Consider the following 230,686-nt stretch of genomic DNA (forward strand, 5'->3'; position numbering starts at 1 on the left):
CTGAATTTCTTATATCAAACGTTTCACTCGTTGTTCAGTTTTCAAAGAACAATTTCGCTCCAGATCACTCATCTTACGATTCGTTTTCTTTCGCTCTCGTCCGCCGTGTTTCTCAGCGGCGACTCTTATAATATATCATGTCACTCTTTTTCCGTCAAGCACTTTTTTTGAAAGTTTTTTAAGTTTGTTTTTTCGATGTCGGTTGCTTTGAAACAAGCCTTCTTTTCAAACAACCACTTCGTAATTTAAAGAAGCGATTCAAACCTATGTCTTTCAATTGCTTGTCCGTCTTGCTTTTGTGTACTTCCGAAGAAGACGTTTTTTAATTTATCACAGAACGCAAACCAAAGTCAACTCTTTTGCAGGCCCAGTTTGTGGTAATTTAGTTTCGTTATTTCCATGCCTTCTTACTATTACATTTAAGCACGCATAAACATGCTGTCATCATTAGCATTATGGATGACTTCGCCCATCTATCCACCGATAATGTGGTATTGTACCCATTAATGAAAACGAGTTGTCCAGTTCTACCAACGATACCTCTACAGAACCTCGGCTCACAAGCTTATCCATCAACAAAGGTATGTCATTCGCAATGCATACTAAATCAGGATGCTCACGCAACTCTAACAAACTCACATCAATATCGGTTTCACGCAAAATACGAACAAGCGGATTTAAATAAACATACATACGTGTCGAAATGATAAATTCACACGCTAATAATACTAGCTCCACACGTTTGTGTAATGCTTCTGTACTCATTACTAGTTCCTCATATAATTTATGAATGCCTAGATCGAGCATTCTAACATGCTGCCACAATGATGCACTTGGTATGTGTCCATGTTCGATTATTGACAGCCTAGCCAATTCCAATAACGATTGTTCCGCTGCTGAAAATGCATCAAGATATGTTCCACTTCCCACACAGCGTTTCAATTCAACATAAGCACGCACAAACGCGCTAAATTTCATTAATATGCGCTGTTCTTTGTAGCTTTCCCATTGCTTCGGAAAATCTCGAACATACCGTTCCATTTCTCCATTACAATCATATTCAACCGAAGCATAAAGCAGCCAATGTCTCATTTCTTCATGTTCCATAACATCGTCACTCAATAAGTCATGCAGTGTTAAATGTAGAATTACAAATTTACATTGACTTTCTCCTTCTAAATAAACAGGTGTCCATGCTCGATACTCAGAATATGAACCCACTACTACGAGAAGCGCGTCCCAATTTAGTGTAGACTGCCAATCATCTTCAAGCTGGTTTCGGTATACCGCTAGTATTCCGCTAACATTTTTATCTTGGGAAATTTGCTGGATCGAGAAATACAATGGCAATGTTTCTTTTTTCACAATTATCCCACACTTTTTGGCTTTCTTTAACAGCTAATGATAGTTTATACTTCTACATAGATTGTCTCTTTCCTTCTCTAAAAGTACTATCATTCTGATTTAACGATAGGAGAGCATAGTGATGACGAATCTTACAACACGCGCAACGATGCGAGTATTTCGTACGAGCAAGATTAATGAATTTCGATTGTGGGGCCTCGTTCTGACAATGGTCGGAATGGGAATCATGATTTTGGGGACAGCAGGCATAGTAAAATGGGGACAAGCAGGCAAGCCTTTCGCAGCTGTATTTATGATTATTGGCATGATTTCCTTGCTAGCTAGTGTAGCCATTTACTTTTGGGCAGGTATGCTTTCTACAAGTGCTGTTATGCTCCAATGTCCAGAATGCGGCCGCCAAACAAAGATTCTGGGTAAGACTGATCGCTGCATGGGATGTCGTACCATTCTCACTTTGGACATTGCACAGGCAACTGATATTCCTGAATACGAAGATGAAAATAAACAAAACAATCCGACCAAACTTTCTAATCCCGCTAGTGACACTTCTGAATCTGAGACTCCTCATAATGAAGCACGTCAGTAATCTTAGTCAGTAGAACTCTATAGATTAATTTCATTATATGAAACAAGAGCCAATACAACTAGAGCCGTTCTCCTTATCGGAGAACGGCTCTTTTAATGATGATTAGTATTTTAGTAGCTCCCAAGCTTTTTCATTACCGAATGAACGTGCCCAAACTCCAAATCCAGCAAGGTCAAGCTCCTTCGCCATTTTCAAACGAGCTTTAATAGATGTCTCGTCTTCAAGCCAAACTCGGTATTTCACATTGCCTTCACTTACTTCTGCATAATTCTGTCCCGTTGATTCTGAATATGTCGGTTTCGCCTTATGCTCTTTCATCCATTCTTCTGTAGACTTCATCCCCAACGCTTTGGATGATACTTTCACTTCCCCATTCTCGTGCGTCTCCGTCCAAATGCGCGTATAAAGCGGCATTCCTAGCACCATCTTCTTAGCAGGTACACCGTCTTCCTCCATAATTCGGGTTACAGCTTCACGAGACCAAGGCAATGATGCCACAGATCCCGCCTTCGGACTTGCAGCCCAATGCTCGTCATATGCCATTACAATCATATAGTCCACCGAACGCCCGAGCTCAGCACGATCAAGGAACTTTGACCAGTTACCACTTCCGGACTTAGCCGTAACGTCTATGGATACAACAATCCCCTCCTTACGCAACAAAGGGGTGAGCTCACGCACAAACTGGGTAAGCTGATCGCGATCTTTTACATTTACATTTTCAAAATCAATATTAATCCCATCAAGATCGTATTCTTTCACAAACGCAAGTAGTTGCTCCGTCATATAGCTTCTATTCTTATACGTAGCTAATGCTTCTGTTGTACGTTCTGGGTCAAAGCTATTGCTGAACAAACCCCATACATACTTCTGCTGTGAATGTGCCCATTCCACAAGACGCTTGTCCGCTTTGCTGTCAATCTTCCCGCTACCATCTACGATGCTAAACCAAGTCGGGCTTATCACGTTGACTCCCGGCATTTGCGGCAGCTTAGCTGGATCCGGATTACGACTATAGACAGCTTCCCAAGCTAACGCTACTGGCGTCTGCTTCTCAACGAACTCAGGCAACTTAACTGCTGGGATATTCGGAATTGTGGATTGTTCGCCCATGACTAACTCATCTTGCTTTACATAGCCGATGCGTCCATAGTCGTCCTGAATTCGACTCCAATTCCCTTCACTCCCCCACACATATACCTGTGCGGAATTTTTCAGCTCTGCAATAACTGGTGCATTATCGTCAGCACCTTCTCTCAATGTAACAGATACATTTGAATCATTAGAATGATTGCCATCAACTATGTTCGCAAGCTGAAGCTTCTGTCCTGGTAATATAACATGGACAACGTCATTGTCACTGTACTCACGGACATCCACAACACCTAATTGTTTTAGTACGGTATAGGGAACATAGACTTCATCTTTAACACGCTCTGCTGCAACACCCCAGTTATAGGGTTTGCCATTCCATGTGCCTGTTTCATCATTTATAGATAACGTTGCCACATGATGATCATTAGTCAAAATGACAAGTTCAGATTTCTCCTCATATATCGCTTGAGGCATGATTCGCTCTTGTACAGCTGCAAGCGGAAGTAGCAATTGTTCCCCTTTGCCTCTGGCACCATACTGACTGTACTCACCACTCCATGTAATTGGCTGTGTAATTGAAGGCTTTAACTTTGAATATTCATCGTTAGGGGACCAAGCCTTCCAGCCTTGCCACAAACTAAATAGCAATATCGTTAAGCCTATAAGCACAAAAAGGCATCCCCCACGCTTAGAGCGCCGACTCGATCTGGCTGCATATTTTGAATATTGATTGTTACGGTTATCTCTTCGCATATTTCCTCCTCTTTACTATATAGACGCATTCACATCCTGCCATTACGTCATTCGCAACGATTAATCCATATTAGTTGTAACAGATGTATATCAAGTTGATCCTATCATATAAAAACAAAACGCGCACCGATATGAATATCGGCTGCGCGTCATCTTACTCTACATACTTCTCTTAACACGGCTGTTCTACCTTGTTAAAACAGTCCTGACAAACCCCATACACTTCCATCCGATGTCCACGAATGTGGAATCCGGTCCGTGATGCCGCTGTTTGCTCCACTTCTTCAAGAGCAGGCATCGAGAAATCAGCAATCTTGCCGCATTTCTCACAAATCGCATGGTAATGGTCTGATACATCCGCATCGAAGCGGCTAGAGCTATCACCATAAGTTAATTCACGAACAAGTCCCGCCTCAATGAACATCTTGAGATTGTTGTACACCGTTGCTACGCTCATGCTCGGAAACTTAGGCTCAAGCGCTCGGTATATTTCATCTGCAGTTGGATGGGTCATGGCGTCCATCAAAAATGCCAAGATTGCATGACGCTGCGGCGTAATACGCACACCAGACTCTTTAAGATGTTCTAAAGCATGTTCAACCCGCGTCTTCATCCTGACCACCATCCTTTCCCTAATCCTCTTGCACTAGGTTTATTCATCTACATTATAACAATTCTCATCAAATAATTGATTTACATCCATTGTACGACTAATATTTTTCATTTGTCAATCGTCAATTCTGTCATATGAAACAATTCAGGAAAGCTATCCCTTGTGCTGTAACGAAATGAAGCCCGATGCCCTCACTCTCAAACCAACTCCGCCTTCTCCAACTTTGCCAATAACAGCTGATTGTTCAGAAGCAAGAGATGAATAGTTTGTCGTGATACTTCCTTGAAGCGAATGCAGATCCACAGCCATGTTCACATCTTGCGGTAGGCTGAGATTGACATCACCCTTTAAATTCTCAACACTCCAGTAGCCGCTTAGCTTGGAGGAACTAACGTTGACAATTCCGTTATGAGCTACCGCATGCAGCGTACTGTTTATTTCATCTAACTCAATATTCCCTTGCTGCACTTGCAGCTCTACACCAGCCTGTAATCGTTGGCCATAAACATTTCCTTTCATCGTATGCAGAACAGCCATACCTTCGATATCATTACATTCAATATCGCCTTTTGACGTTCTTGCTTCCACACGATCCAATGCATCGACGATCCTTATGTCACCTTCATTGGCATGAACATAAATAGGCGCAACTGGTCGCTGCGCATACACATTTCCTTTGTCCACTTGAATATCCAATTCTAAAAGTTTCTCTTCTGGAATGGTAATCTTAATATCCAACTGAAAAGGCTGTTTCGGTTTATCACTGCCTGTATAGCTTTTACCATCTAGAACAAGTTTATTTGGTGTGGCTTGTTCTAATTTCAATTCAATAGCAGCAGCAGCTACTTCCGCTTCTTGTTGCGTTGCTTCATATATTGTCACAATAGATTCCACTTCGATCGTATCAATTTCAGCCGTCTCAATATAAATATCACCCGTCCCGTGAACGACTGTAAGTTGATCGATATCCTCTGAAAGCTGTTGCTCTATGATTGGCTTCGTTATAGGAACTCCACCTTCAAGCACCATCTGCTTCATCATGGAAAAGTCGAATTGAATACTACGAACCCAGTTTTGAAATAGATTAGGCTGAGCGACCAAAAAAACACTGACAGCTACAATTAATGCTGCACTAATGCCAATCAAGTCTATTTTCCACTTTTTCTTCTGTCTGTGCAGAAGAAAACCTGTTACTACAACTTCAAAAAACCAACTAATCGGTATAAGCGGCCACCATACCTTTAACAACCTGATATGGGAGTATCCCGTACTCAAGGCATCCCACAATAGCAACCCACCAATACATACAAGTGATATCGCAGCAGTAAACCGTCCCGCTCGTATGAATGAAGTGGAGACAAATTGCTGTGTCATCGTCTACTTCTCGTTTCCTTTAAGAGGATGTACAGCCCAAATCCGATAAGGGCAGTTGCCCCGAGAAAGGAGCCTACGTATTGGAACAACCAACTTAACCATGTTGGATCCAAAGCAAACAGCACCAGCATTACACCTATCGCTACAAGCAAAACACCAAGCCAAGGTCCTTGTGATATTGGCACAGGAGTACCATATAGTGCGTGCAAGTTAACTTTATCCGTATGCTGCATGGCATCGAATAGATTAAAGAAATAGATAACAGGCATCAGTAATGAAAGTAGTACAATTAAAGGCACATTAGTACCCATATTTAATGTGGAGAAATAAACCACAGCTACAATATCAAGCACAAGCAGCATAATCATCAATAACCCACGCTGCATTAGCCCTAAGTAAAAGTGACCCGCTCCAGGGAAAAGGCATGCCAGCAACACAGCAACAAACTTACTTTTCTTTGGTGGCTTCTGTGCAGAGAATGGCGGCTCCTGAACATATCGGTAGGGTGTATCCGGAAGTCCGTTCAACTCCCCTTTCCCTTGTCGGGCACGATATGCCATATCCATCTCATACATACGCTCTCGCAAGAAGCGTTCTTCATCATTTTCCTCCATAAAGCGCTTCTGTTTAGTCACCCTTCTCGCCTCCTTCCTATTCCTTTTTAGACTTCATCCATTTCGATTTAAACGACTGGTATTTCTGCTGCTTGGCCCCAGCCATTTTTAAATAATGCTTTAGCACGGTATAATCTCGTTTCAACCGTACGCACCGGCATGGATAGCTGTTCCGCTATCTCTGTATAAGAACGGTCACGCAAATGATACATAACCATAATAGAACGGTATTTTAGCGGCATGCTGCGAAGTGTCTCACGTACTTGCTCGCATCGCTCCTGCTTCAACACATGTTCTTCTGGCAGCTCTTCTGAAGAAACAAGCTCATTATCTAAGTTCAGCCGATAATCTTCATATGGAAGGGAATCGGTTTGTAGATGAAACTTCCACTTGCGCAAAGTGTCGATCAATTGATTGCGTGTTAGTCGATATAGCCAAGTTGTAAACTTCGCTTCCCCACGAAACGTATGCAGCGAGCGATATACTTTTATCCACACATCCTGAGCAATATCTTCAGCTAAATGTCTGTCCTTAACGGTCTGACAAATACAAGTTAACACAAATCGACGATGCCTTTCCACTAAAGTATTCATCGCCTCTTGCTCTCCAGCAATAATTTGCTGAACAAGCTGCTCATCAGATTTGTTATGCTTCGTGCTTTCTTGACTATATAATCGAGTATTTAATAGGTTCACGGCGGTTAACATCCTTTCTCTTCTTCCGTACATAGCATTGTCGGTGTTCTCATCGTTCACTTAAGTTACTATTATTGTACGCGGAATTGAAATGACCTTAAAACCTGCCGGAGTCTAGTTGTGGTTCACAGACTTTGGTCTAGGTAGGCTCCCTCCAAATGGACGGCATGTAATCATCGTGACAGACATTTTGCGGACCAACTCTTATGAAGTACGCTTTAAAAAAAGCATTTGACTATGAAAAATGGAGCTAGATCCCCAACGATCATCAGTCGATCCATCGGGACACCTGCTCCATTTTTTATAAGCATTTATAAACAAAGACGAATTACGCTTGTTTCAGCACATCAACAAGAAGTTCATTAACAAGTGTAGGGTTCGCTTTACCTTTTGTCTCACGCATAACTTGACCTACAAGGAAGCCGATTGCCTTCTCTTTGCCTGCGCGATAATCTTCTACCGATTGTGGATTAGCTGCAACTACCTGTTCAACAATACCTCGAATCGCGCCTTCGTCGCTAATTTGAACGAGACCTTTTTCTTCAACAATGACTTGAGGAGCCTTGCCGCTCTCCAACATTTCTTTGAAGACAGTCTTAGCAATCTTATTGCTGATCGTTCCCTTCTCAATAAGACCGATCATTTCGCCAAGATTTTGTCCATTCAATAATACATCATCAATCTCTTTGCTGTTCTGGTTCAAGTAGCCAAGAAGGTCACCCATAATCCAGTTCGCTACTGCTTTGGCATCCTTCGTGTAATTTAAGCTCTCTTCCAATAAATCAGCCAACTTCTTCGAAGATGTGAGCACGTCTGCATCATAGTTGGACAAACCAAACTCAGATGCATAGCGAGCTTTGCGAGCATCAGGCAGCTCAGGGATCGTTGAACGAATGCGCTCTTTCCATTCCTCATCAATATAAAGCGTAACAAGATCCGGATCTGGGAAGTAACGATAGTCATGCGCTTCTTCCTTACTGCGCATAGATAACGTACGACCTTGAGACTCGTCCCATCTTCTCGTCTCTTGTACGATTGTTCCGCCATCTTCGAGAATATCCGTTTGTCGTTCTACTTCATATTCTGTACCGCGAACAACACCACGGAAGGAGTTCATGTTCTTCAACTCAGTCTTCGTGCCGTATTCTTCTTGACCAACAGGGCGCAAGCTGATATTCACGTCACAACGAAGGGAACCTTCTTCCATTTTCACATCCGATACGTCACAATACTGCATAATCGATCTCAACTTTTGTATATAAGCTTCCGCTTCTTGCGCAGAACGAATATCTGGGTTGGATACGATCTCAACAAGCGGTGTACCAACACGGTTGAAGTCGACAAGGGAACCAAAACCGCCTTCCATGTGCGTCAGCTTGCCTGCATCTTCTTCAAGATGAAGACGGTCAATCGTAATTCGCTTCGTCTTACCGTCTACTTCAATATCAATCCACCCATTGCGCCCAATTGGCTGATCATATTGTGAAATCTGATACGCCTTCGGAGAGTCTGGGTAGAAGTAATTTTTACGGTCAAACTTGCTAATATCTGCAATCTCACAGTTCAGTGCCATTGCAGCTTTCATTGCATACTCAACCGCTTGTCGGTTCAATACAGGCAGTACGCCTGGGTGTCCAAGACAAATCGGGCAAGTGTGTGTGTTAGGCGGTGCACCAAAGGATGTAGAGCATCCGCAAAAAATCTTCGAATTTGTGTGCAACTCAACGTGCACTTCCAATCCGATTACCGTTTCAAATGTAGTGCTCGGCATGTCAGATTCTCCTCCTCTTACAACTGCGGACGCAGCTTATGATGTTCGGTTGCCTGTTCAAACAAATGTGCGGCACGAAGTACAGCCGATTCATCGAATGGCTTACCGATAATTTGCAATCCAACAGGAAGACCGTCTGCCATTCCGCATGGAACGCTAATCGCTGGCACGCCAGCCAAGCTTACTGGAATCGTCAAAATATCGTTCATATACATTTGCAACGGGTTGTTAATTTGCTCACCAATCTTAAATGCAGTCGTTGGAGCAGTTGGCCCAAGCAACAGATCATACTTTTGGAATGCTTGATCAAAGTCTTGCTTAATAAGCGTACGAACTTTTTGTGCTTTCAAATAATATGCATCATAGTAACCGGAGCTAAGCGCATACGTTCCAAGCATAATACGGCGCTTAACCTCAGATCCAAAACCTTCGCTGCGGGATTTGAAGTACAAATCAATTAGGTTGTCAGGATTTTCTGCACGAACGCCATAACGAACGCCATCGAAACGAGACAAGTTCGAAGAAGCTTCAGAAGAAGCTAATAGGTAGTAAGCCGCTACTGCGTATTCCGTATGCGGTAGAGACACTTCCTCCCACGTAGCACCAAGCGACTCGAATGTTTTCAATGCATCAAGCACAGCTTGCTTAACCTGCGGGTCTACACCTTCACCCATATATTCTTTTGGAACACCGATACGCAAGCCACGTACGTCGCCTTGCAATGCAGCTGTGTAATCAGGAATCTCAACGTTAGCAGAAGTGGAATCCATTGCGTCATGACCAGCAATCGCTTGCAGCACAAGTGCTGAATCTTCAACTGTACGTGTCAATGGCCCAATCTGATCAAGGGAAGACGCAAACGCAACAAGACCGAAGCGAGATACAAGGCCATACGTTGGCTTCAAGCCGACGATACCACAGTAGGAAGCTGGTTGGCGGATGGAGCCACCAGTATCTGAACCAAGGGAGAACGGAACTTGTCCAGCTGCAACCGCTGCTGCTGAACCACCGCTGGAACCACCAGGTACACGCTCAATATCCCAAGGGTTACGAGTAACTTGATAAGCCGAGTTCTCATTGGATCCGCCCATAGCGAACTCGTCCATGTTTAATTTACCAGCTGTAATGACACCAGCTTCTTTCAGTTTGCGGGAAACAAATGCATCATGTACAGGTACGAAGTTGTCCAAGAAACGACTTGCGCAAGTCGTACGCAATCCTTCTGTAATGATGTTGTCCTTAATACCAGCAGGAATACCCGCTAAAGCACCAAGTCCTTCCCCTTGCGTATATTTATCATCATAGCGGCGAGCTTCTGCACGCGCTTGTTCTTCATTTAACGTTAGAAATGCTTGAACGGTTCCATCTGTCGCTGCGATGCGCGCGAAGACTGCGTCTGTAAGTTCAGTTGCAGACAACGTGCGCGCGCTCAGCTGCTGTTTCAGCTCAGCTAATGTATAATCCAATGGCGTCACTTCGAACATCCTCCTTCATTTTCTATACAGGTATAGCCTGTTATCTGCGCAATTTAGCATAGTAAAACGTTATTCCAGTACAGCAGGTACGCGGAATTGGCCGTCTTCTTCCTCTGGCGCATTTTTCATAACAAGCTCTCTATCAAGAGATGGACGCACTTCATCTTCACGCATTACATTGCGAATTGGCAACACGTGTGTAGTTGGTTGTACATCATCTGTGTTCAGTTCATTCAGCTTATCTGCATACTTCAAAATTGCATTCAACTGGTCTGTATAACGTTCTTTCTCTTCATCCGTCAGCAGCAAGCGTGCAAGCTTAGCTACATGCTCAACATCATGTAAGTTAATGCTCATGGGGATTCATGTCCTCCTTCGTTCGGCAAATAGTCATCCCTTTATTATAGCGAAGAACTGAAAAATCTCAATTGTAGCGGAAACAACTTACTAATGTCTATGTACAGAAGTGAAACGCCCGATAATGCAAATCGTATTATCCTTTATACTGTAAATAAATTCATCGCCATCAACGCTGACGATACTGGCAAACTTAAATAAGCAGCAGACGCCGTTTAATACATGTGTAAATATTTTCTTACATTGAAAGGATGAGCAGGTTATGTATGCCGTATGGATTATGCTCGGAATCACGTTATTGTACTTGCTAGTTCTTGTGCCGATTCAATATCGTTATCTCGTTCACGTCAAACATGACATGGAGAAGTCTACGTTATCTCAAGATGCTTATTATGATAGCAAGCCTTTATGGGAGCAAAATGCACACTATTCTATGCATAACCCACTACTGATACCTGCTAATTTGGTTGCATCTTTGATTATAAAATGGAAACATCGAAACTAATCAAAAAAAGACACTCCAGATCCAGCCCGCTTCGGGTCGAATGCTGTGAGTGTCTTTATTTATGAGCTCTAGATCCAAGCCCGCAAGTTTACTTGTCGGATAAAGTCTTCTGGGGAAAGAGATTGTGTCTCTTCTTCCTCAGGTGCTTCCTCCTGTTCTTCGCTTTGCATCAATTGACGGAACAATGATTCGTTCCGTGTAGCTAATGCGTAGTCGATTAGCGCTTCCCGTTCAATGCGTTCCGCTTCTTCTTTAAGTAGCACATCTTCAAGCTCAATATCTGAACCCGGCACTAAAAAATTACGGTTCGCACGCGGAACCCGGACGACATAATCAAAAGCATTATCCGCATTGCGGTCATATGCAATAATATAGCCGTATTCCCCAATCGGCAAATGTTGCTCGAAACGGTCTGCGACAACGACTACTTTCTCTCCTAATGGCAGCATTGGCATGCCTCCCAGCCGTTTGCTTTTTTCACTATGTTACTAGAAAAATGAGCTGCTGTAAACGTTAGGTATGACGTATCGTAACCAGCTATTTTCCAGACCATCAAAGAGGCAGAGAAATGTAAACTTCTAACTAATATATAATTATTTTCGACCAACTACTTGCATTCTATTGGATTTTGATTGCTATAATAGATTCCACACCTTACCAAAACGAGGAGCGTTATTCGATGAAACCAACTATTTTATATGTAGAAGACGACTTAGAAATCGGAGAATGGACCAATCAATTCCTCAAAGACAAAGGCTATGAGGTTGATTGGAGAACATCGGGCGAGAACGCACTGCACGAGGCCGGCTCTTACAGCCTGATTATATTGGATGTAATGCTTCCTGGCCTAGACGGATTTACCGTTGGTCAGCGTTTAAAAAAGAACTCACCTCATATTCCAGTGTTAATGTTATCTGCAAGGAGCTCTATTGACGACAAGCTGCAAGGTCTACATTTTGCAGACGATTATCTTACAAAGCCTTTCCATCCTGACGAATTGGCAGCAAGAATAGAAATTTTACTTCGCCGTTACGAAAAGGAAGAAGAGGAATGCATCACCCTGCACCATATACATATGTATCCTAAACATAATCGCATAGTCGATAGCCGTACGAACGACGAACTTACCCTTACAGGCAAGCAGTTTCATATTTTCCGATATATGATCCAAAATGCCAATCAAATATTGACCAAAGAACAAATCTACGAGGGCGTATGGGGTGACACGTACATAGAAGGCGACAAAACCTTGCAAGTACATATTCGATATTTACGTGAGAAAATTGAAATCGATCCAAGCAGCCCGCTTATTATTGAGACGATACGCGGCATCGGCTACAGGGTAAGAAGATGATGAAAATCTCGTTTAATAGGAACAAGAAAAATACTTTGAGCGAGATGCAGAGAAATTCAAATTCGAGATGGTGGAAGTTCACAGATTCTCGCGTATCTTGGCGTCATTCCCTGCTCGTTAAATATCTTTCGCTCGTCTTAACCGCCATGATGCTATTCTTCTTCCTTATGCCTTTGGCTACCATTCTCATTGGGATTCCGATGTATTGGAACGACCAAGCAAAAGAAAAGGAAAATCCCTACAGGAGTGGTCATACGCTCATGACCACTTGGCATGCCGAAACGAAGAAGCTTAAAAGCAGTAATGAGCAGGCCATTGAAAAGCATCTTACGAGCTGGAAAGCCAAGCTGCCAAAAGCATCGATATTTTGGGTAGATGCTAGGGGAATCACACGAAAGATGCTGCCTGAGCAGAAGTCACTTCCCAAACAGTGGACAGCACAAGACAGTATCTCCTTTATGAAGAAGAGTTACGATAGCGACCCATTTACTGTCGTTTCCTTTATAGGGGGCGACAAGGCTAAAGAAGGATTCCTCGTCATCCAAGTTCCGCGCAAGCTGATGACATATGATGGGCAGCAACCACTATACACCAGCGAATATGCATTCGCCATTATGATGTCCCTGACCCTTCTATTCGTCATCTTCTCATGGCGCTTCTTCTATCGAATTCAGCGCCGATTGAGAGAACTGGAACGATCGATGACAAAAATAGATGAACAAGGAATTCCTGTAGCTATAGCTGTCGAGAAAGAGGATGAAATAGGCCAACTGCAGCACTCATTCAATCGGATGACCTCCGAGCTGCGAGCAAGCCGCAAGCGTGAGCAGGAGGAAGAGGAACTGCGCAAACAGCTCATTGCTAACTTGTCGCACGATATTCGGACACCTCTTACAACCATTCGTACGCATGTCCATACGTTACAGCAGGAACACGACGTTCTACAGGATCGAAGCAAGACAAGTCTTCGTGTTATCGTACAAAAATGTGAGGATCTCGCGCATCTCGTCGATAACTTGTTATCATACACACTGCTCTCTGCGCAGCGTTATACCTTTCAGCCACAAGCCGTTGACGTGGTTCGTCTTGTACGGGAAAGTTCGGCCGCTTGGTATCCGATGTGGGAGAAGCATCAGTTCGAAGTGGAAGTTAACTTGCCATCCTCACCGATTATTTGGCAGGTAGATCAAATGTGGATGAAGCGAGTTCTTGATAATGTGTTTCAAAATGTCGTACGACATGCTGCGTCAGGAGGCTATATTCGAGTCGAAATGAATCAACTTCCTAACGGCAGCAGCGAATTGATTATTCAAGATAAAGGCCCTGGCATGAAAATGACTTCTTCCAACAAAGGAGCCGGGATTGGACTTAGTATTATTAGTATGATGCTGCAAGAGATGGGCTTGGAACAACAAGTTCATAGCAACAGCAACGGTACGACCTTGCGCTTCTCTCCAAAAAAGTGAAATTTTCAATATCTGAATATTTAAACTCGATTTAACCTTGAAGTCGCTCTTGTTTAACCTTCAGCCTATAAAGTAGGTTGTGAGGTGATGAACATGAGCGACTTTATCGTTCAGACGAAGCAATTAACAAAAACATACAAAGGCAAAATTGCTGTTGATCAAGTAAACTTACAAATTCAAAAAGGTCAAATTTACGGTTTCCTCGGTTCTAACGGTGCAGGCAAAACAACGACGATTCGCATGCTGCTTGGCCTAATTCAACCGACAGATGGAGAAGTACATATTTTCGGCAAAAGTCTAAAAAAAGACAAGCTATCTATTCTTCGTAAAATAGGTTCACTCGTTGAATATCCGTCTTATTACGGTCATTTGAACGCGATTGAGAACTTGGAAACGATTCGCCGCATTATCGACGTGCCAAAGTCACGCATTGATGAAGTGCTTGCTATCGTTCAACTTACAGCTGATGCAAAGCGCCCGGTTAAAGGCTACTCGCTAGGAATGAAACAGCGCCTTGGTATCGCTGCCGCTCTACTTGGCTCTCCTGAGCTGCTCGTACTGGATGAGCCGACGAATGGCTTGGACCCTTCAGGCATATTGGAAATACGCGAGCTTATTAAAAGCTTGCCGCAGCAGTATGGCATTACAGTGCTCGTATCTAGTCACTTGTTGAGTGAAGTAGAGCAAATGGCTACGAATGTTGGCATCATTCAACATGGCCGCATGCTGTTCCAAGATTCCATCGAGACATTAGTCCAGCAGGCTCAGCAGCATATTGCACTATCCGTTTCTGAGCCAGAACGCGCACTCGCTACCCTAAACGCAGCAGGCATTCGCGCTGTATTGGAATCTGGTGGCATGCTGCACTGTTCCTATGTGCCAGATACGAAAATTGCTTCCGCTGTTCATCTGCTCGTTCACGATGGACATGATATTTATCGCATCACAGAGAAGCGCGAATCGCTGGAGGATATCTTCCTTGCAATGACGAGAGAGGGGGGCTTCTAATGCTCAAACGGGCATTTGCCTCGGACTGGCTTAAACTGCGGCATACTTGGATTGTTGCACTTGTGTTCTTCGGGCCAATGGGCGTAATTGGATTGCAGGCGTTCAATTGGGGACTTCGCTATGATTACTTAACAGACCGATACGCGGGATATCTATGGGAAACCTTGATAAAAGATGTCCATTTCTTATCCATTCCTGCACTGCTATTAGGAATTACGCTCGTCGCTTCTATGCTTGCAGGTATGGAACATCAGCATGGATCATGGAAGCAAACTCTTGCACTGCCTATTCGACGCCGGACTGTATACATATCCAAATGGCTTGTATGCCAGACCTTGATGCTGTTAGCTTGTATCCTTTTAATGAGCGGTACGGTTCTGCTCGGTTACTTGCTTGGCTTCGGTGGAAATATTCCATGGGATAGCCTTCTTGCTCGCAGTTACTATCCTTGGCTGACAGCAGGTCCAATCTTAGCACTTCAGCTATGGTTATCTGTTAGTACAGCCAATCAGACGATTCCCCTTTCAATCGGAATCGTACTGAGCATTATGAGCTTGTCGGCTGCAAATATGCCTGATTGGATGCCATTGAAATGGCCGCTGCTTATGAAAGATTCGATCTCAGCAGAGCTATCCATCGTATTAGGAGTCGGCACAGGATTGCTCGTTCTCATTTGTAGTATCATTCACTTTACACGGAAGGACGTGAGCTAAATGAAAGGTATCTTCAAAGTTCTTCGTTCAGAAGCAGTTAAATTGCGCCATTCAAAGCTGAGCAGCTTGCTCTTAATTAGTCCACTGCTCTCACTCTCAGTTGGTGTTATGTATAACTCCCGTACGGATATGCCATGGCTCGAAATGTACGGTATGATGGCACTATCTCATGCTATATTGTTCCTACCTCTCATGACAGGAATCATTAGCGCGCTGATGTGCCGCTATGAGCATGCCAACGGCGGTTGGAAACAAACGTTAGCCCTTCCTATATCTCGAACAAGTCTTTACATAGGAAAATTTCTAATCATTTGCTTTATGACTCTTGCCATGCAACTTTTATTCTTCATAGCAGTAGTTGCAGCAGGCATGTTCAAAGGATTCGAAGGTCCGATACCTATCTCGGAGATCGTCACTTTTGTGGTTAGTGGATGGATTGCTACTTTACCGCTTGCTGCCTTGCAATTGTTCGTCTCCACGATGTGGGCAAGCTTTGCAGCGGCTCTAACGATTAATGTCATATTCACATTACCGAACTTACTCATTGTACAGTCAGGAGATTATGGTCCTTATTATCCTTGGGCACAGCCTGGACTTGCTATGCTGCCAATGGGAGATGGCTCGATTAATACGCTGGGGCTAAGCATTTCACTAGAGACATTGTTGTTCGTTATCGGCGGAAGCTTCCTTGTATTTTTCTTGACAGGACTCCTCTATTTCCAACGGAAAGATGTTGCCTAAACCAATGCCACCGACGACGAAATGGCATTCTAAATTGTGTTTCTGGCTAGAAATAGGTTCATGTTACGAAATTAGAGATAAGCTAAACGCCAAAAAAGCACGTAAGCCATAAAGGGAGATCCTCTACGGCATGCGTGCTTTCTTGATGTTAAGAGTATCAATATCGACGATGTTTGGTTCATCTTCCAGCTATCTGTAGTCTGTTAAATACTCAAGCTACAGAAATGGATTGTGTTCCTTCTCATAGCCGATTGTTGTCGCTGGACCATGACCAGGGTATACGTTGACATCATCATCAAGCGTAAACAACTTGGTACGGATCGAGTTGATCAAGACAGCATGATCCCCACCTGTAAGGTCAGTACGACCAATCGACATGCGGAACAATGCATCACCTGCAAAGCACTGTTTATCAAAGACAAAGCTCACACTACCAGGAGAATGACCTGGCGTGTACAGCACATTAAGCTTCAATCCGATTAGTTCAAGCACATCTCCATCCTGAAGCAAATGCTCAGCAGGATCAAAGATCATCGGCTCGGATATTTGCGGCCAGCGAAGTGAACCGTTTAGTTCAGGATTCGTCAGCCACTCCTGTTCTTGTTCATGAATATAAACAGGACAGCCATAGCGCTCGCGAATAAGCCCCAAACCACCGATATGATCCAAGTGAGCATGGGTAAGCAATACTGCTTTAACCTGCATGTCTCCAAGCGCTTGGAACAACGGTTCAGGATTCATACCTGGATCGATTACGACCGCTTCGTTCGTGTCTTGCTGATGAAGAATGTATGCATTCGTCTCGAAAGGTCCTAGTGGAATTCCAATGATGCGCAGCATAGTTGTAAAACACCGCCTTTATAAGATTTCAAGACTCCCATCTGATTAAACTAGAAGCCGTTATTCTATTTTAAAAGGATGAGAGCAACTCGCGCAATTCTTTAAGAATTCGCGTTTGATATTCCGTACCTTCACCATACTGTTCGATTATCTTTTGACGAGTAATTTTCAAGTTATCTTGGTAGTCTGCTGCTTCGCGATCCGGATTCGCCTGTTTAAAAGCAATCATATGTGCTTGTACATCGCTAGGGCGAGGCCCCCATTGACCGAGTACATGTCCACCTGTGTCTGCAATAATAACAATCGGCACCGCACGGCCGCCCATCGTTAAATATTGATCCATTACTTCAGGAAACTTCTCTACGATAAGTACTTCTGTAGGAATACCCGCTGCTTCTGTCGCACGTAAAACAACTGGCACATTGCGGATAACATCCCCACACCAATCTGCCATTAAGATAAGACAACGAAGATCATCGCGGAATTGAAGCGACTCGAAGAAGGATTTATCCTCTTCATTGCTCCATTCGAAACCTTCGTACCAGCCTAGAAACGCGTCTTTATTTTTCTCCATTCCATCAATAAAGGCTTGTGGCGTAATTCCTTGATCCATAACTGCTGCTACGGTTTTGCTCATATCGGTTTACCCTCTTTCTTCTTGGACATCGTGTATTTGATAACAAAATAAATAATAAGCACTGCTAAAGCTACTAAAATAAAAGACTGAATATACGGTGTCGCCGCCTCATCAATATGCTGCCAACGTTCACCCAATACGTATCCCAGATACAAGAAGCCTATCGTCCAGGGTATCGCCGCTAGTGTCGTCAACATGACAAATCGCCATACCGGCATACGGCTAATTCCTGCGGGAATTGAAATGGCGTGACGAACGATCGGAACAAACCTTGCCGTGAAAATAATACCTGTACCGTACTTATTGAACCACTCTTCAGACTTGTCAATATGATGCTGATGAATAAGCAGATATTTCCCGTAGCGAGCCAAAAAAGGCCGCCCACCATACCGCGCTATTGCATAGATAACAAGCTGAGCTCCAACACCGCCCGCAACTCCAAAAAACAGGGCGGAGAAGTATGAAATATGCCCCTGTTGAATTAAATACCCGCCATAAGCAAGTACAAGTTCACTCGGGATCATTTCCATCATCAGACCGATCATAATTCCAAACCCGCCTAAGCTTTGAATCCATTCAAGTACGTTCGATACAAGATCATGTAACACGGTTAACATTCGCCTCGGTTTCTCCTCTATATAATCGAGCGTTTAAAAAGTAAGCTTTTCAAACCAACTCACAGAGGTATAAACCCATTTTATTCTAGCATACCCAAGGACATGTCTGCTACTGCTTGTCATCGCTGTCTGCCTGTCCGCATACACTGTAATACGAATCAATTTCATCATGCAGCAAATGAATGGTACATCGCTGCTTAAATAGCTGCACTTCTGTCCAGATCAAAGAATAAGGAGGAGTCGTATGGCAACTTGGTGGATCGTTACAAAAAAACATTGGCGGATTGGACTTATTTCTGTTGCTGCTGTTATGTGTGTGACCGCATTTTGGCGCTACGAAACGAATCGTATTCAAGAAAACACAGCTCAGTCTCAACCTACAGAAAAACGTGTCATCCATATGATCACAAGTGAGGTAAAAGGGAAAACGGAGGATGGTAAAGAGATAGAAGTCTATCGTTTCGATCCAGGTACAGTACCTGCCAATGACGGAGAGCTCGTTGAATTGCGGATTAGCGGTGTGAATGGCAAGCAGCATGACTTTTTTATTGAGGGAATGGACATCAAAGGAACGATTTATAAAAATAAAGAAACGGTTGTCACTTTTGTCGCTAAGGAAGGCATCTATCGAATCATTTGTGCCAACCATGCAGATGCCGCACATGAAGGACCTATGATAGGCTATATCGTTGTCGATTAATGATCATACATGTGATGTACATGATTCAGATATGAAAATACTGATTTGCAGTCTTACATAAGCATCCCTTTGTTGTAGCTGTAATTAGGCCAAATTCCAACGGTAGCAGGACGCCTTCTTCCGCATATGTTGTTAGCATCTTGACGTATGAAAGGAGCTTGCCCGCTGTGAAGCCAAAAGAACGTCATACTACTCCTCTACCGTCGATGCGCAAAATACGCCGAGCCTGTGCTACCGAATTGTACCGAACTGTGAAACGGATGAATGTGTATATTCCAGCGCCGCTTATCGAACAAGGTGAGCAGCTGTATGTAAAGAAGGTTGTTGCTAACCTGTTATTTGTTCATGAACATGGTCAAAATCGTAAGAAGCTCTGTGACTGGTGGGAGGAGCATGTTGCCCCAGAGCTTGCTGAGCTGTGGGATGTAGATATCGAAAAGCTAAAACAAAACTTTCGACACACCTTCGGAGGTTAGAACGAGCAGCAAGCAAGACAGACAACCATGTACTTCTTACTCCGTAAAAAGGCTCATGCCGTACAGCATGAGCCTTTTCGTGCATCTCATATGGATATTGACTACAAGTGGAAATAGAGAAACTATTTCTCTACCCTACATTAAGGGCTACCCGATAATAGCGAACGCCTCATTTCCAGCAGGTATCACTCTAGTTCTGCGGAACTGAACACCGTTAGCATTAAATGTCCGTATCACTAGCGGCACATTTGTTGGCGTTCCTATATTTCTAAATTGGACAACACCAAAGCGGTCAAATGGCGCAGTAGCAATCAAAACGCCATTAGCGAATGCACGTGCAGTAAAGCCTCTTGTGTTAAAAGGAATTCCATTAAGCTGAACCCAAACTACCGTAAATCGGTTTAAATACGGACCTTGAAATACCGTACTTGTCTTGTTCGTTGATTTAGTTGTCTTCTTAGTAGTCGGGTTTACTGTTTTGCTAACTGGCTTTAATTCTTTTAACGGTGGTTGCTTCGCAGTCGTTCTAACGGTTTGCTTAACAGACTGTTTGACGGCTGGCTTAACGACATGCTTGGTAGGCTGCTTGCTCATACCATGGATTCCCCCTTATGGCGATTTGTATACCCTATGCTTGTGAGTCTCGCCCTGTATGGACGTTACACCCAATAAGCAAGAAGGCAGCATAAATTGGGGAGGTGTACCCTATGGTAACGCATTCCGGAATTCGTACCGTTGCGTTCATCTCGTTTATTACGGCCACGTCAATCTATCGACGGAAGCAGATGCGCGAAGCGCCTCTGGCGTGATAGCGAATTGCTTATCGTTCGCCGGGTCAACGAGCGCCTCAATTCGGCGCACTTCAGCATTGTATTGGCTGAAGCAATCTTGCGTCGCCAAGGCAAGCGCACGCGCCTCGGCGCTGCGCCCTTGCTCCGCCGCCCTAAGGCTCATGGCGGCGAGACGTTCGACCGCTTCGGTCTGCAATGCCTTATCGAAGCGGTCTGCTTGCACAGCCGCATTCCACCAGGCGGCGGCATCTTCTTCGCGTCCGCTTCGTTCGGACGCGAGTGCTAGCGCACGATAGAGCGCTTTGCCGCGGCGTTCATAGCGAAGGCCCTCGCGCAGCATGGCAAGCGATTCATCAGGCGGCAGCTGCTCCGCTACCGCGAGCCGCATCCCCGTATTCGCTGGCGATAAGCCTACTGCGAAGCGGAGATAAGATGGATTATCAACATGGCGTCCAACGTTGTATATCATATGTCCTGCCACCTGAAGCACATTCATAACAACTCCAGTGCCCAATACAATGGTAAGGAACAACGCTATCGAGCGCTGATTCAAGGAAAGTCCATATGGGGACAGACGAAAACGCTGCCGCTTTGCCAGAGGCACATTGCCGCTATCGTTAGCTGTAGAACGTTCACGCGACCGAGCATCAGCATCACATGTCTTTTTATCCGTCATCACTTGATTACCTACTGGAGTTAGCCAAGCAATGACAAGCCAAGCTAAGCTGATCCATATGACTAAGCCGTATGCCATATCAAAGTCGATTAAGCTGTGCAGAATAACAATGAGTACGGCTGCGGCCGCTCCTTGATGTCGTCTCCAAGCACCAATCACCGCAACAGCGATCATGCCTCCCACAACGAAAGTCCCCGCAAGTCCGATATCCAATAGACTATCAACAAATACGCTATGTGCTTCCTTGCCTACATACGGCTCATGCTGAATACTGGAAAACTGCTGTCGCCATGCATCTCCGCCGCTTCCAAACCACGGTCGCTCCTGCCATAACCGCCATGCATCTTGATAGATGAGTACCCGTGCAGATGCTGTTTCGTAATGCCCGCCCGTTAAACGATCAGACGCCTGATCTGGCGCAACTGCCCAAGCTAACCATGTCACTACTAGGATAACCATGCTTGTCCCGATAACGAGCAGCATCCTCTCCTTCTTCACACGTCGTTTAACATAAGTGGCAATTAGCAGTAGTAAAGTGTTGCTCAGCATACAGCCGAATAGTGGTATCCATGCAACAGAACGTAAGGTATCAGATAGCCATAGCGAAGCAGTTGCGAGCACAGACAACAGTGCCCAACTTAACAACCATAGCATAAATAGAAATAAGCTTAGCTTCTCTTTCCTTGGCGCCATCAACCAAGCAACGAGAAGGACGAACATGATAACCAACCAAGCTCCCCTAGACTCTGTTAAGCCTAACACGGTAAGATGAAGCAAAATAAGCCCGGTTGCAATCACAGCCTTGAACCCTTTGCTATACAGCAGCCTTCTATAAACGTGCTTTATGCCTTGCAGCTGCGGTTTCTGCAGTGATTGTATAGGCGGTGAAGATTGTAACACTTGCAAGCGCCTATAAGTGTCCAACAAATGATAGACAGCGAATGCTCCAGCAATCGTGCCAAGTGTATTCGGGTATTGCAACCATCCACCTAAACGAAAACCAAGTGCAGACATTTTTGCATTTGAACTAAAATAGACAGCCCCATCAAGCTTCATCCATCCGTACAATTGAAACAATGAGCCTCCAGATAAAACGAATCCAGAGACTGTCACTAACTTATGAGCCCATTGTTGCTTGTCGTGCCTAAACATCCCGTTATGATTCGCAGCTCTCGAATCAGCCCTACTTGTATATGCGCTAAGGTGTACAAGTACGATAACCCAAGCACCAGCCCCAGTCCAACGTATGATTTGCATCCATGTTCCTTGCACACTTACAGGGCTACCTAACAAACAAACGGCATAAAATAGCGCAGCTATGAAAGGAAATAACAGCGGCCACGGTATGCTAATGGCAACTCTATTTTTCGTTTCTAGATGCCCTCTATGCATTATGGCCCGCCATACGAGCCATAAAGCAACAGGCATGATAACTAATGCGGCTCGCATATAATCTCGATCATAAAACCAGCCATAGTCCAGCATCCCACCAAGCAGCAGCCAATACGTACACAACATAAGTACATAATGCAGAATTTGATTACCCCGAAAGTTCCAAAATGCCGCTTTCTTTTGTCGTACCTTTTGATGAGCACTCCACATACAACCACCTCCCTCATCACCACGTACGTGATTCCTATTAAAAATTACCCTATTACCCCATATAAAATCCAACAAAGAAGGCCCCCCTTTCGGAAAGGCCTTCAGCATTATTTATAATCATATCGTTTCTTGGACACCATATCGTCCATTTTGTCCTTCGAACTATGCATATGTTCTCACTGCCTGGAGCCTGCCTATTACAATCGTTCCCATTATGTATCGCTCTAATCACATCTTTATATAACAACCTTATACCCTAACCCTATTAGCCTAATGTCGGTTTCTTAGAATGTACGTAGATTTCAACTTGCCTACGCAGAATAAAGGCGCGCAACGCTCTTGACGTCCGATTATCCATGAGTTCTAACGTTCCGCCACACATCAACGCTGATTCTTTTTGTTCTTGGCGAATGATATAAACTTCAGCTTGCAGCTTAAAACCTAAGTCCAACTCGACATTCAACTTATGGCCTATCTTCCATTCACAATGAGGCGCGACAAGGAAGCCCAGCCCGTTCAAACTAATGTCCAATAGATCGATTGTCATTTGTGACAATTGATCATCAGACCCATTCCCATCCGAGCTTTTAAAAATGCTGGCTATTCCGCTATTCCTTGCTTCAACCCTAGGATGCTCTCGCTTGTCCGCAAATTTCTTCTGATGCTGTGGCGGATTAACAAATAAAAGCGAACCTAGGTGTCTTGCTATTATTTTTGTCATAAACGTAAACATGCCCACCGGCGAGTACATCGTGATTTTAACTTGCTCTCCCAGTTCGAACTGTTCATATTCTGGAAGCTCAACTTCCATTAGATCCCCTTCGATATAAGATAGCACACCTGTTGCAACGGTACTTTCCCCCTGTATAACCGTACGGCTATGTAGAAGAACTCGCAACGGTTGCTGAGCAGATGGCGATGACTCTTGTGCTGATGCTTCAAACATGAACGTTGTTCAGCTCCCTTTCCATTCAATTCATCCTATCATTCAAATAGATGATTTCTTATAAATATGTTATCGTCAACAAACTATCTATTGTAAAGATTGAGGAGATTATCATGCTTATTTTTTCTTAACACTAATGCTTCCTATATTCATTATAATGAGGGCTACAAAGGAGGAACGTGTATGGAGCATCATTTTGTGATAGAACCAATGACCGAGGAAGATGCTGACGACATCTGCTCATGGCAGTATGAACCACCATTTGATATTTATCGTTTTTTACCCTGGTCAGAAATGAAATCCCAGTGTATCGAATTCGGCGATCCCGACCTACGAACGTCTCAATATACATCGGTTCGCTTAGGTAAAGAGCTAGCAGGGTTCGCTCAATTATTCCCACTTGTGAACGTTACCCGTATTGGGCTCGGCATGCGGCCGCAATGGTGCGGAAACGGATATGGAGTAGATTTTGTGAAAGCAATCGTAAAGGAAGCGCAGCTCCGTGCTCCCGAAAATGAAATTGATTTAGAAGTGCTAACATGGAATAAACGAGCGATTCATGTATACTTGCGAGCAGGGTTTCAAATTACAGATGAATATGAGCGCCCTACTCCAACTGGAGAAGCCTCGTTCTACTGCATGGTTTACCAACCATCACAACCAAAATAATCTGTTCTATGCTTGCACAATAAAGGAATTATTAATAAAGCAAAAATAGCGTACTAATAAAGTTGCCCCTAACGTAATTATGACTTAACAGCAACCGTCATTTTATACCTACGATAGGGGCTAACTAACATTCATATCAAACGAATTCGATAACTACTTTACTAACTGCTACCTTCGCTTAGACCAAGACGGTCCCATTCCGATTGGAGCGCGCGCTCTAAATAGGGATGGATGTGCAGAAACTGACGATACGCTTGATATTCCGCCCAAATACTGACCACTTCATCCTGCTTGCGCTTCGCCGCAACTGCACGTATGAGCAAATTTTTCGGGGTATGTTCCAGATCAATAAATTCAAGCAGCTGCGTGCTATACCCCACTACATCTAACAATTTAGCGCGTGCAGCATCTGTAGCTAGTGCTGAGAAGCGTTCTTTAAGTATGCCATGACGCAGCAAAGGCTCTAATTGTGGAGCATCTACTTGTTGATACAGCTCATGCTGACAGCATGGCACTGACAAAATAACGTTTGCTCCCCAACGTACTGCCTTCTCTAAAGCCATATCTGTCGCCGTATCGCAAGCATGCAAAGTGACAACCATATCTACATTGCCAGCCCAGTGATACTGTGCAATATCTCCGAGTGCAAAATGCAATCCATCATATTGAAGCGTGCGAGCAAGCTTTTCACAGTGTTCGATAACATCTTTCTTTAGATCAAGACCCGTAATATGAACCTCACGTCCGCGCAATACATGCAAATAATGATACAAAGCAAAGGTTAGATACGATTTGCCACATCCGAAGTCAATGATACGAATCGGCTTATCGGTAGGCAGATGGTCCAGCACATCTTCCACCATCTCAATAAAGCGGTTAATCTGCCTGAACTTATCGTACTTGGCACCCAATACATTACCCGAAGCACTCATAATGCCAAGCTCGACTAAAAATGCGGCAGGAACCCCATCTTCGATAATGTACTGCTTCTTGCGATTATGAGATAAGTCGACTTGTTTGGACTTTTTATCTGTCTTAGATTTAATATTTACCTTGTACTTTTTGCTAATGAGTACATGATGTTCCCCATCTGTGGTGCGAATCAAGGCTTGTTGAAAATGATCGTTAAGCAGCTGCATCAGTTTCTCTACAGCCTCTGTCATCAAAATATTTTCATGAGCCACCTTGTTAGCATAATGATAGGTCAATTGCAGGACAACGCCTTCTCTCAGCTTAACCGGCTTAGCTGCAACCTTCGTACAACCAGGCTCAGGCTGCTGCCTAACTTGACTAAATACGGCAGAATGCAAGCTGCCGGATTGTATACATTCATTTATTAATTCGCGTAAACGTTCCACCTTAATAACTCCCAACTTTCCTTTACAATAAACTCTCTATTGAAATGGTTATCTTCATTCACGGCGAACTGCTGCCGCTCCATTGGATTATCATTCATATGCGTTACAGACATCCATCCATCTCGATTTAAAGCTTGATAGAAAGGATGAATATGATAAGCATACACGAAAGCCATCCACATAACCACTTTTCACACAAGGTTCTTATGCATGGAATATCCAGAGCGCTTCCAGCAGTCAAAAAGGCGACCCTTACAATTAAGGATCGCCTGATAAAGCTATTCATGGGTTACTCGGATATCGTCCTATTCTCTGATCACGATTGAACGCAGCTTGCCATGAAACGTTCAATGACTTGCGCCATTTCCTCCGGGCTCTCCATCATACCCATATGCCCAACATCGGATAGCAAGACTTGACTAACATGAGGACCTTCTGTTGTAAATAACCGCTCTGGCGGCACAATTTGGTCTTGATCACCCGCTACGAGCAGCAACGGTAACTTCGTCGCAGTCATAACTGCTGTGCGATCTTCTCGCTCTCGCATCGCCAAAGCAGCTCCTATCGCTCCTTGCGGAGGTGTATGGTAACCTATCTCTAATGCTCGATGGACAGATGCCTTATGCTGCTCGAGCTTATTTGGATTAAACAATTTTGGGACAAGCTCATCGACGAACTCCACAATTCCTTGTGACTGAATACGCTCGACAGCTTTTAGACGATTTTCTTTTGCCTGCTCCGAGTCCGCATAACCTGTAGAGTGGATCAAACCAAAGCCATGAAGACGATGCGCAAAGCGCTGCGCGATTGACAAAGTGACATATCCCCCCAGAGAATGTCCGAGCAGCACGAACTTGTCTAGCTCCAGCCTGTCCGCTAATGCAATAATATCATCTGCCATCTGCTCGATGGTATATGCCCCTTTCGGAGCGGAGGACTTGCCATGACCACGCAAGTCTGGCGTAATGACTCGATATTGATGCTTCAAATGAGGAACAACGTCTGACCAGTATTGTTTATTGCCACAAAAACCATGCAGCAAAATAACAGCTTCTCCCTTACCGCTATCCCCTATATGTAAATGAAATTCCTTATGGAGTTCAATCTTCGTCATCCTTTTCCCTCTTTCCATTCTATATTGTATGCCACGAAACGAAAAAAAATCCAATTTTTGTGTATATTCATAAAAAAATTCATGAATGCACAGTTGTTGATTCTAGTATGCATAAATGATCCATAGTTATTGAATATATACACTAATTGCATATCCGATGAAACATAGCTAACGCTAACCAACTCTCCACCTATTGGACTCAGCATACCTAATAAGTAAGGGGGTGTTGATAATGGAAGGGTTCGAACTGTTTCTCGGCACTTGTACGTTCATGATTGGAATGGTTCAGCTGATGATCGTTTTATCTGATCGAAACAAAAAGTAGTCCGCTCCGCACAGAACGGACCATTGCACGCATTGGCAGTTCCCAACTCATGCATTTGCTAGGCTAAGTCGGATGCCCCACATCCGGCTTTTCTATTTAGGCCCACAATTTCAATTTATGGTGGTGGTATCTATTTTATGATTGGATAACAGCACTAATTATGAACGCTCCGTTACAGTTGCTACAGTTGCAGCAATCGCATCCACAATCTGATCAACCATGCGAATAACTTGGAACAAAGAAGTCGTTTGCAGCGTCATGTATGGCTTCGGTCCATGTTGGTTCACAACAGCCGCAATACTGTAATGACCTACTGCTGGCAGCGATGTACCTACGGATTCAGCTGGCTGTAAGGATTGATTGTTTACAAGAAAATGTCCGACCGAAGAGGGATGGCCTAAGCACGCATCTATTGCCACCACAATCTTTGCATCATCTATCGATGCCAGATGGCGCTCCAAGCTAGAAGCATCACACGGATCAGCCAACGTACCGATAACTTGCGCATATCCGAGCTCTTGCAGTTTTGTGCCTACTAAAGGACCTAACGCATCACCTGTAGAGCGATCCGTACCTATACATACAAATACGATGCGATCAACCTCATGCCGGCTAACGATTCCCTGCACGAAGGATACTAAGCCAGACTGCGTACATTTACGAGGCTTATTTGTAGGCAGGCATTCTTGTTGCATATGATCAACCATGAGCTCTCCCCCTTAATTTATATCCATCGATTTATTAATTAATAATAGAACATTGTGAATAAAATGCGTACGCTTGGTGACGCCTTATTGTACTGTATGACAAGCTTCATTGCCAAGTCGTGCACGAAGTCTTTGACCATGTTACAATACGTTCAGCGACGGTGTTAAACCGATGAGGAGGATCCTAATGAGTGTAGAAGCAGGAACACAAGCAGAAGTAGAAATGATGATTGAGGCAATTAAGGAACGTTTGAAAATGGCAACAGCTGCTGCGATGCAAGCTTCCGCCTTCTCTGTAGATCAATACGAGGATATTAAGGATATTTATGAAATCGTCATTAGCAAACCAAACTTCAGTATTAGTGAAATAGAAGCGCTTGTCCAAGAGCTAGGCAAGCTGCGCCGTTCTTAATACAAGCAGCACGAATGTTTTCACACTAAGTAAAAGAGCTGTCCTACAAGCAGAATCATCTACTTTTCGGACAGCTCCTTACCTGTTATGACTACACGCTCACTTCATCTAACAATGCACGCAGCTGCTTTACCCGCTCTGCATCTACAGCATTCCCCATCAAGCCGTCATGTCGAACCGAAGAACCAGCATGAACCCATGGAACTCCCGTTTCACGAATGACTGTTTGTACATTGTCTGAACTAATACCGCTGCCTGCCACAATACGCAAACCGTTAGGACCCGCATCATTTACAAGCTGCTGCAATTGCACAGCACCATCCTGGGCAGTCGGCTGGCCACCTGAAGTCAGTACATCTGTAATCGAACTATGACGCTTCAATACTTGCAGAACTTCCATTAGATCGATCGATTCGTCGATAGCACGATGGAACGTAATCGACATGCCTTCCGCCTGCTTAAGCACCTCTGCAAGCAGATGCTCATCTACTTTTCCTTCTGCAGTAAGTGCACCGAACACAATTGCCTCGGCACCAGCCTGCTTTGCCATTTGAATGTCACGCACAATCGTCATGCAATCATCTTTATCATAGACAAAGGAACGAGCATGCGGCCTTATCATTACGCGAACGGGGATATGGGCAGCTTGAACCGCCTGCTCAATTAGCGCGTAGCTAGGAGTCAATCCTCCTTCAGCTCCAGCCGTAATGAGCTCAATGCGATCTGCTCCACCTGCTTGAGCAGCTTTCACATCACTCAGCGTCGTCGCAATTACTTCTAAATGTACTCGATTCATGTTATCCACCTCTTAAACCTTAGAGCTTAAATACGGTATGGCGCTCTCCAACAATTAACCCTTGGTCATTTTTAATAATAGTTGGGAACGCTTCTTCCAAGCGCTGAATCGTTGATTCGTGTCTATAGCCTATTTGCCTTAGTATTTCAGCAATGACATAGGCGCATTCTTCATCGGAGCCATCTGCAATTTTCACAGCGAAACCTAGCTGCTCCTCTTTTAGGGCAAAACCAAATATCCCTTTAAATCCACCTTTGGCAACGATGTTATCATCTTCCATTAACACGGAATCTAAACGGCCTGTACCGCCAACTAGCAGCGGATAGCTTGTCATCGCTTGATTGATACGTGTAACCGCTTGTCTTGTTTGTTCATCCGTAATCAACGAAGGATTGCCTAGCCTCAAGTAAGCCGCAGCAATCGCTGGCAATGGCAATGCATAAACTGGGAAGCCGCAGCCATCTGTACCTACTCCTACAATATCAGGCGATACCCCAGCTATCTCAAGAACAGCTTCTGTAATCTGAATCTGTGCAGGATGGGTAGGATGTGTGTACGTATCTAACTCATAACCTTCCTGTTTGCACCAAGCCAACACACCGAAATGCTTGCCCGAACAATTATGGAAGCGACGCTCGGGCTCCCCGCCTTCGCGAATCCAGTCATAACGAGAGGAATCATGAAGTGGATAGGAAGGGTGACAAACTAATGCATCTTGTTCCAACCCACTAGCTGCCATCATGCCATTAATTGTCTGCATATGCATGTCTTCACCACGATGCGAGGACAACATCAAAGCCAACTCTCGGTCCCCATAGCCATAATGCTCAAGAACCCCGCTTTTCACAACAGGAATCGCTTGCAGCGGCTTGCCTGCTGATCTAAGAAACGTGGGTCTATTCATGTCACCGATAGCATGGAGAATCGAACCCGAAGCATCAACTGTACAAATTGCACCCCAATGCTCGCATTCTACCCAGCCACCTCGTGTTTCTTCAACTAATCGTTTGTACATGATGCGGCACCCTTTATCTTTATAATCGTATTTATGTTATAATCACTTCTCATTATACCGAAATTACAACAAATTTGCTCTCGCAGATTCTGATTCTACATACCACGGTTATGTAAGCCGGAAAGGATGTAAACGTAATGAGTAATAAAACAACACAGCAGGCAACCAAATTGACGTTAAGCGTGTGGTGGGGCCTTATTACCATCCCACTTCTGCTATTTTTACTGGCATGGATAACAAGAAAAGTATTAAAACACGTTCTCCTGCCTATCGATATTGCCGTTACGGATACGTTAAGACAATGGGCTACACCGACATTGACGAATATCGTAACAGTCATTACACATATGGCAACGGATTATTTTATTATTTCGCTAGCAGCTGTCATGGCAGCCCTTTTCATCTTAGTCTGGAATAATCGCAAGGCTGCTCTTACTCTCCTCCTAGCCTTAGGCGGCGGATATTTGCTAAACGAGACGATGAAACAAATATTTGCGCGTACGAGACCGGAATGGGAGCATTGGGTAATTGCAGACGGTTATAGTTTTCCTAGTGGACATGCTATGGTCGCAGCTGCCTTCTATGGGGTTCTTGCCTATTTACTCGTACAATGGCTTAGAGACAAAGGCATTAGCTCTAACGTGGCAACGACGGGAATTGGCTTTATTGCCGGAATTCTTATTATTTGCATCGCCTTAAGCCGTGTATATTTGGGAGTCCATTATATTACAGATGTTGTAGCAGGCATTTTCGCCGGCATGCTGTGGTTTTTCGTATGTATTTACGGGTATCGTCGAACCAAATAACAAATCCAACACTAAGACCATAGTAAGCTGTTAAAACAACATATCCCGTCTTTATAAAAAATGTGATTGTTTCAAATTCATCGCTAACGTGTAAATCCTCCTTAACAACAAATTCGATTTTAACGTTAAGGAGAGCTGAAAGATGAATACTAATATGAATACTAATTATTCACCCGCTTACAATCATGATGTAGGATATAACACAACCAACCATAATAATGGAAATAACTTTGCAAGAGGTCTTCTTATTGGTGGACTCGTAGGTGCTGCCGCAGCCCTGTTGTTTGCACCTAAGTCTGGTCGTGAACTGCGCCAAGATATATCGTACAAAGCTCAATCTGTTGGAGAAATGACAAAAGATGCAGCTTGTGATTTAGGGAATAAGGCAGCAACTATCGTCAAATCGGTAGGAGAGCGAGCAGAGACAGTCGTTACGAATGTCAAAACTGCTACTCAAGCGATCGCAGAACAAGTTCAGGATGCTAAAGATGAAACGATGATGCATACAAAAGAAGTTATTGCGGATGCAGCAGATAACATAGCAGCAGCTTCCTCTCAACCGCAGCAAAATGCTAGAATCGTTCCAGCGCCGGAAGCTCAACTTCCAGGGTCGATCGTTAAATAAGGAGGCTGTCAGCTATGAACACAACTTCGATGATAAGCGCTCCAGCACAACGTGTGCGCCATGTATTCATTCAACATGGCTTCACAGGCATCAGCTGCAAGGAGAAAGAAACGTTCGTCCTAGGCTGGATCGATCAAGACATGGATGAGTTGCGTGCTTCTCATGTTTTTACGGTCCCAGCTATCTATTTGCCAGACGGAAAATTGTTGATTGAAGCTGAAAAGGCTTCCTTTTCTGGATATGGACAAGTGCCTGATTCCATCCAGGCTCAAGCTCAGGAACAGCTGAACGAAATATTGGCTGCGTTAAAAGATGACCGCTCTGTTCCAAGGGAAGAGACACACTCTTACAAGCCATTAGACAGTGAACGGCAGTGAACGCATACCGTTTCCAAAACCATAATCTCCACCATATAAAAGAAGCTCTAGACAGCAACATGCTGCCTAGAGCTTCTTTTTATTCGTTTCTATTCCATGTTCTATTTATGAATAGGACCGCGAACTTTGGCATACACGAAGTACCACACTACACCAATTACAAGCCAAATACCGAATATAATCCACGTTCTGAATGGCAAGTTCGCCATCAATAGCACACAACTTGCGATCGACAATATTGGAATAAGCGGCATAAATGGAACAATAAACCCGCGCTTCAAATTCGGATGGGAGCGGCGAAGTAAAATAACAGAGAGACTAACCATAACGAAAGTTAGTAGCGCCCCAATATTTGCGAGATCCGCCAATTGCTTCAGATCCATAAAACCTGCAACGAAAGCACTAACTCCACCTATAAACCACAGCGCCACTGACGGTGCGTCATTCTTGTTCTGCTTGGTGAAGGAACGCGGCAGCAAGCCATCACGACTCATGGTCATCATTACTCGTGTCGCAGCATATATGTACGCTAGTACGACAGCCATCATACCGATAACTGCACCAATCGCAATGATGCCCGCGACTTCATTTCTCCCTACAAGATGAAGAACATGTGCCATTGCTTCCGGCACATTTAGCTCTGTATAGGAGGCCATTCCGGTCATAACCACACAAACCAATACATAAATTACTGTACTGATAGCCAGTGATCCAATAATACCTTTCGGCATATCCCGCTGTGGGTTCTTCGCATCTTCAGCAGACGTGGAAATCGCATCAAACCCAAGAAAAGCAAAGAATACAGCTGCTGCACCTGCAAGCACTCCGCTTGTGCCATATGGCATAAATGGAGTCCAGTTGGCAGGTTCTACATAGAACGATCCAACGATAATAAAGAGCAAGATTACACCTAGTTTTACAAATACCATGATGTTATTGACGGTCTTGCTTTCTTTCGTTCCACGCAATAACAGCCATGTCATAAACAACACCATCAGGATGGCAGGGAGATTCACAAACCCTCCGTGAGCAGGAATGGTCATCCACTCAACAGGTATACCTATTCCAAACGACTCTAATATATTGTTTAAATAGCCTGTCCAACCACTTGCTACGGCTGAAATCATCAGAACGTAAACAGCTAATAGCGTCCAGCCCATTAAATGAGCCACTAATTCACCTACTGTAATATAGGCGTAAGTATAAGCACTTCCTCCCACTGGAACGGCTGAAGCAATTTCCGCATAGCACAATGCTGCAAATGCGCATACGATACCAGCCAAGATGAAGGAAAGAATTACTGCAGGGCCTGCATCTCTTGCTGCGACCAAACCTGTAAGTACCATAACGCCTGTCCCGATAATTGCACCCATACCTAGCAAGGTTAGGTCGAGTGCTCCTAATGTTTTCGAACCTTTTCTGTCATTGCATTGAGCAAGCAGCGTGTTCACATCTTTTTTACGAAACCAATCTGTCATTGTTATTTGCTGCACCCCTCTAGATGTCCACCATGTAGTTTTAAGGTCATATTTTATCATGCCCATCTTTCTCGAAGAAGCCTACAAATGTTGGGGGTTACCCAAAACAAAAAAAGCATGCTCGTCCTATGCATTGATGCAAGAACAGCATGCTTATGTAGATCTTATGGATTCATTAGACACGAAAACATAATAATAATTACCAGAACAGATTGACGTACTAATCATCAAATGCTGTCTCTTCATCGGGCTGACTCTTGATCAGTCAAAATCTTCTTCAGCTTATCAGTAGCTCTTCGTTGAATTCGAGATACACTCATCTGCGATACACCGAGCTGCTCTGCAACCGTACGCTGTGACAATCCTTGTTCAAATATAAGCAAAAGTACCTTCACTTCTTCTTGCTTCAACTGCTTCATCGCCTCAAGCAAATCCATCTTATGTTCAACGGACTCATAATCATTCGCATCAGAACTGATTAATTCCCCTAATGTAGCTGCGCTCTCATCTTGCGACAGAGGCGTATCCAGCGATACATAATGATAACACTCCCTGCCTGCCAGAACTTCAACGGTTTCTTCCACAGAAAGCTCTAAGCGAGCGGCAATTTCATCAATACTCGGGGAACGCTCTAATTGAATCGTTAATTCATCAATCGTCTGCTGAACGACTGCACCTTTTTCTTTGATTCTCCTTGGTACCTGAATGTACCAAGACTTGTCGCGCAAATAATTTTTCATATGACCGATCATACTCTTCATCGCATATGCCTCGAACGGCACTCCCAAAAGAGGATCGAACTGCTGCAGCAAGCGAATCATAGCCATATTCCCTACTTGCATCAAATCTTCATACAAATCTGGTCGGTTACGTGATATTTTACCTGCGGCCATCTTAACCATCGGCTCGTATTTTTGGATGAGAACAGTGGCAATATCGTTGTCGTGGTTTTGTTGATACAGTCGGATTAGTTCGTTCGCATCCTCGTTAACTTTAGGATGTGGAATTGTCATCTGGACTCCCCAAATGCCTGAACACGTTTCATCATCTTCACTTCCGTACCACGACCTTCATGACTAACAATGCTCACATCGTCCATTAATGCCTGCATCAAATAGAATCCTAATCCACCTGCTTGAACGTCATCCAACGACTTGTCATGCCATCCTGTTGCGTGATCAAGCTTATTATCTGCCATAAAGCTCGATCCTTGATCACGAATCGTCAATTCTAATTCATGATCACCAATTTCGAAAATGATATCCACCATACCACCTTCTTGGCTGTATGCATATAACACCGCATTGTTGCATGCTTCTGAAACAGCCACTTTCATGTCCTCAATTTCTTCATAGGAAAATCCAATTCTACTCGCTATGCCATACAAAGTAAGGCGCACGACATCGACGTAATCAGCCTGTGCAGGCAAGCATAAATTCACTTGCTGCTTCGTTTTCACTTCTGCCATGATTTTCTATCCTTTCACTCTCATATTCGATTTCTATTAATGCTGTGGAATTAAAAATTTTGAAATACCCGTGACATCAAACAATTTCTGTACATGCGAGGGTACATTCTCCACAAAGAAAGGCGCCTGTTCGGCATGACGCACTTTTAAAATAGAGATGAGTATCCCAATTCCTGTGCTATCAATGTACGACAATTCGCTTAAATCCAACGTCAGTTTAGTGCTAGGGTCTACCGCCAACGGCTCCATCATCGTACGAAATTCTCCCGCGGCTGCTAAATCCAACTCACCTTGGAGCTTAACACGAATACCGTCTGCTTCCTTTAGTGTCACTGCTGTAAACTTGTGGCTCATAATTTCTCTCCCCTAAATAAACGACATGAATAATTTTTTGTTCTGTTCAAATACTTCATTCTGCCTTATCTCTTTCTATTAAACACGCTTCATAACGTTTGAAACACTATATATTCATTTCCTGATTACTAATTTGCACGCGGACGTGAAATTGCACATACGTTCCTTTTTCACTAGGAAGAATACGTATCGCACCATCCATCGCTTGTACGATCGTATGGCATATGGCTAAACCTAGCCCGCTACCACCATATTTTCTACTCAAGGACGAATCCAGCTGGAAAAATGGCTGGAACAGGCCTGCTCTCTTCCCTTCCGGTATCCCTATTCCTGTATCCCTTATCTCGAATTGTATATAACAATCACCTTGTTTTTGATCAAGAGACAATAACTTGATTGCTAGCTCAATTGAACCTTCTGCTGTAAATTTAACTGCGTTGCCAATTACATTTACTAGTACTTGGCGCAGGCGTTCTCTATCTCCATTAAGGTAAGTCGGAATTTGTTCATCTATATCAAGGGATAAGATTACATTTCTATGGATGACTTCAGTAGAGAACAAAGCCAACACCTCATGTGCCACTTCTTGTATGGAAAATGGATATTGGTCTAGCTCAAGCCCACCTGATTCCAGCTTCGTAAAATCCAAAATGCGGTTGATCGTTTTCACTAGCGAATCTGCACTGTTATAAATATATTTAGCGTAATTTCGCTGTTCTTCCGTCAAATCACTATCAAGCAGCAAATCTACCATACCTAGAACTCCATTCATTGGAGTTCTTATTTCATGACTCATCATGGTAAGAAATTGCGTACGAACGGATGCAGCACGTTCAGCCTCTTCTTTAGCCATTTCGAGTTCCTTATTCATCCGCTCTAGTTCTTGTGTCTTTTGCTGCAGCAGCATCTTCTTCGCTTGTAATCTTTTCTGCGCTTGGAACATTCCTACGAAACTAGCAATCTTCGATTTGAGAACATGAGGGATGAATGGCTTAACCATATAATCGATCCCTCCAGCTGAATAGCCGGCAAATAAATGCTCCGTATCCGTATAATTGGCTGAAATAAATATGATCGGAATATGCTGCGTCTTTTCACGCGACTTAATCCACTTGGCTGTTTCAATCCCATCCATCCCAGGCATCTGTACATCTAGTACAATGACAGCAAATTGTTCTTTCATCAAATGCCGAAGTGCTTCTTCACCCGATGACGCCGTCACTAAACGGTAATTCTCATCTGACAACACCGCTTCAAGCGCTAACAAGTTCTCAGGATAATCGTCTACCAGCAAAATATTAATAGGTTCCAACGTAGGCATGATGCCTCCATGCCCCCCTCAATGAATTATCTTATTTTCCGATAGATCTTCTCATTGAAATCCAGCTCTTCATAAGAAGATTCACATTGTGTAAAATGCAAAGACTCTTTTGAACCAAGTACCAATATACCATTGTGGCTCAAACTCTCATAGAACAGCCGATGTACACGATTGCGCAGCTGATCATTGAAATAAATCATGACATTGCGACAAAACACTACGTTGAACTCATTGAACGACATATCCGTTGCAAGATTATGATCCGCGAATATCATATTTTCACGTAGAAAAGGATTCAGAATGACCGTTCCTTCATCTGTTGCTGAGTAATATTCCGAGAACGATCGCTTGCCCCCTGCCTCCAAGTAATTTTTCGTATACTGCTTCATCTTGTCCAACGAACAGATCCCTTCTTTGGCTGTCTGCAAAGATAGGCTATTCATATCTGTCGCATATAATCGTGTTCGCTCGTATAAGCCTTCTTCTTGAAGGAGAATAGCCATCGAGTACACTTCTTCTCCAGTCGAGCAGCCTGCATGCCAAACACGTATAGAAGGAAGCTCCCTCAGCTTAGGGACCACTTTCTCCCGAAACGTCTTGAACATAGAAGGATCGCGAAACATTTCTGTCACTGGGATGGACAAATTGCGCACAAATCTGTCTACACAATGACGATCAGAGAGAACCTTGCCTTGTAATGCTGAAATCGATTGAAGCTGCTCACGGAAAATTTGATGCCATATTCGACGTTTTAGTGATGGATACGCATAGTCTCTAAAGTCATATCCATACATTCGATATACACCTTCCAAGAGCAGCTCGATCTCGATTCTCTCACGAACCGTTTCTTGTTCCGTGCCGTTATGATCTACTTCTTGCCTAAGTTCATTCACCCGGTCTCGTTACCCCCCTTTCCTATAGATCTTGTCTATGATGTACGTCCACCCATACAAGACACTTATCATCTTCATGCAAACTTTCATTTTCAAACAATTGCTGCCATGGCAATGAATCCTCTATATCCGTTTCTGTCTTAACCAATTCTGTCAAATTAGCTATCGCCATATCTAAAGACTGGACTGGTGACTCTACCAGCCCATCCGTATAAAGACCAATTCGGAATCGATGCGTACACGAGATTTCCTTTACCTCAATGTGAAGTTCAGGGAACATCCCGACTGGGTGACCTGTTGTCTCCAGCTGAATCACTTCACCATTTTCCATAGCGACAATACCTGGGGGATGGCCTGCATTGGCATAGTGAATGACATCATTCTTCGTGTCTACGATCATGTATATCGCCGTCATATAATATAGCGTCAAGCTGTCATTCATATAAAGCTGATCAAACTTGGCATTCAACTGCTGCAGCACAATATCTGGAGCTGCCTCACTTACAACTGTGGTGCGCAATGCTGATGCAATATACATACACAACAATGCTGAAGACACACCATGTCCCATCATATCTAAAATGAGCACACCATATTTGCCATTGCTAAGCGGAAACCATGCATACAAATCTCCAGCCAGTTCTTCTGAAGGCCTATAAATGGCCTTAATCGTGATAGCCTGATCTTCATAAGGCTCCGTTAATACAGATGCTTGGACCTTCGCAGCAAGTCGAAGCTCTTGTCGGATATGGTAATCACGTTCTTTATGCCAATCCTTCTCCTGCTTCAATCGAAGAGCAAGCCTGATTCGCGCCAACAACTCGATTCGGTTGACGGGCTTCGTTACATAATCAACAGCACCTGCGTCCAATGCATCTGCTAGAATGTTCGAATCCGCTACCGCGGTCACCATAATAATAGGGATATCACGTAAATGATTTAACTGCTGTATATGTCTGCAAGCCTGCAACCCATCGATTTCAGGCATCATCATATCTAATAAAATGAGATCAACATCCGGCTCTTTGGGATGAACATCTTCAACTTCGCCTGAATAATCGAGTCCTAATTGCTGGTACATCTCTTGTGCGCAAGAAGCTGTAGAAATGCGTTGATATCCGTCTTTACGCAATATTTCTCGGATAAGCATGACGTTCGTTGGATTATCATCTACAACAAGTATGTTCATAGAAAAATCCTCCTTTCTCTGTTACCCTCTAATTTATTATGATACACTGCACATCTATATCGAGCTACTTTATCGTTGAATTACATCGTTCCCAATCCTATGTGCAATGTTTATTACCCATCCGATTTCAGCATAAAAGACCGACTATCTTATTGCGATAATCGGCCTCCTCCTGAGCGTATCTATGATCGAAAATCTATGACTGTGTAAGGATACTTACCAGTTAAGATTTTGAGTTAACCGCACGGAACACCTTCCACACTTGCACTCCTGCATCTACCCACGAATACCAATTCGGTTGACAACTTGCCTGCTGAGGTGTTGGTGTAGATGCCGATTCCATTGTTCCCATTGGCGATGAGCTCATAGCCCGGTGTTGTTGGGGACGTCCAGAATCTTGCCGCTTGTCCACTACTGCCTTCCCGCGAAGACCGTGTGCAAATCCTACAGATACTTCTTTAACTGCCAACGTCACCTCATTTAAAGCTTCGCCCGCATGCTGCATAGAATCTGTTATCGGCTCCAGCTTACTCATCTGATGCTGAATGCTTGCTGTAACTTCATTCGCATTGCGAGCCACAGCTTGTAAATCTGCATTTAACGACTCAATCGTACGCTGCACATTTTCAAGGGTAGAGGAGGCACGCTCCAGTGACTCATTAGCTGCCTTTAATGTTTGAATCATAAAATATACGAGTACAACGAATGCGATAGCCGCAATACTAACACTTATTTGTAATAACATAGACAATCCCCTCTCTTTCTACACACGCTGTAAACACATGTTCTCTTTTGTCGTTATATCACTACTAGCCTACTCACAAAAAGCCAACAAATTTGATTATCAATCTGTCGATAGCCGATGCAATTTATTAACACGATTGTATAGGATGATATACCCTGTGCGACTAAGGCTGAAACAACATCAGCATACAATCAACTTGCCTGTTTCAAAGTTCTGTAAGTACGGTTATGAATGTGTCAACAAGTGACAAAGGAGAGGTTAATCATGTTAAGATGGGCATTTTTGTTTCTAATCATCGCCTTAATTGCAGGTGTATTTGGTTTTTTCGGAATTGTGGAAGCCGCTACTTCCATCGCTAAGGTAGTCTTCTTTATCTTCTTAATTCTATTTATTGCATCCCTTCTAACAGGGAGAAGGACATAGCCGTCTAATGTTGCAAGCAGCGAACAAGCACATCACAATGGAAGCAACACAAACACAAAAGGGGTATTCGCAGTCTTTTCAGACTAACGAATACCCCTTTTTCATAATTAGTAGGATTCACAAATGATAGGTAGCTCCCAATAAAATAATTATTGAATTAAAGTCCTTTATTAAACTTCTCACGATCCCATTGGCCTAGCCAGCGAGAAGATAGCACCCCAGACGTCATAGAGCCATTAACGTTTACAAGCGTGCGTCCCATATCAATAAGCGGCTCAACAGATATGAGCAATCCCGCCAATGCGACAGGAAGATTCATCGAGGATAAGACGATAAGCGCCGCAAAAGTTGCTCCGCCTCCAACACCTGCTACGCCAAAGGAACTAATAGCAACAACTGCAACCAATTGAGCTAAAAATCCTAAATCCAACGGATTAATGCCTGCGCTCGGAGCAATCATAATTGCCAGCATCGCAGGGTAAATTCCCGCACATCCATTTTGTCCTATCGAAGCCCCAAATGTGGCACTAAAGTTCGCAAACGATTGTGGAACACCTAAACGTTCTACTTGCGTTTCGATATTCATCGGAATTGCACCTGCACTTGAACGCGATGTAAACGAGAAGGCAAGCGTAGATAATGAACGTTTGAAATATCCAATTGGTGATATTCCTGAAACAGCCAACAGCAGCGCATGTACAAGCAGCATAAGCGCTAATGCCACATAAGAGGCAATAACGAACTCACCCAACTTCCATATTTCAGCGGGAGCCGTTGTAGAAACCACTTTCGTCATTAAGGCAAATACACCATAAGGTGTAAGCCTCAATACAATCGTCACCATTCTCATTACAACCGCATGCAATGCATCAATAATGGACATAAACATTTTGCCGTGCTCTGGCTTCTTTCGGGCTACGCCTAATGCTGCAACTCCGATAAATGCCGCAAAAACAACGACTGCAATCGTAGATGTACGACGAGCCCCCGTCATATCCAAAAACGGATTAACTGGAATGAACTCCAACACCTGCTGCGGAAGCGTAAGATCCTTTACTTCTTCAACTTTCGTATCCAAATATTCGCCTCGTGCTACTTCCTGATCACCAGCTTGAATGTCGAGAGAGGATAAGCCAAAGAACAGCGAGACAGAGATAGCGATAACAGCCGCAATAGCTGTCGTCCCCACCAAAATCCCAATGATCGTAGCACTCATCTTACCAAGACCCGTTTTCGATTGCACATGGATAATAGCAGAAATAATCGAAACAAAAATGAGAGGGATAACGACCATTTGTAACAACTTCACATATCCCGTTCCTGCGATACTAAGCCAATCATTAACCGATTTTACAACGGAATGATCAACACCGAATATGAATTGAAGTAAAGCACCAAATCCAATACCTATACCCAATGCTGCAAACACGCGCTTAGTAAAAGGTACATGCTTGCGCTGCATTCGGTACAACAGGCCGATTAGCAGTCCCGCTGCCGCTAAGCATAGCAGCACGATCCATAAGTTTGTCATAACTAACATCTCCTTGCCTTACTAGCATTCTGTATATTGAGTTTGTATAACTATACTCTTCCTCTTACTTACACCTATTTCGAATACACAATCCGTACCCAATACTTTTTTATCCACTTCTAATGTTAGCATAAGGGCGAGCTTGTATTCCTTTCCACGCTTAATCATCTCTGGTTTTTTCATTTTACTTATCTTTGCGCAATCCAAAGCGAATAGTCCATTGACCAGTTTCTGCACGGATGTCATCAACTTGAATAAGAGATGGCAAATAAGAACGAAGATCAAACGTCAGCGGCTTCTGCAGTGATTCCAACCAACGCTGAGGTATCGGAATATGTTTAAGCGTCATGCCTGAAGGCGTTAAGAGCAAGGTCTGTGTTTGCGTGCTCCAATTCACGTCCAAATAAATATGAAACTCTGCATCAAGCATATCCCAAGGACGAAGATGAAGTGTGACATCAAGCTGATCCTCCAACAGCTTAATATCCATCCCTTGAACATTCCATTGAGACCATTCTGGCTTCTGCTTCAGCAATTGCTGAACAAATATAGAAGCATATTGATTCCATTCTTGCTCTGAAATCGTTATTTCTCGACTCCGTTCCTGGGCAACACGCTTCAGAATAGAAGGAAGACTATCGTCTGGCACGGCTCTCCAGCCTATTGGCTTATCTGGCTGAATATAAAAATATAAGTAGGTTCCGCCCCCAATAACCAATAGGAATACACTGATTATGATGCGCAGTAACCATGACCTCTTTTTCTTAGCCAATCCATCTCCCTCCGCTCCGTTCAATAGTTTTAAAGGATGCTTTGGATGCTTCAAGAATAGCCAACTTCCTTATAACAACTTACAATAAGTAAGGAAGTAATATATATGTATTGTATAACCATAAGCAAATATAAACAATACAGAAAAAAGCTCCATCACCCGCCCAACGTTCAAAGCAGTGAGAAGCTAAACAATAAGATGCATACTATTTCATTTACGTTCATCATCAGCTTTTCACATTTCTCATCTTTGCAACGTGTATAGCCTCATACATAGGACGCTCATGCATATGTGTCCGATAAAGTACAAGACGGTCGACTGACCAATTCGTAAGTTTCTCATCATTATGCTGGAAAGGAAGAATAAAAGGCTCATGACCTCGAAATTGTCGCGCTACCGTTATATGCGGAGAGTAAGGCCTTAGCTCCCTCTCGTATCCCTCCAGCGCGAGATGCCTTGCAACAATATCAGCGACTCCTAACAAAGATTCCTTCTCACCTTCAACATCTCTCCATAATACTCTTGGCAAGTCGGATCTTCCGAATATCCCCCATCCTCCTAATCGCAACTCGAATGGTGAACAATTGGTCCCAGCTTCATTCATTCTCGCTTGAATATCGGAAATTCGTTCTGCTTCAACATCACCTAAAAATTGAACCGTAATATGATAATCCTGCCACGTTGTCCATTTACGGAAGGTAACCGTAGAGGATCGAGCATATGCATCAACCTGATTGTGCAGCATCTGCTTCCATGCTATTGGAAGCTCAATCGCTATAAAGACTCTCCATGCGGACTCCATCTTGGCACCTCAAGTAATAGTATACTTCCCCCTTCAGTTTGGCTATATCTCATTCCATTCATGCACGAAGGAATATAAATAGTCAACGATTATACCTCTTGTTCCGGTACTGCTGCAGGTGATACTAACGTGGGTTGCTTATATGTTTCTACTTCTCTTGGAAAGAGAATGAACTTCTCCAACACAATCGATAACATCGTAAACACGCTAGCTTCCAAAAAAAGAACCACATCTAGATGTAATTTCGGATCCCAATCAGGCGCCCATATGGATATAGCGTGATAAACCCAAGGGTGAATGACAATAAAAGCGACAACATGACTAAAAAGGTAAACGCCAATTATTTTGCCTACGACTACAACTGAAAAAGTTTGTATATGGTACATATATGGTCGATGGACCAAATAGCTCCATACAATTCCACATGCATTACCAACAAAAGTCGCCCATATATAGGGCCACTTAAGTCCGTGTAAAAGCAACATAATAAACCCAATTCCGATGAGCAAATTGCCTACTCCGATTAGGATATAGGTACTTCGTTGTCTCATCTCTCTCTACACGCTTCCTTCCGTTACACCTGACTAGGATGCATTACTTTCTTAATAACATCATGTTTCGATATAAAAGTAAAAGGGATGCGTTCAATTTTTATAATATCTTTAACTTATACTTTGGAAATGTTATACCTTTATCATTGATCAGCTTCAATAAAAGATAAACAAGCTGGTCCCAGTATGTTATCGGGACCAGCTTGCTGTGTGGGCGCTTCTTCTATCATTTTTAATTAGAGCATAGCTTCTAACTGTGACCATTTGTTACCTAACTGGGGACGTTGATAAACAGCCATCTTCTCCAATAGCTGAACAACATCATCTTCGCACACTACTAATTCATGATGGCCAGGCAAAGCAAAGCCTGCTTCGATCGATTGCTGCATCACATCCCCATCGCTCCCATAAAATATTCAACATTTCGAGCAATGGGTAACGCAATTCTATGAGCACCGTCAATGGTTCTTATAATCCTTTTATTTGCGCTGGATTCGTGATGGAAGAAGTAGGTGAACTAGCTAAAGCTATTCGAACAATTGAAATAGGGCGAGACCGACCTGATGAAGAGGTAATGTATTACGACCATGCTAGACAGCAGTTAGTTGAAGAACTGGGAGATATTCTAACAAATATGTTAATCTTGTCCGATAAGTATAATATATCCTTAGATGAAATTATGAATGGGCATGTAGATAAGCTCAGCGCTCGGTTCGATACAATAATTAAGACGTAGAGCATTGTTATATATCAATATTTTAAATCAAGTAATAGTTCTTATCGCAGTACGCTCACTTGGATTGCTGTTCGTGCCAAGAGCTTTACCTGCAATTAAGCTTCAGTATGTACATGCATATTGCCCATCATAGAGGGTTTAATAACGAAGCTAATTTACTGCCTCGAAGCTCTTGGCTGCCGTGCATAACTATCATTTTCTTTTTCCAACAATGCCGTTAAATTGTAGTTGGACTCGAACCAAGTGCTAATGACAAGGCTGTCCTGCTTCATAGCAAAATCAAAAATCATCTCGCCATGAGTCCAATTCTTCTTATGCTTCAAAGCTTCGATTGCCATCATGCGGAAAGAGGCGACATGGCGCTTCTGCATTCCCTTACGTAACTGTACAACCACACCATCTCTACATTCTAGCGGATCATGCTTAACCCCGAACTTACCGATCACATCATTGCGAAGACACACGACTAAAGTCCCGCCCGTTAATCCGAGTAGTTCAGGTTCTAGCTGTTCAAATACTAGGCTTAATTGTCTAGTAAGACTCATTTCATACACTTTCGCCATTTTTAATTCCTCCTTTAATATTTCAATCTATTTTATTACACAATGGCTCTACACAGGCATTATAAGACATAATTATACAATATACAACATATTTCGAACATTTCTTCTCATTTTTGTCGAAATTAAACAAAAACAAAAAGGCCCTTTGTCATTAAGACAAAGGGCCTAGGTCACTAAAATGTTTCTGATCGAATAAGTCCAAGTCGCTTCGACTCCACGATAGCTTCTGAGCGAGATCGCACACTTAACTTATCAAATATACGTGTTAAATTGTATTCTACCGTTCGCTGACTCATATGGAGCTTCGCCGCAATCTCTTTGTTACTCAGTCCTTCTGCTACTTCTTGCAAAATGTCCTGCTCACGTTCATTGATGGAAGCTTCTTCAACCGTCCCATCACTACGAGTTACCTTCACTTCTCCACGTCGAAGCTGCTTAAGTAAGGAAACAGGGATAACCGCTTCCCCACGCATCGCACAATAAATAGAAGTCAGTAGTTGCTCACGAGATACGGTCTTCGAAATAAAGCCAGAAACACCATATTGAATGAGCAAGTTAAAATGAGAGATGATATCGTGGCCCGTATAGATAATTACACGCCTGTCCGGATCTTCCTGCATCAGTCGCTTCGTAAGCTCCAAACCCGTAATCGTCGGCATATTCAAATCGCATAGAATAATATCGAACGATTCTTGCTTGAGTGCTTCTATTGCTTCCATGGCGGAAAGAACGACATGAACACTCATATTGGAGTCTTGTTCAATCATGGTCTTCGTTCCTTCACCTACAGACGGATGATCATCAACTAATAAGATACGAATCTCGCTCATGTTCATTTTCCCCTCTACTGCTAGATAATATAGTTGGCAGCATGATCTGGACTTCGAAGCCTTGCCCTTTCTCAGAATGGAACTCTATCTCACCTTCCAGACTAATTACTCTCTCGCGAATTCCTGACATTCCCATATGACTAAAAGAAGATTCCATCTGATGCAAGTCCATTCCGACACCATCATCTTTGTATGTAAAGTAGACTTGGTCATTCATTTGACTCAGTTCAATCCATACCTTATCTGCCTGTGCATGCTTTGATGTATTTCGAAGCAACTCCTGTACAATTCGGTAGACAGCTGTAATTTGCTCCTCGCTAAGCATGCTTTGCAGTGGCTCTACTTTAAATTGCACATCGAAATTCACATGGAGACGCATATGATCCAGTAAGGAGTCAAGTGCCTGCTGCAATCCTAGCTCTTTTAATAAAGGAGGCCTTAACTCATTACATGTCTCTCGAATTTGGAAAATAACATCGAGCAAGCCTTCTTTAATATCATAGAGCTGCTGCATAGATTCCGAAGACAATTCATATTTGTAATCTGTCAAAAACGTCTCCAGCTTGCGGAACCAAATGAGCTGATCCTGCAAAGCCGAATCATGCAAGTCAGATGCCAGACGTCTTCGTTCGTTCTCTGAAAGACAGAAAATCAACCGTAGTACCCACGGAGAGGCACCACGTCCCTTTTGCATCTCGGTTTCCAGATCATCCAGCAAATTTTGAATTAAATATAAGTTCTCATTTAAGATACTAGTATAATTGGCTACAGTCTTGAACCATCTTAGTTCATCCACATTGAATTTCGTGTTGTTCACTTTGTTGCCAATCCAGATCGCATATAGCTGATCATTTCGCTGCCCGATAATGAGACATAAGCCATCTTCCAAAGTAACAATATCAGCCACTTTCAAGGAACGACGTCCAAGCAGCAACTTGTGATCCCCTTCGCATATTTTCATATTTTCAGGATACTCAATAGATCCCGTGGCCTTATCGATCGTAAAGAAGCAGATATCTTCCACCGGCATTAATGTGCGAATTTCTTGTGATAGAGAACGCTCCAGATCATCGCGCTTCATTACTTTGGATAGTGCGCTCGAATATCGATCCAATCCCTCTTGTAGAGAGTACATCTGCTTAAATATTTTTGGACGATAGCGATAGTCTATCTGCTCTTTCAAGTAGAGCAATAAAGTCATACTGCTATATACAATAATGAAAAATTTGAATCCTACCCAAAAATAAGACTCTGTTTGTAAGGTAATTACTAACAATGTCGTTACAATAAGGGATGGGACTAACGCTAAGGAAGCGTAGTATTTAAATCGTGTCACGACAAAATCAACGTCAAAGAGCTTCTTCGACGTAAACAAATACAAATATCCTACCGGTAGAGCTATAAGAAAGAGCGTCGAAAAATGATGCACTACTAATTGAGTTCCAAATAACAATAGCGGAAACAAATTCAATACAACGAATGGCGTAAACGCCAGTGCATGTGAAATTAACATAATTTTAAACAGTGGCTTCAACTTCGCATGACGTGGTTTACGGTATACATCGATCAAACAATATAAACAAAGCCCATAACCGATAATTAAAGTTATATATGTCAAAAATGCACTTGATTCGAATGCTGTGGGAGCGAACACATCTGTCACTGCCAAAATAAAATTAATAATAACTACGAGTTCAAGTAACAATATAACTACGACCATGAATCTTGATTTATAGATAAATTCAATATTATGGCGCCGTAAGTATACATTCATAAAGTAAAGAAAGACAAATGGAATAACCGGAAGAAGTCCTGCCATCATAAATCTTCCAATAGTATCAATGCGTACTGCAACTGGAGAAGCATAATAAGTGAAACCTATTAATAGAAAATACAAAACAAGAATGACGGCTGCCTTGTCATGTTTGCATTTCACATATAAGATAATGGATATAATTAAATTAGCAATAAAGAAAAATAACGGTACTATAAAGCTAAAAATCATTTCTTTTTTTGGAATAGAGCTTAGACCACCCATGTCAAATGTATACAATTTAGATCCTGATATATGGGAGTCTACCAATATACTCTCAGCTTTTTCAACCCTAGAATATTTAACAAACATTTCAAATTCATTCGCTGGTTTGCTATCAACTTCGATTACTCGATCTCCTACCTGTATTCCTTCCTCAAATGCTCTACCCAACGGATCAATCTCTGTAACAATTACATTTCCTGTTTTGTCTAACTCCCCAACTATTCCTATGATCGGCACAGTAAAGATAACATACGTAAAATAAGAAAAAAACGTGCAGACTAACAGCACTACTGACATAAAGTATGCCTTATGCGCAGTACGCTGATTATCTGCACGGTCTACTTTTATTTCCAAACGTTAGTTGCCCCGTAAACGTTCTCTGCTGGTTGCTTGCTACCCATAACATCAAAGAGCGCCTTATTTTCCAATTCACTTATTCCCGCAAACTGTACTTTTCCTTGAAGGAAGCTTTCCATCAGATTGCGGTCTTTTAATAAAGATTGAATGATTTCATTTAGCATCATAATCTTAAATACCTCCCCATATTTATCTGTTACAGTGCCTCACTACTAAATCTAACAGGTAGGTAGCGATTTCACTCCGCAATTCGGTATAGTATTTCCCGCAATATTATTGCGGGATTATACTCGCGAGCCTTGCGGTATATTGCAATACGATCATATCTCTACCTTGTCAGACATTTATTGTAGCGTACATAGGAAAAAATGGGCAACTACAAATCCACGCAATGATTGTGCGTTGACTTGTGGTTGCCCACCTATAAAGTTTATATACGTATCCTATCATCTAGAATGGATCAGTGAATGAGTTGTGTTAATTCAGTTCTGCATGCTGCACATGGTACGTGCTACTCATACGCAGCACTCTTTCCGCACTTCCTGCCAACAAATACGCAAGCAAGTGTTTGACATGCGAACTAATATGAAACAATGGGAGGAGCCCATCTAAAACGCCCATCAAACAGCAATATGCATTCATCGCAGAATTCTGCTCATCCTTCTCTTGCCGCAGTCTGGTAACAGCAGACAAAAGTCGTTCAGCCTTGAAAGCAAATTGCCCCGTCATGTTTCCTGACATCGGGTAAAGATGTTCGAGCCACAGCGCTTCAACTTCTTCAGCCTGCAGCAATCCTTCCTCTGTAAGCTTCATCACGGCATTAGACAATTCTTTTAACGCTGCCGACCATCTGCGCAAGAGCTCATCCTGCCCTACATACAACCCTATCTCAGATGAATGCTGGACAACTTCCTGAATGGCTTGATCAAACACAGCCCCCCACTGTCCATCTACTTCTTGAAACTGTTTTTGAATAAATTGTTTCTGTTCAGATCGTTTCATAAATTCGACATAGTTCACTGCGATATCTTTATAAATGCTGTATCCAGTATGCAATCCATGACTCGGAAACAGCATGCTAACAGAAGCCATCATCCGTACAAGCTGGACATAACGAGCTTGTCTATTAGATCGTGTGCGCTCAATCTCTAAATGTACGAGTTCATATGTATAAGCATAAAAGCTGCGGAGCAATTCAGATAACAATGGATGCTTCCACAAACCAGAAAAACAACTGTGTTCATATATAGCAACCTGATTATCAGGCTGTAATGGCACAAGTGGGCCAGCACCTGGACACTCATTCTCCCACTGCTCACATAATTGTAAATAAGAGCTTTCATCCAGCTTGCGTTGAGAGGGATATTTGGACAAGTAGACTTTCAATCGATCTTTAATATGTTGAAAACAAGTCTCCGCAGCCTCTTCCTGCTCAAATTCCACATGGATGGCAATATGAGGACCAAACCTCCAATGACGCTGCACATAAGCTCGTACAAAGCTGCCATTTGCTTTCATTTGTTGGAGAACAGGTCTAATACCATCAAGCAGCAAAGCATGCTTATCATCTTCATAATAGTAGACTTGCATTGACTTCCACATACGGGGGAACTCCCTTCCTAATTAAATACGGTGAGATATCCCCTATAAATGAATAGACGATGCCGAAACGGCAGGGGTCACCGTTTACAGCATCGTCACTCTAATAGCAGAGGGGTCAGTTTTTCAACAGTAAAGGTCGCTAGGGGAGAGGGACGACCTTATCAACTGTTGAATGAGGAGAACCTGACGTAACTGCAAGGTTGTCTTACTTGCATCATATACGATATTTCGGCAAGATTCACCGATAACTAGTGTGGTAATTACCACAATTAAATTGCGTTGTTGGTTCGGTGATTGATAGCATTGACGAAACAGGAAAATAATGCTATTTTGTAACCGACGGTTAGTAACCATTGGTTATTAAATAATTCACCTATTCTTATACATAAAAAACATGACTTAGGAGGAACTCATGAACAAAGCTCAACGTTCTGAATTAACGAAGCAAGCAATATTATCCGCGGCTGCCGAGCTATTCACAAACACCGGATTCGAGGAAGTCACAATGCGAGAAATTGCGAAGCAGGCAGGATGTTCACACACTGCTATCTATATCTATTTTCAGGATAAAGAAACACTGCTCTTCCAATTAGCTAGACAGCCATTGCAACAATTGCAAGACCGCCTGCATGAACTTCAACAAGACACGAACCTTGCTTCTGATGCAACACTGAAACAAATGGCACTCGCTCTCATCCATTTCGGACTTACCTATCGCAGCATGTATCATTTATTTTTCTTTGCTCGATCATCCAGAGTAGATGAAAAAGAACCTAATCTGGTCATACAGAAGCTGCGCAACGATCTATTCTCTATACTGAGAGCTTCAATGGCCGACATGATTAACGCTCCAGCAGACGATCCGCAAACGCTGGCGTATACACGTGCTTTCTACTATTGTTTGCACGGCATTATTACCACTTACCTCGAATCAGAAGAGCCTGATTCTGAACTGCATGACCGTTTGGATGATACATTTGAATTGACAATTGATATCTTTCTAGCAGGGATTCGACAGCATATACAACGATAAAAAAAGAACAACTTAGGGAGGATTTCGTATGAAGTTAGAACAAATTTCTACACATATCTGGTCTTTAAAAACGTGGTTCTTATTTCCGATGCGAGTATGGCTAGTTAAAGATGATGAGGGCATTACGCTCGTTGATGCCGGCATGCCATTCATGGCGCGCAGCATTCATCGTGCAATTGATCAACTGAATGCTGGTTCCTTACAGCGCATTCTACTAACCCATGGCCATAGTGATCATGTTGGTTCCGTACATAAACTTCACAATGCTTATAACGTTCCTATATTTGCGCACGAAACAGAAATCCCTTATATGGAAGGTAAGATGATATATCCACGCCGACGTAAATTAGAACAAAATGTACGACAAGGACTAGCTGCTGCTCTACCAAATACTGAAAATGGACAACTACAAGTGATCGCGGGATTACAACCGTACTTTACACCGGGTCATTCTCCTGGACATACCGTATACATGCACGAAAAAGATAGTGTCTTGCTAGCAGGAGATTTATTCACCTCCAAGCGCGGTCGCTTGAAACGTCCTATGTCTGCCTTTACAGCTGATATGAAAGAAGCGATCACAAGTGGTTCGATCATTACGAAGTTGCAGCCGAAGCACCTAGAAGTCTGTCATGGAGCACCTGTGTTGAATCCCGCTTCTCAGTGGGAGGAGTATCATGCACAAAATATGCATGATTTAAAATAGGCCTATTGATACCAAAAAAGACCGCACTTGCAAGCAGCTGTATGCTTGCAAGTGCGGTCTTTTCGTACAATAATGAATCATCTATTATAAACTAGGTAGGAACCATATCTGTAATACAACGGACTCCCCCACTTTAATTGTATAAAGACAACTTAGGTGTATGATCCGTAAATCGATACAGCTGTGCTGGACGCTGAGAATAACGATTCGAAGTGAGCAATTCACCATTTGGACCACGTACCTCTTCAATCAGTCCTTGGCGTGTCCGAGTAGATGTCAGCTTGCGTACAAAATTCGGCTCTTCAAACGTAGGCACAACCGTCTGCAGTACTTGATACAGTTCACTTATCGTAAATGCCTCTGGTAAAAACTGCTTCGCAATCGTTGTTGTCATCATTTTCTCTCGAATCATATCGAGGGCATCCTGAATAATAAGACGATGGTCAAATGCCAAATCCATATTCAGAGCCTCTTCTACCGGAATCAGCTTCAAATCGGCCGCATCATAAGATGCGCGACGGGCAGCTAGTACTTCCTCTTGGACTAAAGCACAGAATGCGTGCGACAATATCCATCCACGAGGATCTCTACCTGGAGTACTGTATATATTCAAATATTCAATATGGACATCTGTCACGTTGGTCTCTTCTTGCAGCTCGCGCCGAGCACAATCGTACAACGTCTCCGTCTCTCTGCAAAATCCGCCTGGCAGCGCCCATTGTCCTGCGAACGGCCAGCGTTTGCGTTGAATAAGCAGTACTTCGAGCTGCCGCTTCGGCATCGACTTCTTCACAGTAGGGCGTTCCTCTGTCGTGATTGTGAATATTACAATATCGGCCGGAGCACCATCTGGTGTACGGTAACGGTTGGGTGAGTAATTTTTCTCATAGTCATCTAATTGCTGCTCTAGCGATAAGGCATACTTAGATGCTGTCTGCTCTTCTACACGAGAAGCCAAATTTTTAACATCAGATGCCTTATGCTCAGACGCACTGGATTGGCAAGAGTCGGCTTCGTTACCGTTCATGATTGTATCTATCCCTTCCATATAAAACATGATATCGTCCTAATTGTTCCACTATCTTAAAACCATGTAACGGTAATAACATTAGCATAATTACTATGTATAATAGTCTATTTAATAATATAAATACGACATTTATTATGAAGTGTCAACTATTTGCATGTAGAAACGGTTATTATACCACTGTTTAAATAAGCATGTCCGTCAATAAGAACATTTCTATCTAACACATTCATACTGCTCTACATTCACATTTATATGACTACCCATATTTTACATCAATTTACTTCCTTCATGCTAATTATAGCCGATCCTATGTCCAGAACAATCAAAAAGACTTCCCGAATAGGTTTCTCATTCAGGAAGTCCATTCTTAGTCTTTATATGGATCGAACTCGTCAGCGCCAGCCATACAAACCCCGATTGGCTTTAATACGTGCATCACATCAATCGTGTTTCGATGCGCATCCAGTACCGTCTGCAATTGGCGGTAAACGAATGGACTTTCATCCGTACCTGCCCCTCTTAGCTCAACGCCACATGCACGCACAGCCTGATTCATTTGAGCAGATGTAATTTTGCCGCCAGAACGTTTGCGTGTACGCCAATTCATTTTTCCTGCCGCTTCTGTTCGACTCATAATCCGGCCCGCTCCGTGGACGGTACTATAAAACGAATCACGATTCTCCTCGGTATCCTTGCCACGTACAATGACCGAAATATCACCCATACTGCCGCCAATAAAGCCCAGCTGACCTGGCGCGGAAGGTGTCGCTCCTTTACGGACAACGACCGTATCGCGCCCGTCATGCGTTTCACGCCATGCATAGTTATGATGATTATGCACCTCAAAGTCCGCTTCCGCACCTAGTATGGACAATATCTGGTCCATCACATAATCACGGCCTGCATAAGCATATCGTCCAGCCAACCGCATGGCGCGATAATACATGTCTCCAAGCTCATGTTCTAACTCTAATAGAACAGGCGGCTGATCCATTTTCTCTCCCGGGGCCTTTGCGAAAAACTCACGCCCCGCCGCCAAGTTAATGAATCCACTGGCCGTCCGATGTCCGAAGCCACGGCTTCCAAAGTGATTGCCCATCCACAAACGTCCCGTTTCTGTCTCCTCGAACAAATCGACGAAATGATTGCCGCTGCCCACTGTGCCGAGCTGCGAACGAGCCAATGCCAGCAGCTTGTCATGCTCCTGCTGTCCGATTGCTCGATAAACAGCCCAATCCGGATCATCAAACAACTCATGATCCACTCGCTCGTTATTTACACGCCCTACACCGAACGAAATCGTTCGAGCAATCCGGTCCATCACTTCTGAAATACGCGGCAGGACATCAGATACCATTAAGTTCGTTCGCACTGCCTTATTACCGCATCCAATATCGTAACCGACACCTGACGGGGAAATTTGTCCGTCATAGACGACTACACCGCCAATCGGCTGGCTATATCCTTTATGATGATCAGCCATAAGCAAAGACTGAACCACTCTTCCTGTCTCTGCACAAGTTTTCGCTTGTGACAAAGCTCCCGCATCTGGTTCTCCCCAGACACGGACTCCGTCAATCGTTTGATAATTTTTATTACTGCTTGCTTCCATGTTAGTATCGGCACTCCCTATTGCAAAAATTTGATTACGAACAGTCACGCTGCAGTTTAAATTGTAACGCATCCAATGCTAAATTCACCGTCTGTTCAGACTCTTGCGATTCCCATCTGTTTCGATCGGCAACGATGCCAAACTCCGCGTTTGGCAGTTCATAATGCTGTATAGATACAGATTGCGCAGCTGACATCGACTTCATTACAGATGCTGCTTGTATTTCCTGTGAACGAAGCATCTCTAACTTGCTCGTCATCGTCGAAGCGTTCTGATCACAATCGCTCAAGTTCACTCGCTCCATAAACCGAACAAGCGATTCCTCGTTTTCTACCAAACAGAGGCTTTCATGATCAATGCGATCATCTCTCCATACGGGGATACGAACAAAAGCTACTCGATCCTTAGGGTAAACGAACAACAAGTTGCGTGAAGAAGGCGTAAGTTGAATTCGGGATGTTCTGCGATCCCCCTTTTCATCAGCTACGACCGTCCATTCTTTTGCCTCGAAAACATCAAATACTCGTGCCGCACATTCTACACTTTCATTCCCCGAGCGTACATCAGCGTCTAGCTGTTTCCATACAACATCCTCTTGCCCATGGCTGGATACGATCGACCATGTACGTCCGAATCGTTCTTTCAATAAACCTTGAATCGCCTGTACCGCCTGTGCGTAGCGTTCAAATACCGTTAATCCTGCTTCAAACAAAACTAAAACCCGTTCATCAGGGTGTTGTGCATGTAAATTTGTACTCATATGATTAGGCTCCTTTTAACGCTGCCAACGGTTGGCATACTGCTACTACTTCAGCAAGCCCTGCGCCGACAACACTCTCGATTATATGTTCAACATTTTTATATGCTTGTGGTGATTCATCAACGATACTTTCCAGCATCGGTTGGTTAACTACGATCTCGTCTTCCTTGCCAACTTTTAGCGAGGCAGCAAACTCATCCACCGTCACTAGCTGCTTCGTCGCACTGCGCGAACGAACCCGGCCAGCCCCGTGGCAGATCGAATAATAATTGTCGCTGCCGCCATCACGTCCTACCATCAGATAAGAGCGGCTGCCCATCGATCCCGGTATAAGCGCTGGATGCCCAGTCTCCGCATATGGCTTCGGATTATCTGGATGATGCGGCGGCAGGGCAAGTGTAGCCCCTTTGCGATGTACGAACATCCTCCGACCTTGATGCACTTCTTCCCATGCGTAGTTATGCATGAGATCGTATAGCGTCCTCATCTCGACCTTAGTCCCGAATACATCTCGAAAAGCTTCACGAATGCCATATGCGATTAAATGCCGATTCACGACTGCGTAGTTCAACGCTGAGTACATCAAGTTCACATACGATTGTGCAAATGGATGCTCCAACGGCGCAAATGTTAATCTCGGATCTGGCGTTCCTTGACCAGACGCACGCATCCATTGGCTCATTGCTTTAATGCCATGCTCACTAACCGCTCCGCCCCACGCTCGCGACCCAGAATGGATCATTATAACGACTTGCCCGTCAAACAATCCCCATGCTTCTGCAACGTCCCGATTATGCTCAGCAATCTCGATCGCCTGAACTTCGGCAAAATGATTGCCGCCACCAAGCGTGCCTAGCTGCCTATGCGCTCGATGCCATATCGGCTCAGGAATTTCATCCAGCATCTTTTCATCGAAGGAAAATCTGCCGCATTCAAGGTGCGTCAAGGATGTCGTCTTCTTAGGCGTATAAATGTCCGGCACGTATTTGTTTGGCAGACCGTGTACTCCTTTTTTCAACACATGTTCCAATCGGATATCCGAAAAATGGCCGCGTTCATGCATGTTCAAAGGCACGTATTTTCCCATTCGTTTAATCAACTTACGCCGCACCTTTACGTCTTTCAATTCATCACGATGCATATTCGTCAAATGTACACGCATACCGCAGCCGATATCGTTACCGACAATGGAAGGCGATACATAACCATTCTCAGCCTCCCATACCGCTGTCGTACCGATGCACGTTCCAACGCCAACATGAACATCTGGTGTATAGCTCATGTAAGAAGCATTAGGAATCAGTAAATTGTTATTTGCCATTTCAAATACTTTTGCAGGAAGCTCCACAAATAGAGGTTCGCTGGCATACACGTGCAATTCTCCTGCTGGAAGTGCGATCGTTCGATAATATGAATCCTCTGTCTTAGAAGTTATAGTTGTATTCCATGTATTCATAAATATGTTTTCATTCCTCTCACTAAACACCGATAATCTGTTGTGCGCACATTAAAAAAGACCGCAGACTCCTCCGTCTACGGTCTTTTTATTCCTATAAAGGCAGGATTATCCACCTTTATTCCACACACTTAATCATCCTCGATGAAAAAATGTCATAGGAACATATAAAAAGACCATAGACTTCTCGTCTATGGTCTCATGATAATCCGTTCATGTTCTGCTGAAGAACAGCTTAATTACAGGTTATCATTCTTACCTTATCGAGTAAGAATTCACCCTCTACTAAGCGGCACTACTGCGCACCGATTATTCCGTCGAGACCGACGAGAAATATGTGAATGTATGCGGTTGAAGGTTGCCTTGAGCGCGATCTCGCAGCCAATTACCAGCACCTTTATCATTTCTGAGTTCATTAAACATTAGCATCATCATTTTTTCGTCGGCCTCCTTTCGTGTAATATGGATTTATCATAAAGCGGTATTCCAAACATTGTCAACCCTAATTTTAAAAAACAGGTTTTGACCCATCTCTCTGGTCTACATGTTCTGGGCCACTATGCTGTTCCTGACTCGAAATTGACGATTGGGTTTTTCTTTTACTCCCTGTGCCTGTCAACCATTTACCATACGGCATGCGCTCCATCATTTTGGATAAGAACAAGGAGCCTGCCGCTACTGCAATCCACGTTAATATCGTCACGATAAAATGCTGCCCTTCCAGCATCAACGTTCGCGTCCACAGGGCAACCCCTGACAATACAAGTGCGTGTACTAAATAAGCAGGGAAAGAGTACGATCCAATCCATTTCAAACAACGGTACAGCATACCTTGGCGTTTTACGATATTCAGCGCAAGCGCGTACAGAAGCAGCATCTGTGAAACAGCCAATATCGCAATAGACGGTTTCAAATACGTCGAGATATTTACATTTACCGGCTCCACACCACCTGCAAACAAACGATAACTGCTGTACAGATACGCAGCACCAAACACTAGCGCACTCCACGGCAGTACACGTTGAATCCATCGCCGCCACTCAGGGAGACGGTACGCACAGAGAATGCCCATTGCAATATAGAGTATATACATGCCTAAAAACATTGTACGGTGCCCCAATATATATGCTGCTCCCCCACTCGCATCAGACGTCCATCCGGGTGCAATACGGTAAGACCAATCCATTAAGGCTAGATAAAGAAGGGCGATCCCTATCATCAACAATACGATCCATCGCTTGCCTAACTTCATTCCCTTTTCCAACGTTATTGCACGTATTTCCGTTTGTACTTTATGTACAATTTTGAGCAACCAAGGAAAGAGAAGATACAATTGGAATATCATTAAAATAAACCATAGATGATACCCATATGTCGGGTTAACAAACTGCTGCAATATTTTCGTCCAGCCATCTAAAGTGAACATATCTCCTTGCAAAATAAATGCGCAATAGATCAAGGTCCATAATGCGAATGGGACAAGCAGACCCTGTGCTCGTCGCTTCAGAAAAGTGCCGTATTTCGCAGCGGAATGACGGCTATAAAATAAAAGGACGGTTGATATGAATACGAAAGTCAGCGTACCAAATCTCGTAAAGTGATAGAGTAGGCTGATTAAAATCGAATCGGTCCGATTGATATCTTCACGGACGATATATTCACCAATGCTGTGCTGCAGCACAATTGCTAAAAAGGCGAACGCTCGTAGTATCGTGAGCTCTTCTATTCTTTTTTTCGACGTAGACGATGTATGGTTAGGTACAACATCTGTATTTGCACTTTTCTTATCTTTTTCGTGTTTCTCGAAAGGAACAGCCTCTACTTCTGTGGTCTCGTCCATCACAGCAATCGTATTCATCGTTGTCTTCCCTTGCAGGTTCGATTCGGTCACAGATTCACCTCATTGTCACGTTATCCATATAACAGCTTCGTGCATAATGTTATCGCTATAACCTGAAAACGAGATGAAAGAGGCATAAAGAAAGATTCATTAGCATCCATTTCTGCCGAATTTATAAGACAATTCTATTTTCTCAAACAAAAAAGCCATCAATCAAGCTGTACTGATTGATGGCTTTAACACTTTAACTCCACTACGGATAGCTAGTTCATTTTTATAAACCCTCTACTTGGAGTCTACTGATCTGAACTCCCCTTCGAAAATCTCTAGTAAATTGGCCTGTTCCTCATTCACATCATTATCGAGTATGTTCGTGCTCACCGCCAACACATGATCTCCCCCTACAAGACCGCCAGCTATCGTAGCAAATCCATGAATGCCCCCACTATGTCCCCAAATCGAAGTACCACTTGCTAGCTTTGTTTCATAAATGCCCAGTCCATATTTCCCAACAGGCGTATCAACCCCCGTCAACATTTGCTGCAAAGATTCAGCCTTCAATAACTTGCCTCCTAATAAGGCACTGAAAAACGTATTCAAGTCAGCCGTTGTCGAAATCATATCACCCGCTGCATCTCCCCATGAAGGGTTTAACTCTGTCATATCGATAAACTTGCCGTTCTCTTTAAAGTACCCTCTTGCATGCTGATCCGGAATATAGGAAGAGCTTCCCGGTATAGATGTATCGTTTAGCTGAAGCGGATCAATGATGCGCTTCTTAATTTGGTCCGCATAGGTTTCACCTGTCACCTGCTTAATAATAAGTCCCGCTAAAATATAGTTCGTATTTGAATAACTCCAATTCGTTCCTGGAGCGAATAATGGTGCTTCACCTAATCCTTTACGGACAAGCTCTTCAGGTGTATATCCATGATATGGATTCTTCACTATACTATCTCTTATAAATGATTGCGATGTGTAGTTCGCAATGCCACTTGTATGATTCAATAACTGCTGAATCGTAATCTTCCTGCCATCATAGCCATTTCCTTGCACAACACCTGGCAGCCATTTCTCTACAGAGTCATCCAAGTGGAGTTTCCCTTCTTCGGCTAGCTGTAAAATAACAGTGGCTACAAACGTTTTCGTCACACTACCAATTCGGAAATGGAAGTCCGCCTTCACCTGCCGTGTATCATGTATGCTCGCTTCCCCTGATGCGTAAGCCCACCGCTCTCCATTTTTCATACCCGCTGCAATGATGCCTGGAATGTTCTTATGATTAGCAAGACGATCAATAACTTGCTTAACGGAGCTGTTTACTTCAATTGCTGAGCGATTGGATTGCTGCTGCAAAGAAGTTTGGATTCCTTGTGTCTGCTGGGATGCTGTCTTATCCGGCTGGGCTTGTACATTTCCTTGCATTGGCAGCAGTAGTGCTGCAGCCGCAATCATTGTCGTAACCGTCAACATTTTAAATTTATAGCGATTTAATTTCATTGTTTCTCCTCCATATTTTCATTGTCTAGAAGAGGCTGCCTCCTACTTAGCTCCAAGTAACTTAACTTCGAAATAGGAGGCATTTTCTCCACTAGCCTATACCGATCCTTCCAAGGGTCGTAGACATATACACATATTCATGAATTACATTCATATTCACATGAAAAGTTTATTCTTGAGGGAATAAGGATTTAGTTGTTGAATTCAGTCGTAAGTACATTGCTCATATTCTCGTTAAATGCTTTTATTAACTCATCCGAATTCGGCTGTGAGTTCATATTCATAGCCATAATGTGCTTGCCATCAGACGTTCCAAGTAGCATACTTAGAAATCCATGAATTCCTCCATCATGACCCCAGAGTACCTGACCATTTGGGAGTTTCGTTTGATAAATACCCAATCCATATGTTCTTCCACTTTCATTCACAACCGTTAACATCTGCTTCAGCTGCTCTTCCTTCAATAGCTTGCCGCCGAGCAACGCAGACAAAAATGTGGACAAATCCTTTCCTGTTGAAATCATATCTCCTGCTGCATTCGCAATGGTTGGGTTCAGTTCTGTAATATCTACCAACGTTTGATTGTGTGTGATATATCCTCTTCCATGCTTAGATCCCGGTATGAGAGTACTGCTGCCTGGCAAGAAAGTATCATTAAGATGGAGCGGCTCTATGATGCGTTTTTCAATTTGTTGATCATACGTCTCGCCTGTTACTTTTTTAATAATTTGGCCAAGCAGCACATAGTTCGTATTGGAGTATTGGAAGTCAGTTCCGGGCTTGAATACCGGCTTTTCTTTCAGTCCCATCGCCACTAGCTCTTCTGCTGTATAGGTACGCTGTAAAAGCTCTAGGTTAGTAGGGTCTTTAAAAAGAACGCTCGTATAGTTATAAATGCCGCTTGTATGATTGAGAAGTTGACGAATCGTAATTTTACTGCCGTCGTAACCATTGCCCTGTACAACTCCTGGGAGCCATTTCTCTACGGAGTCATCCAAATTAAGTTTGTTCTCCCCAGCTAACTGAAGCACGACAGTCGCTACAAATGTTTTCGTAATACTGCCAATACGGAAACGCGCATCAGACTCCATTTTGCGTCCTGTCTTAATATCAGCCTTGCCAGCTGAGTAACCTTGGAACTTGCCGTGATTGTATGTCACTGCTGTGACACCTGCAATATCCAGATTCGTGAAGTTATCAATGAGCTTCTGTACTCGCTCAACTTTGGAAGCAACTCCACCAAATTGTTCTGCAATGATATTCACATGATGAAGGGCATCTGAATCCGAAAGTAAATTTGTACTTAAAGCTATTACATGTTCACCGCCAGCGATCCCTCCTGCCATCGTAGAGAATCCAGGCAGATTTCCACCGTGTCCCCAGAAGGAAGTTCCATTAAGCAGTTTCGTTTCATAAATACCGAGTCCATATTTTCCAAGAAGGGGGGCTTCAACCGTTGTCATCATTTGCTTAAGTAACTCTGGCTTTAATAATTTTCCACCTAGTAGTGCACTGAAAAAGGTATTCAAATCATCTACCGTCGAGATCATATCCCCAGCTGCATTTGCCCATGAAGTATTCATTTCGGTTGTGTCCAAAAGCTTGCCTTCAAGCTTGTAATATCCTCTTGCATGAGGACTAGGAAGATGTGTAGAGCTGCCTGGGACTGAGGTTCCCTTAAGCTTTAAAGGATTAATGATACGTTTCTTAATCTGCTCTCCGTATGTTTCGCCTGTTACTTTTTTAATAATAAGTCCCGCCAGCACCGTATTTGTGTTCGAGTACTCCCAGCTTGAGCCTGGCGCAAACGAAGGCTTTGCGCTAATGCCTGCACGAACAAGATCATCAGCTGTATAGTTTTTGTTCAAGCTCGATTGAAGACCTTTCATAAAGGACTCATTTGCTGTATAGCTCGCGATTCCACTCGTATGATTGAGCAACTGACGGATCGTAATTTTGCTTGCGTCGTATCCATTACCTTGCACAACACCCGGCAACCATTTTTCAATGGAATGATCCAAATTGAGTTTGTTTTCACCTGCTAATTGAAGAATGACCGTCGCTACAAATGTTTTCGTCGTACTTCCGATTCGAAAGTGAAAATCTGTCCTCACTGGGGTTTTATCATGGATAGTTGCTTCACCTGAGGCGTAGGACCACTTTTGACCATTCTTTGTAACACCAACGATGACCCCTGGAACGTCCTTCTGATTAGCAGCTTGATCGATGAGCTTTTTGACGGAGCTTCGATTGTCATGAGCGTCAGCCACTTGCTTATTAGTAGAATGCTGCGAAGTTTGCTGTGCTGCATTCACGTTCTCCGCGTGAAATGTTCCTTGCACTGGCAGAAGCAAGGTTCCTGCTAATAATGCGGATAAAGTAATCATTCCTAATTTATAGCCTTTAAACTTCATAGGTTTTCCTCCTTGTTTTGGCACACATTTGAATAAAGGTAGAGTACCGTTTGTGATTTATTTGAATTCCTCTGCATACGCAGAATCAATAGACTCCATTACTGCCTTTGCTTTTTCTTCAGAATCTGGACTTGAATTTATATTCAAAACCATAATATGCTTACCATCTATTGATCCAAATGCAAAACTTCCATATCCGTGTATGCCACCATTGTGCCCCCAAAGTACTTGACCATTTGGCAGCTTCATCGTGAATATGCCCAGTCCATAATCTCCAACTTGCTCTGTTTTCACAGCCGTCAACATCTGCTTTAGCTGCTCTTCTTTCAATAGCTTACCGCCAAGAAGTGCAGACATAAATGTAGACAAATCCTGTCCAGTGGAGATCATATCTCCGGCTGCATTCCCCCAAGATGGATTCATTTGTGTAACATCTTTTAATTTTTGATGAAGATAAACGTATCCGCTAGCATGTTTAGATCCTGGTATAAGGGTACTGCTTCCAGGCAGGAAGGTGTCATTAAGATTGAGAGGTTCTATGATGCGTTTTTCGATTTGCTGATCATAAGTTTCGCCTGTTACTTTTTTAATAATTTGACCGAGCAGCACGTAGTTCGTGTTGGAGTAGCTGAAGGAAGTTCCTGGCTTAAATAATGGCTTTTCTTTTAATCCGATTTCTACCAGTTCTTCTGCCTTGTAGTCACGGTATAAACTCTCTAGGTTGTTGGGGTCTTTAAAAAGAACGTCTGTGTAGTTATTAATGCCGCTTGTATGATTGAGCAGTTGGCGAATCGTAACTTTATTTCCATCATAACCGTTGCCCTTCACCACACCTGGTAGCCATTTTTCTACGGAGTCATCCAAATTGAGTTTGTTCTCACCTGCTAACTGAAGTACAACCGTCGCTACAAATGTCTTTGTAATGCTGCCGATGCGGAAGCGTTCATCTGATCCCATTTTGCGACCAGTAGTGATGTCCGCTTTACCAGATGCGTAGCCTTGAAACTTGCCTTGATTGTACGTAACCGCAGTAACACCTACAATACCGTGTTTCGTTATGTTATCTAGCTGATTTTGCACGCGCTTCGTCTTGGACTCCGTTCCACTGAATTCTTCGGTAATAATGTTGAGATGATGATTGTTCTTTGTGTCTCCAAGTAAATTTGTACTCAACGCCATCACATGATCACCACCAGCTATGCCTCCCGCCATGGTAGAGAATCCAGGTAAATTCCCACCATGTCCCCAAAAGGACGTTCCATTTGGCAGTTTCGTTTCAAATATACCTAGTCCGTATTTTCCAAGAGGAGATTCAACACCCGTCATCATTTGCGTGAGCAGCTCTGGCTTTAATAGTTCGCCACCTAGAAGTGCGCTAAAAAACGTGTTCAGATCATCTACTGTCGAAATCATATCTCCGGCTGCATTTCCCCATGAAGGATTCATTTCAGTTGTGTCTAAAAGCTTGCCTTCAAGTTTGTAATATCCTCTTGCATGAGGACTAGGAAGATGTGAAGAGCTGCCTGGGACCGACGTTCCTTTGAGCTTTAGAGGATCAATGATGCGCCTCTTAATCTGCTCACCGTATGTTTCGCCTGTAACCTTTTTAATCACAAGTCCAGCCAGAACCGTATTCGTGTTCGAGTATTCCCAACTTGTTCCCGGAGCAAAAGAAGGTTTGCTACTGATGCCTATACGGACAAGCTCCTCAGTTGTATAGTTTTTGTGCAAGTTGGAATGAAGGTCTTTTATAAAAGTCTCATTTGCTGTATAGCTCGCGATTCCGCTCGTATGATTCAGCAGCTGGCGGATCGTAATTTTGCTTGCGTCGTATCCATTTCCTTGCACAACACCTGGCAGCCATTTTTCAATGGAATCATCTAAATTGAGTTTGTTTTCACCTGCTAATTGAAGAATGACCGTCGCTACAAATGTTTTTGTTGCACTTCCGATTCGAAAGTGGAAATTGGTCTTCAATGGGGTTTTATCGTGGATAGTAGCTTCACCTGAGGCATAGGACCATTTCTGACCGTTCTTAGTAACACCAGCGATAATCCCTGGAACGTCTTTCTCATTAGCAAATTGATCGATAAGTTTCTTAACAGCTTCCCTGCTATCTTGTGTACGACTCGAATTATTATTTGTGGAATGCTGAGAAGTTTGCTGTGCTGCATTCGCGTTCTCCGCATGCAAAATTCCTTGTGTAGGTAGAAGCACAGTTCCTGCTATTAATGCGGATAATGTAATCAATCCTAATTTGTAACCTTTAAACTTCATAGGATTTCCTCCTTTTTTATCGAAACAGAATTACTATAATCTGACATCACATGAATAGATAACCCTTCATCTTTGCTCAAGATATTTTTTTACTATCATTCGGCATACCCGATTATCCTTTTATCCATCAGGCAAGCATGCTTCGTTTCTCCTGTCACCTCCTGACCTGACTTTAGCGCTAGATATGTCATATCCCATAGTGATAAAAACGTTCATTTCAACATAATCATTCGTCATAATTCCTATGTGTGATGTCATATGACAGTCCCTCACTACCCATTGTGACAGCATCTCACCTATGCTAGGGATATCAATCAGCGGACATGCGACTGCTGAACTTACTACTATCTATGAAAAAGGAGAAGTTAACGATGAAAGAGCATTTCATTCGAAACCTGAAACATGCACAACTTATGCTGTATACGTTTGTGAGCGGACTATTTTATTTCATTTTCTTTTCAGTCGGGGTCACATTAGGTGTAGGGTTATCGATCACTGTTGTGGGGATTCCAATCCTGGTCTATGTGCTGCAAACAGCACCGAAATTCGTACGTTTAGACGCTCGAATCATTGAAAAATACACATCCTTACCGTTGACTCAATTGCCATGTGATGAAGAACACTTCCATTACAACGAGCCAAAGCAAGATTCATGGGAACAGATGAGAGGGACATTGACGAATCGCGGTTATTGGATCATGATTAGATTATTGTTATATAAATTGGTAATTGGGATGGGCAGTCTAATCCTTTCGGTCTTGATGTACGTTACACCTCTTATGTTATTGCCTGCACCCCTTCTGTATAAGATCCTCCCGTACAATGTGCTGGCTAATTCAATTGAAACGCTCCCAGCCGCATTAGCGGTAAGCGCCCTGGCTTGTTTATGGTTGATCGTTAGTACACGAGTAGGCAATGCCTTTGCGAAGTACTTAGTCGACTACACACGTCGTATGATTGAAGTGGGGTATTTATATAAAACAAAACAGTAAAGTACCGAATTGGTGCTTATTACGAAGATGGAGTGAGAACTTCTAATGTGGAATATAACGAAGCATTGGTTTTGGTATGATTGGATGTGTTTCTTTATTCGGTTATTACTCTTAATAGCCATAGTTTTAAATATGCTAATTAATCCAATACCATTTTCTGTGCCATCATGGGTCATCATTTTAGCAGCTATTTTGATTCATTCGATTCCTTTTCTCATCCAACAGTTCAGTAAAAAGTGGTACTTAGTCTCAGAAATTGTGTTGACTGGATCGTTTTATATGTATCTTACTTCTGATCAACCACTTCTCTCTTGGCAATTTGTCATAATCGCATTTGTAATTGGCTTTTACAGTGACAAAAGCAACTATTTGTGGACAGCAATACCCACTATTTTTATCATTCCTGGTATCAACGGATGGCTAGCTGATGAGCCTATTCTAGCTATTATTTTAAACTATATGTTTAATCATGGCGCTGTATTTGCGCTAGGCTATGCCTTTCAAGTACTTGCCTTAAACCATAAACAGAGTAAAATTATTCAAGAGCAGAAAAAGGTACTGGAGCAGCACGTTAATCAGATCGAGGAACTTACTTTGAAAGAGGAGCGGAACCGACTGTCACATGAATTGCATGACACGATCGGCCATACGCTAACCTCGCTAATTGTAGGCATGGAGTCATTGAAAACGTCATTCCCTTCCAATCAAAGCGAGCGAATCGATACCCTTGTCGAATTGGCCCGCCATGGGTTGGATGATATTCGCCAGCATCTGCATCATTTGGCTGCAACGCCAATGAGCCAATCGTTACGTGATTCAATGCAACAACTTATCGGAGAATTCACAAAAGCAACAGGGGTAACGGTTAGCTTCCGTACATTCGGAAATGAAGTTCCTATCACAAAACAAATAAGCTTCTGCTTGTATCGCTGCCTGCAAGAATCTCTCACCAACGCCGTTCGACATGGGCAAGCGAGTACGATACAAGTTCAGTTATTTTACGACAACCAACAACTACGTCTACAAATTGAAGATAACGGCATAGGTATGGAGCAAATACGATTTGGCTTCGGGTTATCCGGCATGAAGGAACGCTTAGATGAATGCACGGGCAATCTAGCTGTACATTCTCGAGCTAATGAAGGAACGGTCATCATCTGCACGCTCCCTCTAAAAGCAGAACTTGCGCAAACAGGGATACGACTTCTACTCGTCGATGATCAATCTATTATTACAGAAAGTTTGCAGCGCATTCTAGAACAACAGCCTGATCTCCAAGTTATTGGAACAGCTGAAAATGGACAGCAAGCTTTGGAGCAATGTGCGACAGCTCAGCCTGATATCGTACTTATGGATGTGCGTATGCCAGAAATGGATGGTATTGAAGCTCTCCGTGAGATGAAGCAGCGTTGGCCTCAGATGAGAGTTGTTCTATTAACAACATTTGAAGATGTGTCGCAAGCTGTCAAATCAATAGAGCTTGGTGCAGAAGGATATATGCTTAAGTCGATTCATCCGCGAGACTTAATCGAAGCGATAAAGCTTATTCATAGCGGAGGAACATGGATTGATCAGAACATTACCGTTCAAATATTCGAGAAAATGAAGCGTCAACGGGAACAGCTCGGCAATCAAAATTATTCCCCGGAAAATAATCCGTATGGAATTACGAAACGAGAGTTAGAAATTTTACAGCATTTAAGCAATGGATTGCGTTACAAATCGATCGCAGCCAAGCTATTTTTATCTGAGGGTACGATACGAAATTACTGCTCTACTCTCTATTCCAAACTAGGAGTAAGCAACCGTGAGGACGCGATCGAGAAGGCACGCGCTGAGGGATTGGGACTGCATTGATTATGCAGTATACGAATCAACTATTTTCGCATAGTAACTCAAAGTGTAGTTCCAATTCAAACTATACCTACTGATTAACCTATGTTTCGATATCCCGCATGCAAATCCACCTCTTCTTGTCCTTAAAGAGCGAATTTTTCAATTCAAATAGTAGGCACCCATCCTAGCATAAAGAGGCGAGAAATTGTCCAAATGGAACGTATGTATGTTGAGGGGTATCCATTCCCCACCAATGTCCTACTATTATTTCTTTAACGGTTGTCGCAGAGACTATCCAGCTTACATTTACTTATTTTGAGGTGTAAAGGATGTCAGAGAGCTTATTTGTCAGATTAAGCGAATGAATTCACCATAATTGCTAAAATAAGCGCTCTGATGACCGTTACAATTCTATTAGGGACGATTTCGTATAAATAACGTCAATAGTAACCGTTAGAGGGAGTACCAGAGTACAACAAAGGACTCACACAGGTTGCTCCATGGCATATCGCAGCTCAATAGCTGATGATAGCGTCTGTAATTATCGCGAGCCCCATTGGAATGACATATTCATACATGAAAAAACTTAGCATCGCACACCGTGTCATGCGATTGCTTCTTTTTCTTTCTAACCTTTTAATAGCCCAAACTATTCTATAAGAATGGACTTGTCTCGATGTCATTTCTGCATTTTATTTATATTTCAACAACCATAACTTCATACAATCCATACATAAAAACCGCTCCACCTTACATGGAACGGTCTTTTGTACGCATTGCTTCCACAATAACATTTACTTATTTATCCATTTTCTCGTATAAGAATGATTCACCATTGCGGTAGAAGCGCGGATCGTAAATCCCGATATGTTTGTCGTCATTCACAATAACAATAAAGGGTGACCATTCATATAACGTCTTCGCCTCTGGGTTCGCTGCAAATAGCTGTTCAAGGCTGGTGCTCTCATCCGATGTCAGTTCGACTTGAAGCTTCGGTTCAGTGAAAACGGTCGTTCTACTAATGTAAACTTTATCATTTTGTTTGCCGATCATTTGAAACTGCCCTGGAATAAAGCCTGCTGACAACGCGAATTCGTCGTATTGCTTCGCATATTGGTTCTGAATCACATATCCTTGAACCGTCTGGCTAATAAGATGAACAATCATCAAAGCCCATACCCATTTGAATACGCGTGATGATGACAAATTCCGCTTGAATCGAACTAGCAGCCAACCGACCAACATAATGATCCAGAACATAAAGTCTATAATCGGAATCGTGCCGAACGTAACCCGTATCGAAGAGAACGGCTCCAAATACCCTGTCCCCCACGCATTAAACAGATCGCTCGAATTATGAATAAACACAGCTAGTAAACCCATCGCGAACAGCTTCAAGTCCTTGACCTTAAACAGCAACCAACTCACAATCGACAATAAAGCCGCCCATACCGGTACAAGAAACACGGAGTGAGTAATGCCGCGATGCCACATTTGATAACGTCCTGCTGTATCCCACCACTGTGAAATGACATCGATATCAGGAATATTAGAACCTACGACTGTCGTCAGGAGCAGCGCTCGTTTTTCATTTGTCGTAAAACGCTTTTTATCAACAGCTGCATATAAGGATAATCCAAATAGTGTATGTGTTATCGTATCCATTGCTTATGACTCCCCCCTATAAACATCATTGTAAGGATGGGACAACCATGAAGCAATAAAGACAATCGACAATTTACTTAAAAATGAAGATGTCTGCATTCAAGAAAACGACAAACCGCCATCCATACAACAAAAATAGCGGCACAGGAATTAACCCCGTACCGCTATTTGCATATCATTTAGGGATAGCCATCTCTTCAGCAATATTCTTGCATTTGAGACAATATCATTCCTACTATTTAAATCGCCCAATTTCCGTTGCGGAAGATAGGCACGGACGTTCCATCTTTAAGAATACCGTCAATGTTCATTTCAGCTGAACCGATCATGAAGTCAACATGTGTAATACTCGTGTTTACACCTGCTGCACGCAGCTCATCCTGTGACATCTGCTTGCCGCCTTCAACGTTAAACGCGTAACCACTGCCGATTGCCAAATGGTTAGATGCGTTCTCATCGAACAACGTGTTATAGAACAAAATGTTGGACTCCGAAATAGGTGATTGATGCGGTACAAGCGCTACCTCACCAAGATAACGAGCTCCTTCATCTGTATTCACGAGCTGCTCAAGAATGTCTTGACCTTGCTCTGCTTCAACTTTCACAATACGGCCCTTCTCGAACGTAAGCTTAAAGTTATCAATCAAATTGCCACCATAGCTAAGCGGCTTCGTGCTTGACACGTAGCCATCCACACCATCGCGATAAGGCACAGTGAACACTTCTTCTGTCGGCATGTTCGCCATGAAGTTCACCTTCTGCTCATTCGTGCTGCTCGCACCAACCCACAGATGCTTCTCTGGAAGCTCAATCGTCAGGTCAGTACCTGGCGCTGTGTAATGCAGCTTGTGGAAATGATTCTCGTTCAAAATATCAACCTTCGCATGAAGATTGTTGTTATGCGCTTCCCACGCTTGAACCGGATCTTCATGATGAAGACGAACGGAATCGAAAATGGCAGCCCATAACTGTTCAACAGCTTGCTCCGCAGATGCGTTAGGGAATACTTTTGCTGCCCATGCCTCAGAGACTGCTGCTACCACCGTCCAGCTCACTTTGTCAGACTGAATAAATTGACGGTATTTCGTCAATGCTTGGCCTGCTGCTTTTTGATAGTTGCCAATGCGTTGAGGGTTAATTCCCTTCAGCAAATCAGGATTCGATGACACGATGGAGATAAACGCTGCACGCTTATCAAGGAACGCTTCGCGTTTCGCTACTTCCCACTCCGGATAGCTTGCAAACACTTCATCTGGTGCTTTCTCATACTTCAAGCGAGACAATGCTTCATCTGTCCAATCGACATGCACATTGCTTGCGCCCGCTGCATAAGCTTTAGCTGCCACTAGGCGAGCCAATGGAGCTGACTCAATCGTACTATTCACGAACACCTCTTGTCCTTGTTGGACGTTAACGCCTACTTTTACGATCAATTCTGCATATTTTTCAAGATTCTGTTCGAACTGCGTCATTGGTCATTCTCCTTTTATGTAAAGTGAAGGTTATACATAACTTATATTGTATATGTTATTTCCCACTTTAAGTCCAGTAATTTGACCAATATTCAAAAAAAATATAACAACAAGCCCTGTTCGCACCCACAGAAGATGGTTCAACGAACAGAGCTTGCTGTCAATTACACGTTAGAATTTGAATACAGTTCAAGGAACTTCCCAGTATGTCCCTATTTCAAATCTTTCACTGGTAGTTGTTTCAGTTCATCATCCAGTTCATCTTCTGGTTCTTCAACCGGTTGGGCGATAAATGTCACGACGTTACTGGCAGGTGAAAGAACATTTTGACTGTTCCTTACTTTGACAGAGAACGTATATGTGGCCCCTTCTACTAATCCCTGATTAATAATTAATGTTGGTGAAGAAGACGCACCTATTTGCTGCGTATCGTTATAGATTTCATAGGAAACTGGTGCAGCATGATTGTTCGGATCTGTCCATGATAATACTACACCACCAGCAGCATCTGGTGTAGCCGTCAAATTCGTTGGCGCAGCCAACGGGCCTTCTACAGGAGCACTGCCGCCTTTTGTGAGAGCAGCATTTTTACCTGATACAACTAGTGCGAATGGTTGTGTCGATTGTGGAACGTTGTACGCTTTAACGCGAATCGTGTACTTGCCCGCTTCCGATGTATTGAAGTATACATTTTCAACGTTGTTCGCACGATCGAACGAAGCGCAGCTTGTGCTAGCCGTGTTGCTTACAAAGCAGTTTCCTTTGTACACTTGGCCAGATGGAGAAACAACTTCAAGGTCTAGGTCATTTACAAGTGCTTTCGTAGTGGATACAGCAGCTTGGAAATCTGACCATACCGTAGAAATTTTGAGTGGCTGACCACTCGCTACATCTACTGTATAAGTAGCAACATTACCCGTACTTAGACCCGCTGTATGATCTTCATGCTGAGCCGTTACGTTCGTCGGGTAGAGTGTCGCTTCCAAATTGACACGTCCCCAACCTGTTTCACGGCTGCCCCAACCATAGCCAACATCTTGAGCACCATTAATGAGGGTAGCTTTTACAAGCGCAGCTGTAGGATCAATCTTTTTCACAGTGTTGAAATATTGACGAACAAGAGCAGCTGAACCTGCTACTGCAGGAGTAGCCATCGAAGTACCTGATAGCGTTGCATAGTGCTGATTCGGATTACCTGTAAGGGTTGAAATCGTAGAGCGAGGAGAAATAATGCTTGTACCCGTTACAACAACATCTGGCTTCGTACGACCATCGAAGGTAAAGCCGCGGCTGGAGTAAGAGGCAATGGAGTTAGGAGCTGTCTTGGCCAAGCTGCCTACAGTAATGGCATTCTTCGAAGTACCTGGAGTTGCAATGGTGTTGTTACCAAAGCTTCCCGAGTTGCCTGCTGCGAACAGGACGTTGAAGTATTTGTTCTTGAATGTATACTCATCCACTCGTTGAGCGTTGGTATTGTAGGAGTTCGAGGAAGCTCCCCATGAGTTCGTATGAATTTTGGCACCTAGCGCTTCAGCTTCAGCGAACAGTTGTCTTACATCACCAGGGTTAATGCCTCCTCCACCTGTGCCGAGCGCTTGCAGTACAAGCTTCGCACCTGGAGCGACACCCTTGTATTTTCCACTCGACTGTTTACCTGTACCGAGTACTGTTCCCGCTACGTGCGTACCGTGCCCACCAGGATCGGACCAGTTACCTGGGATCGCTTTTGCAATTGGAGTTACATGAAGCTGACCCGTAAAGTCTTGGTGAACCGTAGACACATTACCGGAGTCTAGCCCACTGTCACCAACGGCAACAATTTGCCCTGCGCCAGTCAAGCCTTTTGCCCACACGCCTGTAACTGGTGTGGAAGTACCGATTTGTTGATTAATAAACTCATTCGACGTTTCGTAACGAAGCTTTGTTTCGATAAAGGTAATATCTTTATCTTGAAGCAAGGCGTATACTTGTTGATCGGTCAACGTAGCTTCAATGCTGCCATCGTATACACGAACATCTTGTGGAGCGGTAGGATTGATAAGGGAAGCAATTCTTGATTCACTGCCTGGGAATGTGGAGATAACATATTCATTCGGGATGCTGTCTGGGGTAGTTAACGTGCCGACCTTCCAATCTGCTTGGAAAGGTGTAACGCTGTATACGAGGTCGTTTGCAGCAATTTGCTGCGCTTGTTGACCATTAATTCGTACGAGGTAAGCAAAGTCCGGCAAATAATCACCGATGGTTGCTCCATTCTTGCTTAGAAGTTCTTTGGATGCTTGTGTAATTACATCCTTGAATTGAACGACATACAACGCTGCTTCATTCGATTGGGCATGTTCGCTCAAACTTTTCTGCTGAGGGAGGTCTTGAAGATTCACATCTCCTGTCTTCAAATATAGAGTACGAGAGAGAGTGGGACTTGGTTCGGCGGCAAAACCATTTGACTGGAACACGGGAGCAAACAGGCTCAGTGTAAGTGCAATCGATAGACCCATAGCAAACTTTCTTTTCATACACATACCTCCATCATATTAAATTTGAATGCAGCAAAATGGAACAACTATGAAACGATAGAATCAATTCAGAAACTTTTCAATCCACCACCTTTCCACAAAAACCATTTTATGGGCTATAGCTTGTTTAGAATCATACCTGTTATTTCTCACTTTAGCAATAGGTTTTATCAAATTAATTTTGTTTCATCGATAACCCTTATGTATAAAGGAATTAGGTAGTTGTTACACTGCTAAAAATCCTTAATTACGACTTATTTCGATAAAGAAATAAGAGCATATCAGGTAGATTCATTAGCTTCTATCATACGAAATGGGACTCAACATTTATTGGACAACGTTCTATTTAAGTAACAAAAATGATGAAACTTACTACCAAAATGAAAACAAGCACCCCCTTGCACTATGAAGTAGTGATAACAGGGATGCTTGTTTTTTTAATATAACACTAGAAGACGAATCCTATCGAATCCATTCAGCCATTGCCTGCTTTCAGTAATCTTCCGCTAACATAGAATGAACATAAACGTTGCTATCTTAAAGTGGTCATTACACGCAATTAACTCACTTTACTCCACAAGGCAGGAACATTAGGTGGCTCCCATCCTACTAACGATAAATGGGCTTGGCGGGCACGATATGTAACATTGCCATAAGTAACGAGATCATTTACTTTGTACTGCTGTCCTGCTTTCCACGGTGACGCAACTGGCTCAGGATTAGGACCTGTTTCAATGGTAACCTGGACAGGAATACTATTGGGGGATAAGAGAGTTCCAGCTCTCACCTTAACGGTAAAGCTGTATGCCGTACCTGCCTGCAATTGATTAATGACAGCAGATGTGGTTGGTGAAGTAGCTACTAGCTGGTTGCCAATGTAGACTTCATAGATTGGTGCACTTGCATGAGGATTTGGATCATTCCATGACAAGGTTACGCTATTTTTCGTTTTAGCGGTCACTTGTAAATTAGTAGGGGCTTGTAGGTCCACCGGCTGTGTCACGCCGCCCGCACTCAGTGCTGCATTGCTGCCAGAAACAACAAGCGCAAATGGCTGTGCTGCTTGAGGAATGTTGTAGCCTTTGATTCGAATCGTATAAGTACCCGCCGCTGCCGTATTGAAATAAACATTTTCTACATTGTTAATACGGTCAAAAGCTGCGCAGCTCGAGCTTGCATTGTTGCTTACAAAGCAGTTTCCTTTAAATACTTCTCCTGTTGGGGAAGTAACTTCGAGATCAAGATCATTAACAAGTGCCTTCGAGGATTGAACAGCGGCTTGATAATCTGTCCATACTGTCGAAATCTTTAGCGGCTGACCTGCGCCTACTGTCAGGGTGTAGGTCTTTTCTTCACCTGTCTGAATGCCCGTTGTGTGATCTTCGTGTTGTGCTTTGATGCCATTCGTTGGGTACAAGGAAGATTCTAAATCAACTTGCCCCCATCCTGTTTCACGGCTGCCCCAGCCAAAACCAACATCTTTAGCACCGTTAATCAGCGTCGCTTTAATTAGTGCAGAAGTCGGATCGACTTGTTTCACATTTACAAAATGTTGTCGCACGATTGCGGCTGCACCCGCTACAGCAGGAGTAGCCATCGAGGTACCAGACATCGTCGTATAATTTGCATTTGGAACAGCTGGTCGATTGGAAAGTGAAGAACGCGGTGAAATAATGCCGCTGCCTGTTACGGCAAGATCCGGCTTCACTCGTCCATCAAAAGCATACCCTCGGCTAGATGTAGGTGACATGCCATTTGACGTTTTAAGCATATTCGCTACCGAAATAGAGTTTTTCGAGGTCGCTGGTGTAGCCACCGTATTGGCACCACTACCAGAGTTACCTGCGGCGAATAAGACATTAAATTTTTTATTAGCGAATGTGTACTCATCTACTTGAGCAGCAAAGCTGTTATAAGTATTAACAGGTGCTCCCCACGAATTCGTGTGTATACTGGCGCCATTGCTTTGGGCCTGCCCGAATAGGGTTCTCAAGTCTCCAGGACAAATGCTGCGTCCACAGCCAACTGCTTGAAATACCAACTTCGCACCTGGTGCGATTCCTTTATACTGCCCATTTGACAGAGCACCAGAACCTAGTACAGTACCAGCCACATGGGTCCCATGCCCATCTAAGTCAGACCAGTTTCCAGGTGTAGCGACAGCAATTGGAGTAGTTTGCAGTTGACCTTGGAAATCTGCATGCATGGTAGAAAGATTACCGGTATCCAAGCCAGTATCGGCAACTGCGACGACTTGTCCTGTGCCTGTTAAGCCACGGCTCCACATCCCACTAGGGGTAGAGGCTTTTACCTGAGCTGCGATATAGTCATTCGTCACATCGGTTTGTAGTTTCGGTTCAACAAAGGTTACATCTTCTGTCTGGATGAGAGCTTGAATGTGCGCGTCCGTCAAAGTAGCCTCGATGACACCTTTGTTGACGGTCAGTTGTTGAGGAGCAATCGATTGGATAAATGCAGCTGCACGTGCTTCACTGCCTTTGAAGGTGGATATGACAAATTGATTCGGGATGCTGTCGGTGGAAGCAAACGTTCCTTCCTTCCAGGTAGGTTGATAGCGGGTAACACTGTATACGAGGTTGCTAGTGGAGAGTTGACTTGCCTGTCCATCTGTCATGCGAACGAGGTAAGCAAAATCCGGGAGGTAATCACCAATTTCGACGCCTTGCTGTGTAAGTAATTGTTTTGATTCATTCGTAATCACGTCCTTGAACTGGACAATGTACATTTTGGGGGATTGTGAGGATTCATGAAGCATTTCTTGCGGAAGCGAAGTTTCCCTCAGGTCAATTTGACCTGTCTTGAGATACAACGTTCGAGCAGTTTCACTTCCTTGCTCTGCATAACCTGTCGGTTGGAATGCTGGTATAAGAAGACTTAATGATAGCATCATAGATAAGCCAATGACGAGCTTTCTCTTCATATGTAGATTCTCCTTCGCGATTAAATGTTGTAGGTTGTAGTAAGTCTCCTATGTTAGCTTCTTGATCCCCTTTCGATGAGATTAACAATTACTGGACAATGGCTTATCCTGATAATAACCTGCATCGATTTAATGATCAATACAAATTATTACATGTTAGTAATCTAAATAAACGTTACAGGGCCCAAGTGTAAGCGCTTTAACAAAATTATTTACAAATGAAAGGTAACATTCTTGTCATAACTAAACGAGAACGAATCTCTTATTGGGTTATTGGGCGCTGTTCGATATTTATGAAACACATTGCGAATTCTATCAATGATGTCGTTTGGACGGGCCGAATTGAACTCATCTAGTTCTATCGCCGCAATCACAAGAACTTATGTTCCTAATCTGATATGCATATGCTATAATCTCCCTGTACAATAGTAAGGCTACAAGGGCGGTCGGCTAATCTCCCGGAAGGGAGGTGATGCCTTGTGAAGGTACATGACGCACTAGGATTAGTAATTGACTTCGGTATGCTGCTTATTGCACTGCTGACGCTCATTATTGCTATCATCGTTGTCATTATCCAACACACAAAGAAATAGACCGCCCCCAACCAAGGAATGCGGTCTATTGCTGCACCTTATAAGCCACCGCCCTGTGGCGGCTGTTGTACGTAGGAGCCGTCACCACACGGCTCCTTAATATACTTTATTATACCTCTTCCAAATTATTCATGCAAACAAATGACACCTTTTGAGCAAACGTCGAGAACTTTCTATAGGAGGATATCATGGCGACAATAGAAGACTTTACAAAGCTAGACATTCGCATCGGCACCATTATCCAAGCCGATATCTTTCTTGAGGCACGCGTGCCTGCTATTAAGTTGATGATCGACTTCGGCCAGCTTGGTATTAAGCAATCATCAGCCCAAATTACCCACCGCTATGAACCAGAACAGCTCATCGGGAATCAAGTTGTTGCAGTCGTGAACTTTCCTCCAAGGCGCATTGCTGGCTTTAAGTCTGAAGTTCTCGTCTTAGGTGGCGTTCCCGGTGAAGGCGATGTAGTCCTGCTTAAGCCTGACACTCCCCTTCCAAACGGTACACCTATCGCTTAGATGCAGCTCGTTGAACATATGCATCGAAATACCGCGTACCTTCAACTGTTTGTCCTATGATGAAACATTCTGTCGTCAGGTCATTCATGTTGAAGGCGTATATAGAATTTAATACTTTCCAAATATCACTCAATAAAAAAGCGAGATTCTATGAACCACAGAATACTCGCCTCTTTCCTCTTTACTAATGTATAAAAAATTTATGCCTTCGGATGGATCATCAGCTCAGGTCGGACAACTTCGTCGAACTTCTCTTCCGTCAGTAAGTTAGAGCGCAATGCCGCTTCTTTCAGCGTCAGCCCCTCTTTATGCGCTAATTTAGCAACAGCAGCTGCATTTTCATACCCGATATGTGGATTCAAAGCAGTCACAAGCATCAATGAACGATCAAGGTGACTTTTAATTACGTCTACATTCGGCTCAATCCCTACCGCACAGTTATCGTTGAACGATACGATAGCATCTGCCAACAATCTACTAGATTGCAAGAAGTTATAAATGATAACCGGCTTAAATACGTTCAGTTCAAAGTTGCCTTGGCTGGCTGCAAAGCCAATCGTAGCATCATTCCCCATCACCTGACACACGACCATCGTTAATGCTTCACTCTGCGTCGGGTTCACTTTGCCCGGCATAATGGAACTGCCCGGTTCATTTTCAGGAATGCGAATTTCACCAAGGCCACTGCGAGGTCCGCTGGAGAGCCATCTAACATCATTCGCAATTTTCATCAGGTCGGCTGCAAGCGCTTTAAGCGCGCCGTGCACGTATACCAGTTCATCATGGCTTGTCAACGCATGGAACTTGTTGCTTGCCGATGTGAATGCCTTCCCTGTCTGTTGGCTTATTTGCTCTGCAACCATATCCCCGAATCGCGGATGCGCGTTAATTCCCGTACCTACAGCTGTTCCACCGATTGCCAGCTCGCTTAAAGAAGAAGCACTCTCACTGATCATGCGCTCGCTTTTCTCCAGCATTCGATGCCAACCGCTAATTTCCTGACCAAGTGTCAATGGTGTTGCATCCTGCAAATGAGTACGTCCTATTTTAATGATAGATTCAAATTGTTGGCTTTTTTGAAGAAGCGTTTCTTTCAGTTTATAAATAGAAGGCAACAGTTCCTCTTCCACAGCGACTAGCGCCGCCATATGCATCGCTGTTGGGAACGTGTCATTGGAGCTTTGTGATTTGTTAACATCATCATTCGGGTGGACACGAAGTGTGCTTCCGCTCTCTTCTAGCAATTGATTCGCACGGTGTGCAATCACTTCATTTACATTCATATTGCTTTGTGTACCGCTGCCTGTCTGCCATACGACAAGCGGGAAATGCTCACCCCAGTTCCCAGCGATCACTTCATCAGCCGCTGCAACGATAGCGTTGGCTTTTTCACTATCCAACTTGCCCAACTCTTCATTTGCTAGAGCAGCACTCTTTTTCAAAATCGCAAACATACGAATTAATGGCTTAGGCATCTGTTCTGTACCAATGTTGAAATTCTCAAAGCTGCGCTGTGTTTGCGCTCCCCAAAGCTTATCAGCAGGTACCTTTACTTCGCCTAGTGTGTCCTTTTCCAATCTGTACTCCATGTGATGCCCTCCTCATTTGGATATAAGCGTAATGGATTGCGTGAGATTGCAAATGATAATGATTTTCAATGATAGTTTTATTATGATCAATCTCGTTCCCACTTGTCAACATCCCCATAATCTACCTGTACATCGATCTACTGCAAGTGTAGACTACGATAATGGATATAGGTAAATAATGCCGAATTAGGAGCGAAATATTGTGAAAATTACCCTGATTTTTAAAGGACGGTCTGACAGATGAAACGGGCAGCATTATGGACAGTTTTAGTTATGTTGATAATGATGGGAGTACTGTCTGGTTGTATACAATCCAATGACAAGAAACTCAATCAAGTAGAGACGTTGTTGAAATCTGGACAATGGGATAAAGGCGAGCAGCTTCTTACATCAATCAGCCAAACTCAATCGACTCGTTATATCGATTTAGAAACTTCTATTTCACGAAAAAAAGAAGCGGACAAACACTACGAAGCCAAGCGCTATGCCGAAGCATTTATTCAATATGATCAAATGCTAATCAAGGATGAACTCGTAGTAAAAAGAAGTAAAAACCTAGCACAATATCGGGTTGAGGATCTGAAAAAGAAAATTATAAAAGCACAACAATCCGGATTTTGCCAAGACGTCGAAAGTGCGATTTTCAAAATAAATTTGATCTCTATATCTCACCCTAATATAAAATACAGTCCTTCAAATCTTGAACAACAGCGAAGCAACTGCTTCCTCCAAGCCAAAGCTATGGATGCTGTTAAAATCGGTGACTATAACGAAGCGTTATCCTATTTTGAAAAAATAGAGAACTATTCTACTCATGCTGTTGTTCTATACATTCTAGCTTTGCAAAGTGAAATGCTTGGATATCCTTCATCGATGGAGTCGTTCCTATATCGTATACCGGCAGATTATAATGGCCCTTATTATGAAAAAATTCTTACCTATAAGAAGAAATACATACCGAAAAGCCAATGGAAAAAGCAGTATAACAAGTATCATAAACTAGCCTTTAGCTCCTATGAAGAAGCTATGATAGCTAACTCTATACCTAACAAAGGCCGAAGCAATAGCGGCTACAGAATCGACAGTAAAAACACCCACAACAAGAACAGCAGCCGTTCAAGTGGCAGCGGAAGCAGCTATAAAGGAAGTAGCAGAAGTACAGGCAAGAGCAGCTACAGAAGCAGCAGTCGTAGCAGCAGAAGCAGTTATAGCAGGAGCGGCAGCTATAGAAGCAGCGGTGGAAGTTACAGTCGCAGCAGTGGCGGAAGTTCACGTGGAGGACGTCGATAAGCTTTAAGCTTATTTAACAAGCAGGATAGAATTCATACTTTATATAACAACAATTGAAAAAGATATTCTGAATTAAAGGCAGGCTTACATCATGAAATGGGTCTATTTATTTATTCTACTGCTCATCCTATGGATCTTCGGATTGTTTACTCTTGAAGATGAGGAAGTTAAAGAGCCAAAGAAACCGGAAAAAATTATCGCCACGGGCGAACAGTATAGACATGTCGAAGACTTAGTAAGAGCAGGTAAATATGATGAGGCGGAGAAAATGCTCAATACATTTGAGCCAAACTTTTTTCTCAACTATTACCACATCAAAGATTCTATAGCGGGAAAAAAAGCTGCTGATGCACATTACGAAGCTAAACGTTATTTAGAAGCATTTGATCAATATCACAATATGTATTTTAAAGATGCTGTTGCAGCAAAACGAAGCGAAGTACTCGTCATCTATCGTATCGAAAAACTTAGGAAAGAATACCGAACCTATTTAACAGAAGATGAATGCTACCTGAATTATGAAGCAGACAAGAAAAAAGCAGAAATTCAACAATTAGTAGAAAAGTATCCTAAAATGAAACATGTTCTTCTCGAAATGGAAGAAGAGGAACGTAATTGTAAGGCTTGGAGCTACGCAGCAGATGGTGACTACAACTACGCTTTAACCCATTATGAAAATGACGAAGATTTTGCGGAACATGCTATTGTCTTATATTTATTAGCAATGAAAAGCAAAGCAGAAGGATCCATCACTAAAGCGAAGGAATTCCTTTATCGGATTCCTGTTGGATATGCTGGTCAGTATAGTAAAGAAATTTTAGCTTTCAAGGAAAAATACGTACCAAAAAAACAATGGGAACAGCAATATCAAAAGTATCACAAAATTGCTCTTACCTCATCTCAAAAAGCGATGGTAACCCATTCACGACAAAATGTGTTAAAGGATATGGAAAAAAGAGCAGCTAAGATGGCACTTGAAGAAGAAGACTACGACGACTACAACAGCGAAGAGGAAGATGACTACGATTACGATAGTTCTAGCAGCAGTAGCAAAAACAAGAAAAGTAAGGATAGTAAAAATAATAAAGATAAAAAGAAAAAAGATAAGCAATCATCTAAGACGAAACAAACGAAGTACAAGAATGATAATAAATCTTCAAAAAAATCTTCTTCGAGCAGCAGTTTTAACAGCGGAAGCAAAAGCAGTAGTAAGAGCAGCGGCAGCAGTAGCAGCTCACGAGGAAAACGTTAATAAATGAAAGAGCAGTCCTCTCATAGGACTAACTACACATTCTGATCGACCGATACCGTACAGCTCTCAGATGAGCGACAGTATCGGTTTTTTATTGTACGTTACGCGTTGTTGTCAGTTCTCGGCGCACGCTATAACAGCATAACGCATTGCGTCCTACAATCGGCATTATATATAATGATACTACCTATTACCTTAATCTATATGTAACAACATACATTTATAAACGTGATATGAAAGAATAAAGGAGCTAATCCGATGATTGAACATAATAGCGATAGCAACTACCAGCGCATCCTCATCGTCACCGCTGTCGACGTTGAAAAGGACGCTGTCCTGCGCGGACTCGATGGCGACAGCCGCTTCGAGGTAATCGCGGGCGGTGTCGGGCCGGCTTCCGCAGCGGCAAGTACCGCGACCAACTTGGCACGAGGCAACTATGACTTGGTTGTCAGTGCGGGCATAGCCGGGGGATTCGCAGGACGCGCCGCGGTTGGCACACTCGTCGTAGCGAGCGAAATTATCGCGGCCGATCTCGGTGCAGAGACGGCTGAAGGCTTCCGCCGCGTGGACGAACTCGGCTTTGGCTCCACCTCTGTCGCCGTAGAGACAGAACTAGCGAGCCGACTAACGACGGCGCTGCGAGCTGCAGAGCAGACGGTTGCACTTGCACCAGTGCTTACGCTGTCAACCGTTACAGGCACAGCCGAGACTGCCGCGGCATTAGCGCAGCGCATTCCTGAAGCCGCAGCCGAAGCGATGGAAGGCTATGGCGTTGCCGTTGCTGCTCAGCAAAGCGGGATTCCCGTGCTTGAGCTGCGCTCGGTTTCGAACCCGATCGGCCCTCGTGATCGGGAGGCATGGCGAATCGGTGATGCATTAGCAGCGCTGCAAGCCGCAAGCTCCATTTTGAAGGAGGTACTCCGATGAAAATTGCCTATTCACCATGTCCGAACGATACGTTCGTATTCCACGCATGGGCACATGGACTTGTCCCTGATGCTCCGCAGTTGGATGTCACGTATGCGGATATTAATATCACGAATGAACTGGCTACACGTGAGAATGACCTAGATATTCTTAAAATCTCATATGCCGCACTGCCATGGGTACTCAAAGAATATGCCTTGCTACCGTGTGGCGGTGCCTTAGGAAGAGGATGCGGACCACTCGTTCTTACGAAAGGACAAGCTGGTGAAAACAATGATCCTGCTCAGCTAACAGGACGCCGTGTTGCCGTGCCAAGCGAGCGATCTACTGCGTATTTGCTGTTCCGACTATGGGCAGCGAAGCATGTGCCAGGGGGCGTTGGAGAGATCGTCGTAATGCCATTCCATGAGATTATGCCTGCCGTACGTGACGGCCATATCGATGCAGGCCTCGTTATCCATGAGGCACGATTTACCTACCCGAACTACGGACTATCCATGTTAGTCGATCTCGGAAATTGGTGGGAGGCAGATACGAAGCTGCCAATCCCACTCGGAGCAATTATTGCTCGACGTTCGCTCGACCTGCAAGCCATCTCTAATTGGGTGCGCGCTTCTGTACAACATGCATGGGCACACCCCGAAGCATCACGTGAATATGTCATGCAGTATGCTCAAGAACTGTCGCCTGAAGTAGCGCAAGCACATATCGATCTCTATGTGAACAGCTTTACCGCTGATCTAGGTGAGGATGGCTTTAACGCTGTAGAAGCCTTGCTCAGCCGCGCTGCTGCTGAAGGGCTAGTCCCTGAATTTGATCCAGCCTTGCTAAGGCTGTAAGCGAAATACAAAAAGACTGCTTTCCATACCAGGAGAGCAGTCTTTTTGTATTTCCATATGTAATAAATACATGAATGACTCCAATTACTCCGCATGCGAATTGGCCTCAAGATATTTCTTTAAACGATCCATTTCTTTTTGCAGCATCAGTCTAGAGATCCAGCTTGTTAATAAAAATAAAATTCTGTTCTTACCCGATGGGATATCATACTCTTGCAGCTGAGTCACTTTCACAACCTCACCTTGTTTATCGAATGCATAGGTCATCGTCACTATGTAGTCTTCAACCGTCGCCCTAGCTACTACTTTATGTGGCAAGTTACTTTCTATAATTCTAGCCTTTACCTCTAAAACTTGACCGAATTGCTTCTGCACGGTGATATACGTTAGACCGGGATAACATTGATTACGATCTTCTTCACGCTCAAATATATAACCAATAACCATTTTGCTCCAACGTTTTATTTCTTCTTCATCATTCAGTGCTTTAAATATCCTTTCTACTGGGGCCTTAATCTCCGTGGATACAATAATTTGCACGCAAAATATCTCCCATTCTACTAATGATTGTATGTATATAAAAATGGATAAAAAGAACAATATACCTATATGATACCACTCATAGATCGAAGTATACACAATAAAACCCCTTACTAGTTGAAAATATAATTCGTCTCATCTAGTAAGAGGTTCTACTGCTAATGCTATTTTATTAGTAATCTCAATCTCGCTATCAATTCTCATCGCCCTCAGTCTGTTCGACTGGCTCTGGCACTTCTGGCTTAAGGCTGTTTTGATAACGCCGCTCCACAAACGCTTTTAATCGAGTCAATTCCTGTTTCAGCTGCCTTCTCAATACCCATCTCGTGACAAGAGAAGATACCCGATCCCACAACGAAACGACTTCACGCGTATGGGTAAGCGTTACACGCATAACACCAGGCTCATGCTGTTCCAATTGGAAATTCGTCCATACTTCCCAATCTTCGCATGCTCCTTTTACAGTTACACGTCTATTCGGTTCGTACTCCATAATTTTGGATTGGATGTCTACAAATCTCCCTAGATACTCTTCCACTCTTGTATATGTAGCGCCTACTTTGACACGCTCACGGTCTTCTTCCTCATTAAACTTATACTCGACAACAAACTCGCTCCACTCCATGACATGCGAATCACGAACATACGATTCAAATACCATTTCCTTCGGAGCAGCAATATCCATAGAAATTGAAATATTCATTTTCTTACTCACCTGCTTGCCCTTTTACATCTATACTGCTAACAGCGACGGAGAACCGATAACAACTGAGCATCTAAATAGCCCGCCGACTGTAGAGTAGCTTATATTCTAACATGTTATAGCAGCAGGTTAAATGTGAGTCTATTTCCATTCGTAGAAGATGTCATTCTGGCTAAAGCCCCTACAGCGATTGAATCCGTAACAAATAGATTAGCATAAGCTTGCATACAAGCGGATTCCATAATTCCTTACGCGTATATCTTAAGCCCTTGCATTAGAACGTCTACTAAAGAAACGTCTAAAGCCTTCTCCTAATATATTGAACGTCAAAATAACGTACATAATAGCTAACGCCGGAATGAATACAAAGCCAAACTTCTTGTAGTAAATATCTTTACGATGCTCCCCTAACAAAGACATCCAATCTGAGCTCGAATTAATGAACTTCTTCGTATACGTTGCAACTTCAATCCAGTCATGCGTAAGAAAAATACTAAGTACGCCAAGCTGTCCAACAAGTAGCATCACTTTGCCTACATCGATGCAGAAATTGATAATGAGTTCTGGCAGCAATGCAGGCATATAGTAGCCAACAGCCAAACGCTTGCCGCTTAATCCTAAAGAAGTACCCGCCTCCATATATGGTTCATACGATAACTGATGTGTCTGTTGTTGAATAACATAAGCTACCCTGAAAACTTCGATTAAAGCAAGTATGGTAATGACTTTTAACAACCGATAATCCCCATACTGAATCCATGGACTACTCAATAGCAATGCCGCAAAGAAAAGTGCGGGTAAGTAAGAAAAAACCTGATTCAAGCCTGTAATTACCGAATAAGTCGCCCCTTTCTGTTTACGGGCAAGTAAACCTAGTGGTACGGCGATGAGGTATCGGACTAAAGTCACTGCCAACACAAATAAGACGGTTGATTTTGCTCCCACTATCAGTTTACTTAAATTGTCGACACCCGCCTTATCAGAACCGAGCGGATTTTTCTCAGATGGTTTATAAGGAGGCATCGTGAGCTTCGTTCGATCAGCATTCCAACGATGCTTCTCTGGTGTTAACTCTTTATCTATAAATGGAAGATGAGGACCTGCAAACATAACGAATAAAAGGAAGGCAAGCATCGTTCCGCCGATCCATAATGGTATATTTCTCAACTCAACCACCCCTTCATCGCAATCCGCTTTTATTTTTGGAGACTATACTTACAAGTTGAGCGACAACAAGCAGAATCATAAAGCAGAAACTAATCCCAATAATGACACCTGGCTCATAATTAGCACCCGCTCCAAATTGGGTGTCATAGTCAATCGCGAAAAACAAGCGATCCGCTGCACCTGGGAAATTTGAGAAGTATTCGATAATTAACAAGTTCGATAGCATGTACACAAATAAAGAAGATAAATGGCTTAAGATCGTACTCATACAATTTTTCAATACATGCTTGTACATAATCCGAGTACGAGATAATCCCTTAGCTTGTGCGACTGTTATGTACAACAGTCCTTCTTGTGCCGCGATAGAAGCTGAGGTAATCCGAGCGATATAGAACGTAGGGTAAATGGACAGCAATACTGTAGGTAATACCCACGCCTCCCAGCCTTCCTGTGCAAAAATACGAATAGACGGAAAATAGGTAAGGATAATCCATTGATAGAGCAATATAAGCAGAAAGTCAGGTATGGACTGAAATAACCAAGTTGTCATACCGCCTAACCATTTTGTCTTTCTGTCCGAGCTTTGATAATCGAAGATCCCTTTCAAAATGCCTAAGCCCATACTTAAGACAAACGAGGTAACGATAACGGCCAAACTATTCATAAACGTTCTTGCTACAGCCGTTTCAGCCATTTCTCCTTCAAAACGAGTTGGACCAAGTGTCTGTTCATAAAAAAGTCCATGAAAAAATGTCTTAATATTGGCAGCGTACTTCTCCCAAGTAAAATGATATTCGGCATGTATTTCGTGTCCTGCCACGCTAATATCCAAATCTCGTGGGAATAAGACGACTAAAACGAGCAATATCATTGCAACTATGCTGAGCCCTAGCGTCTTGTAAATTTGTGTGCGCATTCCTGCCATCCCCCCATAGCATTTCTGTCTATTCATTACACTTTAATTCCAATCCATAATTTGGATCATAAAAATATTATATAGATTTTTCGTCATATCCCGACAATCTCCTGCTTCATTTGGAAAAATATATGTATCTAGTTGTACATTATGTATATAGGAACTTTCATTGATTTCAATAATTGAACAGCCGTCGAAACGTAACCATACACAAAAAGAGGCTTTGCCCTGCAAGTAATCATCAACTTGCGGCAAAACCTCTTCTATTTACTCACACGACTCATTTGTTACTTCCATTCACGGACTAGCTGTTCACCAATTCTACATCCAAGCCTATAATCTTGGTCTAACACTTCTATATCTTTCGTAAGGCGCTCCGTCTTGAATTCAGCCGGAGGATTCACCTCAATAATACGTACATCCGCGGGCGGATTGCGCATAAAGTCAATTGCTTCTTGATACTTATTAGCCCGATTATTTAGTGCAACTACCAGCCGTGGATATCGGCGCAACACCCATCTAGTTGGCAGATTGACTTTACTAGAAGGCATCGTGAACGCATGTGGTCTAGAACGAATCACCATGATCGTACTCGCTCCTCTGCGGTATGCTTCCAGAACAGGAATCGAATCAGTAACCCCGCCATCGACATAAGGAATCCCATCCACTTCAACAAACCCACGGTAAAGAACAGGAATCGCACTAGAAGCTTTCAACATCTGTTCTAAATTATTCGCGTTGGGCTCAAGATAAACAGGATTCCCCGTCTCTACCTCTGTCACCCCAATTAGAAATTGAGAATGGCCGTTAAATAAAAGCTCCCGTTGCACAGGAAGTTCCCGCGTTGTCGTATCCCACAACCAGTCCAGATCCATCAAATGTCCGCCACGGATGAATTTTTTCCAATTTATAAAGTCAGGTCTTACAGAATAATCCGTTAGTACTTTATAGTTACGCTTATACATTTGACCAAGATAAACCGCTGTATTGTTAGCACCAGCTGACACACCAATACATATATCGAAGGGATTGAAGGAATGCTGAATGAAAGCATCCAACACCCCTGTGGAAAATATTCCTCTCATCCCTCCACCTTCAACAACCAAAGCTGTCTTGCCTGACTTCGGAACCGTAACGGAATGCTCACTCATCTTCTCACCTGCCGTTTTCTTAATGCCTAGCGTTAACTTCTTTATATACAATTACACATCAATTGCAGAGTGATGTAAACCCAACAAATGATCTAGGCAGTATCCAATGGTCCTATAGAAGAAGATAATCGTTCCTATGTCACGTCTCCAAATTAGACAATTCATCTTGAGCATGAGTAACTCTCTATCGTTGAAGGTACGGGTTCAGAACCGTATTTTAATCTCATAAAAGTTACTTTAATGCTGCTTTTAAAAAGGCAGCCGTTTGCGAATCAGCAACCTCTGCCACTTGTTCTGGTGTACCTGCAGCCATTAATTGTCCACCAGCTACGCCGCCTTCTGGCCCTAGATCGACAACCCAGTCGGATTCGCGAACGAGATCCATATTATGCTCAACGAGAATAACTGTATTGTCGGCATCCACCAGCTTTTGCAGCAAAATAAGCAGGCGCTCTGCGTCCTTCGGATGGAGCCCTGTCGAAGGCTCATCCAGCAAATAAAGTGTATGCTTCTTCGTTTTCTTGCTTAGCTCTTTCGCTAGCTTCAGGCGCTGCCCTTCTCCACCAGATAGCGTTCGAACGGATTGCCCCCAGTGCAAGTAGCCTAGACCCACTTCGCACAATAGCTCGATCATACTCGAGATTTTTTTCTCTGACGCAAATACTTCCAAGCTGTCTTCAATGGACATATCGAGCAAATCGGAAATGGAATAGTCTTTATAAGTGACCGCTAGTACTTCCTCCTTGAAACGGCGCCCTTTACATACTGTACAGGTAACCTCCATATCAGGTAAGAAATTCATGTCCAGTGTCACTACGCCTAGCCCTTGGCAATTTTCACAGCGACCACCCGCTGTATTGAAAGAAAAATGCTTGGATGTCAGCTTCTGCTTCTTCGCCTCAGGTAGCCCTGCAAATAAATTGCGAAGCTGTGTAAATACATCCGTATACGTCGCCACATTGGAGCGCTGCATCCGACCGATCGGAGATTGATCAGCCAAAATAAGCTCACCAATATGCTCCAAACCTTCAATACGGTCACAGCCTGGACGTTTTGCATGCTCGATACCGCCTTCTGCCAACAAATCAAACATCAATGTTGACTTTCCTGAGCCAGAAACTCCTGTTACAGAGGATAATGCTCCAAGCGGGAACGAAACATCGATATGACGCAAATTACGTAAATGAGCATTATGAATCGTTAATTTGCGTCCATTTCCACTTCTACGTTTACGCGGCGGGGATGGGAGTTCCTCTTCTCTTAAATATGCGCCTGTAACCGATGCAGGGATCGCCTTTAACTGCTCCAACGTGCCTTCACCCACTACTTCACCGCCACGTGTACCTGCACCAGGTCCCATATCAATAACATGATCTGCAGCACGCATCATTTCAGGATCATGTTCAATGACCAATACCGTATTTCCCATATCGCGCAGCTGCAGCAGTACGGAAATGAGTCCTTCCGTATCTTTCGGATGAAGTCCTCTAGATGGTTCATCCAATACGTACAGCACACCCGTTAATCCTGAACCAAGCAAAGTTGCGAGGCGAAGCCGCTGTGCTTCTCCTCCTGACAATGTAATCGTTTGACGATCTAGCGAAAGATAGCTGAGTCCAACATCTACAATCCGCTTAATCCGATTCGGCAAATCCTCCATAACCGGTTGAAGCATTATCTGCTCTTGCTCGGTTAGTTGACTAGGCAAATCACTGATCCATTGGTGTACATCCGATAGGGACCAGCTAGACAGATCCGAAATGGATGCCCCATGTACTTGAACCGATCGACTTTGTGCATGTAACTTTTTGCCGTGACAGGATTCACATGTCTGCTGCGTGAAAAATGCGCCCGAGTGTCCGTAGGATGCACCTGCTGCATCGCCATCTTTATCTTTATATCTGCGCCACATGCCTGTAATAATACCTTCGAACTTGCCCTTAGACACGGTCTTCGGCGGCTGAACGCTCGGATAATGACGAGAGAACTCTTCACTTTCTACTCCGTGATAAAGCAAATCCTTTGCTGCTTCTGTGTAAGCACCAAGAGGAAGATCCAGATCAAACTCGAACCCGTAATGCTTGCCAGCTGCTACTAGTACATGGCCGTAATATTCGATTAATCCTTCATTAAGGAAGACAACGCCACCTTGACGGATGCTTTTTTCCAGATCAAAGACTGCGTCAATATTTAAACTAGCAACTTCACCTAGACCTGAACATTCTCCACAAGCCCCTTCAGGCGTATTGAAGGAAAAATGCCTCATCGTAAGTTTGGGGAGCGATGTGCTGCAAGAAGGGCAAGAGATTATTCCCTCACGTTCTTCTTCCTCATTCATACTGCTCTCCGCCGCAGTGCCCATTGCCTGTTCAACCATTTCACCGCAGGATGGACACGGACGCTTACCTGCTCTTGCATAAACAAACCGCAAAAATTGATGGATATCGGTGACGGTTCCAACGGTTGAACGCGGATTTCGATTCGTCACATGCTGTCCTACACTTATGGAAGGAGAAAGACCGGAGATCGAATCAACTTTCGGCTTTGTAAAAGAATCCGTAATCATCCCCATTGACTCCATATACTGTCGTTGACACTCTTTTTGCAATGTTTCCATCGCAAGTGTAGATTTACCGGATCCTGACGGCCCCGTTAACACGACAAACTTATGCTTTGGAATCTCCAACGTAACGTTTTTCAAATTATGCTCTCTAGCACCTTTAATCTTGATCGTCTCGAACAATGATACCCCTCCTTGATTACGGTTGCGGAAGTCCAGCTTGTGAAATGTGCGTAGAAGATCTAGCGGATAAACCCAACGGTCATTCCTATGTGGATAAATTCGCAACTCAATTAAAATAGATCCTTATCATACTACATTCATGCAAATGATAAGGTTGAGGTTCTTTTATTCTTTATTTACAGTGCTCCATTCGAAAAAACATTACACTTGGTCTTTAAAGTTTGTTTACAATTCACCTTCCCATTCATGCTTGAATTGCTCTAAATAATCTTCCATATATCGATGCCGATCTACCCCAATTCTTTTGGCCGCAGCAGTGTTCAGCTTGCCCTTCAGCTTAAGCAGTTTCTCATAGAAATGATTAATCGCCGTACTTTTTCCATGTCGATACTCTTCCATCGTCATCGTTTCTCGCGGTGGAAGCATGGGGTCATGAATAGGGTCGCCTTTCCAAACCGCGTAGAGAAAGACTCTCGCAATTGCGATTGCACCTATAGCATCCAGACGATCAGCATCCTGTACAACTTGGCCTTCCAGCGTCCGCATCGGCGGATTCTTCCCTGCTGAATAGGACATCGTAGATATAATTTCCATAATGTGTTCTTGCTCTTCAAGAGCTAGAAGCTGCCCTTGCAGCCAATCCCTAACCTTCTGAAGCCCTGCTTCCTTCGACGGATTCAACTTTTCATCTGCAACATCATGCAGCAAAGCTGCAATTTTACACAACGCGATGTCCGCCCCTTCTTCTTCTGCCAATCGTTCGGCCATTTTCACCACGCGATATACATGCCACCAATCATGCCCTGTCGGATCCTGCTCAAGTTCTAATTTAGCGAACTGTTCGGCCGCTGCAATAACTTGTTCTTTGGCGTTTCCCATGGAATTCATTCATTAACACCCTTCCTTTTATGTAAATATCACTATTAATATAAAAAGAGCTGACTCCGTTAGAAAAGATAACTACGAAGCAGCCCCATAAAGAAAATTTTTAATGATGCGTATAACCAAAATCATGACTAATCGTTGCGGTTTTTCCGTTCTTAATCTCAACTTTCCCAATCTTATAATTAAATATTTCTAAAAATGTCATTGTATCTTTAATCTGCTCTTCAGTTAATAATTGTTTAATTAAATCTGAATCTGCTTTAGGTAGTTTATTATCAAACTCACTTGTCGTTTTATGTGAGTTTATAATATAAATATATTGCCCTACAGGAATATCATTGATTATATAGTTACCATATCCATCAGCCTTTGCTTCATATACTCCATTGCCATGTACCAATTCACCTGTTGAACTTCCTGCCAACAAAGGAACATTATATTTTTCTTTAGGATTTGGCTTTAAGAGTACAACTTTAGCTCCGACATCAGGCTTGGTACCAATAACATCGTTATACTGCCATGTTATAACTCCGCTTATTGTCCCTGTCTCGTCAGTTTCATAATCATTCGAGTTACTTTCTTCACGCTGTTGCTCAGTTTCTTCTTCTATTTCTTGAGTTTCATTCTTTTTTTCTTTTACAGTGTCTGCGGATGGATCAGCTGTTGACTTATTCGACTCCTTTTTTGAGTCCGATTGCGCAGATGTGGCCTCTACTTTTGCTGATGAAGCATCGTTAATTTGTTTCATAATTACGGTAACGACAAGAACATTTAGGACGACTAATGTTGCGATTACCATACCAAATATTGCTTTCCTCATTATGACAAGATCCCCCTATAGTAGAAAATACCTATATAAATAATAAATGAATATATACATATATTATCATTTATTTATACATAGTCCTATATCGGTGCCAATGTTCGGAAATTGAATGGCATTTTCTGTGTCATGTAAAAAAAGCCTGTACATGCGCATCACGCATATACAGACTTTAGTTATAGTCCTGTAGGCACCTATATAAACCTCTGATTGGATAACAAGCAATGATTAATATCGCCAACTATTTTTAAATACTAACTAGCCAGCACTTTCTATCATCGTTCTTACTCGCTCTGGCAGTTCAGCCATCTCTTCTTTAGATAGACCCTCAACCTGCACAGGAGGTAGAATCGTTAGCTCTACTTCTGCTGGAGAAATCCAGAATCCGTTAGCCTCCATGAGCTTATAAGAACCCGAAATACGTATCGGCACGATAGGGGCGCCCGTCTTCGTTGCAATGCGGAAAGCGCCATTTTTGAATTCGCCAATTTGATCACTTTTGCTGCGTGTTCCTTCTGGGAACACAACTACTGAGTGACCGTTAGCGACAAGCTCAGTGGCTTCCTTCAAGCTGTTCATTGCCTGACGCATATTGTTACGGTCAACAAATATGCAGCGGAACAACATCATCCAGTCACGGATAAGCGGCAACTTGCCAATCTCTTGTTTAGCAAACATCGACTTCGGGTTGCCAAGATGTCCAAGTAATATCGGCACATCGAAGTTCCCTTGATGGTTCGAAACATATACCGCTGATTCAGCAGGCAAATTTTCCTCTCCACGCACCGTCACTTTTGCTCCTGCCACTCGCAGTAAAGAACGCGCCCATTTTACAACATGCTTAGCTACATGGGCATCAAGTTCTTCTGTTCGGCCTTCTCGCTGCAGCCTCTTCGCTTTGTTAAGGTGAGGAAGCAAACCTATTAAGTAAATCCAGAAATAGATGAACCATACTATGGTGCGGATAATCTTCATGAAGTCCGTCCTTTCAATTGATGTACTCCGAGTATAGCACGGCTACGGCATTTATGATTTAAGGAAATAAACGACATTTGCTTCGCCTTCTGATTTTCTACACGATTGTTGATCAGTAATCATGTACCGTGATGACTATAGCATATTACCAGCCATAAATGCAGGCTGAATTGGTAAACCTTCATCATATTTATACGAAATTCGATTACACTCGACGTATTTATCATGAATTCATATCGATGGCTGTCTATTCTCTTCCGTATTGAATTGATTTGTTCGTAATGCAACGATATGATGAGTAAGTTGAGTCAGAGGATAGGATCTCATTTGTCCCACATATAAATGAGCGAAAGATTGATGTACGATAAGAAAGAGGTGCCATATTGATGGAATATACAGCAGAACAAGTTGCGGATTGGATGTTGAAGGAACTTCAATTTTCAGGCGTGCTGCACCAAGACCACGCAGTAGCTTACATTCGTGAGCATTTTGGCGAGTCTTTTATATATGCACATGAGAATGGAAATGTATCAATTCAAAAAGAAGTAAAGAAAGCATTTAAAAAAATGCACTGTGGTAGAGCCGCATGGGATCGCGATGGCTTTTTCTGGGGTTGGACGTAAATCAGGGATTCCTCGAGCATGCCTAGGAAATACAAAAGCGCTGTTGATTATTGGCATGAAGCCAGTCAACAGCGCTTTTCATTTTTTATTGTTACTGCTTAAGCCATACTTCCTGGCCATCTTTTAGCACGTATCGATGAGCCGTTGAAGCCTCCATAATAGCGTCGTATGCCCAATAAGTTGGGTGGACATCTTTCCATTTTGGCAGCGCATCTATAGACGAAGCCGTACGTCCAAGTATCTTATTGATTAGCACAACAACCTGCGCTCGTGTCAGGGATTGCTGTGGACGATACGTTCCATCTGGGAAGCCTTTCAATAGGTTAGCTTCTGAAGCTGTTTTGATATACTCCTCAGCCCAATGACCTTTCACATCTGTAAAGCTTAATTGGTAAGCACTACTATTCTTCAACTGCTTTAGCTTGCTCACGATAATAGCAATTTCCGCACGCGTCACAATTTGCTCTGGATGAAACTGGCCGTTTTTATCACCGATCATGAGCTTGCTTTGTGCAACTGCAGTAATATGTTTACTCGCCCAGTGCGATGCTTCTACATCCGTAAATGCCACATTTGCTGTCTGCTGTTTATTCTCTCCTGCTTGAAGGAACAGACGAGCTAGTATGGAAGCAAGTTCAGCCCTCGTAATTCCTTGATTCGGTCGGAACGTTCCATCTTTATAGCCAAGTATATATGGTACATGTTCCTTCGCTTCATTAATCATACGGATATCTAATTTCACAGCCGTATTTTTAACGTGAATGGATTGTTCGGATTGTTCCTTGCGGCTGTCATACGTTTTAAATCCTTCTTTTTCAGCGATGACATAATAATCGCCTTCAGGGAAGAGCAGCCAGCCGAGTTGACCTTCTGTATCACTGTACTGGACATTCTCGTTATATGATAGTTTCTCAGCTTCGATTCTTGGTAGCACCACTTGAGTACCTGGAACTCTGCCTTTACGTTTGTTAAGCTCCGTATCGGCCCAATATAAGCTCACCTTAGCTCCAGCAATAGGCTGTTGCGTTTTAGCATCTCTTACGATGCTAAATGGATCGATGGCTTTTACTTTCATGACTGCCTTATCTGAAGAATGAACAACTAGCTCGCCTTCTGTACCTGCAAGTCTTTCCCCATTTGCTGATGTTACAAATAAATATACGCGATACGTGCCTGTTGATAAGGGCTTAAATGTAAAGGTACCATCAGACGAGATCACAATACCTTGCTGCAGTTGTTTGTTGCTAGTTGAATCGTAAATATCTGCAGATAATGGCAGGTTGGCACCAATTAAATGTCCGACAGAAACTTGAAGTATCGTACCATCTGCATCAATGACTTGAATGCTGCCTTTACTGTCTTCTGGCGTGTGACCACCATTGGATCCACCATTCGATGCTGGAGCTTCACGAGTAAGTGTGACTGAGTATAGCTTCGATGATCCATCTTGTGCGGTAACGAGTATCGTAATCGGATTCGCTCCGACTTTTAGTGCAACTTTCACTGCACTTCCGTTCGCTGCTGCCGCTCCGTTTATCGTAATGGTTGCAGTTTTGTCGTCCTTTGCAAGTGCACTTACGTTAATTTCATACACAGCATTCGTAACCGTTGCTGTGTAGTTCGTTGTACCAGATGAGAATGACGGACTCAACGTTCCTGTACTCAGCGTCAAACTGCTTAAGTCTGTATTGTTTGATTGTGGCGGCGTTGATCGCGTAACCGTTACCGTGTACGTTTTCGTCGTGCCATCCTGTGCGGTAACAAGTATGCTAATCGCGTTTGCTCCGATGTTGAGCGGGACTTTTACAGCCGTTCCATTGGCTGCTCCCGTTCCGTTTATTGTAATCTTCGCAGCTGCATCCGCTGCTGTCGCGGTTACGTTCACATCGTATACAGCATCCGTGACGCTTGCCGTGTAGTGAGTTGTTCCCGCTACAAATGTTGGGCTAAGTGTTCCAGCGCTTAGAGCTAAGTTGCTCAAGTCCGCATTGCTCGACTTCGGCACCGCTCGCGTTACTATCACCGTATACGTCTTCGGCGTTCCATCTTCCGCTGTCACGACTATCGTTATCGGGTTCGCTCCTACATTCAACGACACTCGCGAGGCACTTCCACCTGCCACCGCCGCTCCATTCACCGTTACGCTTGCTTTGCTATCCACTACCGTTGGCGTCACGTCCAACTCCGTTACACTGCTCGCTACATTTGCTGTGTAGCTCGTTGTGCCAGATGCAAACGCCGGACTCAATGTTCCCGCACTCAGCGTCAAATTACTCAAGTCCGCGTTGCTCGACTTCGGCACTGCTCGTGTCACCGTCACCGTATACGTCTTCGGCGTTCCATCTTCCGCCGTCACAACTATCGTAATCGGATTTGCTCCTACATTTAACGGTGCTCGCGCTGCGCTTCCGCTTGCTGTCGCCGCTCCATTCACCGTTACAGTTGCTTTGCTATCTGCAACAGTTGGCGTTACATCTAACCCCGTGACACCGCTCGCCACGTTCGCTGTGTAATTCATCGTTCCTGCTGTAAACGTTGGGCTTAACGTTCCGGCGCTTAGCACCAAGTTGCTTAAGTCCGCATTGCTTGACAATGGCACTGCTCGTGTCACCGTTACTGTATACGTCTTCGGCGTTCCATCTTCCGCCGTAACGACCACCGTAATCGTGTTCGCTCCTACATTCAACGATACTCGCGAGGCACTTCCACTTGCTACCGCCGCGCCATTCACCGTTACGCTTGCTTTGCTGTCCGCAACGCTTGGCGTCACGTCCAACTCTGTTACACTGCTCGCTACATTTGCTGTGTAGCTCGTCGTGCCAGATACAAACGCTGGACTCAACGTTCCGGCACTTAGCACCAAGCTGCTCAAGTCTGCGTTGCTCGACTTCGGCACTGCTCGTGTTACCGTCACTGTATACGTCTTCGGCGTTCCATCTTCCGCCGTCACGACTATCGTTATCGGGTTCGCACCTACATTCAACGCCACACGCGAGGCACTTCCACTTGCCACCGCAGCACCATTCACCGTTAAGGTCGCTTTGCTATCTGCTACTGTTAGCGTCAAATCCAACTCCGTTACACTACTCGCCACATTTGCCGTGTAGCTCGTCGTGCCAGATACAAACGCTGGACTCAACGTTCCCGCACTTAGCGCCAAGTTGCTCAAGTTCGCGTTGCTCGACAACGGCACTGCTCGTGTCACCGTCACTGTATACGTCTTCGGCGTTCCATCTTCCGCCGTTACGACTACCGTAATCGGATTCGCACCTACATTCAGCGACACTCGTGATGCACTTCCACTTGCCACCGCCGCACCATTCACCGTTACGGTCGCTTTGCTATCTGCTACTGTTGGCGTTACGTCCAACTCCGTGACGCTGCTTGCCACGTTTGCCGTGTAGCTCGTCGTTCCAGAGGCAAACGCTGGGCTCAATGTTCCAGCGCTTAGCGTCAAACTGCTCAAGTCCGCGTTGCTCGACTTCGGCACTGCTCGTGTCACCGTCACTGTATACGTCTTCGGTGTTCCATCTTCCGCCGTAACGACTACCGTTAGTGGATTCGCACCTACATTCAACGACACTCGCGAGGCGCTTCCACTTGACACCGCAGCACCATTCACCGTTACGGTCGCTTTGCTATCTGCTACCGTTAGCGTCAAATCCAGCTCCGTTACTCCGCTTGCCACGTTTGCCGTGTAGCTCGTCGTTCCAGAGGCAAACGCTGGGCTCAATGTTCCAGCGCTTAGCGTCAAGCTGCTCAAGTCCGCGTTGCTCGACTTCGCTCGCGTTACTGTCACTGTATACGTCTTCGGCGTTCCATTTTCTGCCGTCACGACTACCGTTATCAGGTTCGCTCCTACATTTAACGGTACTCTCGAGGCACTTCCACTTGCTACCACCGCTCCATTCACCGTTACGCTTGCTTTGCTGTCCGCAACGCTTGGCGTCACGTCCAACGCTGTTACGCTGTTTGCCACGTTCGCCGTATAACTCGTCGTTCCAGACGCAAACACTGGACTCAACGTTCCGGCACTTAGCGTCAAGTTATTCAAGTCCGCATTGCTCGACTTCGGCACTGCTCGCGTTACTGTCACCGTATACGTCTTCGACGTTCCATCTTCCGCCGTTACGACTATCGTTATCATGTTCGCCCCTACATTCAACGACACTCGAGAGGCGCTTCCACTTGCCACAGCCGCACCATTCACCGTTACTCTCGCTTTGCTATCCGTTATCGTTGGCGTTACATCCAACTCCGTTACACCGTTCGCCACATTCGCCGTATAGTTTGTTGTGCCCGCTGTAAATGTTGGACTCAACGTTCCCGCACTCAACACCAAGTTGCTCAAATTCGCATTGTTTGATAAAGGAACTAATTGCGATACTAGTCTTCCATTTTCCCCTACCGCTATAAATCTCCCATTCCCAAATGCAATATGATTAAAATAATGAGGACTTCCCGGGTCTTCTGGAACCCAGTTAACTCCGTCAGAAGAGGAAATAATGGAGTCTCCAACCGCAATAAATTTATTGCCGCCATATGCTACACCGAAAAAAGGCATACCAGCAAATGGTGATGTTTGTTGTGTCCATGTACTCCCATCACTAGAAGTGAGCAGCAAACCGTTAATGCCAACTACAACATACTTACTATCCGCGTACGTTACCCCGAGCAATTGTCCAGCCGTTGGAGATGCTACCGGTACCCAATGTAAGCCATCAACAGAAGTATAAATTCTCCCCCCCTCTCCAACAGCTACAAATTTTCCTCCCCCATAAGTAACCGCATTCAAAGAAGTAGCACCTTGTTTTCTAGCTGTCCAAATATTCCCGTCACTTGAAGTTAGAATCGTACCGTTTGCTCCTACAACAACATAAATACTTCCATTATGAGCTATCGATCTTAAATGATCCGATACATTTGTCGTTTTCTGGATCCATGTTTCCCCATCCACGGATGTATACATCTTGCCAGCATCACCGACAATAACCCACTGATTCCCTGCATACAATACAGCCTGCGGCGATATCACCAAAGCTTGCATGCTCCACGACACACCATCTGTAGACATAATAATTTGCCCCTGATTGGCCACTCCTACCCAACGCCCGTTACCATATGCAATATTATTAATGTCTTTCGTCGTTTCTGAGATATGAGGAACCCAACTCGAAGCCGCCTGCACATTTCCGTTCCAAGGCCCTATACTTCCCGTCAAAATAATTGCAAAACTAAGCAGGACAATACCTACACCTCGCCAAAAACGAATCTCATTTCCCCTTCTCCTCATTGACCCGTTCCACCTCTTTCCCTTCTAGTAAAATCCGATACAAAATGACAAAAAGTTAATATGTCGGATATGACATATTACATCTTTTTCCAGTTTCTTCTCTGTCATTATATATGACTTTTCTACTAAATACACGTTAAAAATGTTGTTGATTTGACTTATCATTGTGATATATTCATAGCAAGCCATCTACAAATTTCACCAATTTTCCACAAGAGGTGCCCTAATGTACTACACGCAAGCAGGCCCAGAAGATGAACCTTTTCTATTTCAGTTGTACAAAGAAAGTCGAATGGATGAAGTGCAATTATGGGGATGGGAGGAATCAGCACAAGACGCTTTTCTTCACATGCAGTGGATGGCGCAAAAGCATTCCTATGCCGCACAATACCCACATGCTGAACAACTTATTGTAAATGTAGAGGTTGTTCAAGTGGGTCGTATCATCGTCTCGCGTTATGATGATCACAAGATCGTGCTCGTGGACATCACGATTTTAAAGCAGTACCAGAATCAGAAGATTGGAACCACCCTACTTACCGAATTGCAGGCAGAAGCCGCTTCTACTTCCAAGTCCCTACACCTTTCCGTCCTGCACAGCAATCCTGCATTAAAACTGTATGAACGTCTGGGATTCAAAAGAACCGACAACAACGGACTATACTACTCTATGGAATGGAATTTACACAATTAAACATGAGGTGATGTACAAATGAGCGAGCCTTATTTAGGGGAGATTCGCATGTTTGCCGGCAATTATGCACCAACTGGCTGGGCTTTGTGCAACGGACAACTGCTCAGCATTGCTGAGAATGAAGCGCTGTTTATACTAGTAGGAAATACCTATGGCGGGGATGGACAGACTACTTTCGGCCTGCCTAACTTGCAAAGTCGCATTCCGATTCATAGGAGTACTAAGTATCCGCTTGGTAACTTAGGTGGCACGGAAACAGTGACCCTTACAACAGGCCAACTGCCAGCACATACGCATTTAGCACTGTCAGTCGAAACGACTGGGAATACTGCCTCGCCTGTCAATGCCTTGTGGGCAGGAGCACCAACAACTAACTTTGGACAGGGTCAACAAGGTACCCTTGTTCCTATGAATGCACAATCTATTACACCTACTGGGGGAAGTCAGCCCCATGACAACATGATGCCCTCTATGACGATTTCATTTATTATCGCAATCTACGGAGTATTTCCAAGTTCTCAATAATAGAAGGAGTGATGCTCAATGGCAGAACCATTTTTAGGGGAAATACGACTGTTCCCGTATAATACGGTACCTCGGGGCTGGGCGTTATGTGACGGCCAAATACTAGCTATCCAATCAAATCAGGCATTATTCTCTTTGCTTGGCACTTATTATGGCGGAGATGGAAGAACTACTTTCTCTCTTCCTGACTTGCGCGGCAAGGTTTCCATCCATACCTCAGCACAACTCCCATTTTCTAGAACGGGTGGCGAAGACACGCATACGTTAACCATTAACGAGATGCCGATGCATAATCATCAAGTACAAGCATCATCCAGTCCTGCTTCGATCACCTCCCCCCAAAGCAATGTGTGGGCAGAAGCAGCTCATCTTTACGGAACATCCATAGATCATCCGAAACCGATGAATCCGCAAGCTATTGGCAATGCTGGACAATCGCAGCCTCATAACAATATGCAGCCTTATATGGCTTTTCATTACTGTATTGCTATAAATGGCATCTATCCACCTAGAAATTAAAAGAGAGGAGATCGAATTATGGACCCGTATACTGGAGAAATTCGTATATTTGCAGGTAACTACGCCCCGGCTGGTTGGGCATTATGCAATGGACAACTGTTGCAGATTCGACAATATTCTGTACTGTTTTCTATCCTTGGCAATCAATACGGCGGTGATGGAAGAAACACCTTTGCCCTACCTAACTTAATGGGGAAAGCCCCCATGCATCAAGGTCAAGGACATGGGCTGTCACATCGCACTATTGGGGAAGAGGCAGGGACTCCTGTGGTGACTTTGCTGCAAACTGAAATGCCTACTCACAACCATATTCCTCAAGCTGCTAATCAAGTCGGTGATACGGAGAAGCCGAGTAATCACGTATGGGCACAAGCTCCTAAAGAAGGCAGACCTGGTCGCGAAAAACAAGAACCGTTGTATAATGCAACCGCGAATGCAGCGATGTCGATATACGCTCTGCAAACATCAGGTGGTACTCAGCCGCATAACAATATGCAGCCATACCTTGTACAAAACTATATCATTTGTCTCAATGGAATATTTCCATCGCGCGGCTAACTATTAATTACCTATAGTAAAAAAATAAGGCAAGGCCTCCTTCTACTTAGCTAGATAGGATGCCCTGCCTCTTTCTTTGTACAATTAAAATGACATGTCGATCAGATTATCTCTTCGTCCAGAATAACCCTTGCCCTCAGATGCAACACGCCCAAATATTTTTACGGTGATCACCTATCTTATCGTTTACCCGCTTCGCGCTTACTCCCCGGTGCTAGCACTATCAAAATGTTGAGTTACTTGCTCTAAACGTATAATCGCCTCATATACTGACTCCGCCGTTATTCCATCCCACATAAGATGAATAGATTCCTGCGGATTCGTCGTTCCAGAAGCCACCTTTTTCAACAATGCTTCGTCTTGAATAGATAACCCTAGATCAGACAAGCGGTAAGGAAGCTCCAAGTCTTGATAGAAGGATAGCAGCTTTTCTACTTCTGCTACGTTCCCCTCCAATACCAACTGTACGAGAATACCATACGCAACTTTATCACCGTGCAGCAAATGATGGGTAGAAGAAGCAACGGTCAATCCATTATGAACAGAATGCGCACCTGCAATGCGTCCTAGATGATCGCCAAAGCCTCCAACCATCCCACCTGTCATAATAATGGTCTCCAGCACCTTCACAAATGCAGGAGATAGTTCCCCGCGCTTCGCATCTTGAATGCTTCGCAAGCCATCTTCCAACAATACGCTGTGACACAATTGAGCTGTTAGATGAGCAATTTGCACGGCAGCAACAGGCTGTTTCAAATTCCGAATAAGCACATCTGCCTCATACCATTTCGCTATCGTATCCGCAATGCCAGCACGCAAATAATCAACAGGTGCTTCTAGTGAAATACGAGGCTCCACAAGGACCATCAATGAGCTTTTTGGAAATATAACATAGTTCGTAAATTGCCCCTGCTCGTTATAAAATACACTCAATGGTGTCCACGCTGCGCAATTGGATGCCAATGTCGGCACAAGGATGACTTCAAGCTGTGCTTCATAGGCTGCTGCTTTGGCTACATCCAGCACTTTGCCGCCACCGATCGCAACCATTACATCTGCTCGCTCATTTCGAGCAGCTTGTGCAAGCCGCTCAGCTTCCTCTAACGTGCATTCGCCCTGATAAGGAACATAGATGAAGGAAAGGGACGAATCATCCCGATCCTTTACTAGTTCATCTATCAATTCTTCACTCAGCCCATGCTCGAAAGCACGTTGCAGCTCTTGATCCTGGTTTTGCTCCTGTGCTTGCTTCAGTTGTGGCAAATAAGGCTGCGCCGCCTTTAAAGAACGCTCGCCATGAATGACGAGCACTCTTCGAAAGGCATAGGGCTGAAGCAATGACTCCAGCTTGCTTAATATCCCGTCTTCACAATAGTAAAGAGCAGGCGCACCTCTGACGACAATTTGTTGTTCCAACGCTGACGCTGTCACGATGTCACTCACTTCCTTTTCAACATCCACTCAGGTTTGCCAAAGCCTTTGAACTGCTCGTCAATCGCTTTCTCAAATTCCGGTGATTCTACAGCTTCCTTCAATGCTTTTGCAAATGTCTTGTCTAGGTCAGCTGTGTTGACAACGACACGGTTGCGGTAGTCATCCGGCATGTTTTCCAACTGCAGCGCCTTTAGCAAATCCATTTTCGCTGCAAGTGCAAAGTTACCTGGAACGAGGGACAAGTCAACACTGTCCAGTGCACGCGGCAATTGTCCCGCTTCAATCGGTTGGAAGACAAGCTTCTTTGGATTATCCTTCACGTCTTTTTCAGATACACGCAGCGGATCAACATTGCTGTCTACTGTAATCAAGCCTGCATCTTGCAGCAAGCCAAGCGTACGAGCCAAGTTCGTTGGATCATTTGCAACCGCTACTGTACTTCCCTCTGCAATTTCATCTAAAGACTTGAACTTGTTCGAATAGATGCCCATTGGCGCTGTCGGTACGATAACAAGTTCAGACAACTGGAGGCCATTTTCTTTTGCGAAGTTGTCCATGTAAATTTTGTGCTGGAACAGGTTCGCATGCAATTCGCCATTGCCAAGTGCACGGTTCGGCTGAATATAGTCACCAAATTCGATAACTTCGATCGTATATCCCTGTTTCTCCATAATCGGCTTAATAACTTTCGTTACCATATCACTGTACGGTCCAGCTGTCGCACCAATCTTCAACGCTTTCGTATCTTCATTTGCAGAACCAGCCTTGTCCGATGAAGAACCGCAGCCTGCCAGCAAGCCAATCGTTAAAATGACGGATAAAATAAGTGCAAATTTTTTCATGATAATACCCCTCCACCTTTTATTAAACCGCAAAATATATGTGCCTTAACGCTTGTCTACTTTCTTCGCGATGAAGTCACCGCCGTATTGAATGAGCTGTACTAAGCAAATAAGAATGACAACCGTTGTAAACATAATCGTATCGTCGTAACGATTGTAGCCAAAGCGAATGGCCAAATCCCCGATACCGCCGCCGCCAATAATACCAGCCATAGCCGAGTAGGCAACCAAGCTAATCGCCGTAATATTGATCCCTTGGATAATGCCCGGCTTTGCTTCAGGAAGCAGCACATCTTTAATAATCATCCATGGTGTTGCGCCTATTGAAACCGCAGCTTCAATGACTCCTTTATCAATTTCACGCAAAGCTTGCTCTACTAACCTAGCAAAGAACGGAATTGCAGCGACCGACAATGATACCGATGCTGCCGTAGGACCAATCGTTGATCCTGTAATCATCTTCGTGAGCGGGAACAACAGCACCATCAAAATGATAAATGGAATCGAACGAATCATATTTACGATGAAGCCCAAGATGTTCTTCAGCACGATATTTTCCAGAAACAGACCACGATCCGTCACGAACAGTACAATTCCAATCGGCAATCCGACCACAATGGCTGCTGCAAGTGAAATCCCTACCATGTAAAGCGTCTGGAAAAATGATTTGTTAAGATCAGGCAATATTTCAATCACAGATGAAAAATCAAACATGATGCAGCACCTCCACACGATGCGTTCGCTTCGCCATATAATCGATCGATCGCTGTACTTCAGCATTGTCTCCGATTAGCTCCAAAATAAGAATGCCAAGCGGATTATCATGGATGTACTCGATCTTGCCATGCAAAATGTTACCCCTAACATCAAACGAACGCAGCACTTCCGTAATGACCGCTTCTTCTGCTTGCGGAGCGACAAAGTGAATTTTGACGATCGTCCCTTGGCATTGCTTCAACATGCGTTCCGGCAGCTCGAATTGGAACAAGCTCTTCATAAATGATTGTGTCGTCGGATGCTTCGGATCAGAGAACGTATCATATACTTTCCCTTCTTCGACGATGATGCCATTTTGCATAACCGCCATCCGATCACAAATGTCCTTCACAACTTCCATCTCATGTGTAATGAGTACTATCGTAAGCTGAAGTTCTCGGTTAATCTTTTTCAACAGTTCTAGAATTGACTGTGTTGTCTCTGGATCAAGAGCAGAAGTCGCTTCATCACATAAAAGTACATGCGGATCATTTGCCAATGCCCGTGCAATACCAACGCGCTGCTTCTGTCCACCGCTCAACTGCGCTGGATATGCATCTCGCTTATCTGCGAGCCCAACCATTTGGAGCAATTCGCTAACACGTACCTCTATCTCTTGCGGAGACTTGTGGTTTGCTTTCAGTGCAAATGCTATATTTTCATAAACTGTCTTCGCACGAATGAGATGAAAATGCTGAAAAATCATCCCTATCTTCAAGCGTGCTTGGCGCAGCTGCTCTCCCTTGAGCGTTGTCAGATCGACTCCATCTACAAACACATGCCCGGAAGTTGGCTCTTCCAGTAAATTGATGCAGCGCAGTAACGAACTTTTGCCTGCTCCACTACGACCGATGATACCGAAAATTTCTCCTTTATTAATCTTCAAGGAAACATTATTAACGCCGAGCACCGTTGCCTTCTTGCTTTTGTACTCTTTTACGAGATTTTGTATCTCGATCATCTCTCTCACCCCATTGCTTCATTCTCGCTGCTTAGCCAATACCGCGGAATAGTCCCTTTGTATACAAAAAAACCTCTTTCGCTAGAGAAAGAGGTTAGACTTGTGTCATTGGCTAACTTATCTCTCAGAATGGTTCACATTCCGTAGGATTTAGCACCGTTTACTCGATGGTAAGGTTGCCGGACGTCGTAGGGCCTATTCCCTCAGTCACTCTTGATAAGGTAAAAATATGAAGTTGCATTGAAAGAAATATTACACACATATGAAAAAGTTGTCAATCAAAAATTTTAAATAAAGTCGATCGAAGTTAAATCGCTCACATCGTCTGATTATGTTCCGAATCGTTGTCTATATCCACACCTGCGACACAATTCTTCTACTGCTTCACGGTTGGAGAAACCGTAATACAGATTGTTTGCCCGTTCTCCATCGATGATTTCTGTAAATGTCTTCTCATGCACATTGCCCAAATTGATGACACCTTCGCCATCCAGACAGCACGGCACAACCGTTCCATCAACGAGTACAGCCGCTTGGCTGCGCAGCGCATAACAGAATCCTTTGCCATCATCTTCTGGTGCATCGAGGCTAGGCCATTGGAATTCATGGTCTTGATTCAAATAGATACGATTCGCTATTTTAACACCGCTGCCGGGAACAATTTTTTCCTCAATCTTAAAGTCGAGATTGAATTCCTTCTCCAATACTTCTAATGTTTCACGGTTGCGCTGCTTCTCCAGATTGGTCATATTATCCTGCGTCAAGTTCCACAAGCGGAACGAGAAAATAACTTTATGCTCTTCTGCTTCACGAACGAACGAGAGAATTTCACGCAAATATTTCTCCCGATTCTCAGAACCGATATGACCATCAAAGCTATGCAGCGAGAAGTTCATCTGACGCAGCGCAGGCTTGCCGAGCAGCTTATGTTTATTTTTCGTAATCAACGTTCCGTTCGTCGTAATATTGACTTTAAGCCCTTTCGCATGTGCAGCATCCAGCAGTTCATCAATCTTCGGATGAAGCAAAGGCTCGCCTTTAACATGAAGGTAAATATAATCTGTATGCGGCTTTACTTGTTCAAGCACTTGATTGAACGTATCGAGCTTGATGAAACCTTTCGCCCTTTCGGTAGGTGGGCAAAAGGTACAAGCCAAGTTGCATACGCTCGTAATTTCGATGTAAACTTTTTTAAATTGTCTCAACTGTAGTTCCTCATTCCTCATATGTCTCTATCTATGTGTACGAATAACGTTATTTTCAAAATGACTACCCCTAACTTTACTATAGTCTGGCTGTAATATGAAGTGTACGGCTTTTATCTGGCTTTACATACAGCAAAAAAGCCCGAGCAGTTGCTTCTGCTTGAGCTTTTGCTTAATGCCGCCTTATTGTGCATAGAAACATAATTGCTTCTCTTACTTACCTACGCGAAGCAAACTAACCTGCTTGTTGGTGTAGTTATACAACAATACTTGTGTAGAATCTGTCCATTCCAGCCTTGTATGATCAGGTACGGTTACTTGAAGGATGTTACGGATCGGTTTCAATGCACCAATATAATAGTGTTTTTTATTATTTGCTGCGCTCCAGTCACGTGCCAACTTCTCTGTATAAAAAGTTCCATCTGCAAAAACAGTCATTCCTTCACTCAGCGATTCCTTTGCCAGCTTAACTGGCTTCATCATCTTGCCGTTGTTAATCTCTGCAAGCGTAGCGGCTTTGTAATCCACTACATACAATCGATCACCTATAATTGTATAATAGATAGAATCTCGGTCTGGCGCCGCTATATTATGCATCCACAGCAATCTACCATGCTTAGAAAATACACTTATTCTTTTAGAGCGAGGCGCCTGCTCATTTACCGAATTATAAATATCTGCAAATACAACAAACTTTCCATCCGGCAAAAATCGAGTTCCCCATGCGGCTTCTACTTCATTTTTTTTCAACTTACCTTGTTCTGTTTTGTATGTATAATTCCTTAGTACTTTATCCGCTTCATCTCGCACAGCAATCGTATATTTTGTGAAATTCTGATCCCACTTTAATAAATACACATATTCATTATTATTAAAATGCATTAATATACCGTTACGCTCTGCTGTTTTTAATAGCTTTCCCGCGCTATCATAATATCTCAAAGTCGTTTTATTGGACTCCAAACCTAACGAAGATGCTGTCATTAATCTTCCATCAGATAACAGCCAGGGTCCTTCCTCTGCAAAATCATTACTATTGGATGCTGGAGTAATGATATTCCTCGTAACTTTACCCGTTGACGATTGTATCGTTAGCAGCGCATTGCTCACCATTTCTCTATCGGTGTAGCTATGTCCCGATTCGCTAGTCTTTGTAATACTTTTGTAAATAACACCAGATATAAAAATTTCTCCATTACGCTGAATCTCCAATTCCTCTGTGAATGTTTGATATTCTCCCTCGAATATCCCCGCCAAAGAGATTCTCCATGTTCGCTCGCCTGTTGTAAGATCATAACTAGCTAATCCTTGTTCTTTACTTGATGTCTCGTACAAAACGATCATCATATTTCGTTTCTTATCTACAACGGTAGCTTCGATCTCCCAATCTTTTGGAAATTGAAATTTCCATTCTGTCGAATAGTAAGCAGGCTTCATCTTGCCTGAACCATCCGCCTTCTTAATCGTGTAGGCTCCTGCTCCTCCCTTACTACTCGCACTTGCCACCTCGATTGGTACAAAAGAGGCCATTATTACGACTAATAACAGAGTTAATCCTGTGCGAAGCATACGAAACTTATTTCTCATCATACATCCCCTTCTCACTCATGATGTAATTGAACTACAACTGCTAGCGAACTTAACACACTAAGGCACTAAAACAACTTTTGACTGGGCATTTTTAACACGCAACTCTTAATATATCGGTTTTATTTCGTAAAATATAGTCACGATTCAAAAAAACCGCCAAGCCTAAATGGCTCATCGGTCCCTACATTTGTATGATTACATTAAAAAAGCTAGAAATAAGTCCACAGATTTCTCTGCTTCTCATTTCTAGCCTTTGTTTACAGCGATTAAATCATGTTTTACGCTACGGCCCCACTATTTTAGAACTTCTAACGATGAGAATTAAAGGAATGAAGTAAAGAGTTAAAGAAGAAATGATGAGAAGATTCTAGAAGATTTTTTCAAGAGGAAATTAGCAAAGAGGTACAACTGGACCGTCGGAGCCCGTTTTCACGTATGTGTCAGAGATAAATCCCCATTTGTCATTGTAGAAAGCACGATTCCAAATGTTGCTCGTTCCATACTTTCCTGTGACAGTTTCTCCTCTAACATAACAACGAACATACACATTTTGTCCACTCGGAACAGCGGTAACGATATTTCCTGAGGTTGTTGCTGCAGCACGAAGATTAACTGGGTTACCGGAGTTCGTATTTACTTGATACCATCCCGCTGCTGCATAAATTGTAGTGGCAGAAACTAAAGAAATAACTGCTGCAACCATAGTAGCTTTCCACTTTTTAGAAATAGCCATAGATACACACTCCCTAGAATATTAGTTTTTGTTAGTACAAAATTAAAACAAAAATCCTAAGTAGTGGAGCCGTGATCATAGTATATCTATTCCCAAATAATATACAATAGTATTTCAGAATTATATAATATGTTCCTCATTTTGACCTATTTTATGACCTACTATTATAGATCAATGGTTAAATAGAATGAACGTTATAGTAGTTAATGTGGCATATAACCTAGTAATGATGTACATCATAGTATGCCGTATTTCGCGGCACTACTTGGTTCCTGACACTCGAACATCGATACTAGTTCAAATAGCCTCTTGCGCTTGATGCTTCTCCCTGTTATTCTCTTGGTATTTGTCTCGCTGTGTCTCATTGACTCAATACCTGATTCGTTTCTCCTAAAATACATATCTTCTCTAGCTCATTTTGTTCGCTGCTATTCTTGCACAAAAAAACCGCCAAGCCTAATAGGCTCAGCGGTCATATTGGTCTTATTATTGTGTTTTCGCGCTATCAAGTACCTCTTGTGGCACTTTAATTTCGCCAATCTCATTATGCTTGGAGAATGTTGATTTCATATCCATAACCAAGCTCATTTTTTGCCCGCCTTCTTCCATCGTCAAATCCATAACCATGTCAGACTTCGTTGGCAAGTATGTTTCTTTATTCACAGCAAATGAAAGCTTCACGCTCTTAATGTTCATCTGCTCAATCATTGCTAACATTTGTGGATCTTTACCACTTGCAGATTGGCTCATAACTTTCTTAACCATTTCCTTCATTCCGTCACCAGACAACTCAGCATTCATCACATACTGATCGCCTTCTTCCGATACTTTCATATCTTTTGCAGCAGAACGGAAAGCTTCAAACTGCTGTTCTGGGCTAATTTGCCCTTGTACTTGAGCCAACAATTCAGCTTCAGCATCTTTAGGAATCTTCACCCAAGTGCCATCTATTTCTGCAAACATACCTTCTTTGGCAATATATTGTTTAATGTTTTGCTCTTGACCAGCCAGAGACATTTTCATTTCTTGGTAAAGATGCATAGGGTCTTTTGTAATCTCACTCTTCAATGAGATATCTACCTTTTGCTCTTGCTTCTGATCGCCTTCACCAACGATAATATTTTGACTAATCGTACCTTCCATTGCAAAATTTTTGGATGTCTTACCTGCTTCAACTGTCTTCGTGATAAGTTCTTCAGCCGTTGGTAGTGCTGCAGCTGGCTGCTGTGTCTCTGTTACAGCTGGCTTATTGTCTGTAGTTGTGCTACCACTTGCCCCTTTGTCACTGCCACAAGCTGTAATGCCTAATACGAGAATTGCGCTAAGTAGTGCTACTGTCCATTTCTTCAAAACAAGTTCCTCCCAAGAGTTGTATTCACCTAATATTACCCAATCGACCGATAGGAACACAGGTAATTAAGGCCTAACAAGACAAAATCCGAGTCCTAAATATGTGGTTACTTGGAACTATTTACCTTGCCCTGCAGTTTTCATATGGGCTAAAGAACTGGATATCGGCACAATTTGTTGCAAACGAAGTATCATTATCTCCTTGATTTCCATCCTAATAGGGATAAACTGTATACAGCTGTTTGCAGTACATTATAATAATATAAGTTTACTAGAGGAAATCGATCGTTAGGTTGGAGGAAACTTGTAGTGAAGAATCTGCTTATTACTGGCTATCGTGCTCACGAGCTTGGCATTTACAGTCAGAAACATAAAGGAATCGCTTATATTCGCAAAGCGATTACAAACCGTTTAATCCCACTGGTGGAAGAAGGCTTAGAGTGGGTCATCACCCCAGGACAGCATGGTGTCGATTTATGGGCCATTGAGGCTGCAATTTCACTTCGGCAGCAATACCCCCATCTGAAATGCTCAATTATTACTGCCTTCATTCAGCCTGATCCGCAATGGAGCGATGATAAAAAAGCAGCCTATGAGCAAATTTTACAGCAGGTTGACCATTATGCAGCAGTAAGCAACGGGCCCTACATTGGAAAATGGCAGTTCATCGCTCGTGATGATCTTTTATTTCGCAAAACAGATGGGATATTGCTTGTCTATGATGAAGACGCTGCAGAAGCCAGCCCTAAGTTTGTGAAGGAACGAGCATTAAAAAAACACACGGAAGATGGCTATCGCTACCTCTCTATTGGTTCAGAAGAAATTCAAGCCGTAGCAGAAGAAGAGCAGCAATTTGAATATGTGGAACAGGAATATCAGGGGGAGTAAGTAAATCACTTTACAAAATTTTACCTGTTCCTGCTCTGTAACGGACTCAGTAACTTAGCATGAATAATAATTTCGCTAAGCAGTAGGAAGGAATACCATTTCTTCCCCTTCACACAGCTTTCATGATGTTATCGTTAAGGAACGTATGGGGTGAAACCTAACCCAAGTATAGCTAGTGTTAGACTATCCAAACCGGAGCGATTATAATACGAGAAACCTAGCTACTATTCTGAGATTATTATCCCCCATGCGCTCCATCTTGAGAATAAAGAACATACCTAGGCCCACAATAATGGAAATATCTTCAGATATCATTAAGTAGTACTACTATTTTTGTTTAATTACTTCTAGAGAAGCAGGGAACATGCCAGAATCCATCTTTATGGTCTCTATCACCTTATTACTGTTTGTATTAACAATACTAATAGAGGAGTCACGATCATTAAGTACGAATAAATATTGATCGACTAGTACTAACTCTGTAGGGCTTTTAAATCCTTTCAATTTTGAAATAAGTTTCTTATTTTTCGTATCAAACACTGTGATTTGACTTCCATTCATATCGCTGTGTACCGATTTATCATTGTGACTGATGTACGCTGTTCCTTGATTGTTAATAACAATATCCCTAGCACCCGGATCGAGGGGGAATTCCGAAACCAAGTCCCCACTAGTACTGTACCATTTTAATTTGGATGTTTTAAAATCTGTAGGATCATCTTTAATGGTAATTACAAATATCCCCTTATCATTTACAGCCAATCCCTTAGGATTCTCTAGCTTTCCAGTCGATCCAACTATTTGGGTTTGTCCTGTAATTCTGTTAATAGACAAAATATAATTATCCGGTACATCTTTATACCCCATCTTGTTTGCAACTGTAACGATCACATATAAATAGTCACCATGCAATTTATAAAATAGCGCTGCCCCCTTAATCATTACTTTTCCGATTTCTTTATCAAGTTTCGTATCTATTATCGCCATAGGTATGCCGTCTTTTTTAGGTGTGAACGCATACGCAACATACATTTTGCCATACGCTTCATCCCAAATCATCCTATTAGGTCCTGTCATATTGGTATTAATTACATTAGACTGAACGCCTTCTTGAAATACCTTGATACGCTTATCTGAACGACCACCAGTCCGATCATAAATCGAGGCATATATCTTTTTATCCCCCACAGATTCTATACTATGTAATATACCTCCATCATCTCTAATTTTGATTTTAACTGGGGTTGATATTTTAGCATGCTCAGTACCAATATCTAAAACTTGAGCAACAGTTAGATTACCACCAGTATTAAGATAAATGTCGTAAATAGATTCATTTAATAGAGCCTTGATGTCTCCTTTAGGATCGGTAGTTACTTCACTTCCACAAGAGCTTAAAAACAATACTAGCAACAAAGTTGTTAATAACCTGTTCCATAATTTCATTGTCCACCCTCCTAAAATACAGATAAGGAATGCGCATCAAGCGCATTCCTTATCATCTTACTCCATTTATGCCGAATGTTACCTCCATGGATACTCCTGACGGTTTGTATACTATATATCTAAACCAGCACTACTTTCTCGCACTCTGTTAATGGATTCGCTACCTTTACGAGTTCAGGGGACTGCACTCTATTCTGCAATAATTTTGTTCAATACAAGCTTCACAGGATCATGAATCGTATCGCCTACAGGACAGGTACGCTCTATAAATGCTACGAATTCCTCTAACTGCTCGTAGGACGCGTTGCTTTTGACATGAATGTTATACCGTATCTCGGAATAGCCGCGCCGTACATCGGATTTATTCATAAATCCGTCGGTATCTAAATCCCCTTCAACCTCAACCCAAAACTGCTCTAATTGAATGTTGAATTTTGGTGCATACACTCTAGCTACAATGGATTGGCAGGCACCCAAAGCACAGAGTACTAATTCTACAGGATTCATCCCTGTATCTGTTCCGCCTAAAGATTGAGGCTCATCAATGGTGAGTTCAAAATGTCTAGACTTTGCTTTTACAACCATTCCATCTTGCAAATGTGCAGTTGCTTTAAACGTTTCGACTGGCATTGCAGCACCCTCTTTTCCACAATTTAGCTACTATTATATCATAGTTAGAAGGTAGGAATAGTTAAGATCATACAGAACTCCGAACTTTATAGCGAAAACGCCACGTTGTCGATAATCACAAATGTTCCGAGCGATTGTTAATAAGCGAAGCTTTATTTAGCAGCCTGTATATTTTCAATGCTAGTTGAATTTGCAGTAGTTCTTCCGCATTCTTCAGATCGGAATGCAGCAGTTCCTTAATCTTGTCGATGCGGTAGATGAATGTATTGCGATGGATAAACATCGCCTTGGACGCTTCACTCACATTCTGATTGTGCATAAAGTAATGCTCCAACGTTGTCATAAAGCTTGTCCCATGAGCCTGATCATGCTCATACACATTCCCAAGCCGCTTCAAGAAGAAGTCCTCCATCTCCATATCCTTAATGTTCGAGTCCAAGAAGTGATAGACTGAATAGTCTTCAAAATGTGATACTTCCCTTTTATCATCAAACTTCTGGATCAGCCTGATTGCTTCATGTGCCTCCGAGAAACTTTTATGAAGCGCATGTATCGTTCTGTACTGTCTGCCTATTCCAATAATAAAAGACGCCTGCTTCATCTTCCTAGTCAACGTCTCATGAATCGCGTTTGCGTACCTTTTCGCTTCACTTACCGTTATCGCAGGTCTTTGTTCATTTTGCCCAACCAAAATAATAACTCGGTTGTTTCGATAGAAGCATGTAATGTCACCGTCTGCCCTGCTCGAATATTCATAAACGGCATCGACACATCGTTTCGCCATATGATCCAATTCATATTTTCTAACAACCATATCTTCGTGTGTTTCCAACTCGCTCCGTTCAATCGTAATGACGATGCAGTAGTACATATAATCAGACCGTAATCCATGCAGATCACATAGCGTCTGGATCGTGTCTCTTGATGTTATTTTTCCTGTAAGCAAATCATCAAAGAAGTCCTGCCTAATCTTCAGCTTCACTTCCTCGATTTCCTTCGCCTTAATTCTTTCGAGCGCCATAATCGTTGACGCCTGTTCCAACACAATATAGTCAAACTCCGCCAACTCTTGTACCGTCTGCCAGACGACAATGTAGCCATACGTATAGTTCGCGACGGCCACAGGCAGGATGCGGCACTTAATTTCGAGTCCTCGTGTATAGTAAATCCGTTTAATCGATTTTTTAATTTTGCTAATGTCTTTCGGTACCGTATCTGTAAATTCCCTTGTAAACACAGGTCTGTTCTTACTCAGGTCAAGATAACTTTCCAGCGGTACTTGATTATGTTCGAGATCGGTGTAATAGAGCAAATTCCAGTCTCTATCTAAAAAGATGATCGGATTTTGAATCATCTCAGATAGCTCTGATGAGATGCGATCGATCCCGCCACCTTCAAGCGCGATTCTAAACAGAACGTTATGCATATCCAACGTTTTCCGGTTCAACAAATCGTATCTGCCAGAAGCTTTTTCATTGATGATAGCGATAACTTTAGACAACGTATATTCAAATGGAAGCTCCAATAACGGCAGCCCATATTTGTTCGCCTGGTCAATCATATTTTGCGGAATCTCATCAAAGTAGCGTTTCGTCTTAATGCATAAGCCAGAGCAATTAATTTCAGAAAGCTCCTTAATAAGATTGTTTTGAAGCTCTTCATTGTCCTTAAAAATATAGCCTGTAGACAGCAGCAGTTCATTAGAAGTAAGCCAATCGAATGAATCTGGATTTTCAATAATATTTACAATGGATACGACATTGTGAATGCCTTGTTCCCCGGCAACTATTTTGATTCCATCAATCGATTTGATTTGGAGCAGATCTTTTATGGTCAGCACTTTGTGTCACTCCTTCAACAGCAGCTTACACGAATTATTGTGCACATTGCACAATCTAACTCTTCCCTTTTCAGACTCATTATACAATGACCCCTTCCAATATCCCATCTACAATAACGGTGTAAGAAAGATTTATCACCCTGAAGGAGGCGTACTATTTTGGACAACAACATGATTCTATCTTTTCTCGAAGCAGCTAGCAAAGGTGATGTAGCAGCATTACAACAGCATCTAGATCAAGGTGTAGACATTAATGCTCGCAACAAACAAAAAAGGACCGCCATTTTAGTTGCTGCGATGAATGATCAGCTAGACGCAGTCCAGTTTCTCATTCAAGCAGGGGCAGACATTGATTTGCAAGATGAAACTTGTTTCAATCCTTTCCTATACGGCTGTATTAACGGCAAGCTGGAACTGATCAAAATAATGATTCAAGCAAACACCAACATCGAGCTATTGACGCGTTTTGGCGGCGTAGGTATAACTCCAGCAAGTGAAAAAGGTCATGTCGAAGTCGTTCGTGAGCTGCTCACGACAACAGATATCAATGTGAATCACACGAACATTTGCGGCTGGACTCCACTAATTGAAGCAATCATTCTCAATGACGGCGGCGAAAGACAACAAGAGATTATTAAAATGCTTATCGAACACGGCGCAAACGTTCACATGGTAGATAAATATGGCGTACCGCCAATTGAACTTGCTAGACAAAAAGGCTTCAAGGAAATCGAGCAAATCTTATTGCAAGCTGGAGCCTAATTCACAATTGGATGTGATGAGAATGACGACGGTGCGGCATGCCCTATCCGGTGATATCGAATTTGTTCAAGTCATTGAAAGGTCGACGTTCAGCGGTTGGATTCATAGCATCTTTGATAAAACAGTCAATATTGAGCGTTTGGAAAATGGCGAACTATACACCGTTGCATGCCGCAGCATGGATAATGGGCCAAATACGCTTGTTACGGAAATCAGTCATTTTCATGAACTTGGACTTGGTGTTAACGATAATGTTTATGTAGAGAATGGACATTTGTGCATGGGAAATAAGTTGATTGTTCCGATTCATCAGGTTTACAAGTGGGAATGCCGATTACCTGACTTCCCTAAAGATGCAGAGCAATTGCAACGCAACCTTGAGATCATGCGAGAACACATTCACTTGTATGGCCACACTGGTGGCATGAAGCAAGGCGGTCAATCCCGATCCAATCATTCGTTCGAAAATGAAGTATCCAAAATGCTTCATGAACGATCTAGCTTGCTAAAGCATGCTTTACTCAACCACTTGCCATCTGCCACACAGCATGCGACTAGCCTTATCGGCCTTGGCCCTGGTTTGACACCGTCTGGCGATGATTTTCTAGTCGGGTTGTTCACCATTATGAGCTTGCCAAATAACCCTTACCGCCAAGATATGCAATGGTGTGAAGAAACAGCAGACACGGCAAAAGGATTAACGAACGATATTAGCTACATGACCTTAAAAAAAGCAGCAGTTGGCAAAGTGAGAGCATCTATCGTGAATTTGCTTCACGCTCTAGCCTCACCTAACCAAGACGAACTGATTAATGCTTTGAGTCGTGTATTGAACATAGGATCTTCTTCTGGAACAGACATTGCTCTAGGACTTATATGCGGATTGGAAATCCATATTGAAAACGGAGGTAACGTATGTCTACAAAAGTTGTAATTAAGCAGAGCACTTATTTTGATTCCGTATCGCTAATGTCTTTGTCCACAAAAGCGAACCAAATCGAAGGTGTTGAGCAAGCAGTCATCGCCATGGGGACAGAAATGAATAAAGAAGTACTGCGCAATGTCGGCTTGCTTACTCCTGAAATTGAAGCAGTAAAAAGCAGTGATTTGTTGATTGTCATCAAGGCTGCAACTGATGCCATTTGTGAAAGCGCATACGCAGCAGTTGAGGAATTGTTTACGAAGAAAGACAGTGCCAAGGGTGCCAGCGAAATCAAATATGCCACGATTGATTCGGCAGCGAAAAGCATTCCAGAAGCAAATCTTGCAGTGATTTCCGTCAACGGTGCTTATGCAGCAAGAGAAGCAAGAAAAGCGTTGGAGAACGACCTGCATGTCATGTTGTTCAGCGACAACGTAAGCATCGAAGACGAAATTGCTTTGAAGCAATATGCGCATGAAAAAGGCTTGCTCATGATGGGACCTGACTGCGGTACAGCCATTCTCGGCAATGTCGCTTTGTGCTTCGGCAACAGCGTTAGAAAAGGCGATATCGGAATCGTTGGCGCATCTGGTACGGGAAGCCAAGAAGTTAGCGTCCGCATACACGACTTTGGCGGCGGCATTACACAGCTAATTGGTACAGGTGGCAGAGACTTGAGCGAGCAGGTCGGTGGCATCATGATGCTTGACGGTATGAAGGCATTGGATGCAGATGATGCGACGAAGGTTATCGTGCTCATTTCCAAGCCTCCTCACCCAAGTGTAGAGAAGAAAGTGCTCGATCAAATAAAGCAGTGTAAAAAGCCAGTCGTTGTGTACTTTATCGGTGGACAAGAAGAACCAGTTGTTGCAGCAGGCGGACACTTTGCTAAAACATCTAAGGAAGCAGCGCTCAAAGCGGTCGTTCTGGCTGGTTCAGACGAAAGCAAAATTAACAAGCGCGCACTCAATATTCCACTCGTTGAAGAAGTACGCGCTAAATTAACACCAGAGCAAAAGTACATTCGCGGATTGTTCTGCGGTGGCACGCTCTGTGATGAAGCGATGTATATCGCAATGGAGAAGTTCGAGGATGTATACAGCAACATTCAAAAGAACCCTGACTATAAGCTGAAGGATCTAAATGTGAGCAAGGCTCATACATTCTTGGATCTAGGCGATGATGACTTTACGAACGGTAAGCCTCACCCGATGATCGATCCATCGAATCGTATTGCTCGCTTAATGCAAGAAGCGAAAGATCCATCTGTCGGTGTTATCGTGATGGACTTCATTCTTGGCTTCGGCTCGCATGAAGATCCAGTTGGCGTTATGCTTCCTGCCATTATAGAAGCGAAGCAGCTTGCAGAGAAAGAAGGAAGACATCTTGAAATTCTCGGCTATGTGCTTGGAACGGATCAAGACAACCCTAAGCTGGAGGATCAAGTCAATCGCTTGATGGAGGCTGGCGTAACGATCGCGAGCAGTAGTACAAATGCAGGTTTGCTAGCTAGAGAATTTGTCGTGAAAGGGGCATAACGAACGATGAGCAAAATTAACGAACTTTTCAATAGCAAAATATCCGCTATTAACGTAGGAATCGAATTTTTCAAAGACGACATGTTGAAGCAGCATGCCAGTGCAGCTCATCTGGAGTGGAAACCACCCGGGGGCGGTAAACCTGAACTGATTAAAGCATTGGATAAGCTCGAAAATGTGGACATCTCAGCTAAGATCGAAGCAGCGAACAAAGTAGCTGTAGAGCGTATTCTTCAATCACAGCCGGTGCTTATTGGATTCGACCAAGCCATCAACGTTGTCCCTGGAATGACAAAAACAACGATCTTACACGCTGGTCCTCCTATCACTTGGGATCGCATGTGCGGCGGGATGAAAGGTGCAGTTACGGGAGCGATCGTATTTGAAGGGCTCGCTAAGAATGTGGAAGAAGCAGCTGAAGTTGCTGCATCTGGCCAGATTACCTTCTCCCCTTGTCATGAGCATAATTGTGTTGGTTCCATGGCGGGCGTTACATCTGCTTCGATGTTCATGCACGTCGTAGAAAATAAAACGTACGGTAATATCGCATACACGAACTTGAGTGAGCAAATGTCCAAAATTCTTCGCATGGGTGCGAATGATGAAAGTGTTATCGCACGTCTGAATTGGATGCGCGATGTATTGGGCCCGATGCTGAGAGATGCAATGAAACTATCGAACGGTATTGATCTGCGCCTGATGTTGGCTCAAGCACTTCATATGGGTGACGAGTGCCATAACCGTAACAATGCGGGAACAAGCCTCCTTATCCAAGCGCTTACGCCTTACATTTTGGAAACCAACTACACAACGGAACAGAAACGCGAAGTGTTTGATTTTGTAGCGAGCAGTGATTATTTCTCTGGACCAACATGGATGGCGATGTGCAAATGTGCGCTCGATGCAGCACACGGGATTGAGAACAGTACGATCGTCACGACGATGGCTCGCAACGGCGTAGAATTCGGCATTCGCGTAAGCGGTATGGCAGGTAACACATGGTTTACAGGCCCTGCGCAAAAAGTAGTTGGACCGATGTTTGCTGGCTACAAGCCAGAAGACTCCGGCCTTGATATCGGTGACAGTGCGATTACCGAAACGTATGGTATCGGCGGTTTCGCGATGGCTGCTGCGCCAGCGATTGTTGCACTTGTCGGTGGAACGGTAGAAGAAGCATTGGGCTTCTCGACGAAAATGAAAGAAATTACAACAGCTGAAAATCCTAACGTTACGATTCCGCTCTTAAACTTCAGCGGCGTTCCTACTGGTATTGATATTCGAAGTGTCGTGCAAACAGGTATTATGCCTGTTATTAATACCGCGATTGCCCATAAAGATGCAGGTATCGGCATGATCGGCGCGGGCATTACGTACCCGCCAGTGGATTGCTTTGAGAAAGCATTGCTTACGCTAAGTGAAGAGATTAAATAAATTGTCCAATTAAAAGCGAACTGCTCTCCATGTGAGAGGACAGAACTGATGGTTTCCCCTTTAGCGAAAGGGAGCAGAATCGTTTTGTAGAAACGAAGTGGTCGCCTTTGTAGTCAAATTGTATCCATCCTAATTCGATAAAAAACAATTTGACTACAACAGCGATCGAAAAAACGATCTGCTCTCCAACGCAATTCGGGGAATAGAGTGTTTGATCTTACCTTCAACTTAAGCGCACGTTTTTCATCTTAGGAAAGAAAGGTGAATGAACATGGAACAGCAAGACAAACAGCAAAGCGAGTATGCGCAATTCAAAGCTTATGGCTATGCCGAAGATATATTGCCAAAGACAGCAGAGAAACGAGACTGGGGGACCTTCAACTACGTAACGGTCTGGATGGGCGCGGTGCACAATCTAATGTCCTACATGACCGTAGCGGGATTTTTCGTCCTTGGCCTATCGATTCCACAAGTGCTATGGGCGATTATGCTTGCAGCCGTAATCGTATCCATCGGTTACGTGTTGAACGGATACGCGGGATCGAAATACGGGATCGGCTATTCGATGCTGCTTCGCAGCTCGTTCGGTGTAAAAGGTTCGATTATCCCAGCGATATGTCGCGGATTGATAGCCGGCGTTGTATTTTTCGGAACGAAAACGATCATCGGGGCACAGTCCTTTAACGTCATCTTCTCTAAAATGTTCCCTGGTTATATGGACATGCTCCCTGGCTTTAACTTTCTCGGCTTAGACTTCCCTACGATGGTATCCTACATTGTTTTGTGGGTCATCACGGTTGGACTGTTCTTGGGTGGCATGAAAATGCTCAGCTTGTTCAGTAAGTGGTCTTCACCGATTATTTATGTGTTCATCGTGGGTGCAGCGATTTGGGCGATTAATGTTGCTGGCGGATTCGGTCCGATCTTCGACTATGTACCTGCTAATCCAACGAGCAGTCCGCTCGTCTTCATCGCTTGTGTCAGCGCCTTAGTATCCAATTGGGGCGGCCCGATCGTTAACATCTCGGATCTTACACAGCGTGCAAAAACAAATAAGGCACCCACGATCGGCTTGCCGCTTGGTATGATTGCATCTTATGTCTTATTTGGCATTACTTGCGTAGGATTGTTAGTAGGGACACAAATCGCGTTTGGCTTACAGAACTTTGACATCGTAGCTGCAATCGATACGATGGGCAATCCATTTGCCGTTATCGTCTTGCTGCTTGCCCTGAACATCGGTTCCACAAGCTACGTTGTGTTCGGCAACCTGCTTCCTTCTGGTCTGCAAATGACTGCGTTAATGCCTAAAGTATTTACGGTCAAATCGGCAGCTATTTTAACAGCTATTATCGGTACGCTCATCTTGCCTTGGAAATTAGTAAATGGTACTGCTGCGCTCTATATGTTCTACAGCTTTATCGGTTCTATGTATGGCCCAATTACGGGCATTATGCTGGCCAGTTTCTTTATTGAACGTAAGCGAATACTGAATCTATCCGCTATCTACGTCAAGCAAGGTGATAACGGTGAATACAAAAGCGGCTATAATGTCGTGGCTTGCACCGTGCTCGGTGTCAGCTTCTTGATTACGTTATCCGGCTCCATCTTTAAAGATATCGAAGTATTAGCTGCTATCAGCAAATCTGCTTTCCTTAGCGGCATGATTATCGCAGGCGTTCTATATGCACTCACCTATAAGTTGAATAAACCAAGCACAGCAAGCTTGGACACTCCACATGCTAATGCATCATAACTATAGGAGGTTGTACCAATGGGTAAATTAGTAATTGTAGCAATCGGTGGTAACTCATTGGTGAAGGATAACGGTCGTGACTCCATTCAGGACCAATTTGAAGCCGTGCGTGAAACCGTCATCAATATTGCGGATATGGTGCAAGAAGGGTACCAAGTCGTTGTTACCCACGGTAATGGTCCGCAAGTGGGCTTTGCTCTACAACGTGTGGAAATCGCTAATGAAATTAGCGGGATGCCGACGATTCCGCTCGTTAACTGTGTTGCAGATACACAAGGCGGCATCGGCTATCTTATCCAACAATCGTTGACGAACGAATTTGCCAAACGCGGCGTCAATAAAAAAGTAGCCAGCGTCATCACACAAGTAGAAGTCAGCGCCGATGATCCTAATTTTCAAAAACCAACTAAACCTGTCGGTTCCTTCTTTACCCTAGAGCAGGCTCAAGCGATGAAAAATGAACATCCAGACTGGATGTTTGTCGAAGATGCAGGGCGCGGTTACCGCCGAGTCGTTCCATCTCCAAAGCCGGTTGATATCGTCGAAAAAGATGCCATTCGCTCCCTCATCGATGCCGGCTATGTCGTCATCGCAGTTGGCGGCGGTGGAATTCCTGTTATCAAAACAGGCGACCAGACGTACGACGGTATCGATGCCGTAATTGACAAAGACTTTGCGACAAGCCTATTAGCTGAACAAATCAAAGCGGAGACGCTGATCATTACGACAGGGGTATCCCAAGTATGCATCAACTATGGCAAGCCGAATCAAAAAGCGCTTGAACAAATTACGGTTGAAGAAACAAAACAGTATGTAAGTGAAAATCATTTCGCACCAGGAAGTATGCTGCCGAAGATCGAGGCTAGCCTTAACTTCTTAGAGAATAACGGCTCACGTGTTATCATTACGAATCCAGAAAGCCTGAAAGACGCGATTAACAACCAAGCTGGCACTCATATTGTGAGATAAGCACCAACCTATACACAAAAAAAGACCGTCAGAGATGTCGTTCATCTCCTGACGGTCTTCTTTCATTCTCAAACTATTTAAACCAGCCCTTCTCCTTAAAGCGCATAATCGCTTCAATCCGGTTGCTGACATCCAGCTTATCTAAAATAACGGAAATGTAGTTGCGAACCGTTCCTGTCGTCAAATACAGCTGGCTTGCGATTTCCTTTGTATTTTTTCCATCTGCAATAAGTTCAAGTACTTCTTTCTCGCGCTCGGTTAACGGGTTCAATTCCCCATAAGACTCATCGACAAGATCCGATGCATAGATTCGGCGCCCTGCCATTATGCTGCGAATCGCACTTGCCAACTCTTCACTCGGGCTGTCTTTGAGCAAATAGCCATTTGCCCCTGCCTTGAGTGCACGGTCAAAATATCCGCTCCGAGCAAATGTAGTTAAGATGAGCACCTTGCAGCCAGTACCTTTCAACTGCTCCGCTGCTTCCAGCCCGCTCATCCCCGGCATCTCGATATCCATGACGCAAATATCCGGCTGATGCTGGCGTACTAACTCAACCGCTTCTTCACCGTTGCTCGCTCGACCGACGACACTCATATCCTCTTCCAAATCAAGCAGGGAAGCAAGCGCACCAAGCAACATTCGCTGATCTTCAGCTATTACGATACGAATCATGATTTCCCTACCTCCTGTTCAAGTGCTTTGAATACGTTCGGTACACTGATGACGAGCGTCATTCCATTATCAGATATCATCTCCATCGTTCCATTCACGAATTCAAGGCGCTCTTTCATCCCCTGAAGTCCGTTCCCTTTCGAAAGGTTGAAGGACTTGGGTAATCCTCTCCCATTGTCCTCAATCTTGATAGTTGCCTTCGTATCAGAAGATTCAATCTCGATGGAACATGCCGCAGCATGACTATGTTTCACGATATTCGTAACGGCTTCTTTCACACACATGCTTAGCACATTTTCATTCAATAATGACGTGTTCGGCAGCTTCACATCACCTTTAAGCGTGAATTCAATTTGGGCTGCCCTCAGAATTTGCTCCACTCGGAACATTTCTTCGTCCAATCTAGCTCCACGCATTTGAGTAACCAACTCGCGTACTTCCTTTAACGCACTGCGAGCTGCCTGTCGAACATCCTTAATCTCAGCTTGTGCTTGAGTTGGATTCTTCGTTATGAGCTTGCTCGCCAAATCACTTTTCAAGCCAATTAGCGAGAGTCTCTGTCCTAATGTATCATGCAGATCTCGTGCAATTCGCTGACGCTCTTCCAGCTTCACCAATTCCGAAATCCGTTTATTGGCATCCTCTAGCTGCACTTCCAGCTTCTCACGCTTGTTTCGATTGTACGTCGTAACCGGAAGGAGAACGACACCGAGCAAGCTGACAAGGATAAAGGGTATCTGGGTAAGCATAACTGGATTCTTCGTTAAAAATCCGTAGTTAATCGTCACGAAAGTCGTCACGAGATGAATGCAATACATGGTAATAAAACCTACTTTATGCTGAATATTTCCGATAAAGAACGCTAAAAAGAGCGAAAAATATACATAGCCGAACAGCACCGTCATCGTAACCGAAATTAAGATTTGTACCGCTGTCCAGAAGTACATCATCCGCCCTTTTGAAACGAAAGAAAGTACATAACAAGCAAAAAACATCAACACCATAACGATACCAATGATGGTCTCATACATAGAATTAGAACTAAATATAAAATAGAAAGGGAGGATGTAGAAGATAACCCACACATACGGGCTAAGACCCGTACTTCTTTGAAAAATATGATACCACTTCTGCATCTTAACCCTCCCTTTCTCTGAGCTGCTTAACGTTACTTGTATCGTACCATATCCTTGGTGGAACTTGTCCATATTCAGTTGAATTTGACTACTATTATTGGCTCTGCTTTAAGAAAGCTGTTACTTCAACGACACACTCTTACGCATCATAATGCGTTTATGATCCTTGAAGCTGACAAACGTCTTGCTCTCTTCGTCCCACAAGCTGAAACGAAGGGAAGCCAAGCTTGTTCGGAGCGTAATTGTAGTTGCGCGATGAAGCGGCGGCGTCTCATCATGGGCCTTTTCCAAGTTATAGTTAGGTACTTTGGGGCTTAGATGATGCACATGATGGAAACCAATGTTTCCTGTAATCCATTGCAGCACTTTCGGCAATTTGTAGTACGAACTTCCTTCTACCGCAGCCAACACATAGCTCCACTCATCTTCATGCTCGAAGTATGATTCCTCGAATTGATGCTGTACATAGAACAACCATATTCCGAGCATTCCCGAGATAAAGAAAATTGGTGCTTGTATAAGAACAAATGCCTGCCAACCAACGAGCCAGCACATGAATGCATACAAGGCTACGATTCCGATATTCGTCAAATGCGTATTGATTTTTTCCTTCTTTCTAGCGTCTTTACGATTAAAGCGATAGGCAACTAAAAAGATAGCAATTGGTCCAATGAAGAGCATCACGAACGGATTGCGGTATATTCTATAACCTATTTTCGTCTTTAATGGAGCTGCCTCATACTCATCTACAGTCAGTACCCACATATCCCCGATGCCACGCTTGTCGAGATTGCTGCTCGTTGCATGATGGATGGCGTGACAATTTTTCCATTGTTGATAAGGGACAAGCGTTATTACACCGGTAATATAACCGATAATATCATTTGCCTTGCGGCTCTTAAAGAACGATTGGTGACAACAGTCATGAAAAATGATAAATGTCCGAATCACAAAGCCCGCTGCAACGATCGTGATCGGCAGTGTAAGCCAATACGATACGGACAAGCTTGCGTATGCGGCATACCAAAGTAAAAATAAAGGAACGAGCGTGTTGATCATTTGTCGAATACTTTTTTTCGCATCTGATTTTTCATAAGGCATCATGTCTTTTCTTAACTTCGCTTGTTGAGCTTGAGTCATCGCATGTATTCCTCCCAAATATGACGCTTTAACGACTATATAAATAGAGCATGACCTGACTTGGCATGTGTAGAGCAAGTCGTTGCAAGTCTAATCTATTGCTCCATGCTAAATAAGGACGTATTTGTCTATTGTTATTATAGGCAGAACGTGTCATCGCCAATAGTCATAAACGTCATGAGGGGACATGACATATGTCATATAGGATGCTGAGAGCGCACTAAAAAAGCATGCCGAAAAGCGGCATGCCGTAGTCTTTATTTAAAACATTATAAATTATTTCACTTGCAACGAATGCATGATTTCCTTGGCGCTAAGACGCCATTCTTCCATTTGTTCTTCTGTACAATTAAATGTCCCGAGTAGAATTCTGCCGTCTACCTCCGTCATGAACATCAGGTTGTATACGTTTGTATCTATCGCTGGTGTAAGCAGCTCTACATAGCCGACGGTTTTATTATTAATAGTGGTCACACCATCACCGTACCATGTAGCAGTTGGATGTAGTTGCTCAAACTGTTTTTTCGTAGCAGCTACAAATTTTTCTAGCTCTTCTTCGGAAATAGGAGTGGGTAAATGATTAAAAGCTACATTTATAGAAGCGTCTTCATCGGTAAAGATTAAGGTTGGTCTATTTCCACCAGGGTATTTCGTTGCGGCCATTTCTTCTGACATAATTTCAAATCCTTTTGGGACCAGTACACTAACTTTATTATCAAGGATTTGTTTTTGTTCCAATTGCTTATTCCCTTTTGGTGGCGGCGTACTTGGTGCACTTGTTTCTTTTTCAGCACATCCTAACAGTACAAATACACACATTACAATCAAAGCTATTACTTTTTTCATGATTATCCCCCAACTATGTAATGTACCAAACTCACTGTTTCATATGATAATTTTTCCATATAGTATTTCGTTATAACGATAATTCAATAAATTGTAAGCAAAAATTTTTATCTCTGAAAGAACACATCTGGTGGGCGCCCATGCCCATAAAAAAACGACTGCACTTACATGCAATCGTTTTTCTTCCTATTCACATGATCAATAAATTTAACACACATACAGACGACCTACTTTTTAGATAGCGATTCCCACGTGCTTTCGAGCCACTGATCAAATTCATCGCCCTTTTGTCCTTCGTACGCATCATATACGTCTGAACGCATTTTTTGAAGCTTCTCTTTGAATTGCTCATACGTATGATCAGCTGGCAAGCTCTTTTTGATTCTCACCAACAATTTCGTAAGTCCTTTAACGATTTCGCCACTTTTTCTTGGCGGCAACTGAACATCTTCACCAAGTTTCTTAAGTTCTCGGTAAGCAGCTTCTTGAACTTGATACACCGTATCATTCATCAATCTATGTTTGAGTACATCGATAACTTGAGGATTGTCCAACTGACCCAGTTGTTCAACAGCATCCAAACGTTCTCTCCAATTAGATGTACGATTTGCTGCCTTTTTTAATTCCTCATATTTTGAAGCTGCATCTTGTTGCAATTCTTGGTTGTCTAATTCCATTTACTCCATCTCCTTTTACTGCTGTATCAAAATATGCTTGTTCACTTTATGTGTAAAGAGAACGCAAATTGCTTTTTATATCAGATCAGTCACCTTTATTAGCGCTAGCATTATTTTCACTGGCATTTTTAGTGCCTTTGCTTTTATAAGGCTTTGGCGCATTCTGTCTCCGCTTCTCACCAGCCTGCCAGCGGTTCCAGCCCTTCTTGCCTGTTCCTCTGCCTGTTCCACCCTTACCTTTGCTTTTACTCAAATGATCACTCCGTTACCTTTTTGAATCGACGGACATCGATTCATGTAGACTCATTACGTTATATCCATGCTAACATACTCTTAATCCAAGCATGTTGAAATATACCGCATCCTATACCATATGTACAGAAAAAGATAATCCGCTCTGGCATGTACCAGACACGGATTATCTTTATTATACCTTATCGGCTGTATTAAACCATCACTTTACAAATGTTGTTCGTAAACTCCACTGGATCTTGCAGCGGCAAGCCTTCGATCAACAGCGCTTGGCTGTACAACAAGTTCGTGTACAATGCCAGCTTCTCTTGATCAGAAGATGTATGCGCAGCTTTCAAAGACGCGAATACGTCATGGTTGACGTTAATCTCCAACACTTTGTCTGCTTGCACATCTTGACTGTTCGGCATAGCCTTCAATATTTTCTCCATCTCAATCGTCAATTCGCCTTCCGTGGACAAGCACACTGGATGGGACTTCAAACGCTTGGACGCTTTAACGCTCTTCACTTTGCCAGACAGCAAGCCTGCCATTGCTTCGAACAGCTCTTTGTTGTCATTTGCTTCTTCCTCAGTAGCTTCGTTCTCGTCCGCTTCGATGCCCAAGTCGCCGCTCGATACGTTTTTGAACTCTTTCTCTTTGTAGCTCATGATCATTTTGATCGCGAACTCATCGATATCGTCTGTGAAGTAGAGAATCTCATAGCCTTTATCGGATACAAGCTCTGTCTGCGGCGATTTCTCAATACGCTCAACAGATTCACCTGAAGCATAGTAAATGTATTTTTGATCCTCCGGCATTCTCGATACGTACTCATCCAATGTTACCAGCTTCTTCTCTGTGGAAGAGTAGAACATGAGCAAGTCTTGCAGCACGTCTTTGTTCATGCCGTAGTCGCTGTATACGCCGTATTTCAACTGTCTGCCGAAAGCTTGATAGAACGTATCGTACTTCTCTCTTTCATCCTTCAACAAGCTTTGCAATTGGCCTTTAATCTTGTTCTTAATATTTTTTGCAATAAGCGTCAATTGACGGTCATGCTGCAGCATCTCACGGGAAATGTTAAGCGACAGATCTTCGGAATCAACCATACCTTTCACGAAACCAAAGTAATCTGGCAGCAAGTCCGCACATTTGTTCATGATAAGTACACCATTGGAATAGAGCTCAAGACCTTTCTCATATTCCTTCGTGTAATAATCAAACGGCGTATTTTCTGGGATAAATAGAATCGCATTGTATACGACCGCACCGTCTGCACTAATGTGAATATGCTTCAACGGCTTGTCGAAGCCATAGCGCTTCTCGTTATAGAAGTTCTCGTAGTCTTCCGTCGTCAGCTCGCTTCTATTTTTACGCCAAATGGGAACCATGCTGTTGATCGTTTGTTCTTCTGTGTACGTCTCCAGCTCATTATCTTCACTGCCCTCAATTGGACGTTGGCTCGTCACATCCATCTTGATCGGATAGCGAATGAAGTCAGAATATTTCTTAATAATCGCTTTCAGACGGTACTCGTCCAAATACTCATCATAGTTGTCTTCTTCCGTGTTGTCCTTGATGCGAAGCGTAATCTCCGTACCAATAGTCGCTTTCTCGCTTGCCACGATTGTGTAGCCGTCTGCGCCTTTGGATTCCCACTTGAATGCCTCTTCGCTGCCAATCGCCTTACTCACGACCGTTACAACATCCGCAACCATGAATGCCGAATAGAAGCCGACACCAAATTGACCAATAATGTTGTGTCCGTCTTTGCTCTCATTCTCTGCCTTAAATGCAAGCGAGCCGGACTTTGCAATAACGCCCAAGTTGTTCTCTAGATCTTCTTTTGTCATTCCGATACCTGTATCGGTAATCGTCAACGTGCGCTTGTCTTTATCGATCGCGACTTTAATGTAATAGTTTTCTTTCTCAAATACGACTGACTCGTCAGCAAGTGCTTTGTAGTACATTTTGTCGATCGCGTCACTTGCGTTAGAAATTAACTCTCTCAAAAAGATTTCACGCTGCGTGTAAATGGAGTTAATCATCATTTCCAGCAAACGCTTGGATTCTGCTTTAAATTGTTTCTTAGCCATCAAATAATCTCCTCTCAAATTGGAAAATAGAATATATATGCTTATGTAGTTGTCTCATTAGTCGTAAAAGTCTCAACGCAGCAGAAAGTCTGCGCTTCAGCTGTCTGATGTTAGCACTCAAATAAGAGGAGTGCTAATCCCTCTTTTTTATATAACACACCCTAATTTTCCATGTCAATATAAATGCGCAAAATAGTAATGTTTGCTTTGCGTCAATCTATTGATTAACTAGTCATATATAACAATCTCAAGTGGATTTCGCTAACGAGCGCCATTGACGTTATTTTCGCTACATCATCCATCGTAGAAATGTAACGGTTATAGGCGAGCTTATTTTAGCAGTGAACGCGAATAATATAACGCTTTCCGGCAAATAAGCTCTCTGAGATCCTTTACATTTCAAAATACATCAATGTAGGCTAATTAGCCTCTATGACAACCGTTAGCACCATTACATTCGCTACTCTTCTAGCCCGTCGTACGATGCCCAACAGCTTGCAGCTGTATCCCTTTCCCTATCAGCATATCCCGAATATGACTGGCAAACACTCGTGCATGCTCTCCATCTCCATGGATGCAGATCGTCTCTGCCTTCAACTTTACTTCTACATCCTCACGCGAACGAACCGTTCCTGATGTGACCATTTGGAGAATTTGAGCAACCGCTTGGGATGGATCACTAATTAGTGCATCTGATTCCGCTCTCGGTGTAAGACTTCCATCTCGACAATATGTTCTATCCGCAAACACTTCGCTCGCCGTGCGCAGTCCAATTCTCTCTCCCGCTCGAATCAATTGACTGCCTGACAGCCCATATAGCACTAGCTCTGGATTGACCCGATAGACTGCCTCGGCAATCGCCTCCGCCAGCTTCTCCTGATGAGCTGCCATGTTGTACAGTGCCCCATGCGGCTTCACATGCTGCATCTTTCCACCTTCGGCACGAATAAAGCCGTCCAAGGCGCCGATCTGGTAAACGGTCATATCATACGCTTCTTCTGGTGTGATCGCCATATTGCGGCGGCCAAAGCCCGCCAAGTCAGGCAGCCCTGGATGCGCCCCGATCCCTACCTGCTTATTCAGCGCCATAATTACCGTTTGCCGCATCGTACGCGGATCACCAGCATGGTAGCCGCAAGCGATGTTCACAGATGTTACAAGGTCAAGCATGGCTTCATCATTGCCAATCGTATAAGCACCAAAGCTTTCTCCCATATCACAGTTCAAGTCAATCGTATACATTTAACGGGGACCTCCTGTCTTCATATATAGCTGAATGGATGTCGCTAACCGTACCAACGATAATTCTGCTGAAATATACAGCTGCTGCGCTTCTTCTAATGAAATTTCGGCAAATCGGATTCGTTCTCCCGGCTTGATTTGAGCCAATACTGGCAAATCTACACTTGCTACTTGAGCTATTTTAGGATAGCCGCCAACTGTCTGACGATCTGCCATTAAAATAATCGGGTTCCCATCTGGTGGTACTTGTATCGTGCCGAATGATACAGCTTCCGAGAGCAGTTCATCAGACGATTCTAAGCGAAGTGCCGCTCCCTCGAGACGATATCCCATCCGATCAGACTGAGGCGTAACACGGAAACGTCGATTGACCAGTTCCTCCCTGCTATCTGGTGTAAATTTCTTGAATTCACGGCCTTGCACGAAACGAATAACTGGTTCAGGACGATAAGCTGGCTGAGCTGTATAGCCAACAAACCAAGAAGTAACTAGGAAAGGAACTCCTTGTAATGCAGCGCTACGTTGGTTCATATAAGAAACAGCAGGGTTCGAAGCTGCACCAACAGGCAGCACATCTCCCGCTCGTAAAGCTCTGCCTTCATGCCCCCCAATTCCTGCGCGCAAATACGAGCTTCGGCTTTGCAACACCATCGGCACATCAATACCGCCCGCTACCGCCAAATAAGTCCGCGCACCTGTTCGGCAATCTCCAAATTCCAGCATCTCGCCAGCCCTCACGAGGACTGGACGCCACGACGGTACATTCTCGCCGTTAATAGTCGGAGATAAATCCCCACCGCAAATCGCAATAAGTGCATCAGCCTCAAAGCGAATCATTGGCCCGCGCAGCGTAATCTCTAATGCAGCTGCACCCGGCACATTGCCCGCTAATATATTTGCTGCCCGCAGCGCAAATGTATCCATAGCCCCGCTCACAATAACGCCTTGCTGCTGGTATCCGTACCTACCCAAGTCTTGCACCGTTGTGAGCAAACCTGGCCTTACTATTGAAAGGCTCATTGCTCATCCTCTTTCCATTCCGCAAATTGTTCAGGTTCAATCGGGTAGAAGCGAACGATATCACCCATCTTCAATAAACTAGGCTCTGGATGATCCGGACGAAACAACTTGCGCGGCGTCCTGCCGATGAGCCGCCATCCGCCCGGAGTAGCCAACGGATAGACTCCCGTCTGACTGCCGCCAATACCAACTGAACCTGGCGTAATAGCCGTCCGTGGGGAACTACGCCTTGGAACGGCTAGCCGTTCATCCATACCACCGAGATACGGGAAGCCTGGAGCAAAGCCGACCATGTAGACCAGGTAAGATGGACTACAATGCAGTTCTATCACTTCCTCCACATGGAGTCCCGTATGCTCCGCTACCTCTTGTAAATCCGGCCCGAACTCTCCTCCATAACAAACAGGAATGTCCACTATATTTGCTGCGGTGGTCTCCACTGACAAATCCAGCGAGCAAAGTATTCCCTCAACAATCCCCTTTAGAAGCTCAAACGGAGAATATACGAGCAGCCCATCGCGTTGATAACATGGTGCACCTGTTTCTGGATCACGCAGCTCCATCGGATCATAAATGACAGTAACCGTAGTATAGGAAGGTATACACTCAAGTACCCCAGATACATCAGCCCGTTCCAAACGTGAACAAAAAAACCGTATCTGTTCATGTGTCTGTCTAGCTATACCTCCACCCCAATCGATGAGCAGCGCTCGTTCACCCAAGGGGACGATAAGTATGCGATTCACACTATCTTCTTCCCGTATACCCTTTATCGTTGAATGCATAGAAGGCTCCTTTATATGTTCTATGTTATTGCGCATCGAATGAAATACATGGAATCTTTTCATTCATTATATCGCACTGCGAGCCCGTACATGAACATATGTGTTATGCAGCTACTTGCCATGTAATATTTTGATTTTCTGTATTAATGAATGAACTGTCCCTCCATTCATATATTTTGAGAAATCATCATCCACCGCCGATAACACATAATCGTTATCTACGATATAATAGGTCCCGTGTTTAGAAAAATAGTATTTGTCTCCCTGCAAAGTTTCACCTTGTGCAATACCTGTAACGATTTTCATTCCGGGTTTGAGGGCGGGTTCATATCCTCTAAAATCCGAGCTGTAGACAAGGCGAATCGTGCCCTCTATAGGTTTGCCGCTAATGCTCTCTAGTATTTTCACTTCAAATTGAGTATTTTTTGAATGGATTGGCTGGATTACTTTGCTTGTTATCTTTTCATTAACCTTCTGTTCAGGTATGCCGAGCTTGCCAAATAGATCCGTCTCGTATTCGGGTAATTCACCAATAGATTCTGCTACAATGACGGTTTCTGATCGTTCTATAATTTCCTGATAAGAGATTGGTCTGAAAGCATAGTTAGGAGGGTCATAATTGTAAACGGGATAATACTCACGCAGCTGCTGAATGCGTTCTGGGGTTAGTGAAGGAAGCGTATTTTCTTTATGCACGTTAGCAGTTAAACCAAGTACCATAAGGAGAAAACATCCTACGACAAGCAGTCTCCTACCCTTTCGTGCTTGTATCATTGCTACTCCCTCCAACCCATATAATATTGAAACTTCTATAATGATAAGCATACTGCAAAAAAATGCTGTATGTACAATAATGAAGCTCATCATTTCACACTATTTTAACCGACGACTTTAAGGTCCATCATTAAATAGACAGTCCCCGCCTAGGCAGGAACTGTCTATACTAGTTGCACTCTTTACGGCAAAAATGCAGCAAGAAAACAATTCAATTAAGGTACAATCACCGTTATCGTCGATGATAGGGAAGTTCCATAAGAATTAACTAGCTTTACTTGATATACATAAGTTCCTGAGGGCCTGTTGAGTGATTGGGAAGCATGCTGAGGTTGTTGACCATTTTCAATTAATGATCCTGTGTAATTTGGAGATAAAAGGACACCTTGTCCATTCTCTTTCAATTCCCATCTATCGGCGTTGTTGCCTGAAGTGAGATTGAAACCAACAGTAAAGCTGCCGTTGACAGGCTCAGTAGCGTAAATGACAGGTGTTGCTGGGGAACCCGAGTATTTGTGAATATTAACAATCGCTGGTTTGGACTGCACGACACTTCCATCCTGATAATACGCTCTTACTACATAGCCATACTGGCCATATGCTGTACTAACATGCTCACAGCTTGTCGTCGTCAAGTTCGCACAGCCTGCTGCCACTTCTCCACCCCACGGATACAATGTCGAATAACGATACACTGTATAGGAAGTGACATTGCTGCCGCGGTTGTTCCATGACAATTGCACACGGTGCTTGCCATCCGCATCTTGACCCGTATAAGCAGCTGTTATTCCGAATGTAGGATCATTCACGATATTACTCACAGTATTAGTAACTGGACTTACGGCAAAAGCAGACGCTGCACCAAATAGCAGCAGAACAAGCGTAGTTAGCACGGTTATCATTTTTCTCATCTCATGGTCACTCCCATTTCTACGATTAGTGTGCATGTTTCATTTCGAAGCAGCTTTTTAATGTCTCTATTGCTCTCTATCACATACGCTCTACCCCTTTAAGTTAAAGCGTATTAACATTATACAAGGCTTTAGGGGAACTCCGTTTAAGGTTGTTACTCAATTTATCTAAAGATTCGTTAAAGTTAACGCTCACCCATTCACTATATTTCGTACTAGTAATCTCACAATAATCAACACAATAACTAGAGAAACAAGCTTTGCATGGAAAGCATGACAGCGTGTGAAGCTCAATCGTAATTTGGAAAAATTCATTTGTAATTCACTCGGTTAATACATTTACACAAATCCATTTGTTGACATGTGATTATTTTACATTTACAATACATCACGTGACTACTTATGTAATCCATCTTCACAGAAAGGTAGGTTGAATGTTATGAAGCAAACTCCTCACATATCCGATGCAGAATGGGAAGTAATGAAAGTGTTATGGGCAGGATCACCACGAACGTCGGCAGAAATCGTAGATGCACTGGCTAAACCAAAGGAATGGAGCCCTAAAACGATCCGTACTTTGCTTAGTCGCTTAGTTCAAAAGGAAGTGATCGCTTATAAGCAAGAATCCAATCGCTCTTACTCTTATTATCCATTGGTTACGGAAGATGAGTGTGTACGTGAGGTTACGAATTCTCTTCTCCAGCGTCTATATGGTGGAGCCATCAAACCATTGCTGGTGAACTTTATTAATGAACGAAAGCTGTCTTCCGAAGATATCGCGGAACTAAAGCAATTACTAGATGAGAAAGAAAAGCCATCATCTCAATCCTCATCTGACTAGGAAAGGAATCATTGTCTATGAGTCAATTCATCCTCCTTATGCAGCAAGCCTTTGAATGGATTATAGAAACGACGATAATGGCGAGCTTGCTGGTTATTCTTATTATCTTAATTAAAGCCATGCTGCGAAATAAGTTAAGCCCGAGATGGCATTACCTAATATGGCTTGCCGTCGGACTTCGACTTATACTACCTTGGGCTCCTGAAAGTTCATTTAGCATTTATAATTTGCTCTTATTCAATAATTCCATCGAAACACCAGCTGCAAACCCATCAAGTATGGAAAGTAGTAAAGATTCTTCACATGCAACCATTACTACGAATACAACCGTTCCGCTTATCACGCACGAAGCCAAGAATCAGAGCCCAGCTGTAACATCACCTGATATCACATCTCCAGAATCTGCTCCTGAACCAACAAGTATAGTAACAAAATCCACACCTCTAGGAGAAGAGCCTCATCACGTCCCTACTTCTTTGCCTTCAGTACCTTCTCTACCATCAGCAATCGAGTCTAAATCCATTCCGTTTTCCTGGTTCGATGTTGCTTTTTTCCTATGGTTGAGCGGAGTAACTGTGTTTACTAGCTTTTTTGTTTTCGCGAATGTACGCATCTATAGACTAATTTATAAGCAGCCTGTAATTACGGACGCACAGCTCGTGGGCACATTAGAGCAATGCAAGCAAAAGATGTCCATTTCAAGAAACATTCCATTGGTATTGTCAGAAAATTTGCCTAGTCCTGCTTTGTTTGGCTTTATTCGCCCGCGTATTATTTTAAATCAAGCTGTAATAGACAGTCTTAGCTCTGCTCAGCTTCCCTTTGTTTTTCTACATGAATTAGCTCATTTGAAGCGCAAAGATGTATTGGTCAATGCTTGCATGTACGCCATGCTCATCTTGCATTGGTTCAATCCGATCCTCTGGTATGCATACAAACGAATGCGCGAAGATCAAGAGATGGCTTGTGATTCACTTGCTCTTTCCTATATCCAAGAAGAACAAAAATTTGAATATGGCCACACCATCATTAGTTTGCTGCAACCACGCCCATTTCGACTATCTAACTTAACTCAATTATCAGGTAATAAAAAGGAACTAAAGAAACGAATATTAACAATTGCGAATTATAAGCCATCCAATCGACGCTCGGTGGTAGGGGTAATAGCATTAGTGCTGATCTGCTCTCTTACACTTACGAATGCCAATGTAACTGCTAATGTGGATAAGAACTTATTGCAGACGAAGGAATTGAATAGCGAATCTAGCAAAGATTCCATCAACCGCAACTTCACTTCTTGGCTGGCTGATAAAAAACTCAACACCGAGCATGAAAGTGTTCGATTAGGAGCTGCTGCTGGCTTATCTGTCCCAATAACTGAAGCAGTAACGGATCAAGGAGTTACTTTACGATTCAAGGAAGTGTATGCGGACGCAAACGTCGTTGGATTGCATTATCGAGTCGAGCAACCTGACGGAACACTGCTGCCTGTAAAGTATGACACCACAGGGCTAAAACTAGTGGATCAAGAAATCATAGACCGTTGGTATGGAACCTTTAAGAACTTTGATCCATCCAAGATGAGCAAAGAGATCTGGTACTACGACGAGCAAGGAGAGTTAGCTGTATTAACTTATTGGGATTGGGATTGGAAACGTGGTATCAAAGGAGGCCCGTTCTACTTGACTAATACGACTGGGAAAATAGTCGGTCACAGTCAATATCAAGATAAAAATGAAGGTGTTGTATTCCTATCCGTGTTAGACAAAGCTTCAACCGATCCACTGCTCTTTCATGTAAACCTAACTCGTATCGGACATGTTAAAGGAAATTGGAAGAGAAGCTTTTCCATTGATCGCAGCTTAGCTGCATCCTCCACTCGTACGATTCCTGTTAGTAACAGCTATACACATAACAGTGGCATTCAAATGAAGTTGAATGCGGTAGACCTGCTCCCAAGTTCCGCAAAATTCAACTTTGAGTTGCAAAATGTAGACGAAGAGCTTATCGATGTACACACTGTTTTTGATGTAAAAGATAAGCAAGGCAAAGTTAGAACCCAATTATATACTTCGACAGCAGATTATTATTCTTTTGAAATACAAAATGAAAAGCTCAAGCCTGTACAAAAATGGAGCGGCTCCATATTTCCTATGAAACAGTGGCTTACAGAACCATTCACATTGGAATTAAAGAGCATAATGACCGTTCGACCGATTAATTTCCAAATACCTACTAGTATCGCAAAACTTCAGCATGAACCCGTACAAACGGAGAAGCATGGCGTTCAAATCAAATTAAGCACCGTGCAGATGAAAAAAGAAGAAGCCGAACGATTCTTTGCTGACGATATCAAAAACAGAATGCTTACGCCTAAACTTCCTGATAAGTTGAACGTGTTGAAAATCGAGCAAGAATACCCAAAAGATATATGGGTCAATTCCTATTTACAAGATATCCAAGGTAATATGCTGTACTCATCAGATTTATATTTGGTGGATTGGAAAGAAGGAGCCCATTCAAATAAAAGTACTACGTACTACTACTTTAACGATCTGAAAGATACAGCTCAGTTAACATTCCAAATGGATCAATTAACAAAAACGTACGAGGACGTCAATTGGGAAATACCAATTGACCCGAGCAAGAAGTAACCCTAGACGGAGTAAGGTCGAACCATTTTTACGTTGAATCAATCGACCTTGCTTCAGTCTAACTAAACAAGAAATTCGCATGAATTAATGGACTACAAAAGTAATCCAGAAGGAGATAACCCTTTATGAAGAACCGCCTTTTTAACTGTAAGATTTCATTTTGTACTTTCATCGTTCTATCTCTGCTGCTTAGTGGATGCTTAATGATCCCAGATAAACCTCAGCAAGAAGCCGAGAAAGTGAAGTTGAGGGTACTTGTGGATAGTGAATATTATTTTTGGAATAATTACGGGAAAATATACAGTATGCAATATCCAAACGTAGAATTTGAACTTATCAACCTATTTGAAATCGGTATGCATCCTATGGAACCATTGAATAATAAAGTCCTCGAACAACTTAAACAAACGTATAAACCTGACATTCTTATGCTTAGTACTCCACAATATAAGCAACTTGCATCTAACGGAATGCTAGAACCAATTGAATCTCTCATTAAAACCGACAATTTCGATATTGAGAATATTTTACCCTCTATTATTGATGAGCTCCGGTCAAAAGGAGGTGGGCAATTATACGGTCTGGCTCCTTATTTCAAGACTGAAGTTCTACTGTATAATGCTGACTTGTTTAAAAAATATGGAATTGAACCTCCGCATCATCAAATGACATGGGAGCAAGTCCTTCAATTGGCTCATCAAATGGAACGCGCGAGCAATGATTCAGTGGATGGACTGGCGATCACATATAGTGAGCAGCTTGGCAACCTTATTGTTCAGATGGGCAGAACAAACCAAGTTGCCTTGCTTGACAAGGCAACTGGACAGCCAAGGTTAAATATGCCGGAATGGAACCAACTATTTGAAGAAGCGATTCAAGCTTATTTAAGGGGTGGACTCTACTCTCCTAAAGAAGAGTCATCTTATTATTTTAATAAAATCCTAGAGGGAAACGTTGCTATGGAAAGAGTTTCTGATTTCGTATCTTTTCTAAGTGACAGCTCGCGTGCATTCGAAGATCAGAACAAACGCTTTTCATGGTCAATGGTAACGATGCCCGTCCATTCTTCCAATCCAGTTATAGCAAGTGAGATGCAAATAACGAGCATTTGGTCCATCTCTAGAGCATCAGCTCACAAACAAGCAGCGTGGGAGTTTATTAAATACTTTAACAGTGATGTTATGGCAAAATCCCAAACGTATCTCTCCTATTATGGCATACCTACTCGAACAGCTTATATTAAAGCCATTCCTAGCAAGGAATTAGAAGCGCTAACGAAGTTGAAACCAAATCCGAATCTACCCACAACAGCCGAGAATTATGCTGCTTGGTATCTTGAAGTATTGATTAATGAGAAGATTGAACAATTGACTGCGAATCCATCTACTCTGCATGAAACGATTCTACATCTCCAAGATCAATTAACAGAGAAAATGACTGAATATTACGTTAATGAGAAGAAAAATTCGAATCGATAAGGATGTGATTATGATGAGTAACAAATATCAAAAATCACTTTTAGGCATGCTTGTGCTCACTCTACTCATCATTAGTGCATGTGGAAGCAATAGGACAGACGTTCCTAAACAAGTAACATTGAAAGTGCTCACTGATCATAAATACGGGTTCGATAATAATTTCAGCACGATGTTTAAACTCAAGCATCCACATATAGAATTAGAAGTAATTGAGTTGCCATTCGACTATAATCTAACGCGTGGTCAGCAAGTTGAGCAGCGGATGAAATTCATCGATGAGCAGCGTCCAGATCTCATTGTATTTGCAAATGACCAAGATTATCAGTTGGCTGCTCGTGAAGGCAAACTACTCGATTTGGATATACACATCAAAAATAGTGAATTCAAACTCGGTCAGATATCACACATTGTGGAGAGTTTAACATCCGACTCCGATGGAAAGATTTACGGTCTAGCACCTTTTTTTGAAACGAATGTGCTGTATTATAATATAGACTTGTTCCAGCAATTCGGTATTGATCCACCCCATCATAAAATGACTTGGAAAGAAATCATACAGCTTGCAAAACAGTTTCCTAATAAAGGCTCCGAAACAGAGAGAATATATGGAATTTCTGGATTTCCTAGTGCAGCTGATCTGTTCTTCCATATCGGAGCAGCAGAGGGACTTTCATTATTCGATAAAAAAGCACAGAATCTGCACGTAAATACGAAAGAATGGGAGAAAGTCTTCCATACTACTACTGATGCGATCAGATCCAATGCTATGGATATTACACCTTCCGATGAATTTGTAGAAGATAAGTTTATAGAAGGCAGAGCTGCGATGAAAATTGATGCTCCATGGTTGAGCAGCAGTTTAGAACTTTCTCGAAAGAATAGAAAAAAATTCGAATGGGGATTCGTAACACTACCAACAAGTGAAGCCTATCCGGACTCATCAGCGCATATACAACCAATGGATATCACTACGATTTATAGCGCTTCTAAACACGTCGATGAAGCTTGGACTTTTATCCAATTTGTGAATAGTACAGAGTTCGCCAAGGTTAATGCTCACTATACTTCACTCAAAATTCCTACACTGCCACAGACGATTAATAAACAAGATGCTGAGCGTTCATCCGCCTACTATATGCTCAAAGCAGGCAAAGAGGGTAAAACGGCATTATGGAGAAACTGGCCCGGTTCTTTTCACCTCTCATTTTTCGAACTGTTTAATGCACAAACGCAGCAAGTTCTCGAAGGCAAGATTACTTCTGATGAAGCTCTGCATCAAATCCAGGCTGAAGGGCAGAAACTACTTACAACAAAATAATTGATTGCTAATGCACTAGAGATGTAGTGCAAACTATACATGGTGATTACTTCTATTCACGTTATTGCATCATCTATTTAAAAATAGCTGCCGAGAGTGATCTCGACAGCCAAGAAGAGGAGGGGAATGAATCCCCTCCTTGTTTTATGCAATGATTTCATTTATTTCTACCTATCAAAATAGAATAATCGAATGTAATCTCCATTTGTTTGCGCCTCGATAGTTTCCGCATAGCCTCTTCAGAAGCTCCCCAAGATAATGGCGTCATCCGAATAAGCTGCTTGATCTGCTCTTTATTTAAGGACGCTTCATATTGAACGCGCTGAATGTCCAGCAGTTGAAAATGACGTTTAAACAGCTCTAACGTCTGTTCATTCGTGTACATATCCTTATCAGTTTGACCATAAAATACACTTCTTATCTGCTGCAAATAGTTACTCTCAGGGATTACTTTTATGAACAAGCCATCATCCGTAAGCAATCGTTGAAACTCCGTATAGTTGGCAGGTGACAACACATTCAAAATGATATCGAAAGAACGATCTGCAAATGGACAATTGGCAATATCGGCTACACACCAAACTGTATCGAGAACTGCCCCATTTCTAGAAGCTAGGCTAATTCCTTCCTTCGCAATATCTATCCCCACACCAAGATGCTTATAGCTCGTATGCTCCGTCAATCTCCGCTGAATATCGGACAAATGCGAACCTTCGCCACAACCTGCGTCCAATATTTTTATCATACCGTGTGTCGTTCTATCGGCGTCTCTATATACATCTGTATATGCATATACAATCATTCTATACAATTGCTCAATCAACGGTTCGAAGAATCCGTCTGCACTGATCTTCTTGCGAGCCGCAAACAATTCCTTATCATACTTTGTGTTATGAGCACGAGATAATAGATTCACATAGCCATGCTTCGCGATATCGAAGCTATGACGGTTCCTGAAAACTAAACTTCGCGAATGCACTTCCATCACTTGCGAGCATATTGGACATGTGAAGACATGCTGATAATTCGTGATCAGACGTACACCATCATCTATTTTGATTTTATTTTTACACACAACAAAAACACCTCATCCATTCAATTTGGGAGAATGAAAAAGGCACAGTTAAATAAACTCAGGTCATATCCATTAAAAATGACGAGAGCCTATATCGCTGTACCTCTCATTAACGCAAACGAATGAATTTGATGATCATAAGTAACAACATCTCCAAAAATTAGATTAGAAGGAATGTAAATCTGAAATAAAATGCCCTTCATCTGCTATTATAGCATGCTAAAAAGTTCCTAATAAACTCTGCCCAATCTTTGCATTGTCAATTACACAGTCAGCCCGTAGGGGATATGTTCATCGTTCACCTACAGGCTGATTTATGTTCCATATAACAGTATCGTTTCCCTACTATTTGGGCTGGCGCTGATCAAAACACCTTCTGAGTCCCTTGATCATCTTTTAAAATTTCCACAGCTTCACGGAAACGAAGCGAATGCACAATTTCACGTTCACGCAAAAATTTTAAACTATCCTGCAAATCAACATCATCCGTCATATTAATCAGCCATTGATATGTAGCACGTGCCTTTTCTTCTGCGGCAATGTCCTCATAGAGATCCGCGATTGGATCGCCCTTAGCTTGGATATAGGTAGCTGTCCAAGGAATGCCACCAGCGTTGCTGTAATAAAGTGCATTATCGTGTGCGGCATAATTCGCTCCAAGACCCGCTTCCTCCATTTGCTGCGGAGTCGCATCCTTGGTGAGCTTAAATACCATTGTGGCAATCATTTCGAGGTGTGAAAATTCTTCAGTCGCAATATCTGTCAACAGTCCAATGACTTTATCCGGTATCGTGTAACGCTGATTCATATAACGAAGAGCCGCCGCCAGCTCTCCGTCTGCCCCTCCGTATTGTTCCAGCAAAAACTTCGCCATACGCGGATCACATTTGCTCACTCGTACAGGGTACTGCAGCTTTTTTTCATATACCCACAACGATAATCACCTCGCCTTTTAAGTACGCGTGCACACGTAACGGTTGTCATCATTCACATAAGTGATAATAGACGGAGTACCGCAATCGATAACTGCTCCCTCATATCTGCTGCACTTTGTTTCACTATATCTGCCATGGCCATGGCGTCTCGACCCATGTAAATGGAGTGCCAGAAGCAGAATTCCCAAAATTCATCAGCGGGCCATAGCGTGCTTGGAAGGCATCAGCTACTTTTTTGCGTTCCACAACATAATGGTTAAATTGCTGAATAGCCTGAGCATCACCAGGATGCGTATCCAAATATAAATTCAACTCCAACAGTACAAAATCGACCTCTTGCAGCTGCCTTAAATCCCGATGATATTCAGGCGTTTGGAATAGTTCTAGGTTCATGTCCCGTTCCCTCCCCGCTGCGATTGGTACGAGCTATACAAGGCTGGCCATAACGTACCATGTGTTAAAGCTTGGCTTAATGTAAACTGAGGCCAATTGGGTGGTTGAAAGTTAATGAATTGATTAATCGGAACTACATAGGACTTATAGGGCAGTGGCGGGCATGGATCATACAATCCACGAAAAGGGATATATTTGCGAACTTCTTGATACGGAGCGATATTGTTATTCGATTGCGGCAAGAGAGCTGCATTTTCTGGTTTCTTCGAGCGGTTATCCGGCTCACCTGCTTGGGCCATCATCGTCATCCTCCTAGCTGTTATTCTCTTTGCCTACTTCTATGATTTACGCTATGAACAAGACAGAATGTCCTATACCTGTTTCGTGCAGAACCACCAATCGAGGCAATCCATCTGACCTGCGTTCGTCTTCTCCATTCGCTCTTGCGCAGCTTGAACCGTCCTGGCTGCAGGCAGCAGTAGCTTGCTTCCGATCATGTCATTGTTGGGCCAGTTAGCAGGTGTGACCGCTTTGTGCGCATCTGTTGTTTGCAAAGCTTGCAGGGCACGCAATATTTCATACGTGTTGCGCCCTACCGATTCTGGATAGGTAAGTATAATTCGAATCGTACCTTCTGGATCGACGAAAAAGACGCTGCGCACTGTGCGTGTGCCGTGGTTGGGATGAATCATACCTAGACGTTTTGCTGCTGCACCAAGCCCATCTGCAATGATCGGGAACGTGATTTGGACGCCAAGATGCTGATTGATCCATTCGATCCATTTGATATGAGAGGAAACTTGCTCTACCGATAGTCCAATTAATTCGGTGCTGCACTGCTGAAATTCAGGCTTTAACCGTTCAAAGGCAACAAATTCTGTTGTGCATACAGGCGTGAAATCACCAGGGTGGCTAAATAAAATAAACCAACGGCCTTGATAAGCATCTGGGAGGGAAAGAGGACCATTTGTTGTCTGAACCGATATGCTCGGAAATCGATCCCCGATAAAGGGTGGGGACTGTGTGGATTGTTCTGTCATCCTTTTACCTCCAAGTATGAAGTTACGATACTGGATTGTATTCAGAAAAAAGTGCCTATACATATTGTCCTTATGAAAAAACGATGGAATAAAAAAGAACCTTCCGCCCCACGAGCATCGTGGAATGGAAGGTTGGCGCAGTGTTCCAGAGAATTGGATCATTGAGCTATTATTATAAAGGTTTCGTATGATGTACAGTACCCCCGGTTATTGCAGCACTCTCATGCTTCATTCGCTCTCCCACTTCCGGAATCGGTTTGAAAGCGAGCGTTCCGAGCAGCACACATACTGCAAGCGCGATATAGAAGAAGGTCCATTCTCCGATTCCAGTCATGCTTCCCGCAGCCAATAGTAAAGGCGCGATGGCTGGAACGAGCGATTGAGGCAGCGCATTAGCAACGTTCATCAACCCAAAGTCTTTCGCCGAATCTTCTTTGCTCGGTAAAATTCGCGCAACAAGTGCCATATCAACGGATGTGAAACATCCTGCAGCCAAACCAATTACGACAGCAGCAATAAGGAATGCAGTTATGCTCGGCACAAAAGCAAATACCATCAATCCCGCAATCGTGATCATACCACAGGCGTATAGAAACGGTTTCTGCTTACCGAATCGGTCTGACAACTTGCCTCCAATAATACTAGTAAAAGCGGTCGCGATCAAGGCGACAATTTTGATCGTACCTACGACATCGGTAGCTTCTGCCTGAGATAAGTCCATACGTTTTACAAGCATGACTGCCGTATAGAGCGAATAAGCAAGTCCCATGTTCACTAGAAATTTAGACAAAATCGCCCATGTAAATTCCGGATACTTACGCGGATTCGGATAGATTCTGCTAAGTTTCTCTTTCACGGAAATCTTCTCTTTTTCTTTCTGCACAATTGTCACTTTGCCGTCGCGAATAATAAACAAGCTGATGATCGGACCTACAACGCCAATGATCGAAATTAACAGCCATTTGGATGAAGTTGGAATCGTTTTCAGAGCCATCATCAAAATCATGCCAATCGTGAGGCTCAGGGGTAAGGCTAGTCCAAGAAGTCCCGAGATTGTTCCTTGCTTCTTCACTTCTACCTGATCAGGAATTAGCGCCGTATAGGCAGCCATTGCAAAATTAAAGAAGAGCTGCGCTATGCACCATCCGACGATAACCTGCCATATATCTGTCGCAAAGCCGATCCATACTAAGGCGAGACAACCCATCAGCGGTCCGACCAGAATCCATGTGCGTCTGCGCCCAAAACCGATGTTCGTTCGATCACTGATAGCTCCGCCAAGTGGATTTCCAATGATTGCAAATACTGCCCCTATGCCTGCAACGAGCCCATAGGAAACCTCATAGTTCGTCGGATCAATCTCTATCATTTTAAACGACAGCAGCAATGCCGCCGGCGTCATTAAGCTGATCATCATACAAACATAACCTAACATGATGCCAAAGGTTAATCTTCTAAACGGTGTTTGTATCTGGCCTCTAACTTCTTGGACCACCATATTTCTCACCCTTTACTGTTTAGACGTGTCCGTTGAGATGTTCGATTAATCCGTTTAGCATCTCTTCGGAAAAGCTTCCTTGACTGAAGTTGACGATTCCGCGCAGCGGCATATACTTGAGCATTTCCGCTCTCATCTGAGATGCTTCGTCATCACTATCTTCCATGATCCCTGCCAATCCGGAACGATTTGCTTGTACCAACATTTCCTTCAGTATCGGCGCAAGTACCGGATCCGCAAGCAAATCACCGAGCAGCGTATTCCGCGTTACCTGTTTACGGATTGTAATTGAGGATTTAACATAAACCGTATCTCTCAATACGATGTCTCTAGAAGATTTACCGATAAGAATCTCGAACTCGCCTTCTTCGACATGCCAATCTTTCAATTCCACGTTATAGTAAGCAAAAGAACGCTTGTTCAAAGTGAAGCTGACCACTTTCTCTTCTCCCGGCTGCAATTCTACTTTAGTAAAGCCCTTCAGTTCTTTTTCAGGCCGATTGACTGTGCTTACTTTGTCATGAACGTATAGCTGCACAATTTCTTTGCCAGCAACCTCGCCTGTGTTCTTAACGTTCACCTTTACCGTAAGGGTATCTGTATCTTGAATGGAGCCTTGATCCAGTACCAGATTGCTGTACTCATAAGTCGTATAGCTAAGCCCGTAGCCAAACGGGAACAATGGCTCAATCTGAAGCGCATCGTAGTGCCGATAGCCGACAAATACGCCTTCCTTATACTCCACTCTGTCTCCCTCACCAGGGAAATTCAAATAAGAAGGATTATGATGCAGCTCTTTAGGGAACGTCTCAGCCAGCTTACCGCTGGGATTGACGTCACCGAACAACAGATCCGCAATAGCTCCGCCCAACGCTTGTCCACCAAGATACCCTTCCAGTACTGCTTTCACTTTATCGATCCAAGGCATAACGACAGGCGAACCATTACTTAGAACGACAACGATATTGGGCTGTACTTCTGCTACCGCTTCAATGAGCTTGATATGATTATCCGGCAGGCGTAAGTGCTTGCGGTCGTAGCCTTCAGACTCGTAGCGATCAGGCAGTCCAACGAATAAAACGGCAGTATCGGCTTCCGCTGCGACTATCGATGCTTCCTCAATCAGACGTTCATCGATGACATCATTCTCCAACTGATACCCTTTCGCATAGGTGACCTTTGTTTCTTGACCGGATACATGCTTAACTTGTTCAAGGATATTATCCACCTTAGTTGGATTGATATGGGAGCTGCCTCCCCCCTGATAACGCGGATTGTGCGCGAATTCTCCAATTACAGCTAGAGATCCAGCTTTTTTCAGTGGAAGAATGGAAGCTTCATTTTTCAAGAGAACCATACTTTCGCTCGCTACTTCTCTAGCTAGTTGATGATGCGCTTCCGCATCAAATGAAGCATTCGCTTTATCGTTATCCACGGCTTTATATACGATTGTCAGATAACGTTCTACTGCCAGATCAAGCGTTTCTTCAGACAACTGTCCATTGGAAATGGCATCCATAATCTTCTTCGCGCCAATTCCATTTGTGGACGGCATTTCAAGCTCAAGTCCACTCGCGAGACCGGCCGCTCGATCATCTACAGCTCCCCAGTCTGATACGACAAAGCCTTCATATCCCCACTCATCACGGAGAATTTCGGTTAGAAGATAAGGATGTTCGGAAGCATATTCGCCATTTACCTTGTTGTAGGCACACATGACCGTCCATGGCTGACCCTCTTTGACAGCGGTTTCGAAACTTGCAAGATAGATTTCTCGCAGTGTTCTTTCGTCCACGATAGCATCCGTTGACATGCGGCGATGCTCCTGATTGTTGGCGGCAAAGTGCTTGATGGACGTCCCCACACCTTGACTTTGAACTCCTTTAATATGACTTGTTGCCATTTGCGTAGACAGATACGGATCTTCTGAGAAATACTCAAAGTTTCTTCCGCATAAAGGGGAGCGCTTAATGTTAACTCCAGGTCCTAGCAGCACATCTACATTAAGTGCCTGAGATTCTTCCCCGAGGGCAACACCCATTTTTTCGACTAGCTCCTTGTCCCATGAACTCGCAACCCCAGCCGCAGATGGAAAGCAAGTGGCAGGAACGCTATCATATATACCTAAGTGGTCAACCCCTTCTTCTTGCTTCCGAAGTCCATGCGGCCCGTCCGCTAACATAATAGAAGGAATGCCGAGTCTTTCAATATCTTTTGTACGCCAAAAATCCTTACCAGAGCAGAGGCTTGCTTTTTCTTCTATCGTCATTTGAGAAATTATATCTTTAAGGTTTCTTTTCATATTCAAGCACCCCTTATTTGAGTCTTAATAAAGTAATCGCTTACACATCTACGATACCTTGTTTCGTTATCATTTTATTGTATACAATATAGAAAATTAGTATATTTTTTAGTTTGTTTTTTCTTATTCAATCGTTACAGTATCTTGGGAGGCTTGGTTATGATGAATCAATTGAACATAAATGAGATGGAGTATGTATGCAATATGATCTATACGACTTTTAATCTGCCCGTATACGCTCTGAATTTGAATGGGGAGATCCTGTTCGAATACTCCGCTACTTATATCCATAATCCAATGTATTCCTCCAAGATGGATATGCTTAAACCGCAGTTTTTGACAAATAACCCACATGAATTTCCGGTCTTTAAAACGACAATATTTATGGAAAACTTTTTTACGATTACATGGAAGGATGAAGGAATATGTAAGGGAATCATTATTGTAGGTCCTGTTCTGTACTCGACTCTTAACGAAGAATCGCTTACTGGTATGCTGAATGACCTTCATTTATATAAAGAAGAAAGAATGCGTGAGTATTACGCGGCACTTCCTGTTATAAATCAATTAAAATTCACCAATATAAGCAGACTCATGCATTACATGATATACAATGGAACGCTGGATACGGTTGAGATTCTGCAGCAAAATGAATTGCTCCATTCAGAAGCTATTGAAATGGAACAACCTCAAGTTCATATTTCTGAAAATCGTCAGCATCATAAGTTTCACGCAAGTCCGATTATGGAAAAGAAAGTTTATCAATGTATTGAAAGAGGAAGAAAAGAAGAATTGATCGTTGCCATAAACTCCCTTAGCGAGACAGGAATATTCGGTAATTTGTCTCGGACAAGTTATGTCCGTAGTAGTAAAAATCTAGGCATTGGCGCTATCACTATGGCTACAAGAGCAGCTGTCCAAGGCGGACTGCATCCCGAGATCGCCTATACACTCAGCGACTTATACATCCAAAATCTCGAAGAGATTAAAGACAGCAGAACTATTAATCAATTTATGATTAGCGCATTATATGATTTTGCCGATCGCGTCGAAAAAAATCGTGAACAGAAATACTCAAGGCCGATTAACGCTTGTAAGTATTACATTTTCACTCATCTTTACGACGAGATTAAGCTTGCGGATCTAGCAGAAGTGTCTGCCATGAACCCGAGTTATTTATCAACGCTATTTAAGAAAGAAGTCGGCATCTCGCTCAGCGAGTACATTCTGCGTGCAAAGATTGAGGAAGCTATGTCGCTAATTGATTACACGCAACATAGCTTGTCTGATATTTATACGTTATTGAACTTCCATGATCAAAGTCACTTTACGAAAACCTTCAAAAAGTTCGTAGGCTTGACCCCTAGGGAGTATAAGAACCGAGTAGGGACATCGAACCTTATCTTGTAAATGAGTTATAAATAACTGAAACACAACAACGCACGTCCCTCATGAAGAGAGCGTGCGGATGGCAGTGGAAGGATAAGTATTAAGATTAACCAAACAGGTCTTTGAACAAAAATACCTTACGTGATGATTTCATGTTTTCTCCCAATTTTTCCGGATAAAGCCTACTTACATACTTTCTGTCCTTTAATCGCCATAAAAGTAATGCACCCCTAGAATTTTCATCGGTTAAACCTAGGGTTTTTCCAATGTCTATTCTAAGAGGTGCACTTCAATCAGGCAGAGTGGTTCTCTTTGGAATCTATTTTATTTCGATCACTTGAGCCAACTCTGTAAAGATAACTCCCAACGCGTAAGCTCCCGCATCTGGGTAACCAAGACTGCGCTCACCCACTGTACCTGCACGTCCCATACGAGCAACAATGGTCTCCGTATACTTCGCACCTTGCACAGCCGCTTCCGCCGCTTTCGTTGCCGCTGTCTTTATATCATCGCCTGCTTCTGCACTTTGAACCCAAGCATCCGCAAATGGAGCTAGAGCATCGACTAGCGTCTTATCGCCTACAACGGCCCCTCGTCCGAAGGAACGCTCGCCTGTATCTTGAATGCCTTTCACAACCGCTTGCATCATGGCCGCGAATTCTGGAGCAGATAGCTCTATCTTGTCGCCTGCTGCTTTGCTTGCTGCACGGAATGCCGATCCCCAGATCGGGCCGGAAGCCCCGCCGCAGTGCTCCATAATGATAAGCGAGCAAGCATGCAAGAAGTCACCGATATTCGCTGTATGATGCTCCATTATTTCTGCCCACTCGCGTTTCAATTGACGGAAGCCTTTCGCTACGCTCATCCCGAAGTCGCCGTCACCTGCATGCGAATCCAGATCGCAGAATGGAACTTCATTCTCAATAATAACTTCGCTCATTTTATCAACGAGGTAGATCAAGTTGTTTAAGGAGAACTTGTTATTTTGTACAACAGCATATTTCGAGTCTGTTTCACTGCGGAATGATACCTCAGCATCGGACTGCGGTTCCGCCTCTTCTTCCTCGAAGTGAACTGGCAAGAACTCGCCGCTCACTTGAAGCGCTGGCGTATGGCAGCTAGCCTGCAAGTAATGCTTCAGCTCATCGTTCAGCTTCATAAACGTAACAGAAGCGCCTGCCATATCAATGCTCGTCATATAGTTGCCGACAAACACTTTGAAGATCGTGATGTTCTTGTCTTTCAACGCATTCACTACCGAGTTAGCTAGCAAGTACAATTCTTGCAGCGGTGAAGCACCGAATCCGTTAATAAGCAGTGCAATCTCATGATGTTCGCTATCGCTAAGCTTCATATCACGAATAAGGTCCGCTACCATCTTGCTTGCAAGCACATCCGCGGATGCAATCTTTTCTCTGCGAATGCCTGGCTCACCGTGGATACCAACACCGTACTCGATCTCGTCATCGTTCAATTGGAACGTTGGCGTACCTTTCGCTGGAACAGTACAAGAAGTAAGCGCAAAGCCGATGCTTCTCGTATTATCAATCGCCTGCTGAGCAATGGCCTTCACTTCGCTCAGTTCTTTGCCCTCTTCCGCTGCTGCACCAGCAACTTTATGCACGAATACCGTTCCCGCTACGCCACGTCGGCCGACCGTGTACAAGCTATCTTCAACTGCGATATCGTCATCGACTTTAACGTAGTCAACCATCAATCCGTCTTCGCCTGCAAGATGGGCAGCATTTTTGAAGTTCATCATATCGCCGCTGTAATTTTTAATGATCATCAAAGTCCCTTTTTTACTAGCCGAAGCTTTAAGACCTTGATACACCTGAATTTGAGAAGGAGAAGCAAATACGTCGCCGCATACTGCTGCATCCAGCATCCCTTGACCGACAAATCCAGCATGCGCAGGCTCGTGACCGCTGCCGCCGCCGCTAATCAACGTTACTTTGTCTTGGTTAATGTCTTTCTTTTTAACGATTTTATATTTGCTATTGAACTCCAACTCCGGTTGCGCCAGCACAATGCCTCTGCACATTTCACGTACGAGCGTTTCTGGTTGGTTCATAATTTTTTTCATATCGTTCACCCTCTTGCTTTAAATTGTTGCCCTAATTGATCGGCTACGATCATAGCGCCTACCACGTCATCTGGAGTTACCGGGAATGGCATCGAATGAATGGATTCTTCTGGAATGCAAGCTTTTACAGCTACATTCATCAGTTCCTCTCTCGTCACCTCATGGACACCGATGTCCGCGAGACATACTGGCAATCCTACCGATACGCAGAAGCCCAATACTTCGTCGAGCTCTTCTTTATTTGCATTTTCAAGCACCAATTGCACGATTGTCGTAAATGCAACCTTCTCACCATGGAAATAATGATGCGCGCCTTCCAACGCTGTAAGGCCATTATGGATCGCATGTGCTGCTGCTAGGCCGCCGCTCTCAAAGCCTAAACCAGACAACAAAATGTTCGTCTCGATAATATTTTCAAGCGCTGGTGTCACGATATTTGCATCGGAAGCCAGCTTCGCTTTGTAGCCATCCTCAAGTAGTGTTTCATAGCACAGCATCGCTAATGCAAGCGCCGCCTTTGTCCCCTTTGCAGGCTCACCAACACCATCGTTGCGTCCGCAAGGAAGCCCTGCATTTACGTTGGAGTAGGATTTCGCTGTTGCTCTTGCTTCAAAATAAGTAGACAATGCATCACCCATGCCCGCTACAAGGAAGCGCGTTGGCGCATTTGCGATAACCGTCGTATCGATCAATACGACACTTGGGCTTTGCTTGAAGTAAGCATAGTCGTCGAACTCGCCTTCTGGCGTGTACAACACAGCGGAATGACTTGTTGGCGCATCTGTCGCAGCAATCGTCGGCACAATAATAAGCGCCTCACCCTCTGCTACGCATTTAGCTGCATCAATTGCTTTTCCTCCACCAAGACCGATTGTACAAGCACAATTATGTTCTTTCGCCAGCTGCTGCAAACGAGCCACTTCCTGACGGGAACACTCCCCGTTAAAACCGCTTTCAACGATCGTAACACCGTATTGCTCCATCGTGTGTACCAATTTATCTTTAACGCGTGCCGCATCGTCTTTACTAGCAATCAATAAAGCGGATTCACCAAACGTTTTGATGAAATACCCTAGATTCAAAATTTCATTTTCACCTTGAACATATTTAGCTGGACTAATGAATGCTCTTCTCATGTTAGTAATCCTCCTGTGTAGTTAATAGTATATTAGTTAGTCAGTGACATTTAGTTAGTATGATTCTAAGTACTTTTATTATAGGATTACCCAATCTAAAGATCATTGAACAATTAAGTCTAAATAAAGCGTTTTCATGTGCTTGATCGCGTTTAGATAGGACTATCTTGTCCTTCCATAGGAATATCATGCTATACTTATTTCAAGCGTTTAAACGGAAGATGGTGAACAGCATGAGCACACAACAATTTCAATTAGACAACATTATCGACTTGGAAAAGTGGCAGAAGCTGCAGGATTCGCTTTCCCTTGTCACGAAAATGGCCATCATTACGACCGACTATAAAGGCGTCCCCGTGTCCCAACATAGCCAATGTCAAAGCTTCTGCAAGGCAGTCCGTCAGGATGCATCCTTGTCTCCCTACTGCCAAAAATGTGATGCCAGAGGCGGGCTTGATGCCGTACGGTTGAATAAGCCTTACATTTATCAATGCCACTTTAATATTATAGATATCGCCATTCCGATTATCGTGCACAATCAATATATCGGAGCAATTATGGCGGGGCAAGTGCTGCTGAAAGACGATGCAGTGCAGCTGGAACAGATCGTCACTCGTCCTCCTAGTAAGGAAACAGATGAGAAGTTCCGCAGCTTGGAACAAGACTATGCCGCGCTTCCCGTATTGACCTATGATGAGATCACGACGATTTCCGATATGCTGTATCATTTGTGCAACTATATGGTGGAAGAAGCGATTGATAAAAATGCTGTGATTGAAAGCTACCGCCAAGCGCTAGCAGCAAATAAGCCTATTGGGATGAAAACGGCGGCTTCCTTGCTTCACATGAACGAGGATGCTACGGGCACTGCCCATGGAGAAAATACCATTCATCCAATAGATGAAGTGGGTGTTGAAAGAGCTGCGATTGAGGGTTCAGAAGCTGTGGCTCATCGTATAGATGACCTCGCTGATCATTCAGTTCATGGAGGAAAATCCCCTTCCCACCATAAGCCTTGTTCCAATTCGATGCTGCAACCTGCCTTTGATTATATGGCTGCCCATCGCAGTACTACGATCAAGCTAACGGAAATGGCCGACCTATGTCATCTCAGTCCGAGCTACTTTAGCCGAATGTTTACGAAGGAAACAGGGGAAAGCTTCTCTGTCTTCGTCCCACGTCAAAAAATGAAATGGGCCAAATCGATGTTGGAGACGACGGATCTATCTATATCGCAGATTAGTAATGAACTGGGATTCAGTGAACCGAGCTATTTTATTAAGACGTTCAAGAAATTCGAGCAGATTACGCCAGCCGCCTATCGCAAGAATTGTACGACAATATCATAATTGGCTTCACTTTGAACAAAAGGGAGAGGTACTAGCATGTACATGTACACAAAACAACATGTTCTATGCTATCCTCTCCCTATTCCTTAATTTCAGTACTATTTCTTGTATGTATGGATATCTATCAAGAGCAGGATAGAAAGGAGGCTTCCTATGAATGTGAAAGTATTGGAGATTGTTATTAGTATCATACTAGGCTTTTTTACAGGTGTACTGCTGAGCGACAGTTACGATATTTCTGTAAGTGGGCTTCATATTCTATTAGGCTGTATCTTTTGGATGCTTGTATTTATCTTTCTACGCCTGCCGTCCAAACGAGGCTGAGCAGCTCACTAATTATATAATTGTGCACCATCATGTACAGTCATCCTAACTGTGATGTGATTTTTTCAAAAATAAAAATACACCTATTCGTTCACGAACGATAATAGGTGCATTGGTTTTTATATCCTATTATTATTTAGCAATAGCCTCAACTTCGATCTCTACCAATAAACGAGAATCAATTAGTGCCTTCACCTCAACCATAGTCGCAACGGGTTGGATATCCCTAAAGAATTCACCGTGTGCCTTACCGATTTCTTCCCACTTCGATATGTCAGTAACAAACATTCTTGTTCTTACCACTTGAGATATGTCAGCGTCTAATTCGTTAAGAGCCTTTTCAATCGTTTGAAGAATGTACTTGGTTTGCTCATACGGATCGCCTATACCAACTACTTCTCCATCTTTCATAGCTGTAGTCCCAGCAACTTCAATTCGATCTCCGACACGAATCGCTCGACAATATCCTACAACGGGTTCCCAAGGCGAACCTGTAAACACCTGTTTCTTGTCCACAATATCCTCTCCCCTGCAAACAATTAGTAAAAAACCGGGGCTTCACGCCTCCGGTCTCTTTGTACTAACATCTATATTTTTTTCACGAACTCCGATTTCAGCTTCATTGCACCAAAACCGTCAATTTTGCAATCAATATCGTGATCGCCATCAACAAGACGAATATTTTTAACCTTCGTTCCGATCTTAATCACCGAAGAGCTACCTTTTACTTTAAGATCTTTAATAACTGACACCGTGTCTCCATCTTGCAACACATTTCCGTTGGAGTCCTTGATCACTCGCTCGCCGTCGTTATGCTCACCTGGAGCTTGCGGGGACCATTCATGCGCGCACTCCGGGCATACGAGCAACGTTCCATCCTCGTACGTGTATGATGAATTACATTTTGGACAATTAGGCAATTCCATTATTGCTATTCCTCCACTCTTCTCTAACTCTAATGACTGATATATAGTCACGAATACATGATATTGCATTATATTCATATTATACTGTCACAGTCTGAATTGAATAGCAAGTAAGGAACTGGTTAGACGTCCGTTAAAAACGAACATCGAGAGTCCAACGCTCCTCAACATTTCTCCCTTATTTCTTTCCACATTCACTTGGATTGTAACCAAACGTTTTTTTATATAGGGAGGAGAAATGACTCATATTACTGTACCCTACCATCGTTGTTGCTTCACTTATATTTACTTTTCCTTGCTCTAGCAATGTTCTTGCTGTATTCATGCGGAGGGCACGCACATAGCCAAATACCGTTGTACCGAACAACTCCTTAAACCCTAGTTTAAGCTTATAGTCATTCAGACAAGCCATTCTGGCTAGTTCACTTAGCATCGGAGGCTGTATCCATGTGTGATCTAAAATTTCTTTTGCCTTGTATAGACTTTGAATATCATGAGCATTTAATTTAGATTTCGTTGTATAACATTCACCTGGATGGTCGTCTAGTCTACTCAAATGCATAGCCAACAACTCAAGCGCTTTTCCTTCTAAAAAAAGGTTGCGGAGGGTGCCACGGTAAGAACAATTTTGCATTTGTTCAATAAGGAGGGAGATATCGGGAACGCCAGCTAACTGCTGACAGAAAAATGAATGCTGCTTAATGGGTTCAAGTTCAGGAAGTATCATGTCCAGCTCGTTCAGATCGATTCGGAGTTCCATATGACGTATGCGCTCTTCAGAAGAAATTTCTGTGTGGACTCGAGTGCCGTCCATATATGTAAGACTGGAAACAGCCGAAGTAAGTTGAAAAGCATGTGCTTGTGCTGCCGCTTCATACACACCTTTGCCAGAAACCGTATATGAGATTTCCAAATGAGGATATTGAACATCAAAATCTAACTGGATACCATTGCTGAACGCTGTATCGAACCAAACTAGCTCCATTCCTTTACGCAAAGGAATTCTCTGAATCGACCCCTCCCCTAAATGGGTTGGCACCAAATAATGATCTTGTTCACTTTGACGCTTGAACATCGTACACAAATCAGATTCAACATATGCATCATCTAAATGACGGCTTACGACTTGAATGTTCAAAGTTGTAACCTCACCTTCTGGTTCCCTGTCTAATCGAGAATCATTCTCACTAAAATAGTGTACTGCATTATTTCCACGCCAGCAAGTCATATATCCTTTCTTATGGCAGCTCCCACAACAAAAAAAGCCAGCTCTTATAGAAGAGACTGGCTAACAATTTTATTTTGTTACCCTCAACATGGTTGTTATCATGGATTTGTATATTTCGAAATGTATGTTAGGATCGTACATTCCAACCTTCCGCATTTTGCTGCAATCCCCACAACTTCGAATAAATACCTCCACTTGACACCAACGACTGATGTGTTCCTTCTTCAGAGACACTCCCTTGCTCAAGTACAATAATATGATCAGCATGCTGTATCGTCTTTAACCGATGAGCGATAATGACGACCGTTTTGTGTGCTACTAATTCGTTTATCGCTTGTTGTACAGCTGACTCATTTTCGGCATCGAGAGAAGCGGTCGCTTCATCAAGCAGTACAATCGGAGCATCTTTTAACAGTGCACGAGCAATAGAAATACGCTGCTTTTCTCCACCTGACAGTGTAGATCCGCCTTCACCCACAGGAGTGTCGTACCCTTGCGGCAAAGCAGCTATAAAATCATGACAACAAGCACGCTTAGCTGCCTCTTCCACTTCTGCTTGTGTCGCATTCATATTTCCGATACGAATGTTGTTGCCAATTGTATCTTGGAACAAGTAAACATCCTGGAACACGATCGCGATATGCTGCAATAAGCGTTCAGGGTCTGCTTCGTGAAGGGCTTGACCTCCGATACGAATTTCACCTTGCTGAACATCCCAAAATCGTGAAATCAATCGTGTCACCGTACTTTTCCCGCTCCCCGAAGAGCCAACGAGTGCCGTAATCGTGTTGGGCTTAATCGTAAAAGACACATCTTTCAAAGCCGGTAATGCAGGCTCATTGTAACTAAAAGTAACATCTTCAAATACAATAGAGCCGTTCGGATTGATATCTTTATCGCCTTGTAACGGCTGCTCTCGCCTTACATCCATAATGCGCTGTGCGCTAAATGCAGAATATTTCATCTCTCCATAATTCGTTAGCACCGCAGTCAACGGATCAAAAATTCGAGTGCCTACTAATAGGAAGAGCAAAAATATCGGCAATGTTAACGAACCGTCCAACAGTAAATAGCTGCCCACTAAAATCATAATCGTCATGCCCGAACGAGCCAGCAGCATGGCACCCATAATAAGAGGACCAAGAATCGCCTCCAACTGAATTGACGTTTCTTTCAAACGCAGGAACGATAATCGTAATCTTTGAAAACGATCTCCTCCCATATTGTGTGCTTTAATTTCTCGTATGCCTCCCAAATACTCTTGCAAGCGGCTGGCTGCTTCATTTCTCGCTCGGACTTGATTTTCACATAACCGTTCTTGCAAGGAATTCGTCAACCATAACAACAGCAAGCCGAATGGAAGGGCAACAAACATCGCTAGCGTCATTCTCCAATCCAAAAACATAAGGCCTGCAAATGCAAACACAGGCATAATGATGCCACTGATCAGCTGTGGCACATTGTGAGAGATCGTCGTCTCCACTTGAGCATAATCACTAAGCAATAAATTTGTCATATCAGCAGGATCACGCCTATTGAAAAATCCTAATGATAGACGACGGATGTGCTCTGCTAATTCCAATCGCCCTGATGCAGCCTGACGATAAGCCGTATAGTACGATCTATCGTACAGAATGGAGAATGTCCAGTACGAGATGAACATCCAGCCAAATAACAAGATGCTGACTGTCCACAATCGAGTTGTATCCAAGCCCAATTGAGGCTCCGCGAAGTACATATACATCGTATTGAATATATCAACCAGCAGCACCGCTGGAAATACTCTGACGATTCCATCTAGGATTGCTGCTAATCCTGTTGGCCATAAACTGCGAACATTCCCACCCGAAATGTTAGTGAAGTATTGCATCATTTTGATTTCCCTCCCTTATACCTTCGTCGTTGAAGTGCTCGGATTCAAGCCCAATTTCCAAGTCGTCGAACTTATATGTGCCCGCCATAATGTTTGATACAAACCATCTAACCCCAACAGCTCATCATGTGTTCCCCGTTCCACAATTTCACCTTTTTTCACGACAAGGATTTGCTCCGCCGAACGTATCGTCGATAGTCGATGGGCAATGATGAGCACGGTCTTTCCTTTTACAAGTTCCACTAATCCTTGTTGAATTTTCTTTTCATTTTCAGCATCGGCATAGGCAGTTGCTTCATCTAGAACCAAAATAGGAGCATTTTTCAAAATGGCACGAGCGATCGCAATCCGCTGGGCTTCACCGCCAGATAGATGAGTTCCCCCTTCACCTATTTTCATCTGATAACCGTCCTCTAGCTTTTCAATAAATTCATGGCAGCAAGCACGTTTGGCGGCAGCAATAACGTCCGATTGGGATGCTGTTGAATTGCCCATTCGAATATTTGCTTCGATCGTATCGTAGAACAAATGAACATCTTGAAACACGAACGATACCGTATCCATTAACTGCTCCGTCCCCATCTCGCTTATAGGAACTCCACCTATCGTAATACCACCATACTGCACATCCCAAAAGCGCAGCAATAATTGCGCAATCGTAGATTTCCCTCCTCCAGAAGGGCCGACAAGTGCGGTTACTTCCCCTGCTCTCGCCATGAAATTTACATCCTTTAATACATAGTTAACATCGTTATGATCTTTATCATCTTTATTTTCGTATGTAAAAGTGACCTGATGAAAAGCAACATCATAGGTAGTTGGAACTTGGGGATGAGTCGGTTCTTTCACTGCTGCCTCTGAAAAGACAGCTTCAATCCGCTTATTGCCTTCCACAATCTCTCTCAACCCAGAGCCAACATACATTAACTTGAGCACTGGTGCAGACAAGCTTGGTGAAATGAGTAAAAACAAAATGAACGTAATCGCAAACGATTGGCTGTCAGCATTAGCATCACCACTAATGAGCCATATACCAATTGGAATAACAAACGTATATAAAGAGCTGATGACTATAAAAAATATACCGTATGGTGTTTTGTATAAGTCTGTAATGCCGATCGATATGTCTCTGTATTTTGTAACCGCCTGCTTAAACGTTAAAAATCGAGCTGCCTTAATACCAAACACTTTAATGGCTGGCATTCCCCGAACGTACTCCACCCCCGTTGCATTCATTTCTTCCATCGCATATTGATAGTCGCGGTACGCTTGCTGACCTTTGGCACCACCATATATTTTGGCCTGCAGCCACATGCCAACTATCATCGGGATGACCAATGCCAATGCCAGACGCCAATCCAGCCAAAATAAATATCCAATGAATAATAAAGGAACGATAACCGCACTAAGCATATCTGGTATTTGATGAGCGATAAACTTCTCAACCTTTTCCACACTAATTTCAATAATTTTTTTTAATTCACCTGTCGCTGTTTTCGTATGATAGCCCATCGGCAATTTAGCGATATGATCGGCAAGTCGCACGCGTAATTGATAGAGGATATGAAAGGCTGCAATATGAGAGCTCATTGCACTTATGTAAATCGCAATCAAGGCAGCAAGTAAGCTGACAAGGCTCACGATTCCCCAATATACAATCACTTCACCGTCTATAGCAGCAGCATGTTGAGCATGTTCGAACAATTCCTTAATGATGTTATAGACAGCGATGAAGGGAACAATTTGCAGCAAACTCGACAGCACCGAAAATATCACCGATACGCTCAAAAGTCCTTTTTTCTCACTCGCTATGTTTATTAAATTGGATATATCTGAAGACTTTCGCTTCATTTTCATTCCTCCTAGACGTAGTCATTGCTCCCATTTCCGATGGAAAATGATACTTTTTCTTGCCATTGATCATAAAAAAAAACCGCAAACGCAGCTACCTTGAAACGGAGCTCATTTACGGTAAAACGGATTTTTTGCTGAAAATAAAGATTCCTATGCGAAAGACTTGCAACCTATAAAAAGAACTATCGTCTAAAGCTAGAAAGAGAAATTCATAATGTGTGTCCCATACTACAACGTTATGCTCCGAACCCACTATGTCTATAGGAGGAACATCATGAATCGAATACTGCTGGCCTTACTCATTGTTATTGCTTCCATGACAGGATGCACAAGCAGCTCACAAGAAATGGAACCGAAAAACAATGAACAAAACGCTATAAATGAAGACTTCCGTATAGATGCAGGCAGAATTGTAGAGAAAACAATAAGATGGGAAAATAGATATCTCATTCTTCTAATTCCTAACCTAGCCAAAGAAGAAATTATGACGAAGACTCGTAATCAGCTCATAGAAGACAATCGGGAGCAAGATATCGCTTACTACTTTGTGGATGAGAAACTGTACAATACGTTAGAAATTGGACAGCAGGTGAGGGTGAAGGCGGAACTCGATCAGTTAGAACCTTACCCACCGATTCGTTCGGTCATCGAGCTCGAAATCCTTGAATAGCAAAATACAATAGGATGGAACGATTATTCTTCACCCACCGCAAATAAATACGCCTGCAAACTATCCATTACACATTCCATCATCAACTGAATAAACGGTTCCAATTGCCCTTCCACACTGGCTTGTTCCAACGTCTCATAGTAACGTAGTCTCATGGAATCAGTAGCCTTCACAATCGCCGGAGGGTATCCATAAGTCATCAAAATAAGGTTCATTAACAACCTTGCCGTTCGTCCATTCCCATCTGAAAAAGGGTGAATATAAACAAATCGGAAATGGAACTCTGCTGCTAGCAACACAGGATGCAGGCTTTGTCGTTGCTCATCATACCACTGGATAAGTTGCTCCATCTGTTCAGAAACATGTGTGTAAGACGGCGGCACATGTTGCGAACCCGATATTCTTACATTGACCGTTCGATATGTTCCAGCATCTTCTGCAATATTTTTAAGGACAAGCTGATGAATCGACTTGATTACATGCTCCGAGAGAGATTGCTTGCGATCAACGATATCTTGCACATATTGAATCGCTTCAGCATGGTTAATGACTTCGAAATGTTCTAGGAGCTTCTTACCCCCAATCGTCAAGCCTTCTTCCAATACAATCTTCGTCTCAAGCAGCGTTAACGTATTGCCTTCGATGGCATTGGAATGGTACGTCCATTCCACACGAAATACTTCATTCAAATTACGAACTGCCGCCACAGGCAATGGACGATGTGCGTCCAGTACTGATTTTAATTCATCAAGCCGTTTCAAATCCACGCTGTCCACCCACCTTCTCATTTCTTTCTTATATCTATAGAAGTTGAACCAAAGAAATCGACATTCTGAACGGACACAAAATCCATCAATAAGGACTTCTTAATATAGTTCTTTGAAATTATGGTTCTACCTATCTAGTATATCAAAATTTTCACCAAATTATAAAAGTGAAGAATAAACACAACGCACGACCTTTTGAGGATCGTGCGTTACTATTACTATATACAATGTTCAGCAAACTTTCTGATTCCTCAACTCATCTCATAGCTTTGTTGGTTCAATACTTTTGCCCGCTCCAATACAATCTCATCTGACTCACCTTTACATAAACTGAAATGCATCTGGTCTGCGGGTGGATCTCTACACATGCAAACAAAGCTTCCAAATTGCGCTCCATCAACGTCTGCAAAGACTTCTCCAGAGATACGGTTCTATCATTTTCATCAATCTATAACCAAACTTTATCAAATATTTACCATTTCTTAATAGTAAAAACTTCCCTATGATCGTAAAATGAACTTGTCGCCGTTCGGATCTTTCTGCTCTTGCGCATCGAGTCGGAAGATCGATTGCAACCATAATACTCATACACCACGAACATCGGCATAATTCTTATGGAGGTGTTTGTAAATGAAATATGTAAGCAAAGTGTTGATGTCCACTGTATTAGCGTTCGGTCTTCTGTCAGGTTCCGTTGGAGCTCTTGGTGCTGAAAACGTAAGTCAATCATCTGTTGGGATTCAATCCAGTACCGTTCATCCTGTTCTTGAGTTAAGAGTGGGTGAAACGTATCAGTTTTCCGGTAAAGGATTTAGCGCGACATTGATCAGCGGACATGGAGTAATAAGTCTAGACCAATACGGGAAGGCTACCGCGTTGAGCCCTGGAGATGCTGTGGTCCATGTTCATCCGAAGAGTGGAATTACACAAATTCGTCCTATTAAAGTCTTACCTTAAGTTACACATTTTAATATAGTAGCAAAATCGACCGTATTCATAATGAATACGGTCGATTTTTCTCTTTCCAATTGAACTAGGAAATACAAAAAAGCGCCAAAGACATCAAGCTCCCCTGTCTCAAAAACAGAGATAGACCCTTGCAAGTGCCTTTGACGCTCTCTATCATTTTTACTTTTCTACATAAATGGACACAGAACCGCCATTCACATGGAACTCGCCCCAGCCATCTTGGTTGATCGTAACCGTTTCCTTGCGATTGCCTGTCATGTCGTACCACACTTCTCCAGCATTTTGCTTACCAACGTTCATCCATTTGGAACCGCCTGGTCCATCTGTAATAAGGGTTGCCAAGCCGGACTTCGCACGAGTGCTCTCGCCTTCACGCGTCCAGCCGATTACATCCCAATGATCCAAATAATCATGCTGCTTGCCGTACGCATAGTCTTTGCGAGCTTTCAGCATCGGATCAAGCTTGTCCTTCATCGCTGGAATTTCATACGTGCTGCTGCCTTTTGTACCATAGTAGTCGCCATAGAACACGGAAGGATAACCTTGCTCACGAGTCAAAATAAGCGCATATGCCAACGGTTTAAACCAAGGGCTCACGACCGATTCCAATGCCTGTCCAGGCTGAGAATCATGGTTTTCAACCAGTGTGACCGCTAACGTCGGATGGTTAGCTACCACCGTTCCATTCAAAATATTTCTCATATCGTAATTGCCATGACCATTCGAAGCATAATGGAAGTTATAATGCAGCGGTGCATCAAACACTGATTGATTGTAGTTCGTTTTCGCCAAATAATTGTTCAGCGCATTAACATCATTCTGCCAGTACTCTGCTACCGTAAACAGCTCTTTTCCAGTCTGCTGTCTAACATGGTTCACCCAGTCACCCAAATAGTCATGCTTAATATGCTTGACCGCATCTAAACGGAAACCATCCAGATTCAATTCATTCGCGTACCATGTACCCCAACGCTTCATTTCGTTTGCCACATCAGGATGATCAAAATCAAGATCGGCAAACATCAGGTAATCATAGTTTCCTTTTTCGCTGGATACTTCCCAGTCCCATGCTTTACCGATACCTCTAAACTTATAAATACGATTCAAGTCTCTGCCTTCATCCCAATCTGTTCCGTTAAAATGATACCAGTTCCACTTGAAATCCGAGTATGTATTTGCACGTCCCTTAAAGTCAAAGCCTGTCCACGCATCAATCTGATAATCTCCAGATGTTTCACGGTTACGATTGTTCGGATCGACCTCAACAGAAGTTACTTTCTCCGTAAAGTCAGCTCCGCCCTTATGGTTCATAACCACGTCGCCATATACATCGATATTTTGAGTGTGCAGTGTATCGATGGCTGACTTCAGTTCGCCTTTCGTACCGTACTTGGTACGAACCGTTCCTTTTTGATTAAATTCACCCAAGTCATATAAATCATAGGCTCCATAGCCAACATCATTTTGCTGCGTTCCTTTGTAGGCAGGCGGAATCCATACCGCTGTAATTCCTTTATCCGCTAGATTGGCGGCGTCATTCTGCAAACGTTTCCAATGAAGTCCATCATTAGGGAGATACCATTCAAAATACTGCATCATCGTTCCGTTATGAGCTTTAGCTGCTGCTTCTGCTGTTTGACCCGTAGGCACATAAGGAAGAAGCATCCCGAGCGCTACACATGTTGCTAGTATTCGTCTCATCATTTTCAAGGCCAGTCACACCCTTTTTGTCTATTCTTGATAGTCTATTATTCTATGAAAACGTTTGCATAAATCTATTACTTATTATAGTTATTGTTGGATCACGCGTAAAGTAGAATTTGAAGAATTATCCGATTTTTTGTCCGTTATTGTCGAACAATAATTGTGATAACTCCGTTAAGTAAGACAACCAAAGACTATTTCGTCATATAAAAGAATAAGCCTCTTGACCGTTACCCGCTATAATTTTATAATTGGGTCAAATTTACAAATAGTATAAAGGAGAACTACGATGTCGTTTAGTTATTACGGAGAACTTTGTACGGAAGTGTACGAACTGACTAAGCCAGTCGGGCATTCTATTGGTGGCGATATTGAATTCTACCAACAGAAACTCGCAGCATGCAAAGGTCGCATCCTAGAGGTAATGGTTGGTTCAGGACGAGTGATGATTCCTCTGCTCGAAGCTGGTCTTACCGTGGATGGAACAGACTATTCCCCAGAAATGCTCGCTGTCTGCCGTCAGCATTGTGAAGAACGTGGACTTCAAGCGAATCTAGTGCAAGCCGATCTGCAGCAGCTATCTCTGTCTCATCAATATGAGGCGATTATTATTCCTTGCGGTTCTTTTCTATTAATTGAAGATCGTCAACAATCACTAGATGTTTTGAAACGACTCTATGAACATCTTCAACCTGGCGGCAGACTCATTCTTGATCTCTTCCTGCCCGATGCTAACTTTGAAGTGGGTTCATTCGCAGGAACGTCTACATTCCATTTCCCGAACGGTGATCTCATTACTATGGAAAGCAAGCTCGTCGAAGCTGATTTATTCAACCAGTTCAAAGTCTCTCATTTAAAATATGAAAAATGGCGAAACGGCAATCTCGTACAAACGGAATTGCAGCGCTTCGCCATACGTTGGTATGGTTTAGAAGAGTTCAAGCTTGTGCTTGAAAGCATTGGTTTCAGCGATGTGGTTGTATCTGCAGACTATGTAGATGGACGGCAGCCTAGTCATGCCAAACAATGTTATACCTTTGAAGCAGTCAGAAAATAAGGTCCACAGCATAAATTCAATGCTGAAACCACGATTCGGCTACTCAACCGTTATCGGTTCAAGTGGTTCAAATAAAAATGGACGATCTTGCAAATAGCTCTGAATAATCGCCTGTGCATACGGCTGTTCTGCGATCAGACCAGCCGTTTCTCTAGGATCAGAAGAATGATGGCAGTAATTCTCGATCATAAACATGACGAACATACTCGCAAGCGGACGCATATAGCCCTCATCTAGCTTCCTTACACTTTCATAACCTTTAAGGAAGAGCTGTCTATGTTTCCCGCCAAGCCCTAATATCGTACCTGCAATATCATACAAATAATAGCCGTAGCCACTTCTTGCGAAATCTATGGGGAAAGCCTCTTCCCCTCTGAAAATGACATTTTCAAAGTGCAGATCGGCATGAATTAACCCAAAATTACGAGCACTTTCATTTTTCTCCATCGCCTCTAGATCCGCTATGATCTTATCAGCGGCAGCTTGGTACATTCCCCATGCCTTATCAGATAAGAATCGGTCGTAGTACTGCTCAAGCTTAGCCATACTTTTACGGAAGCTATCTGCTCCCCAAGTAGGAAATGTATGATTAGCATCTGGAACAAAAGAGGCAGCCGCTCGATGCAGTCTTGCCATTAATATCCCCGTATTCATAGCCTGAGTTTCTGAAGGTGCATCGCTCAGCAGTTCCCCTTCCAACCAACTCATCAACGTTATGTATAAAGTCTCACCTTCTTCGGATACCATCTCAAGCACATACTCGTCAGTACGGCTTGCCTGTCCTTGAGGAACAGTAAGGCCATGGTTGCCTAATACCTGAAGCAGCATCATTTCAGATTGAATCTCTGCTTTAGATCTGCTGTTGTTATGAATACGAAGTAAGAATGTTTCGTCTAATTCTGTGTTTATTTTAAACGTAATTGTGTCGGATATTTTGTTAAGCTTAATTTGACTCCACTCCAACGTATATTGTTGAAGCGCTGATAATGTAACATTTCTTACTTGAGCCAGCAAAGCACGTCTTTTCTCGTCTGTATCGATGTTCCATCCTAGATTCATTTCTTTTCCCCCTGATAAAAAACTGACATTAGTGTCGCTTTATGATGCATAGAAGTATGTACATTGCACACGTTATCATGCATACATTTTAATCCAATATTATCAAATGAAAGTTTTAAATTACATCAAAATTTTCACAGCATAATAATAAGCATGATTCGAACCCTATGTGGAGCAGCTGGTTAATCCATAACCGTATTCCTTACCTAAAAAGCAATCATGCTTGTAACCATAAAAAAATAGACCGCTCTCTATGCGGTCTACCGATCCCTTCTAGTCGCTGTCTACTTGCTGTTTACTTCCATCTATTTGTTCCTCTATCTCTTCTATTTCCCAACATAATTAGCTGCAAAAGTAGCCGCGTAATCTCCTTGTTCACACAGACGCTCAAGCCTTGCCCTACGCAAGCGATCGGAGAATGTTCGGCTCCCGCTTTCTTCCAGATTATGAATCAAGCGCAGCATCCAATCGGAAAACTCAATCGTCTGCCACACATGCGGCAATCGTGCTTCCGTGTACGTATTCAACTGCGTTTCGTCACCGTTACGGTAATAAGCAATGAAAGCTTCTGCAAGAACTTCAGCGTCCGCTATAGCAAGGTTCATCCCCTTCGCTCCAACAGGTGTAATAATATGCGCCGCATCTCCAGCTAGAAAGAGTCTCCCATATTGCATAGATTCGGTGACCACGCTTCGCATTTCGAGCACTCTGCGCTCAATAATCCGTCCAGCAGCTAGCTTGTCATTACCGTTCCTATCAACAGCCATACGCTTGCACAGCTCGCTCCATATACGTTCTTCCGGCCAATCTGCTTCTGAATCTTCTAGCGAACATTCCAAATAAAATCGAGTCACTTGCGGAGTACGAGGCATCTGCCCAGCGAAGCCCGATTCATGGAGCGCATAGATAACCCTCTCTGTTGATGACGGCACCTCGGCAAGAAGGGCAAGCCATCCGATCCCATACTGCTTCGTTACCGTAGAAAAGCGTTCTGGTGGAATCGAAGCGCGGGCAATGCCGTGGAAGCCATCACATCCCGCCACAAAGTCGCATTCCAGTTTGACAATCGTCTGATCATTGAGCTTATCATCAGCATGACAAGTAACCACCGCATGATGGACACGCTCGTCCTCAAGCCCTTCTATTTCGACAACAGGATGAGAAAATAGCAGGGTTCCCCCACGTGAAATAAACAGCTGGATTAAATCCTTCACCACGAATTGCTGTGGATATACGGTATGAGCACAGCCTGACATTTCACCATATGGCACCATGTATTGGCGCCCCTCAAGTCGAAATTCACAAGTCGTATGGACTGCACCATGAAGATCCAATCCCTGCGAGAACCCGTTGCGACGCAGAAATTCCACGATGCGATGCTCAAGGAAACCGGCTCTCGCACGTGTCTCTACATACTCCCTAGTCTGCCGCTCTACAACAATGCATGCAATCCCTGCCTGCTGCAGCAACAGTGCAAGAATGAGCCCTGCCGGCCCAGCTCCAACTATACATACTTGAGTACGCTTGCGCAGCACCCTTTCATCCTCATTACCAGTACATATTTTCTCCTCTACTACGTTTATATGAAATGCCTCCTCTTCTTCTACACTTTCGCCCTGTTCAAAGGAACGATCCCTCAGCATAACTAGCCCCCTTTTTTAAAGTTAAATCTCTTTCAAATCAAATGGTTCAGCATGTAGTGATCACTAAACGTAAATAGAACCATTCTCGTAGTCATTTTGTTAAATCCCGCCAAGATCATAGCAGAGTCGCTGCTAAATAAAAATAGGAGAATGGGATTCAAGATCCCTCTAATAAGTAGGTAGGAAGATTCGGTTTTAGATTCTACCCTTACAATCTGCTGCACCCGCCTGCATATTTTGCATACAATGCCTAAGGAGGTGAGACGAATGCCGCCTTGGTATCAAAAAGCGATTCAATTGCAAGGTCAGCCAGTAGGCGTATCTTTAGCGAATGGGCAAGGTGTGAGCGGACTATTATGCAGCATTAGCGGAGGTACAGTCATTATTCAAGAGTACTTATATCAGAATCAATTTGCAGCCAAGCAATACCCGTTTGCTGCGATACAAGATATCAATCCTTATCCAGGATGTTATGTCCCTAGCCCTGTTTATTGATGTCACTCTAACGAACGTCATTGACGCTATTTTTACAAAATCGTGTATATTAGAACTCTAACAGTCTTGAGAGAGCTTATTTTAGTAATTATAGTGAATGACATCATTCCATTAGGAAAATAAGCTCTCTGACAGCCATTACGTTTCAAAATAAGTGTATGTAAGCTAAATAGCCTCTGTGACACCCGCTAGTCCAATAAGACTGCCGAATGGAAAGATTAAACGTACCGAACGTCATGTTTTAGCAAGGATTACATATGAACTCGCCCACCGTGTTCGGCACTAATTAAAAATGAAACCAGTTTATTTGGTAGCGATGAGATCGGGATAGCCCAGCTTTCTCTGCCGTTTTTTGCGAAGCGATATTGCTCTCCATGCAATCCCACCACGCAATAATCTGACACTCATTGAATTTTTGCAGCAATAATGTAACCAATGAACCAGACAATCCTTGTCTTTGATAATTCTCCAACGTTTCTACACCAATCGATTGTGTGGACTGGAACTTTGCAGAGGAGACCGCTATACTCGCTACTTCATTCATTTCCGAAAGCGCAGCATAACCATATCCATTTTCTATATAGTTGCTGATCGTTCCCCAGTATTGCTCGATATAATTAACTAAGAAATCTGCATTTTTCAACTCACGCTTATCCAGCTCTAACAGCAGCGTTTCATTTATTTCTACTACTTTAAAATCCCCTATCGCATCCGAACTAGAAGCTTGGACAGGCTCCATCGTGGACTTGTATACATACTGATAGCTTTTATCTATTTTACGATTGCCGATATATTCGTAAAGAGCAGGATACCAATCCTCTGAATCTACCGAGAACTCAAAGTATGAGACATCTTTATGTTTCAAGAAAGGAATCACTTCATCCTCTATAAGCTTTTCAATAGACTGATTAAATGCGTGATTTCTAGCATCCCCCATAAAAGTAAAGCAACCTAACCCGCTAGACCACACTAATGCAGATGAAGGATTCAACTCATCATCCACCCATACTTCTCCGGGATTATCGCCAGCAACAACTCCTGCAAACATCATGTCACTGCTGCTCGTAATCAATTGATTAGCCAGCCACTCATTTCGTTCTTTCATGCGAATCATGTTTGTCTCATCCTCTCACATGCTGCTTTCTTATGTTGATTATGTAATACCCCACCCCGAATTACTCCTCTATCACTGAAGGAATAATAGACTTCTGATCAATTAACGAGGACATGACGATTAAAGTAGTAGAATCTCCATGCTCTCCACTGGCATTAATAAATGCCTCCAATGTCTCCATCGTATCCGTGACGACTTTCAGCAAATAGTTATATTGTCCGCTTATTCTGTGCAGTTCCAGCACATCGGGATATTCCTTGCAAAATTCAACAAACTTCTCACAGCGCTTCGTATGAAAAAGCAGATAGGCACTAATGCATTTATGCATTTTCTCTGGAGAAACAACGGCTCGATATTGTTGAATGACACCTTTCTCTTCCATCCTACGAACTCTCTCGGTAGCCGCTGGTTGAGACAAGCCAATCATTTTGCCCAATTCAGTCATGGAGATGCGAGCCTGTTCCTGCAAAATCATGACAATTTCCTTGTCCACATGATCCATTCGAAAGCACTCCTTTAATTTAAAAGAAATATCTTCCTAATAACTTGAATTTCAAATTCACTATAGCATAATTCCTTCAATGTAACCTGTAAAATTAAGTATTGATCCATTACCATAAATCATAAGGAAAGCGACTCGTAAAAACGATTATAAAAATGGAGTGATACTTATGAATACCGAAAAAACACAACTATTGCGGCCCATCCAAATGGGCGCATGGAACCTTCGCAACCGGATCGTAATGGCGCCGATGACACGTTGTTTTGCTGATAATGAGACAGGGGTTGTTGGCTCTGATGTGGTCGAATATTATCGCAAACGAGCGGCTGACGGCGTAGGCCTTATCATTACAGAAGGAATTATTATTAGTCCTCGTGGAAAAGGAACGATAGGCTTGCCTGGTTTATTTACTGAGGAACAAATCGATGGATGGAAAAGGGTAACCGATGCCGTGCATCAAGCAGGCGGAACGATTATTGCGCAAATATGGCATGTCGGACGGCTTACCCACCATGAAATTGCCGGCGGTCTTCCCCCGCAAGCTCCTTCAGCGATACAAGCAAACGGCCATGTGCACCGCTTGGGCAAACCATATGATACCCCAGAGGAAATGTCGCTTGCCGATATCGAAGAAGTGATTCAACAGTATGCGGTGGCAGCCCGCAACGCTATAAGCGCTGGTTTTGACGGTGTTGAAATTCACGGCGCCCACGGCTATTTGATCGATCAATTCAATTCGGACATATCCAATCACCGTCAAGACGAATACGGCGGCGACTTGCGCCAGCGCCTCACCTTCATGAAAGAAGTGACGAAGGCGGTTATTTCTGAAATAGGAGCCGAGCGAACCATCATGCGCTTCTCAGCCTTGAAAGATGATGTGCGTGATTATATGTGGGAAGATCCAGATGCGGCGATTCAGACCTTTGTCGAGGCCTTTAAAGAAAGTGGATTAACGATGATCCACCCTTCTACGATGGACTTTAGCCAAGTAATTGCCGACGGCCTAACTTTGCATGAGCTTGTCCGCAAATACTGGGATGGGCATATTATCGGTGTCGGTAATTTAAATCCAGAGCTTGCCGAACAGGCAGTGGAGGCAGAAACGATTGATGCAGCAGCATTCGGACGTCCTTTCCTTGCCAATCCAGATTTAGTAAGCCGAGTGAGTAAGGGCGAGGAGTTAATTGAGTTTGATGGTAGCAAACATTTTCATGTGTTGGTGTAAGCAGCTTAAGTAGGTCTAAGAGCCGTGTTCGCGCACGGCTCCTTTAAATTAGGCAGGCAATTTTCATCCGGAAACTTCAGGTGCTCCCCCTTTCAACTTTACGATATACATCGGCAAATACGCTGCTGCGACCATTAGCAATATTAGCTTGAGAGGGAAGATTAACACAAAGAGTAGAATAACTGCGATTGGCTTCCCTAGCACTGCACTGGACAGCGCAGTAGTGACAATGGTAATCGAGGTTACCGGATCGATAGGAAATAATATCGCGATCCCGTATCCGATACTTACCCCTGCGAAAATAATCGGAAAGATGTGTCCTCCCCGCCAACCTGAAACTAAACAAAACTCCGTTAAAAATAACTTCACAATACCTACGAGCAGCAATACATAAGCAGACGTATGAGCCCATTCAGCAGCTAATGTTGTCAGCTCATGCTCCCCGGAAAATAAGGTAATCGGGAGCAGCGTACCGATTGTCCCGAGCACCAATCCTCCAATAACCGCCTTTATTATTTTGTAAGGTTCCAGCAGTTTGAGTATCTTATGGAGAATATGTCCGAACAGCTTGTATAAATTTGCGAGCAATACCCCCAGCAAAACTAAAGGGATTACCGCAATCATTTCATTCATCCCTACTGACGCCGCTCCAAAATCAGCGAGAGAAAACTGTCTATTGTCTATTTTAGAGAGCAGCAAAAATACGACAAAACCTGCAATGGTAGTCACCACATAAACAAGGGTCTTCATCCATTTGATGCGTTTAGACATATTTTTATTTTCAAGCAAGGAAGACGCTCCAAATAGCGGAGCCCTAAAAATCATGCCCACTGCTGCCTCCACACTATACTCAATAACAAGATCACCATGTTCATTCAATACCGTTCTTTTCTTAACAAATGATTTAATGGCATCCCCTGCCCACGTAGCAAGACCTCCCACAATACCAACCAGAGCCGCCTCAGGACCAAGACTGGCTCCAAAAGAAAGAACACATATCGCAGTTATTACACTTTTATATAAAGAGCTATAGTCGATTCTGTTTGTTGACTTGAATTCAGCAAGTACATCATCCATCGTGCGCGGGTAATTGCCAAAGTATTTTTGACACAAACCAACCAAAATACCTCCGACTAGACAGACGAGTACAGTCCAAAATTTCATATTCATCATATTCGGTATATCAGTCCAAATAAGATGAGTGGTAAACGAAACGACAGCTAAAAAGCACCATGTCAGTAGTCCTGTAATCCCGCCAATAATTATGCTGTATAATAATAAGTTGCCTACGCCCAATAATTTCATTGTCTTGTATGTTCCCACTTTCCTTCGGTGTTCGGCTTGAGCATAAAACATTCCGTCTCATTATTATTCATTATTCATGCTGGCAATATTCGCATTTCATGGATGACTTCCTTAGGTAACGCTAGCTTCATTTTAATGCTTCCACTAAATAGGATTTTTAGTGCGTAAGCATCTCGTTCAAGTGGATGCATCGTTTTTTTCTGTTATTTAGAAAACACGTCCCCCTACTTTTTTCGCAAGTTCTGTAATGTAATCAAAAAATGCCTCACGATCCACATCATAAATGACCTGTACTGGGCGACCTACATCGGTTGCAACCGTCCGGCCTTGACTTGCACCATCAGTAATAACAATGCTGTTTACCGTTTGCACCTTTACCAAATCGTTTTTGCCGATAAATGCTGCCGTTAGAACATCCCACAAGTAATACGTCGAATTCGTTTCAAAGTGAACAAGCGGCGGAACGATCGCATAGCTTTGTCCAAGGAAATCTAAACCGATATGCTTACGTTCCTTCGCCCAACGCTGACGAATATGTAAAGTGAGCGGCACTTGAATTGTGCTTTCTAATGCGACAAGATCAATTTGGATGCCGCTCGCCCACACACGTGCAGCAGCTTCAGGGTCCCAAAATACATTCCATTCTGCTGTTCCATCATGCTCAGGTTCTTGTACATTGCCTTCTTCACGGAACGTTCCACCCATCCACACAAGGCGCTCTATTTTTTCTTCAATCGTAGAATCGATATCCAAAGCACGAGCGAGGTCAGTCAACGGACCCGTAAATAACAAGGTCGTCTTTCCTTCCGCAGCACGCAGCGTATCGATAAGATGCAGATGTGCTGGCTTGTCAGCCACTGGAGTTATGACTTTGCCAGACTCATTCAGCAGCGGAAGTGCCTCAACATAGAATGCATGCATGCGCCATTCCTTTGGAAAAGGATTTTTTCCTCGGGAATTAGACGCTGCAACTTCCAATCTTCTGCCGCTGCCAAAGCGATCGATAATTTTACGGCTTGCCAACATAGCTGGTTCTAAGTAGCTATCCGCAGGAATAACCGAAACCCCTGTCAAATTTACATTGTCCATTTGCAGCAGCAAAAACAATGAAGTTAAATCATCAACGCTGCCGTCATGGTTAAAGTAAATGTTTTTCTTCATCCCTGTCTCCATTCCCACACATCAACACTTTGTTTGTTATAGTTGAGATGTCTGTATCGATGTATACCCAAACCTATTATAGATATACTCGTTGTCGCCAACGATATCACCGAAATTGATAAATCGAATGAACAAATGACTAAGGCGGGCTATCGCATGCCTATCAAGCTGGAAAAGAAACCTTTGTAATGAGATTATGGAGAAAGCAATGAAATGGGCTAAAGCATGCGGCTGCACTTTTAAGTCAGAACCAGAGCTTCATTAGTGAAGTTTAGATTAGTGACAATTATGCAGGTATTTAAGCTGAAAATAAGCTTATTGGGGAGATTAACGTCAAAAATACATTTATTTTTGTTTCTTTGCCCCTTTCAGTGCCTAATCGAGGAAAATAACTGTATTTTTGTCCATATCTAAAGCAAAATGGCGCATTCTACTTAAAATAGATGCACTTTTGTCCATAACATCCACCTTGGCACGACTAAAACACTCAGCTGCCCATAGGACAAATCCAAGCTATTTCGCGTCTACATTAAAATGAGAGGATTGGCCTACCTTTAACATTTGGAAAGAACTCTAGTTTAAGCTTCTTGTCTCTCTTCATGCATTAGCAGAGGCTTTTTCCTTTTCTGAAAATAAAGAACCGGACCCTCCATTTTGAAAGAGTCCGGTTAATTTCACTTCCACCCATCGACTGAACTTTTCTTAATTATAGTAGCAAATAGTAGCCGTTTACTCAGAAGCCATCGCAATCGCCTTTGTTTCTTGAATCGTGCCAAATGGATGCTCTGGCGGGGCATAAATGGTGTAAACTTTGAGTGGTTTTCTACCTGTATTGATTATATTATGCCATGTTCCAGCGGGGACCATGATCGCATAGTCATCGTCGACTCTTTGTTCAATCGTTAAGTTATCTTTTCTATCTCCCATCCGTACAAGCCCTTCGCCTTCTTCAATCCGTATGAATTGATCTGTTCCGGGATGGACTTCTAAACCGATATCATCCCCAACATTAATGCTCATCAAAGCGACTTGTAAATGCTTACCCGTCCATAAAACAGTGCGGTAATTACGATTTTGCTCAGAAGCTTGATCGATATTCACGACAAATGGATTTGGACCATAATCCTTCAACTGAATTAGTCTATCATTATCATACTGGTGGTTGTTCCAGTTATATTGATGCGGATACCAATTATAAATGGAATGATGGTTACTCCCGTTGTTAGCCATGGCTTGGCTGTGCCATTGATAGCTGTTGCATGACTTACAGTACAAATTCATACTCATGTGCATGTTCCTCTCATGAATGAATCGTTTATACCGTTATCCTATGCATCCGCCTATGTAAAGGTAACATTGGGCACCTAAAATTCCCCGTACTTGCTTATACCTTTATTGAATGGAATCCATCAACTCATAATAATATTGAGATTCACGAGTCTTATTAAGGCTATACCAAGCTTGTAACGTTTTTTGGGAAAACACACCTAGCGCTTTCAAGACATGTACGGAAAATTCTAATGGAGCTACTCCAGATGCCGTAATCAACTTCCCATCCGTTACAGCAGACCCTAACTTGTAATACGCTTCGCCTGTGTAAGTAGGACAGACCATTTTAAGGTATTCCAGATCATTGCTTGTATGCCAACGTGAATCCAGTAATCCCATCTGGGCAAGTCCCATTGTAGCGCCACAAATCGCAGCAACTACTATGTCTTCCTTTAAACAACGCTCAGCGATTTTTAAAATAGGTTGGTGAATGGCTTCTGTCCACGTGTCCCCACCAGGTAAAATCAATGCATCAATGCTATCTATGCTGCACTCAGCCAGTGTCATGTCAGGTAGTATCTTCACTCCACCCATTGTAGTTACAGGATTCTTGTCAATTCCAACGGTAACTATTTTCGATGGGGACAGCCCCTTTTTAAAATACCTTCCCGAATTTAGCTCAGCAGTTACGTAACCAATTTCCCAGTCTGCCATTGTGTCAAACACATAAAGATATACTGTATGATTCATTTTCAAATCCCCCTTATTTTCACATCCATTAAGTGATACTAACCATTCATCGGTAATTAATGAGTTATTTATCTTCATAATAAAATAGCTTCACTGACATCTGCTGTCAGTGAAGCTATTAATGTTGATAATGTTCTATTAATTCCGATGCAATAGCAATAAGTCGATCCTTCATACTCAGAGGTTCGATTACTTGAATGGATTTCCCATAGGAGAAAAGTAAATAAGGTACATGAGTATGAATAGCTTCTTCCTCAAGTAAAAAGATTGCTTGATCCGCTGTACGCTCTATCAGATAATGCCCCAAATACCAATGCAGGCTTAATTCATCCAATGCCTCTGGCCTGCCTTCGATACATAAAGAAATTAACCCGTTCTTGCCCGTTAAATCAGGCAGTAGATTTTGCATGAAAAATTCACGGGCAGAAAAGGTGTCAGGGCGCTTAAATAGGTGTTGAGTATGTTTAATTTGTAGAATTCGATCTACTCGAAAGCTTCGTATCTCATTTCTAAGGTGGCAAAAGGAAACCGTATACCATTTATTATTCCAGTAAACCATTCCATAAGGATCTACCAACCTGTTCTTGGAATGCTCTTCACGGCCTGTTCGATATTCCATTTCTACAGAAAACTCATTTGCTACAGCCCGCTCCAATTCCGCCAATATCGGCTGAACGGTAGGAGAAACTGCCGTACGATTGATAACTTCAAATCCAGTTAATTGACGACTAAGGTTGCTTTCCTGCTCCTGATTCGAATACATTTTCAATTTTGATGTCGCACTGCCTAATGCCTCACTCAAAGGGTATCCCGCTTCTTTTGCAAACACAGCAGCATGAAGGAGTGCCTTTTTTTCTTCCATATCAAATAGCAGCGGTGCTCTAATAAAATGATTCAGCAAGCTATACCCGCCATGATGACCTGCATCTGATATGATAGGCACTCCACTTGCACACAATGCATCGATATACCGATATACGGTCCGTACATTTATTTCTAACTTCTCGGCTATTTGCTTAGCAGTCATTTTTCCGCCTGTATTCAACATCCATAGAATGGCCAACATGTTATCGTTTTTTGACATACCATGATTCCTCATCTTTTATTACGTCTCAATATTGAAAAATATTGTTCTCAGACTATCTTTCAACTTCCCTTGGCGACATTGTCACATCTCTTATCGTACCATCAATATTTCATTTTTCTAGCCGCGTTTTCGGCAGCTTCCATAATTACTTCACCCAATGTGGGATGAGGATGAATCGTCATAGCTAAGTCCTCCACGGTAGCCCCCATCTCGATAGCAAGTGCAAGCTCCGATACAAGTGTTGATGCCTCCACTCCAACGATTTGTGCACCTATCACAATGCCTGAGGTCTGGTCCGCTACAATCTTGACAAATCCCTCGATTTCCTTCAACGCCAATGCTCTTCCGTTGATCGCAAAAGAGGCTTTTCCAATAACAATCGGGATGCCATTTTCCTTTGCTTCCGTTTCGCTTAAGCCAACGCTGGCCAGTTCTGGATGAGAAAAGACGACGAGCGGAATGGCTTTATAATCAACCTCAGAAGTAAGACCTGCAATCGCTTCTGCCGCAATCTTGGCTTCATAGGACGCCTTATGAGCGAGTGCTGGACCAGCTGTGATATCTCCAATTGCGAATATATGTGAAATAGAAGTTCTGCATTGTCTATCTGTCGTTATGAATCCCTTGCTCGTTACTGGCAATCCAATGCGCTCTAACCCTAAATTTCCGTCTGTGTTTGGTTTTCTGCCGATCGTAACTAACGCATATTCTGCAGTAACATGATGCTGCTCCTGATTTTTTAAATAATGTAGGGTAATAGCATCCGCATTCTGTACTGCTTTCTCAACTGTCGCACTGGTTATAAGGTTAATACCATCGGCATTCAACTGTCGTACAACAGGTGCTGTAAGATCAGTCTCGAATCCCGGAAGAACTTGTGCTCCTCCCTCCAGAATCGTTACCTTTGATCCAAATTTGGCATACATTTGTCCCAGTTCTACACCAATATATCCGCCACCTATAACGACAATGCTGGTCGGAATTTCAGGGAGTGACAGAGCTTCTGTGGAAGATAAAATACGTCCTCCAATTGGAAATGCTTGCAGCTCAATGGGACGAGATCCCGTTGCCAATATGGCTTGTTTAAAAGAAATGGTTTGCTCCTGTCCAGACTGAGTAATAACAGCTGTATGTTCATCAACCAAACTAGCCTCACCTTCCAAAATACTAACACCAGCAGTCTGTAATAAATAACGAACTCCGCCAGCCTGCTTATTTACAATTCCCTGCTTGAAATCCTGAGCTGTTTTAAAAGATGCTGCCGAATCTGCATTATTAAATGATCTGAGCAAATCATAGCGATGCGATTCTGCAATTAATGCTTTGGATGGAATACAACCAACATGTGTACAGACCCCGCCAAGCTGACTGCGTTCAACAATCGCCGTCTTCATACCAAGCTGTGAAGATCGCAGCGCCGCCACATAACCTCCCGGACCCGATCCAATAACTAACGTTTCTACGGATTCAAGCTTACTCATATTTTGATACCTCCAGTTGAAGTTACTTTAAAATATGATGATCATAATATATTATAGTCGTCATATTTTAAAAACGTCAACATCCGTGTTTAGCCTTTCTTAAGCTAACAGCTACCAATTTACTAAATTGACACACTTTATTATGATGATTATAATATTTTAAAAATAGAATGATAAAGCTGTGGAGTGATTACAATACCGTATCCCAAAGGGCATAAGATAAAAGTGCGTAATATGATCGTCGAAAGTGCTGCCAAAGCTTTTCGTACCAATGGTATCCACGCTGTAAGTGTTCCGTTCATTATGAAAGGAGCCGGATTGACTCATGGAGGGTTTTATTCACACTTTGACAACAAAGAACAGTTGGTCGCCGAAGCCTGCCGACATGCCATCAGCGATACCATCGCATTACTGCAACAAGCTGCTGACCAGGAGAAGCAGAGCTCCAAGATCAATACAGTCATTGATTATTACTTAAGTTCGTATCACCGCGACAACACAGAAATGGGCTGCATTATTCCTGCCCTTTCTGGCGAGATATCCCGCTCTTCTGAAGAAGTTCGGCAAGTATTCACCCATGAACTGGAGCGGATGATTGCCTTTATCTCTGATCTGGCGGAAATTGATACATCTAAAGGCAGCTCACTCATCGGTTCTATGGTAGGCTCCCTTGTTCTTGCACGGTCTGTTAATAATACTGTACTGAGCGACAACATTCTCTCGGCAGGTAAGCAGTATGCTAAAGAACTAGTTGTGATTTAGCATAGACGATAGAATTTTAATCCTTAGTACGATTTACAACTTTGCAGATCGCGTAATCCATCATATTCAGCCTGCAAAGACAAAAAACACGCCAACAGATGGCGTGTTTTTTGTGTATTTGACGAGTTCAAAGGGGGATCGGCCCCCTTTGAAGTCTCCCAACTGAGCTGCTATTCGTTCATACTTCTATTGAATCATTTCTTGTAGCTACCAACGAGATTAACACCTTACATGTTTTCGTTTAAATCCAACCTGCCCTTTATCCACTGCCTTTTGAATATTATCAGAAGCATTAATGAACTTACTTTTAGCCTTGTCAGTTTGGACTTCTACCGGACCTACTACCTTCGCAGTATCAACCGCAAGATCGTGCAATGGCGTGTAGGAAGTGGCTACGGTGTATAGAAAATTATTCATCGAGTACTTCGTTCTTTCAGGAGCATCGTGAATCGTATTTTTCACCGTTTCAAGCATATTGGCCATCTTGCTTTCGGAAAATTCATGATCTTTGCGATTACCCAAAAGCCAGCAGTAGCAGCTCCAACCTGCTGACATTTTCAGTTCTTCACCGCTTGAGATCCAATCATCTGCAACTTCTTGTGCAATATCTGCTTCAGCTAAAGTTACCGCAACCACATAATCAGACAGCATATAAAAATAGGCCGAATCCATCCAACGATCAAAATCCGCCTTCGTCATTGCTTTCGGATCTGCAATTATGCCAGCAAAGTACATAGCATCATAATTCCCTGTGGCATAAAGCTGTTCAGCCAACTCTTGATTGATCTTGATTTTTTTCACGATTGGCTTCATTTGACCTGTAGCCACACCAAAAAGCGGCTCATGAGCACCATTGGACATATATATTTTCTTCGTTCGTTCCTTGCTAAGAGCTTCAAGCTCTTGCATGACCGTTTCCAAATTCATTGTATATCACTACTTTCATTGGTAGGTTTCTATTCAGATTATAGTCATCGATTTTATTACTCATATAATCCTTCCGTTGCTTTCCCTATTATACAAAAAGGTACCCTTAACTTGCACCTTCTTGAAGTGTCCAAACTATGGGTACCCGTTTCCCTACCAACTCCTAACCCCACACTTTAAGAACTAAAAACAAGCGGGAGAAATTAATCCCCCGCTTGTTTAGCAGCACTTCGGTATTGATTACCCATGGGTATCAGTACGCCCAAGGCACCCTTCTCCTACTATTTATACCCTTAGTGAGCCACGGAATCCTCTAGCAGCATAATACGATTCTGCCCCATTGTGGTACACAAAGACCATATCATAACGTCGATCACAAAAAATAGCCCCACCAAGTTTTCTAATAGTAGCAGGTGTTTGCACCCAACTCGATGTTTTCTTATCGAACTCTCCTAGCTTCTGCAGCTCTCGGTATTGTTCTTCCGTTAAAAGCTCAATGCCCATGGCAGCTGCCATATGAATGGCGCTATTTTCTGGTTTGTGTTGTTTCCTGGACTCCAATGCTTCATGGTCGTAACAAACACTTCTACGCCCTTTAGGACTTTCCGCTGAACAATCATAGAAAATGTATTCGCCCGAGTGTGCATCGTAACCAACAACATCCGGCTCGCCTTCGGTCTTCTCCATTTCATGAAGTGACCATAATTTTTCGGATTGAGCTTCAAGCTTTGCTTGTACATTAGCCCATTCAAGGTCTGCATGACGGATCATATTTTTCTCAAAGCGTACTTTTAATAGTTTGAGTAGCTCCTCATGCTGTTCCAGCGATAACTCCTTTTTACTGCTGCTCGGACTCGTTGTCATATTCATTTCCCCCTTCTATTTACTTTCTAAAATATCATTGAAAATTAGCCCTTCCCCATCCATATTAATCATTTTAAAGCGATTCGTATTTTTGATAAATATGGTCTTATATTGCTCTTTACCTTCTTGGTTCGTAAGCAAAAGAACTCGTTCTCTTTCGTTATCGGTTACCGTTTTGATAGTGTAGTCTTTCTTTTCGATATTTTGAATAATAGTGTCGTATTCAGGTAATGAAGACCATTCATCATGGTTCGTACTTTCTTCTGCAAGTTGTTTGTTTTCTTCCACAGCTTCTGTCTGCACGGATTGCTGATTTTCTTCAGCATTATTGCTAATATCTCTTTGATTACTACAAGCAGTCAGTATAGTTGCTGCCGTAATTAATAGTATAACCAGTTTGTTCATGCTAAGTCATCTCCTGTTGTATGATTGCCTTTCGCTCTAATATACTTGCTCGCATTTTTCTAAAACTAGCACCCCTAAACCTTTATTAACCCTTTCGCCAAAAAAATAAAAAGAGAGAGGCTACACGCCTCCCTCCTATGTTTAAAGTATCAACCTTTACTGTTCATCCACCACAAATTCATCAAGCAACGCACGTACTTCACTTGTTGACTTGGCATTCATTAAGCTATTTCTCAATTCACCTGCCCCTTTAAATCCACGGACATAAATTTTGAAGAAACGCGTAAGAGCGCTGAATGAACGTCGCTCCAGTGCTGAATATTTATCATGGAGATCTAGGTGCAGCCGCAGCAGATCAAGCAATTCCTCACTGCTGTGTTCCTTCTTCTCCTTCTCAAAAGCAAACGGATTTTGGAAAATACCGCGTCCGATCATAATTCCATCCACACCGTATTGTTCAGCGAGCTTCAATCCAGTCTGGCGATCAGGAATATCCCCGTTAATGGTTAGAAGTGTATCTGGTGCCACCTCATCACGAAGTTTCTTAATCTCCGGAATCAGTTCCCAGTGAGCGTCTACTTTGCTCATTTCCTCTCTTGTCCGCAGATGAATGGAAAGATTAACAATGTCCTGTTTCAAAATATGAGTTAACCAGTCGCGCCATTCGTCTACTGCAGTGAAGCCGAGCCTTGTTTTTACACTGACGGGCAATCCCCCGGCTTTGGCAGCCTGGATAATATCCGCTGCAACTTCGGGACGGCAGATTAGACCGCTTCCCTTGCCATTCTCAGCTACATTCGCTACAGGACAACCCATATTGATATCGATACCTTTAAACCCTTCTTTCGCCATGCCGATACTCATTTGACGAAAGAATTCCGGCTTATCTCCCCAGATATGGGCTACAATAGGCTGCTCATCTGCTGTAAAAGTCAAACGCCCGCGCACACTATGGTGCCCCTCCGGGTGACAATAGCTCTCTGTATTCGCAAACTCCGTAAAAAACACATCCGGTCTGGCTGCTTCACTTACGACATGGCGAAACACAACATCCGTCACATCTTCCATAGGCGCCAGTACAAAAAAAGGTCGTGGTAAATCACGCCAAAAATTATCCGTCATATCAAATACCTCTCTATACATACCAGGACATATCTTTATCCCTAAATGATAATGTTAACCTGTTCTTATTCTTACTTCTTCTTCACTTATAGCATGTATAAGCAATTTATACGGTCAACCATTTATCCAACGATCATATTGATCTCTTCCAACTTTTCATCGAAAGAAATGGTTAGATTTTTGCTGTCCAGATACCAGAGATTATCTTCTTCCATATAAAAATGAATGCCCTCTATCGTATGTGTAAGTCCCGGACTTTTAGGTTCATCCTTCGTAATACCGAGTGATAATCCAGGGCACACACTTCCGCAACCACCCATTTTTACGAAAATCCGCAAGTTGTCACCGTCTACTAACTCCATTTGCTCTTTGTACCAACGTGCCGCCATTGTTTCTACTACCAAATTCATCTCTCTCAACTCCTTGCTCTATCTATGTTCTTCTATTGTAACCCGATTGTACCATTATAAAATGACAAATTGAGAAACAAAGCAATTATTCAATGACTTTCCTAATTTACGGATTTCCAAATATATGATAAAATAAAACCATGAAATGTGAAACTTTTCACATAATATTAAGTGAATTTTTCGCATGAGGAGGATTGCTATGAGGACTGAGAAACTACTGTTAATCGGAAATGGCATGGCAGGCGTAAGAACAATTGAAGCAATTTTAGAACGCAACTCCACCAAATACGAAATAACGATTATAGGCGAAGAGCCATACACCAACTACAATCGCATTATGTTATCCAATGTACTGCAGAACAAGATGACGGTCGATGAAATTATTACCCACCCCATGCAGTGGTACAAGGATAATGACATTCGGCTTATTCACCACGATCCTGCTGCACGAATAGATACAGAAAACAAACGAGTAACGACAGTAAGTGGAACATGTATCACGTATGACAAATGTATCATTGCTACAGGCTCAAGATCCTTTATTTTACCCATTGAGGGCGCACAGCTTCAAGGTGTGGTGGGCTTCCGCACGATTGACGATACGATACAAATGATTGAGAAAGCTAAAAGCTGCAAACGAGCAGCTGTCATTGGCGGAGGATTGTTAGGTCTTGAAGCAGCCAAAGGTTTAATCGACCAAGGCATGGAGGTCACTGTTGTACATTTAGAAAAATGGCTAATGGAAACCCAGTTAAATGAACAAGCAGGACAACTGCTGAAAAAGGATTTGGAGCAGCAAGGCATCCAATTTTTAATGGAGAAACAAACAACTCGCATACGAGGAACAACAAAAGTAGAAGCACTTGAATTTAGTGACGGTACTGTTCTAGCAGCAGATTTGGTTGTAATGTCCGTTGGCATTAGACCCGTAACAGGGCTATCCAAAGCAGCTGGTCTGAACGTTGAGCGCGGGATTGTTGTCAATAATTTTATGGCGACGAGTGCTGAGGATGTCTATGCTGTAGGTGAATGTGCCCAGCATAATCATATGATCTATGGACTTGTGGCACCACTTTATGAGCAGGCAAACGTATTGGCGGATGTGTTGACAGATCGAGCAACGGAGGGCTATCGCGGCAGCACGGTCTCCACCTCTTTAAAGGTATCCGGTTGTGATCTTTTTTCAGCAGGAATCATACATGAGCGTGATGATATTAAAGGGATCGAAGCCTATAATGGCTTGGTTAATAGCTATAAGAAGCTTTTTATACAACATAATAAAGTTGTTGGCATCGTTCTTTATGGTGATACGACAGAGGAAAACAGATACTATAAAATGCTGCGAGACGGGGTTGATATTACGACACTCAATCCTGTAACACTGCTGGCTTCAGCGGGTGGTGAGGCAAGCATGAGTGTTGCCGATTGGGATGATGCCGATACGGTGTGCGGCTGTAATGGTGTGACGAAGGGCACTATTGTTAAAGCAATTCATGCTCAGCAATTAACATCTGTCACGGAAGTTACACGCTGCACCAAGGCGGGCAATTCCTGTGGTAAATGTAAATCTACCATCAACGAACTATTAACGCATGTGCTCGGAGATAAAGTTACAGCGGCACCTACTGGTATATGTCCTTGTACGCATTTAACGAGAGACGAAATTGTACTGCAGATTCATCAAAAAGGCTTAACGACAACGAAAGAGGTATTCCAGGAGCTAAACTTCCGCAATGCTGAGGGATGCTCCAAGTGTCGTCCTGCAATCAACTTTTACCTTCATGTTACCTTCCCCAAAGAACATGTTGATGAAAAAGCATCTCGTTTCGTCAATGAACGTATGCATGGAAACATCCAAAAGGATGGTCGTTTCTCTGTTATTCCAAGAATGCGAGGCGGACAAACAACAGCACAGCAATTGTTGAAAATCGCACAGGTTGCAGACAAGTATGAGATCCCGCTTGTAAAAATAACAGGCAGTCAACGCATCGGCTTATTTGGTGTAAAGAAGGAGGATCTGCCTGATATTTGGGAGGAGCTAGATATGACATCTGCTTCCGCCTATGCCAAAGCAGTGCGCTCTGTCAAAACTTGTGTCGGAGCTAACTTCTGCAGATTTGGTACGCAGGATTCAATGGGGTTAGGCATTAAATTGGAGGAACGATTCGAGTATATTGACACACCGCATAAGTTTAAAATGGGCGTTTCTGCTTGCCCTCGCAGCTGCGTAGAAAGTGGAGTGAAAGACTTTGGTGTCATAGGCTTAGAGAACGGCTTCCAAATTTATATAGGCGGAAATGGTGGAACCGAAATTAAGGAGGCACAGTTGCTAACAACGGTCGAGACGGAGCAAGAGGTGATTGATCTTTGTGGAGCGATGATTCAATACTATCGTAAAACGGGAATCTATACAGAACGTACTGCACCGTGGGTAGAAAGACTAGGATTCGAGCATATCAAATCTGTCCTGCTAGACCCGGAACAGTGCAAGCATTTGCTCGCAGAGCTGGATGAGGCAGTCGCTGGCAAACGCAATGATCCATGGACAACTGTGCGTGAGAATGAAAGCATGGAAAAAGAACTCTTTACAGTGGGGAGAGGATAACAATGACTCAAACCAAGCAAAAAGTATTTGTCGCAAATTTTGATGAGATGCAGCAGCGAATTGGACGTGAAATCGTTGTAGATGGCATTAAAATTGCCGTTTTTCGCTTACTAGATGATCGTGTTAAGGCAATTGGCGGGGTTTGTCCTCATACCAATGGGCCGCTTGCTGAAGGTATTGTGTCTGGTGATTATGTGTACTGTCCACTTCATGACTACAAGGTTTCCTTACTCGATGGTACGGTTCAAGAGCCGGATGATGGATGTGTAGCAACGTATGACACTTCCATTGATCAAGGCAAGGTATACATCTTTGTTTAGCAATGATTATACTTGAGTAGATAAGAGCTTTGAACCCTACGTGAAAGAGGAATGCCCATGTATAAACAAAACGTAGAAACGATTGCTGAAGCAGGTGCAGCAAAGAGTAATTATATGAAGCAGCAGCCGTTTGGTTATTTTATTGCAACTTTATTAGCCGGAGCCTATGTAGGATTAGGTATTATTCTTATTTTTTCTGTTGGAGCACCGTTAGCACAAGCGAGCTCCCCCTACCAATCACTTATTATGGGAGCAAGCTTCGGCATCGCGCTGACCTTAGTTATTATGGCCGGGGCAGAATTGTTTACTGGCAACAACATGATTTATACGATTAGTACGTTAGCAGGGAAAACAACGATAAAGGATACGGTGTTCAATTGGATCATTGTCTTTATTGGAAATTTGCTAGGAGCCATTATACTTGCGTTACTTGTAAAAGCAGCAGGATTATTTGATGCTGCACCAGCTGATCATCTGATTTTCAGCTCTGCTGCCAAGAAGATGACGGCACCATTTAGCGAATTATTTTTTCGAGGGATACTCTGTAACTGGTTAGTTTGTTTGGCCATTTGGATGAGTATGCGCTTGAAAAGCGAAGGAGCGAAAATGTTCGCAATATGGTGGTGCTTATTCGCCTTTATTGGCAGTGGTTATGAGCATAGTGTTGCAAATATGACGCTGCTAAGCGTTGCCATGCTGCTGCCTAATCATCCTGAAGCCATTAATCTAGCTGGCTGGCTTCATAATATGCTGCCTGTCACACTTGGAAATATGGTCGGAGGAATTTTGTTTGTTGGCTTCGCCTATTGGAGAATTTCACCCGTACGAAAATGATAGATTCTTTCAGAATAAGTTAAACTCATCCTCCTCCATCATTCAGAAACAAAGCCTGTTCCACACATAAACTCACGAACAGGCTTTGTCTGACGATCCGGTTGCCATTACTCGTTCAAATAGGTTTTGACCCGATTCTGAATCAGCTTCGCGACAGTGTCCGCTGCTTTCTCTCCGGCAAAGAATGCGGCCGTTTCGGTTTCCACGATATCCATCAATCGGGGATCGCTGCCATGGAAATACCCAGGCTGCCCGATATAGGCCATCAGTCGTTCCCTCTCTTGTGCCGTGACTTCTGCCGGTGCCTTCGTTTTCACGCTCGATTTATCCGTGGTTCCAAACACTATCATTCCCGATCCGTTCCTCTTCAGCTTACTGGCGACGGCAGCTTTATTCATCGGTAACCCCGCCCACATGCCTGGATTCGACTGCGCCTTTTCCGATAGCAAGTAGCTTATAAATTTCCATGCTTCTTCGGTCACTCCGGATTTGGCGTTTATCGCCAGCATCATGTTGGATGAGAAGCGTAATCCCGAATGCTTGCCGTTCCCGGGCGGATTCCAAATTTGCCGCTTGGACTGCAGCGTCTCCAGAGCAATCAGGGGACTGGCAAGCGACTGATCGCGAAAAATATCCCGGTTTTCTACGAACTTGTTATGGTTGTCGGACAGCATTCCCGATCCGTACAATTCCTTCAACTGATTTAGGAGCCCGGCAAACTCCCCGGTATCAAAGCTGGCCGTCTTCTCCTCCTGGTTGATGTAATGGTCATAGTCGGACATCACGATCTTCCGCAGCAGCGCTGCGGGCGCAACGCCCCCCATAATTTCCAGATCGCCCGGCAGATCCTTCGCGAGCTCCGCCCCCTGATGCAGCAGATCACTCCACGACCAGCTCGCGTCATCCACCTTCAACTCCTTCGGCTCCAGCGCGCTGCTCACAATGTGAATGTCATACCAGATCGGTGCGACCACCTTCTTGCCCCCGCCGTTGGCCGCGTCCATGACATTGCCAAACAGTTTCGCGGGGTCGAATTCCGGGTCCTTCTCCATCAGGGCTCCAAGGTCGGCAAGTACCCCCTTGTCCGCATATTTCTCATAATTCAGCTCACTAACAGAGATAATATCGGCTCCCTTGCCAGACATGAGATCGGTGTTGGTCGCGTTCCGATATTTCTCCAGATCAGCAGGACTGAACTCGCCCAGTACGTTTATAACCTTGCTGGGGGAGCGCTCAGGCAGCGCCACATACTCCTTGATGACGATATCCACATTCGGATTCTTGCTTTCATAAGCCTTCTCGGCTTGCTCCAGCCACCCTCCCGGGTCTTTCTGCACAACGGCCATCGTCACAACCGTTTTCCCCCCGGTTGATTCGTTCGATCTGTTTTTCCTACCGTCCTCATTCTTATCATTCGAGCTCGAGCAAGCCGTTACAGCGACCACCAGCACAAGCAACCCAATCACCCAAGTCCATTTTCTCATCTCGCAAACTCCTCTCCTGTTCTTCAGTCTACATTCTGACTTGATCGCCCTCATTCACAGGCTCGCTGCTTTCCGCCACAATCTTCTCTTCCCCAATCAATCCGTCCAGTATCACCTGGTTCCGCTCATCCGCATCTCCAAGCGTGACATAACGTTTCCGGATCGTAAATTGATTGCCAATAGGGCCCTTCCGCTCTTCCATAATGTATACAAAATAACCTTTCGCATCGCTGTGCACGACTTTTTTCGGCACCATCATCGTCGCCGATTCGGACTTTCGCTCCCAATGAATACCTACAGCTTCACCCCCTTTCAGCTTCGCAGCGGTAACCCGAAAGGAAAGCTGCTTCCCAGCTGCGGTAGTCGCGGTTGCTTCCGCGTCTTTGATGTCGGTCACGATGGCTCGAATCAAATCTTGTTGGTCCCCGTTCATATAGAGCTCAACCTCTTCGCCAACCTTCAGTCCGCGAACCTGTTCGTTCGCAACCGTCAGCTTCCAGCCAAGGCCTTGGCTAAGATCCGCAATTTGGATGACAGGTTTCCCCGCAGCAGCGGGCACTCCAAGGTCGGCATTCACCTCGGTCACGATTCCGTCGATCGGCGCAATCACAAATTGTTGCTTACTCAAGGCTTCCCGCATACGACTCAGCTTTCGTTCCTGAATTTGCATATCCAGTTGCAGATTTTCCATATCCGTTCGTACCTGAAGAAGATTTACTTCCGGCGACGGATTGTAGTGGGCGCCTTTATACTTGGTCTGCAACGTCTCCATCCCCAGTTGATTTTTCTTGTATAGTGCCTCTTCATCTAGCAGCGCGTTGCGGGCCTCGGTTGTATCAAGTGTCAGCAGCCTTTGCCCTTTCTTCACCTTATCCCCCACCTCCACTTCGATTTGGATCACCTTCCAACTGGAGTTGTCGTATACCGATTCGATCTCTCGCGGCGTCAGCGTGCCCTCGCCTTTGATCACATAGCTCAACTGCTGATGCACCGCCTTCTCGGTACGCACTTTCGGATACGTCAACTGCTGGATGGTGTTGGAGAAGAAGGTCGTCAACAGCATCAGCCCGAAGAACAGCGAAGCGGCGATGCGGATGTTTCGTTTACGCCTGGCACGAAGTACATTCCCGATTTCCATCATTCAACCTGCCTTTCTACCCTTTCACACCTGATAATTGAATGCCTTCAATCAGATCATTCTCTGCATACAAGAAGACGAACACCATCGGGAGCATATACATCACGGCTGCGGCAAAGGCCAGCCCAAGCTCCCCTTCATTAATTCGGGACAAATAGATGGACAACGGCTGCTGGAATGCGTCATGCAGGAAGATCAGCGGCTGCTCCACCATATTCCAATAATCAACGAACGTCAGAATGACCAAAGCGGCAATGCCGGGACGCGACATGGGGATAATGATATGCACGAAGATGGTCACGTAACCGGCGCCATCGATTTTCGCAGCCTCCACATAGGAGCGAGGAATTCCAATCATGAACTGCCGGAGCAGGAATACGCCGAAGGCCGAGAAGATGCCCGGAAGAATAATCGCCGCGCGGCTGTCCAGCAACCCAAGCCAGTCCATGGCCAAATAATTCGGCACTAAGGTCACTTGAAAAGGCATTAGCATCGTTATTATGTAAAGAAAAAACAACGTTTCTCTACCGCGAAATTGAAATTGCGATAGCCCGAATGACGCCATAGTCGCCACGACGACTTGCCCCACCACAATAGGCACGACCAACAGCAAGGAATTCCAGAACATGATTAAGAACTGCATGCGGTCAAACAACAGCGCCTTGTACTGCTCCAGACTGACCCAATCGGGAATCCATTTCAGATTGACATAGCCGACATCTGTTTCTTCCATGCTGTAATTAAACCGGATTTCGCCTTCTGTCATAAAGGAATTGCTGACCGTAAACACAAGCGGAAACATCATGATCAACGCCAGGATGAGCAGAACGGAGAAGCACGCACCTGTTTTCAACGACTCCTTCATACGTCCCTCCATTACGACACGCTTCCGTGAAATTTCCGTTCGAAACGGAACAGGATCACAACCACAAGGATAATCGCCGCAGCCATCAGGAAGGACGCAGAGGTAAGCTTCTGGTAATCCAGCGCCTGGAACATGTTATTCATATAATGCTGGAGAAAATAGATGCTTTCATGCGGATAATCTCCCGCGATCAGATACGTCTCCCGAAACACCTTGAATGAACTAATGATCGACATGATCGCCACAAAAAACGTCGTTGGCGTCAAATAAACCAGCGTAATGGACCACAATTGCCGGAACGGCCCGGCACCATCCAGAGCGGCCGCCTCGTAGTAGTCCTTCGGAATGTTCTGCAATCCAGCCAGAAACAGGATCATGTTATAGCCAATCGTCTTCCACAGATAAACCAACAGCACAACGACGCGAGCCCAAGGCGAGTTCATCCAGTCTGCAGATTCGCCTCCCCATAGCGTCCAGAGCGCATTGACTGCGCCAGAGCGATCGAACAACAGCTGCCATACCAGAACAATTGAAGCCACTGGCACTACAAGCGGCATCACATACGTGGCCCTGAGCCAATTGCGCAAGGGCAAAGCGCGATTGAGCATCAAGGCCAGCGCCAGCGAGATCGCCATCACGAGAGGTACGCCCATTACGGTGAACAGTCCGGTGTTCTGTGCGGCAAGGCGGAAGGAATCGCTCTGCAGCAGTTCCCTGTAGTTGGCCAAGCCGACAAACGAACCTTGTATGGGACTGTCCATCAAGGAATAATAAAACCCGGCGACAAACGGCAGCAAATAGAACAGGGCAAATCCCGCCAGACTGGGCGCCAGAAATAACAAGGCGATGTTCGTCTCGCGATAAAATATCTTTTTCACTATATTCCTCATGGGCATCCCTCCTCGGAACCCATCTTACGGCGGCCATGTGAAATCCGTATGAAAACCGTTTGAAATTCACAAGAAGATGGTTGGAAGGCTCTTTTTTTCATATAAAATTCATATCGACATGGTATGATCAGGAAATAAAATCAACCATTAAAGAAGGTGCCTTATGTCTGAAGCCATATTAATCGTTGAAGACGACCGCTATATTCAGGAGTTGATCGCGGAATATCTGAAAGCGCAGGGGTACGATGTGGATGTTGCCAGCGACGGAGCCGAGGGATACCGGAAGTTTACCGAGGGGACATTCGATCTTGTGCTGTTGGATGTTATGCTGCCGAATATGGATGGATACTCGATCTGCCGAATGATTCGCAATCAGAGCCAGACACCGATTATTATGATGACTGCCTTAAGCGAGGAGAAGGATCAATTGCAGGCTTTCGAGCTTCTGGCCGATGATTATATTGCCAAGCCTTTCTCCTTCAATGTGCTTGTCAAAAGGGTCGAAGCAGTCTTGCGAAGATCGCGCTCGGAATCGAAACCGAGGGAATTGCTATACGGCCGCATTCGTCTGGATTGCGACAGCTATAAGGCTTTTGTCGATGACGCGTTGGTTGAATTGACCGTCCGTGAGTTCTCAATCGTTGCCTATCTAATTGAAAATGCAGGGAGAACCATTACACGCGAGATGATTCTGGATCGCGTATGGGGATACGACTTTTTCGGCGATACGCGTCTGGTCGATGCCCATATCAAAAACATTCGAAAAAAAATGAAAATCTCATGCATTGAAACGATTAAAGGCATCGGCTATTTAATGGAAGGGCAGCTGACATGAGCAAGTATAGAAGCATAGCTTTTAAAATTTTTGTGTTAACCAATCTCGTCCTTATTGCTTTCGCGCTATTGTTGTATATAACTTTGTATTTTATTTTGCCGTCCTTTTATTTGCAGAACAAATCCGCCGACTTGAATCAGGGCATCACTCACTTGCTAGAAACCTTCCCACAAAAAGACTGGACAGAAGCTGTCAAACGGCTGGATAACTTCTCCTTGCGTTACAATGCCTCGTTGTCCGTACAAGACAGCGAGGGCAAATGGGTGTACCCTGCCCATTTCACCAAAGGTCTTTCCTTTCCGCAGTGGGTGTCGGAAACGAACACGGAAAAGGATGACCTTGCTTCCACCATCATCATTTCTACTGAGGAGACTCTGAGTGCACCGTCGGCTAAGATGATGGAGATGATTTCCCATTCCAATCTACCCTTGCCCGGATACGAATCTAGCGGATATACGTTGTTTGTGCATGCTTCCCTGCAGCCGATTGATGAAGCGATGCAAATGCTCCTGCGGCTCCTCCCGTATATGGCACTTATCATTCTAGTGATTGCCGTACTGGGAGCACTTGTCTACACACGCCTGATCGCCCGGCCGCTGATCGGCATCAGCCAAGTAGCCAAGCGACTGGCTCAACTGGATTTCTCGGAGCGCTCCCGCCATGATTCCCGTGATGAGATTGGCGATATTTCCCGCTCCCTGAACGAGCTTTCTATGAATTTGCAGCACGCCATGCAGGAGCTTACCGAGGCCAATGCACAGTTGAAAGATGATATTCAGCGGAAGAAAGAAGAGGAAGCGTTGCGGCGGGAATTTATGGACATGATCTCCCATGAGTTGAAAACGCCTATTATGGCCGTATCTGGACAGCTTGAGGCGATGCTTCACAATGTCGGGCCTTATTCGGATCGGGACAAATATCTAGCGCAATCCCATCACATTTTGAAAGAGATGGATAAGCTGGTTTACGAAATTCTCGAAATCTCGCGGCTGGAGAATCATCGCTTCCAGCCGAGCATGGCCGCTGTGAATGTGTCTGCGCTCATTCGGGATGCAGCCGAGCAGATACAGTACGTATGCGAGCTGAACGATATTAAGCTGTCGGCCGATCTTGCACCCGACCTATGGGTAACAGGAGACAAGCGTCTACTGTCCAAAGCCATCTCCAATGTGATGAGCAATGCGGTCTACTATACGCGGAGCGGCGAGCAAATTCGACTCACCTTGCATAACGATACGGGTCATGTACACTTAAGCGTGCTGAACACCGGGGCGTATATAGAGCCAAGCGAAATTCCCAAGCTGTTCAAGCCGTTCTACCGCATTGAGAAATCCAGGAGCCGTACGACCGGAGGCAGCGGCCTGGGGCTGTATATCGTCAATACGATACTGAATATTCATCAGTCGGAGTACAGCCTGTCCAATGCCGAGGAGGGTGTGGTTTTTTCGGTTCGATGGAAGAATGATAACTAGCCTAGAGACGATTTTGCAACGAAGCCCCACTCTCACCGTAACATTCGAAAGCCCCTCCTCTCTGCCGCATTCGACAGTGAGGAGGGGCTTTCACGGTGCAGCGTCATACCCGGCGGTGCAATCTTCTAGGTAAATCATCACTAGCCTGTCCATTTGACGAATGACACCTTGCCTATTCATTACCATTCACAGATAACAATTAGCAAACAAATCAACTTTGAGAAGAGTCAAGAAACTTCCTGACATATGATTATCATCATCCATTAAGTCTTAATTTATAAAAATACTGCACAATCGGATGCTTTAACTTCATCGTCTCTGCCATGTTTAGAAGCCGCTTTTTCCCAACTCTTCTGTCCACCAAAGCTAGAATATTCAATACGATATCATTACTCTCTATGCTTTCCTCTATAGAGGTAGTTAAGAACTTATTAGCCACAACGGTAAAATTGGATTTACTTAATGCGGCCTGTGCTGACAAAAGCTCCTTAGCATGTTCCGATATTTTTCTATTTCTTGCAATTACTTTTAGACGATCCTCCGGAACGCTCCCCTTGGTTTCTTTTCTAATCGCTTCAATTTCTTCATCGCTGATAGGAATTTGGATATCTGAATCATTCTTGATTTCCAGCTCCGTCTGATACCATCTGATAGAGTTAGTTATATCATTCATATTGAGTACGTTCTTTTTATCTACGGCAATATAACAAATTCCTGATTTATCCGGTAAATAACGATAACCGGTTGCGCTGTATTCGAATTTTCCAACTAATGCAGGACAGAGAAAGCTCTCCAGTTGTTTTTTCAATTTGCTCCAGGACATATTATCCTCCTATGTTCATAAAGCCTACTGTCAGTAATAGCAGTAATTAGGCCTATGGCTCTGTTAAACATTAATATTGATACGTGAATCAATTACATAATTCAAAAAAAGGGAATCCCCATTCCAAAAGTTTAGAAGCAACATGGCAACAAGGTTTCATATAGCCTAACATAAAAAAGAGGGGTTTGCCCCCTCTTTGCTATCTCGCCAATATATCTCTGATTTAGTTCCCTGTCCAAACTAACAATGAGCAGCACTCAACATGCGGCGTATGTGGGAACATATCCACCGGCTGCACCGTCTTGACCGTGTAGCCGCCGTCCGCTAGCACACGCAAGTCGCGTGCTAGCGTGGACGGGTTGCACGATACGTAGACGATGCGCTCTGGGCGCATCTCAAGCATCGTGTCGAGTAGTGCCTGGTCGCAGCCCTTACGGGGTGGATCGACCACGATCACGTCGGCGGCAGTACCAGCCGACTTCCATTGCGGGATTACCACTTCCGAGGCGCCGACGGCGAACTCGGTATTGGTGATTCCGTTCAGCGCCGCGTTGCGGCGCGCATCGGCGATGGCTTCCTCGACGATTTCAACGCCTAGCACGCGCTTCGCGCGCTGGGCGAGGAAGAGCGAGATCGTGCCGATGCCACAATAGGCGTCGATGACCGTCTCCTGACCGGTCAGACCCGCCAACTTCACTGCTTCCTCATACAGCACTTCGGTCTGTACTGGGTTTACTTGATAGAACGAACGTGCAGAGATCGCAAACTGCAAATCTCCGATATAATCCGTAATCGTCTCACTGCCCCACAGTACTTTCGTTTTATCACCCATAATGACGTTCGTCTGTTTGGTATTAATATTTTGACAAATACTCTTCAACTGTGGCAAACGTTCCTCTAATGCATCTACGATCATTTCCTTTTGCGGCAAGCGCTCGCCATTTGTCACAAGCACGATCATCATTTCATTCGTATGGAAACCATAGCGGATAACGATATGGCGCAGCAATCCTGTATGCGTCTCTTCGTTATACGGCTCTACGCTATATTGACGCGCTACATCTTTCACTGTCTTCATCGCTGCATCCATAGCCTCATGCTGGATCAAAGAAGCATCTGTATCGATAATGCGATGGCTCGCACGCGCGAAGTAACCACCGATTAATTCACCAGTACGCGCATCTTTACCAATTGGAATTTGCGCCTTATTGCGATAGCGCCACGGGTTGTCCATTCCGAGCGTAGGCAAGACTTGAACTGCTTCAATGGGAGTTTCTTCCTTCTTGCTCACTTCGAACTTGCCGATCCTCTCCAGCACATCAACCACATGCTGCTGCTTCCAGCGCAGCTGAGCATCATAGGACATATACTCCAGCTGGCAGCCGCCATAATGTTCTGGACGTCCCGTCACTTCCACACGATCCTCACTATCCGTAAGACGCTGCTTCAACTTCGCATAGCCATACTGCTTCTTCACTTTTAGTACATGCCCAACAATACGTTCACCTGGCAATGCGCCTTGTACAAACAACGTAAAGCCTTCTACGCGCCCTACACCGTCGCCTTCATGCGTTAAGCCGATAATATCTAATGTCACTTCATCATTTTTTTGCACAGGAGCCGTCGATACCGCCTTTGAAGCTCCTCTCGCACCTGAACTCCCTCTACCAGCGTTATTACGCGCTCTTCCTTTTCCCTGTCCCTGCTCTTGACCTCGTCTACCCGACTGGCCTCGCTTGCTGCCTTGATTATTCATACCGTCCTCCAAGCTGCTACTTCATTAGTTCTATTTTTTAAAAACATTGTATCTAAAATCAAATTCATTATGGCATCAACTTAAAAAGTGTATCCTGCTACACTTCTAAACATCGATTTATGTCATTTTTCAAACCTTATGTGGCTTGTGTCCCCTAGCAATGAAAATTTTCACCTTCACAATTTGCATTTCATACCTCAATGGGGCGCAACAAATATTTCTGACATGTCATCAGAGCCCACTTGATAGGACTATGACAGTTCATCGGCAATCTTGTCGAGGTCTATTTCAGCTCCCCGTATAGATTAGTGACAAATATGCAGTTATTTAATCTGGAAGTACCCTCATTTGGGATATTATCGACAAAAATGCAGTTATTTTAGTATCATTTCCTATTTTAAGCCCATAATCGAGAAAAAAACTGCACTTTTGTCCATATTTAGCTCAAAATGACGCTTTCCGCTTAAAATAACTGTACTTTTGTCCTTATCCATCTATAAATGATGATGTCTAACTAAAAGTAGCTGTATTTTTGTTCATACACTCCGTTTAACTAAACTACAAACGAGCGATTGTGGCTATGAACATCAAGAAGCGGCCATCCCCTCCATCCTGCACTGTATCAGCATAGGACTTCATATGAGATCGACCGCCGTCTTCCATTCTTACTATCATACCTTAACTTACTGCCTTCGTATACTAGCTGGCTTTTATTCGACGCTAACCATTGCTTATCAAACAAATCAAGAACGATATCTACAACAGCAAAAAACACAACATCAACAGTCACCATTCTAAGAACCAATTACAGCAACGTCATTAAAAGCTGATGCTCACGCAGCTGCATCAGCGACATCAGCATCGACGTCTACATCGACATCAACATTCTTTCATCTTATAACTGCCCACAAAAAAACACGCCTACTTCAAAAAAAGTAGACGTGCCCTCACCTCTAGTTCATCTCATTCGCATCCCACTATCCTATTACCGGTCCGATCCATTACTATCGATACGACGAAGTCCCCGTCGGATCTGCGAAAATATGCAAATGACTCGGCAGCACCTGGAATACGGTAGGCAGCGTTCCGCCCAATTCACCATCCAGATTCAACTGGACATAGTCAGGCGACGTCACTTCAATGCGCTTCGATTGCAAATGAACAATATGCGGATCATTCAAATGCTCTCCGCGCAATGCCAGCGTAGCAATACGCAAAAATTCCGCCAAGTTGCATTTCTTCATCATCAAAATATCCAGCAGCCCATCGTTAATGACCGCATCTGGCGCCAGTTTCTCGAAACCGCCAACCGAGTTGCTATTCGTAATCAAGAACAGCATGAACTCCCCGCTGAACTGTCCATGCCCTTCAATATTAAAATGAAGCTCAGTAGGAGCTAATCGAGCTACCTTCTCTAGCCCCTTCACATAATAAGCCAACTGACCCATCAGCGTCTTCAGCTTGCTGGGTACTTCATACGTGAGCTCCGTAAGTGAGCCTCCCCCAGCAATATTAATAAAATACTTATCATTCGCCTGACCAACGTCAATCGGCATCGTCTGCTGACGCACAATCAGATCACATGCTTCTTCCCATTGACGAGGAATGCCTAATGCCCGTGCAAAGTCATTCGTCGTGCCGAGCGGTATAATACCAAGCGGCGGACGATGCTCCTTGACAGCCATACCATTGATTACCTCGTTCAACGTTCCGTCCCCACCAGCAGCAATAATGATATCGTAACCGTTATCTATCGCTTCACCGGCACTAGAAATGGCATCGCCTTCTCCTTCAGTCGCACGCGTTGTCGTTTCAATACCGCCTGCGTCCAATCGCTGCAAAATATCAGCCAACCGCCGCTTTCCTTCTTCGCGTCCCGACGTTGGGTTATAGATAAGCCTCGCTCTTTTAACCATCCACACGTCACCCATTTACAATCTATTCAGAACCGATACGTTCCACAACCTCTAATGCTCATTTATTCATTAGATAGCGACTCTTCTAGCCTGATTAATACCCGCTGGCTTTCCTGCTCCAACCACATCGACAATGCCGGATGCGGCAGCAGCGGCTCACCGTCATAAAGGATTCGCCCTTCCCATTCCGTAACCAATGATTGCGGCATAATATCACCACTACCAGCAGACGCACTCACACGAACAGAGGTAGACTGCAATTGAAGACGTTCAGGTATAGCCTTAGTCGTAAAATAGCCTTTACTAAGGAAGATAGGAACTACCGCTACCACAGCTCTTCCAGCTCGCTCATGCCCCTCATCGTTTGCCACTTGCTGTTCTACTTGCTCATTCAGCTTCGAAGAATCCAGCTTACTCAACACTTGCTGCACAGCATCAGGCAGCGAATCACAGCAGAGCAGAGCATGCGCGGCACTTATGCATCTCTCTTCCTCTACAAGCCTAGCTGCAATGCTATCCAAGCCCTTCCGCCACCAAGTTTGAAATGGCATATGGGGACTTCCGTGTGCCACAAGCAGTACCGTATCACGCTGTGCCACTACACCTAGGCTTTGTAATCGATCACTTACCATAGCGATCATCGTGTCATCATCGTCAATAGGTTGACCATATATGATATGCGCCTTTGTACGAAACGGCTCCAAGTCTGTCTCGCACAAAGGTTCGGACTTAGCGCCAAGGGCATATGCGATCTCATCTACATGCGTGCTGCCAGATGAAACAAATAAAGGTACGACTCCAATGTGATCAACACCTTGAGCTTCCAACTGATCGATGCCATCTTGAATGCCCCGATCAGGAACGCCCTCCAAAAAAGAAGAAGCGACCGGCAAGCCTTCCGGCCATCGTGCCCCTGCAATCGCTTCATCAACCAGTGTAACCCATGAACTGTCTTTCGAACCGTGGCTGACGATTAATAAGCCGATTCGCATCCCTTATCTACCCAGACGATCCAACGCCATCTTATATCCATCATTGCCATAGTTCAGGCAGCGTTTCACGCGAGAAATCGTCGCTGTACTTGCACCTGTCTCTGCTTCGATCTGGTTATACGTGCTGCCTTTTCCAAGCATACGTGCAACCTCAAGACGCTGAGAAAGAGATTGAATTTCGTTCACTGTGCATAGATCATCAAAGAAAATATAGCATTCTTCTACAGATTTAAGCGTAAGAACCGATTCAAATAATTGTTCGATCGATTTATCATTCAACTTTTTCAGTTGCACATCGTTCACTCCTAGTGTACAAAATATGTACTTCATTACCAATATTGTACGTCCTTTGGATTACCTTTTCAAGCGGTAAAGTTTTTATGCGTTAGTGAACTACTGCAACTGTTCAGACCAGATTTCACCGTACTTATTACGTTGGGCGTTCACCCACGGGCGAACGTCCACACGAGTTGTTCGCCTACGACATACAGTATAGCAAACAGGGGCATTTGCCAACCCCTAATTCCATTTGAAAAGGGTGATCCAATGAATCAGTCGCGGCCCCCGTATGCATCGCCATCTATCCCAGGCATTCCTCACATCCCAACGATGCAGCCTCCACCTCAGCCAGCAGTGCCGCAGCCAGCTTACACAATGCCTTCATTTAGCTACTCGCCAGCGAACATACGGAACCAGCCTGCTCCGTCGACATACAATTACCCTCCTGCAGCACCTGTTCAATCAGCGAGAAGTTTCACACCACATCCGAACAACAATCCAGCCCCCATCACACCGCCTACAACCGAAGTCGTTCCGTATCAAGCACCTGAAGCAACGGTAACACCTGTAGCAGCTGCTGACACAGCAACGCCATCCAAGAAATCAAACTTCAATATTGGCGATATTAAAGGTTTTATCGATCGCATGGGTGGTATCGATGGACTCGTCAGCACGATGCAAAAAGTCCAGAAAGTAGTACAAGGATTCCAACAAATTGCCCCTGTAGCCAAACTACTGGTTGGATCATTTGCATCTGGCAAGTCTAAGAACAAGGATGAAGGCAACGAAGAAATGTTCTACACACCGACCAAAAAACGACCTAAAAAGAAGCAGCCACCAGCAAACAAACGTCGTCCAAATAAAAAACCAACATCTAATCAGAACGCCCAGCGCCCCAAAAAAGGAACTGCTAAAGCATCTAGTCGGCAAAAATCCACACAGAGTCAACCTCAAATCTTCTAATAGAAGATGCGCATCCACATACCATACACATGGCCCTTTATCTTATCTATACGTACAAAAAGAACCTTCTGCTCCACAAATGTGGTTAGAAGGTTCTTTTTTGTATTACTATTTTAACACCTGCCGCACTCTAACGAGCTTAGCGAAGGAAAATAAGGTCGATCAATTTAAAGATAAGTATCGCTAGTCCCGCACAGATCGGAATCGTAATGAACCATGTAATAATGATTCGTCCTGCCACGCCCCATTTAACAGCGGAGAAGCGCTTTGCAGAGCCTACACCGAGAATGGAAGATGTGATCGCATGCGTTGTACTTACTGGAAGACCTATAAACGTTGCACCCATAATGACGGACGCAGCAGAGAAGTCAGCCGCAAAGCCGTTAATCGGTTCAATTTTAAAGATCTTTGTACCCATCGTCTTAATAATCTTCCAACCACCGACAGCTGTACCTAATGCCATCGCAGTCGCTGCAGAAAATTTAACCCACGTTTGGATTTCCATATCACCACTAGATTGGAATCCGCCAGCGATAAGTGCAAACGTGATGATACCCATCGCTTTCTGCGCATCATTCGTACCATGCGTAAACGATTGGAATGCAGCTGTAATGATTTGCATCGAACGGAAGCCTTTATTAACAGAGTGCGGACTGCGTCTGCCAAAGATCCATTTCAAAATCGTCATAATAATGTAACCGATGGCAAAGGCAAGAATTGGCGAAACAATTAGCGCAATTACGATATTTTTAAACCCGGCCATATTCAGTGCATCCATACCTGCTCCCGCATAAACGCCACCTGCCAATGCACCGATAAGTGCGTGGGAGGACGAGGATGGAATACCGAACCACCATGTAACCAAGTTCCAAATGATTGCTGAAATAAGTGCAGCTGCTACGATTTCTACCCCAAACTCAAGCTGAGCAGGGTCAGCGATACTACCGCCGATCGTCTTCGCAACACCTGTAAACGCAAGTGCACCAACAAAGTTCATCACCGAAGCCAAAATAATTGCTCGACGTGGTGTCAACGCTCGTGTCGATACAGAAGTTGCAATAGCATTAGCTGTATCGTGGAAACCGTTGATGAAGTCGAACGCCAAAGCCAAGAAGATGACGAACGAAATCACGATTAAACCCATATCAATTGTCATATTAAACGATTGCTTAGCATAGCTCTAACGAGCTGCTGCCCGCGCAATCCCCGGACCTCCTTCAATCCTTAAAATACCTGCTAAGGGCGCTTAGGAATTACGCATTACGATCGATTCAAGAATATGTGCAACGTCTTCACAGCTGTCTGTTGTTTCTTCAAGACGCTCATAGATTTCTTTATACTTAATCAATTCGATTGGATCTGTAATTGTAGCGAACAATTGCTTGATGCTGCGACGAAGAAGCTCGTCCCCTTCGTTCTCAAGATCATTTAATTTGATGCTGTGCTCACGAATAGCCAACAGCTTCTTTTGAGACATCAAACGAATTGCTTTTTGGATCTCATATGTGCTGCGTCTCAACACATCCGCAAAAAGGGTGAAGATTTCATCACGCTTTGTCACTTGGTACATGTCAAAACGAGAAGCACACGCTTCCATTCCGTCTAGTACATCATCAAGCGCAGTAGTCAAAGCCATAATGTCGTCACGTTCGATAGGAGTGATGAACGTTTTGTTCAACTCCTTCAAAATCGTATGAGTAAATACATCACATTTGCTTTCAAGTTCTTTCATGTTTTTTGCAAACTCAGACACATTGTCCATCGTTTCTACACCTTTTACAAACACCTCAGATGCCTGTACTAGTGTATCCGCCATATTTTGCAGCGTTTCAAAAAACACGTCCTTTTTCTTGAACATTTCTGAAATCTCCTTTGCAATCAAATTGCATGTGTTGTTTTTGTTGGTCAAACCATAGGTTATCTTATCACAAACTATAGGAGGTTTGTAAAGAAATATCAGTGTCATTTCCGCATAATTTGACGATTTTATTGAAGATAACTGATAATACACCGAAATAACTGCCAGTTTCATCGACATTTTTCCGCAAAATGGCTGAAAATCGCTTTAAATCCACTTTCTTATTGTGCATTCCACACGGCACGTTCTTTACTTGTTTTGTCATCAGAAATAATCAACATATGAGTTGTCCCTGGCTTGAGATCAGCCGTCCGTCCATCGACCTTGAATTCAAAAGCCTCGTTTGATCGCAACCACTCACCATTTACCGCTTGTCCATCCCGAACGATAACGGCTCGGCCGCCTGCTCGCACGTCAACCTCAAGCCGCCCAACATCATCTAGAACTCGATGTTTCGCATACATAACAATAATATTTGCAGTCTTTAGCGGTTCACCGCTAATTTTATCTGTATGTGGCTCTCCTGCCATGTATCGAATATAGTGTCCACTTTGCTCCTCGTATTGATACTCAACCAATTCAGAATGATTGGAAAAAGCAACACGCAAATGCTTTGCAGGTTCACCGTTCATTGCAGCGTTCGTATTGTCAGCACCATTACCCTTCATAAAGGAGAATGCCGGAACATCTGCGGTCATCTCATATTTTTTCTTCATCATGCCTTGAGCGATCTTGTCTACATTTGTATATAAGTTGTGGGGAGCTCTACGCTGCTTGTCTCTCCAGAAATAAGGGCCTGCATTGCTTATCTCATCTAAATAATCTTTATTTTGCCGCTGTAAAATACGATAGCCATCTGGACTTCCACCCGCATGAATGAGTGCAGCACCGAAACTCTCTCCAATGTCTATCAGATAAGGTCTAATGCTGCGAATCGGTCCTATCTCGCCTGTATAAGAACTATCACTGTGATAAATCGCTACTAGCCTTGTTATACCACCTTCCGCCAGTACTTCAACTAATATATCTGCCTGCTGCAGGCCAGATTGCGGACGCGCTCGCTTCTGATTGTTTATCATTACGGCGATTGGACGCTTGGTTGGCTCTCCCGCTTCCCAGGCCAAGCCTGTCAAAGGTGCAAGCACTGCCTCTTCTTGCGGTTCTTCTGACGTTTGTATAGGATCAACAACTTGTGGTGGAACGACTGGTGTTGTTTCTTCTGCTGTGGGTTTGCTGTTGCATGCAGTTAATAGTAGGGAGAAGCAAAATAAAGCGAGCAACAATCCTCTCTTCCGCTGTATAAAAGAAGACAAATAAGACAATGGTGCTGGTGCAGCCATATGTGACACCTCCATGTTTATACTGTCGAACATTTCCAGCTTATTCATGCCTAATTATGGAGGAAAAGTAGGGTGTTGTCTACGAACAACAAGAAGAGCAATCCTCGTCTCGTCGTCAGAGAATTGCTCACTACAGGTAATACAATGCTGTTATTTAAGCTGAAGTCCATACTCAAATAATATATGCTCACAAATTACGCTCATCGTCATTAAATTAGCCACTTTATATCTACGTAGCCTATCTTTAAATACTCCAATGTGCCCAATGCTTCTGGCGCTGTTCCCACTGATTCAACCATTCCACCGTACGTTCAAATACTACACTGCGATGCTCTCCCGTCGAATACGTGTGGTCAGCTTGGAACACAATCTCCTTGTCACATTGCCCGTCACTGCGCATCCAGAAAATTTTCTGGTACAAGAAACTGTAGTCCGCAGGAATGACATCATCGGATGTTCCGTGAATTAGCAGCACATCTCCTGCAAACCTAGCTGCTTCTTGAAACGGTTGGTGTTTGCCAAGTGTATCAAAATATTTAGGTGTAAACGAATAGCCCGCATAGTCGGTCTCTCCACGCTTAATGGATTCATCGTACCGAGCGCGGCCAATAATGTTGACAATATCATTGAACGGATAGGCAACAGGAGACCAGAGTACAAGGCGCTTTACCCGTTGGTCACGCACCGCTGTAAGCAAGGCAACTGCTCCGCCCAGACTATGTCCGAGCAGCGTCACGCGCTGTGGGTCCACATCGCCGCAGGCCAATGCATAATCAAGTACCGCCTGTGTCTGTTCGATCATCGCATCGATACCGAGATCACCGTATGTTCCTGTGCTCTCTCCGCAGCCTGCATAGTCGAAGCGTACAACAATATGCCCTTCATTAGCCAAGCGTCGCGCCGCATTCACGAACAACCGATCGATACCGATCCTACTGCCGATAAAGCCATGGCATATAACCGTCAAAGGTATCCGCCGACTTGAAGCTTCATCTGATCGTTCCTCATACGGTCCACGCTTCTCTGGATAATGGATCGATGCGACGATCCGTTCCTGATTCCATTTCAAATCAACTACCCGCTCCATACGTCACACCAACCTCCATCTATATCATATAATTCCGATTAATTTACTTGTATTTAGATTATAAGCATCTTATCATTTCAAATGAACAGTGTCAATAAGCATATTTCCATAAGTTAACTCCCTACTACAACACATAAACCCACGTACTCCATCAGTAGAAATACTCAAAAAGCCGCACCTTCAAATTAGAAAGTGCGGCTTCTTTGTACTACTGTCCCTTACTACATCTATTTTATCTGCATCAGCTGCTGCTATTTACGTCCTCATGTGGTGTGCCAGTACTCAGGAACCTAGTCATGCATCCCATAAAACCAATTCAGCATATGCTGGGTTTCCTGTGCCCCTGCCTGCCAACCATCTTCTGATGATACGTCAGACGACACGGGCTCAGCTGCACCGAACTTAGGTGCATGCTCACCAGAAGTAGATAAAGCAGCTTGCTGACCTGCACTGGACGAAGCAGAAACATTAGTCATGGAAGAACCCGCTGCCCCTTCTGTATCGATGCTAAGCGCCTGACCAGGCTCATTTTGCAAGAAAGACTTATAACGCTCTGCCTCATCGGAACCTCGCAAGTTTTCCTCTGATAAAAACTGCTGAGTTAACGCCCAGCCATCTTGATCGTAGTTGTCATGTCCATAGTTAGTCATACGAAGTCCCCTCCACTTGTTTATCCACATTTCCATTGTTTAACCATATGATGATGGTTAGGAATATGCGTATGCCTGTCGTTAGAATAGGCTTAGTATGAGATGGTTATGCTGCCGCTATTCGTCTTTATGCCACAAGAGATGGGTAAGTTTTCACTCGTTGACACAAATTTGCCATAAGCTACAAAGCAAAAGAAGCTATCTCCCTCATTCCATAATGGCAATAGAGAGAAACAGCTTCTCGTTTAGATTAATACATTTATGCAGTTATTTAATCATCCATTACCCTATTACAACACCGTTTAACGACTTCTCCGCAATATCTTTTCGGTACTGCATGCCTTGAAATGATACTGCCTTCACCGCTTCATAAGCAGCTTGCTGCGCAGCACGGACATCTGTGCCACGTCCCACAATACCAAGTACACGACCGCCATTCGTCACAAACTGGCCTTCATCATTACGTTTCGTGCCTGCATGGAAGACAAGCGCATGTTGTGCAGCTTCCTCTAATCCAGAAATGACATCGCCCTTGCGCGGTGTATTCGGATAATCTTCAGCTGCAACGATTACACAAACAGCAGCTTCGTTATCCCACTCCAACTCAACTTGATGTAACGTCCCGTCAACAATTGCATTAAAAACAGTCAGCAAGTCCGTTTTCAAGCGAGGCAGAACGACCTGTGCCTCTGGATCACCGAAGCGAGCATTGAATTCCACAACCTTGGGCTTGCCCTGCGGCGTAATCATAAGGCCTGCGAATAAGATTCCTTTGAAAGGACGGCCTTCTGAAACCATCGCCTTAGCAGTTGGTTCGATAATCGTGCGAATGGCTTCCTCTACAATGCTATCCGCAATATGTGGTAAAGGACTGTACGTCCCCATGCCTCCTGTATTTGGTCCACGATCACCATCGAAAATCGGCTTATGATCCTGTGCAGGCACGCAAGCGCGCACCGTTTCACCATCTACGAAAGCCAAGATTGACATTTCCTGTCCCTGCATGAACTCCTCAATGACGATTCGACTGCCCGATGCACCAAATTTTCCGCCGACCATCATATCTTGCAGCGTTTGCTCTGCTTCTAGCATCGTTTGTGCAATGATGACGCCTTTACCAGCGGCCAAACCATCTGCTTTGATGACAATCGGCAGCGCTTGTTGATGTACATAAGCCAACGCTTCATTAACATCGTCAAACGTTTCATAAGCCGCTGTTGGAATTTCGTATTTGCGGAGCAAATGCTTCATAAATACTTTACTTCCCTCAATCTCTGCTGCTGCCTTATTCGGTCCGAACACACGCAAGCCATGACTCTCCAACACATCTGTAATGCCTTCAGCTAGCGGATCGTCCGGTCCCACAACGACTAGGTCCACTCCGGTTTCCAGTGCATATTCCGCTATTCCTTCAAAGTTGCTCACAGCGATGTCCACGCACTCAGCCATCTCTGCTATGCCCGCATTTCCAGGTGCACAGATAACCTCTCTAACTTGATCGCTTTGCAGCAAAGACCATACTAACGTATGTTCACGCCCACCGCTGCCGATAACCAATACTCTCACGTCGACACCTCCGCCTTTAATCGAGCCCTAACGTAACGTTCAATCCCTTAATGTTTAAAATGACGTACGCCCGTTAATACCATAGCTATTCCGTAGTCATTTGCTACTTGGATCGACTCCTCATCACGAATCGAGCCGCCAGGCTGAATTACCGCTGAAATGCCTGCTTTCGCAGCCAACTCAAGCGTGTCTCCCATCGGGAAAAAGGCGTCAGAAGCAAGGATTGCGCCGCGCGCCTTCTCTCCCGCTTGCTCAATTGCAATTTTCGCCGCTCCAACACGGTTCATTTGACCTGCGCCAATTCCTACTGTCATGCCGTCCTTCACAAGTACAATTGCATTAGACTTCACATGCTTCACGACATTCCAGCCGAATTGCAGCTGTTCCAGCTCAGACTCCGTTGCTTCACGACTCGTAACCGTCTGCAGCTTGTCAGCTTGCAGCGTATGAACGTCTGTCTCTTGAACAAGCAATCCGCCTGCGATGGAAGTGTACTGCCAAGCTGCACGACGTGCCTCTGGCGATGGTTGTACACCAGTACGAAGTAAGCGAAGATTTTTTTTCTGCTTCAATATATCAAGCGCCTCATTTGTAAAATCAGGTGCGATTACAATCTCAAGGAATATGTCGTTAAGCATTTGCGCTGTATCACTATCAATAGGACGATTTGCTGCCACAATGCCACCAAAGATCGATGTGGAATCAGATTCGTACGCTTTGCGATATGCTTCATAAATGCTAGCGCCAATACCGACTCCACAAGGATTCATATGCTTAACAGCCGCAACAGCTGGCCCATCAAATTCAGCCACGATCGCAATCGCCGCATTCGCATCTTGAATATTGTTATAAGACAACTCTTTGCCGTGAAGCTGTTCAGCTGTCGGCAGTGTACCTACCGCGGCTAATGGAGCACGATAAAAGGCTGCCTGCTGATGCGGGTTCTCACCATAGCGAAGAGATTGAGATTTTTCATAAGTTACCGTTAGACGTTCTGGGAAAGTCTCGCCTACTTGTTCTGTTAAATAGCCTGCGATGAGCGCGTCATACGAAGCTGTATGACGGAATACCTTCGCCGCCAAGCGCTTGCGTGTTTCAAGCGTTGTGTCGCCACCTGCTTGAAGTTCACTAATGACTTGGCCATAATCTGCCGCATCCACCACGACCGTTACGAAGGCATGGTTCTTTGCCGCAGAGCGAAGCATCGTCGGACCACCGATATCGATGTTCTCGATCGCATCTTCATACGTTACATCTGGTTTCTCAATCGTTTCTTGGAAAGGATACAAATTCACGACAACTAGGTCGATATAAGAAAGCCCCAACTCCTGCATTTGCGCCTGATGCTCAGCATTGTCACGTACTGCAAGCAATCCGCTGTGCACCGCAGGATGCAGCGTCTTCACTCGCCCATCCATTATTTCAGGGAAGCCTGTCACTTCTGAAATGCCGATAACAGGTACTTGAGACTGCTCCAACAACGTTTTTGTGCCGCCTGTCGAAATGATTTCTACACCTGCGTCTGCCAACGCACGCGCAAACTCTACCACACCAGATTTATCTGATACACTTATAAGCGCTCTCTTAATCGACATTACTTTCTCTCCTCCATGATAACTAGATTGAGATTTTCTATCATTTTACATGCCATATCCGTTAACATGCTATATCTACTTTTAAAAGCTAGAATTATTTCTATATGAATCTCTGTCTGTAAAATAGCAACCTATAGCTCGATAGCGTTCTTACTTTAGCCTTTAGCTTTTAGTTTCCTAGTTTCCTAGTTTCCTAGTTTCCTAGTTTCCTAGTTTCCTAGTTTCCTAGTTTCCTAGTTTCCTAGTTTCCTAAAATGCTAAACTACATCGCCACTACATGACTACACTCTACTTGGACTTAATTTCCCCGCTACCACTTCAGCCACAACACTAGGATACAGCTCGTGTTCAGCAGCATGAATGCGAGCAGCTAACGTCTCCTCGGTATCATTCTCCTCGACGAGGACAACTTGCTGCGCCAATATCGGCCCTGTGTCCATCCCTTCATCGACGAGATGTACAGTAATCCCAGTCACACGCACCCCATAGTCGAGCGCTTGCTTCACCGCATTCAAACCTGGGAATGCAGGCAGCAGAGAAGGATGGACATTAATCATTCGACCACCGTAAGCACTCAGCAGCACAGGTGTTACAAGACGCATATACCCAGCCAGCACAATCCAATCAATCCGCTCTTCACGCAGCTTCAGCAATACGTCTTCCTCATACTGTTCTCGACTCGCATAAGCTTTGGGTGTAAAGCAAGCCGCAGGTACCCCCGCATCCTCGGCACGCTTCACAACATAAGCTTGCGGCCTATCGCACACGAGCAGCGCAATATCGCCCCCATATTGCGCTGGCTTCGCTTGAAAAGCATCAACTAGAGCTTGAAAGTTAGAACCTGATCCAGATGCAAACACAGCAATTCTCGGACGACGTTCCATGCTCTCTCCTTGTTCCTCATGAGGAACCTGTTGTTCCCTATGCTTCTCATTTTGTACCGATCCATTTACAACTCTAACTTGCCCCGCACCGTTCTTATCCGTCCCATTCACACCTTGCAACCCCTTTAAACTCATAAACCTAATTCAGGAATGCGCACTTTCCGAGCACCTTCACGTACCGTACCAATCTGGTATACGGATTCTCCGTTCGCTTCCAGCAACTCTATCGCACGTGCTGCATCAGACTCAGCTACGATGACAACCATACCGATACCCATATTAAACGTCATGTACAATTCTTCTGCTGTTAAATTGCCCTCACGCTCTAACAGCTGGAATATCGGATGTACAGGCCATGAACCTGCTTCAATCTCAACATCAACATGATCAGGCAGCACACGCGGAATATTTTCCAAGAAACCGCCACCGGTAATATGCGCCAACCCTTTCACTTTCACGCTCTCCATAAGCGCCAAAAGCGGCTTCACGTAGATACGCGTCGGTGTCAGCAAAACTTCGCCCAGTGTCTGTTCTGTCTCGAGCTCCGGCATAGCAGCCTGAAGCGAATAGCCAGCCTTCTCCAACAGCAGCTTGCGCACGAGTGAAAAACCATTGCTGTGCAATCCGTTCGACGAAAGACCAAGCACAACATCACCAGCTTGAATATCAGCACCTGTAATGACATTTTTCTTGTCTACAACTCCGACACTGAAACCAGCAATGTCATATTCCTCATCGCTATACATGCCGGGCATTTCCGCTGTCTCTCCGCCAATCAGCGAGCAGCCTGCTTGCGCACAGCCTTCCGCTACACCGCTAACTATGCTCTCGATCTTCGCTGGTTCCACTTTGCCGCAAGCAAGATAATCAAGGAAGAAGAGCGGCTCAGCGCCCTGCACGACGATATCATTTACACACATCGCTACCGCATCAATTCCAATCGTATCGTGCTTATCCGCTGCAAAAGCCAGCATCAATTTCGTTCCAACCCCATCTGTTCCAGAGACGAGCACTGGCTCCTCGTATTGCTTCGCATTCAGTTGGAACAATGCGCCGAAACCACCCACGTCCGTCAATACTTCTGGTCGGAACGTGCGACGCACATGTTTCTTCATGCGCTCAACTGCTTCATTGCCAGCTGCTATATCAACCCCTGCTTGCTTGTATGCTTCAGACATGGTTTCTCTCCTCTTCATGAGTAAAAGATATAAAATCGAACGGAAAGCTTCATTGGCTTATCGTTTAGGGGCAGAACTTATTTCCGATCACTGTCGTTTCTTCAATAAGATTCTGCCCCTTTTCGTTGTGCAATTGAACTTACAAGTTCAAATATTTGAAATCATTCAAATCTACTTGTATTGCGGTCCCTTATAGCGATTTACACGCTTTAACTTCACACTTCAAATTCGTATGTTTTACGCCCTGCAACTTGCTGCGTGATCCTCTCAGCAGCAAGCTGCTAGCATCCGCAGCTAGACATCTTTGCTGATACACCGATAGGCGTTGGATATTCCTTATCAAAGCAAGCGAGACATAATCCTCCGCTAGCTTCCTTAGCAAATGCGCCGCCGATCGCTTCAATCATGCCGGGCTGGGACAAAAATGCTAATGAGTCCGCACCCGTCAATTCGCATATTTGCTCCACTGTGTGCGTAAATGCGATAAGATCGTCGCTTGTCGGCGTATCTATGCCGTAGAAGCAAGGATTTTTGAACGGAGGCGATGCAATCCGTAAATGAACCTCCAACGCGCCTGCATCACGCAGCATCTTCACAATGCGGCGGGAAGTAGTACCGCGTACGATCGAGTCGTCGATTAGCACGACTCGCTTGCCCTCTACTACGCTGCGTACTGCGCTCAGCTTCATTTTCACACCTTGCTCACGAAGCTCTTGGCTCGGTTGAATGAAAGTTCGACCGCTATATTTGTTCTTAATCATGCCCATCTCATACGGGATGCCAGCTTTCTCTGCATACCCAATTGCCGCTGATATACTTGAATCCGGCACACCCGATACGAGATCAGCCTCAATCGGAAACTCCTCTGCCAATCGCATACCCATCCGCTTGCGAGCTGTATGCAAATTAACATCGTACAATTGACTATCAGGACGAGAGAAATAAATGAATTCCATCGAGCATAATGCCCGCTTCGCTACAGGCGCAAAGCGCTCTGAACGATAGCCCAAAGCATCGAAAACGAGCATTTCGCCAGGCTCCACCGCACGAACAAATTCGGCTCCAATCGCATCCAAGGCACAGGATTCAGAAGAGAATACCCAAGCATCTCCGAGGCGTCCCATCACAACTGGACGGAGTCCGTACGTATCCGAAGCAACAAGCAGTTTGTCGTTCGTCATAATCAAGAAAGCGAAGCCGCCTACCAGTTGACGCAATGCATCTTTCGCTGCCGTAACAAAATCCAACTCCGAACGAGCGATAAGATGCGCGATAACCTCCGTATCGCTCGTCGTCTGGAAGATAGAACCCTTCTGCTCCAATTCTCTACGAATCATTGGCGCATTCACGATATTGCCATTCGTCGCTACAGAAAGGTCGCCGTCCCGCGTCTTAAATACAAGCGGCTGTGCATTGGCAAGCCTGCTATCGCCAGATGTGGAGTACCGCACATGCCCGATGGCACGATCACCTTCCAAACTAGCAAGGCGATCTTTATCGAACACTTCTTTTACGAGCCCCATTCCGCGGTGATAGCGGAATGTCTGACCGTCAGACGTACATATCCCCGCACTCTCTTCCCCACGATGCTGCAAAGTATGAAGCCCGTAATACGTAAGCGAAGCGGCCTCCGAATAACCAAATACACCGAATACGCCGCACTCTTCACGCAGACGATCAAATGGACCATCCTGACCGCCGCCTTCGTTAAAGTACGATCCGCTTGCTTCCATTTGAGTGAAGCCATATGCGCGTTCTATCTCAGATGCAGCAGAAAGCTGCTGCTCGTTTACCTGACTCTGATTTTGAATATGACTCCCAGACATCTGGACTTCCTTTCCGTCTGACTGCTGACGAATTATCGCATCAGACATGGGATTGCATCCTTCCATGCACGCTCCGCTTCTTCACGTTTCACATCAATTGCCGTTTCCCCGTTCACCTTCAACTGAATACGGTCTCCACCGACAACGCCAAGCTGCTGTACAGCCACTTCATATTTAGCACATACTTCCTTAACGACTTCCACATGTGCAGGACGAATCGAAAGCAAGACACGAGACTGAGATTCGCTAAATAGAGCAATATCAGCACGCAAACCTTCCACTATTGCATCGCCAGTGGCACCGATGCGACCGCTAATACAGCATTCTGCATAAGCTGCCGCCAAACCACCCTCAGACAAGTCATGTGCCGATTGGACGTATCCTTGCTGGATGGATTCCAGCACCGCACGCTGCAAGCGGCTCTCTACTTCAAGATCAATTGCAGGTGGGCGACCTTCTGTCACACCATGCATAACAAGTTGGAACTCGCTGCCGCCTAGCTCTGCTTTCGTTGCGCCGAGCAGCAAGACGATATCTCCTTCCTGCTTGAATCCTTGTGTCGTAATATGATCGACATCATGAACGAGACCAACCATGCCGACTACAGGAGTTGGATAAATGGCACCTTTAGCATTTTCGTTATACAAGCTGACATTACCGCCGATAACAGGTGTTTGAAGTTCGCGACACGCTTCAGCCATACCATCTACAGACTGCTGCATTTGCCAGAAGTTATCTGGCTTTTCTGGGCTTCCGAAGTTCAAGTTATCTGTAATCGCAAGCGGTTCTGCACCCGAGCAAACAATGTTGCGTGCTGCTTCTGCCACTGCGATCTTTCCGCCTACATTTGGATCAAGATATACATATCGTCCGTTGCAATCTGTCGTCATTGCTAACGCTTTTCGTGTACCACGTACGAGTACAACTGCCGCATCAGACCCAGGCGATACCGATGTATTTGTACCAACCATATGATCGTACTGGCTGTATACCCATTCCTTGCTCGCCACCGTTGGCGATCCGAGAACGCGAAGCAATGCATCATTCAAGTCAGCAGCAGCTGGATAGTTCGTTGTATCTACTAATGCATTAGCCTGATAATAAGCAGGTTCTGTTGCTGGCTTATCGTAAACGGGACAATCATCGACCAAGCCTATAACTGGCATATCAGCTACAACTTCTCCGTCAAATAAAAGACGAAGACGTCCATCATCCGTTACACGGCCTACTTTGCGGCAAATGACACCCCAACGATTGAATATCTCCATCGCAATTGGTTCATTTCCTTCTTCGATGACAAACAACATCCGTTCTTGTGATTCGGAGAGCATCATTTCATATGGAGTCATACCGCGCTCACGCTGTGGTACTTCATCCAAGTTCAATTCAAGTCCGTTGCCTGCTTTGCTCGCCATCTCTGCACTGGAGCAAGTAAGTCCTGCTGCACCCATATCTTGAATACCGATGACGATTCCTGACTTAATGAGCTCCAGACAAGATTCCATCACGAGCTTCTCCATGAATGGATCTCCAACCTGTACTGCTGGACGCTTTGCCTCAGACTCCTCTGTCAGCTCTTCCGAAGCAAAAGTAGCACCATGAATACCGTCGCGTCCTGTTGGCGGACCAACATAATAAACAGGGTTGCCGATTCCTTTTGCCACACCGCTCTGAATATCTTTATGGTCAATAAGTCCAACGCACATTGCATTCACCAGCGGATTGCCTTCATAGCTAGCATCAAACATCACTTCTCCGCCAACCGTTGGAATACCCATGCAGTTACCATAGCCTGCGATACCTTCCACTACATGTTCAAACAAATAACGAACACGATCATCGCTAAGCTGACCGAAACGCAATGAGTTCAACAATGCAACAGGGCGGGCACCCATCGAGAAGATGTCACGTAAAATACCGCCTACACCCGTCGCAGCCCCTTGGAAAGGCTCGATAGCAGATGGATGATTGTGGCTTTCTATTTTGAAGCACACGGCTTGCCCATCACCGATATCAACGATACCTGCACCTTCACCTGGGCCAACCAATACGCGCTCACCTGTCGTTGGAAAACGTCTTAACAAAGGTTTGGAGTTCTTGTATGCACAATGCTCCGACCACATAACGCTGAATACACCAATCTCGGTATAATTCGGCTTGCGGCCGCCGAGCAAGTTACAAATAATTTCATACTCACTGTCCGATACACCCATCGTGGCATAGATACGTTCCTCAGCTATCTGCTCCGGGGTTGGCTCTTTTGCTATGACGGCCTTTGCCATCTCCATCGATTGTTGCTCCGCTTTTGTCTTAGCCAACGATTGCATGACGTTCCCTCCAAGCCTTCATAATGGATGTAAATAGACGAATGCCATCTTCATTGCGGAGCAGACTGTTCACCGCTCGCTCTGGGTGCGGCATCATGCCAAGCACATTGCCCTGCTCATTGATGACGCCTGCTATATCTGCAACCGATCCATTCGGATTATCGGTATACGTAAACACAATTTGATTGCGTGCCTTCAGTTGTTCCAGCACAGCTTCATCACAGTAGTAATTGCCTTCGCCATGCGCAATCGGAATGTCGATAACTTCGCCAGCTGCATAGCCTGACGTAAATGCAGTCTCCGCATTGGCTACGTGCAATTGTGACGAATGACAACGGAACTTCAAGCCTGTATTGCGGCGCAAAGCTCCAGGTAGTAATCCCGCTTCAGTCAGTATTTGGAATCCATTGCAAATGCCTAATACGTAAACTCCCTCTGCAGCCGCTTTCGCAACCGCCTGCATAACTGGAGCAAAGCGAGCGATAGCTCCGCTGCGCAAGTAATCTCCGTAAGAGAATCCGCCTGGAATCATGATGAGATCATAGCCTTCCAATGTATCTGTCGTATGCCATACGCGATCGACAACGGCTCCCTCAATGGTCTGTTCTGCTGCATGTACGCAGTCCCAATCGCAGTTCGAGCCTGGAAATACAAGTACCGCTACCTTCATCGCTCAATCCTCCAGCTCATAACGATAATCTTCAACTACCGGATTAGCGAGCAGCTGCTTGCACAATTGCTCCAAGTCCGCTTCTGCTTGTGCACGGTCCGTCGTATCAAAAGAAAGTTCCATGTATTTGCCGATACGTACATCATCCACGGCTGTATAGCCCATCGTATGAAGTGCTTGCTGCACAGCAGCTCCTTGCGGATCAAGTACATTTGCTTTCGTAGTGACATACACCTTTGCTTTGAACATCAGTAGGTTTCCTCCCCAGAATGAGTCTAGAAATTGTGGATTGATCAACGGCCAACAGCCGTCTGGACATGCTCTTGATGTAAGTCGTGATGAGAGGCTTGCTATGAAAATGAAATGAGACTATGGATCTTGCTTCAATCATTTCCCCTAAATGATTGTGCATCTTGCTTACTTAACACTTATGCAGGTTGCTCGATAGCTCAACGTATAGCAAGTAAATAGGTAGGATTAAATGCTTCATAATAAATAAAAAAGTCCGCAGATAGCTATGAAAGCTCAACCGCAGACCAAGTGGACAAAAGAAAGAAAACGCGAGTACATGATGGCCTGTAATCGCAATTGGCCATACCGTACTAGGACGCTTTCTCTCGTAGTCCAAAAATTTACGGTCTTTGGGTAGAAACTTTGGGCCATATCCCCGGAATTATACGAGAGCTATCATCATACGTCATATTTAAGTTTGGCTATAGTGTAACAAGTTTGAAACGCCCATGTCAATCGCAAAACACGAACATTCCAATATAAAATAAAAATATAGTTCGTTTTTAACGCATTAAAGCATAAAGGATAATCATATGCGATCCACCTTAAACAAATGACAAAAAGCTTCTGAACAGCGCAAGCCATTCAGAAGCTTTCAGTTTCCATGCAGAATATCCTACCTGTTGGTTGCAGGGTATCATACCTGTGATTAACAATCATGTACCCGATCATGTACAAACGACGCTCTGATGAAATCCCAGGTTACGAAACACCGAGGTAGCCTATGCGGGGACTCCCTAACGGTTGCCATTGACGTTATTTTCGTGAAATTGCCCATAGTAGAAATGTAACGGTTGTAGATGAGCTTATTTAAACAATAACGATGAATGCAATCGCTCTATCTAACAAATAAGCTCCCTGACATCCGTTACACTTCAAAAAACACCCATATACACTGGATAGGCTCTACAGCAACCGTTAGCTCGACGGCCCGTTTGTTACATTGTTACATTGTTACACGTCAAGGGCGTTTGGCTGCCTTTGTCTCTACAGCACTCATCTCTGCACATAGCGATTATTGATTATTAGACGTACATGAGCATCATCCGTACATTCCGTTCTAACTTCATCATCTCAAACCGTCTACTACTCGCCCTTACTTCTTACTTCTTACTTCTTACTTCTTACTTCTTACTTCTTACTTCTTAACGAGGATAATCGTGCCGCCGTCATCTTTCGCAGGAATGTTCACTGTTACCGTTCCATTCGACTGCACCTTGTACTGCTTATTGTTGTACACATCTTTTACTTTTGTGCCCGGTTTATAAGGTACCTTAATCTTAACCTGTTTCTTCGCTTTTTCACTCGGATTCAAGCCAACGACAACAGACTCCCCTTTATAGCTCTTCGCGAATACCATGAAGCCTTCCGCATCACTGCCAGCCAGCTTCGTTCTATCTCCTTTAGAAAATACTTTGGAGTAGTCTGCGCGAATGTTCAGCAGCTTGCTGTAGTGGTTGTGCAGCTTTTTCTCTTTTTTCAACTGATCCCAAGGCATAGCACCACGGTTCTCGCTAAGTTCGCCCTTAGACATATCTCGAGCATTTGCTCCAGAACGCCCAAGCTCTTCCCCGTAATAAATAACAGGTTGGCCTTTGGCCGTAATTTGCAGTGCGGCAGCAACCATTAGCTTACCTTTATCGCCGTTCACATAATGACTCAGGAACCCATCCTCATCATGGCTGCTCAAAAATTGTCCCATTGTAGCCGTTTCATCCATGCGAGCTTCCCGCTCTTGCATCGCCTTTTCGACTGCATCCAGCTGGCCATTAACGAAGTCCTTCGCTTTGCCTTTGAAATCAAAGTCCAACAAAGAGTCCATCTGTCCCGTTTTCAAATATGATCCTGTGTTATCAACCGATGCCCCAAAATATTCACCAATCAGCTTGAATTCAGGGTCAATCTTCGTTAGCTCATTGCGGAACGCCTTCCATGTCGTTTCATCCACATGCTTTACCGTGTCGACACGGAAGTAATCAATTGTATCGCCGCGCTTTGTACGAGTGCGCTCGATCCAGTCTGTTTGCCAATCAATAATTTGCTCTCTTACTTTAGGGTCTTCTGTCTTGAAATCGGGCAAGCCTGCCAATTCGCCGCGTACGGGATCACCGCTTGCTGCGTCCGTACGAAGCATCCCGTCGAAACGCTTCTTGTCTTGTTCTGTAACACCCGGCTGCGTATCGCCTGGCTTTAGACCATAACCCGTATGGTTCAAGACGACATCGACCATAATTTTGATACCGCGATCATGTGCCTTGTTGATCAGTTCCTTGAATGTTTCTACATCGCCAAGATGCTCATCAATCTTCGTAAAGTCTTTTGCCCAATAGCCGTGATATCCATACTGCTTGCCATTAAAGCTCGTTCCTTGGTTGAAATCGATGTTGTCAACGATCGGTGTAATCCATAGTGTGTTGACGCCTAGATCCTCCAAGTAATCCAGATTGTTGATCAAGCCACGGAAATCGCCGCCTTGATAAGCTTCAAGGTGGTTCTTGTCATAGCCTTGTGCCGCTGTGCCATTATTCTTCTTGTTGCCATCAGAGAAGCGGTCTGTCAATACAAAGTAAATACGTGCTTCATCCCAGTCAAAGTCTAGCTTGCCGTTTGCTTTCGGCTTTGCCTTCACCGTCACACTAGCTGTTGAAGTATGCTTATTTCCATACTCATCAATAAGTGTAATCTGAATCGATTTCTTTCCAGGCTTCACATGCTCAGCTACCGTAATGGACTGCTCCATTAACTCCAAGTCAATCTTCGTATGGGCAAGGCCGCCCAATTCAGAAAAATCTGCTGCGATCTCTCTTACAGCAACTTTGTCACTGGAGTCACTGGATTGATAAGCAACTTGCAGCAAACGCTGCTGACCAGCATAAATGGAATCCCCTTTAACCCTGCTCGAAATTTGAATATTCGGTTTCTTATATTCCACCACAGATTGACCATTTTCCGTGTTATAAGGATCTGTAACTTCAGCTGTCTTACCATCCTTCGACACATGGAACGTATACACATATTTGCCGCTAGCTGCGTCTTTGAGCGTATACGTATATCGCTCATTTTCAGCGTCATGATTCATCGGATACAGCGTGCCGTTAATATTGATTTTCACATCAGAGATACGATTCTGTTCCCCGCTCTGGAAAGTTTCTTGATCCCTATAGTAGAACTTAATACTTCCGTCCTCTAGCACAGGTCCTGACACCGAAGGAATCGTACGCATTTCCGTTTTACCACTGTATACGTACACTTTCGTCAGTGCATCATTCACATTCGTAACGACAAAACGATCCGAATCTGTATCTTTTTGCTCCCAATTGCCTTTTTTAATAATAAATCCTACTTTTTCAGTATCTGGTCCAATCTCGATCATCGCTGTAGCCACGCCATTATCAAACTTCTTGAACAAGTGCTCATCATCTTTCACACCTGTTTGCCAAACCCACAAGCTCCAGTCCTTATAATCCTTGTCTGGACGTACATAGTTCAGCTCAATGTAGCGTTTCAGCAGCGGCTTCACCGTAATATGCATCGTTGCTGATACACTACCTGCGGTTGCTGTTATCGTTGTCTTTCCTTCTTTAAGACCTGCCACCTTGCCCACACGGTCAACTTGCGCAATCGTTGGATCAGACGAAGTCCACTTCACATCTATATTCGGCATGAGTTGATCGAACTGATCTTTCACTTCAACCGTAAATGGAATGGTGTGGTTCAGCCACACGGTAGACTTGCCTTGCATACTTGCTTTCGTCGGTACCAGCTTCGCTGCTGTCACATTGACTTGTGCTTGCAAGGAACCGAATGAAGCCGTTAGCACCGCCTTGCCTTCCTTCAACGCTGTTACTTTCCCTTTGCTATCAATCTGAACAACAGATTCATCAGATGAAGTCCACGTCACTTTTGCTGTACGAATCATATTGCCTTTTTGATCAAGTACCTTTGCAGTAATCTGCTTTGAAACAGCTGGCTCCAACGCAAGGTCCTTCGCATCAATAACGATCTTAGTCGGCGTCGCTGTATACGTGTTAGCTTCATCGTACAGCACCATCATCGATGTTCCTGCTACATCCACTTTGCCGCCTTCAACCATGCGGATCGGCTTCACACCAGCTGCGGTATGATCCACTACAACGTTCCATTTTCCGTTCGTCGGCAATGCCACATTGCGTGTATCTGCATTTCCATTGTAAATCACAACGATATTGCGCCATTCATCTCCATTCGCATGCTCCTTGAGCTTAAATGCGACGATATTGCTATCTTGACGATATACTTCCAAGCTCGAAGCAACTGCTTCTTTTGATGTCATACGGAACGCAGGATGCGAACGACGCAGCTCAATAAGTCCTTGTGTGTAATCAAACACAGGCTTATACGCTTTCTTCTGCTGCCACAGCATCTGGTTAATGGAATCAGGGCTCTGGTAGCTGTTATGATCGCCGAACTTACTGCGCAGCATCTCATCTCCAGCATGAATAAATGGAATACCCTGAGACGTCAAAATAATCCCGTTAGCAAGCAAAGAACTTTTCACGGTTGGATTATCAAGCATGTTAGCCTCAGTCAGTGTCGCGAATGGATCGCGTTGAACATCTTTATCTTTGCCTTGGGCTTTCAGCATCTTATCCCACATGTTCAAGTTATCATGCGCGGTTACATAGTTAATCGTCTCTGTAGGAGAAGACGTGAAATCATTCGTCGAGCCAATTACACCGTTTACAATTCCCGCTTCTCGCGCTCCCTCACCGGTAGCAAATCCTTTTGAAGCATCATCGCTTCCGCCTTTAATCGCACCACGGAGGTTGTCATTGAATACGGCAAAACCTTCTCCGCGCTGCGTGCCTTTTTCAATCTGTTGATCAGCTGGCAATGGTGTGCTGCCACCTGCCCATGGCTCTCCATACACGATAATGCTAGGATCAATTTCTTTAAGGTCGTTAATAATGCCTCGGGTTGTGTTCAAATCAATCAGCTTCATCAAGTCAAAGCGGAAGCCATCTACCTTGTACTCTTCTGCCCAGAATTTCACGGAATCACGTACATATTTACTAACCATCGGACGATCCGTAGCTACTTCATTACCTACGCCAGAACCGTTAGAAAGCTCGCCTTTGTTATTCGTGCGGTAATAATAGCCTGGCACCAATTTATCAAATACAGACAGATCTAATTCTTGTCCTGTTACAAATGTGTGGTTGTATACAACATCCAAAACGAGTCGCAAATCATTTTTGTGCATCGCCTGTACCATTTGCTTGAACTCACGAATTCGCTTCGTAGGGTCCTCTTGTGCAGAATCTGTTGCATAAGAACCTTCTGGTACGTTGTAGTTTACTGGATCATAGCCCCAGTTGAACTTGCGATCCTTTGCGTTCGTATCATCTACCTTTTTCTCGTTTACAGAACCGAAATCATACGTCGGCAATAAATGTACATGCGTAATCCCTAACTCCTTCAAGTGATCAATGCCCGTTTTAACTTCCGCATCTCCCTTGAGCTTCGTTCCTTCTTCCGTGAATGCAGTGAACTTGCCGCGATTTTTCTCGGAAACACCGGAATTCGGGTCAATGGAGAAGTCACGTGTATGCAGCTCATAAATGATCGCATCTGTCGGTTCTAGCATTTCTGGCTTGCTGTCTTTTTCCCAGCCTACTGGATTTGTAGCTGCCAAGTCGACAACCGCAGACTTTGCACTGTTTACCGATGATGCGCGTGCATACGGATCTAGCGCATACAGTATTTTTCCATCCGGGAAAGTTACTTTGTACATATAGTACTTGTTATTTAAATCTCCTTCGGCAGCTCCTAACCATACGCCAGTACTTGCATCACGCTGCATCGCAATCTCTCTCGTAGGCGTCTCCTTTGGCATATCCGCCGTGTCATAGAGAGACAGTGTCACGTTAGCAGCAGTAGGTGCCCATACTTTGAATGTACTGCCTGATTTCGTATACGTAACCCCTAAATCATCGCCTGAATATACATACGTATCCAATATGCCGCGCATCGTAACTGGCTGATCGGCATATATGCCTTGCGGTGCGCCTTCATAGCGTACGATGTAAGGAAGAGATACATCCGTAATCGGTTCTTCTAATTGAATGATGATCGATTGATCATCGCTGCCTTTCATGGACGTACCTTTGAGCTTCGCTCCTCCGTTGTAGAGAGCAAATGCCCCATAGTCGATCCCAGGAACGATATCTTTAAGCGCTACCGACACAACGTTGTTCTGATCAGCGATAGCTGCAGCTAACGCTGGCTGCTCCTTCGTCGTGAAGGAGAATGAGTAGGCTTCATTTCGCGTCTTGGTATCCATACCTTCCAGCATATGAGCGGACATCTTTACTTGATAGGGCGTCTTGTAGGTTAAAGACTTAACTGGCTTAATAACCAACTGCTGCCCGTCACTCTTGATGTCTGCAGCGACTGCAGCACCCTTATCATCTACAAGGGTCACACCAGAAGTATTCACAACCGTAATAGATTCACTGAACGTTAGCATAATTGGCTGCTCTACTTCGATTTTCTTTGCAAAATCTGCTGGTACTGTGCTGATCAATTCTAGTTTGTCATTCATCTGACTGACCGCGTAAGCGTTACCATAAACACGCTGTACATTTTGTACGCCCGCTTGGTTCCAGCCAGCAGCAACTTCATTGCCAGTCGCACTTGGGATTACTTGAAATGCACCGTGTTCGGCCAACTTATTGCCACTCAATACGACATGCGGACGAATTTGATCGCCGTTTTTCAACTGCAAATGATGAAGGGGAATCGCTGCCTCGAAGCCCACTTTCCCATTTGCAGCAAACTCAGCACCTTTCGTATCTGTCCACGTAGCTAAGATCGGATCAGACATCCGCTTCGCATCATACAATGCAGCTCCCTCGATACCTTGATCCTGCTTCAAACGCATAGCAAGATGGTACTGCGGCTTCTTGTCTGCACCGCTAAAGTTAAACTGAGCATTCCACGGATTGCCCTCAACAGTGGAATCCGCTTCATTTACATTCAGTGCAATATTAATAAATTGACCTTGGTCGCCCCAGTTTGGCAGCTCTGCATCTACCCATACATACAACTGCTTGCCGTCATTTGTCAGCTTGATGCTGCCAAGCTTGCCAGGAATGCCATGGGCCGCATTTGTTACCGATATCCCTAAATCGGGTACTTGCTCCCATAGACTATCTTTCGCACCGTCAATCTTCGGTTTATGCTGAATCACATAAGCTTCGCTATAATCAGTCATACGGTTTGGATTGGCTTTCATATTCCAATCGTTAGCCACGGTGTTTTTAGCGGTCTCAGGCACAACATCAAACACGCCGTGCTCATCCGCACGATCACCGCTCAATATAACGATTGCTTTTACTTTATCCCCATTTTGCAAACCAAGCTGCTTCAAAGGAATAGAGCCCGTGAACCGACCACGATCTGCTGCTACCTCAAACGAAGCACCTTTCAAATCGGAAGAAGACAACAGTGGGCTTGCCGATCCGCTGCGATAGAGCGAAGCTTTGCCGCCAGCTTTTGCTTCCATAACGATATGATAGCTTGGCTTAGCTGCCGTGCCCTCATAGTTATATCGATGATTGGACGGGTTCGTAGATACCTTCGAATCCGTTTCATTCACATTCAATGCAATATTGATATGCTGCCATTCTTCTGCATTGACAGCTTCCAATTGAAAGTGAAGATGGTCGCCGTCATTTGTCAGCTTCAATTGACCGAGCTGGTAGCCTTGCCAGCCTGACGAAGGTGATTGACCAAGCGGTTTAACCATACTCCAATTGATGTTAGGCTTCATTGATGTTTGTTGAGTAGTTGCTTGAGCATGAGTATTTACAACGAATACACTTGAGAGTGTACTCCACAGCATCATGCAGACAAGCAGTCGAGAAATGTTAGCTTTCCATGTCCTCGTCATGCTACGACCCTCTTCCCTATAAATTTTGCAAACGTTTGCATGAATGAGCGAGATGAAATGTTACGAATCATGATCTACGATCCAATGCGTTCTGTACGCAGTACAAAAATACGATCAGCACATAAACCCCGATCTCGTATATAACACTCACAAAATATAGTACATGATCATATATGCATAATAATGCGTAACTAGTACCTGAAATACAGGTGTATTACCATGCTAATTTACATCATCCTATTCTGGCTATCTTCTTTATGAAAACGATTGCATAACTAGCATAACGATACCATTATTTTCTGTCAATCCTCTATTTTGATCATAAACACAAAAAAACAGACCTCTTCCCTATAGATGAATAAGTCCATTTACCTAACTATTCCGAAGTTACTCGATCTCGTCTTCACTTACGAAATAGCCAGCATGATCTTGTTCATTTATATGATTCCAAAGAAAGGAGGTCTGTTTTATGATTACAGGTCACAAGTCAAAAATTATAAACTATGATTGCCCCAAATAAGCTGCCTACCATGAAGTTCAAGTTACTATTTGTCACCCATCAATCTCGTACGAATATCCACGTAACGAAGACTCGTTTCTGCTATAACTGCATCTGGCAGCGGATCTGGACGGCTGTTTTGATCCCAGTCGGTATTTGCCAAATACGTGCGTACAGGCTCTTTATCCATACTGTCGATTTCAATATCCAATTCCACTTTATCTTGTGCCCAGAAGCGTGAACAGTCAGGTGTAAATATTTCATCAATCAAGATGACTTCACCATCAACGATACCGAATTCAAACTTACAATCGACCAGCACAATACCGCGCTCTTCACAGTAATCACGTGCATATTCGTATAGTGCAATGCTCTTGTCTCGCAGCATCTCAGCCAACTCTACGCCAACCCGCTGCTGCATTTCCTCATACGAAATATCTTCATCATGGCCGATGTCATTTTTGGCCGCTGGTGTAAAAATCGGGTTCGGGAAACGTTCGTTCTTCCGCAAACCTGCTGGAAGCTCGATTCCGTTCACCGCTTGTGTTTGTGCGTACTGCCGCCATCCTCCGCCAGTTATGTATCCTCGTACGACACACTCAATATCAATTCGATCTGCCTTTTTCGTAACCATGATTCGATCACGCAATAGCTCTTTATCTACAAGAATATCGCCTAGACGATCTACATCGCTATGCACGACATGATTGCCAATGATATACTTCGTCTTCTCGAACCAAAATGCACTTAGTCGATTGAGCACGTTCCCTTTCTCAGGAACAGCAGGCTCCAATACATAGTCAAATGCTGATATGCGGTCTGTCACTACGATGAGAAAGTTCTCCCCCAAATCGTACAGTTCACGTACTTTGCCTTTATAAATAAGCGGGGCTTTCACTAGATCCACTGCGGTAGATATTACGGCGGTCGTTTGCACAATACACATCCTCCCTGAGCGTATGCTTCTATAGACTTGCTCCGTTACAATAACCTACGCCAACTTGTACAGCATCAGTATATAGAATGCTGTACATTGCAATCATTGCAATTGCTAAATTGTTATATGAGCAAATCATATTTCCAAATGCTGTTACAGTCAAGCACTTTACATTCCATCACTATGGTTAGAACTTGACTACAATCGCGAACATCTTCATCTCTCCATATGATTCTGCTCTATTTTATAGGCAATAAGTTTCTTACGTTCCGGTTAGCTAGACTGCAGCTATGTTCACTATACAGCCTATATCTATTCGTTAAGCAAGCCTACTTGGCGGAAGATCGTGTCTACATTTTTCAAATGCCAAGCTGGATTGAATGCATCTTCAATTTCTTCAGCAGACAATACTTCTGTAATCTCAGAAGTTTGTTCAATGATGTCTTTGAAGCTGCGCTGTTCTTCCCACGCCTGCATCGCAAGCGGCTGTACCGTATCATAAGCTTGCTCACGGCTCCAACCTTTGTCAATCAGCTTCGTCATCACGCGGCCAGAGAAAGGTACTCCAAACGTACGCTGCATATTGCGCTTCATGTTCTCAGGGAATACCGTCAAGTTCTTCACAATGTTCATAAAGCGGTTCAACATATAGTTAAGCAGCATCGTTGCGTCTGGCAAAATAACACGCTCAACCGAGCTGTGCGAAATATCGCGCTCATGCCAGAGTGGCACATTCTCATAAGCAGACACCATATGACCGCGAATAACACGGGACAAGCCAGAAATGTTCTCACAGCCGATCGGATTGCGCTTGTGCGGCATAGCAGAAGATCCCTTCTGACCTTTAGCAAATGCCTCTTCCACCTCACGGAATTCACTCTTCTGCAAAGCACGAATCTCTGTTGCGAACTTATCCAAAGAAGTCGCAATAAGCGCCAATGTCGCCATATATTCAGCATGGCGGTCACGCTGCAGCGTTTGCGTGGAAATTGGAGCTGCTTTCGTACCCAGCTTCTCACACACAAATTTCTCTACGAATGGATCGATGTTCGCATACGTGCCTACTGCACCAGACATTTTACCGAACTGTACGCTATCTGCTGCATGATGGAAACGCTCAAGATTACGCTGCATCTCTGTGTACCATAGTGCCATTTTCAAACCAAAAGTTGTTGGCTCGGCATGAACACCATGCGTACGTCCCATCATCGGTGTATCTTTATATTCAAGAGCTTTATTTTTCAAAATCTCAATAAAGTTCACAATGTCACGCTCTAAAATTTCATTAGCTTGCTTCAACAAGTAACCAAGCGCTGTATCTACAACGTCTGTAGAAGTCAATCCGTAATGAACCCATTTGCGTTCAGGTCCCAATGTCTCAGACACGGCACGAGTGAATGCGATCACGTCATGACGAGTCTCTGCTTCGATCTCATAAATGCGATCCATATCAAAGCTTGCCTTTTCACGCAGCACTTTTGTATCTTCCTTCGGAATTACGCCAAGCTCTGCCCACGCTTCACAAGCACATAATTCTACTTCCAACCATGCCTTGAATTTGTTCTCTTCTGTCCAAATAGCCCGCATCTCGGGACGTGAATAACGTTCGATCATCTTTGTTGATTCCTCCACATCTTGTTCTGCTGCACCCAGTTCAGCGCTGCATCTATATCGTCTGCCAATACGTTTATGTGACCCATCTTACGCTTGGCGATTGCTTCTGTCTTGCCATACCAATGCAGCTTCGTCGTTACCCCGAGTGGCTGCGCTGCTGTATCTTCTACCTTGAACCATTGTAACATGTCCTGTGCATGCTCTCCGAGCAAATTCACCATAACGACTGGTGTCACGAGTGACGGGTCACCTAACGGCAAATTGCAAATCGCACGAATATGCTGCTCGAATTGCGATGTACGGCATGCATCCATTGTGTAATGCCCTGAATTGTGCGGACGTGGCGCTAATTCATTGACGAGCAACTTGCCATCGGCCGTCATAAACAACTCCACAGCGATAAGCCCCACTACATCTAAAGAAGAGGCAACTTGCCGTGCAATTCGTTCTGCTTCTTCCATTACCTTATCTGGTACGCGCGCTGGCACGATCGATAAGTGAAGAATATGATCAACATGAATATTTTCAGCAATCGGGAAAATAGCAATATCTCCTCGCGGATTGCGGGCTGCTATTACAGACAACTCCCGTTCAAACGGTATATACGCTTCCAGGACAAGTTCCGTTCCAAGCGAAGCCAACGCCTCGTATGCTTCCTCAGCGGCATCCGCTGTACGAATCATTTGCTGTCCTTTGCCATCATATCCACCTGTCGCTGTCTTCAGTACCCCTTGACCGCCAAACGCTTCAAGGTGATGCTTCAACTCCTCCAGTGACTGAATATGAGCATAAGGTGCGACTGGAATGCCTGCCGCTGTAAGCGCATCTTTCTCACGCAGACGATGCTGCGTAAGATGCAGCAAACGGCTGCCTTGGGGCAAATACGCATCCCGCTCCAACTGCTCTGCAATCTCAAGCGAAACATTTTCGAACTCATACGTCACAATATCCGCCTGTTCTGCAAGCTGCTTAGCCGCTTCACGGTCGCTGTATTCAGCTCGAATATGCTGCGCAGCCTCCGCACACGGCGGAGCATCAGCCGGATCGAGCGTAACGAACGTATAGCCCATGCGCAAACCTTCCAAAGCAAGCATCCGACCTAGCTGTCCACCGCCCAAGATACCTATTTTCGAACCGGGCAGCAGTACATTGTCCGCATTCTGTTCCTGTGCACCAGTGTTCTTACCAACAACACCAGCCTGCGAGGCCGATCCTAATTTATCGTTCATCTCCAGTGTACCCATTGTCATCACACCAGCACTCCCGATGCCACGACCTGCTCACGTTTCTGGTCACGAAGCTGCTTCAATTGTTCATTGATCCGCTTGTCTGTAATACCGAGTATTTGTGCCGCCAACAAGCCTGCATTCGCAGCTCCAGCCTCTCCGATCGCTACTGTCGCAACAGGAACACCTGCTGGCATTTGTACGATGGACAGCAAGGAATCCCACCCACTAAGTGTAGAAGACTTCACCGGCACACCTATGACTGGAACTACCGTCTTCGCAGCTACCATTCCTGGCAAATGCGCAGCTCCTCCTGCTCCCGCAATAATAACGCGAATGCCGCGTTCTTCTGCTTGCTCCGCGTAGCGGAACATTTCATCAGGTGTCCGATGGGCAGATACAACACGTGCTTCATAAGGAATGTTTAGCTCCTCCAACATGTCGCATGCCTTCTTCATTGTGTTCCAATCACTTGTACTTCCCATAATAACACCAACATGAGCCTGCTCTTTATTACTATGGTGCTGCTGTGGTAGATCCTGTTCCAATCCTCGTTGTTGCCCATTCTGTTGCTGCTGCAATGCTTCCTGCTGTGACACGTTGCTCATCGATTCAACCCGCTTTCGTTGAGATGCTTGCTATAAGAATGTACTAATATATCCATACAAAGTACGTGCAGTTTACCGAGTGTCTTATCATCATGACTGACTTCAGCAAGCTCAACTAAGACACAAAAAAGCCCAACGGACATCCTCCCGTTGAACCTTCGCCTATCGAAGAAATGACAGCAACTGCCTCACAGCGAACCTATAACCGTACCTTCGCATAACTCATGCCCATCATTAGCCTATATGCATGAGAGGACGCACAGCACAAGCACCCTACAACGTCTGCCATTCTCGTAGTCCGAAGATTTACGGTCCTCAGGTAGAAACTTCCGTCCATATTTACGAAATTATACGAGAATCTATTGTTGCAACTCTTGAATTATTCGACAATCTCTTAGGATAGTCTTAGTTTAACAATCACCATTTGTATGTGTCAACCAATAATACGAACATTATATCCTCAATCAATTTGAATGTTCGCTATTTGCTTTATGAGCTCCATATTCCTTATTATTTCTTTGCCTTGCTAAAGCAAAAAAGTAATTTCAAAACAAACCATGCCTACAAAAAGAAACCAGCCTCACTGTACGCTGGATGTCATAAGACATTAGCTTAAAGAGAAGGCTGGTTTACTCATACTTCATATTTTATAATTTCTCATTCTTTACTCTTTTTCCTTAATAACAAGGACAGGACACTTCGCACTCTGAACGACATGATGACTGACGCTTCCAAGTACGAACTCTTTTAGTCCACTTAGTCCCCTGCTTCCTATTATAATCAAGTCAATCTGGTTCTTTTCCGCATAATCAACAATAGATGGCCCTAGCGGTCCTTGAACCGTTTCTACTGATGCTCGCCCACCAAGGAAAACAACTTCCTCCCGTGCACGGTTCTCAACCTTTGTAGAAAACTCAACTAATTCCTGATTGACCTTAGGGGAACCAGTCATAAATGCATCGCCAAGAAAATATTGCGGTAATTGATACACATGCACAACATGGAGACTAGCCTCAGCATCTGCCTGAACAAGCTCTATTCCCTGTCTAAGTGCAAGTTGTGAAGGGTTCGATCCGTCATACGCTACTAAAATACGTTTGAATGCCATTGCTCTCACCTCTCCGCTAGCTTGTATATATGAATGTATCTCACTTCGCATACCTGCAAAGCAACATACACTGCATATCTTGCTTAAAAGCTATTACCCGAGCTTTACAATGACGAAACCATATACAAATAAATTCACAAGCAATATAAAAGGTATGCCTGCCGTAAACGTCGTATGCTGTGTCTTATGACGTTTTTGGTACATCCCTGTCAACACACCTAGTGCACCGCCTAACCATGCTACCATGAACAGATTACGTTCAGGAATGCGGCGTTTATTGCGAGTGGCGCGACGCTTATCATTGGACATCATCCCATATCCAACAAGATTTAAAATACACATATAAATAAATACGATAATCGCCATATCCTTCATCGCCCTCCCTATTTCTATTATACAAGATGGGACCAAGCTTTCGCCGCTAATTCACACTTGTTCACAAAAAAATAAAAGCCGCGGATCATCATCTGCGACTTCTACAATCTAGACGAACACCCCTGTGCTCCCCCATATCATGTACTTTACTTTTTCTAATATGCCTTTACTTAAACCAACTTCATTAGTACGCTTTCTATGCCGTTTTATTGGGTTTAACGGTATGATTAGCATAAATCAATGGTGTGTTGAGCGCCTTCTCAAGCTCCGAGTCCGATATCCAGCCAAGTGTATTCATACGATGCAGTACGACACTTTGACGTCTTTCAGCCAGATCCTTATTTTTAAAAGGAGAGTAATGCTCAGGTGCTTTAAGAAGACCGACTAGCACTGCTGTCTCTGCCAAATTAATCGTTGGAATATCCCCATTCCTCTTCGTTGTTTTACCAAAATAAAAACGTGCTGCACTCTCAATTCCATACTTTCCATGTCCAAAATACACTTTGTTCACATACATATCCATTAACTCTTGTTTCGTATAGCGAAGCTCCAGATTAGCTGATATCGCTATCTCTTTGATTTTACGTATATAGGTCTTCTCATGAGTTAGGAACATGTTACGCGCAAGCTGCATCGTCACCGTACTGCCACCTTGAGCTTTTTTCCCTTTTACAAAATCAACCCATATAGAACGAGCTATTCCAATCGGATCAATACCCGGATGTAAATAATAACGATGATCTTCAATCGCTAGCAGTGTATCCGCTACATAACTGGGCATATCTATCGTACGTACAACCGGCTGACCATTAGGTAAATGAGAAGCTTCTTGTATTTGTGTATAAAATGTATTTAGCTGTTTATTATCTATCCATACGTTTCCGAGGATCGCAAGTGCGAACCATCCCACTAACGGTAACAGAATAGCAGCGATTAACATGCCAGCGATAGTTTTCTTCCATTGTGTTGGCTTATTGGAAGCAGAAGTCTGATGATCTCGCTCTTGCTGTTTTTGTTCTGCAGAACTCATACCCAGATGAGCGAATTTGCGTCTATTATGAATACGACTCGTATGACGTATCGGTAATAACACCGTAGCTTGAACCGTAGCGTTACGTTTGCGGTGATGTTTATTGTTCATTGTCATGCGACCTCCTTTCTATACGTATAACTGTATCCAAATTATGATTTCGGTGCTATCGATTTACCGAACAGTAATCTTACATTTATGAAAGCTAAGGAATAATAAACGCCGCAAGCTTCATCAGAACATAAAAAGCTTGAATCTATTGTTAGATTCAAGCTCATTCTTTATGAATAAATTCCATTAGTAGGACTGGAATTGTTGCTGCTGCTTGTGTAACGGCTGCGTCCCTTGGTTCTGCTGCTGCTCCTGTTGAGACTGAAGTTGCTGTTGCCCTTGAAACTGTGGTTCCGCTTGCTGAGATTGCTGTTGTCCTTGTGCCGGTAGTTGGCTTTGCGATCCCTGAGATTGTTCCGCCTGTGATTGCTGCGGGGTTTGTTGCTGTACCTGAGCTTGCCCAGAACTTTGTTGTTGTTGCTGGGATTGCTGTTGTCCCTGAGCTTGTCCCGAACCTTGTGACTGTTGATTGGTTTGCTGTTGTCCCTGAGCCTGTCCTGAACCTTGTTGCTGCTGTCCCTGTTGTCCTTGCTGCTCCATTTGCAACCCTTGAGTTACCCATGTAGCAATTTGAACCGTTCGCTTCGCTTGATGCTTCACCGCTTGCTGTACATCCTCTTGCATCTTTCCATTTTGATCAACGGTTACGCTCACACCATATGGATTGCCACCTGCTAAAAATACGGTAGGGTCCGTATAACCCGGTGCAGCAACGATAGCTCCCCAATGATACATAGAAGTATAGAGGCTAAGTAATGTGGCCTCCTGTCCACCATGTGGATTTTGCGCACTCGTCATCGCACTTACAACTTTATTCATCAGCTGTCCTTTAAACCACAAGCCACCCGTCGTATCAAGGAATTGCTTAAAAGGGGCTGCTACATTACCAAAGCGAGTCGGCACACTAAATATAATCGCATCCACGCATTCCAAATCTGTAAGCTGAATAACTGCAATATTT

204 protein-coding genes, 2 pseudogenes and 3 riboswitches (1 of these 209 cut by a window edge) are annotated in these 230,686 nt (G+C 43.8%); of the genes and pseudogenes, 57 read left to right on the forward strand and 149 right to left on the reverse strand.

Translation table 11 applies throughout. The annotated features are described in order from the left end of the window. Positions 1-453: 453 nt before the first annotated feature. Positions 454-1,365: a hypothetical protein gene (locus NQ117_RS21375; protein ID WP_258280048.1), complete on the reverse strand. Its 912-nt coding sequence runs from the start codon at positions 1,363-1,365 to the stop codon at positions 454-456. 121 nt (positions 1,366-1,486) lie between these two features. Between NQ117_RS21375 and NQ117_RS21380 the strand changes: the two genes are divergently transcribed. Next, positions 1,487-1,951 carry a YgzB family protein gene (locus NQ117_RS21380; protein WP_375163108.1) on the forward strand — a complete coding sequence of 155 codons (465 nt, stop codon included), beginning with the start codon at positions 1,487-1,489 and terminating at the stop codon, positions 1,949-1,951. A gap of 102 nt (positions 1,952-2,053) precedes the next feature. Here NQ117_RS21380 and NQ117_RS21385 read toward each other — a convergent pair whose 3' ends face one another. From NQ117_RS21385 to gatC, 8 genes are all read right to left on the reverse strand, one after another. After that, positions 2,054-3,799, reverse strand: coding sequence for a glycosyl hydrolase family 18 protein (locus NQ117_RS21385; RefSeq protein WP_258280049.1), 1,746 nt, complete (start codon positions 3,797-3,799; stop codon positions 2,054-2,056). A gap of 172 nt (positions 3,800-3,971) precedes the next feature. Continuing rightward, positions 3,972-4,412, reverse strand: a complete 441-nt coding sequence (perR, locus tag NQ117_RS21390; protein WP_309137903.1) for a peroxide-responsive transcriptional repressor PerR — start codon at positions 4,410-4,412, stop codon at positions 3,972-3,974. Between the two features lie 153 nt (positions 4,413-4,565). Further along, positions 4,566-5,786 (reverse strand): DUF4097 family beta strand repeat-containing protein, encoded by a 1,221-nt coding sequence (locus tag NQ117_RS21395; protein WP_258280051.1) that lies wholly within the window; start codon positions 5,784-5,786, stop codon positions 4,566-4,568. After that, the gene (locus NQ117_RS21400) at positions 5,783-6,421 is read right to left on the reverse strand and encodes a TM2 domain-containing protein (protein ID WP_258280052.1); all 639 of its coding nucleotides are present in this window, start codon (positions 6,419-6,421) and stop codon (positions 5,783-5,785) included. Before NQ117_RS21400 ends, NQ117_RS21395 begins: the two co-directional genes overlap by 4 nt. Before the next feature lie 47 nt (positions 6,422-6,468). Beyond that, positions 6,469-7,095, reverse strand: a complete 627-nt coding sequence (locus tag NQ117_RS21405; RefSeq protein ID WP_258280053.1) for an RNA polymerase sigma factor — start codon at positions 7,093-7,095, stop codon at positions 6,469-6,471. A 328-nt stretch (positions 7,096-7,423) separates the two neighbouring features. Beyond that, complete coding sequence (gatB, locus tag NQ117_RS21410) at positions 7,424-8,866, reverse strand: Asp-tRNA(Asn)/Glu-tRNA(Gln) amidotransferase subunit GatB (RefSeq protein ID WP_258280054.1); 1,443 nt, start codon at positions 8,864-8,866, stop codon at positions 7,424-7,426. Positions 8,867-8,883: 17 nt separating this feature from the next. After that, the gene (gatA, locus tag NQ117_RS21415) at positions 8,884-10,350 is read right to left on the reverse strand and encodes an Asp-tRNA(Asn)/Glu-tRNA(Gln) amidotransferase subunit GatA (protein ID WP_375163109.1); all 1,467 of its coding nucleotides are present in this window, start codon (positions 10,348-10,350) and stop codon (positions 8,884-8,886) included. Positions 10,351-10,410: 60 nt separating this feature from the next. Then, entirely contained in the window at positions 10,411-10,698 is a 288-nt protein-coding gene (gene gatC, locus NQ117_RS21420) for an Asp-tRNA(Asn)/Glu-tRNA(Gln) amidotransferase subunit GatC (protein WP_258280056.1), read from the reverse strand. Between the two features lie 262 nt (positions 10,699-10,960). Between gatC and NQ117_RS21425 the strand changes: the two genes are divergently transcribed. Then, a complete protein-coding gene (locus NQ117_RS21425) occupies positions 10,961-11,203 on the forward strand; it encodes a DUF3949 domain-containing protein (protein ID WP_258280057.1) in 243 nt (80 codons plus the stop codon). Between the two features lie 68 nt (positions 11,204-11,271). On the opposite strand, the gene NQ117_RS21430 is transcribed toward NQ117_RS21425, so the two are convergent. Further along, complete coding sequence (locus NQ117_RS21430; RefSeq protein WP_258280058.1) at positions 11,272-11,652, reverse strand: ATPase; 381 nt, start codon at positions 11,650-11,652, stop codon at positions 11,272-11,274. Positions 11,653-11,882: 230 nt separating this feature from the next. On the opposite strand from NQ117_RS21430, the gene NQ117_RS21435 reads away from it, so the two are divergent. The 5 genes from NQ117_RS21435 (at position 11,883) to NQ117_RS21455 (ending at position 16,485) form a co-directional block, all read left to right on the forward strand. After that, entirely contained in the window at positions 11,883-12,557 is a 675-nt protein-coding gene (locus NQ117_RS21435; protein ID WP_258280059.1) for a response regulator transcription factor, read from the forward strand. After that, positions 12,554-14,023: a HAMP domain-containing sensor histidine kinase gene (locus NQ117_RS21440; RefSeq protein ID WP_258280060.1), complete on the forward strand. Its 1,470-nt coding sequence runs from the start codon at positions 12,554-12,556 to the stop codon at positions 14,021-14,023. The genes NQ117_RS21435 and NQ117_RS21440 overlap by 4 nt, the downstream gene beginning before the upstream one ends. Before the next feature lie 93 nt (positions 14,024-14,116). Continuing rightward, complete coding sequence (locus tag NQ117_RS21445; RefSeq protein ID WP_258280061.1) at positions 14,117-15,031, forward strand: ABC transporter ATP-binding protein; 915 nt, start codon at positions 14,117-14,119, stop codon at positions 15,029-15,031. After that, positions 15,031-15,744, forward strand: coding sequence for an ABC transporter permease (locus tag NQ117_RS21450; protein ID WP_258280062.1), 714 nt, complete (start codon positions 15,031-15,033; stop codon positions 15,742-15,744). The genes NQ117_RS21445 and NQ117_RS21450 overlap by 1 nt, the downstream gene beginning before the upstream one ends. Beyond that, entirely contained in the window at positions 15,745-16,485 is a 741-nt protein-coding gene (locus NQ117_RS21455) for an ABC transporter permease (RefSeq protein ID WP_258280063.1), read from the forward strand. It abuts the gene before it with no gap. Positions 16,486-16,701: 216 nt separating this feature from the next. On the opposite strand, the gene NQ117_RS21460 is transcribed toward NQ117_RS21455, so the two are convergent. The 3 genes from NQ117_RS21460 to uptA form a co-directional block, all read right to left on the reverse strand. Beyond that, positions 16,702-17,325 carry an MBL fold metallo-hydrolase gene (locus NQ117_RS21460; RefSeq protein WP_258280064.1) on the reverse strand — a complete coding sequence of 208 codons (624 nt, stop codon included), beginning with the start codon at positions 17,323-17,325 and terminating at the stop codon, positions 16,702-16,704. A 70-nt stretch (positions 17,326-17,395) separates the two neighbouring features. Then, positions 17,396-17,962, reverse strand: coding sequence for a thioredoxin family protein (locus tag NQ117_RS21465; RefSeq protein ID WP_258280065.1), 567 nt, complete (start codon positions 17,960-17,962; stop codon positions 17,396-17,398). Further along, complete coding sequence (gene uptA, locus NQ117_RS21470; protein WP_258280066.1) at positions 17,959-18,579, reverse strand: undecaprenyl phosphate transporter UptA; 621 nt, start codon at positions 18,577-18,579, stop codon at positions 17,959-17,961. The genes NQ117_RS21465 and uptA overlap by 4 nt, the downstream gene beginning before the upstream one ends. A gap of 244 nt (positions 18,580-18,823) precedes the next feature. On the opposite strand from uptA, the gene NQ117_RS21475 reads away from it, so the two are divergent. Beyond that, the gene (locus NQ117_RS21475) at positions 18,824-19,279 is read left to right on the forward strand and encodes a transcriptional regulator (RefSeq protein ID WP_258280067.1); all 456 of its coding nucleotides are present in this window, start codon (positions 18,824-18,826) and stop codon (positions 19,277-19,279) included. 167 nt (positions 19,280-19,446) lie between these two features. Beyond that, positions 19,447-19,755, forward strand: a complete 309-nt coding sequence (locus tag NQ117_RS21480; RefSeq protein ID WP_375163110.1) for a dehydrogenase — start codon at positions 19,447-19,449, stop codon at positions 19,753-19,755. 147 nt (positions 19,756-19,902) lie between these two features. On the opposite strand, the gene NQ117_RS21485 is transcribed toward NQ117_RS21480, so the two are convergent. From NQ117_RS21485 to NQ117_RS21495, 3 genes are all read right to left on the reverse strand, one after another. Continuing rightward, positions 19,903-20,349 carry a hypothetical protein gene (locus NQ117_RS21485; protein WP_258280068.1) on the reverse strand — a complete coding sequence of 149 codons (447 nt, stop codon included), beginning with the start codon at positions 20,347-20,349 and terminating at the stop codon, positions 19,903-19,905. Positions 20,350-20,508: 159 nt separating this feature from the next. Further along, positions 20,509-22,824 (reverse strand): O-antigen ligase family protein, encoded by a 2,316-nt coding sequence (locus NQ117_RS21490; protein WP_258280069.1) that lies wholly within the window; start codon positions 22,822-22,824, stop codon positions 20,509-20,511. Positions 22,825-23,089: 265 nt separating this feature from the next. Next, positions 23,090-23,770, reverse strand: coding sequence for a PilZ domain-containing protein (locus tag NQ117_RS21495; RefSeq protein ID WP_258280070.1), 681 nt, complete (start codon positions 23,768-23,770; stop codon positions 23,090-23,092). Between the two features lie 183 nt (positions 23,771-23,953). Here NQ117_RS21495 and NQ117_RS21500 point away from each other — a divergent pair, with 183 nt between their 5' ends. Further along, on the forward strand, positions 23,954-24,439 hold the full coding sequence (locus NQ117_RS21500) for a GNAT family N-acetyltransferase (protein WP_258280071.1): 486 nt from the start codon (positions 23,954-23,956) through the stop codon (positions 24,437-24,439). A 161-nt stretch (positions 24,440-24,600) separates the two neighbouring features. On the opposite strand, the gene NQ117_RS21505 is transcribed toward NQ117_RS21500, so the two are convergent. The 4 genes from NQ117_RS21505 to yyaC form a co-directional block, all read right to left on the reverse strand. Continuing rightward, positions 24,601-25,797 carry a class I SAM-dependent methyltransferase gene (locus NQ117_RS21505; protein ID WP_258280072.1) on the reverse strand — a complete coding sequence of 399 codons (1,197 nt, stop codon included), beginning with the start codon at positions 25,795-25,797 and terminating at the stop codon, positions 24,601-24,603. Continuing rightward, a complete protein-coding gene (locus tag NQ117_RS21510; RefSeq protein WP_258280073.1) occupies positions 25,776-25,973 on the reverse strand; it encodes a hypothetical protein in 198 nt (65 codons plus the stop codon). Before NQ117_RS21510 ends, NQ117_RS21505 begins: the two co-directional genes overlap by 22 nt. Before the next feature lie 140 nt (positions 25,974-26,113). Then, a complete protein-coding gene (locus tag NQ117_RS21515) occupies positions 26,114-26,911 on the reverse strand; it encodes an alpha/beta fold hydrolase (protein ID WP_258280074.1) in 798 nt (265 codons plus the stop codon). A gap of 483 nt (positions 26,912-27,394) precedes the next feature. Next, positions 27,395-27,943, reverse strand: coding sequence for a spore protease YyaC (gene yyaC / locus NQ117_RS21520; RefSeq protein WP_258280075.1), 549 nt, complete (start codon positions 27,941-27,943; stop codon positions 27,395-27,397). A gap of 187 nt (positions 27,944-28,130) precedes the next feature. On the opposite strand from yyaC, the gene NQ117_RS21525 reads away from it, so the two are divergent. After that, positions 28,131-28,355, forward strand: coding sequence for a DUF1128 domain-containing protein (locus tag NQ117_RS21525; protein WP_258280076.1), 225 nt, complete (start codon positions 28,131-28,133; stop codon positions 28,353-28,355). 91 nt (positions 28,356-28,446) lie between these two features. Here the strand turns inward: NQ117_RS21525 and NQ117_RS21530 are convergent, their stop codons facing one another. Together NQ117_RS21530 and NQ117_RS21535 are read right to left on the reverse strand one after the other, a co-directional pair. After that, on the reverse strand, positions 28,447-29,151 hold the full coding sequence (locus tag NQ117_RS21530) for a copper homeostasis protein CutC (protein ID WP_258280077.1): 705 nt from the start codon (positions 29,149-29,151) through the stop codon (positions 28,447-28,449). Positions 29,152-29,170: 19 nt separating this feature from the next. Beyond that, positions 29,171-30,166, reverse strand: coding sequence for an asparaginase (locus tag NQ117_RS21535; RefSeq protein ID WP_258280078.1), 996 nt, complete (start codon positions 30,164-30,166; stop codon positions 29,171-29,173). Positions 30,167-30,303: 137 nt separating this feature from the next. Here NQ117_RS21535 and NQ117_RS21540 point away from each other — a divergent pair, with 137 nt between their 5' ends. From NQ117_RS21540 to NQ117_RS21550, 3 genes are all read left to right on the forward strand, one after another. Then, positions 30,304-30,972, forward strand: a complete 669-nt coding sequence (locus NQ117_RS21540; RefSeq protein ID WP_258280079.1) for a phosphatase PAP2 family protein — start codon at positions 30,304-30,306, stop codon at positions 30,970-30,972. A gap of 142 nt (positions 30,973-31,114) precedes the next feature. Beyond that, positions 31,115-31,597, forward strand: a complete 483-nt coding sequence (locus NQ117_RS21545; protein ID WP_258280080.1) for a YtxH domain-containing protein — start codon at positions 31,115-31,117, stop codon at positions 31,595-31,597. A 14-nt stretch (positions 31,598-31,611) separates the two neighbouring features. Continuing rightward, entirely contained in the window at positions 31,612-31,974 is a 363-nt protein-coding gene (locus tag NQ117_RS21550; protein WP_258280081.1) for a hypothetical protein, read from the forward strand. Between the two features lie 101 nt (positions 31,975-32,075). Here the strand turns inward: NQ117_RS21550 and NQ117_RS21555 are convergent, their stop codons facing one another. The 8 genes from NQ117_RS21555 to NQ117_RS21590 all read right to left on the reverse strand — a co-directional run bounded on the left by NQ117_RS21555 (position 32,076) and on the right by NQ117_RS21590 (position 39,422). Next, positions 32,076-33,452, reverse strand: coding sequence for an amino acid permease (locus tag NQ117_RS21555; RefSeq protein WP_258280082.1), 1,377 nt, complete (start codon positions 33,450-33,452; stop codon positions 32,076-32,078). 242 nt (positions 33,453-33,694) lie between these two features. Beyond that, positions 33,695-34,465, reverse strand: coding sequence for a sigma-70 family RNA polymerase sigma factor (locus NQ117_RS21560; RefSeq protein ID WP_258280083.1), 771 nt, complete (start codon positions 34,463-34,465; stop codon positions 33,695-33,697). Next, complete coding sequence (rsbW, locus tag NQ117_RS21565; protein ID WP_258280084.1) at positions 34,462-34,920, reverse strand: anti-sigma B factor RsbW; 459 nt, start codon at positions 34,918-34,920, stop codon at positions 34,462-34,464. The genes NQ117_RS21560 and rsbW overlap by 4 nt, the downstream gene beginning before the upstream one ends. Positions 34,921-34,956: 36 nt before the next feature. Continuing rightward, the gene (locus tag NQ117_RS21570; protein ID WP_144994319.1) at positions 34,957-35,274 is read right to left on the reverse strand and encodes an STAS domain-containing protein; all 318 of its coding nucleotides are present in this window, start codon (positions 35,272-35,274) and stop codon (positions 34,957-34,959) included. A 106-nt stretch (positions 35,275-35,380) separates the two neighbouring features. Next, a complete protein-coding gene (locus NQ117_RS21575; protein ID WP_258280085.1) occupies positions 35,381-36,595 on the reverse strand; it encodes an ATP-binding protein in 1,215 nt (404 codons plus the stop codon). Between the two features lie 26 nt (positions 36,596-36,621). Further along, positions 36,622-37,488 (reverse strand): CheR family methyltransferase, encoded by an 867-nt coding sequence (locus NQ117_RS21580; RefSeq protein ID WP_258280086.1) that lies wholly within the window; start codon positions 37,486-37,488, stop codon positions 36,622-36,624. Positions 37,489-37,510: 22 nt separating this feature from the next. Continuing rightward, positions 37,511-38,677 (reverse strand): fused response regulator/phosphatase, encoded by a 1,167-nt coding sequence (locus tag NQ117_RS21585; protein WP_258280087.1) that lies wholly within the window; start codon positions 38,675-38,677, stop codon positions 37,511-37,513. Positions 38,678-38,900: 223 nt separating this feature from the next. Next, positions 38,901-39,422 carry a DUF948 domain-containing protein gene (locus NQ117_RS21590; RefSeq protein WP_258280088.1) on the reverse strand — a complete coding sequence of 174 codons (522 nt, stop codon included), beginning with the start codon at positions 39,420-39,422 and terminating at the stop codon, positions 38,901-38,903. 264 nt (positions 39,423-39,686) lie between these two features. Between NQ117_RS21590 and NQ117_RS21595 the strand changes: the two genes are divergently transcribed. Next, on the forward strand, positions 39,687-39,845 hold the full coding sequence (locus tag NQ117_RS21595) for a DUF1328 domain-containing protein (RefSeq protein WP_258280089.1): 159 nt from the start codon (positions 39,687-39,689) through the stop codon (positions 39,843-39,845). 157 nt (positions 39,846-40,002) lie between these two features. Here NQ117_RS21595 and NQ117_RS21600 read toward each other — a convergent pair whose 3' ends face one another. The 5 genes from NQ117_RS21600 to NQ117_RS21620 form a co-directional block, all read right to left on the reverse strand. Further along, entirely contained in the window at positions 40,003-41,376 is a 1,374-nt protein-coding gene (locus tag NQ117_RS21600; RefSeq protein ID WP_258280090.1) for an L-cystine transporter, read from the reverse strand. Positions 41,377-41,560: 184 nt separating this feature from the next. Then, positions 41,561-42,202, reverse strand: coding sequence for a hypothetical protein (locus tag NQ117_RS21605; protein ID WP_258280091.1), 642 nt, complete (start codon positions 42,200-42,202; stop codon positions 41,561-41,563). A gap of 172 nt (positions 42,203-42,374) precedes the next feature. Then, the gene (gene thpR, locus NQ117_RS21610) at positions 42,375-42,950 is read right to left on the reverse strand and encodes an RNA 2',3'-cyclic phosphodiesterase (RefSeq protein WP_258280092.1); all 576 of its coding nucleotides are present in this window, start codon (positions 42,948-42,950) and stop codon (positions 42,375-42,377) included. 89 nt (positions 42,951-43,039) lie between these two features. Next, complete coding sequence (locus NQ117_RS21615) at positions 43,040-43,501, reverse strand: GtrA family protein (protein ID WP_258280093.1); 462 nt, start codon at positions 43,499-43,501, stop codon at positions 43,040-43,042. A 236-nt stretch (positions 43,502-43,737) separates the two neighbouring features. Next, complete coding sequence (locus NQ117_RS21620; RefSeq protein WP_258280094.1) at positions 43,738-43,893, reverse strand: hypothetical protein; 156 nt, start codon at positions 43,891-43,893, stop codon at positions 43,738-43,740. 22 nt (positions 43,894-43,915) lie between these two features. Here NQ117_RS21620 and NQ117_RS21625 point away from each other — a divergent pair. Then, positions 43,916-44,237 (forward strand): annotated as a pseudogene (locus NQ117_RS21625) (MazG nucleotide pyrophosphohydrolase domain-containing protein). A gap of 155 nt (positions 44,238-44,392) precedes the next feature. Here the strand turns inward: NQ117_RS21625 and NQ117_RS21630 are convergent. The 5 genes from NQ117_RS21630 to NQ117_RS21650 all read right to left on the reverse strand — a co-directional run bounded on the left by NQ117_RS21630 (position 44,393) and on the right by NQ117_RS21650 (position 49,627). Continuing rightward, entirely contained in the window at positions 44,393-44,800 is a 408-nt protein-coding gene (locus NQ117_RS21630) for an O-methyltransferase (RefSeq protein ID WP_258280095.1), read from the reverse strand. A gap of 173 nt (positions 44,801-44,973) precedes the next feature. Continuing rightward, entirely contained in the window at positions 44,974-45,630 is a 657-nt protein-coding gene (locus NQ117_RS21635; RefSeq protein WP_258280096.1) for a response regulator, read from the reverse strand. Further along, positions 45,602-48,022, reverse strand: a complete 2,421-nt coding sequence (locus NQ117_RS21640) for an ATP-binding protein (RefSeq protein ID WP_258280097.1) — start codon at positions 48,020-48,022, stop codon at positions 45,602-45,604. The genes NQ117_RS21635 and NQ117_RS21640 overlap by 29 nt, the downstream gene beginning before the upstream one ends. After that, the gene (gene comX, locus NQ117_RS21645) at positions 48,013-48,192 is read right to left on the reverse strand and encodes a competence pheromone ComX (protein WP_258280098.1); all 180 of its coding nucleotides are present in this window, start codon (positions 48,190-48,192) and stop codon (positions 48,013-48,015) included. The genes NQ117_RS21640 and comX overlap by 10 nt, the downstream gene beginning before the upstream one ends. Before the next feature lie 310 nt (positions 48,193-48,502). Beyond that, the gene (locus NQ117_RS21650) at positions 48,503-49,627 is read right to left on the reverse strand and encodes a lantibiotic dehydratase C-terminal domain-containing protein (RefSeq protein WP_258280099.1); all 1,125 of its coding nucleotides are present in this window, start codon (positions 49,625-49,627) and stop codon (positions 48,503-48,505) included. A gap of 412 nt (positions 49,628-50,039) precedes the next feature. Here NQ117_RS21650 and NQ117_RS21655 point away from each other — a divergent pair, with 412 nt between their 5' ends. Together NQ117_RS21655 and NQ117_RS21660 are read left to right on the forward strand one after the other, a co-directional pair. Continuing rightward, entirely contained in the window at positions 50,040-50,660 is a 621-nt protein-coding gene (locus NQ117_RS21655) for a TetR/AcrR family transcriptional regulator (RefSeq protein ID WP_258280100.1), read from the forward strand. A gap of 28 nt (positions 50,661-50,688) precedes the next feature. Then, the gene (locus tag NQ117_RS21660) at positions 50,689-51,366 is read left to right on the forward strand and encodes an MBL fold metallo-hydrolase (protein WP_258280101.1); all 678 of its coding nucleotides are present in this window, start codon (positions 50,689-50,691) and stop codon (positions 51,364-51,366) included. Between the two features lie 133 nt (positions 51,367-51,499). On the opposite strand, the gene NQ117_RS21665 is transcribed toward NQ117_RS21660, so the two are convergent. The 9 genes from NQ117_RS21665 to NQ117_RS21710 all read right to left on the reverse strand — a co-directional run bounded on the left by NQ117_RS21665 (position 51,500) and on the right by NQ117_RS21710 (position 64,255). Then, positions 51,500-52,393, reverse strand: coding sequence for an NUDIX hydrolase (locus NQ117_RS21665; protein ID WP_258280102.1), 894 nt, complete (start codon positions 52,391-52,393; stop codon positions 51,500-51,502). A gap of 370 nt (positions 52,394-52,763) precedes the next feature. Next, positions 52,764-54,008, reverse strand: a complete 1,245-nt coding sequence (locus NQ117_RS21670) for an RtcB family protein (RefSeq protein WP_258280103.1) — start codon at positions 54,006-54,008, stop codon at positions 52,764-52,766. 34 nt (positions 54,009-54,042) lie between these two features. Beyond that, on the reverse strand, positions 54,043-54,768 hold the full coding sequence (locus NQ117_RS21675; RefSeq protein ID WP_258280104.1) for a hypothetical protein: 726 nt from the start codon (positions 54,766-54,768) through the stop codon (positions 54,043-54,045). Positions 54,769-54,772: 4 nt separating this feature from the next. Beyond that, a complete protein-coding gene (locus NQ117_RS21680) occupies positions 54,773-56,224 on the reverse strand; it encodes an RtcB family protein (RefSeq protein WP_258280105.1) in 1,452 nt (483 codons plus the stop codon). A gap of 309 nt (positions 56,225-56,533) precedes the next feature. Then, positions 56,534-56,659: a hypothetical protein gene (locus NQ117_RS21685; protein ID WP_258280106.1), complete on the reverse strand. Its 126-nt coding sequence runs from the start codon at positions 56,657-56,659 to the stop codon at positions 56,534-56,536. A gap of 73 nt (positions 56,660-56,732) precedes the next feature. Then, positions 56,733-58,115, reverse strand: coding sequence for an acyltransferase (locus tag NQ117_RS21690; protein WP_258280107.1), 1,383 nt, complete (start codon positions 58,113-58,115; stop codon positions 56,733-56,735). Positions 58,116-58,349: 234 nt separating this feature from the next. Further along, positions 58,350-59,564 (reverse strand): serine hydrolase domain-containing protein, encoded by a 1,215-nt coding sequence (locus tag NQ117_RS21695; RefSeq protein WP_258280108.1) that lies wholly within the window; start codon positions 59,562-59,564, stop codon positions 58,350-58,352. Between the two features lie 191 nt (positions 59,565-59,755). Continuing rightward, the gene (locus tag NQ117_RS24215; protein WP_375163111.1) at positions 59,756-61,978 is read right to left on the reverse strand and encodes a serine hydrolase domain-containing protein; all 2,223 of its coding nucleotides are present in this window, start codon (positions 61,976-61,978) and stop codon (positions 59,756-59,758) included. A 57-nt stretch (positions 61,979-62,035) separates the two neighbouring features. Next, positions 62,036-64,255 (reverse strand): serine hydrolase domain-containing protein, encoded by a 2,220-nt coding sequence (locus NQ117_RS21710; protein ID WP_258280109.1) that lies wholly within the window; start codon positions 64,253-64,255, stop codon positions 62,036-62,038. A 371-nt stretch (positions 64,256-64,626) separates the two neighbouring features. Between NQ117_RS21710 and NQ117_RS21715 the strand changes: the two genes are divergently transcribed. Next, a complete protein-coding gene (locus tag NQ117_RS21715) occupies positions 64,627-65,247 on the forward strand; it encodes a sensor domain-containing protein (protein WP_258280110.1) in 621 nt (206 codons plus the stop codon). Between the two features lie 45 nt (positions 65,248-65,292). Then, complete coding sequence (locus tag NQ117_RS21720; protein WP_258280111.1) at positions 65,293-67,104, forward strand: helix-turn-helix transcriptional regulator; 1,812 nt, start codon at positions 65,293-65,295, stop codon at positions 67,102-67,104. A 777-nt stretch (positions 67,105-67,881) separates the two neighbouring features. On the opposite strand, the gene NQ117_RS21725 is transcribed toward NQ117_RS21720, so the two are convergent. The 4 genes from NQ117_RS21725 to NQ117_RS21740 form a co-directional block, all read right to left on the reverse strand. After that, complete coding sequence (locus tag NQ117_RS21725; protein WP_258280112.1) at positions 67,882-68,748, reverse strand: metal-dependent hydrolase; 867 nt, start codon at positions 68,746-68,748, stop codon at positions 67,882-67,884. Positions 68,749-68,987: 239 nt separating this feature from the next. Next, a complete protein-coding gene (locus NQ117_RS21730) occupies positions 68,988-70,220 on the reverse strand; it encodes an aminopeptidase (RefSeq protein WP_258280113.1) in 1,233 nt (410 codons plus the stop codon). 212 nt (positions 70,221-70,432) lie between these two features. Beyond that, positions 70,433-72,736: a S8 family serine peptidase gene (locus NQ117_RS21735; RefSeq protein ID WP_258280114.1), complete on the reverse strand. Its 2,304-nt coding sequence runs from the start codon at positions 72,734-72,736 to the stop codon at positions 70,433-70,435. A 559-nt stretch (positions 72,737-73,295) separates the two neighbouring features. Next, positions 73,296-75,677 (reverse strand): S8 family serine peptidase, encoded by a 2,382-nt coding sequence (locus NQ117_RS21740; protein ID WP_258280115.1) that lies wholly within the window; start codon positions 75,675-75,677, stop codon positions 73,296-73,298. A 479-nt stretch (positions 75,678-76,156) separates the two neighbouring features. Here NQ117_RS21740 and NQ117_RS21745 point away from each other — a divergent pair, with 479 nt between their 5' ends. Together NQ117_RS21745 and csaA are read left to right on the forward strand one after the other, a co-directional pair. Next, on the forward strand, positions 76,157-76,270 hold the full coding sequence (locus NQ117_RS21745; RefSeq protein WP_258280116.1) for a putative holin-like toxin: 114 nt from the start codon (positions 76,157-76,159) through the stop codon (positions 76,268-76,270). 188 nt (positions 76,271-76,458) lie between these two features. Next, positions 76,459-76,788 (forward strand): chaperone CsaA, encoded by a 330-nt coding sequence (gene csaA / locus NQ117_RS21750; RefSeq protein WP_258280117.1) that lies wholly within the window; start codon positions 76,459-76,461, stop codon positions 76,786-76,788. Between the two features lie 200 nt (positions 76,789-76,988). On the opposite strand, the gene fumC is transcribed toward csaA, so the two are convergent. Continuing rightward, positions 76,989-78,377: a class II fumarate hydratase gene (gene fumC / locus NQ117_RS21755; protein WP_258280118.1), complete on the reverse strand. Its 1,389-nt coding sequence runs from the start codon at positions 78,375-78,377 to the stop codon at positions 76,989-76,991. A 240-nt stretch (positions 78,378-78,617) separates the two neighbouring features. On the opposite strand from fumC, the gene NQ117_RS21760 reads away from it, so the two are divergent. The 4 genes from NQ117_RS21760 to NQ117_RS21775 all read left to right on the forward strand — a co-directional run bounded on the left by NQ117_RS21760 (position 78,618) and on the right by NQ117_RS21775 (position 82,688). Further along, positions 78,618-79,667, forward strand: coding sequence for a hypothetical protein (locus NQ117_RS21760; RefSeq protein WP_258280119.1), 1,050 nt, complete (start codon positions 78,618-78,620; stop codon positions 79,665-79,667). A 91-nt stretch (positions 79,668-79,758) separates the two neighbouring features. Next, complete coding sequence (locus NQ117_RS21765; protein WP_258280120.1) at positions 79,759-80,919, forward strand: hypothetical protein; 1,161 nt, start codon at positions 79,759-79,761, stop codon at positions 80,917-80,919. Between the two features lie 258 nt (positions 80,920-81,177). Beyond that, positions 81,178-81,849, forward strand: coding sequence for a futalosine hydrolase (locus tag NQ117_RS21770; RefSeq protein ID WP_258280121.1), 672 nt, complete (start codon positions 81,178-81,180; stop codon positions 81,847-81,849). Further along, entirely contained in the window at positions 81,846-82,688 is an 843-nt protein-coding gene (locus NQ117_RS21775; protein ID WP_258280122.1) for a 1,4-dihydroxy-6-naphtoate synthase, read from the forward strand. The genes NQ117_RS21770 and NQ117_RS21775 overlap by 4 nt, the downstream gene beginning before the upstream one ends. 84 nt (positions 82,689-82,772) lie before the next feature. On the opposite strand, the gene NQ117_RS21780 is transcribed toward NQ117_RS21775, so the two are convergent. The 9 genes from NQ117_RS21780 to NQ117_RS21820 all read right to left on the reverse strand — a co-directional run bounded on the left by NQ117_RS21780 (position 82,773) and on the right by NQ117_RS21820 (position 92,591). Continuing rightward, positions 82,773-83,228: an SRPBCC family protein gene (locus NQ117_RS21780; RefSeq protein WP_258280123.1), complete on the reverse strand. Its 456-nt coding sequence runs from the start codon at positions 83,226-83,228 to the stop codon at positions 82,773-82,775. Between the two features lie 193 nt (positions 83,229-83,421). Next, positions 83,422-83,931: an SRPBCC family protein gene (locus NQ117_RS21785; protein WP_258280124.1), complete on the reverse strand. Its 510-nt coding sequence runs from the start codon at positions 83,929-83,931 to the stop codon at positions 83,422-83,424. A 261-nt stretch (positions 83,932-84,192) separates the two neighbouring features. Next, positions 84,193-85,098, reverse strand: coding sequence for an ABC transporter permease subunit (locus NQ117_RS21790; RefSeq protein ID WP_375163112.1), 906 nt, complete (start codon positions 85,096-85,098; stop codon positions 84,193-84,195). Between the two features lie 13 nt (positions 85,099-85,111). Continuing rightward, positions 85,112-86,014 carry an ABC transporter permease subunit gene (locus NQ117_RS21795; RefSeq protein WP_258280126.1) on the reverse strand — a complete coding sequence of 301 codons (903 nt, stop codon included), beginning with the start codon at positions 86,012-86,014 and terminating at the stop codon, positions 85,112-85,114. 287 nt (positions 86,015-86,301) lie between these two features. Further along, entirely contained in the window at positions 86,302-87,165 is an 864-nt protein-coding gene (locus tag NQ117_RS21800; RefSeq protein ID WP_258280127.1) for a patatin-like phospholipase family protein, read from the reverse strand. A 232-nt stretch (positions 87,166-87,397) separates the two neighbouring features. Next, positions 87,398-89,908, reverse strand: a complete 2,511-nt coding sequence (uvrA, locus tag NQ117_RS21805) for an excinuclease ABC subunit UvrA (RefSeq protein WP_258280128.1) — start codon at positions 89,906-89,908, stop codon at positions 87,398-87,400. Between the two features lie 225 nt (positions 89,909-90,133). Further along, complete coding sequence (locus tag NQ117_RS21810) at positions 90,134-90,796, reverse strand: HD domain-containing protein (RefSeq protein WP_309137904.1); 663 nt, start codon at positions 90,794-90,796, stop codon at positions 90,134-90,136. 100 nt (positions 90,797-90,896) lie between these two features. Continuing rightward, positions 90,897-91,613: a hypothetical protein gene (locus tag NQ117_RS21815; RefSeq protein WP_258280129.1), complete on the reverse strand. Its 717-nt coding sequence runs from the start codon at positions 91,611-91,613 to the stop codon at positions 90,897-90,899. A 261-nt stretch (positions 91,614-91,874) separates the two neighbouring features. Continuing rightward, complete coding sequence (locus NQ117_RS21820; protein WP_258280130.1) at positions 91,875-92,591, reverse strand: lysophospholipid acyltransferase family protein; 717 nt, start codon at positions 92,589-92,591, stop codon at positions 91,875-91,877. A gap of 386 nt (positions 92,592-92,977) precedes the next feature. On the opposite strand from NQ117_RS21820, the gene NQ117_RS21825 reads away from it, so the two are divergent. After that, the gene (locus NQ117_RS21825) at positions 92,978-93,214 is read left to right on the forward strand and encodes a DUF6953 family protein (protein ID WP_258280131.1); all 237 of its coding nucleotides are present in this window, start codon (positions 92,978-92,980) and stop codon (positions 93,212-93,214) included. A 91-nt stretch (positions 93,215-93,305) separates the two neighbouring features. Here NQ117_RS21825 and NQ117_RS21830 read toward each other — a convergent pair whose 3' ends face one another. After that, positions 93,306-98,507, reverse strand: coding sequence for a cadherin-like beta sandwich domain-containing protein (locus NQ117_RS21830; RefSeq protein WP_258280132.1), 5,202 nt, complete (start codon positions 98,505-98,507; stop codon positions 93,306-93,308). 226 nt (positions 98,508-98,733) lie between these two features. On the opposite strand from NQ117_RS21830, the gene NQ117_RS21835 reads away from it, so the two are divergent. From NQ117_RS21835 to NQ117_RS21850, 4 genes are read left to right on the forward strand one after another with little or no spacing between them, the layout of a single operon-like run. Further along, positions 98,734-99,201 carry a GNAT family N-acetyltransferase gene (locus NQ117_RS21835; RefSeq protein WP_258280133.1) on the forward strand — a complete coding sequence of 156 codons (468 nt, stop codon included), beginning with the start codon at positions 98,734-98,736 and terminating at the stop codon, positions 99,199-99,201. An 18-nt stretch (positions 99,202-99,219) separates the two neighbouring features. Next, positions 99,220-99,726: a phage tail protein gene (locus NQ117_RS21840; RefSeq protein ID WP_258280134.1), complete on the forward strand. Its 507-nt coding sequence runs from the start codon at positions 99,220-99,222 to the stop codon at positions 99,724-99,726. 18 nt (positions 99,727-99,744) lie between these two features. Then, positions 99,745-100,245 (forward strand): phage tail protein, encoded by a 501-nt coding sequence (locus tag NQ117_RS21845; RefSeq protein ID WP_258280135.1) that lies wholly within the window; start codon positions 99,745-99,747, stop codon positions 100,243-100,245. A gap of 18 nt (positions 100,246-100,263) precedes the next feature. After that, a complete protein-coding gene (locus NQ117_RS21850; RefSeq protein ID WP_258280136.1) occupies positions 100,264-100,803 on the forward strand; it encodes a phage tail protein in 540 nt (179 codons plus the stop codon). A gap of 201 nt (positions 100,804-101,004) precedes the next feature. Here NQ117_RS21850 and NQ117_RS21855 read toward each other — a convergent pair whose 3' ends face one another. From NQ117_RS21855 to NQ117_RS21890, 8 genes are all read right to left on the reverse strand, one after another. Further along, positions 101,005-102,234 carry an iron-containing alcohol dehydrogenase family protein gene (locus NQ117_RS21855; RefSeq protein WP_258280137.1) on the reverse strand — a complete coding sequence of 410 codons (1,230 nt, stop codon included), beginning with the start codon at positions 102,232-102,234 and terminating at the stop codon, positions 101,005-101,007. Positions 102,235-102,242: 8 nt separating this feature from the next. Next, entirely contained in the window at positions 102,243-103,079 is an 837-nt protein-coding gene (locus NQ117_RS21860) for a MetQ/NlpA family ABC transporter substrate-binding protein (RefSeq protein ID WP_258280138.1), read from the reverse strand. Between the two features lie 45 nt (positions 103,080-103,124). After that, entirely contained in the window at positions 103,125-103,793 is a 669-nt protein-coding gene (locus NQ117_RS21865) for a methionine ABC transporter permease (protein ID WP_375163113.1), read from the reverse strand. Next, positions 103,786-104,796, reverse strand: a complete 1,011-nt coding sequence (locus NQ117_RS21870) for a methionine ABC transporter ATP-binding protein (protein ID WP_258280139.1) — start codon at positions 104,794-104,796, stop codon at positions 103,786-103,788. The genes NQ117_RS21865 and NQ117_RS21870 overlap by 8 nt, the downstream gene beginning before the upstream one ends. Before the next feature lie 114 nt (positions 104,797-104,910). Beyond that, a riboswitch (SAM riboswitch) is annotated at positions 104,911-105,019 on the reverse strand. Positions 105,020-105,125: 106 nt separating this feature from the next. Then, positions 105,126-106,001, reverse strand: coding sequence for a radical SAM/SPASM domain-containing protein (locus tag NQ117_RS21875; RefSeq protein ID WP_258280140.1), 876 nt, complete (start codon positions 105,999-106,001; stop codon positions 105,126-105,128). Between the two features lie 213 nt (positions 106,002-106,214). Beyond that, positions 106,215-107,591 carry a hypothetical protein gene (locus NQ117_RS21880; protein ID WP_258280141.1) on the reverse strand — a complete coding sequence of 459 codons (1,377 nt, stop codon included), beginning with the start codon at positions 107,589-107,591 and terminating at the stop codon, positions 106,215-106,217. A 391-nt stretch (positions 107,592-107,982) separates the two neighbouring features. After that, a complete protein-coding gene (locus NQ117_RS21885) occupies positions 107,983-108,294 on the reverse strand; it encodes an SH3 domain-containing protein (RefSeq protein ID WP_258280238.1) in 312 nt (103 codons plus the stop codon). Between the two features lie 516 nt (positions 108,295-108,810). Continuing rightward, positions 108,811-109,674 carry a DUF6612 family protein gene (locus NQ117_RS21890; protein ID WP_258280142.1) on the reverse strand — a complete coding sequence of 288 codons (864 nt, stop codon included), beginning with the start codon at positions 109,672-109,674 and terminating at the stop codon, positions 108,811-108,813. A 309-nt stretch (positions 109,675-109,983) separates the two neighbouring features. Here NQ117_RS21890 and NQ117_RS21895 point away from each other — a divergent pair, with 309 nt between their 5' ends. Next, positions 109,984-110,562, forward strand: a complete 579-nt coding sequence (locus NQ117_RS21895) for an SLOG family protein (RefSeq protein ID WP_258280143.1) — start codon at positions 109,984-109,986, stop codon at positions 110,560-110,562. A 327-nt stretch (positions 110,563-110,889) separates the two neighbouring features. Here the strand turns inward: NQ117_RS21895 and NQ117_RS21900 are convergent, their stop codons facing one another. From NQ117_RS21900 to NQ117_RS21910, 3 genes are all read right to left on the reverse strand, one after another. Next, the gene (locus NQ117_RS21900; protein ID WP_258280144.1) at positions 110,890-112,008 is read right to left on the reverse strand and encodes a YncE family protein; all 1,119 of its coding nucleotides are present in this window, start codon (positions 112,006-112,008) and stop codon (positions 110,890-110,892) included. A gap of 189 nt (positions 112,009-112,197) precedes the next feature. Further along, positions 112,198-112,638 (reverse strand): OsmC family protein, encoded by a 441-nt coding sequence (locus NQ117_RS21905; protein WP_258280145.1) that lies wholly within the window; start codon positions 112,636-112,638, stop codon positions 112,198-112,200. A gap of 115 nt (positions 112,639-112,753) precedes the next feature. Next, the gene (locus tag NQ117_RS21910) at positions 112,754-114,478 is read right to left on the reverse strand and encodes a PucR family transcriptional regulator (protein ID WP_258280146.1); all 1,725 of its coding nucleotides are present in this window, start codon (positions 114,476-114,478) and stop codon (positions 112,754-112,756) included. A gap of 171 nt (positions 114,479-114,649) precedes the next feature. Between NQ117_RS21910 and NQ117_RS21915 the strand changes: the two genes are divergently transcribed. From NQ117_RS21915 to arcC, 6 genes are all read left to right on the forward strand, one after another. Then, the gene (locus tag NQ117_RS21915) at positions 114,650-115,240 is read left to right on the forward strand and encodes an ankyrin repeat domain-containing protein (RefSeq protein ID WP_375163117.1); all 591 of its coding nucleotides are present in this window, start codon (positions 114,650-114,652) and stop codon (positions 115,238-115,240) included. Positions 115,241-115,262: 22 nt separating this feature from the next. Continuing rightward, positions 115,263-116,174, forward strand: a complete 912-nt coding sequence (locus NQ117_RS21920) for an oxamate carbamoyltransferase subunit AllH family protein (protein ID WP_258280148.1) — start codon at positions 115,263-115,265, stop codon at positions 116,172-116,174. Continuing rightward, positions 116,156-117,700, forward strand: a complete 1,545-nt coding sequence (gene fdrA / locus NQ117_RS21925) for an acyl-CoA synthetase FdrA (RefSeq protein WP_258280149.1) — start codon at positions 116,156-116,158, stop codon at positions 117,698-117,700. Before NQ117_RS21920 ends, fdrA begins: the two co-directional genes overlap by 19 nt. A 6-nt stretch (positions 117,701-117,706) precedes the next feature. Beyond that, on the forward strand, positions 117,707-119,131 hold the full coding sequence (locus NQ117_RS21930) for a YlbE family protein (RefSeq protein ID WP_258280150.1): 1,425 nt from the start codon (positions 117,707-117,709) through the stop codon (positions 119,129-119,131). A gap of 271 nt (positions 119,132-119,402) precedes the next feature. Further along, entirely contained in the window at positions 119,403-120,887 is a 1,485-nt protein-coding gene (locus tag NQ117_RS21935) for a cytosine permease (RefSeq protein WP_258280151.1), read from the forward strand. Positions 120,888-120,905: 18 nt separating this feature from the next. Beyond that, on the forward strand, positions 120,906-121,856 hold the full coding sequence (gene arcC, locus NQ117_RS21940; protein WP_258280152.1) for a carbamate kinase: 951 nt from the start codon (positions 120,906-120,908) through the stop codon (positions 121,854-121,856). Between the two features lie 73 nt (positions 121,857-121,929). Here the strand turns inward: arcC and NQ117_RS21945 are convergent, their stop codons facing one another. From NQ117_RS21945 to NQ117_RS22000, 12 genes are all read right to left on the reverse strand, one after another. After that, positions 121,930-122,529 carry a response regulator transcription factor gene (locus tag NQ117_RS21945; RefSeq protein WP_258280153.1) on the reverse strand — a complete coding sequence of 200 codons (600 nt, stop codon included), beginning with the start codon at positions 122,527-122,529 and terminating at the stop codon, positions 121,930-121,932. Beyond that, positions 122,526-123,665: a sensor histidine kinase gene (locus NQ117_RS21950; protein WP_258280154.1), complete on the reverse strand. Its 1,140-nt coding sequence runs from the start codon at positions 123,663-123,665 to the stop codon at positions 122,526-122,528. Before NQ117_RS21950 ends, NQ117_RS21945 begins: the two co-directional genes overlap by 4 nt. A gap of 120 nt (positions 123,666-123,785) precedes the next feature. After that, positions 123,786-124,805 (reverse strand): Delta(5) desaturase DesA, encoded by a 1,020-nt coding sequence (gene desA / locus NQ117_RS21955; RefSeq protein ID WP_258280155.1) that lies wholly within the window; start codon positions 124,803-124,805, stop codon positions 123,786-123,788. A gap of 276 nt (positions 124,806-125,081) precedes the next feature. Next, positions 125,082-125,651 (reverse strand): hypothetical protein, encoded by a 570-nt coding sequence (locus NQ117_RS21960; RefSeq protein WP_258280156.1) that lies wholly within the window; start codon positions 125,649-125,651, stop codon positions 125,082-125,084. A 227-nt stretch (positions 125,652-125,878) separates the two neighbouring features. Next, entirely contained in the window at positions 125,879-126,328 is a 450-nt protein-coding gene (locus NQ117_RS21965) for a HEAT repeat domain-containing protein (RefSeq protein WP_258280157.1), read from the reverse strand. A gap of 85 nt (positions 126,329-126,413) precedes the next feature. Then, positions 126,414-126,581 (reverse strand): DUF3934 family protein, encoded by a 168-nt coding sequence (locus NQ117_RS21970; protein ID WP_258280158.1) that lies wholly within the window; start codon positions 126,579-126,581, stop codon positions 126,414-126,416. Between the two features lie 193 nt (positions 126,582-126,774). After that, complete coding sequence (gene htpG / locus NQ117_RS21975) at positions 126,775-128,658, reverse strand: molecular chaperone HtpG (RefSeq protein ID WP_258280159.1); 1,884 nt, start codon at positions 128,656-128,658, stop codon at positions 126,775-126,777. Between the two features lie 468 nt (positions 128,659-129,126). Further along, on the reverse strand, positions 129,127-129,900 hold the full coding sequence (locus NQ117_RS21980) for a LamB/YcsF family protein (RefSeq protein WP_258280160.1): 774 nt from the start codon (positions 129,898-129,900) through the stop codon (positions 129,127-129,129). Further along, a complete protein-coding gene (locus NQ117_RS21985; protein WP_258280161.1) occupies positions 129,901-130,920 on the reverse strand; it encodes a 5-oxoprolinase subunit C family protein in 1,020 nt (339 codons plus the stop codon). After that, entirely contained in the window at positions 130,917-131,705 is a 789-nt protein-coding gene (pxpB, locus tag NQ117_RS21990; protein WP_258280162.1) for a 5-oxoprolinase subunit PxpB, read from the reverse strand. Before pxpB ends, NQ117_RS21985 begins: the two co-directional genes overlap by 4 nt. A 111-nt stretch (positions 131,706-131,816) precedes the next feature. After that, entirely contained in the window at positions 131,817-132,479 is a 663-nt protein-coding gene (locus NQ117_RS21995) for a hypothetical protein (RefSeq protein WP_258280163.1), read from the reverse strand. 215 nt (positions 132,480-132,694) lie between these two features. Further along, positions 132,695-133,390, reverse strand: a complete 696-nt coding sequence (locus tag NQ117_RS22000) for a hypothetical protein (RefSeq protein ID WP_258280164.1) — start codon at positions 133,388-133,390, stop codon at positions 132,695-132,697. Positions 133,391-133,829: 439 nt separating this feature from the next. On the opposite strand from NQ117_RS22000, the gene NQ117_RS22005 reads away from it, so the two are divergent. The 4 genes from NQ117_RS22005 (at position 133,830) to NQ117_RS22020 (ending at position 139,681) form a co-directional block, all read left to right on the forward strand. Further along, complete coding sequence (locus tag NQ117_RS22005; RefSeq protein WP_258280165.1) at positions 133,830-134,231, forward strand: BlaI/MecI/CopY family transcriptional regulator; 402 nt, start codon at positions 133,830-133,832, stop codon at positions 134,229-134,231. Positions 134,232-134,248: 17 nt separating this feature from the next. After that, positions 134,249-136,885, forward strand: coding sequence for a M56 family metallopeptidase (locus NQ117_RS22010; RefSeq protein WP_258280166.1), 2,637 nt, complete (start codon positions 134,249-134,251; stop codon positions 136,883-136,885). Between the two features lie 125 nt (positions 136,886-137,010). Then, the gene (locus NQ117_RS22015) at positions 137,011-138,363 is read left to right on the forward strand and encodes an ABC transporter substrate-binding protein (protein WP_258280167.1); all 1,353 of its coding nucleotides are present in this window, start codon (positions 137,011-137,013) and stop codon (positions 138,361-138,363) included. Positions 138,364-138,373: 10 nt separating this feature from the next. Next, a complete protein-coding gene (locus NQ117_RS22020) occupies positions 138,374-139,681 on the forward strand; it encodes an extracellular solute-binding protein (protein ID WP_258280168.1) in 1,308 nt (435 codons plus the stop codon). A gap of 157 nt (positions 139,682-139,838) precedes the next feature. Here the strand turns inward: NQ117_RS22020 and NQ117_RS22025 are convergent, their stop codons facing one another. From NQ117_RS22025 to NQ117_RS22055, 7 genes are all read right to left on the reverse strand, one after another. Then, a complete protein-coding gene (locus NQ117_RS22025; RefSeq protein ID WP_258280169.1) occupies positions 139,839-140,756 on the reverse strand; it encodes a putative RNA methyltransferase in 918 nt (305 codons plus the stop codon). A gap of 364 nt (positions 140,757-141,120) precedes the next feature. Continuing rightward, a complete protein-coding gene (locus tag NQ117_RS22030; protein WP_258280170.1) occupies positions 141,121-141,690 on the reverse strand; it encodes a manganese catalase family protein in 570 nt (189 codons plus the stop codon). A 124-nt stretch (positions 141,691-141,814) separates the two neighbouring features. Continuing rightward, a complete protein-coding gene (locus tag NQ117_RS22035; RefSeq protein ID WP_258280171.1) occupies positions 141,815-142,084 on the reverse strand; it encodes a spore coat protein CotJB in 270 nt (89 codons plus the stop codon). After that, positions 142,081-142,386, reverse strand: a complete 306-nt coding sequence (locus NQ117_RS22040; RefSeq protein ID WP_375163114.1) for a spore coat associated protein CotJA — start codon at positions 142,384-142,386, stop codon at positions 142,081-142,083. Before NQ117_RS22040 ends, NQ117_RS22035 begins: the two co-directional genes overlap by 4 nt. Positions 142,387-142,455: 69 nt before the next feature. After that, positions 142,456-143,124, reverse strand: coding sequence for a peroxiredoxin (locus NQ117_RS22045; protein ID WP_258280172.1), 669 nt, complete (start codon positions 143,122-143,124; stop codon positions 142,456-142,458). Between the two features lie 172 nt (positions 143,125-143,296). Then, complete coding sequence (locus NQ117_RS22050; RefSeq protein WP_258280173.1) at positions 143,297-144,622, reverse strand: MFS transporter; 1,326 nt, start codon at positions 144,620-144,622, stop codon at positions 143,297-143,299. 19 nt (positions 144,623-144,641) lie between these two features. Then, positions 144,642-146,924, reverse strand: coding sequence for a glycoside hydrolase family 3 C-terminal domain-containing protein (locus NQ117_RS22055; protein ID WP_258280174.1), 2,283 nt, complete (start codon positions 146,922-146,924; stop codon positions 144,642-144,644). 162 nt (positions 146,925-147,086) lie between these two features. Between NQ117_RS22055 and NQ117_RS22060 the strand changes: the two genes are divergently transcribed. Beyond that, the gene (locus NQ117_RS22060; protein ID WP_258280240.1) at positions 147,087-148,334 is read left to right on the forward strand and encodes a helix-turn-helix domain-containing protein; all 1,248 of its coding nucleotides are present in this window, start codon (positions 147,087-147,089) and stop codon (positions 148,332-148,334) included. Between the two features lie 298 nt (positions 148,335-148,632). Here NQ117_RS22060 and dhaK read toward each other — a convergent pair whose 3' ends face one another. Continuing rightward, entirely contained in the window at positions 148,633-150,399 is a 1,767-nt protein-coding gene (gene dhaK, locus NQ117_RS22065) for a dihydroxyacetone kinase subunit DhaK (protein WP_258280175.1), read from the reverse strand. A gap of 5 nt (positions 150,400-150,404) precedes the next feature. After that, on the reverse strand, positions 150,405-151,535 hold the full coding sequence (locus NQ117_RS22070) for a glycerol dehydrogenase (protein ID WP_258280176.1): 1,131 nt from the start codon (positions 151,533-151,535) through the stop codon (positions 150,405-150,407). Between the two features lie 233 nt (positions 151,536-151,768). Between NQ117_RS22070 and NQ117_RS22075 the strand changes: the two genes are divergently transcribed. Further along, the gene (locus NQ117_RS22075; protein ID WP_258280177.1) at positions 151,769-152,884 is read left to right on the forward strand and encodes a PocR ligand-binding domain-containing protein; all 1,116 of its coding nucleotides are present in this window, start codon (positions 151,769-151,771) and stop codon (positions 152,882-152,884) included. Between the two features lie 153 nt (positions 152,885-153,037). Continuing rightward, a complete protein-coding gene (locus NQ117_RS22080) occupies positions 153,038-153,208 on the forward strand; it encodes a hypothetical protein (RefSeq protein WP_258280178.1) in 171 nt (56 codons plus the stop codon). A gap of 132 nt (positions 153,209-153,340) precedes the next feature. Here NQ117_RS22080 and NQ117_RS22085 read toward each other — a convergent pair whose 3' ends face one another. The 5 genes from NQ117_RS22085 to NQ117_RS22105 form a co-directional block, all read right to left on the reverse strand. Next, positions 153,341-153,724 carry a RidA family protein gene (locus NQ117_RS22085; RefSeq protein WP_258280179.1) on the reverse strand — a complete coding sequence of 128 codons (384 nt, stop codon included), beginning with the start codon at positions 153,722-153,724 and terminating at the stop codon, positions 153,341-153,343. 71 nt (positions 153,725-153,795) lie between these two features. Further along, positions 153,796-154,137, reverse strand: coding sequence for a zinc ribbon domain-containing protein YjdM (locus tag NQ117_RS22090; RefSeq protein ID WP_258280241.1), 342 nt, complete (start codon positions 154,135-154,137; stop codon positions 153,796-153,798). A gap of 175 nt (positions 154,138-154,312) precedes the next feature. Beyond that, complete coding sequence (locus NQ117_RS22095) at positions 154,313-155,272, reverse strand: AraC family transcriptional regulator (protein ID WP_258280180.1); 960 nt, start codon at positions 155,270-155,272, stop codon at positions 154,313-154,315. Positions 155,273-155,489: 217 nt separating this feature from the next. Then, positions 155,490-157,235 (reverse strand): ABC transporter ATP-binding protein, encoded by a 1,746-nt coding sequence (locus tag NQ117_RS22100; RefSeq protein WP_258280181.1) that lies wholly within the window; start codon positions 157,233-157,235, stop codon positions 155,490-155,492. Positions 157,236-157,250: 15 nt separating this feature from the next. Beyond that, the gene (locus NQ117_RS22105; protein WP_258280182.1) at positions 157,251-159,086 is read right to left on the reverse strand and encodes an ABC transporter ATP-binding protein; all 1,836 of its coding nucleotides are present in this window, start codon (positions 159,084-159,086) and stop codon (positions 157,251-157,253) included. 277 nt (positions 159,087-159,363) lie between these two features. Here NQ117_RS22105 and NQ117_RS22110 point away from each other — a divergent pair, with 277 nt between their 5' ends. Next, positions 159,364-159,759 (forward strand): YobA family protein, encoded by a 396-nt coding sequence (locus NQ117_RS22110; RefSeq protein ID WP_258280183.1) that lies wholly within the window; start codon positions 159,364-159,366, stop codon positions 159,757-159,759. 23 nt (positions 159,760-159,782) lie between these two features. Here the strand turns inward: NQ117_RS22110 and NQ117_RS22115 are convergent, their stop codons facing one another. Then, a complete protein-coding gene (locus tag NQ117_RS22115; protein WP_375163115.1) occupies positions 159,783-160,526 on the reverse strand; it encodes a Fic family protein in 744 nt (247 codons plus the stop codon). A gap of 630 nt (positions 160,527-161,156) precedes the next feature. Here NQ117_RS22115 and NQ117_RS22120 point away from each other — a divergent pair. Further along, complete coding sequence (locus NQ117_RS22120) at positions 161,157-161,483, forward strand: BLB8/JUQZ-1 family protein (RefSeq protein WP_258280185.1); 327 nt, start codon at positions 161,157-161,159, stop codon at positions 161,481-161,483. A 171-nt stretch (positions 161,484-161,654) separates the two neighbouring features. Here the strand turns inward: NQ117_RS22120 and amyS are convergent, their stop codons facing one another. Further along, positions 161,655-163,199 carry an alpha-amylase gene (gene amyS, locus NQ117_RS22125; RefSeq protein ID WP_258280242.1) on the reverse strand — a complete coding sequence of 515 codons (1,545 nt, stop codon included), beginning with the start codon at positions 163,197-163,199 and terminating at the stop codon, positions 161,655-161,657. Between the two features lie 289 nt (positions 163,200-163,488). Between amyS and NQ117_RS22130 the strand changes: the two genes are divergently transcribed. Then, on the forward strand, positions 163,489-164,256 hold the full coding sequence (locus tag NQ117_RS22130; RefSeq protein WP_258280186.1) for a class I SAM-dependent methyltransferase: 768 nt from the start codon (positions 163,489-163,491) through the stop codon (positions 164,254-164,256). Between the two features lie 39 nt (positions 164,257-164,295). On the opposite strand, the gene NQ117_RS22135 is transcribed toward NQ117_RS22130, so the two are convergent. Together NQ117_RS22135 and NQ117_RS22140 are read right to left on the reverse strand one after the other, a co-directional pair. After that, positions 164,296-165,315 carry a phosphotransferase enzyme family protein gene (locus NQ117_RS22135; RefSeq protein ID WP_258280187.1) on the reverse strand — a complete coding sequence of 340 codons (1,020 nt, stop codon included), beginning with the start codon at positions 165,313-165,315 and terminating at the stop codon, positions 164,296-164,298. A 326-nt stretch (positions 165,316-165,641) separates the two neighbouring features. Beyond that, positions 165,642-166,958, reverse strand: a complete 1,317-nt coding sequence (locus NQ117_RS22140) for a 4-hydroxybenzoate 3-monooxygenase (protein WP_258280188.1) — start codon at positions 166,956-166,958, stop codon at positions 165,642-165,644. 267 nt (positions 166,959-167,225) lie between these two features. Here NQ117_RS22140 and NQ117_RS22145 point away from each other — a divergent pair, with 267 nt between their 5' ends. Beyond that, on the forward strand, positions 167,226-167,453 hold the full coding sequence (locus NQ117_RS22145) for a hypothetical protein (RefSeq protein ID WP_258280189.1): 228 nt from the start codon (positions 167,226-167,228) through the stop codon (positions 167,451-167,453). A gap of 286 nt (positions 167,454-167,739) precedes the next feature. Here NQ117_RS22145 and NQ117_RS22150 read toward each other — a convergent pair whose 3' ends face one another. Further along, positions 167,740-168,567 carry a GNAT family N-acetyltransferase gene (locus NQ117_RS22150; RefSeq protein ID WP_258280190.1) on the reverse strand — a complete coding sequence of 276 codons (828 nt, stop codon included), beginning with the start codon at positions 168,565-168,567 and terminating at the stop codon, positions 167,740-167,742. Between the two features lie 61 nt (positions 168,568-168,628). After that, entirely contained in the window at positions 168,629-169,069 is a 441-nt protein-coding gene (locus NQ117_RS22155) for an Lrp/AsnC family transcriptional regulator (RefSeq protein WP_258280191.1), read from the reverse strand. Positions 169,070-169,187: 118 nt separating this feature from the next. On the opposite strand from NQ117_RS22155, the gene NQ117_RS22160 reads away from it, so the two are divergent. Then, on the forward strand, positions 169,188-170,297 hold the full coding sequence (locus NQ117_RS22160; protein ID WP_375163118.1) for an alkene reductase: 1,110 nt from the start codon (positions 169,188-169,190) through the stop codon (positions 170,295-170,297). 63 nt (positions 170,298-170,360) lie between these two features. Here the strand turns inward: NQ117_RS22160 and NQ117_RS22165 are convergent, their stop codons facing one another. The 6 genes from NQ117_RS22165 to lpdA all read right to left on the reverse strand — a co-directional run bounded on the left by NQ117_RS22165 (position 170,361) and on the right by lpdA (position 177,350). Further along, a complete protein-coding gene (locus NQ117_RS22165; RefSeq protein WP_258280192.1) occupies positions 170,361-171,602 on the reverse strand; it encodes a chloride channel protein in 1,242 nt (413 codons plus the stop codon). A gap of 207 nt (positions 171,603-171,809) precedes the next feature. Next, a complete protein-coding gene (locus NQ117_RS22170; protein ID WP_258280193.1) occupies positions 171,810-172,763 on the reverse strand; it encodes a nucleoside hydrolase in 954 nt (317 codons plus the stop codon). Between the two features lie 729 nt (positions 172,764-173,492). Further along, positions 173,493-174,038, reverse strand: coding sequence for a cupin domain-containing protein (locus NQ117_RS22175; RefSeq protein ID WP_375163119.1), 546 nt, complete (start codon positions 174,036-174,038; stop codon positions 173,493-173,495). Between the two features lie 117 nt (positions 174,039-174,155). Then, a complete protein-coding gene (locus NQ117_RS22180; protein ID WP_258280194.1) occupies positions 174,156-174,782 on the reverse strand; it encodes a type 1 glutamine amidotransferase family protein in 627 nt (208 codons plus the stop codon). Between the two features lie 118 nt (positions 174,783-174,900). Next, positions 174,901-175,866, reverse strand: a complete 966-nt coding sequence (locus NQ117_RS22185) for a helix-turn-helix transcriptional regulator (protein WP_258280195.1) — start codon at positions 175,864-175,866, stop codon at positions 174,901-174,903. A 104-nt stretch (positions 175,867-175,970) separates the two neighbouring features. Beyond that, positions 175,971-177,350, reverse strand: coding sequence for a dihydrolipoyl dehydrogenase (gene lpdA, locus NQ117_RS22190; RefSeq protein WP_258280196.1), 1,380 nt, complete (start codon positions 177,348-177,350; stop codon positions 175,971-175,973). A 195-nt stretch (positions 177,351-177,545) separates the two neighbouring features. Here lpdA and NQ117_RS22195 point away from each other — a divergent pair, with 195 nt between their 5' ends. Beyond that, positions 177,546-178,112 (forward strand): TetR/AcrR family transcriptional regulator, encoded by a 567-nt coding sequence (locus NQ117_RS22195; protein WP_258280244.1) that lies wholly within the window; start codon positions 177,546-177,548, stop codon positions 178,110-178,112. Between the two features lie 219 nt (positions 178,113-178,331). Here the strand turns inward: NQ117_RS22195 and NQ117_RS22200 are convergent, their stop codons facing one another. From NQ117_RS22200 to NQ117_RS22220, 5 genes are all read right to left on the reverse strand, one after another. Continuing rightward, positions 178,332-179,039, reverse strand: a complete 708-nt coding sequence (locus NQ117_RS22200; protein WP_258280197.1) for a DNA alkylation repair protein — start codon at positions 179,037-179,039, stop codon at positions 178,332-178,334. A gap of 285 nt (positions 179,040-179,324) precedes the next feature. Then, positions 179,325-179,903 carry a DUF4256 domain-containing protein gene (locus tag NQ117_RS22205; RefSeq protein ID WP_258280198.1) on the reverse strand — a complete coding sequence of 193 codons (579 nt, stop codon included), beginning with the start codon at positions 179,901-179,903 and terminating at the stop codon, positions 179,325-179,327. Positions 179,904-179,918: 15 nt separating this feature from the next. After that, a complete protein-coding gene (locus NQ117_RS22210; RefSeq protein WP_258280199.1) occupies positions 179,919-180,308 on the reverse strand; it encodes a hypothetical protein in 390 nt (129 codons plus the stop codon). Positions 180,309-180,464: 156 nt separating this feature from the next. Then, a complete protein-coding gene (locus tag NQ117_RS22215; protein WP_258280200.1) occupies positions 180,465-181,430 on the reverse strand; it encodes a tRNA dihydrouridine synthase in 966 nt (321 codons plus the stop codon). Between the two features lie 122 nt (positions 181,431-181,552). After that, positions 181,553-181,840, reverse strand: coding sequence for a HesB/YadR/YfhF family protein (locus NQ117_RS22220; RefSeq protein ID WP_258280201.1), 288 nt, complete (start codon positions 181,838-181,840; stop codon positions 181,553-181,555). A gap of 199 nt (positions 181,841-182,039) precedes the next feature. Here NQ117_RS22220 and nirB point away from each other — a divergent pair, with 199 nt between their 5' ends. Genes nirB through NQ117_RS22235 form a run of 3 tightly spaced genes read left to right on the forward strand, consistent with a single transcriptional unit; the run spans position 182,040 to position 185,599 of the window. Beyond that, positions 182,040-184,445 carry a nitrite reductase large subunit NirB gene (gene nirB / locus NQ117_RS22225; RefSeq protein ID WP_258280202.1) on the forward strand — a complete coding sequence of 802 codons (2,406 nt, stop codon included), beginning with the start codon at positions 182,040-182,042 and terminating at the stop codon, positions 184,443-184,445. A gap of 2 nt (positions 184,446-184,447) precedes the next feature. Next, complete coding sequence (nirD, locus tag NQ117_RS22230) at positions 184,448-184,765, forward strand: nitrite reductase small subunit NirD (RefSeq protein WP_258280203.1); 318 nt, start codon at positions 184,448-184,450, stop codon at positions 184,763-184,765. Between the two features lie 57 nt (positions 184,766-184,822). Continuing rightward, positions 184,823-185,599, forward strand: a complete 777-nt coding sequence (locus NQ117_RS22235) for a formate/nitrite transporter family protein (RefSeq protein WP_258280204.1) — start codon at positions 184,823-184,825, stop codon at positions 185,597-185,599. Positions 185,600-185,706: 107 nt separating this feature from the next. On the opposite strand, the gene NQ117_RS22240 is transcribed toward NQ117_RS22235, so the two are convergent. From NQ117_RS22240 to NQ117_RS22255, 4 genes are read right to left on the reverse strand one after another with little or no spacing between them, the layout of a single operon-like run. Then, positions 185,707-187,083, reverse strand: a complete 1,377-nt coding sequence (locus NQ117_RS22240; RefSeq protein ID WP_258280205.1) for an ABC transporter substrate-binding protein — start codon at positions 187,081-187,083, stop codon at positions 185,707-185,709. 28 nt (positions 187,084-187,111) lie between these two features. Continuing rightward, complete coding sequence (locus NQ117_RS22245; RefSeq protein WP_258280206.1) at positions 187,112-188,224, reverse strand: efflux RND transporter periplasmic adaptor subunit; 1,113 nt, start codon at positions 188,222-188,224, stop codon at positions 187,112-187,114. A 13-nt stretch (positions 188,225-188,237) separates the two neighbouring features. Beyond that, entirely contained in the window at positions 188,238-189,086 is an 849-nt protein-coding gene (locus tag NQ117_RS22250; RefSeq protein ID WP_258280207.1) for a carbohydrate ABC transporter permease, read from the reverse strand. 11 nt (positions 189,087-189,097) lie between these two features. Then, positions 189,098-189,976: a carbohydrate ABC transporter permease gene (locus NQ117_RS22255; RefSeq protein WP_258280208.1), complete on the reverse strand. Its 879-nt coding sequence runs from the start codon at positions 189,974-189,976 to the stop codon at positions 189,098-189,100. Positions 189,977-190,139: 163 nt separating this feature from the next. Here NQ117_RS22255 and NQ117_RS22260 point away from each other — a divergent pair, with 163 nt between their 5' ends. Continuing rightward, positions 190,140-190,811: a response regulator transcription factor gene (locus tag NQ117_RS22260; protein WP_258280209.1), complete on the forward strand. Its 672-nt coding sequence runs from the start codon at positions 190,140-190,142 to the stop codon at positions 190,809-190,811. Continuing rightward, a complete protein-coding gene (locus NQ117_RS22265; protein WP_258280210.1) occupies positions 190,808-192,283 on the forward strand; it encodes a sensor histidine kinase in 1,476 nt (491 codons plus the stop codon). The genes NQ117_RS22260 and NQ117_RS22265 overlap by 4 nt, the downstream gene beginning before the upstream one ends. Positions 192,284-192,539: 256 nt before the next feature. On the opposite strand, the gene NQ117_RS22270 is transcribed toward NQ117_RS22265, so the two are convergent. The 5 genes from NQ117_RS22270 to NQ117_RS22290 all read right to left on the reverse strand — a co-directional run bounded on the left by NQ117_RS22270 (position 192,540) and on the right by NQ117_RS22290 (position 198,064). After that, the gene (locus NQ117_RS22270) at positions 192,540-193,106 is read right to left on the reverse strand and encodes an SF0329 family protein (RefSeq protein ID WP_258280211.1); all 567 of its coding nucleotides are present in this window, start codon (positions 193,104-193,106) and stop codon (positions 192,540-192,542) included. A 223-nt stretch (positions 193,107-193,329) separates the two neighbouring features. Continuing rightward, positions 193,330-194,862, reverse strand: a complete 1,533-nt coding sequence (rlmD, locus tag NQ117_RS22275) for a 23S rRNA (uracil(1939)-C(5))-methyltransferase RlmD (protein ID WP_258280212.1) — start codon at positions 194,860-194,862, stop codon at positions 193,330-193,332. Between the two features lie 1,004 nt (positions 194,863-195,866). Continuing rightward, positions 195,867-196,778 (reverse strand): diacylglycerol kinase, encoded by a 912-nt coding sequence (locus tag NQ117_RS22280; RefSeq protein ID WP_258280213.1) that lies wholly within the window; start codon positions 196,776-196,778, stop codon positions 195,867-195,869. 62 nt (positions 196,779-196,840) lie between these two features. Beyond that, positions 196,841-197,770 carry a CbiX/SirB N-terminal domain-containing protein gene (locus NQ117_RS22285; protein ID WP_258280214.1) on the reverse strand — a complete coding sequence of 310 codons (930 nt, stop codon included), beginning with the start codon at positions 197,768-197,770 and terminating at the stop codon, positions 196,841-196,843. Positions 197,771-197,773: 3 nt separating this feature from the next. Next, positions 197,774-198,064, reverse strand: coding sequence for a YerC/YecD family TrpR-related protein (locus tag NQ117_RS22290; protein WP_258280215.1), 291 nt, complete (start codon positions 198,062-198,064; stop codon positions 197,774-197,776). Between the two features lie 252 nt (positions 198,065-198,316). On the opposite strand from NQ117_RS22290, the gene NQ117_RS22295 reads away from it, so the two are divergent. Further along, complete coding sequence (locus NQ117_RS22295; RefSeq protein ID WP_258280216.1) at positions 198,317-199,012, forward strand: hypothetical protein; 696 nt, start codon at positions 198,317-198,319, stop codon at positions 199,010-199,012. Positions 199,013-199,151: 139 nt separating this feature from the next. Here NQ117_RS22295 and NQ117_RS22300 read toward each other — a convergent pair whose 3' ends face one another. From NQ117_RS22300 to wrbA, 22 genes and pseudogenes are all read right to left on the reverse strand, one after another. After that, positions 199,152-200,162: an inorganic phosphate transporter gene (locus NQ117_RS22300; protein WP_258280245.1), complete on the reverse strand. Its 1,011-nt coding sequence runs from the start codon at positions 200,160-200,162 to the stop codon at positions 199,152-199,154. A gap of 96 nt (positions 200,163-200,258) precedes the next feature. Beyond that, the gene (locus tag NQ117_RS22305) at positions 200,259-200,870 is read right to left on the reverse strand and encodes a DUF47 domain-containing protein (RefSeq protein WP_258280217.1); all 612 of its coding nucleotides are present in this window, start codon (positions 200,868-200,870) and stop codon (positions 200,259-200,261) included. A 221-nt stretch (positions 200,871-201,091) separates the two neighbouring features. Next, a complete protein-coding gene (locus tag NQ117_RS22310; protein ID WP_258280218.1) occupies positions 201,092-202,210 on the reverse strand; it encodes a DUF3048 domain-containing protein in 1,119 nt (372 codons plus the stop codon). A gap of 244 nt (positions 202,211-202,454) precedes the next feature. Beyond that, positions 202,455-203,297: an alpha/beta hydrolase family protein gene (locus tag NQ117_RS22315; protein WP_258280219.1), complete on the reverse strand. Its 843-nt coding sequence runs from the start codon at positions 203,295-203,297 to the stop codon at positions 202,455-202,457. A 290-nt stretch (positions 203,298-203,587) separates the two neighbouring features. After that, on the reverse strand, positions 203,588-203,947 hold the full coding sequence (locus NQ117_RS22320; protein WP_258280220.1) for a hypothetical protein: 360 nt from the start codon (positions 203,945-203,947) through the stop codon (positions 203,588-203,590). A 282-nt stretch (positions 203,948-204,229) separates the two neighbouring features. Continuing rightward, on the reverse strand, positions 204,230-205,513 hold the full coding sequence (purD, locus tag NQ117_RS22325) for a phosphoribosylamine--glycine ligase (protein ID WP_258280221.1): 1,284 nt from the start codon (positions 205,511-205,513) through the stop codon (positions 204,230-204,232). Positions 205,514-205,560: 47 nt separating this feature from the next. Continuing rightward, a complete protein-coding gene (gene purH, locus NQ117_RS22330; protein WP_258280222.1) occupies positions 205,561-207,108 on the reverse strand; it encodes a bifunctional phosphoribosylaminoimidazolecarboxamide formyltransferase/IMP cyclohydrolase in 1,548 nt (515 codons plus the stop codon). A 281-nt stretch (positions 207,109-207,389) separates the two neighbouring features. Further along, a complete protein-coding gene (gene purN / locus NQ117_RS22335) occupies positions 207,390-207,992 on the reverse strand; it encodes a phosphoribosylglycinamide formyltransferase (RefSeq protein ID WP_258280246.1) in 603 nt (200 codons plus the stop codon). 131 nt (positions 207,993-208,123) lie between these two features. Then, positions 208,124-209,170, reverse strand: a complete 1,047-nt coding sequence (gene purM / locus NQ117_RS22340; protein WP_258280223.1) for a phosphoribosylformylglycinamidine cyclo-ligase — start codon at positions 209,168-209,170, stop codon at positions 208,124-208,126. A gap of 281 nt (positions 209,171-209,451) precedes the next feature. Next, positions 209,452-210,903, reverse strand: coding sequence for an amidophosphoribosyltransferase (gene purF / locus NQ117_RS22345; RefSeq protein ID WP_258280247.1), 1,452 nt, complete (start codon positions 210,901-210,903; stop codon positions 209,452-209,454). A 125-nt stretch (positions 210,904-211,028) separates the two neighbouring features. After that, on the reverse strand, positions 211,029-213,278 hold the full coding sequence (gene purL / locus NQ117_RS22350; RefSeq protein WP_258280248.1) for a phosphoribosylformylglycinamidine synthase subunit PurL: 2,250 nt from the start codon (positions 213,276-213,278) through the stop codon (positions 211,029-211,031). Positions 213,279-213,306: 28 nt separating this feature from the next. Further along, positions 213,307-213,993, reverse strand: coding sequence for a phosphoribosylformylglycinamidine synthase subunit PurQ (gene purQ, locus NQ117_RS22355; RefSeq protein WP_258280224.1), 687 nt, complete (start codon positions 213,991-213,993; stop codon positions 213,307-213,309). A gap of 3 nt (positions 213,994-213,996) precedes the next feature. Continuing rightward, positions 213,997-214,242, reverse strand: coding sequence for a phosphoribosylformylglycinamidine synthase subunit PurS (gene purS, locus NQ117_RS22360; protein WP_258280225.1), 246 nt, complete (start codon positions 214,240-214,242; stop codon positions 213,997-213,999). 351 nt (positions 214,243-214,593) lie between these two features. Next, a riboswitch (purine riboswitch) is annotated at positions 214,594-214,694 on the reverse strand. 728 nt (positions 214,695-215,422) lie between these two features. Beyond that, positions 215,423-222,217 carry a type I pullulanase gene (gene pulA, locus NQ117_RS22365; RefSeq protein WP_258280226.1) on the reverse strand — a complete coding sequence of 2,265 codons (6,795 nt, stop codon included), beginning with the start codon at positions 222,215-222,217 and terminating at the stop codon, positions 215,423-215,425. A 545-nt stretch (positions 222,218-222,762) separates the two neighbouring features. After that, positions 222,763-223,653, reverse strand: a complete 891-nt coding sequence (locus NQ117_RS22370; protein ID WP_258280227.1) for a phosphoribosylaminoimidazolesuccinocarboxamide synthase — start codon at positions 223,651-223,653, stop codon at positions 222,763-222,765. A gap of 312 nt (positions 223,654-223,965) precedes the next feature. Next, positions 223,966-225,267, reverse strand: a complete 1,302-nt coding sequence (purB, locus tag NQ117_RS22375; protein WP_258280228.1) for an adenylosuccinate lyase — start codon at positions 225,265-225,267, stop codon at positions 223,966-223,968. Beyond that, complete coding sequence (purK, locus tag NQ117_RS22380) at positions 225,264-226,517, reverse strand: 5-(carboxyamino)imidazole ribonucleotide synthase (protein ID WP_258280229.1); 1,254 nt, start codon at positions 226,515-226,517, stop codon at positions 225,264-225,266. The genes purB and purK overlap by 4 nt, the downstream gene beginning before the upstream one ends. Further along, positions 226,517-226,978: a 5-(carboxyamino)imidazole ribonucleotide mutase gene (gene purE, locus NQ117_RS22385; RefSeq protein ID WP_258280249.1), complete on the reverse strand. Its 462-nt coding sequence runs from the start codon at positions 226,976-226,978 to the stop codon at positions 226,517-226,519. The genes purK and purE overlap by 1 nt, the downstream gene beginning before the upstream one ends. Positions 226,979-227,375: 397 nt before the next feature. Beyond that, positions 227,376-227,476: riboswitch (purine riboswitch) on the reverse strand. A 289-nt stretch (positions 227,477-227,765) separates the two neighbouring features. Next, positions 227,766-228,209: a universal stress protein gene (locus NQ117_RS22390; protein WP_258280230.1), complete on the reverse strand. Its 444-nt coding sequence runs from the start codon at positions 228,207-228,209 to the stop codon at positions 227,766-227,768. A 93-nt stretch (positions 228,210-228,302) separates the two neighbouring features. Further along, positions 228,303-228,575 (reverse strand): DUF1294 domain-containing protein, encoded by a 273-nt coding sequence (locus tag NQ117_RS22395; RefSeq protein WP_309137905.1) that lies wholly within the window; start codon positions 228,573-228,575, stop codon positions 228,303-228,305. A gap of 205 nt (positions 228,576-228,780) precedes the next feature. Next, on the reverse strand, positions 228,781-229,725 hold the full coding sequence (locus NQ117_RS22400) for a transglycosylase domain-containing protein (protein ID WP_258280232.1): 945 nt from the start codon (positions 229,723-229,725) through the stop codon (positions 228,781-228,783). Positions 229,726-230,265: 540 nt separating this feature from the next. After that, positions 230,266-230,686 (reverse strand): annotated as a pseudogene (gene wrbA / locus NQ117_RS22405) (NAD(P)H:quinone oxidoreductase) (its annotated part continues 188 nt past the right edge of the window); the annotation flags it as partial.

The organism is Paenibacillus sp. SC116 (assembly GCF_024733555.1).
Lineage (GTDB): Bacteria > Bacillota > Bacilli > Paenibacillales > Paenibacillaceae > Paenibacillus_B.

Excerpts from the sequence above, each read along its gene's own strand:
- NQ117_RS21830 (WP_258280132.1), bottom strand. The coding sequence starts at position 98,507 with ATGAGGAGAAGGGGAAATGAGATTCGTTTTTGGCGAGGTGTAGGTATT.
- NQ117_RS22285 (WP_258280214.1), bottom strand. The coding sequence starts at position 197,770 with ATGCGAATCGGCTTATTAATCGTCAGCCACGGTTCGAAAGACAGTTCA.
- rsbW (WP_258280084.1), bottom strand. The coding sequence starts at position 34,920 with ATGGCAGAAGTGAAAACGAAGCAGCAAGTGAATTTATGCTTGCCTGCA.
- NQ117_RS22270 (WP_258280211.1), bottom strand. The coding sequence starts at position 193,106 with ATGTCCTGGAGCAAATTGAAAAAACAACTGGAGAGCTTTCTCTGTCCT.
- NQ117_RS22200 (WP_258280197.1), bottom strand. The coding sequence starts at position 179,039 with ATGAATTTGGAAACGGTCATGCAAGAGCTTGAAGCTCTTAGCAAGGAA.
- NQ117_RS21695 (WP_258280108.1), bottom strand. The coding sequence starts at position 59,564 with ATGAAATTAAATCGCTATAAATTTAAAATGTTGACGGTTACGACAATG.
- NQ117_RS21540 (WP_258280079.1), top strand. The coding sequence starts at position 30,304 with ATGAGTAATAAAACAACACAGCAGGCAACCAAATTGACGTTAAGCGTG.
- NQ117_RS21525 (WP_258280076.1), top strand. The coding sequence starts at position 28,131 with ATGAGTGTAGAAGCAGGAACACAAGCAGAAGTAGAAATGATGATTGAG.
- NQ117_RS21795 (WP_258280126.1), bottom strand. The coding sequence starts at position 86,014 with ATGCGCACACAAATTTACAAGACGCTAGGGCTCAGCATAGTTGCAATG.
- NQ117_RS21860 (WP_258280138.1), bottom strand. The coding sequence starts at position 103,079 with ATGAAAAAATTTGCACTTATTTTATCCGTCATTTTAACGATTGGCTTG.
- NQ117_RS21800 (WP_258280127.1), bottom strand. The coding sequence starts at position 87,165 with ATGAGTGAGCATTCCGTTACGGTTCCGAAGTCAGGCAAGACAGCTTTG.
- NQ117_RS21715 (WP_258280110.1), top strand. The coding sequence starts at position 64,627 with ATGAAAGAGCATTTCATTCGAAACCTGAAACATGCACAACTTATGCTG.
- NQ117_RS22040 (WP_375163114.1), bottom strand. The coding sequence starts at position 142,386 with ATGATGGCCCAAGCAGGTGAGCCGGATAACCGCTCGAAGAAACCAGAA.
- NQ117_RS22020 (WP_258280168.1), top strand. The coding sequence starts at position 138,374 with ATGATGAGTAACAAATATCAAAAATCACTTTTAGGCATGCTTGTGCTC.
- NQ117_RS21905 (WP_258280145.1), bottom strand. The coding sequence starts at position 112,638 with ATGCCAGTCGAAACGTTTAAAGCAACTGCACATTTGCAAGATGGAATG.
- NQ117_RS21475 (WP_258280067.1), top strand. The coding sequence starts at position 18,824 with ATGGCAACTTGGTGGATCGTTACAAAAAAACATTGGCGGATTGGACTT.
- NQ117_RS21615 (WP_258280093.1), bottom strand. The coding sequence starts at position 43,501 with ATGAGACAACGAAGTACCTATATCCTAATCGGAGTAGGCAATTTGCTC.
- NQ117_RS21465 (WP_258280065.1), bottom strand. The coding sequence starts at position 17,962 with ATGAGCAAAACCGTAGCAGCAGTTATGGATCAAGGAATTACGCCACAA.
- nirD (WP_258280203.1), top strand. The coding sequence starts at position 184,448 with ATGACTCAAACCAAGCAAAAAGTATTTGTCGCAAATTTTGATGAGATG.
- NQ117_RS21685 (WP_258280106.1), bottom strand. The coding sequence starts at position 56,659 with ATGATGATGCTAATGTTTAATGAACTCAGAAATGATAAAGGTGCTGGT.
- purN (WP_258280246.1), bottom strand. The coding sequence starts at position 207,992 with ATGGAACGTCGTCCGAGAATTGCTGTGTTTGCATCTGGATCAGGTTCT.
- NQ117_RS22180 (WP_258280194.1), bottom strand. The coding sequence starts at position 174,782 with ATGAATCATACAGTATATCTTTATGTGTTTGACACAATGGCAGACTGG.
- NQ117_RS22155 (WP_258280191.1), bottom strand. The coding sequence starts at position 169,069 with ATGGATCATGTGGACAAGGAAATTGTCATGATTTTGCAGGAACAGGCT.
- NQ117_RS22120 (WP_258280185.1), top strand. The coding sequence starts at position 161,157 with ATGAAATATGTAAGCAAAGTGTTGATGTCCACTGTATTAGCGTTCGGT.
- NQ117_RS21570 (WP_144994319.1), bottom strand. The coding sequence starts at position 35,274 with ATGAGCCACAAGTTTACAGCAGTGACACTAAAGGAAGCAGACGGTATT.
- NQ117_RS22390 (WP_258280230.1), bottom strand. The coding sequence starts at position 228,209 with ATGGCATTCAAACGTATTTTAGTAGCGTATGACGGATCGAACCCTTCA.
- NQ117_RS21425 (WP_258280057.1), top strand. The coding sequence starts at position 10,961 with ATGTATGCCGTATGGATTATGCTCGGAATCACGTTATTGTACTTGCTA.
- NQ117_RS22135 (WP_258280187.1), bottom strand. The coding sequence starts at position 165,315 with ATGAATCTAGGATGGAACATCGATACAGACGAGAAAAGACGTGCTTTG.
- NQ117_RS22185 (WP_258280195.1), bottom strand. The coding sequence starts at position 175,866 with ATGTCAAAAAACGATAACATGTTGGCCATTCTATGGATGTTGAATACA.
- NQ117_RS21445 (WP_258280061.1), top strand. The coding sequence starts at position 14,117 with ATGAGCGACTTTATCGTTCAGACGAAGCAATTAACAAAAACATACAAA.
- NQ117_RS22105 (WP_258280182.1), bottom strand. The coding sequence starts at position 159,086 with ATGAAGCGAAAGTCTTCAGATATATCCAATTTAATAAACATAGCGAGT.
- NQ117_RS21810 (WP_309137904.1), bottom strand. The coding sequence starts at position 90,796 with ATGAATTCCATGGGAAACGCCAAAGAACAAGTTATTGCAGCGGCCGAA.
- NQ117_RS21435 (WP_258280059.1), top strand. The coding sequence starts at position 11,883 with ATGAAACCAACTATTTTATATGTAGAAGACGACTTAGAAATCGGAGAA.
- NQ117_RS21880 (WP_258280141.1), bottom strand. The coding sequence starts at position 107,591 with ATGATGAGAAATAAGTTTCGTATGCTTCGCACAGGATTAACTCTGTTA.
- NQ117_RS21785 (WP_258280124.1), bottom strand. The coding sequence starts at position 83,931 with ATGAATATTTCAATTTCTATGGATATTGCTGCTCCGAAGGAAATGGTA.
- NQ117_RS21440 (WP_258280060.1), top strand. The coding sequence starts at position 12,554 with ATGATGAAAATCTCGTTTAATAGGAACAAGAAAAATACTTTGAGCGAG.
- NQ117_RS21675 (WP_258280104.1), bottom strand. The coding sequence starts at position 54,768 with ATGAGTACAAATTTACATGCACAACACCCTGATGAACGGGTTTTAGTT.
- NQ117_RS21980 (WP_258280160.1), bottom strand. The coding sequence starts at position 129,900 with ATGTATACGATTGACTTGAACTGTGATATGGGAGAAAGCTTTGGTGCT.
- NQ117_RS22145 (WP_258280189.1), top strand. The coding sequence starts at position 167,226 with ATGCCGCCTTGGTATCAAAAAGCGATTCAATTGCAAGGTCAGCCAGTA.
- NQ117_RS21825 (WP_258280131.1), top strand. The coding sequence starts at position 92,978 with ATGGAATATACAGCAGAACAAGTTGCGGATTGGATGTTGAAGGAACTT.
- NQ117_RS24215 (WP_375163111.1), bottom strand. The coding sequence starts at position 61,978 with ATGAAGTTTAAAGGCTATAAATTAGGAATGATTACTTTATCCGCATTA.
- NQ117_RS21655 (WP_258280100.1), top strand. The coding sequence starts at position 50,040 with ATGAACAAAGCTCAACGTTCTGAATTAACGAAGCAAGCAATATTATCC.
- purB (WP_258280228.1), bottom strand. The coding sequence starts at position 225,267 with ATGATCGAACGTTATTCACGTCCCGAGATGCGGGCTATTTGGACAGAA.
- NQ117_RS21850 (WP_258280136.1), top strand. The coding sequence starts at position 100,264 with ATGGACCCGTATACTGGAGAAATTCGTATATTTGCAGGTAACTACGCC.
- NQ117_RS21530 (WP_258280077.1), bottom strand. The coding sequence starts at position 29,151 with ATGAATCGAGTACATTTAGAAGTAATTGCGACGACGCTGAGTGATGTG.
- NQ117_RS22305 (WP_258280217.1), bottom strand. The coding sequence starts at position 200,870 with ATGTTCAAGAAAAAGGACGTGTTTTTTGAAACGCTGCAAAATATGGCG.
- NQ117_RS21760 (WP_258280119.1), top strand. The coding sequence starts at position 78,618 with ATGAAACGGGCAGCATTATGGACAGTTTTAGTTATGTTGATAATGATG.
- rlmD (WP_258280212.1), bottom strand. The coding sequence starts at position 194,862 with ATGAATAATCAAGGCAGCAAGCGAGGCCAGTCGGGTAGACGAGGTCAA.
- NQ117_RS22110 (WP_258280183.1), top strand. The coding sequence starts at position 159,364 with ATGAATCGAATACTGCTGGCCTTACTCATTGTTATTGCTTCCATGACA.
- NQ117_RS22205 (WP_258280198.1), bottom strand. The coding sequence starts at position 179,903 with ATGACAACGAGTCCGAGCAGCAGTAAAAAGGAGTTATCGCTGGAACAG.
- NQ117_RS21710 (WP_258280109.1), bottom strand. The coding sequence starts at position 64,255 with ATGAAGTTTAAAGGTTACAAATTAGGATTGATTACATTATCCGCATTA.
- NQ117_RS21775 (WP_258280122.1), top strand. The coding sequence starts at position 81,846 with ATGAAAATTGCCTATTCACCATGTCCGAACGATACGTTCGTATTCCAC.
- comX (WP_258280098.1), bottom strand. The coding sequence starts at position 48,192 with ATGATGCTAAATGAAATCATTCAATCTTTATTAAAAGACCGCAATCTG.
- NQ117_RS21430 (WP_258280058.1), bottom strand. The coding sequence starts at position 11,652 with ATGCTGCCATTAGGAGAGAAAGTAGTCGTTGTCGCAGACCGTTTCGAG.
- NQ117_RS22235 (WP_258280204.1), top strand. The coding sequence starts at position 184,823 with ATGTATAAACAAAACGTAGAAACGATTGCTGAAGCAGGTGCAGCAAAG.
- uptA (WP_258280066.1), bottom strand. The coding sequence starts at position 18,579 with ATGTTAACCGTGTTACATGATCTTGTATCGAACGTACTTGAATGGATT.
- NQ117_RS21380 (WP_375163108.1), top strand. The coding sequence starts at position 1,487 with ATGACGAATCTTACAACACGCGCAACGATGCGAGTATTTCGTACGAGC.
- perR (WP_309137903.1), bottom strand. The coding sequence starts at position 4,412 with ATGAAGACGCGGGTTGAACATGCTTTAGAACATCTTAAAGAGTCTGGT.
- NQ117_RS21590 (WP_258280088.1), bottom strand. The coding sequence starts at position 39,422 with ATGTTATTACAAATAAGTGTTAGTATTGCGGCTATCGCATTCGTTGTA.
- NQ117_RS21870 (WP_258280139.1), bottom strand. The coding sequence starts at position 104,796 with ATGATCGAGATACAAAATCTCGTAAAAGAGTACAAAAGCAAGAAGGCA.
- NQ117_RS22320 (WP_258280220.1), bottom strand. The coding sequence starts at position 203,947 with ATGACTAACTATGGACATGACAACTACGATCAAGATGGCTGGGCGTTA.
- NQ117_RS21555 (WP_258280082.1), bottom strand. The coding sequence starts at position 33,452 with ATGACAGATTGGTTTCGTAAAAAAGATGTGAACACGCTGCTTGCTCAA.
- NQ117_RS21635 (WP_258280096.1), bottom strand. The coding sequence starts at position 45,630 with ATGAGCGAGATTCGTATCTTATTAGTTGATGATCATCCGTCTGTAGGT.
- NQ117_RS22265 (WP_258280210.1), top strand. The coding sequence starts at position 190,808 with ATGAGCAAGTATAGAAGCATAGCTTTTAAAATTTTTGTGTTAACCAAT.
- NQ117_RS22210 (WP_258280199.1), bottom strand. The coding sequence starts at position 180,308 with ATGAACAAACTGGTTATACTATTAATTACGGCAGCAACTATACTGACT.
- NQ117_RS22395 (WP_309137905.1), bottom strand. The coding sequence starts at position 228,575 with ATGGCGATTATCGTATTTATTTATATGTGTATTTTAAATCTTGTTGGA.
- purS (WP_258280225.1), bottom strand. The coding sequence starts at position 214,242 with ATGTTCAAAGCAAAGGTGTATGTCACTACGAAAGCAAATGTACTTGAT.
- NQ117_RS21845 (WP_258280135.1), top strand. The coding sequence starts at position 99,745 with ATGGCAGAACCATTTTTAGGGGAAATACGACTGTTCCCGTATAATACG.
- gatC (WP_258280056.1), bottom strand. The coding sequence starts at position 10,698 with ATGAGCATTAACTTACATGATGTTGAGCATGTAGCTAAGCTTGCACGC.
- NQ117_RS21665 (WP_258280102.1), bottom strand. The coding sequence starts at position 52,393 with ATGAACGGTAACGAAGCCGACTCTTGCCAATCCAGTGCGTCTGAGCAT.
- NQ117_RS21995 (WP_258280163.1), bottom strand. The coding sequence starts at position 132,479 with ATGATACAAGCACGAAAGGGTAGGAGACTGCTTGTCGTAGGATGTTTT.
- NQ117_RS22070 (WP_258280176.1), bottom strand. The coding sequence starts at position 151,535 with ATGAGAAGAGCATTCATTAGTCCAGCTAAATATGTTCAAGGTGAAAAT.
- csaA (WP_258280117.1), top strand. The coding sequence starts at position 76,459 with ATGGCGACAATAGAAGACTTTACAAAGCTAGACATTCGCATCGGCACC.
- NQ117_RS21395 (WP_258280051.1), bottom strand. The coding sequence starts at position 5,786 with ATGACACAGCAATTTGTCTCCACTTCATTCATACGAGCGGGACGGTTT.
- NQ117_RS21985 (WP_258280161.1), bottom strand. The coding sequence starts at position 130,920 with ATGAGCCTTTCAATAGTAAGGCCAGGTTTGCTCACAACGGTGCAAGAC.
- NQ117_RS21490 (WP_258280069.1), bottom strand. The coding sequence starts at position 22,824 with ATGTGGAGTGCTCATCAAAAGGTACGACAAAAGAAAGCGGCATTTTGG.
- NQ117_RS22015 (WP_258280167.1), top strand. The coding sequence starts at position 137,011 with ATGAAGAACCGCCTTTTTAACTGTAAGATTTCATTTTGTACTTTCATC.
- purE (WP_258280249.1), bottom strand. The coding sequence starts at position 226,978 with ATGGGAAGTACAAGTGATTGGAACACAATGAAGAAGGCATGCGACATG.
- NQ117_RS21630 (WP_258280095.1), bottom strand. The coding sequence starts at position 44,800 with ATGGCGAAAGTGTATGAAATGAGTCTTACTAGACAATTAAGCCTAGTA.
- NQ117_RS22130 (WP_258280186.1), top strand. The coding sequence starts at position 163,489 with ATGTCGTTTAGTTATTACGGAGAACTTTGTACGGAAGTGTACGAACTG.
- purL (WP_258280248.1), bottom strand. The coding sequence starts at position 213,278 with ATGGCAAAGGCCGTCATAGCAAAAGAGCCAACCCCGGAGCAGATAGCT.
- NQ117_RS22050 (WP_258280173.1), bottom strand. The coding sequence starts at position 144,622 with ATGGTGGTCCAAGAAGTTAGAGGCCAGATACAAACACCGTTTAGAAGA.
- NQ117_RS21770 (WP_258280121.1), top strand. The coding sequence starts at position 81,178 with ATGATTGAACATAATAGCGATAGCAACTACCAGCGCATCCTCATCGTC.
- NQ117_RS21720 (WP_258280111.1), top strand. The coding sequence starts at position 65,293 with ATGTGGAATATAACGAAGCATTGGTTTTGGTATGATTGGATGTGTTTC.
- purF (WP_258280247.1), bottom strand. The coding sequence starts at position 210,903 with ATGGAAGCAAGCGGATCGTACTTTAACGAAGGCGGCGGTCAGGATGGT.
- NQ117_RS21485 (WP_258280068.1), bottom strand. The coding sequence starts at position 20,349 with ATGAGCAAGCAGCCTACCAAGCATGTCGTTAAGCCAGCCGTCAAACAG.
- NQ117_RS21510 (WP_258280073.1), bottom strand. The coding sequence starts at position 25,973 with ATGGCTTTCGTGTATGCTTATCATATTCATCCTTTCTATCAAGCTTTA.
- NQ117_RS21885 (WP_258280238.1), bottom strand. The coding sequence starts at position 108,294 with ATGGTTGCAGCAGTTATTTCTTTAGTTTCTGCCACTACAATTTATGCA.
- gatA (WP_375163109.1), bottom strand. The coding sequence starts at position 10,350 with ATGTTCGAAGTGACGCCATTGGATTATACATTAGCTGAGCTGAAACAG.
- NQ117_RS21945 (WP_258280153.1), bottom strand. The coding sequence starts at position 122,529 with ATGATTCGTATCGTAATAGCTGAAGATCAGCGAATGTTGCTTGGTGCG.
- NQ117_RS22075 (WP_258280177.1), top strand. The coding sequence starts at position 151,769 with ATGAGCACACAACAATTTCAATTAGACAACATTATCGACTTGGAAAAG.
- NQ117_RS22245 (WP_258280206.1), bottom strand. The coding sequence starts at position 188,224 with ATGATGGAAATCGGGAATGTACTTCGTGCCAGGCGTAAACGAAACATC.
- NQ117_RS22035 (WP_258280171.1), bottom strand. The coding sequence starts at position 142,084 with ATGAACCTAGAACTATTCCAAACGCCTGAATATCATCGGGATTTAAGG.
- NQ117_RS22010 (WP_258280166.1), top strand. The coding sequence starts at position 134,249 with ATGAGTCAATTCATCCTCCTTATGCAGCAAGCCTTTGAATGGATTATA.
- purH (WP_258280222.1), bottom strand. The coding sequence starts at position 207,108 with ATGTCGATTAAGAGAGCGCTTATAAGTGTATCAGATAAATCTGGTGTG.
- NQ117_RS21730 (WP_258280113.1), bottom strand. The coding sequence starts at position 70,220 with ATGACGCAGTTCGAACAGAATCTTGAAAAATATGCAGAATTGATCGTA.
- NQ117_RS22295 (WP_258280216.1), top strand. The coding sequence starts at position 198,317 with ATGAATCAGTCGCGGCCCCCGTATGCATCGCCATCTATCCCAGGCATT.
- purK (WP_258280229.1), bottom strand. The coding sequence starts at position 226,517 with ATGACAATGGGTACACTGGAGATGAACGATAAATTAGGATCGGCCTCG.
- NQ117_RS22255 (WP_258280208.1), bottom strand. The coding sequence starts at position 189,976 with ATGAGGAATATAGTGAAAAAGATATTTTATCGCGAGACGAACATCGCC.
- htpG (WP_258280159.1), bottom strand. The coding sequence starts at position 128,658 with ATGGCTAAGAAACAATTTAAAGCAGAATCCAAGCGTTTGCTGGAAATG.
- NQ117_RS22240 (WP_258280205.1), bottom strand. The coding sequence starts at position 187,083 with ATGAGAAAATGGACTTGGGTGATTGGGTTGCTTGTGCTGGTGGTCGCT.
- pxpB (WP_258280162.1), bottom strand. The coding sequence starts at position 131,705 with ATGCATTCAACGATAAAGGGTATACGGGAAGAAGATAGTGTGAATCGC.
- purM (WP_258280223.1), bottom strand. The coding sequence starts at position 209,170 with ATGTCTGAAGCATACAAGCAAGCAGGGGTTGATATAGCAGCTGGCAAT.
- NQ117_RS22280 (WP_258280213.1), bottom strand. The coding sequence starts at position 196,778 with ATGGTTAAAAGAGCGAGGCTTATCTATAACCCAACGTCGGGACGCGAA.
- NQ117_RS21900 (WP_258280144.1), bottom strand. The coding sequence starts at position 112,008 with ATGAAATTATGGAACAGGTTATTAACAACTTTGTTGCTAGTATTGTTT.
- NQ117_RS22005 (WP_258280165.1), top strand. The coding sequence starts at position 133,830 with ATGAAGCAAACTCCTCACATATCCGATGCAGAATGGGAAGTAATGAAA.
- NQ117_RS21915 (WP_375163117.1), top strand. The coding sequence starts at position 114,650 with ATGATTCTATCTTTTCTCGAAGCAGCTAGCAAAGGTGATGTAGCAGCA.
- NQ117_RS21535 (WP_258280078.1), bottom strand. The coding sequence starts at position 30,166 with ATGTACAAACGATTAGTTGAAGAAACACGAGGTGGCTGGGTAGAATGC.
- NQ117_RS22215 (WP_258280200.1), bottom strand. The coding sequence starts at position 181,430 with ATGACGGATAATTTTTGGCGTGATTTACCACGACCTTTTTTTGTACTG.
- NQ117_RS21935 (WP_258280151.1), top strand. The coding sequence starts at position 119,403 with ATGGAACAGCAAGACAAACAGCAAAGCGAGTATGCGCAATTCAAAGCT.
- purQ (WP_258280224.1), bottom strand. The coding sequence starts at position 213,993 with ATGAAGGTAGCGGTACTTGTATTTCCAGGCTCGAACTGCGATTGGGAC.
- NQ117_RS21455 (WP_258280063.1), top strand. The coding sequence starts at position 15,745 with ATGAAAGGTATCTTCAAAGTTCTTCGTTCAGAAGCAGTTAAATTGCGC.
- NQ117_RS21660 (WP_258280101.1), top strand. The coding sequence starts at position 50,689 with ATGAAGTTAGAACAAATTTCTACACATATCTGGTCTTTAAAAACGTGG.
- NQ117_RS22100 (WP_258280181.1), bottom strand. The coding sequence starts at position 157,235 with ATGATGCAATACTTCACTAACATTTCGGGTGGGAATGTTCGCAGTTTA.
- NQ117_RS22140 (WP_258280188.1), bottom strand. The coding sequence starts at position 166,958 with ATGCTGAGGGATCGTTCCTTTGAACAGGGCGAAAGTGTAGAAGAAGAG.
- NQ117_RS21765 (WP_258280120.1), top strand. The coding sequence starts at position 79,759 with ATGAAATGGGTCTATTTATTTATTCTACTGCTCATCCTATGGATCTTC.
- arcC (WP_258280152.1), top strand. The coding sequence starts at position 120,906 with ATGGGTAAATTAGTAATTGTAGCAATCGGTGGTAACTCATTGGTGAAG.
- NQ117_RS22055 (WP_258280174.1), bottom strand. The coding sequence starts at position 146,924 with ATGAAAAGAAACCTTAAAGATATAATTTCTCAAATGACGATAGAAGAA.
- NQ117_RS21680 (WP_258280105.1), bottom strand. The coding sequence starts at position 56,224 with ATGAATACATGGAATACAACTATAACTTCTAAGACAGAGGATTCATAT.
- NQ117_RS21450 (WP_258280062.1), top strand. The coding sequence starts at position 15,031 with ATGCTCAAACGGGCATTTGCCTCGGACTGGCTTAAACTGCGGCATACT.
- NQ117_RS21740 (WP_258280115.1), bottom strand. The coding sequence starts at position 75,677 with ATGAAGAGAAAGCTCGTCATTGGCTTATCTATGATGCTATCATTAAGT.
- NQ117_RS21670 (WP_258280103.1), bottom strand. The coding sequence starts at position 54,008 with ATGGAAGCAAGCAGTAATAAAAATTATCAAACGATTGACGGAGTCCGT.
- gatB (WP_258280054.1), bottom strand. The coding sequence starts at position 8,866 with ATGCCGAGCACTACATTTGAAACGGTAATCGGATTGGAAGTGCACGTT.
- NQ117_RS21960 (WP_258280156.1), bottom strand. The coding sequence starts at position 125,651 with ATGAAAAAAGTAATAGCTTTGATTGTAATGTGTGTATTTGTACTGTTA.
- NQ117_RS22250 (WP_258280207.1), bottom strand. The coding sequence starts at position 189,086 with ATGAAGGAGTCGTTGAAAACAGGTGCGTGCTTCTCCGTTCTGCTCATC.
- NQ117_RS21500 (WP_258280071.1), top strand. The coding sequence starts at position 23,954 with ATGGAGCATCATTTTGTGATAGAACCAATGACCGAGGAAGATGCTGAC.
- fumC (WP_258280118.1), bottom strand. The coding sequence starts at position 78,377 with ATGGAGTACAGATTGGAAAAGGACACACTAGGCGAAGTAAAGGTACCT.
- NQ117_RS22000 (WP_258280164.1), bottom strand. The coding sequence starts at position 133,390 with ATGAGAAAAATGATAACCGTGCTAACTACGCTTGTTCTGCTGCTATTT.
- NQ117_RS21835 (WP_258280133.1), top strand. The coding sequence starts at position 98,734 with ATGTACTACACGCAAGCAGGCCCAGAAGATGAACCTTTTCTATTTCAG.
- NQ117_RS22150 (WP_258280190.1), bottom strand. The coding sequence starts at position 168,567 with ATGATTCGCATGAAAGAACGAAATGAGTGGCTGGCTAATCAATTGATT.
- NQ117_RS22170 (WP_258280193.1), bottom strand. The coding sequence starts at position 172,763 with ATGAAGAAAAACATTTACTTTAACCATGACGGCAGCGTTGATGATTTA.
- NQ117_RS21840 (WP_258280134.1), top strand. The coding sequence starts at position 99,220 with ATGAGCGAGCCTTATTTAGGGGAGATTCGCATGTTTGCCGGCAATTAT.
- NQ117_RS21735 (WP_258280114.1), bottom strand. The coding sequence starts at position 72,736 with ATGAAAAGAAAGTTTGCTATGGGTCTATCGATTGCACTTACACTGAGC.
- NQ117_RS21950 (WP_258280154.1), bottom strand. The coding sequence starts at position 123,665 with ATGCAGAAGTGGTATCATATTTTTCAAAGAAGTACGGGTCTTAGCCCG.
- NQ117_RS22220 (WP_258280201.1), bottom strand. The coding sequence starts at position 181,840 with ATGAATTTGGTAGTAGAAACAATGGCGGCACGTTGGTACAAAGAGCAA.
- NQ117_RS21585 (WP_258280087.1), bottom strand. The coding sequence starts at position 38,677 with ATGAACATACTTGTTGTAGATGATAATCCAACGAACGTCATGCTTATC.
- NQ117_RS21385 (WP_258280049.1), bottom strand. The coding sequence starts at position 3,799 with ATGCGAAGAGATAACCGTAACAATCAATATTCAAAATATGCAGCCAGA.
- NQ117_RS22045 (WP_258280172.1), bottom strand. The coding sequence starts at position 143,124 with ATGACAGAACAATCCACACAGTCCCCACCCTTTATCGGGGATCGATTT.
- fdrA (WP_258280149.1), top strand. The coding sequence starts at position 116,156 with ATGTCTACAAAAGTTGTAATTAAGCAGAGCACTTATTTTGATTCCGTA.
- lpdA (WP_258280196.1), bottom strand. The coding sequence starts at position 177,350 with ATGAGTAAGCTTGAATCCGTAGAAACGTTAGTTATTGGATCGGGTCCG.
- NQ117_RS21920 (WP_258280148.1), top strand. The coding sequence starts at position 115,263 with ATGACGACGGTGCGGCATGCCCTATCCGGTGATATCGAATTTGTTCAA.
- NQ117_RS21515 (WP_258280074.1), bottom strand. The coding sequence starts at position 26,911 with ATGACGAAGATTGAACTCCATAAGGAATTTCATTTACATATAGGGGAT.
- NQ117_RS22080 (WP_258280178.1), top strand. The coding sequence starts at position 153,038 with ATGAATGTGAAAGTATTGGAGATTGTTATTAGTATCATACTAGGCTTT.
- NQ117_RS21815 (WP_258280129.1), bottom strand. The coding sequence starts at position 91,613 with ATGAGGAAAGCAATATTTGGTATGGTAATCGCAACATTAGTCGTCCTA.
- amyS (WP_258280242.1), bottom strand. The coding sequence starts at position 163,199 with ATGATGAGACGAATACTAGCAACATGTGTAGCGCTCGGGATGCTTCTT.
- NQ117_RS21965 (WP_258280157.1), bottom strand. The coding sequence starts at position 126,328 with ATGGAATTAGACAACCAAGAATTGCAACAAGATGCAGCTTCAAAATAT.
- desA (WP_258280155.1), bottom strand. The coding sequence starts at position 124,805 with ATGACTCAAGCTCAACAAGCGAAGTTAAGAAAAGACATGATGCCTTAT.
- NQ117_RS21650 (WP_258280099.1), bottom strand. The coding sequence starts at position 49,627 with ATGTGGAAGTCAATGCAAGTCTACTATTATGAAGATGATAAGCATGCT.
- NQ117_RS21460 (WP_258280064.1), bottom strand. The coding sequence starts at position 17,325 with ATGCTGCGCATCATTGGAATTCCACTAGGACCTTTCGAGACGAATGCA.
- NQ117_RS21595 (WP_258280089.1), top strand. The coding sequence starts at position 39,687 with ATGTTAAGATGGGCATTTTTGTTTCTAATCATCGCCTTAATTGCAGGT.
- NQ117_RS21495 (WP_258280070.1), bottom strand. The coding sequence starts at position 23,770 with ATGTTTGAAGCATCAGCACAAGAGTCATCGCCATCTGCTCAGCAACCG.
- pulA (WP_258280226.1), bottom strand. The coding sequence starts at position 222,217 with ATGACGAGGACATGGAAAGCTAACATTTCTCGACTGCTTGTCTGCATG.
- NQ117_RS21550 (WP_258280081.1), top strand. The coding sequence starts at position 31,612 with ATGAACACAACTTCGATGATAAGCGCTCCAGCACAACGTGTGCGCCAT.
- dhaK (WP_258280175.1), bottom strand. The coding sequence starts at position 150,399 with ATGAAAAAAATTATGAACCAACCAGAAACGCTCGTACGTGAAATGTGC.
- NQ117_RS22165 (WP_258280192.1), bottom strand. The coding sequence starts at position 171,602 with ATGAAATTATTGGGCGTAGGCAACTTATTATTATACAGCATAATTATT.
- NQ117_RS22260 (WP_258280209.1), top strand. The coding sequence starts at position 190,140 with ATGTCTGAAGCCATATTAATCGTTGAAGACGACCGCTATATTCAGGAG.
- NQ117_RS21545 (WP_258280080.1), top strand. The coding sequence starts at position 31,115 with ATGAATACTAATATGAATACTAATTATTCACCCGCTTACAATCATGAT.
- thpR (WP_258280092.1), bottom strand. The coding sequence starts at position 42,950 with ATGGAGTCCGCATGGAGAGTCTTTATAGCGATTGAGCTTCCAATAGCA.
- NQ117_RS22060 (WP_258280240.1), top strand. The coding sequence starts at position 147,087 with ATGAATCAATTGAACATAAATGAGATGGAGTATGTATGCAATATGATC.
- NQ117_RS22315 (WP_258280219.1), bottom strand. The coding sequence starts at position 203,297 with ATGGAGCGGGTAGTTGATTTGAAATGGAATCAGGAACGGATCGTCGCA.
- NQ117_RS21560 (WP_258280083.1), bottom strand. The coding sequence starts at position 34,465 with ATGACAATTCCACATCCTAAAGTTAACGAGGATGCGAACGAACTAATC.
- nirB (WP_258280202.1), top strand. The coding sequence starts at position 182,040 with ATGAGGACTGAGAAACTACTGTTAATCGGAAATGGCATGGCAGGCGTA.
- NQ117_RS21930 (WP_258280150.1), top strand. The coding sequence starts at position 117,707 with ATGAGCAAAATTAACGAACTTTTCAATAGCAAAATATCCGCTATTAAC.
- NQ117_RS22310 (WP_258280218.1), bottom strand. The coding sequence starts at position 202,210 with ATGGCTGCACCAGCACCATTGTCTTATTTGTCTTCTTTTATACAGCGG.
- NQ117_RS21820 (WP_258280130.1), bottom strand. The coding sequence starts at position 92,591 with ATGAAGATTATCCGCACCATAGTATGGTTCATCTATTTCTGGATTTAC.
- NQ117_RS21575 (WP_258280085.1), bottom strand. The coding sequence starts at position 36,595 with ATGCCTACGTTGGAACCTATTAATATTTTGCTGGTAGACGATTATCCT.
- yyaC (WP_258280075.1), bottom strand. The coding sequence starts at position 27,943 with ATGGTTGATCATATGCAACAAGAATGCCTGCCTACAAATAAGCCTCGT.
- NQ117_RS21725 (WP_258280112.1), bottom strand. The coding sequence starts at position 68,748 with ATGGATACGATAACACATACACTATTTGGATTATCCTTATATGCAGCT.
- NQ117_RS21865 (WP_375163113.1), bottom strand. The coding sequence starts at position 103,793 with ATGTTTGATTTTTCATCTGTGATTGAAATATTGCCTGATCTTAACAAA.
- NQ117_RS21600 (WP_258280090.1), bottom strand. The coding sequence starts at position 41,376 with ATGACAAACTTATGGATCGTGCTGCTATGCTTAGCGGCAGCGGGACTG.
- NQ117_RS22400 (WP_258280232.1), bottom strand. The coding sequence starts at position 229,725 with ATGAACAATAAACATCACCGCAAACGTAACGCTACGGTTCAAGCTACG.